We start from the raw sequence: 221,647 nt of genomic DNA, 5'->3' as shown, positions 1-221,647 counted from the left end.
TCTGCCGGGCACGGGTTCCACCCCGGTCACCGCGCAGCAGGTCATCGATCTCGCCCCGCTGATCCCCGAGCGGCTACCACCGGCCCTGCGCAGCGTGGCACAGACGTCCCTCCCCTTCGCGGTGACACAAGCGGTGGATGTGGTCGGAGCCCCCGTCGAGGTGGGCATGCGCTTCGCCGCCCTCACGCCGGATGGCCGCACACACCTCGTCGTGGAGCGCGGCGAGCTGCCCGGCACCACCTCCAGCGCGTCGGATGATGCGCCCATTGAGGTTGCTCTGTCTGCCGTCGCCGCGCGCAGTATCGGCGCCGACGTGGGCTCGGTGCTGCGTCTCGAGACCGCGACGGATGCGTTCGACATCCGAGTCTCGGCCCTCGTGGCACCCGATGCGGGCGAGACGCCGGCCGGGCAGCGGACATCGTGGATCGATATCCCCAACCTGTGGCCCGACGAGACCGATGGTGACCCCGTGGTCGGAACGGGACGGCCGAGAACCGAGCAGGTGTCGGTTCTCATCGACCCGGAGGCCATGACGCGCGTCACGGCGGCCCTGGTCGACCCCGTGCCGGCCGGTATTCGCGTGACGCTCGATCCTGGCGGGTTCACGGAAGACGTCGTGACACGCGTCGCGCAAGAAATCGAAGCACTGAAGGGCACGGCAGCCGATCTCACCCCCGGCGAGCCGGTCACCCTGCTCGCGCAATCGAGCTTCGAGGCGTCGCTGGCCGACTACCCGCCCGCTGCCTCGGCGGCAACGGCCCAGATGACCATCGCCATCGCGGGCATGCTCGTCGCCGCCATCACCGTGCTGTTGCTCGCCTGCGCCCTCCTCACCGCGCGGCGCACGGCGGGCCTCACGCTCGAACGCGCGCGCGGCACATCACTTCTGGCCATCGGATGTCGCGCGGGCGTCGAAGCGGTCGTGACGACGGCACTGGCCACCGTCGTCGGCATCCTTGCAGCGGGCCTCGTCTTCCCCGGCCCCGGGACGCTCTGGTGGTTAATCGCCCTCGTGGGCCTCGTTGCGGTCGCTGTGCCCGTCGTGCAGGCCGTCCGGGTGACGCGCGCCGCCTGGCCGACGAGCCGGCGGGTGGCGAATCCGAGCGAACGACGACGGGCTGTTCGGATGCGGGCGCGCCGACGTCTCGTGCTCGAAGCCCTTCTCGGCGCCGTGACGCTCGCGGCCGTGGTCGCCGTCGTTCAGCGCGGCGCGCTCCCCGCAGGCCCGACGGGCGGCGGACCCGGGTCGGCATTCGCCCCGGGCGCCCTGGGCGTCGACCCGCTCGTCGCCGTCGCGCCCGCCCTGATCGCGGCGAGCGTGGCCGTGGCGGCAGCCCGCCTGCTGCCCCTCGCCCTCCGACCGGCGCTGCGGCCCGCGCGGCGTTCGCGGGGAATCGCCGGCCTGTTGATCGCAGCCCAGCTCGAGCGCACGCCCACCCTGCTGCCCGTGTTCGCCGCCACGCTGGCCGTCGGCATCCTGTTCGCGGGCGGCAGTTTCGCGGCGACGGTCGACAGTGGCCAGGAGAACGCCTCCTGGTCGGCCGTCGGCGGAGATGCGCGCGCCGACGGTTCGTTCACGCCCGACGATGTGACGCGGGTGCAGGGGTCGCCGGACGTCACGGCCGCCGGCGCCCGCCTCGTTCTCCGCGGTGTCGACGCGACGGGCGAACGCGGCAGCACGCTCGTCAGTGTCACGGGGGTGACGGCCGGATCGGAGCGGCTGATCGGTGGGCGGCCCGACGATCCGGCCTATCGGACGACCGTGACCGACATCCGTGCGCTGCGGGGCGAGGATTCGTATAGCGAGGTCGAGGGGCCTGTGCGCGCGCTGGCCGACGCCGCCCTGATCGAGCGTTACGGCGAGACGGGTTTGAGTATCGAGATCAACGACCGCACCGTCGACGTGGAGCTGGTGGCGCCGCTCGATGTGCCTCTGGCCGGGCAGACGGATGAGGTGGGCTCACGTCTGCTCGTCGACCTCGACGCCCTTTCGAACGCTGTGGGCACTGCCTTGCCCGCCACCACGATCGTCGTCGACGGGGCGGGGGCTGCGAGCGCCGTGGCGAGCCTCGGCCCGGATGCCGAGGTCGAGACGCGTGCCGGCTGGCTGGCCGAGCGGCGCGGGTCGGCCCTGATCGCGGGAACCACGCACACCATGCAGCTGGCCGCGGGGGCCGCATTCGTGCTGGCGATGCTGGCCGTTGCCGCCGCCGTTCTCGGGCAGGCGCGCGGCCGTGTGCGCGACGTCGCCCTGATGCGCACGCTGGGGGCCGGGCGCGGCGCGGGCTGGTGGCTCGCGTTCGCGCAGACCCTGCCCGTGGCCCTCGCGGCGTTCCTCGGCGGAGTCGGTGCGGGGGCCCTCATCCTCTACGTGGTGGGCCCGTCGCTCGGACTCGACATTCTCACGGGCCGCGAGGAGACCGCGATGGTGCTCGATCAGACGACGCTCGCCGTGGCCGCCGCCGGAATCATCCTCACCCTCGGCGCGGCCATCTTGGGCGAGCGCATTGCCGCCAGTCGCCGCGCCTTGCCGACAGTGCTTCGAGTAGGAGAGAGCTCATGACCGAACCTGTGATCACGCCGGCCGCGAGGGCTCCGGGAGCCGCGGCCTACGGCGCCGACGCCGTCATCGTGTGCGACAACATCGTGCGCATCTTCCAGACCGGGTCGATCGAGGTGCAGGCGTTGCAGGGGCTCGACCTCGTCGTGCAGCCCGGCGAGATGGTCGCGATCGTGGGGGCTTCGGGGTCGGGCAAGTCGACGCTGCTCGGCATCCTGTCGGGGCTCGACCTGCCGACCGCGGGGCGCGCGACCGTTGCGGGGCACGACCTGCTCACGCTCAGCGCGCGACAGCGGGTGCAGTACCGCCGCGAGGTGGTGGGGTTCATCTGGCAGCAGACATCCAAGAATCTGTTGCCCTACCTGACGGCCGCCGAGAACATCGGATTGGCGCTCAGCTTTGCCGGTGCCTCCCGCGCGCGCCGCCGCGAAAGAACGGCGCAGGTGCTCGAGGCCCTGGGCATCGCCGAACTGGCGGCACGGCGCCCGCACGAGATGTCGGGTGGTCAGCAGCAGCGGGTCGCGATCGGGGTGGCCCTGGCCAACGAGCCCGCCGTGCTGCTCGCCGACGAGCCGACGGGTGAGCTCGATTCGGCGACGAGCGACGACGTTTTCGAGGCGCTGCGCACGGCCAACCGGGTGCTGGGCACGACGGTCGTCATCGTCACGCACGACGCCTCGGTCTCGGGGCGGGTGCAGCGCACGATCGCGATTCGGGATGGTCGCACCTCGACCGAGGTGGTGCGCCGCACGGTGGTCGACGATGCGGGTGCCGAGACCGTGCACGCCGAGGAGTTCGCGCTGCTCGACCGGGCCGGCCGCATGCAGGTGCCCGCGGCCTATCGCGAGCGGCTCGGGCTGCGGGATCGCGTGCGGCTCGAACTCGAGAGCGACCACGTGGGGGTGTTCGCAGACCGCTCCGGGCAACCGGCAGAGTCGCGCTCCCCCGGCGCCGAAGAGGGTCCCGGTGCCGATGGCCCTTCCCCCACCGAGGATGGCTCGAGCCCACTCACCGATCACGCGCCGAGTGTCGACGACCCCTCCCTTTCGCCGTTCCGGCGTCCCCGGCGCGCACGCACCGATTCCACCGACTCCACAGACCCCGCCGACTCCACCGACTCCACCGACTCCGAGGAGACCGGACGATGACCGACGCCATGATCCAGGTCGAGAATCTGACGCGCACGTATCCATCCGGCACGGGCACGGTCGATGCGCTCTCGGACGTGTCGTTCAGCATCCAGCCGGGTCGCATCGCCGCTTTGGTCGGTCGCTCTGGCGCCGGCAAGACCACGTTGCTCAACTGCATCGGCGGTCTCGACACCACGACTTCGGGCCGCGTGATCGTCGACGGCACGGATGTCGCCACCCTCGACGACCGCGCGCGCACGACCCTGCGCCGCGACAAGATCGCCTTCGTGTTCCAGACGTTCGGCCTGCTACCCCTGCTGACCGCGGCCGAGAACGTGAGCCTGCCTCTTCGACTGCGACGGCTCGATCCGGCCGAGCGCGAGGAGCGGGTGGCGCACTACCTCGACCTCGTGGGGCTCGGCGCGCAGGCCCAGCAGCGGCCCGGCGAGCTCTCGGGCGGGCAGCAACAGCGCGTAGCCATCGCGCGGGCTCTTGCGGGGCGGCCGCGCCTGCTCATCGCGGATGAGCCGACGGGGCAGCTCGATGCCGACACGGGCGCCAGCATCCTCACGCTCTTGCGCGACGTCGTGCGGGCCGAGGGGACGACGGCCATCATCTCGACGCACGACCCGAAGATCGAGGCCGTCGCCGATCAGGTCATTCGGCTCGCCGACGGGCGGGTGCAGCCGGACGAGGTGCGCCGCGGGCGGCACGCGAACCCGAGCCAACCTCACTAAGGGCGGATAGGGTTCCGCGCTCGCACCCAGTCGGCGATGTGTTGAATACTCGGGCGAAAAGCCGGGTCGAGCGGCCGGTTGAGGAAGGCGTGTGCGGTCCCGGGCATCACGCTGTAATCGGTCTCGACGCCGGCGGCAACGAGCTCGCGCCCGAACTGCCCGCCCGACGCGCGCATGGTGTCGCGGTCGGCATCCACCAGGAGGGACGGCGGGAAGCCGCTCAGGTCGTGCCCGCCCGCGAACGCCATCGGGTCGCGGAGAACGGCGGGATCCCCGACATACATGCGGTTCAGGATGTCGAGAAGCGCGGCCGAGTGCGAGTATCGGCGATGGCCCCGCGACTGAGGCCGGTCCTCGCGCGGGCCCTTCGGCAGGCGTGCGTGAAAGAACCCGTAGGTGAAGAAAGTGCCGAGAAGCGGTGCGTCTCCGTCGGCGGCGAGCCGCATGACAGCACCGGCAGAGAGGCACGCGCCGGCGCTCGCACCGCCCAGGATGACACCCTCGGGGTGCTGCTGCTGGACCTGCCGCACGACCGCGACGACGTCGTCGAGCGGCACCGGGAAACGGTTGCGCGATCGCGCCCGCCGGTTGTCGGCGGTGTGGGCGGCGCGGCTCAGCGAGGGGCGAACGAGTCGATAGCCGACAGCGGTCGTCGCGATGCCCTCGGCGGCGAGCGCCCGCGCCACCTGATCCGACTCCGGCAGCTCCAGGCTGCCCCGGATGAAACCTCCACCGTGCACCCACACCACGGGCGCGGCAGGGCGCGGATGCCCGGGGTCGACGTAGTGCCGAATCGGAACGCCGCCGTGCGGCCCCGGCACGACACTGTCGGTGACCTCGATGCTGTGTTCCCCCATCCGCTCAGCCTATGTCGGCCGGGCCCGCCACCCCGGCTACCCTTAACAGAATGCAGAAGAACGCGGGATGCCGGTGGGTCGACGTTCACGACGACGAGACCGGGGCGCCCTTCCCGGTGTTGGTCATGTATCCGACCGATTCCCCCGAGCAGCCGACCAAGCTGGGCCCCTACACGGAGAGTGTCGCCCTCGACGCCGAGGTGGCCCCGCCCGCCGATGGTTCGCGCTTTCCGCTCGTCGTCTTGTCGCACGGCAACGGCGGTTCGCCCCTGCTCTACCGCGACCTCGCGGCGGCGCTGGCTCGCGCCGGTTTCGTCGTCGCAGCACCCACGCATCCGGGCAACAGCATCGGCGACAACGCCTCCTATGGGCGGGTGGCGAACCTGGTCGACCGGCCGCGGCATGTGGTCGAGGTCATCCAATTCATGCTGAGCGACCCTCGTTTCGCGTCGGTGGCGCGCCCCACGGATGTCGGCCTCATCGGGCATTCGATGGGCGGCTACTCGGTGCTGGCCGCCGCGGGCGCCGTGCCGACGGCTTTTGCGCGCGAGACCGAGTCGGGCGAACCCGAGAAGCTGCACCCGCGCACGAGTCGTCGCGTCGGCGCGCTGGTGTTGCTCGCGCCGGCGACGCCGTGGTTCCAGGAGCAGACGGCGCTGCGCAACGTGGAGGTGCCGATTCTGCTGATGTCGGGCGAACACGACAAGCACACCCCCGCGTGGCAGGGCGACATCGTGCTCGACGGCGTGCCGGACCGGTCCCGCGTGCGGCACGAGGTCGTGGAAAACGGCGGGCACTTCTCGTTCCTCACGCCGTTCCCCGAGGTGATGCAGAACGCGAGTTTCCCGCCCTCCCAGGACCCGTCAGGCTTCGACCGCGAGGCGTTCCACGCCCGCATGAACGCCGACGTTGTCGCCTTCCTCGCGGACACCCTCGTCTAGATCGGGCTGCGCCGACTGCAGCTCGGCCGCACCCCGGGGTGCCACGTCGCACGCCCGGTGCACCAGGGCCGCGGCACCGACCAATGGGCCGTCTCCCGCAAGACCCGTCGGTCGGATCGTGACGGCGGAGGCGTAGGGGAACAGCGCGCTCTCTGCCGCCGCCGCCCGCACCAGGTCGATGTAGTCGGGCGCCACATTCGCGAACCCGCCACCGATGGCGACCGCCTCGAGATCGAGCAGGGTTGTCACATTGCTGATCGCCAACCCGACGGCTTCGGCCGACCGCCGCACGGCGGCTCTCGCTATGGGGTCGCCGTCTGCGTACGACGCGGCGAGCTGCTCGCCCGTCCGCCCGAGCCAACCTCGGCTCTGAGCCCATGCCACCGTGCGTGGCCCGGCCGCGATGCCCTCGAGGGTTCCAGAGTCGCTCGGGCCGCCTGCGTCCGCGGGGCGCAGACGCAGCTGGCCGATGTGGCCCGCATTGCCCGACGCACCCGAAACCATGTTCCCCTCGAGGATGATGCCGCCGCCGACGCCGGTGGACACGACGATTGCCATCGAATGGCGGGCACCGCGGTTGGCGCCCCGCCACCGTTCCGCCAGCGCGATGCAGGTACCGTCGAGACGCAACACCACCGGCACGTCGGGGCTGTCGTCACCCAGCTCTGCCCGGACCGCCCGCGCGACCACGTCGACGACCGGGAACCGATCCAGAGCGGCCAGATTCTTAGGGGAAACGGCACCCCGTGCCAGGTCGACAGGGCCGGCGGACCCGATTCCGACACCGACGATTCGGACACCGCGCGGCGCGGTCCGCAGCACGTCGACCACCACCCCGACGATGTTGCGTGTCAGCCCGGCGGCATTGCCGACTCCACCCGTGGCGGCCCGTGCGGTGCTGCCCGGCACGAGGAAGCCTCGGTCGTCGACCAATGCCGCAGCCACCTTCGTGCCACCGATGTCGACGGCAAGCGCGAGAGGACTGCCGTGGTGCGAGGGATGATTCCCGTCCATGTGTCAGCCCGTCCGGCCCCGGCGTCGCCGAGAGGCGGCGATGAGGAGGCCCGCTCCGAGAAGGGCCAGCGCGAGGACCCCCAGCACTCCCCCGTCCGCACCAGAGTTCGCGAGCCGCGCGTCAGGACCCTTGCCAGCGTTGAGCGCTGCGCCTTCGGACCCGGCAGCGCCGGGATCGACGAGGACGGGCGAGTCCGTCGGCGAAGGTGGCGTCGGCGAGGGTGACGGAGTGGGCTCGGTCACGGGTGGCACCACGGCCGCCGGTGCGACCAGACGCACATCGTCCAGCGACAGGGTGCCCGCGCCCGCCCCGCCGAGGTAGAACGAGAACTCGGTCACCTGGGTCGGATCGAGCACACCCTCACCGGCCCAACTCGGCGGCGCGAAGTCGTCGAAGGGGATCTCGATCTCGGTCCAGTCGGCGCCCGGCATGGGCACCGTCGCCTCCCAGAACGCGCCACCGGCCACGAATTGCACGCTCAGGTCCTGGTCGGGACTGCCTCCGCGCGCCGTGAAGGCTATCGAGTCGTATCCCCACCAATCATCGGCCGCCGCGAGTTTGTGCGTGACGCCGGCATAGCCGGGGCCCGCCAGGTCGTAGGCGAAGTCCGCGGTCTGCCCGTCCGGGCTCGGGGCATCACCCGCGGGCGCTTCTACCAGGGCACCGGCGATGGCGCCGCCACCCGTGTTGCGCACGTAGGCCGCGTTCACCGACGCGTCGTCGGCATAGGACTCGAAGTCCTCGATGACGCGATCCGTATCGGGCAGTGGCGCCGCATCGAACGTCGCCGATCGAGGGTCGGAGACCGTCTCGCCCGTGCCGTTCACGGCCACGACGGTCCAGACATACGTGGTTCCCGGCGCGAGTTCCACGGCGGGATCGAGCGTCGTGCCCCGCAAGCCGGTCAGGGCGACGAGCGGTTCGGCGGCACCTGCGGCGCTCAACGCGAAGCGGTAGTACGCCGCATCGGGGGCCTCCGTCCAGACGAAGCGCGGGGTCGCACGCACACCCTCGGCGCCGTCGGCAGGCGCACTCAACGCGAAGGCTCCCGGTGCCGACGTCGGCACCGCGGCGGCCGAGTGCAGCGTGACGGATGCCAGAGCCACTCCGGGCAGCAGAACGACGCGAACGGCGGATGCATCATCGAAAACTCCGGTGTCCACAACGTCTCCCGGGCTCGCACCCTGGACGCGCTGCCAACCCGTGTCACCGCGACGAACCTCGATCGTTATGCCGTCGGCAGGGGCAGATCCGGCCGTGGAACGTACCTGCACGCGGTTGATCCGCTCTCCGGCCCAGGTGATACTGCCGCCCGATCCGCCGGCGCGGGCGATCGCGCCCCGCGGTGTTCCCTGGAGCACCACGCCGGAGTGTGCGGACGCGAGTGAGAAACTCTGCAGCGGATCCACGAGCAGGTCGGCGTCGGCCCCCGGCTGCGCGGTCTCGGAAGCCGGCCCGAAAGAGCCGTCGGGCTTCACGGGAACGACTCGGTAGCGCGAACCCGGAGCCGGCGCGAGGTCGGTCACGGGTGAGGCTTCGGCCGGGACGGCTCCCGCTCCGAGAGACGTCCACGTGATCCCATCCGTCGACACCTCGACACGGTAGGTGGCGGCCCCTGCCGTTCCGCGCCACGCGATCTCATTCACCCCGTTGACGTTGTCGACCGATGTGATGAGGGGCTGCCCAAGGGCCAGCGTGCCCGTCTCGGACCTGAGCGCGCGGCTGAAGCCCGTGATGGCGGCGACCTGCTCACGCATCTTCCCCGTCGTTCCCGGGTAATGCAGTGTGAAGCCGTCGTCGTGGGGCACGAACCCGCCGCGGTCGTCGTGGCCGAAGAGGGACCACAGCATCATTCCCGAGACGTCGTCGTTCGCGACGAGCGGGTCGAGCAGCGCCGGCGACGCCGAATTCGAGCCGTATTCGCCCGCGATGTACACCTTTCCCGCTGCCACGACCGCTGCCGCATCCGCTGTCACCTTCTGGGCGGTCGGCGGGTAGTAGTGCACATCGACGATGTCGAGGTCGGCCGCGGCCAAAGTATCGGGATCGATATCGAAGCGGCGGCCGGCCGACACCAGTTGTTCGGGCGCGCGCTCGCGAATGAAGGCGACCTGTTCGTCGATCCAGGGCCGCGTCATCCCCTCGAGTTCGTTGCCGAGCTCCCACGCGAGGATGGTCGGGTCAGCCGCATATGGCACGCCGGTCAGGGCGTTGGTGCGGCCGACAATACGGTCGACGTACTCCTGGTAGGCGTCGATAGCGGCACGATCTGTGTAGAAGTCGGCCGATTGCAGGCCCAGGGGCGTCGTGAAATCCCGGTGCCCGCCGTGGTAGTACTCCCATTCATCGGTCAGAGGCAGAATGAGCCGGATGCCACGCTCCCCCGCATAGGCGATCGCGAAGTCTATGGTCGCGAACGCTTCCTCGTTGTATTCGCCGAGGGACGGCATGATGGCGAGCGGGTTGGCGTCGTTCTGACCCGTGGACGTCATCATGTGCGACCGCAGAACCGTCAGCCCCATCTCGTCGGCCGTGTCGATGGCGTCCTTGATGCGGAAGAAGGTCGGATAGTCGACCCCACCAACGTTCTCGTCGAGTCCCAACCAGTAAGCGTTCGCCCCATTGAACCGGAAAGGTTCGCCGCCGAGCCGCAAGGTGGCACCGTCGCGGGTGACGAATTCGGTGTTCTGGGACGTCCAGTCCGTGGGCGCCGCGCTCGCGGGGGCGGTGGCAGCCCCCGCAAGGGTCAGCGCCGTGAGCGATGTCAGGGCGATCGCGCCGGTCGCGACCGCGGCGATCGCTCTGGTCGTCAGGGTGGGTGGTGTCATCGTGGGCTCCTTCGTCCAGCGGTGAAAACGTCGGGGCTCAGCGCCAGTCGGCGACGAGCTGGTTGGCCGTGCGCACGACGCGTGGCGAGGCGAGCGCCGAAGCATCCACCTCGGCGTCGAGCAGCACATGGAACGTGTGCGTCTCGCCGGGCATGAGCGTGACGAGCATGTCGTCGACCACGGCGTCGGGCGACACCTTGTCGACGAGCAGGGCCAAGTCGCGCACCAACACGTCGGCGGTCACTGTCACGGCGTAGCCGTCCGATACGCGCTCGACCTCGACACGCGGGCTGGATGCCTCGATCGACGAGTCCCGGCATTCGGTGTAGAACCAGAATGCGCGGTCGCCGCCGACCGTCGCCATGAGCACCTCGCCCGCGGGGTCGGTGGCCTGCGCGACATCCGTCGGCACCTCGATCGACGTCGAGGAGCGCGGTTCGAGGGCCAGGGCAGCGGTCGAGGTGGCCAGCACGGTGCCGTCGAAAGCGAAACGGGTGATCTCGACCGTGTCCACCCAGGCATCCGGCCCGTCGTTGACCACAGAGACGACAAGCGAGCCACCGTCACGCGGCTGGATGGTGACGAGCCGGTCGGCGTAGACATGCTTCAGGGCATAGAGCAACGGTTTAGGACGGCCGTAGCCGTCGACCGCAGCCCATGACGTCACAGGCCAGCAGTCGTTCAGCTGCCAGACGACCGTGCCCATGCACCGCGGGCTGAGCGACCGGAAGTGTTCGATGGCATAGGTAACCGCGTTGGCCTGGTTCAGCGACATCGCCCAGTGCCAATCCTCCGTGTCGTCGGGCAACGGCAGGTGCGCGACGAGGCCGTCGGTGAGCTTGTCGTTGCCGTCGGTCGCCTTCTGGTGCGCGATCATGCCGGGCGATTCGGGGGTGAGCGGAATGTCCGAGATTGCTCGTTCGATCGTCGACCACGTGGCCGGCCCCTGCCAGCCGAATTCGGCGACGAACCTCGGCGAGACGTCGCGATAGGCCGGGTAGTCCACGCGGTTCCAGTGCTCCCACAGGTGAACCGAGCCGTGGTCGGGGTCATTGGCGGGGATGTCGATGCTGCCCGACCAGGGCGACCCCGCCGTGTAGGCGCGGCCCGGGTCGATTTCGGAGACCAGCCGCGGGAGGAGGTCGAGGTAATAGCCGAGCCCCCACGTGCGACCCTGCAGGCGCTTGCCCCAGCCCCACTCCTCGAAGCCCCAGATGTTCTCGTTGTTGCCGTTCCAGAGCACGAGGCTCGGATGCGGCATCAACCGAGTGATGTTGTCGCGCGCCTCGGCTTCGATCTCGCTCCAGAGCGGCTCCTCCTCGGCGTAGCTCGCGCAGGCGAACAGGAAGTCTTGCCACACCATGATGCCGCGCTCGTCGCACAGCTCGTAGAAGTCGTCGCTTTCGTAGTAGCCACCGCCCCAGATCCGAAGCAAGTTCATATTGGCGGTCTCGGCCTGATCGAGGCGGGCGCTCAGGCGCGCGCGGTCGACGCGCGTCACGAACGCGTCGTCGGGAATCCAGTTCGCACCACGCACCCAGACCGGCTGGCCGTTCACGATGAAGCGGAATGAGGTGCCTTCGGCATCCGGTTCGAGTTCGACGACGACGGTGCGGAAACCGATACGCAGGGCGCGGATGTCGAGCTCCGTGCCGTCGGCCAGCGCCCCGTCGACAACCCGCACGGTCAGGTCGTAGAGCGGCTGCTCGCCGAAGCCCCGCGGCCACCACAGGTCGACGTCATCCACCACGAGCTCGACGGCAACCGACGACACACCACCCTCGGGGACCGCTCCGGTGATCGGCACCTCGGCGCGGACTCCCGCCACCTCGGCGACGACCGTCACGGCGCGATCATCCGACCGTTCGACATCGACCTGCACCGACACGTGACCGCGCGCGGGCGCATCGACCGTCACGATTGGGCGCACGGCCCCCAGACGCGCGCCCTGCCACGACTGCAACGTCACGGCCTTCCAGATGCCGGCCGACGCAGCATCCAGCCCCCAGTCCCACCCGAAATTGCAGGCGGCCTTGCGGATGGCGTTGAACGGGTGGAAGTACGTGTGTGGGCGGTAGCCGATGTCGAGGCTGGCCTGATCGGCGAAGGCGACGGGCGACCCGAAGCGCACGACCAACTCGTTGTCGCCCTCGACCAGCAGGTCCGCGACCGGCAGACGGTAGGTGCGGTGCTGGTTGCGCGTCGACGCGACCTTCTGGCCGTTGAGCAGCACCGTTGCGACCGTGTCGAGGCCCTCGAAAACCAGATCGTGGCGGTCGCGGCCGTCAGCATGCCACTCGAACGTGGTGCGGTACTCCCAATCGCATTCGCCGATCCACGTGACCTTCTGCTCGTTGCGGTCGAGATACGGGTCGGGGATGAGGCCCGCATCGAGCAGATCGGTGTGCACGAGACCCGGAACGCGCGCGGGCACCGAGACATCCCTCAGATCGGCGGGCACCGGGCCCTGCAAAGCCCGCAGCGACCAACCGTCGTGCAGGGTGCGCGTGCTCACGGTGGACAGGTCGGTGGTGGTGAGGGTCATTTCGTTGCTCCTGAGGTGAGGCCGTTGTAGATGTAGCGCTGAAGAAAGAGGAAGGCCAAGAGGGTGGGGATGATGACGAGGATCGTTCCGGCGGCGATGACCTGCCACTGCGAGCCGAACGGGCCCATGAAGCGGAAGAGCGAGGTCGAGATCACCCCGAGCTCCTGCGACGGCATGTAGAGGAACGGTATGTAGAACTCGTTGTAGATGGCGATGCCCTTGATGATGATCACGGTGGCGATCGCGGGCTTCAGAAGCGGCAGGATGACGCGCCAATAGATGGTGAAACGGTTCGCGCCGTCGAGCATGGCCGCCTCGTCGAGCGAGACGGGGATGGACGACATGAACTGCAGGAAGATGTAGATCGCCACGATGTCGGTGCCGGCGAACAACAGGATGGCGGCGCCGCGCGTGTTGAAGAGGTCGAGCGCCGAGATCACCTGGAACGTGGCCACCTGGGTAGTCACGGACGGCACGAGGGTGGCCAGAAGGAATAGCCCGAGCACGAGCTTGCGGCCGCGGAACCGGAACCGGTCGACCGCGTAGGCCGCCATCGTGCCGATCAAGATGGTGCCGGCCACCGATACGACCAGGATGATGCCGGTGTTGATGAATCCCATCACCATGCCACCCTGCGAGAACGCGGTGGCGAAGTTCTCGAAGTTGAGCCAGTTCGACGGCGGAGTGAGCGGGCCGGTGGTGCGCTGCTCCTGGTCGGTCTTGAAGGCCAGCATGAAGATCGTGACGAGGGGCACGATCGCGAACAGGCTGGCGACGATGAGCGATAGGTACTTGAGGGTTGTGGCGACGGTATTCTTCACGATTCATCCCCTCTCTCGTCGGGGAACACCCGACGCTGGACCGCCGTGATGACGAGGACGATGATGAGCAGGACCACGGCCATGGCCGATGCGAGGCCGACCTTCGAGAACTTGAACGCCGTGTTCACCGTTTGGATCACGAACGTCTCGGAGCCGTTAGCGCCGCCCGTCATGATGTAGGGCATCTCGAAGGCCGAGAGGGCACCGGCGATGGCGAGGATGAACGACAACCCGAGGATGCGTCGGATGCTCGGCAGGATGATGAACCGGAACTTGTGCCACGAGTTGGCTCCGTCGAGATCGGCCGCCTCGTACTGTTCGGCCGGAACAGACTGGATGGCCCCCAGGAAGAGCACGAAGTTGAGGCCCATGTAGCGCCACACCGACGTGCCGGCGAGCGAGATATTCACGAGCGACGGGTCGCCCAGCCATTGGCCGGGGTCATGGATGCCGACGGCCGCGAGCAGCGCGTCGAGGGTTCCGCCCGGCCGGAAGAAGTAGAGGAAGACCAGGCCGATCGCCACACCATTGATGAGGTAGGGGAAGAAGATCACGCCCTTGAAAAGGTTGCGGAAGCGGGTCTTGAAGCTCAGAAGGGTGGCGAAGTACAGCGCCAGCACGAGCTGCGCGACGGCGCCCGCCAGGTAGTACAGGCTCACGAAGAAGACCTGGAAGATCTCGGGCTGGGTGAAGATCTGGACGAAGTTGCCGAAACCGACGAACTCCTTCTCGGGGTCGAGGCCGTCCCACGACGTGAGGCTGTACCAGAACATGTTGCCGACGGGAATATAAGTCAGCACGATGAGGAAGGCCAACGGGATGATGAGGAACAGCCAGGGTGTCGTGCCCGAGCCGGTCAGCCGGTTGCGGCGGCGCGACGAGATCGGCGCGAGCGCGCGGGCGGTCAGGGCCGGATCGCCCTTGAGTGTGGACATGCGTCTACCTTCGATTCGTTCGATGGTTGACGCCGTGGCCCCGCCACGCTGCGGGGCCACGGCGCTTCGTGTGGAGGGCGCTACTTCGCGTCGACGGTGGCGCGGGCAGCGGCCCACCGGTCGTTGAGGTCCGCGAAGACGCTCTCCTTGTCACCATCCGCGGCGCCACGCGCCACGTCGATCAGTTTCTGCCGATAGATGTTGCCGAACAGGTCGATCTCGGCCTCGTTCGCGATGTCGTTGATCACGGCTTCCTTGCCCACCGGGTCGGCGGCGAGCTCGATGTAGTTCACGCCGAGCTCCTGGAAGTCCTTCAGCGTGTCGGGGGCGGGGTCGCTCACGACGGGGCTGATGGCGCCCTGGCTGGCGGCGTATCCGGATTCGTTCGTGAACCAGTCGACCCAGGCCTTCGCCGTGGCCTTGTTCTTCGAGTACTTGCTGATCGCCAGGAACTTGTCCGAGGCGGTCACCGACGTGAAACCGGTGTCGGTCTTCCAGGGCATGGGCCAGAAGCCGATGACGTCGCGGGATTCGCCGGCCGCTTCGGCGGCGTCCTGCATCTGGCTCACGGCCCACGAGCCGAGGATCATCGAGCTGACTTCACCCGATGCGAGCAGGTTCTTCGACTCTTCCCAGTTGGTGGTTGTCGGGTCGGGTTCGCTCAGACCGGCCGCGACCGTGTCGAAGAGCAGACCGTCGATGTTGTACTGGTCGTTGCCCTCCGTCCAGGGCGCGTCGTCCTCGATCATCTGCGTGCGCACGGTGTCGCCCTGCACGGTGCCGAGGTTGCCCTCGATCGTTGCGAGCGGCCATCCGTCTTTGTAGTTCGTGTAATAGGGGATGGAACCCGTCGCCTTGATCTTCTCCAGCGCGTCGAGGTACTCCTCCTCCGTGGCGGGCGGCGTCGTGATGCCGGCTTTCGTCCAGACATCTTTGTTGAAGACGTAGCCCATGGCCGAACCGAACGTCGAGACGCCGTAGGCGGTGCCGTCGAACGAGCCCTCATTGGTGAATCGGTACTTCTCGGACAACTCTTCGGTGCTGCCCATGGGCTCGAAGTAGTCGGCGTACTTGTCTTTGGTCACATTGGACGACGGGATGAGGAGGACGTCGCCGTAGTCGCGGGAGTTGAGCCGGATCTTCGCGTCGCCCTCATAATCGGTGAGCGCTTCGAACTTGACCTCGGTGCCCGGGTATTTCTTGGTGAACTCGGCGGCGTAGTCCTTGAACGTCGTGTCGACGAGGTCGGTCCTGTTCGTCAGAACCGTGATGGTGCCGGCCGGCTCGCCGTCGTCGTTGGCGGCGCCACCGGCGCAGCCGCTGAGGAGGAGTGCGGCGATGGCGGCGGTTGCTGCCACGCCGAGGCTCGGTCTGATGGTCACGTGAACTCCTTCGTTCGGTGCGACGGGTGGGGTGGATGCGCCGCCGCTGTGATCGAGTATGGAGGGGAATCGGCGCTCTCGCAACACATACATTAGTAATTTATGTTACGAGCGGGTAACGAAGGATTGGGTTGTCGGGGGGCTTTCAAGTCTGCCGACGAGTTGCAGCGACGACCGCTACGGCTGCGGCACCGGCCCGGTGGTCGCCCGCCGAACGAGCGTCGCTCGCGGCGCCTCCCGGTCGGCGGCTGGGGCACCACTCAGGAGCGCGAGCAGCGATTCCCCCGCCAGTTCGCCGATGCGCTGCACGTCGTGACTGAGCGCCGAAAGGGCCGGCTCGGACAACTGACATTGCGCGGAATCGTCCCAGGCCACGATCGAGACATCGCGCGGGGCGGCCAAGCCGGCCTCCTGCGTGGCGCGCAGGCCGCCGAGCGCCATCTGGTCACTGTCGAACACGACGGCGGTCGGCGGTTCCGCGCCCGCCAGCAGGGCCGACATCGCCCGCGCGCCCGACTCGAGCGAGTAGTCCCCCTCGATGCTCTGCAGCGTCAACTCGCGCTCGCCTCCCGCGCGCTCGAACGCCTCCTTGCGGGATGCCGTGTGCGCGAGCTCGGACGGGCCCGTGACATGCGCCAGACGCCGGTGACCGAGCGCGACGAGGTGCTGCACAGCCTGGTCCATGGTCTCGGCGTCGTTGGTCCAGACCGCGGGAAGCCCCCGCGCGACCGTCGGCGAACCGAGTACGACCGCGGGCACCCCGGCGCGCGCGACCGCCGACAACCGCTCGTCCTGCGCGACCAGGTCGACCAGGATGATGGCGCTCACCGTCTGCTCGCGCACCCACCGCTCGATCGTCTCCAGCTCTTGCTCGCGGGTCGGCAGAACGCGGATCAGGACGGATAGCCCCTGCGGGCGCACAATGCGATCGATGCCGGCGATGACCTCGTGGTAGAACGGTTCGGCGCCGTAGACCTCGGAAGCGCGCACGAGGGTGAGCCCAACCGGGCGGTGGTTGGCGGTAGTGTGGTCGAAATCGAGGCCCATCGGCTGGCGGCCTTTCCTGTCGGGTCTGCGCGTGCGGTTCACGCTCTACGGGTACACGTTATGCCCTCGACAGGCGAAGGCCGCGTCGCCGCGTGCGCCCGAGGGCGTCCCCCGATGACCACCCGATGAGGAGGAAAGATGGCCCGCCGCGAATCCATCCTCACCGGACCGGGCAGCCAGGCCCTGATCGTCGATCTCATCCGTTCATCCGGGCCCATCAGTCGCACCGAACTGACGGCCGCCACGGGCCTCACGCAGCCGTCGATCTCCAACATCGTCCGCCGTCTGATCGACGATGGAATCGTGCGCGAATCGGGTCGCACCCCCTCGCAGGGCGGCAAGCCGCGCACGCTGCTCGAGATCAATGCGCGGGCCCGCTACGGAATCGGAGTGCAGCTCGGCTTCGAATCCATCACCATCGTCGCCACGGATGTGCGCGGAGGGGTCGTCGGTCGCCAGCTGGTCGACGGCGCGGGTGCCGGCCAGCCCGACGAGACCGCGGAGCGCATCGTCGACCTTTATCGGGCCTTCCTCTCGGGTCTGGGTCTCGACGCGGCATCAGTCGCTGGCGTCGCCGTCGTGACGCCCGGGCCGATCGCCCTCGCCGAGGGAGCCATCCTCGCGGCGCCGAGCCTGCCGCTCTGGGACGGATACCCCCTTCGAGATGTCCTCGCCGACGCACTCGGCGTTCCCGTGATCATCGGCAACGATGCCGCGGCTGCCACCATCGGCGAATTCTGGAGTCGCCAAGTGAGCCGGAACGAAGCCTTCGCGTGCGTCTACCTCGGAACGGGTATCGGGGCGGGCGTGGTGCTCGACGGCGCCCTGCTGCGCGGCGCGAGTTCGAATGCGGGCGAGCTCGGGCATGTCACCATCCAGATCGATGGCGAGCCCTGCTACTGCGGCAATCGCGGATGTCTGGAGCGGTATGCCGCGCCCGGCCCCACGATCGCCGCGGCCCGGGTCGCGCGAGAAGAACTCGGTGACGTGAACCTCACGTTCGATCCAGCCTCCCTGTCGCGGGACTTCGACCAACTGGCGCGCGCGGCGGTGGGCGGCCAGACGGTCGCGGCCGAACTGCTGCAGCGCTCGGCCGACCAGATCGCTGCGGCGACCGTCACGCTGGCAAATCTGTTCGATCTCGATCGGATCGTGCTCGCAGGGCCGGGCATGGCCGTGGCGGGGTCGATGTATGCGCGGGCCATTCGTGAGCGCCTGGAGCGAAGTTTCTTTGCGCGGAATGCGCATTCGATCGCAGTCGAGTTGTCGTCGAATCCGCGCGACGCTGCCGCCATCGGGGCCGCGGCCCTCGTGTTGCAGGGTTCGATCGCGCCAGGGCACGGCCCCTCACTCACCCCGGCGGCTTAGATCATTTAATTAATTAAGTCTTGATTTGCGGCGCGACATCCGCGATTCTGGCGTCGAGGGGCACCGTCGCCCCTCGACGAGACAGATTCGGGGAACAACAATGACGTTGAGAAAACGACTGTTCGCAGCCGCAGCCGCTACCGCCGTGCTTGCCGGGCTGAGTGCGGGAGCGGGTGCCACCGTGGCGCCGATCGCCGACGCATCCGCTTTCGGGGCCACGAACAAGGCGCAGGTTCTGACCTACCTGCGCAGCATCACTGGCACGAACATCGTGTCGGGGCAGCACAACAAGGAACCGGCATCCGCGCCCGGCCAGTACACGCAGCAGGTCAAGGACATCACGGGGCAATACCCGGGGCTGTGGGGAGGCGACCTCATGTTCCGCGCCGACGATGCGGCAAACCGCCAGCGGGTGATCGACCAGGCGAAGACCGAATGGCGGAACGGCTCGCTCGTGGCACTCACGTGGCATGCCTGCTCACCGACCGTCGGTGTCACGTGCGAGTTCGAGGGCGGGGTGAAGACGACGATCTCGAACGACCAGTTCACTCAGATCGTCACGGGCGGCACGGCCCTCAACCAAACCTGGCGCCAGCGGATGGCCGCCGTGGTGCCCTATTTGAAGCAGCTGAAGGATGCCGGCGTGCCGGTGTTGTTCCGGCCCTTCCACGAGATGAACGAGACCTGGAACTGGTGGGGCGGGCGCCCGGGCGCGAACGGTGGGTCGAAGATCTTCCAGCAGATGCGCGACTACTTCGACGCGCAGGGCCTCGACAACCTGATCTGGGTCTGGAACGTGCAAGACAACCCGGCTGGCGGTTGGGCGAACTACTACCCCGGCAGCACCTATGTCGACGTCGTATCGCTCGACGCCTGGTACAAGTCCTACCCGTCGGCGGGTGACTACCAACAGCTGCAGAGCATCGCGGGCACGAAACCCATCGCGATCGCCGAGATGGGCAAGGTTCCGGATGCCGCGTTCTTGACCTCCCAGACCCGGTGGAGTTACTTCATGATGTGGTCGGAGCAGCTGCGGGCCAACAACACGAATGCGCAGATTCAGAGCACGTACTTCAACGGTCGCGTCCTGAATCAGGGCGAGGTAGCCCTGGGCTGACGCGTCGTGCGCCGATCGAGCCTCAGCGCACGAACAGCCGGCGCTCCTCGGCGAGCGGGTCGCGGACCACGCGCACCCGCTCGCCGAAGAGCAGCGTGTCCCGCGCGGCGACGTACTCGGGCCACACGAGGTCGGCGGGGCCCGTGTCCGCGGGGCGGTCGGTGGCGGGCACGTCGGCGGCGGGCACCGATATCGCCGCGGGATCGCCGGTCCGAGCGAAGCTCGACCACGCGGAACCCATCGACGACGCGAGTTCGACCGGAGCATGCTCTCCGAGTTCCGCCCGCGCCCACGCCGTGTCATCCACATGCCCGAAGACGAAGGGGAGTTCGAGCGAGTGTCCGGCGCCTCGCGCCCAGGTTTCGCCGACGCTGCGCGCCCACTCGAAGAGGTAGGAGCGGGTCGAACCCCGTCGCGACGCGACCGGCTCCGCTGGGCCTGGCGCTCGGGCGGCTGCCACCACCCGCGCGTCAAGCATCCGCTGCATGGGTTGCCGATAGAGCACATCGGTGAGATACGCCTCGAGTGCCCCTGCGGCGCCGGCTTCGGTGACGCCACGCGACGCCCACGCCTCGACATATTCGTCGGGGGTGAACGTTTCGCGGCGCGCGGCGATCTCGTCACGCAGCGCGCGACGGGCCTCCTCGTCGGCCATCCCGCCGAGGTCGACGTAGGCCGACGCCTCGTTCAGGTTCGTGCCGAAGATGGCGTCGATACCGACCCCTCCCCCTGCCGCGATCGATCGAAGCGGTGTGTCGCGCACAACGCGGCCGTCGACGATCGGCCGAAAAGGCACACTGGGCCCCCGGCTGAGCCTCGCATGCTTTTCGATGACCCCGGTCTGAGCGTCGACGAGGGTCTGCGGCGGGATATCGATCAGCTGCTCGGGGTCGGTGCTGCCGCCAGGGAGGGCGCGCAGCAGCTCGTCGGTCACGCCGGCGGCCTCATCCCGCGTGTGCACGCGTTCGGCCGTTGCACTCTGCACGATCACGCGCTGGAACGGCGCTCCGGCGGCACTTTCGGCGAGGAGGGTGGCGACGGCGACACCGCCCGCCGACTGCCCCATGAGTGTCACCGCGGTCGGGTCTCCCCCAAACGCGACGATGTCGTGTCGTATCCATTCGAGGCCGGCCAGGATGTCGGTGAGCGCGAGGTTGTCGGCATCCGCGTAGTCCGCACCCAAAAGGTGCTCGAGGCGCAAATATCCGAATGCGCCTAGGCGGTAGTTGAGCGCGACGACGATGACGCCGTGTGCAGCGGCAAACCGGGCGCCATCGCAGAGAGGGTGCGCGTTCGAGCCGAAGACGTGCGCGCCGCCGTGCACCCAGACGAGCACGGGTCGCAGAGTCGAGGCGGGTTCGGCCGGGATCCAGATGTTGGCGTTGAGGCAGTCGCGTTCGTCTCGGGGCCGGCCGGCATCGGGGTCGTGCGGGTCGTTCCTCTGCCAGGCGCGGGCACCGAGGGCGCTTGCTCGGATCCCCTTCCAAGGCGTCGCGGGTTCGGCCGCGGCGAACCGTCGGGTGACGGCCGCGACGGGCACGCCCAGCACGGCGACCGCCGGGCCGTTGGGCGTCTCGACCGGCAGCCCTTCTACGGTGCCAGCGGTGATGCGGTACGTGACCATGCTTCCCCCCACGGATGAAACGGACACACGGCTCGGCATCCGGCCCGACCGCATTACTAATCTATTGCTCCGTGCCGCCGACAAGCGAGGGGCCGGACGGACCTGCAACCCGTTCGACCCCTCGCACTTTTTCCGCGGTTCTTCCCCGCGGAACCTACTGGATGCCCTCCTTCACGAGGCGCCACTGCTGCGTGGCACTCCCGTTGGCGGTGCGCTGCTGCGCGGCCGCGCCGTCGGCGGTGGAGGCGCCGGCGATCTCGAGCAACTTGTTGCTGTTGTTGTTCTTGATGGTCCACCAGCCCGATGCGGTTGCGAGCGTCCACACCTGGGTGGCGTCAGGCACCGGCGAACGGTTGAGCCAGCCGTCCCCACTGCGCACCTTGCACTTATAAGTGCAAGTCAGGTAGGGTCAGTGTCACCGACACGCCAGTTTCGGCCGAATCTTTCGGCACGTCTTTCGAGGAGCACCCATGCCCGCCACGATCCTCTCGAAGAGCACGATCTTTATAGATCCCGCCCTCACCCGCGAGGCCGACGACATCGCCACTTCGTCGCCGACGACATCAACGTCGATCGCCTCCATCACGCTCAGCAACGGAGAAGTCATCACTCCGTCCCCCGAGTTCGGCTCTCTTCTTTTCGACCTCATGACGCGCCTCCGGCATGGAACCGCATCGGTGAAGACTTTGCCAGAGGAGTTGTCGACGATCTCCGCAGCCGAAATCGTCGGCATTTCTCGCCCCACCCTCATGAAATGCATCGCCGAAGGCGAGCTCCCCGCAACGAAGGTGGGCTCACATACCCGCGTACGAACCGCCGACGTCCTCGCCCTGCGCGATCAACGACGAGCGAAGCGCGCCCGGGCAATTGCCGACCTCCGACGCCTCGACGACATCATCGACGCTCAGAACTGAGCATCCATCGACCCGCGCGCCCCCGCCCATGTTGCGCGGGTCACGGCAGACCAGCATCGCTACTGGTCGGCCAAGCCATCCCAGAGAAACCTGGCCGACGCGCTCGTCGCAGCAGACTGCCCTCGCTTCGCCGCGCGGGTCGCGCGTCACGTGCACGACCCGCGCGGCGCCAGCCGGCCTAGGACGGCAGCGGCGCCTTGGCAGTCTCACGAGCGCGCAGCACCACGATGAGGCTGATGAGGGCGGCGGCCATCACGTAGAAGGCGGGGGCGAACTTGTTGCCCGTCGAGGCGATGAGGAAGGTGGCGAAGTAGGGCGTGATGCCGCCGAAGACGGCCACCGACATGTTGTAGGCGATCGACATGCTGCCGTAGCGGATGCGGGTGGGGAAGAGTTCGGCCATGGCGGCGCTGGCGGCACCGTCGAACGCGGCCATGAAGACACCCAGGATGACCATGGCCCCGGCGGCGGCCCAGAAGTTGCCGGCGTTCATGAGCATGAGCGTGGGGTAGGTGAGCACGAGGAAGCCCAGGCATCCGGCTATCATGACCGGTTTGCGCCCGATCTTGTCGCTCAGCAAGCCCATGAAGGGAACGAGCGTGGCGATGGCGAGCAGGCCCACGACGGTGGCGCCGTAGCTGAGGGTCTTGCTGTAGCCCAGGTCGGTTTGCAGGTAGGACGGCATGAAGGTCTGCAGAATCCAGTGCCCGACGGCCTTGAGCACGACGAAGCCGACACAGAACAGCAGTGCGCGCCACGACGTGCGGAACGAGTCGCGCAGCGGAGAGGCGGACACCTCGCCGGCGGCCTTCACGGCCTGGAATTCGGGGGTGTCCTCGAGCTTGTTACGCAGGTAGAGGCCGACGAGACCGAGCGGCAGGGCGAGCAGGAAGAGCACGCGCCATCCCCAGTCGGTGAGGGCGTCTTCGCCGAGCGTCGTGGTGAACAGCAGCACCAGGCCGGCGCTCACGACGAAGGCCGCGAAGCCGAAGACGTCGATGAAGCTCGTGACGAAGCCACGGCGGTTGGAGGGAGCATATTCGGCGAGCAACGTCGTCGCGCCCGAGCTTTCGCCGCCGGCCGCGAAGCCCTGCACGAGCCGCACGATCACTAGTAAGAACGGCGCCCACAGCCCCACCATGTCGAAGGTGGGCAGCAGACCCATCACCACCGTGGCGCCCGAGGTGACGAGGATGACGGTGGCGAGCGTCGTCTTGCGGCCGAGTCGGTCGCCGATCGAGCCCCAGAAGAGGCCACCGAGGGGGCGCATGACGAAGCCGGCGCCGAAGACGGCGAAGGCCGAGAGGAGGGCGGCCTGGGTGTTGCCCTGCTGGAAGAACTGCACGCTGATGACGGTGGCGAGGGTGCCATAGAGGCCGAAGTCGAACCATTCGACGAAATGCCCGGCACCCGCGGCGCCGATGACCTTGCGCATGCGCCGGCGGCGTTCCGCATCGTCCAAGGGGGTCAGGCTCGTGCGGGCGGCGGCCTCGTCGAGGCCGGCCTGCGGCTGGTTCACTGTCTCGCTCATCGGGAATCCTCACGTCATTGTTGAAGCTGGCGACGATCAACATACCACCAAGCGATCGTTTAATCCCACTGAGCGGAAAGTTAATCCCATTCAGTGATAGTTTGAGGTCGTCGTCCCCCGGTCAAAGGAGCCCAACCCCATGCAGAGTCGAACAGAGTCCAGCGATGTCGTCGTCATCGGCGGAGGCCTCGCCGGCGTCTCAGCCGCCGTTGCCGCCGCCCGACTCGGTTCGCGCGTCTCGCTCATCACCAATCGTCCCGTGCTGGGCGGCAACTCGTCGAGCGAGATCCGCGTGTGGGTGGTCGGCGCCACCGCGCACGGCCATCAGCGATTCGCGCGCGAAACCGGCATCATGGGCGAGCTCTTCCTCGAGAACCAATACCGCAACGCCGAGGGCAACCCCTACTACTGGGATCAAACGGTGCTCGACCTCGTGCGCGCCGAGCCCAACATCCGCCTGCACCTGAACACGGATGTCCGCACCACGGTCATGCGCGAGACGGCACCGGATGCCGCGGCCGATGCTTCGTCCGATGCCTCCCCGGCCCCGGCCCCGGCCATCGAGGCCGTCGTCGGCTGGACCATGGGCAGCGAGATCGAGACGCGCTTCGAGGCCCCGGTCTTCATCGACTGCACGGGCGACGGCCTGATCGGCGCACAAGCCGGCGCCACCTACCGCATCGGCCGCGAGGCTCGCTCGGAATACAACGAGCCGTGGGCCCCCCTCGAGGCCGACGACGAGCTCCTCGGCAGCTCCATCTTCTTCTACACGAAGGATGCGGGCCGCCCCGAGCGTTTCGTGCCGCCGAGCATCGCCATCGACATCGCCCGGACGCCCATCCTGGCCAACCGCATCATCCGCACGGGCGACAACGGCTGCAACTACTGGTGGATCGAATGGGGCGGCGAACTCGACACGGTCGGCGACAACGAACGCATCCGCGACGAACTGTGGGGCGTCGTCTTCGGCATCTGGAACCACATCAAGAACTCCGGCGAATTCGACGCCGACACGCTCACGCTCGAATGGGTCGGCGCCATCCCGGGCAAGCGCGAATACCGCCGCTTCGTGGGCGACCACACGCTCACCCAGCACGACATCCTCGACCAGGTGCGCTTCGACGACGCCGTCGCGTTCGGCGGCTGGTCGATCGATCTGCACCCTGTCGAGGGCGTCTATGCCGACAAACCGGGGGCCCAGCAGCGTTTCAGCGACGGCACCTACGACATCCCCTTCCGCAGCCTCTATTCGCGGGATGTCTCGAATCTGCTGTTCGCCGGGCGCAACATCTCGGCCTCGCACGTGGCCTTCGGGTCGACGCGCGTCATGGCCACGTGCAGCACGCAGGGTCAGGCGGTCGGAACGGCCGCGGCCCTCGCCGCGCGCCTCGACGTGACCCCGCGCGAACTCGGCTCGCGGCACCTCGACGTCTTGCAGGGCACGCTGCTGCGGGAGGACGCGCCCGTCATCGGCGTGCGGGCGGATGACGCCGACGACCTGATGCAGACCGCCACCCTGAGCGCGTCGAGCACGCTCACCCACCTGTCGACGGTGCCGCACGCGGGATCTTCCGACACCGGCGGGGCCACGGCGCGACCCGCAGCTACGTTCCCCCTCGACCGAGACGTCGCGCTCGTCATCCCGGTCGAACCCCGCCTCGACGACATCACCTTCCGCGCCGACGCGAGCGCCGACACCACCGTCACGGTCGAGCTCTGGGGCACGGGCAAACCACAGAACTACGCCCCCATCGTGCCACTCGACACCCGCACCGTGGCCGTGACGGCGGGCCGCGGCATCCCGATCACCGCCCGTTTCGACTGGCTGCCCGACGAACCCCAGAACGCCGTCGTCGTCGTGCGCGCCAACCCCGATATCGCGCTGCACCTGGCCGAGGAGCGCCCCTACGGCGTGCTCGCCCTCACCGCCAAGCACGCCTCGGACGAGTCGCTCGACGACCACATCCCCGAGGAGGGCGACCAGCCGGTCACCGACTGGACGGCCCGGATGCTGCGCCGCCGCAGCTTCGTCGCGACCGTGTCCCCCGCCACCACCGCCTACACCCCCGCCCACCTGACCGACGGCCTGCAGCGCCCCTTCGGCGGACCGCACCTCTGGTCCTCGACCCCGCTCGACCCGGCCCGCGACCTCCCCGCCCACCCCGAAATCGTCGAGGCGACGTGGCCCGAGCCGGTGATCATCCGTTCGGTGCGCATCGTGTTCAACGACGACGTCGACGAGGATCTGGTGAACCTGCACCACCACCGCACGGAGTTCGAGATCATCCCCGAACTGGTGTCCGACTACTCCGTCGAGGCGCGCACCGCGACGGGCGAATGGATGCCGGTAGCCGACGTCTCGGGCAACCGCCACCGTCACCGCGTGCACGATATCGATGCCGTCACGACCGACGGCCTGCGGCTGGTCGTGCGCGGCACCAACGGTTCGCCGTATGTCACGGTCGTCGCGCTCAAGGCGTACTCGGCACCGAGCGGCCGGGCCGGAGATGCCTGGGTAGGCTGACAGCTGACTCCCCGTCCGTCCCGAGCGAAAGAGGTCACCGTGCCCGGCGAAATCCAGCAAGGCATCGGCCGCGCCGCCTCGGTGCTCGAGGCTCTCGGTGCGTCGACGAGCGGCCCGCTGCGGGCATCCGATATCGCCCGCGCGACAGGGCTCGGCGCCTCGACGACCGCGCGGCTGCTCGGCACGCTCGAGGAGCTCGGCTATGTGAGCAAGCTCGCGGCCGGCCCGGCCTACACGATCGGCCCAGCCATCCTGGCCCTGGCGAGCGCCGGGCTCAACCAGAACGCCGTGCACCGCGAAGCCCGCAGCGCCGCGCAGGAGTTGGCCCACCGCACGGGCCTCAGCGTCAACGTCGCCGTGCGCGACGGGGCGAGCTCGGTCTACCTCTGCCACTTCGAGGGCTCCCTCGCGCCGAAATCGCACACCATGGTCGGATTGCATCAGCCGCTGCACGCCTCGGCGCTCGGCAAATGCCTGCTGTCGGGCCTCGGCGACGACGAGCGCCGCGAGCTGCTCGGCGACGAGCCCTACCCGCGCTACACGAAGAACACGCTGACCACGTTCGACGCGCTGACCGCCGACCTGGCCCGCATCGCCGAACGCGGCACGGCCCTCGAAGACCAAGAACTCGCGCTCGGCCGCCTGTGCGTCGCCGCGCCCATCCGCGACGCCACGGGGTCGGTGGTCGCGGCGATCTCCATCTCGGGCCGCCTCACCGTGATGAACGACCACGACCTCGACGCCCTATCCGAGGAACTCGTCGAGGTCGCCGACCGCATCAGCGTCGGCCTCGGCATGATCTCGGCCATCCCCGTCCGCTGATCAACGAATGAGCGTTCACTTTTTGCCACTGTTCAGTGAAACTGAACAGTGCTGAGAAATGAACGGCGGCTAACCTCTTCACAGCAGCTGCCAGTCCGGCTTGTTGTCGTAGGTGTAGCGGTAGTAGTCGGCGTGCGCCAGGCGAGAGGCGGCGGCTTCGTCGACCACGACCGTCACGTGTCCGTGCAATTGCACGGCCGAACCCGGAACCGACGCCGTGAGCGGCCCCTCCAGCGCGGCCGCCAGCGCCTCGGCCTTGGCCTCGCCGAACGCGAGCAGCACGAGGTGCCGCGCCCGCAGGATGGTGCCGAGACCCTGCGTGATGCAGTGGCGGGGCACATCGTCGACGCTGTCGAAAAAGCGCGCGTTGTCGCGGCGGGTCTGCTCGGTGAGCGTCTTCACACGGGTGAGCGACGCGAAGGATGAGCCGGGCTCGTTGAAGCCGATGTGGCCGTCGGTGCCGATACCGAGGATCTGCAGGTCGACGCCGCCGGCAGCCTCGATGGCGGCCTCGTAGTCGGCGCCCGCGTGCTGAATGGTGGCGGCATCCCCGTTGGGCGTGTGCACGAGCTGCGGGTCGAGGCCGAGCGGTTCGACGACCTCGCGCGTGATGACCGAACGATACGACTCGGGATGCTCGGCGGGCAGCCCCACGTACTCGTCGAGGGCGAAGGCGCGCACGCGGGAGAGGTCGAGGCCGGCCGAGCGTGCCGCCAGGGATCGGTAGACGGGCAACGGGGTCGAGCCCGTCGCGACGCCGAGCACGGCATCCGGTGTGCTCGTGACGAGACGCACGATGGCCTCGGCCACCAGGTCGCCGGCGGCTTCTTTCGTGGGGAGGATGACGACTTCGGCCATGTCACGTGCCTTTCGATACGGGGATGATGTGGGGTGCACGCCGCTCAGGCGCGGGGCCCGGCTGCCGACGCGTCGACCGGCACCTCGGCCAGCACGTCGGCGGTCGTCCACCGATCGACGACCTCGCCGTGGCCGCTGGCGCGGAACGCTAGGACCGCGGCGCCGATGCGCCCGCCCGCCGTGCCCAGTTCTGAGACGCGGATTTCGGGCGCTTCCCGCCACACGAGCGACTGCGCGAGTTCGGCACGCAACGGGTCGAGCAGCAGGCCGCCGGCGCGCGACACTCCGCCGGCGAGCACGATGACGGCCGGGTCGATGAGAAGCGTGACCGATTTGAGGCCCAGCGCGAGGGCGTGCACACCATCGGCCCACACGCGGTCGGCAACGGGGTCGTGCCCGAGGCGCGTAGAGATGGCGGCGGCGTCGAGGCCCGGTTCTCCCCCGGCGGCGGCATAGCGGCGCGCGATTCCGGCACCCGAGAGATAGACCTCGAGACATCCGTGTTGGCCGCACGTGCACGGTTCGCCGTCGGGAATGGCGGGGATGTGCCCGAGTTCGCCGGCCGTGGTGACCGCGCCGACGACCGGATGCCCGCCACTCAAGATCGAGGCCGCGACACCCGTGCCGATGGCCACGAGCACCGAGTTGGCGACCCCCTTCGAGGCGCCGAAGAGGCTTTCGGCGAGTCCGCTCGACCGCACGTCGTGGCCGATCTCGACGGGCACGCCCAGTTCGGCCGAGAGGATGGGGCCGAGGGGAACGTCGGTCCAGTCGAGCGTCGAGGCGTAGCGCACGATGCCGTTCTCGGCCTCGACCATGCCGGGCGTGACGACGCCGATGCCGACGACGTGATGCCCCGACTGTTCGGTGTGGGCGCGCAAACCCTGCAGCAGCTCGATGATGCGGGCGATGGACTCGTCACCGGTAGCGCCGACGCCCACGGAGCGCGACGCGATGGTGCGGCCCGAGGCATCCACGATGGCGCCCTTGAGGTTGGTGCCGCCGATGTCGACGGCGATGACGACGGATGCGTCGGAGAGAGAAGCTGATGCCGGGTCCACAGTGGCAGCGACAGCCGTAGCCGCAACGGCCGGCTCCGAGACGCGCGCGGACGACGACGACGACGCCAGCGAGGAGTCCTCGAGTGCCGCAAACAATTCGCGCACGACGTCAGGATCGGTCCGCAGCGTCCCGTCCCCGCGCGGCGAAGGGGTCTGGGCGCGCAGATGCACCTCGCTCGCCCCCGTCGCCTCGAGGATTTCTCGCACATTGGCGGGGCGCACCGATCCGCCGACGAGCACGGTCGGGGCGGCGGCATCCGCGCGCGACCAGCGCACGAGTTCGGCCAACACCTCGACACCCTGCAGCGCGGGATGCGGCCCACCCGAGGTCAGCACGCGCTCGACACCCGCCGCGGCAAGCACGTCATAGGCGGCCAGCAGATCGGATGTCGCATCGAAAGCTTTGTGAAAAGTGACGGGCAGCGGCGCCGCGGCGTCGATCAGGCGGCGGAGCGCGACGGCATCCACCTCGCCCTCGGCCGTCAGAGCGCCGACGACGACGCCGACGGGAGTGCGCGCGCCGGCCGCGGCTGCCGCGATGGCCCGCAGGTCGCGGCACATGACGTCGACCTCGGCCTCGCTGTAGACGAAGTCGCCCCCGCGCGGCCGCACGATGATCTGCACGCCGACGCGTTCGACGGCGTCGAGCACCGCCAGGATCGTGCCCATGCTCGGCGTCGTCCCGCCCTCGAGCAGGTCGGCGCACAACTCGATGCGATCGGCGCCCTCGCGGTCGGCGACGAGCGCCCCATCGAGGTCGTCGACGCAGAGCTCGACGCGCACGCGGTTCGTCTGCGCTGAGGCGGCGGCCGACTCACCGGCAGGGTTCACGCCAGCGGCATCGGCAAAGCCATCGGCGGTCACGGACACGCCCGCGGAAGAATCGGATGCGCTCACTGCACGTCACCGCGCGCGGCGATCCAGGCGGTCACATCGGCACCGGCCGCGATCTCGCCGACGGGCACGCCGCCGCCCAGGACCGGCAGGTCGACGAGCGAACCGGCGGCCGCGACATCCACGCCCAGCGCGCCCAGCACCTCGAGCGCGAGCAGCGTCGTCGCGCGGGGGTTGCCGTCGACGATCTTCATGGCGACCGCCTGACCCGTGGCCGCGGCCATGCCGATGACGCCCTCGGCGCCACCCTTGGCGAGCACGCCGGGCACGCGCGTCATGGTGTCACTGTTGGCGTGGTTGTCACCGCCCACGAAGAAGGGGTGCGCGCGCATGGCGTCGGCGACGAGGCGCTCAGGGGTTCCCTCGGGTGCCGTCACGAGGGCACGGAACGAGCGCGCCAGACCCTCGACCGTGGTGCTGAAGAGGGGCGCCCCGCATCCGTCGATGGCCGTGTATTCGACGGCCGTGCCCGCCACGCGCTCGACCGTCTGCCGCACGAGCTGCTGCAGCGGGTGCTCGGGGTCGAGGTAGGTGGCCGTGTCCCAGCCGTTGGCGGCGCACGCCAGCAGCATGGCGGCGTGCTTGCCCGAACAGTTCATGCGCACGCGCGAACGGGTCTCGCCGTCGCGGATGAGGCGTTCGCGCGTGGGTTCGTCCTCGGGCCAGTCGACGGGGCAGCCGAGCGCCGATTCCTCGAGACCCGCGCGGTCGAGGATGCGGCGCACGGCGTCGACGTGGGCGTCCTCGCCCGTGTGGCTGCCGGCCGCGATGGCCAGTTCTTCGCCGCTGAGGTCGGCGCCGGCAAGGAGACAGGCGAGGGCCTGCAGGGGTTTCGTGGTGGAGCGCGGCAGCACCTGCGTGGACCCGCGGCCGAGGTCGGCGGCCACGTTTCCGTCGGCGTCGAGCGCGACGAGCCAGCCGAAGTGGCGGCTCTCGATGACGCCCGAGCGCACGATGACGGCGAGCTCGGCCAGCTCGGAGGTGGCCGCGGCGGGCGCGGACGAGGCGGCGAGGTCAGAGGAGGGAAGGGATGCCACGGTGTTGCTCCTTCGTCGCGGGGGCGACAGTCGATCGGTAGTACGTGTGCGGAAAACGGAAGGACAGGTCAGTCGAGCACGGGCGCACCCACGATGGGCACGGGCGCCGCGACATCCGGTTTGCGCAGGCTGCGCTTCGAGGGGCGCGTGCGCAGGCGGGCGGCGAGCGTCGAGAGCGCGCCGTTGAAGACAAGGTAGATGAGTGTGACGACGACGAACGTCTGAATGAGCAGGTGGTTGAACGACGACAGCACCTGGCCGCGATAGAGCAGCTCGGTGAAGGCCACGATGTAGCCGAGCGACGTGTCCTTGACGAGGCTCACGAGCTGCGTCACGAGCGAAGGCGTCGCGAAGCGCAGCGCCTGCGGCAGCACGACGAGTCGCGAGGTCTGAGCCTCCGACATGCCGAGGCTCAGGCCGGCTTCGCGCTGACCGCGGGGCAAGCCCAGGATGCCGGCGCGGATGATCTCGGCGAACGCGGCCGAGTTGGCCACCGTCAGCGGGATCACAAGCTTCCAGATGAGCGGGAAGTTCAGGCCCAACTGCGGCAGGCCGAACAGCATCAGGTAGATGAGCAGCAGCACGGGAATCGTGCGCGCGATCTCGATATAGCCGGTCGACAGCCAGCGGATGACGCGCACCCGGCTCAGGCGTCCGAGCGCCAGGAACAGACCGAGGAAACCTCCGAGAACGGCCACGAGCGCGGCGGCCTGGATCGTTCCCCACAACCCGACGAGCAGGTACTCCCACACGGGCCAGGAGAGGAAAGGCGTCCACTTGTCGGCATCCAGCTGCCCCTTCGAGCCGAACTGGATGAGCCCCGCCACGACGATCCCGACCAGGATCAGGATGACGACGGCCGACCAGATGCGAATATTGCGGCGGGTCTTGGGCCCGGGCTCGTCGTACAGCGACACCTTCTGCGTCGCGGCACCCTTGCCCGCGCCCGTGCCGGTGCCGGTCGTGTGCGTTGTAGCGCTCATCGGACGATCGCCACCTTTCGCTCGATGCGGCCGGCACTCAGGCCGATGATGAGGGCGAGCAGCATATAGACGAGGCCCGCCGCCGTGAAGATGAGGATGGGTTGCGCCTCGACGAGGTTGAGCTTGTTGGCCGCCGAGGTGAGCTCGACGACGCCCACGGCCGCGGCGAGGGCCGTGTTCATGGTTAGCGCGATCATGACGTTTCCGATGGGTTGCACGGCGGCGCGCAGCGACTGCGGCAGCACCACCAGGCTGAGGGTCTGGCCGAGCGTGAAGCCCAGCGCGCGGCTGGCCTCGATCTGCCCGTTGCCCACGGTGTTCACACCGCTGCGGATCGCCTCGGCCACATACGCGGCCTCATAGAGCGTCAGCACGACGACCGTGGTGGGCGCCAGGGGCATGAGGATGCCGGCATCCGGAAGCGCGAAGACCGCGAGGATGAGCAGCACGAGCAGCGGCACGTTGACGAAGAACTGCACGTAGGCGAAGGCCGCTCCGCGCAGCACCGGGATGGGGCTGATGCGGGCCGCCGCGATGAGCGTTCCGACGATGAGCGAGCCGATGCCGGCGACCACCGCCATCACGACCGTCGTTCCGAGCGCGGCGAGGAGCGGGCCGGCGCTGTCGACGAAGATATCCATAACTTCCTTCGGGCGGTTTCGGGGCGGTTCGAGTGAGGCAGGTCGTGCCGGTTGTGCAGGTCGTGCGGGTCGTGAAGGTCACGCAGGTCGACGCGGATGCCGCGAGGCCCGGGCGCGAGCCGCCGGAACCGGTTGCCCCAGAAACGTGAGGCAACCGGCATCCGGCGTCTGCTGCGGCTTAGGAGCCGGGGACCGAACCGATCTTGGGAGCGTCGGGCGTCTCGGACTCGACGGCCGCGCCGAGCGTGGCGTCCCAGACCTTGGCCCAGGTGCCGTCTTCCTGGATCTTGACGAGCCACTCGTTGATGAACGTCTTGAAGTCGTCATCGTCGTGCTTCAGGCCGATGCCGTAGGCCTCGGTGGTGAAGGGCTGGCCGACGACCTTGATCGAGTCATCCGATGCGGCGTTCGAGGCCAGCAGCGTGAAGTCCTGCACGTAGGCGTCGCCGCGACCCTGCTTGAGGGCCTGCATGGCCTGCGGGTCGGTGGCGAAGGAAACGAGCGTGGCGGTCGGCTGCTCTTCGGGAACCGCGGTCACGGCCGGCGTGTTGGCACCCACGATGACGGTCTTGTCGGCGAGGTCCTCGATGCCCTTGATGTCGTCGTTGTCGCTCTTGACGGCGACGGCCAGACCGGACTCGAGGTAGGGGCCCGCGAACGAGACCTGCGCGGCGCGCTCTTCGGTGATCGTGTAGGTGTTGAAGACCACGTCGACGGTGCCGTTCTGCAGCAGCGCCTCACGGGTTTCCGAGGCCGGCGGGATGATCTCGACGTTGGGCTCGCCCAGGATGTAGATCGCCAGCAGCTTGGCCAGGTCGGCGTCGAAGCCCTCGACGTCGTCGGGGTTCGAGGGGTCCTGCTGCGAGAGCAGCGGAGCGTCGAGGGCCTCGCCCACGATGAGCTTGCCGCGCTCCTTGATCTTGGCCATGGTCGAGTCGGGCAGGATGTCTGCGGCCTCGGCGACGACGGCGTTCTTGTAGACCTCGTCGAGCGAGGAGGCGGCCGACGAGGCCGTGGGGTCGGCGCCGGGAACGGCGGCGTCTCCGCCCGAGCAGGCCGCGAGGCCGAGCATGGCGGTGAGGGCGACGGCTGCGACGGGGATGGCCCGGCGAAGGGGGGAACGTGAAACGCGCAAGGTGGTGCCTTTCTCGGTGGGGTTCTAGGGCTGTGCGTCAGTGGGTCAAGATCTTGGAGAGGAAGGCGCGGGCGCGTTCCGACTCGGGGTGGTCGAAGAACTCAGCGGGCGTGTTCTGTTCGACGATGCGGCCGTCGTCCATGAAGACGACGCGGTCGGCGGCGCGGCGGGCGAAACCCATCTCGTGTGTGACGACGACCATGGTCATGCCCTCTTTGGCGAGCGAGACCATCACGTCGAGCACCTCGGTGACCATTTCGGGGTCGAGAGCCGAGGTGGGCTCGTCGAACAGCATGACCTTGGGGCGCATGGCGAGCGCGCGGGCGATGGCGGCGCGCTGCTGCTGTCCGCCCGAGAGCTGGGCGGGGAAGCTGTCGGCCTTGTCGGCGATGCCCACGCGGTCGAGCAGTTCGAGGCCGTGCTTTTCGGCATCCTTCTTCTTCTCGCCACGCACCTTGATCGGGGCCAGCGTCACGTTCTCGAGGATGGTTCGGTGCGCGAAGAGGTTGAACGACTGGAACACCATGCCCACGTCGGCCCGCAGCTGAGCGAGCGCCTTACCCTCTTGAGGCAGCGTGACCCCGTCGATGCGGATGTCGCCGCTCGTGATCGTTTCGAGCCGGTTGATGCAGCGGCACAGCGTGGACTTGCCCGAGCCGGATGGCCCGACCACGACGACGACCTCTTGCGGAGCGATGCTGAGCGACACGTCTTTCAGCACGTGGTGGTCGCCGAAGTGCTTCTGCACATCCGTCATGACGACCATGTCGGTCGATGCGGTGCGTGCCGCGGACGATGCCGCGGGGGTTCCGGGTGCGTGTGCCATAGTGCCGCCTTCTCGTGAAATGCGGCCTTCGGGGGCCGCATCGCCATCCTCGGTCGGATCCCCCATCCATGATGACGGGATCAACCTAACAACTGATTGTTACACGTAGATTTCGATAAACTTTATGCAATACTGGAGCAACTGCGGAGGCATCCGCCACCCCGACGCGACCGGAAGAGCCCCGATGAGCACGAGCGAGTTGTTCCGCACACCGCCCCGCCACGCGCCCCAGAACGTCGAGATCCTCGGGCCGCTGCGCTCGGGCCGCGCCACATCGCGCGCCGCCCTCGCCAAGGCAACGGGACTCTCCCCCTCGACGGTCGCGTCGCGCGTCGAGGGCCTCATCGCGCAGGGCCACATCGTCGAGGTCGGGCACGGCGAGTCCCGCGGCGGCCGGCGCCCCCGCCACCTCGAGATCCGCGGCGACGCCGGACTCGTCGGCTGCATCGACCTGGGCGTCGACCGCGCCACCTTCGGCCTCATCGATTTCGCCGGAAACCTCGTCGGCGAGCGCCACCTCGACCTCGACATCGCGGCCGGCCCGCACGAGGTCCTCTCATTTGCCGTCGCCCAGTTGGTCGACATGGTCGAGCAGGCGGATGTTCCGAGCCACACGCGCCTGCGCGGCATCTCCGTCGGGGTGCCCGGGCCCGTGTCGTCCACCACGTCCCGCATCGTCGCGCCGTCGCGCATGCCCGGCTGGAACGGCGTGTCGGTGGCCGAGGTCGTGCAGCGCGACATCCAGCTGCCCGTCGTCGTCAACAACGACGCCAACCTGATGGCCGCGGGCGAACTGCTCGACGCCGACGAAGCCGCCGGGTTCGCCAACCAGGTCTTCGTGAAAGTGGGCTCGGGAATCGGCTGCGGCATCGTTTCGGGCGGCGAGCTCTACACGGGCAGCAACGGCTGGGCGGGCGACATCAGCCACGTCTCGGTGCCGGGGGCAGCCGCGGTTCCCTGCTCGTGCGGGCGCACCGGATGCCTCGACGCCCTCGCCTCGGGCAACGCCCTGGTTCGCGAGATGCAACTCGCCGGCCACGACGTGCACACCGTCGAGGCGATGATCGCGCTGGCCCGCGACTCCCACCCCCTCGCCACACGCCTCTTGCGCAACGCGGGCGTCATGACGGGCGGCGTGCTCGCCACCATCGTCAACTTCTTCAACCCCGATCGCCTCGTGCTGGGCGGCGTGCTCGCCGATTCGGCCGTCTTCGTCGCGGGCGTGCGCTCCACCCTCTACGCCGACTGCCTGCCCATGGCCACCGAGCAGCTCACCGTCGAGGTCACGCGCCACCAGGGCACGGGCGGCCTGCGCGGCGCGGCCCGCATGTTCCTCGACCGCGTCTTCTCCACCGAGGGCCTGCCCCCGCTCACGCCGGCGCCCTGACGCACTCCGCCGCCATGCACAGCGCTGAAACGCTAGGTGCGCGTCCGCCCGATCACTAGGCTGGGCGCACAGACCGGCCGGGGTCGGCGGATGGGGGAAATCATGGATGTCGCACTCGCGATCGTTCTGAGCATCGTTCTTCTCGGCGCTTACGTCGGGGTCCTTGTTTATGCGATCACTCAGATCAGGCGCGAGCCGACGCTGAACAGCGCCGAACGCACCGTGTGGATCCTGGCGGTCGTCTTCTTCCCGCTCATGGCCGGTTTCGTCTGGCTATTCATGGGGCCGCATCCGCTCGGACTGCGCATAGACCAAACGCGGGCTCCGCGCAGCTAGCGCGCACCCGGCACGCGCGGCCTCACCCCTCGGCGTGCTTGAGCAGTTGCGACAAGTGGAACTGCCATCCCTCCGCGTGCTCTTCGCGCAGAGCGTCGCCGTCGGGCACACCGAGGAAACCCGTCTCCGACACCGAGACGCGGGTGCCCGAAGCCGTCGGATCGAGCGCGAAGGTCACCTGCAGAGGGGAGGGCCGCGCGGTTTCGGACCACACGAATGCGAGGGCCCGGCCATCCGTAACCTCAATGACCTGACCCACGGCCTCGCGCTCGACCCCGTCTTCAATCCACACCTCGCGCAGCGGCGCGCCGGCGATCGCATCGAAGTGCATATCGGGCCACCACTCTGCGCGCTCCTGGGTGAGCGCTCGCCAGACCACGTCCGCCGTCACGGCCGCGTCGACTGACACGACCAAACCGTCTCGGTTTTCGACCGTCGTACTGTGACGCAGAACCCCGTGCTCGAGTCGCTCGAGATCGGCGGCGACCAGCGCGATGTCGCGCGTGAAATCGTCGTCGGTGAGCTCGATCTGGCGCACCGTGAAGACAACCTCGGCGCCGTCCGGGTGGGCGAGTACGCGCACCGGGTTCGTGACGACGGTCCCGGATGGCAGCGTCACATCATGATCGAGGACTCCCAGGTCGTTCCGCTCGACGAACCGAACGGTCACCCGACCCATGGGCGACTCGACGATCAGAACGTCGCCCTCGCGAACAACTTCGGATTGGGCGAGACCCGCCGCCCATTGCGGGAGATTATCGACATTCGACGCGTACTCGTACACGGCCTCCGGCGAAGCCGAGATAACCCGACTGACGTGATGGCTTCTCATACTCACGGGTACTGATCCTCGCCTTTCGGGTTCTTCGGTCACAAGACGTGCAGCGCGTCGGACTCGTCGCGCTCGCGCCGGCTCAAAGCGCGCAGCACAGCGAGGTCGCCGTGGCGCACACGCGCCGCACCCACGAGAACGTCGACGGCAGCGGCCAGGGCGGCGGGAGGGCTCGTGACGGCCGCGCCGATACTGAGGGACAGGTCATCCGTGTGCACGGCGAATTCGACCAGACGGGTGCGCAGGTAGTCGTCGAGCGAGATGATCTCGCCCGGCCGGTGGGCCACACCCAGGCGCCGGTTGACTGGTTCCGAAGCAAGGCGCGATCGCAGATGATCGAGGGTTTCCCGGCACTGCGCGACCACAGCCACAACACCCTTCTCCGCTGATTCCGTTCCACGGCGGATGACACCACGGCTGACGTCGGACTCGCGATCGGCAATGCCCTCGAAGGTTCCAAAATAGGTGGATGCATCGATGACGACGACGTCGGCGCCCCCGGGCCCGCCGCCCGCCTCACGACCGCCGTCCGAGTCGGGGCCAGAGTCGAGGCCGGGGTCGACGCCGCGGTCGAGGTCGAGGAGGAACTCGACCTGCGTCAGACTGCGCCCGAGATGAGCCGCCAGAACCCCCACGGTCATGCCGGGCAGCACGGATTCCTCGTGCCACCTGCTCGCAACCCGCTCATCGCCGATGAGGTCGACGGCGCTGGCCGCCGCCTCGAGGTAGGCCACGCGAGGGATGCTCAAGGCGCTGTCAGTCATGGGCCTCAGTGTGGCAGCCGCCGACGCCCGGGAACAGACCCAAGCTTGAGGATTCTTACCGACCGAATAGGCTGGTGGGATGGATCCAGCAGCAGTGAATTCCTGGGGATGGTTCGCTTTAGCCCTGGTCAACGCGGGCCTGGCGGAACAGAAGAACCGGTCGCGCCTCAATTGGTTCCTCGTCTCGATCTTTCTCGGACCGATCGCCACCCTGCTCATCGTCGTCTGGAAACCGGCCCCCGTGCGGCCGGACGATGAAGCCCCTCAGCCCATCAGCCTGTCGACCGGCATCCTGGCCCTCGGCGTGACTTTAGCCGCCGCCGCGATCATCGTGGTGGCCCTGCTGGCGTCGAGCGAGTGGAGCACCGTCGCCTGGATCGTCGCCGCGGCCCTGATGGCCGGTGCACTCTCGTGTCTCGTCACCTTCATCGTGCGCCGCCCGACCGACCGGGCGCGTTCCCTCGCCGCGACGCGCGCGAGCACTCCAGAAGAGGCGGCGCGGCCGCATGACGTCGAGGTTCCCCACGACCGCGCCTCATCCTGACCGCGCCTCATACTGACCGCGCCTCATACTGACGGCACCTCGCCCCTCCTGGGCCACGGCGATCAGCTTCCCGGCTGCAGGCGCTGGAGCTTGTCGGGGTTGCGCATGACGTAGATCTCCTCGATCACCGCGCCCGCGATGGCGAACTGGAAGGATGCGTCGACCGTTCCGGAGTTGAGCGACAGTACGCTCAGGCCCCCGTTGAGTTCGTCGCCCCTGATAGTGCCCGCGGGGCCGACTTTGGCCTGCAGGCCGAAGAGGAAGCGCACGATGGCTTCGGCGCCGGTGACCGGACGGCGCGCCGCCGAAACCTTGCCGCCGCCGTCGACGGTGAGCACGGCATCCGGAGCCAGGGTCGAGATCAAGCCCGAGATGTCTCCCGCCTCGACCGCTGCGATGAAACGCTCGACGACCCGGTCGTGCTGCTCCGTCGTGACCGCGAACCGCTGTCGACGGGTGTGCACGCGGTCGCGCGCGCGGTGGATCATCTGCCGCGCGCCATCGACCTCCATGTCGAGGATGTGTGCGACCTCGGCATAGGAGAACGCGAAGATTTCTCGAAGAACGAAACCCGCGCGTTCGCGATCCCCCAGCGCCTGCAGGATAACGAGGAAAGCAGCAGACACAGCCTCATGTCGCGCGAACTGCTCCTCCGGCCCCGGAACTCCGCCGTCGGCCGGCAACGGTTCGGGCAGCCACGGCCCGACGTAGTCCACGCGGCGACGCTCCGCCGAACGCAACACGTCGAGGCACAGGTTGGTCGTCATGCGGGCGAGATAGGCGCGCGCATGCTCGACGTCGTGGTCAACGGCCAGCCAGCGCTCGTAGACGTCTTGGACGATGTCCTCGGCGTCGGAGACCGAGCCGAGCATGTCGTAGGCGAGCGTGAAGATCAGCCCCCGATGGCGCCGAAACGAGTCGGAGGCATCGGTCACTCGTTCACCCTAGCGGCGGGCCCGGCCGGCCAACGATACGTGCCGGGCCGGCGGGCTTCCTGACGCATCCACCGCACCGTTTGCCGACAGATGAGCTCTTTGAAGACGGCGGCCGAACGCCCGCGCAGTCGAATCCGGCGCGGGGTGTCGTCGGGATGCACGGCCTGGATCAGGCCACGTGTGCGGCCGAGGCTCACGCACTGGGCGACGAACCCTGCACTGTGCGCGGCGGGTGCGGCTCCATCGATCAGGGCGCCGACGACATCCGCGGCGTGCGCTCCCTGCGGCAGGGCGCTGGCACACCCCATCCTGAGGTGGGTGTTCTGCGCGCCGCCGACGTGGCACCCGTCCCCTGCGCCGACGATATTCGGATGCGCGCGCACTCGCAGATCAGCCCCCACCTCGAGCTGCCCCCGAGCGTTGACCGGCAGGCCGCTCTCGGCCGCCAGTGACGCGCCGACGAACCCGTCCGTGTGCAGCACGAGGGCCGGCGCCGGCACCGTGTCCTCCCCGCGGTGGATGCGCACACCGAGGCGAATCAGCGCCCGCTCGGACTCCCCACCACCCGCCGCGCCCAGCGACCGGCCGACGGGCCCGCGCGACACCAGATGCACGTGGATGTCGGGGCGCGCCGCCCGCAGCTCCGACGCGAGTTCGATGCCCGTGTGTCCGGCTCCGCGCACCACCACCGCCGAACCCGGTGCCGCGTTCCGCACGGCTTGCCGGGCCCGCGCGGCATCTTCGTCGGTCGACACCGAGAGGTGAGGCATCCCCGGCTCGTCGTCTGAGTCGGAAGGCATCGGACGCGCCGTCGACCCCGCCGCGTAGACGAGATAGTCGTAAGCCAACGCGTCGCGATCAGCGAAGAGCAGGCGCGACAGCCCCGCATCGATCGACGCGACGCGCGCGGTCACCCGGCGAACCGACGGGTGCAGCACCTCGTCGAAGGACAGGCGAGGAGATTCGCGCACACCGCTCGCAACCTCGTGCAACCGGATGCGTTCGACGAAGTGTTCCCGCTCGTTGACGAGCACGACCGTCGCGTCACCCCGCCCGGCTAGCCTGTTCGCCGCCATCACGCCGGCATACCCGCCGCCGACGACCACCACTTGATTACCCATTGCGCTCCTTCATCCGTGTGGCACTCTGACGAACGAGCGCCCCGAAATGTGACAGCGGCGGGGAAATCACGGAACGGGGATCGAGTCCACCCCTCGCTCCACCTTTACGCGGGGGTGATGTCCCCGAGTTTCCAGCTGCGGTCGAAGTAGGGCTCCAACGGGCCATAGAAGCGGAAGTAGGAGAACCAGTGCTTGCCCGGGATGGTCTGCACCCAGTTCGCCTCTCCGGCGGCCGAGGCCTCGGGGCCGAAGTACAGGTCCACCGAGCCGTCCTCGTTGACGACGAGCTCGGGGTCGCGCGACCCGCGATCTCCGCGCTGCTGCGGGTTGTCGATCAGGCAGCGGGTGGCGACGTCGTAGACCGTGGCCGACCAGAAGAGCTTCGCGGGTACGTCGGCGGGCACATGCAGCGTGTAGGCGCGGCCGCCGTCGAGCCAGTCCCCCGCGGCATCCGTGTACGACCCGAGGTAGGCCTGACCGAGACCGGGCGTGGTGCTCTTCATGGACTCCGCGAAACTGACCGCCTCGTAGAACCACGAGGCCCGCTCGAGCAACTCGTCGTACCCGTTGCCGCGCTGCGCCGAGTTGTCGAGCACGATGGCCTGCTCCCACCGGCGGTCGGGCCAGAAGAAGCCCTGCTCGAAACGTTTGGCGAACGTGTTCGCCTGCGCCATCAGTTCACCCGCGGCGGCACCCTGCTCGAGAATGCGGCGCAGGCGCTCGTCGGGCTCGAACGGTTTGCCCTTCTCGATGCCCAGCTGCTTCAGCATGGCCAGGTAGAACCGGTCGCGTTCGTCGACGACCTCGGTTTGGTAGACGCCGTGCAGCGCACGCCAATAGTCGAGGCCCCGCGGCTGGTCGCCCGTCCATTCACGGCCGTCGGGCGACACGATACGCGTAGGGGTGGGGTTCTCGCGCTCCGCGTAGGGGTAGATGCGCACGGCATCCACGAGGGCCTCCGCGCGTGCCGGGTCGGGGTCGAGGGTGCGAAAACCCAACATGATGTTGAAACCGGATGACTGCAGGGTGCGGTAGTCGGGGCTCAGGTCATCCGGAGCGCTCTCGCCGGGAGGCACGATGACGTATTTGCCGCCTTGGCCGCGGTCGGGGCCCATCTCGCCCATCGCGCCGATCTCGCGCTGCCAGAAGTCGGACACCCCGCCAGCCGTCGGGCCCGCCGGCAGTTCGATCACGAGCGGCCCGGTTTCGGCCAGAGCGAAGAAGTTCAGGATGTAGGGCGTTGTCGCATTCGCCGTGATGATGCCGAGGCGGTCGCGGTAGGTGGCATAGCGCACGAGGTCACTACTCGTTGCGCCGAACACGTCGTAGTGCTGCCCCTTCCACTGCGCATAGGACACGATCGGCAGGGCCCAGAGGTAGGCCTGGCACGCCATCTGATAGTCGAGTTCGTCGAAGATGGTGGGGATGGCGGAGCGCGCGGGCAGCTCGCCATCCATGGTCACGTGGGCGAGCGGGCCGGGCAGGGCGGGCGAGCTGGATGTCATGGCGGAGCCTTTCTCGACGATCGGGCGACGGCGGAGAGGGTGACGCTGCGGTGCGGAACCCCCCGGAATCCATCTGATCCCGACCTTAGGGCCGAGCCACGCAGAAGGCCAGTGAATATTCAGGGCGGACTCCCACGGCCCCGCGGCGTGTCGACCTCACTCGTGGTGGGCTATCGGACCGGTACGCTCGACACGGCGGGACTGCACAGCAGCATCGAACAGGGGGATGTCTTCCTCCCCTGGCCCGCCATCGAACGCCTCTCGGTGCGCCGCCGTGGCAAGTTCCGCATCCTCACGTTCCACCTCGCGCCCGGCGTGACCGCGCAGTCGCCCGGCATCCACTCGACGCTGCCCGCGAAGTCGTTCGCCACCCTGAGCAAACTCGGCTTCCAACTCGGAGAGGTCGCCATCGACTGCCCGCTCGAGACCGTCATCGCGGCCTCGACAGCCTTAACGGGCGGCCGCCTGCGCTAGGCCCGACGGCCGCTGTGTCGCCTCACAAAAGCGGGCCGCAAAAGCCCTGACGGGAATAGTAGAGTGCGACAAGTCCGGCATCGCGCTCGGCGCGTCACAGTTCGCGCGATATCGCATCCGGAGCTCGCCCAGCGCCGGAACGACATCCGAATCCCAGTAGTCGCGCCGAAAAGCTAAGTACTTCTCAGTATTGCCGGTGAGGATGCTTCATTTCTACGCTGTCACAGACAGGGATGAGAAGAGGGTTTCATCCCACGCATGCAAGCGGCTTCAGCGCCGCGGCGCGCATGTCCCGATCTCTGTGGTCGTGCGGTGTTTTCTCGAGCGCCCCGATCCATCTGACCGCGCGATCCGGGGGGCCGCAGGTGGCTTCTCGACGCATGGGCGGTAACAGACGCGCCCCGAACGGCCCATCATCACGGCCTCGCCGAATCGGCACGATCGCTGCTGCGACATCCGCCGTCGTTGCTCTGACGCTGGGTCTCATCGCTCCCGGCGCGTCGGCCGCCACCGTTTCGGCCGCCGCGCAGGCACAGCCCGCGGCGCCGTCGACGGCCCTCGACGCGTCCTCAGAAGCGTCCGTCGCCCAGGCACTCGCGCCGAGCGCGGCATCGCAGCAGACGGCGCTGGCGCGCGCGGCATCCACCGTTTCGATCCTGGCCGCGGGGGTGCCCGAGGCGCCCGCACAGCTCTGGCTCGAGGACTTCGAGGCGAGCACGCCGCCCGCGCAGCTCGGCACCTACGCCGCGAACCGCTACACGGCGGCCGCATTCTGGCTGAACTACTCCAACTGCAACGGCGTGCTGCTCAACTACACCGTCACGTTCCCCGCCACCGGTTTCTGCGGCACCACCACCGACACGGTTTCGCGCAACCAGGTTCGCCGCATGGCCGACGTCCTCGGCCAGTCGCGACTCGGCGTCGTGGGCAGCACGAGCAACACCGCGCCTGTCAACGGTTCGACCACGGGAACCGCCGGATCGCAGGCGAACCGGGCCCTCGCCGCGCTGACGATGACGGGCGGCACGACGACGGCCAACCAGACGCTCATCGAATCGGTCGCGCCCGTCGGGCTGTCGGCCACCGCCGAGCGCTACTACGCGGCATCCATCGACGTCGCAGAGGACTCGTGCTCGGCTCGCCCGAGCGGCGTCAACAACAACTCCCGGCTGGATGTCGCACTGGTCGTCGGCGCAACGGCGACGAACCTCACCGCGGCGCCCATCATCGCGTGCAACACGCCCGCCGGCCGCTACACCTCCCCCGCGCTGACCGGTGGTTTCGGCAGCGAGACCGCGGTGCGCGCCGGCCGGTTCTTCACCGACACGGCCGTGCGTCTCACCCCCGCGCAGGCCGCACAGGCACGCATCCGGGTCAGCAATGAGATCTCGGCGTCGGCGGGCAACGACTTCGCCGTCGACAACCTGCGCATCGTCGACGCGACCCCGAGCCTCGACAAGACGTTCTCGACCGACCTCACCACCGCGGGCACGCCGACCACGCTCACCTTCACCGTGACGAACACGTCCGAGCTGGCGGCCAAGAACGACTGGAACTTCACCGACACCCTGCCGCAGGGCCTCGTCGTCGCCCCCACACCCGCGGTCGGTGGCACGTGCACCAACGTCACGGGCACGGCATTCGGTGTGCAGGCCGCGGCCGGCGCCAGCTCGATCGTCGTCACGGGCGGCGACCTCGCCAGCAACGCCGCCAGCTGCACCGTCACCGTGGATGTCGTCGCCACGGCCCCCGGAACCTTCACCAACGGCCCCGCCAACGTCGCGACCGTGCTGAACGCCCCCGAGGCCGCCACCTTCGTCGCCGAGGCGCCCGCCCGCATCACCATCCAGAAGAACGTCGCGGGCCGCGCCGTCGTGGGCGACCAGTTCCGCCTCGCCCTGAGCCTCGGCGCCACCGAGGTCGCCAGCGTGACCACGACGGGCGCCAACACGGGGCTGCAGTCGGCCCAGATCGGGCCCGTCAACGTGACGCGCGGGAGCGTCTACACGATCTCCGAATCCATCGTCTCGACGGCCACACTCAACACCTATACGACGGGCTATCAATGCCTGCGCGGCACGACCACGATCGCCACGGGCACCTCGATCTCGGGCCCCATCACCATCCCCAACGAGGCCGGCGCCGAGATCGTCTGCACGTTCACCAACACGCCCCAGGCCGCATCCCTCTATTGCGACGGCACCTATTACTACGCCGTGCGCACCAACGGCTCGATCGCCCAGGTCAACGCCACGAGCTCGGCGGCGCCGACCCAGCTGTACGGCGCCGTGGCGGGTGCGACCGACATCAACGCCCTGGGCGTGAACGGCGACGGCACGAGCGCCATCGCGATCGACCGCACGGGAACGAACGCGGTCAACGCCAGCGGCGTCGTCAACTACACGATCGTCAGCGGCGCGCTGCAAGGAAACCGCACGGCGTTCACGGGCACGCAGGGGTCGTTCCTCGACCGCTCGGGTGCCGCGCTCGACGGCACCATCATCGCGGGCGCCGTCGACCCGCTGAACGGACGATTCGTCGTCGGCAAGTCGGCGGTGGGCTCGGTGCGCCTCTGGGAGTACACGCCCACCGCGCTCAACAACGGCAGCCGCTTCCTCTACCTCGGGCAGGTCTCGACGGGCACCGCGGCCGGCGAGAACGGCGACATCTCGTTCGACGCGCAGGGCAACCTGCACATCGTGCAGACGGCGGCGGACTCGAGCAACGTGGGCATGTTCAGCGTCACGCGCGAGTCGTTGCTCGCGGCAACGGGTGGCACCATCCCCTCGAGCGCCACCACGCGCCGTGCGCTGAGCGGAACCGACACGGGCAACGCGCTCACGGCCGTGAACGGCGTGGCCTTCTCGCCCACCGGAACCGTCTACCTCGGCAACGGCACCACGGCGTACCAATTCGACCCGCTGACCTGGACCCGCGTGCCGAACAGCCCGCGCGCCACCATCGGCACGACCGCGCCGAACACCGCGACCGACCTCGCCGCCTGCACGTCGCCGTCGACGATCTCGCTCGAGAAGAACGTGGTCGGGCGCGTGAACGCGGCCGACCAATTCCGCATCGCGCTGTCGGCCGGATCGCCCCTCGTCGAGTCGACCGTGGCCACGACGAGCGGCACCGCGACCGGCGTGCAGAGCGCGCGCATCGGCCCGACGCCCGTGCAGATCAACACGTCGGTCACGATCTCCGAGACCATGGCGACGGGTTCGGTCTCGCCGCTGACCGCCTATACCTCGGTCTATGAATGCTGGGCCGATGGCGTGCGCATCTTCACGGGCACCGAGAAGTCGGCGGCCATCACCATCCCGAACCGGTTGAGCGTGGGCGTGGCCTGCACGTTCTCGAACTCGCCGGCACCCTTTGCCACCGTACGCGTGACGAAGGTGGTCGAGGACTGGAACGGCGCCAACCGCACGCCCACGGCCGGGTGGACCATGACGACGACGGCGGTGGCGAACACCGGAAGCACCGTCAGCGTGCTGCCGTCGCGCAACCCCTCGCAGCAGACGGGAGCCGACGGTTCTGCCACGTGGCAGGTGCTGTTCGGCGCGGCATCCCAGCGCGGGCGCGTGACCGTGGCCGAGACGACGCAGACCGGTTTCCGCTACCAGAGCCTGGTGTGCACCGTGAACGGCACCGCGGCGGCCACCACCGTGACGACCGTGGGCACGCAGGTGCGCGGCGCCGTGAACGTGGATGTCGCACCCGGCGCGGCCGTCGACTGCACGTACACCAACCGACCGACCGCCACGCTCACGCTCGTCAAGAACGTGTCATTCGGCGCGGCGGCACCCTCGGCCTGGCAGCTGAGCGCCACGCGCAGTCAGGCCACGGCCCTGGCCGGACCGACCGGGGCGGGCGGAAGCGGCACCCTCAACGCCGTTCCCGTCTCGGCCGACACCCCGTATCGACTGGCCGAAGCGGGCGGACCGGCCACCTACGTGCAGGTGGGCGGTTGGTCCTGCGTCACCGCGACGGGCACCGTCGTTCCCGTCAGCGCGGCGAATGATGTGACCCTGACCCGGGCCACGGATGTCACGTGCACCGTGACGAATGCGACGGCCGCCATCACGCTGCTGAAGAACGTGCAGAACCCGTCGACCGGATTCCAGCCCTCCACCTGGAACCTGACGGCCACGCCGGCCGCCCTGACGGGACTCGGCGCGACCACCGTTCCGGGCGCCGACTACTCGGCGACCAACGGCAACGCGGCGAGCACCTTCGCCGTGCGGCCGGGGCACAGCTACACGCTCAGCGAGGCCCTCGCGCAGAGCGGCACGCGCCTCGCCTACCAGCAGCTGCGGCTCGAGCTGCGGCAGCCGAACGGCACGTGGACCCCCGTGAGCTCGCAAACCATCACGGCCCCGGCGGCCGGGCAGACGGCGACCTATCGCTATGTCAACGCGCCCGTCTCGCCCCCCACACTCCCCCTCGCCGGGGGACCCAGCACGGACGCGTTCGTCATCGGCGGCATAGCCGTCTTGACGCTCGCCCTGGCCCTCGCGGTCTGGCAACGACGCCGCCGCACGCGAAGGAGTGCGATGTGAAGCATTGATCACACTGCCTCGACGCCTTCGTCCCTGACTTTCACTGTCACCTCACGCAATTTGCTGTCCACTTTTCACGCTTTTTCAACTCACTCTCATCTCTGACAGGAGCAACAATGTCCAGGTCCATCTCTCGGCGGGTCACCGCCGCGATCGGCGCCCTCGTCTTGGCGGCCGGCGCGGCGTTCGTGGCCACGGCCCCCGCGCAGGCTGTTACGCAGCCCGGAAACATCAACCCCGACCAGCCCCGCAGCCTCACGGTGCACAAGTTCGCGCTCGGCCCCAACAACGGCCAGAACGCGGGCACCGGCCAGGAGCTGCCCTCCACCACCAACCTCGGCACGCCGCTGTCGGGCGCCGTCTTCACCGCGACGCAGGTCGCCGGTGTCGACCTCACCACGCCCGAAGGCTGGGCCATCGCCAACAGCCTGAGCCCGCAGACGGCTGCGACGCGCCTCACCGGCACGCCCTACACGTCGACGCCCTCTGCCGCGAACGGCACCGCCACCTTCCCGACGACCATGCCGCTCGGCCTGTTCTACGTGCAGGAGACCGTGCTGCCCGCCGACGCCACCAACCCGACGGCGCCGTTCCTCGTGTCGCTGCCGCTGCCCACCGGCCCGTCCGGTGCCCCGGCGAACCAGTGGATCTACGACGTGCACGTCTACCCCAAGAACGCCGTCACCGAGACCACCAAGACGCGCGTTCCGGCTCCGGCCAACTCGGCTGAGGCCCGCAACCCCGACCTCATCCGCTGGGCGATCGCCGCGAGCATCCCCACCCTGGCGGCCGGCGACGCGATCACTGCGTTCTCGCTGACCGACTCGGTGCCGGAAGCACTCGTGTTCCCGACGACGCCTCCCACGGGCGTCTCGCCGACGACCGTGACGGTCACGAGCCCCGCGGGCGTCGCGCAGAACTTCGCCCTCGGAACCGACTACACGATCACCAACACCGCGGCCACGCCGACCGCTGAGGGCACCTCGGTGCTCACGTTCACGGCATCCGGTCTCACGCGTCTGACCACGCTGCAGGGCGGCCTCGTGTCGTTCAACGTGCTGACGCGCGCCGTGTCGATCCCGCCGAACGGCCTCATCACCAACAACGCCACGGCCAACATCAACGGCCTCACCGAGACCGTCTCGGGCACCACGCCCATCGGTCAGCTGACGGTGTCGGCGTTCGAGAGCAACAACGGCGGCCCGCGCACCCCCCTGGCCGGCGCGGTCTACCAGGTCTACCTGAACCAGAACGACGCCAACAACCAGCAGAACCCGATCTCGATCAACGGCAGCATCAACTGGACCACCGATGCAACCGGTTTCGTCGCCATCCCGATCATCACGCCCGGCAACTACTACGTGCGTGAGATCACCCCGCCGGCCGGTTACAACCTGCCGCAGAGCAACCCGGTCCAGGCCGTGGTCGTCGCGGGCCCGACCTCGACGGCACCTCCCGTGCAGAACTACGTCGAGTTCAACCACACCCAGGTCTCGGCAGCGAACTTCCTGCTGCCCTTCACCGGTGGTGACGGTGGCGTCTGGTTCGGCATCGGCGGCGGCGCGCTCCTCGCGATCGCCCTCGGCGCCGCGGTCATCGTGTCTCGTCGTCGCGCCGAAGCCGGTGCCGTCGCCGAGCAGACGCCCGTCGCAGCAACGACGTCCGCGTAGTCTGACGTGATGCACACGAAGGCGGGGAGTCCTTCGGGGCCCCCGCCTTCGTCGTCCCCAGAAGCGTCACCGACTAGCGCTCCGGTGGTGTCGCGACGCTGGCGGATGTCGTGGGTCTCCCTCGTCATCGCCCTGATCTCGGTGCTGGGCGCAGGCCTTCTCCTGTTCCCCACCGTCGTCTCCTGGTTCAGCCAATACGAGCAGTCCCAACGCATCAACGACCTCACGCAGGATGTCTCGGACCTCGGCACGGCCACCCTGCAACAACAACTCCAGCGCGCTCGCGAGTACAACGAGAACCTCGTCGGCGGAGGCGCCAACCTCCTCGCCAACGAACGCCTACCGGTTGCCGACGCACCCGACCAGACCGGCGACTACGACGACATCCTCAAGGCCGACAAGGCCGGCCTCATGGCCCGGCTGAAGATCCCGGCCATCAACGTCGACCTCCCCGTCTCGCACGGCACCGGCCCCGATGTGCTCGAACACGGCGTCGGCCACCTCGAGGGCACCGCCTTCCCCGTTGGCGGCGAGTCGACGCGCTCGGTGCTCACGGCCCACCGCGGCCTCGCCACCGCCGAACTCTTCACCCACCTCGACCGCGTCAAGGAGGACGACACCTTCACCATCGAGGTCTTCGGCGAGGTGCTCGTATACCGCGTCATCGACACGCGCATCGTCGAACCGACCGACGGCCAGAGCCTCTTCCCGATCGACGGCCAAGACCTCGTCACGCTCGTCACCTGCACACCCCTCGGCGTCAACAGCCACCGCATTCTGGTCACGGGCGAGCGCGTCATCCCCACCCCGCAATCCGACCTCGACGGCGCGGGCCAACGCCCCGACATCCCCTCGTTCCCCTGGTGGGCCCTCATCGCCGCGGGCGTGCTCCTCACGGCCACGGCCTATGTCTGGCACTCGGGGCGCCCGCCGCGCGTGCGCCCAGCGGCGCTATCCGCTGAGGCTGAGGCTGAGGCTGCGGCTGCGGCTGCGGCCCAGGACAACGTCAAGCCCGAGCCCGAGCGAAACTAGCTGCCCGCCCGCCTCGCGGTTAAGGGATCGTCGTGCCGCGCGCGACGAGGCGGCAGTCCGTGCGTTCGACACCGGTCGGCAGCGGCGACCCGTCGATCGCGGCGAACAGCAGCTCGGATGCGCGGCGGCCCAGCAGGTCGAGGTTCATGTCGACACTGGAGATGGGCGGATTGGTGTCTGCCGTGATCAGCTCCCAGTTGTCGAAGCCGATGAGGGCGACATCCGTCGGCACCCTTCGGCCACGCGCGTGCAGGGCGTCGAGGGCGCCGCGCGCGATCTGGTCGGAGTCGCAGATGACGGCGTCGATATCGGGATGGGTGTCGAGCAGCATGAGGGTGGCGCTGCGGCCCCAGCGTTCGGTCCACTCGCCGTAGTCGGTGCGATGCGCGAGCGGCACCCCGGAAGCCGTCAGCGCGGCATCGATGCCGAGAGCCCGGTCGCGCGCCGCTTGTGCCGTCGGCAGGCCGCGCACGTGGGCGATGCGGCGCCGGCCGGTCGAAAGAAGGTGTTCGGCGGCGATGCGCCCGCCCTGCACGTTGTCGGGCGTGAGCGAGAAGTCGGTTGGATCGTCTGAGGGCGTGTAGACGTAGGCGACGGGGAACGGAAGTGCCGATCCGAGTGAGCGACGAGCGTCGGTCAGGCTGCCGACGACCATGAGCGCGTCGACCTGTTTGGCGGCGAGCGTGCGCACGTGTCGCTGCTCGCGGATGGCGTCACCCCGAGCATCGCTCAGCAACACCGAAATCTCGTCGGCCCCAAAAGCGTCTTCGGCGGCCATGAGAATGGGCAGGCTGAAACGACCTTCGAGGTCGGATGTCAGCAAGCCGACGGTTCCGCTGCGCCCGCGAGAAAGACTGCGGGCCATCGCGTTGTGCTCGAAAGACAGCGATCGCGCCGCCTCGTGCACGCGCGCCTTCGTCGCTTCGCGGACCTCGGAGCGGTTGTTCAGAGCCTTCGAGGCCGTCGCCACCGACACCCCGGCCAAACGCGCCACATCGACCAGCGTGACCGCTTTGCTGCGCCGCATCCAAAACTCCTCGAAAATGTTTTGTCGCCGTTCGACGGCGCCACATCCCCGCCAGCCCCGTGCGGTTTCCAGAGTAGCGGACCTCTCACGAGCACCGAAGAACCATCCGCAAAATCTCAACTCTTGAAACCGCTTTCGTTTTACATTACGGTAACCAGATCGACTCATTGCCGACACTGTGGTGGGCTTCGATATGTGACATAGCACAAGAGCGTGCGGTCGCCGTGGGTCGTTCGACTCATCGCATCGCTGCGAATGAACGAACGAAAGGATGCGCGGTGACCCTCACCAGTGCACGATCAACCGGCCCCCTCGCCACACCGCGCCGAGCGCGCCGCCGGCCCCTCGATGCCGACGCCGCGAGCTTCACGTCAGGGCTGCACGCATCGTGGCTGCGCCGCAACGTCGACGCCTCCCTCCCGCACGGCACCGCGATGCTCGAAACCGCCGGTAACCTCGACAACCTGAGGCGTCTGGCCGGCGAGTCCGACGCTCCGTTCCGTGGGCAGCTCTTCGCCGACAGCGACGTATACAAGATGTTGGAGGCGATCGCGTGGCAGGTGGGCGACGCCGAGGCGCAGCATCCCGAACTCATCCGGTTCTACCGCGACACCGTCGGCCTGCTCGAACGCGCCCAGCGCGACGACGGCTATCTCGACTCGGCCTACCAGCTCGGCGAGGGCGACGCCGGGCCCTGGACGAACTTCACCCACGGCCACGAGCTCTACTGCCTTGGGCACCTGCTGCAGGCGGGCATCGCGGGGTATCGAGCCCTGGGCGACGACCGGCTGCTCGGCGTCGGCATCCGCTTCGTCGACCTCGTGATCGACCTTTATGGCGGGCCCGAATCGGACGTGTACTGCGGACATCCCGAAATCGAGACGGCCCTCGTCGAGCTGTATCGCACGACGGGCGACGAGCGTCACCTCGATCTGGCCGAAGCGTTCATCCGCCGCCGGGGAAGCGGCTTCATCGGCGAAGGCGTCTATGGCGCGCAGTACTACCAGGACGACACGAGCGTTCTCGACACCGACATCATGCGCGGCCACGCCGTGCGCGCGCTCTACCTGAACGCCGGGGTCACCGACCTCTACCTCGAACGCGGCGACGAAGCCCTGCTCGATGCCATGAAGACCCAGTGGGATGACCTGGTCGGAAAACGTCTCTACCTCACCGGTGGCACAGGCTCGCGGCACCGCGACGAGTCGTTCGGCGACGCCTACGAGCTGCCGAGCGAGCGCGCTTATGCCGAGACCTGCGCGGGAATCGCCCTCATCAACTGGGCGTGGCGCCTGCACGTCGCCACGGGCGAGTCCCGCTACCTCGATGCCGCCGAGAACGCGCTCTACAACGTGGTGTCGGCCGGCATCTCGGTCGACGGCCTGTCCTACTTCTATAGCAACCCGCTGCAGAGGCGGCCCGACCACGGCGCCAGCCAGGAGGAATCGAGCGGTCGCCGTCTGGCCTGGTATAGCTGCGCGTGCTGCCCGCCCAACCTCATGCGCACGTTCGCGTCGCTGCAGAACCTGCTCGCGACCTCGGGCGGCGACACCGTGCAGGTGGCCAACTACGCCGCGAGCAGCATCCGTCTGCCGCGCATCGACGCCACCGGGGCGACCTCAACCGATGAATCCTCGGATGCCGCAGCCGCCGTGCTGCACGTCGACACCGACTACCCGGCCTCGGGTTCGGTGACGCTGCGCTTCGACGATGCCTGGGCGGGAACGCTGGAGCTGCGGGTGCCCGAGTGGTCCCGCACCGGAGGGCGGCGAGCGCGGCTCACCGTCGATGGCGAGCCTCGTGAGACCGTCTCAGCGAACGCCCCCGTCGACTCGGGGTGGCTCCGCGTGGAGGGGCCCTTCGCGGCCGACACCGTGATCCGGCTGGAGCTCGACGTGAGCCCGAGCCTCGTGTTTCCGCATCCCCGCATCGACGGCCTGCGCGGCAGTGTCGCGGTCCGACGCGGGCCACTCGTGTACTGCGTCGACCAGACCGACAACGCCGTCGACATCGAGACCGTGGATGTCGCAACCGACGCCTCGGTCGTCGAGGTCTCGGGCAGCGAGATCGTCGGCGGCTTCGGGCCCTTCCTCGGCATCGACGCGCTGCGCACCCTGCCCGATCCGGCGGCCGTGAGCCTGTATTCGAGCACTCCAGAACCCAGTGCCGGGGCATCCCCCGAAGCCGCTGCATCCGGCGAAACCGGCTCATCCGGCGCAATCTCCGCGCCGCACGCCGAGAAGGCGCGCCTGATCTTGCGCCCCTACGCCCTCTGGGGCAACGGGCCGGCACCCGCCGCTATGCGCGTGTGGATGCCCCGCGCCTCGGCCCCCGCTCTCGCCACCCCGACTCAAATCACCCCCACCGACCGCACCACCGCGTAACCCTGCACGACGACACCCCGCACGACGACTCCCGCTCCACCGCACGACGACCCGCCCCCCGCCGGGCCGCTCCCACCCTTCAGAAGGAGAAGTGACGCACCATGAGGCACTCAAGAACAACGCTGTTTCGCCTGATCGCGCTCGGCACCGCAACGGCTGCCGCGTTCTCGTTGTCCGCCTGCAGTTCGGGTGGTGGCGACGCCGACACCCTGACCGTCTGGACCCGTTCCGACGGCGAGGTCTACACCAAGCAACTCGCCGAGATGTACGAGAAGGCCAACCCGGGTCTCACGGTCGATGTGACCGTGCTGCCGAACTCCGATGTGCAGCAGAAGCTGGGCTCGGCGATCAGCTCGGGCAACCCGCCGGATGTCGTGGCCATCGACGTCGTAAAGGCGCCCTACTTCATCAACGCGGGCGCCTTCCAGGACCTGACCGAGCGCATCGACGGACTCGACTACGCAGACGACCTCCTGCCCGCCCAGGTCGATGCCGGCACCTTCGAGGACAAGAAGTACACGTCGCCGTTCACCGCCGACACCTCGGTGCTCTACTACAACAAGGATCTGTTCCGTCAGGCGGGGCTCGACCCCGAGGCGCCGCCGACCACCTGGCAGGAGTTCGCCACCGCGGCCGACAGCATCGGCGGTCTCGGCGACGACATCACCGGCTACCACTACTCCGCGGGCTGCGGCGGGTGTGCCGCGTTCGCCCTCGCCCCCATGGTGTGGGCTTCCGGCGGCGACTTCATCGACGCCGACAGCGGCGCGTTGAACCCCGACGCCACGTTCACCGACCCGGTCGTCACCGAGTTCATCGAACTGCTCAACGGCATGGTGGCGGATGGCGGCATCACGACGGCCAGCCAGACCGACGGCGGCGAGAACTATGGCGGCGCATTCGAGAACGGCAAGCTCGGCATGGTCGCGAGTGGCTCGTTCTACCTGAACACGCTGCAGTCGTCCGATCTGCCGTTCGAGATGGGTGTCACGCCGTTGCCCGGCAAGAATGCCGGTGAGATCTCATCCATGGTCGGTGGTGATGTGCTCGCCATTCCCGAGGGCGCCAAGAACGGTGACGCCGCCTGGGACTTCGTGAAGTGGGCGACCGGGGATGACGCGCAGAAGACCCTGGCCGAGAGTGGTTTCACCCCGGTGCGCACCGACCTCTACGAGTCGGACTACAGCTCGAAGGGGCCGGAGCAGGCCGCGCTTGTCGAAGCCGCGCTGCAGGGTCAGGTGCCGTACACGGTGTCGTTCAACGCACTGTTCAGCGACCCGAACGGCCCCATGGTGAGCCTGATGCAGGCCGGTGTGTTCGGTGACGATGTGGATGCCGCAGCCGCCGCCGCGCAGAAGACCGCCGAACAGATCGTCACGCAGAACGCCACGGAATAGCCGCCGACGAGTTGATGGAGCAGACATGACCGAGACCCTCAGCACGCCGGTGACTCCGTCGCCGGACACGTCGCGCCGCGCGTCTTCGCGTGTCCGCTCCACCTCTCGCGGGCGTCGACCCGGAGGGGCGGCCGGTCCGTCCCTCCGGGAGCGTCGGCTCTCCCGAACCGGCCTGCTGGCGGTGACGCCCGCGCTGCTCCTCACGGCCGTGTTCTTCGTCGTGCCCGTGGCGCTCATGGCCTGGATGAGCCTGCACAGGTGGCCACTTCTCGGCCGCAGCACCTTCATCGGCCTCGACAATTACGTGCGCGCCTTCACAGCCGACGACACGTTCCTGCGTTCGATCGGCTTCACCCTGATCTATACGGTCGTCATCACGCCGATCCTGTTCGTGGCGGGTCTCGCCCTCGCGTTCTTCGTGCGGCGGCCGTCTCGCGCGAGCACGTTCTTCCGCACCATCTTCTTCACGCCCTATGTGATCGGTTTCGCGGCGGCCAGCTTCCTGTGGCTGTGGTTCACCGATCCGAGCGCCGGTTCGGTGAACGCCATCCTCACGAGCCTCGGCACCGAGGTCGACCAAACCTCCTGGTTCGTGGAGCAGTGGCCCGCCCTCATCAACGTCATCGTCATGGTCACGTGGAAGGTCGTCGGCTTTCAGATGATCCTGCTGCTGGGTGGCCTCAACAGCGTTCCCGAGGATGTGCTCGAGGCGGCGCAGATCGACGGGGCCGGGTGGTGGAGGCGCCTCACCGGAATCATCCTGCCGCTCATGAAGCCCACGATCATCCTGGTGTTGGTGTTCTCGATCAGCGGCTCACTGCTCGCCTTCGAGCAGTTCTTCCTCATCACGAAGGGTCGCCCCGACAACGAGACGGTCACGGCCGTCTATTGGATCTACAACGTCTCCTTCACCAAGTTCGAGCTGGGCTATGGCGCCGCGTTGTCGGTCATCATGCTCGTGCTGTTACTCATCGTCGCGGCCGCGCAGATCCGCCTTCTGAGAGGACCCAAGAATGACTGAGCCCCGATCGGATGCATCAGCTCCGGCCTCGTCGTCCACCGCTGTGGCCGCTCCCCCGGCTGCGGCCATCGCGGCAATCAGCCCGACTCCGTCCGCGTCCGTGCGTCGCAAACGGGGTCGCGGAGCCGTCGGCGTCTGGTGGTGGGTGGGCGGCATCGTGCTCGTCTCGCTCTTCGCGCTGCCGCTGCTCTCGGCGGTCACGGGCAGCCTCAAGTCGCCCGCCGAGTTGCAGCAACGCCCGGCCACGTTTTTTCCGCAGACGCTGAGCGGCGACGCCTGGTCGCGCCTGTTCGACCCCTCGCAGGGCACCCTCACGGGCCTGGCGAACAGCCTGGTCGTCGCGATCGGCACCGTCGCACTCACCGTGGTGTTGTCGACCCTCGCGGGCTACGGTTTCGGCCGCTTCCGTTTTCGTGGAAGCACCCTTCTGTTCGGCGTCGTGCTCGCGGGCATGATGATCCCGTTCAGCGTGCTGCTCACCCCGATCAGCGTGGTGTTGCGCACCCTCGGCGTCAGCAACTCCCTGCTCGGCCTGGTGCTCGTCTACACGACCTACCAGTTGCCGTTCTGCATCTTCATCATGCGCAACGCCTTCGCGGCGATCCCCGACGAGATCGAAGAGGCGGCCATGATCGATGGATGCTCGCGCCGCAGTGTCCTGTTGCGCATGTTCGTGCCCCTCGTCGTGCCCGGCATCGTCACGGCCGCGATCTTCGCGTTCCTCAACGCGTGGAACGAGTTCCTCGGCGCCCTCGTCCTCCTGTCGGACCAGGCTCTCTTCACGCTCCCCGTCGTCCTGCAGACCAAGCAGATCGGGCAATTCGGCAAGGTCGACTGGGGCCTGCTTGACGCAGGTGTCGTCGTCTCGATGATCCCCTGCCTGCTCATCTTCTTCCTGCTGCAGCGCTACTACGTCAACGGCATCTTCAGCGGCGCGGCGAAGTAGGGGCCGGGGTGACCTGACCGTCGCGCCGCACCGCGAGCGCGACGACGGAGAGCGGGAGCAGCGCATAGATCGGAGCGAACGCGATTGCGCCGAGAACGGCCGGGCCCGTGGGCTCGGCGTGTCCCAGATTGATGGCGACCAGGGCGACTCCGACCCCTGCGCTGACTGCCGTCAGGAGGGCCGCGGTGAACAAGGTGCCCTTATGTGCGGCTCCTCGGTCCCTATCGATCGCCGCGGTGACGGCCAGGACGAGGCCTACGCCGGTCAGCAGCACGACCGGGATGAGGAAGGCCCAGAGAGGCTGCGTGTTGGTCACCTCTGCGCCCGACCATTGCACATCGAGGGTGCTCGGCAGAGGCATCCACGCGATGATCACACCCGCGGCGATGAGCGTCGGCACCCCGACGAGGATCGCCGCAACGATGCGCCATGCCTTCACCATGACACCCGATTCTAGGTGGCTCGCGCACAGTCACACTTGCTCGTTAGGCGATCTCGTTTGCCAGGACCCGCACGTCGAAAACATCCGGTTTGGCGTCGACGAGCTGTCCTGTGTGCTGCTCCTCGAGGTGGCCGTCATCTTTCGCGTCGAAGCCGCGCAGAGCCGATCCGCTCGGAACGCGGGCGACTGCGCGCCGTGCACCATGGATGTCGACGACCGAGATGTCTATGACGCGACCCCGGATGCGGACATCCGGCTCGTCATCATGGTGAATCTCGACGTAATCTTCCTCCCCCGATGCTCGTCGGCGCACGAGGCATCCAAAATCGACGATCTGGTTCACCTCGATCGCCTCGCCGCAGCACTCGTGCTCCCAGCCTCCGACCTGCACGACAACCTCGGCCATCATTAGAACCTCATCCCGCCGTTCGATTGACCTTGGCGAACACGTAATACGCGACGCAGAACACAATTGCGACCGCCACCACACCGCGTAGAACCATCGCTGCCCCCGATCGCGTGTCCGTTGGTGTAGACATCTAAGCAGTTGTTTCGTCTCCGTTTGCGGCGTCGCCTCCGCGTGAACAGCCTGCCGCAACAAGAGTCGAAAGCTGACGCGCACACAGGCGCACGTACAGCGCTGGCGGGTGCCGCTGAATTGAGGGTGAACATGAAAATGAAGTCGGTCGGCCTGGCCGTCATCTGTTGCGTTCTGGCGCTCTGCGGGTGCACGCCACAGACGGATGATGCCGATACGCCGTCACCGTCGTGGGCGGACGTCGAGCGAGCCGCCGCGACTGAATGGATGTCCGCGCAGTCCACTTTTCTGAACACCACGGCAGGTTTTCCGCTCATCGCCGCGAGGACGGTCGACGGGTGTGGCGGAAGCTCGACCGGGGACGGCTTCAAGCCGCCCTACCCAGTTCAGACCTACAGCTGCTCCATGACGCGCGTAAGCATGTACGCGTTCCCACAAATGACCGACCCGGCCGCGATTGCCACGGCGGTGAATAGCGCATACGCAACACAGGGATGCGACGAGGCACCGATCGCCCCTGAGCTCGCCACCGCCGACAATTTGAACTCAACGGACCCGTCCATGTACTTCGTCACGGGCGGTTACAGCTGCGAGGACTACGAACCCACCATCGGTCTACAGCTGGGGAGCATCCAGAATGAAGGTGTCCTCGCCGACATAGCGGATGCTCCGAAGATCTATCCCTCGACGCCCGTCACGCAGGATGCCCCTTTCGGTGAAGAAGTCGCGCAAGCGGTCCTGGACATGAAATCCGACTACGTCCTCATCGTGCAGAACTCGCTGAACTACTACAACGAGCCCACCTGCGACGGCCACCGCTGCTGACGGGTCTGCTCGGCGTGGGAACGCGCTTGAGCTCCTACGCTGAGGGCGCGAGACACACGTGTGCGGGTCCGACATGACGGATGCCCTCACCGCCTGGTAGCAATCGCACATATGATCCGAAGCAACTTCGGTGATCTTTGTGGTCACCGGCCGACTGCTCTGGAACGAGGCGAGGCAATCAACATACTGATCAGCATCCTTCTGCCACTGCTGTGCCTGGCGGCGGCCATCTATTGCTTTTGGAAGGTGAGAGGCATCGGCGGTTTCGCGCTTGGCATGTTTGCCCTACTCTTCTTCTGCGTCCTGGCAGTGAAGGCGTTTTTCGTGATCGTGTTCTCAATGGACACTGGCTAAGACCAGTCGCCCCGGCCCAAATGACCGAAATGATCCTAGAAGGCGGCACCCACGCATGAACCCAGGCATTGCATTCTGCCTCCTCCTCGCCATCGCGGCGCTAGTAGGAGCGCTCTTCGCGTTCTTCAAAATCAAGAACGGAGGAGGGGTTGTACTCGGAATTCTCGGTTTGATTGCGGCAGGCTTCTTCGGCCTTCTGTTCATTGTCTACTCCGCATTCGCATCGACAGGTTGAACGGCGGAATGGACACCTTTATTTATGTTCGCGGTGCCCACTGACGTGGCTCAGTCGCCCCGCCCACGCACCGGCCTGGCGTTTGCTGGCGGCTCGCCGACCTCATCGACGGTGTGCCCCGCGCACGCCATCTTGGTCACGCTAGCCCGCTCGATGCGTGACACCGTGAACCAGCGCATCGCGTCGCGCATCCGGCACCACCCGACGAGGTACCACTGGCCGTTCGTGGACGCGAACAGCACGGGCTCGACGTCGCGCGTGGTCGTGGCCCCGGATTGCGCGGTGTAGCGGAGGCGGACGACGCGCTGCTCGGCCATCCCCTCCTCCAGCGCCGACCGGATCGCACGCGAGGGCGACGGTGGCGCATCGACCCAGACGCGGCCGGCCAGCTGCTCGGCGCGGGCGCGGGTGCGGGGGTCGAGGACATCCACGATTTTCTGGATGCCGGCTGCCGCCAGATCTGAGTAGGGGGCATCGCGCGCGGCCGACGCAGCAGCCATGAGCGCCACCGCCTGCTCTGCCGACAAGCTGACCGGCGGCAGGGATGCACCCACCGCCAGCCCATAGCCACCGCCGGGCCCGGGCCGCGACCAGATGGGCGCGCCGCCGCGTTCGAGGGCGGCGAGGTCCCGTTTGACGGTGCGCACGGACACGTCGAACTCGCGCGCCAACCGTTCGGCGGAGCTGCCGCGCGTTCCGTAGCGGCGCAGCATCTCGGACAGCGCGTGCAACCGCTCGGCGCGCTTCATCGCCGCTGCCGTCGCCGTCGCTGCCACAGTCGTGGTCGCCGAGAAATGTTCGAGTTCATGACAGAAATAGTGACACACACCTGCCCCGAGCACGCCCGAGGATGGTGTCATGACAACACCGAACAGCAACCCGACCATCATCCTCATTGCCGGCCACTGGCTGGGCGCGTGGGCGTGGGATGACGTGCTCGAACACCTGCGCACCGACACGTCTCGCGCGGTCGCCCTCACCTTGCCCGGCCTCGACCCCGACGACCCCGAACGCGCCACCCGAACCCTCGACGACCAGGCCGCCGCGATCGAACACGCCCTCGCCCACCTCGAGGTCTCGACCGACCAGCCGGCGACGCTCGTCGCTCACAGTGGGGCGAACGCTCCCGTCAGCCTCGTGCTCGACCGCCACCCCGAACTCATCGGCCGGATGATCTGGGTCGACTCGGGCCCGATGGCCAACGGCACCGCCTTCGCGCCCGAGTTCCCCGCGGAGCTGACAGAGCTTCCGCTCCCACCGTTCGATGTCCTGGCCCAGCAGGCGAGCCTGGAAGGCCTGACCCCCGAAATGCTCGACCGTTTCCGCGCGCGGGCGGTGCCCGAACCGGCGCCGGTCTTGCGCCAGACCGTCGAGCTGACAAACGACGCTCGCCACGCCGTCCCGACCACGCTGGTGTGCTGCTCGATCTCGAGCGCGCAGGTACTCGAGATGGCGCGCGGGGGTCACCCTATGTTCGCCGAGGTCGCGCATCTCACAACCGTCGACGTCCTCGACCTGCCGACCGGCCACTGGCCGATGTGGAGCCGAGCCGGCGAATTAGCTCGAGAATTCCAGCCTGCATGGACCCCATAAGCAAGATTCAGCAGGGAATCACCAATGCCCTTTTGCCTCTTTATAACCGCCTCTGAAGAAGCTTCCGGCACGGTGACGGCCCGCCGAGCAGCGTTGTGATGCATTCGACTCTTCGCCCGCCAGAGCGGTAGTCCCCACTTTGGTGCACCTGGCTGAAAGATCAGAAGTACCTATCGCGGACGCATGACCGTGCTGCTGGATAGGATCAGCTCGTGACCGCATCCCTGCCACTCCGAATTTTCCTGGCCTCCCCTGGTGATTTAGTTGACGAGCGCATGATCGTCCTCACAACTATCGATGAGCACAACGCAAGGCGCCGAGAGTCCAGCAACGTTGTCTTTGAAGCCGTTGGCTGGGAACAAGTTCGAGGCACCGCGCGACGACCGCAAGAAGCGATCAACGAGCTCATCAGTGAAAGCCACTTCATGATCGTAATGTTCAAGGAGCGATGGGGTAGCAAGCCAGGAAGTCCTTGGGGGTACACCTCGGGTACTGAGGAAGAATTGTTTACCGGCCTTTTGGAGCTTGGTCAAAACGACCAGCCGATGAGAGATGTTTGGGTTAGTTTCATGGCGCACGCGACGCCCGAGGAACGTGTTGCGAGCTTGCGGGAGCAAATGATTCACGAGAACTCAATGCTCTTCGAATCGACGGCAAACCAGGCCGAGTTGAAGGAAAAACTCTCCGAACGTCTTGAGAGCTGGGAAGCGATGGCCTCAAGCAAACGGCCCCGGCACGTCGATCTGATGTCGTCAACTGGTAAAGAAACCCTGAAGGCCGCTAGGCTCCGGATCGCTGGAGAAAAGCTCGTCGACCTCGGTCAGCCCGAGGCGGGGCGAGCGAGCCTGAAGGAGGCCGCCGCGCTAGGAGGCCCCGCCGAGAACCTCGCCTATGCTCGCCTTCTAGCGCGCCAAGGCGAGCTAGAAGCTGCGTACAACTCGGCCCAGCTGGCAATCGATCAGTGCATCCAAGGCAAGTCGCACCTCTACTCAACGCTAACCGCGGAGGCGATCGCGATGCAGGCCGGAGTCTTACGCCGACAAGGCAAAACCGATGCGGCGATTGGGCGCCTCAAGCAAGCGATTACCCTTCTCACCGAATCTGACCCGTTCGCGAACCGAGTTCGAGCCCGCATACACGACGACCTCGGGATAGCACTCCAGAGCTCAGGTGATCTCAAGGCTGCAGAAGATGCGTTCGCCGCTTCGCTTGAGATCAGAACAAACGCCCCGCACGGAGACGACCTGGCGCAGTCCTTCGTCAACCTGGCGCGTCTTGCCGTTGCGGCGAGGGAACTGGATTCGGCGCTTAAATGGTCCGAAAAGGCTAACGATGCCCTGACTCGTTCCGCCCCCACCGCTCTACATGCGAATGCTGCCACACTCTCGGCACAAGTTAACCTACGGCTGGGAAAGCCAGAGGCCGGATTACCTCGGGCCGAACGGGCGCTCGCCCTCAACGAACAATTCGCCAACACCAGGGGCGAAGCCATCGCACTCCTACTGCTTGCGCAATGCTGCCGATCAATAGGGCAGAACACACGGGCGCTACAATTTGCCGAGCGTTGTCTGCTGTTGAATCGCGACATGAAGAATGACGGCGGGGCAGAACGCGCTCAGTGGATCATCGACGAGATCGAGGGAAAACGGGATTAGATCCTAAGGCTGTTTGTCGTGGAAGTAGCGTTCCATTCGAGTCGACCTGAAGGTATTGTCGGCTCGGCCACATCAAGGCGGTAAGGCGGCCGTCGGGGTCGCTGCAACCTGTATCGATTTCAGCGCTACGACTGCTGATCTTGGGCGATGGCCCCGTCGGGCGGTGCGCAGAGATAACGAACCGTGAAAATTTATTCAGTCCGCTTATCTTGATTGGTTCATGTTGCGCAATTACTCGCATCGTGTGAAATCGTATAGGCATCGAACGGATGGCCTCGACGTGCTCGCGAGGTAGGGCGCGAGTAAATTGGGCCAATACATCGGGACCAGTGTCGCCGCCAAGGTAGGACCGAATAGTCGCGGCTCCGCCCATTTTGAGGAAAGTGGTTAGATTACCCTCGTCAACCGCGCGCAGTAGCGCCGTTTCATGGTTGCCGCGCAAGAGAGTCACCGATCCGTGAGAAGCCATATCTATCAATCGAGAAAGAACGGCTTTCGATTCGGGCCCCTTATTGATGTAGTCGCCGAGGAAGACTAAACGACTCACGCCGCGCGTATCCAGAACCTTGAGAATTCCCTCGAGCGCTTCTAACGAACCGTGTATGTCGCCAATGAACGCTACCTGCCTCATAGAAGAATCTTCTCTACCTCGGCATAAACCGACCCAGCTCCGGTCGATCCAAGTACTAAGAATGCACCGGACAACAAGTCCCCTCGATTCCCCCATTCGTTTACAACGGTCGCTTCTAGCGACCCGTGAGCGCTGAGAGGGAAACTACCTATGATTTCCCTGAGTCTCGTCAAGCACTCGTCAAGTTCTGACAGCGAGGCACTCGCCCTTCTCCTCGAGGCAAGCAATTCGATCAGGTACGAGTCGCCGACTCGGTTCGCAATCTCGCGGACCGAAAAACAGGGGTCGCCGTCCTCAATGGCGCGGGCGTACAAGGAGCTTCGCAACAAGTATCGGGCCTGGCGCAGCATGCCTTCGAGATACTTCGGAAGGTCCATGGCAGGAGTCGTAAACAATGATGACATCGTCCTGACTCGCTGGGTTAGCCGTGTTGTTTCGACGTCTCCCATAACTCCCACCGCTGTTCCGAGCCGTCCGGAGGGGTCCCAAAGAATTTTGGCGTCTCGTCGGAGGTGAGCGCCAAACAAAGTACCCACACCTGTGTCGAGCTGCGCCTTCGTGTAGAAACTAACACTCACGTCCGCGGTACTCATGCTCGGCCGCCCTCTGGACACTAGTGCCAGCACGTCGAGGTCAGAATCAGCTACGGCATCACCACGGGCGCGGCTCCCATAAATTAGCAGTGCCTCCACATCGTTTGGAAGCGACGGGAACTGTTGCACGATCTCGGCCGGCACTCCCACTGTCCTCAACGACTCGCGTAACTCGTACCGGTTCATGTTCACTCCAGGGCATAAAAGGGTGGAGAACTCAACCAGCGAAGCCGAATCGGCGCTGACCACGCTCACATCGCGTGAGTCGTATCAACCTACTGGAAGGAACGTTCAGCTACCAAGGAGACGTTGCGCAGCCTAGAGTTACCGGCTATGCCCTCGATGGAAGAACATATGGGTTGGAACAGCTTACGGATTCTGCCCCCAGGCGTCCTGCTCAACCTTCGCCGGACCAAACATCGGAGTTTTCAATCGATAGCGCCGGAAGGTTTCATCTTCAAATCGCTCTTGAATGGTCGTCATCGCAGCGCATCCAGGCCACGGTCGCGGCAATCGTCTCGCACTGCAAGAAGGCCAATTTTCATGACTCGATCATGAGTGATGAGGCCGCAGGAGACTGCACGGTTCATCGTTGTCAGGTTGTCGGGGCGAGGTCGTCTTCGCTCATGGCATCCGCTGAGTTGGTGAGCCGGCCGCCGAGGGGTGGGGGTTTAGTAGCGGCTGCTGCGCGCGAGGGCGAGGAGGGCTGCCGCGCCGAGGCCACCGCCGACGAGGGTGATGAGGCCGATGAAGGGGAGTAGGAATTCCGCCATGTTGTGCTCCTTCGAAAAGTTCGTCGAGTCCAGGGTATCCGCAATACGAGGGATGCTCGGCGGGTGGGGAGGGGGTTGCGGCTGATGTCGAGCGGCGGTTGCGGGACCGCGTCCGGGAGATTGTGACGAAACCTCGGCGGCGACCGTCATAGGGGTGGGCGTATTGGGTGCCCGACGACAGGATGATCAGACGGGAGCTCACAATCGTGCCACTTTTTTCGCGCGTTTCGACTTCGGGGGCTCGTCGCCCGCGGCCCGCAGCGGTGTGGGCCGCTCTTGTGACGGGGGCCGTTCTCTGCGTCTCGAGCGTCGTATTCGTGCTGCTGCCGGTGCTCGGACTGATCGGCGCGGCGGATGGCAGCACCGTGGGTGCGCTCGATGTTCCCGTCGGATCGATCGCGGTGGCGCTGGTGATCGGGCTAGGGCTCGCGCTCGTGCTGCTGGCGCTGATCGTTGCGACCCGCAATGGTGCGGTGGCGTGGGTTCTGGCGGTGGCCGCGGTGATTTCCACAGTGGTGGTGTCGTTGTGGCCGTTGGTGGCGACGGCGTTTGCGGCCGTGGGGCAGGCGGGAGATGTCATCCCCTTTATTCAGGGGTTGATCGAGCAGGTTGGCCGGTAAACGCAGGCGGCGCTGAGGGGGTAGCCCCTGTTCGGCGGTGAACGGCGCGCGGGCGGGCCGCGGGATTGCGAGGATTCGTCAAGGATCACCCCGAATGAGGGATAGCGCGACAAAGTAGGACGCTCATACTCTTTGGGCGCGCTATGAGGCGCCTAAGTGGGGATGAATTCATGGATGAATCAGGCAAGACGCCCGCGGGATGGCTCCGCGACAACAACGGTCAGCTGCGGTGGTGGGACGGCATGCGCTGGACCGAGAAGACGCAAGGGTTTGATGCGCGCAGCGGGTCGTCGGCTCCGACCGTCGTCATTCCGACACCCGCTCAGAACCGGGCTGCCGGCGCGACGGGGGCAAGGGGGGCCAACGGCACGAAGCAGCGCAAGATCGGCGCCTCGACGTGGATCGTCGGCGCGGTCGTCTTGGCGTTCGCCTTGATCGGGCTCGTGTCGGGCGGCCTTGGAGGATTCCTCATCATGCTCGGCATCGCCGGGCTGCTCACGGGCGTTTACGTCGCCATCACCGGGCGCGCCTCGTGGGCCATGCTGCTGCGTTCGCGCGGGGCGGGCGGCATCACCGCCGGTGTCGCCGTGGCCGCGCTTATCGCGGGTGGTGCCCTGCTGCCGGCCGGAGCGCAAACGTCTGTGGCCGAGACATCCCCCAGCACTAGCGCTTCGGCCACCCCGACGCGCACGCCGACGCCGACCCCCACCCCCACGCCGACCCCAGAGGCACTCCCGATCGCGGATGTCGTGGGTAAGAGTGCCACCGATGCCGCCACCACGCTCGAAACGGCCGGTTATGTGATCGCCTATGCCGGCGCGGATGGTGTCGATGCGGCGACCCGCGCTTCGTGGAACGTCGTCTCGCAGACGCCCTCGGCCGGTAGCGCGCTCGAGAAGGGGCAGACCGTGACGATCACGGTTGCCGCTCCGGCGCCGGCTCCTGCTCCCGCCCCGGCACCCGCGCCCGCCCCGAAGCCAGCTCCCGCGCCCAAGCCTGCGCCCGCTCCCGCTCCGGCACCCGCCCCGGCGCCCGCGCCTGCTCCGGCTCCCGCACCTGCCCCCGCTCCCGCACCGGCCCCTGCGCCGGGCGGCGTCATCCCGGGCGCCTTCTGCCCGGACGCCGCGGTCGGCAGCTCGGGCGTCGCCGACAACGGACGCACCTACGTCTGCGGCGGCAAGGGTCCCGATGCCAATGGCCACTACCACTGGAACACCACGGGCTAATAGCCGAACACGACGCGGCCCTCACGGGCTTGCCGCCGATCGGATGCGGCCTTCGCGGGCCTGTTGTGAACACTTGCGAACGCCGTAGCTCAGCGCCGCCGAAGGCGTGACTAGGGCCCGACAATTGCCGTGGCCGCGAAACCTCTTTGGGTTGCGCACTCCGAACGCAGACAACCGTCGCGGCACCGCACGCGACCTCGCTCTGCCGTCCACCTGCCACATCACTGTTATTCAACGACGCGCTTCCACGCGGAGTACGACACGAAAGAGCTCCATGACGAATGTTCCAACGCCGCCCGCTGGCTGGTACCCCGACCCCGGTCACTCGAATCTCGAACGTTACTGGGATGGTCGGGCTTGGACGGCCCAAAGTCGTCCCCGGACGATAGCCGCGCCGCCCGCACCGACGGGGCCGACGCCTCCGCCGGCTCGCGTTCCCGCCGGGCCAATGCCCGGCCACAACCCCGCCGCCCCCAGCCAGCAGCCCACTCAAGCAATGCCGCTGCCGATGCCACTTCCGCAGTCCAACCCTGGCACTCAGCCTGCAAAGCCTTCCGCGGCCGCTCTCGCCGCTGTGATCTGCGGCATCCTGGCCGTCGTCTTCGCGTTCATTCCGATCGCCTCCGGCATCATCGCGATCCCGCTCGCATTGGCGGCCCTCGTCTGCGGAGTTGTTGCTTACGCATCGCGAAAACCGCCACGATCGCGAGCGATCTTCGGAATGGTGACCGGCGGGTCCGCCCTCCTTCTCGCGATCACAATGACGGTTGTCTACGGCATCGCATTCGGAGGAGCCGCTCCCACCAACGAAGCAAAGCCAGTCTTCTCGGCGGCCCCGTCAGAAGCGTCTTCGCCGGTCGAGACGCCCGTGCCTGTTCCGACAACGCCCGTCGAGCCGCCGTCCGAAGCACCTCCCGCCCCCGCTCCCCCGGCTGCGCCGACGAATGGCTATGGCACCTACCCGGCCGAGCAAGCAGCGTTCGTCGCTACGATCGACGACGCCGTCGCTCAGCTCGACGCTGCGCAGACCGACCTGCAGCGCAACCAAATCATCCAAGCTCGGGATGCCGCCCTCTGCGCCGCGACGACGAACAAGGCCGTCAACTGGGTCGGCAAGATCATCGACGTCGGCGCGAACGGCGATGGGTATGCCTACGTGCGCATCGAGATATCCCCGAACGTCGTGATCCAGACGTGGAACAACGCTTTCAGCGACGGCTCGGACGCGACACTGATTCGCCCCGAAGAAGCGCCGTTCCCGAACCTCGTCGCCATGAACAACGACACCCTCGTGACCTTCTCGGGCACCTTCCTGGGTTCGGATGAATCGTGCCTCAAGCGTGCGAACATCACCGAGGCGTTCTACGGCGTCGACCCCAACTTCATCATGAAATTCACCGACATCCGAAGCCAATAGGAGACCCACATGATCGACTTCGCAACCAATTCAGTTTTCAAGCTGTCGCAGATCGACCCGCGCGAGATCTACCCTCAGATCGCCGGGCTCCTGATCGAGGGTGAACAGGTTCTGGTCGCGGCGAAGACCATCCGAGACTTCGTCGCATTCACCGACAAGCGGATCATTGCCGTCAATAGCCAGGGAATCACGGGCAAGAAGCGTGACTTCACCTCGCTCCCCTACAGCAAGGTCCAGGCTTTTTCGGTTGAGACAGCCGGAACGTTCGACCTCGACGCCGAACTCGAACTGTGGTTCAGCGGGTTGGGCAAAGTGCACTTCGAATTCAAAGGCAAGTTCGACATCACCTATCTCGGACGTCTCATCGGCAGCAAGATTCTCTGACGCCCGCAGGGGCGACTCGCTCATCCCTCTTCCTTTCCGCCCACGCGAGGAGGACGCTGGGGTGAGCGAAAGGGGTGGCCATGGCCGCAGAGCCGACGGGGCGTCGAGAGGCGAGAGACTTTGGCGAGGCGGTCGTGTTCGACCGGCGGTTCGAGGCGGGAATCGACGAAGTATGGGCGTCGATCACCGAGTCGGCCCAGCTGCAGCAGTGGGTCGGTGAGTGGACGGGTGATCCTGGCGGCGGCTCCGTGCAATTTCGGATGACCGCCGAGGGTGACGATGTCCCCGCCGAGACCGTTTACCTCGACGAATGCTCGGCACCGTCACGGTTGCGGGCGCGGATCTTCATGGGCGACGGACCCGACGGCGACGAGAACGGGCCCGGCGAGAGCGGGCCCGACGAAAGCAGCCCCGGCGACGAATGGCACTGGGAGATCACGCTGGCCCAGGCCGGGGCCGTTACAACCCTGACGTTTGCTCAGTCGGTGGGTGGGAGCATCCCCGTTTCGGATGTGGCGCCCGGGTGGGAGTACTACCTCGATCGGTTGGCTGCTTACCTCGCAGGTGAGGATGTCTCGGCCATCGACTTCGAGCTCGATTACCATCCAGCGCAGTGCGAGTTCTATGCCTCGCTCTTCGCCGAGACTGGGGGCCGGAACGTTGCCTCCGACGGTTGAACGCCGCAACGCCGCATGGCCCCAACCAGCTAGAGCGTGGCAACCGCGGGGACCGCATTGGGCCGCAACAGCCGCCGGTCAGCGGCCGACGCGCGCAAGAACTCAATACTGCTGGAAGGCGGATGCCTGGGCTCGTTGCGTGCGTGCAGCCTGCTGGTTCAGGGACGCGCACCAGCTCGGGTAGACGCGGAAACCGCGTTTACCCACCCGGCGGCCTGAGGTGATTCCGAGTTCGGCGAGATGCGAGGCGGTGAAGCGGAAGACGCCTCGGCGGTCCTGTTGCTCGACGAAGACGAGGAGGCCCGCCGCCGGGTCGTCGTCGCCGAAGGGCGCCGTGTCGCCGTCGGCGTCGCGCCGCCAGAAGGCTACGAATGCGCCCGGCTTCGTGGGAGTGTTGCGCGCGGTTCGGATGTGCCAGGCCTCGTCGCCGATGCGCGCGATACCTGACTCATACTCGCTGTTCTGCGTTTCGGGGGCGACGGAGGCTACGACCGCGAACTCGGCCGCGTAGGCGTTGAAAGCGCTGAACTGCATCCGGCCAACGTATCCCAGACGGGGCGACAAGCCACCGCCTGATTAGAGGGTGACGACCGCCTTGCGGGCCGAGACGCCGCGGCGGTTGGCGTCGAAGGCGGCCTGCACCTGGTCGAGGCCGTGACCGATGACGAGGGGTTCGGGGGCGACCGTGAAGGTTTTCGCGGCCAGGGCTTGGGGCAGGAAGTCGGCGTAGATGGCCGTACTGACGGGGGTGTTCTTGAGCGAGCTGCCGATGACGAACTTCGAGCGGATGCCGCGAACGCCCGCCTTGGCGAAGTAGGCCGCTTGCGACATCCCGATGCGCATGAATGTGAGGGGAAGTCGTTTGCGGCGGCCGGGCTCGACGACGTTGTTGAAGGAGACCGGCGTGCTGAGCAGGGCGATGCGTTTGCGGCCGTCGACCCGGCGGACGATGTCGGAGCAGCGTTCGGAGGAGCCGGCGCCGATCGCTGCCGCGCCCATGAAGGTTGTGCCGCGCAGGGCTGCCACGATGTCGCCGACCACCGAGGCGCTCGAGTAGTCGAAAACCTGCGAGGCGCCGAGCGAGCGCACGTAGTCGAAGTTGCGCGGGGATGCCGTGGCGACGACGTCATAGCCGGCTGCGACCGCGAGCTGCACGGCGTTGCTGCCGACGCTCGTCGACGCACCCCAGACGAGGACCGTCCCTTTGCTCGCGGACCCGGTCGGAGCGACAGTCGGGTAGTCGAGGGCCAACTGGTCGGCCTCAAAAAGAGCGCACGCGGCGGTCGAGAGGCCGAGCGGGAGGACGGCGGCGTTCTCGAAGGGCAGGTCGTCGGGGATGGGCGAGGCCAGGCGCTCGAAGACCACGCTGTAGCGCTGGAAGGCTCCGCGCGCCGACGAGTTGCTGTCCTTATCGGTGCCGACCGTCATGCCGAGCACCCGGTCACCGACGGCGAAGCGCGTGACAGCCGAGCCGACCTCGACGACGACGCCCGCGACATCGGTGCCGATGACCGCCGGATACTTCACCCACGGGTAGATGATCGTGCCGACCTCTTGCAGAATCCAGTCGAGGGGGTTGATGGCCACGGCCCGGTTCTCGACCACGATCTCGTCGGCCTCGGGGCGCGTGTAAGGGGCGGGCCCGACGCTGAGGCGAGCATGTTTCGGCGGAAGCCAGGCGGCCTGGTTGGTGGGCATGCGATGTCCTCTGTGGAACGACGTCGGGGCAGCGGCGGGCCGGTGATCGAGCGCCCGGTGCGTGCTGCGTAAAAGGGTCGGATGCCGTGATGACATCCCGTGTCATGACTGTAACACTTCATGACACCCGATGTCATCACCTACACTTGCATGCATGAGTCGATGGCAGCCGGATGCGCGCGGGCGCTTGGAGCGCGCGGCCCTCGAGCTGTTCGCGCGGCAGGGGTTCGCCGAGACGACGGTTCCCGAGATCACGGCCGAGGCAGGGCTCACCACGCGCACCTTCTTCCGCCACTTCGCCGATAAACGCGAGGTTCTCTTCGCGGCCGAGGCCGGATTGCCCCCGTTCATCGCACAGCTCATGGCTGAGGCTCCCGCCGAGCTCGGCCCCTACGACACGCTCGCACACAGCCTCGAGACGGTGGCCGCCACCCGCTTCGACGGGCTGCTCGACTTCTTGATCGCGCGGCGGGCCGTCATCCGATCGGATGCGGGGCTGCGCGAGCGCGAACTGCGCAAACAAGAGGTGTTGGCCGAGGCGATCGAGCAAGGTTTCCTCGCCCGCGGAGTCGATGAGGTGACCTCGAGTCTCGTGGGTCGCATGGCCGCCGTCGTCTTCAACGTCTCGCTCGACCGCTGGCTCGACCTCGGCGGCTCGCGCACGCTGCTCGACCTCATGCAAGAGCACCTAGCCCTCACCCAGGCGACCTTCGCGGCCGCTCCCCCGGCCCGCTCCTCTTAACCGTTCGCCACCGCGCCCGGCAGCTCAACCGGCTGCAACGTGGCGAACTTCGGCTCCCGGTTGTCCCCCGACGACCGCCCGGTCAGCCGGCGCCCGATCCAGGGCAGCACATACTCCCGCCAATATGCCGCCGTAGCCGGGCGCGAGACCTCCTCATGGTCAGGTCCGAATTCGGGGGCCGGCGCGTCGAGCGCCGCCAGAATATTCGAGGCCACCCGTCGGTGCCCACGCGGGGCCAGGTGCAGCCGATCTCGCGACCAGTAGCGCAGGTCGGCGAGTTCGGCATCCGCCCAGTTGTCGACGAACGTCATGCCCTCGCGCGGCAATTGCGCCCGCACCGCCTCGGCCAGCAGGTCGCCCCGCGCCTCGATGCGTGCGCCCATCGGCAGGTGTCTCGTCGGGTTGGCACCGCTGATCACGAGCACATGGATGCCTTCAGCCACCGCCCGATCGGCCGCCGCCACGAGCTGCGACGCCACGTCGTCGATCGACACCTTCGGCCGCATGATGTCGTTGCCGCCGCCGTTGATGCTGATCAGCTGAGGCCGCAACTCGATCGCGGCATCCATCTGGGGCCCGACGATCGGCGCCAGCAGGCGGCCGCGGATCGCGAGGTTGGCATAGGTGACGGTTTCGGGGGCCGCCGAGAGGGCGAGGCCTTGCGCCACCAGGTCGGCCCAGCCGCGCACGCGTCCGTCGGGCAGTTCGTCGCCGACGCCCTCGGTAAAGCTGTCGCCCACGGCCACGAAACTGCGAAAGTCCATGACCCCAGTCCATCACTTCTCGTGGTGCGGCACCACCAGGGTGGGGCACGTGGCGCGGTGCACGCTCTGGGCGCTGACCGATCCGACGACGAGGCCCGCGAGCCGACCTCGCCCGTGCCGCCCGACCACCAACATGAGCGCTTCTCGCGAGAGGCGCGTCAAAACCTCGGCCGGGTGACCGAGCATCGCTCGATACTCGATCGGCACCGACGGGTGGGATGCGGCGTGCGGCGCGACCTGCGTTCCGAGCACCTCGCACACCGCCCGCGAGATCTCGTGGTGCGGAGAGACCCCACCCTCGCCCCACACCGAACCGCGCGGCGCCGTCTCGATGTTCCACGCGCGCACCACCGTCAGGGGCACCGCCAGGTCGTCGGCGAGCGAGAGCGCTTCGAGCAGCGCGCGGTCGGCCTCGGGCGAGCCGTCATGCCCGACCACGATCGATCCGGCGGGCGCGGGGCGTGAGGATGCCTCAGCTTCGGCGCCCGCGGGAACGTCGTGCAAGACATCCGCGGCCGTCTTGGCCGCGTGTTCGGGCGAGGGAACGATGAGCACGGGCCCGCGCGACCGCTGCAACAGGTGGATCGTCACCGACCCGAGCGTGAGCCCCCGGAACCCGCCGTGGCCCCGCGCCCCCACGACGAGAAGGCGCGCCCCGTCCGAATTCTCGACCAGCACCTCGGCCGGCGAACCCCGGTGCACCTCGAGCTCGACGGGCACGGCGGGATGCTGGTCACGCACGCGGGCCGTGTCGGACTCGAGGTCGCGACGCACCGTGGCCGAGACATCCTCATCACTCTGTGAGCGTCCGAGGATCTGCGTGACCGCGGGCAGGTGCGTGTCGAGGCTCCACGTGCGGACGATGTCGAGCGACGATTTCAGCCGCTCGGCCAACGAGATCGACACCTCGAGAGCATGACCGGCCCCCGCCGATCCGTCGTGTCCGACAACGATTCGTGCGTGCGCGTTCGTATCCACCGGAACTCCTTTGTCGAGGTGTACGAGCCGTCGGGCCCTACGGCCCATGCTGGCACTACGCGACGCGGGCGTCTAGGCCGGGTGGCGGGCTAGAGCGCGCCGCGCGCCTCGAGGTAGGTCTGCGGGTTGGTGAACTTGCCGTCGAGCTGCACCTTGAGGTCGAGGTGGCAGCCGCTGACGACGCCGGTCGCGCCGACGAGCGCCACAATCGTGCCGCCCTCGATGAGGTCGCCGACGGCAACCTTGAACGAGCCGGTCTGCACGTGACCGTAAATGGTTTCGACTCCGCCGCCGTGGTCGACGATGACGCGCTGGCCGTAAGAACCGCCGCTGCCCGTGAAGGTGACACGGCCGGCCGAGACGGCCTTGATGGGGGTGCCGCAGTCGGCGCTGAAGTCCATGCCGTCGTGGAAGCTGTTCGAGCAGCCGGCACCGTTGCAGATGAGACCGCGGGGGCCGTAGGGCGACGAGATCGGGCCGGCCACGGGGCGCTGCCACACCGTCGACACAGTGTCGAGGTATCCGCTGAGGTCGGCGTCGGTCGACGCCGAGGACGAACGGTTGGGGTCGAACGCGCGGGCGGCGGTGCCGGCGGCGGCCTGGGCGGCGAGACGCGCGGCCTCATCGGAGGCCTTCTTGGCGGCGGCGGCCGCGGCGGCACGAGACGCCGTGAGCTCGGCCGTCGTAGTCGCCGAGTAGGTGTCGCGGTTGACGAGAATCGGCAGGGCCTTCTCATTCACGTTGAGGCTCTGGGCCTCGAGCTGCGAGAAGTTGCTGGCAGGCGGCAGGTTCGACTCGGTGAAGGCGAAGGCCGGCAGGGCCAGCGTTCCGATCAGACCGGGAACGGCCAGCAGCAGGATCGCCGAGCGGCGAAAGCTCTGCCAGAAACGGCGGCTCTGCGGCGTGCGCCACGGCTCCCGGTTGATGGCCCGCGTAGCGTCGGCTTTCTGCACGGCGGTGCGCGAAGAACGCGACGACGTCGAACGGGTGGAGCGTGAACGCACGGTGACCTTCCGGGGCAAAAGTTCCGAAGTCACCCATTCTAGGGTGGCGCGCGCCCGCTTGGGCGAATCTTCCCCGAAGCGCACGAGATTGCCGATGAGAGCGGGGGCACCGCACGATGGATGCGGCCGGCTCCGGCTCCGGCTCCGGCGCAACTGCATCAGGCGACGGGCGACGTGCCGCCCAGTTCGTGCAGCCACGGCGGGTTGGCACCGCGGCGCGAGACGGTGATGGCGGCGGCGCGGGCGCTGAGGCGCAGCATCCGGTCGACCGTCGCGAGAGAGATGTCGTGCAGGCGGGGGCGGGCCGAGGCGGTTGCGAGGTCGGCACGCACGAGGCCCTCGACGAGGCCCGCCATGAAGGTGTCGCCGGCGCCGATCGTGTCGACGACGGCCGTGCGTTCCGACGCCACCGCGAGGTCGCCGCGCGATGTGACGGCCGTGGCCCCCGAGGCGCCGCGCGTGACGACGACGAGCGCGGGGCCCGAGCGCTGCCAGCCGCGGGCGGCGTCGAGGGGGTTCGCTCCGGGCCGCAGCCACTCGAGGTCTTCGTCGCTGAGCTTGACGACGTCGGCGGCCCGGATGAGGTCGTCGACGCGGGCACGCACGGCGTCGGCATCCGCGTCGGCGATCAAGGCCGGGCGGATGTTCGGGTCGAACGTGATGAGCGACTGCGGCGAGCGCTCGGCGACGAGAGCTGAGACATCCTCGGCACCGGGGAGCAGGAACGCGCCCACCGACCCCACGTGCAGAATGTCGCTGCGGCCGACCGACCGCCGGTCGAGCTGCCAGCGCAGGTCGAACTCATAGCTGGCGGCTCCCGACGCGTCGAGGCGAGCCGTGGCGACCGAGGTCACGACAGACTCGCCGGGCCCTTCCACCGACGACACGACGGCGACCCCCGACTGGGCGAGCCAGGCGCGCACGGTGTCGCCCGCCGCATCCGCGCCCAGCATCGTGACGAGCTCGGGATGCCGCGCCCACCGCCCGAGCGTCAGCGCCACGTTGGCCGGGCTGCCTCCGGGGGCGTCCTCGGTCTCGCCGTTCGCGCGAAGCACCCGATCGATCAGGGCCTCACCCACGACGACGATGCGCGGCTGCCCGGGCGACGCCGGCAAGTCCGGGCCCCGGTCCGCGACATGCTGCACCGACGATGCCGACGCCGATACCCCGTCCGGCGACGCCACTTCGCTCATCGCGCGGCGCTCACCGACAGGTCGGCGTCGTCGTCGACATCATCCCGGTCTCGGGCATCCGACTCGCGGACATCCGACTCGCGGGCATCCGACGCCTCGCGCTCGACCTTGACCTCGGCCCCGGCCGCAACCCGCGGCACCAACCCGCGCACGGGATCCGCCGTCACCAGCACGGGGTCGCTCAGCGCCCCCACGAACTCGCCGTCGACCATGTTCACGAACCCGAGCAGCGCCCACCCGCCATCTGCGGCGCGCACGAGGCGCGAGGCATACAGGTCGGTGCGTTCGAACAGCTGCGCCCGCGAGAAGTCGACCTCGGCGAGCCGCTCGTCGACGACGACGCTGTAGACGCCGCCCGCCTCACCGGCGGCCTGCCGCTCGGGCGACAGCTCGTCCCAGCCGCAGCAGAACAGCAGCACGGGCACGCCGTCGACGATCTCGAACTGGAACACCTCCAGCTGCCCGAACCCCTGCCCCGGCTCACTCAGCGGCGGCTGCACGGCCCAGTCGACGAGGTTCTCGCTCGTGGCGTGGCCGAGCACACCCCGCACCCGCGCATCGCCGTGGTTGGCGCGCGCCGTGACGAGCATGTGCCACGTGGCCTCGCCCGGGAAACGGAACACCCACGGGTCGCGCCACGCCTGGTCGTGCCAGAGCGAGCGGTCGAGCAGTTCGTACCAGCGCGGGTCGGCCTCGACGAGCGGTGCGCTCGACACCTTCGACCACGTCATCAGGTCGGGCGAGGTCGCGGCGCCGACGCGCTGCACCATGGTGTCCTCGGCGCGAGACGTGCCCGTGTAGAACATCCACCACAGGCCGTCGTCGTCGCGCACTAACGAACCGGTCCAGGTGGTTCCGTCGTCGAACGCGCCGGGTTCCGACACGATGAGCGCATCCTCGACCACGGTCCAGGTGGTCAGATCGTGGCTCACGGCATGGCCGACGATCGGATGCCGGTGCCGACGATCGGGATCACCCAGCGCTTTGCTCGCGTGCAGATAGAACGCGTGCGTCACGCCGCCCTCCTGCACGTACCAGGAGTCCCAGATCCACTTGTCGGGAAGCTGCAGAGTCATCGGGGGGCCTAACCTTTCACACCGCTGGACGCGATGCTGTTGACGAACGAACGTTGGAACGCGATGAACAGGGCCACGACGGGCAGCGTGATGAGCGACGCATACGCCATCACCTCGCCCCACGACACGTTCAGCTGGAAGAAGTACTGCACGCCGACCATCACGGGCCGCAGCTCCTCGGTCTGCACCACCATGAGTGGCCACAGATAGGAGTTCCACGCGGGCAGGAAGGTGAGGATGGCGACGGTCGCGACGGCGGGACCCGACAACGGTATGACGACCTGGCGGTAGATGCGGAACCATCCGGCCCCGTCCATGCGCGCGGCCTCGTCGAGCTCCTTCGGGATCGACTCGAAGTACTGGTGGAAGAGGTAGATCGAGAACGCGTTGGCGATGAAGGGGATGATCTGCACCTGATAGGTGTCGATCCATCCCTTGCTGAAGCCCAGGCTGAACCCGTCGAGCGTGAGCGAGGGCAGCTGGTTGACCCACCACACGAGCGGCAGGGCGAGCGTCTCGAACGGCACGATGAGCGTGGCGATGATGAGCGTGAGGATGATCGATTTGCCCCGCATGCTCATGCGCGACAGGGCGAACGCGGCCAGGCTGTTGACGAGGATGCCGAGCAACACCGTGATGGCCGAGATGCCGATCGAGTTGATCAAAAACCGTGCCGCCGGAACGCGATCGAACACGGCCGCGTAGTTGTCGAACGAGATGTTGCCAATCGGCAGGAACGCCGCGACCGAGGACAGGTCGCCGAAGATCTGCTGATCGGGTTTGAGCGACGACACGAACATGAAGAGCAGCGGGAAGGCGAAGACCACCGCGAGGGCGAGCCGCAGCAGCCACCCGCCGAGGCCCGCGCGTCGGCGACCCGACCAGCGCGACGAGAGGCCGTCGGCCCGTCCCCCGCCGGTCGTGCCGCCTCGACGGGAGCGGCTGCCGCGCCGGCCGGAACCCGCCACCGTGACGACGGCGGGTTGCTCGGGCGATGACGCCGCGGCATCCGGAAGTTGTGTGAGAGCCATGATCAGTTCTTCTCTCTGGTGAGGAACCGTTGAACGAACGAGATGAGCAGCACGAGCACGAAGAACACGAGCGAGATCGCCGACGCATAGCCGGTCTCCTGCTGCACGAAGCCGGACTGCACGGCCTCGTAGACGACCGTCGTGGTGGAATCGAGCGGCCCGCCCTGCGTCATGACGCTGATCTGCGTGAACAGGCTGAGCGCCTGGATGGTGATGGTCACGAGGATGAGGCTGCGCGTGGCCGAGAGCCCCGGCCACGTGATGTAGCGGAAGCGCTGCCAGCCAGCGGCACCATCGAGGTCGGCGGCCTCATAGAGGTCGGCGGGAATGGTCTGCAGGCCCGAGAGCCAGATGACCATGTGGAACCCCACGCCCTGCCACACCGACATGAGGATGATGGCGGGCATCGACGTCGACGGGTCGTTCAACCAGTCGGGCCCCTGCACCAGGCCGAACGTGACGCGGTCGATGAGCACGTTGATGAGGCCGTCCTGGCGGTACATGAACAGCCACAGCAGCGACACGACCACCATCGAGGTGACGACGGGCAGGAAGTAGACGGTGCGGAAGAACGTGGTGCCGCGAACCTGCTTGTTGATCAGCAGCGCGAGCACGAGCGCCACACCCGCCTGCACGGGCACGACGATCACGGCGAAGTAGGCCACGTTGAGCAACGCGCGGAAGAACGTGGGGTCGGTGAAGAGGCGTGCGAAGTTGTCGAGCCCCACGAAAGTGGCGGGGTAGGGCGAGATGAGCCGCGCGTTGGTGAAGGCCAGCACGAAGGCCAGCACGGCGGGGATCAGGATGAAGAGGCCGAGCAGAATCACGGCGGGGGCGAGCATGGCCCAGCCGGTGCGCTGCTCTTTCTTGCCCGACCGCGAGAGAGGCTGCCGCGGGGGGCGGGAGGGGCGGGTGGCCTTGGCGGCCCGGGTGGCCGTGCGGGCGTCCGCGCGGGCCGATCGTTCGAGGGTGGTCATGGGTGTTCCTCCCGTCGGGGGTGGGATGCGGCGGCCCCGGCACTCGCGGTGGCCGCCGCATCCACGCCCACGGCTATTTCTGCGTGTAGCCGCCGTTGGACTTGATGTTGCCGTCGATGGCCTTGACCGCCTTGTCGAGCGTGGCCTGCGGGTCGCCGCCGTTCAGGATGTCCTGCGTGGCCTTCGTGAACTCGCTCGAGATGAACGGGTAGGCGGGGGTTTCGGGCCGCAGCTCGGCGAACTGCTTCGAGAATTCGCGGAACAGGGCCAGGTCGCCGCCCTCCTCGAATCCGGGCACGAGGGCCGCGGCGGCATCCGTTGCGGGGATGGTGGCCGTGGCCTTGGCGACGTCGGCGATGTTCTCGGGCGACAGGGAGAAGGACAGGTAGTCCATCGCGGCCTCGGGGTCGGCGCAGCCGGAGGTCACGCCCCACTGCCACGAACCGCCGCCGATCTTCACGCCCTCGCCCAGGTCGGGCAGCGGCAAGACCGAGAGGTCGTCGCCGAGGGCGGTGGACAGCTTGCCCGCGGCCCAGCTGCCGCCGAGCATGATGGCGCTCACGTTGTTCTCGAGGTCGAGGGCCGCGTCGGCGCCGCTCTTCGGGGCCACATAGCCGTCGGTCACGAGGCTCTGCATCCATTCGGCCCATTCGACGGCCTTCTTGCCGTTGAGCGCACCGTCGGCGCTCTGCATGTCGTCGCGGTTGATGAGGTCGCCGCCGAAGGACTGCAGCAGGGGCGAGTAGGCGTAGGGGTACCACTCGCCCACGTCGGCCGTGCCGAGGTCGAGCGGTTTGTCCCACGTGCCGTCGGCTTTCAGGGCCTTGAGGGCGGCGTCGAATTCGTCCTTCGTCCAGGGTTCGTCGATGGTGGCCACGCGGATGCCGGCCTTCTCGAGCACCGACGTGCGGGCGAACAGGGCCAGGGCCACGTCGTAGTAGCCGACCGAGTAGGTGTCGCCGTTCCACTTTCCGAGCGTGCTGGGCAGGTTCTCGTCGAGGTCGACGCTCAGGTCGAGGGGCGTCAGGTATTTCGCCCACGCCCAGTTCGGCACGTTGGGGCCGTCGATGTCGACGATGCACGGCAGCTTGCCCGACGCGGCGGCCGCCACGACCGAGTCGTTGTAGGAGGACTGCGGGAAGGCTTGCACCTTGACGGTCGTCTTGTCCTGGCTGGCGTTGTACTTGTCGACCACGGCCTGCACGGCAGCTAGTTCTTCGGTGTTGCCGCCGTTGTGGGTCCACAGCGTGAGTTCGCCGTTCTTGCCGTCGGTGCCCGTGCCGGCACTCGCGCAGCCGGCGAGCGATGCCACGAGACTGGCGGCGAGTACACTCGCTACGATCAGGCGCTTCTTTGCGTGTCGCATTCTTGTTTCCTTCTTCATCGTTGGGGTGGGATGCTCGTCGGCGCAGCGCCGATCACCGCGACCGTTGCAGCGGTCGAGGGGTCTGGCGGTCCGTCGTCGCCTAGTGCGGCGGCGGGCCGACCGACTGCCGCGTGACGAGCGGGCAATGCATGCGGATCTGTTGGGGGGCGGGCGCTTCGTCGTCGTCGCCGTCGGCCTGGAGTTCGAGCGCGAGGCGTTCGATGGCCCACTGCCCCATCTCGTAGTGCGGCAGGGCGACCGAGTCGAGCCCGGGGAGCATCGCGTCGGCGAGGATCTCGAAGTTGTCGATGCTGACGATCGAGAGATCGTCCGGAATGCGCAGACCTCTCGTCTGGGCGGCCTGGTAGGCGCCCATGGCGATGCGGTCGTTGAAGCAGAACAGCGCTGTGGGCCGGTCGCTTCGGTCGAGCAGGAGGGCCGCGGCGGCACGCGCCGACGCGGTGGTCGAATCACTCGCGGTGATGAGCGTCTCGTCGACCTCGATGCCGTGCGCCCGGAGTGTCGCGCGGTAGCCGTCGAGGCGGCCGCGCGTGGCGGGGATGTCGTCGACGTTCGACAGGTAGCCGATGCGCCGGTGCCCGGCGGCGATGAGGTGCTCGACGGCCGTGCGGGCCGCGCCCTCTTCGTCGGGCACGACGCTCGAGATGTGGTCGTTGCCGGTGGATGCATCGAGCAAGACGGTGGGCACGCCGGCCAGAGCCTCGGGCACCGCGACGGTCTGGTGGTACATGCGGGCATAGATGATGCCGTCGACGCGGTGCTGCAGCAGGGCTTCTATGCTGCGGCCCTCGAAGCGCGGGTCGGCGCTCGTGTTCACGATCATGAGCACCCAGTCGTTCTTCGCGGCGGCCTCTTGGGCCCCGAGCAGCACGCGTCCGGCATACGGTGTGGTCGAAATTTCGTCGCTCACGAAGCCGATGATCTGGGAGCGCTTGCTGCGCAGACCGCTCGCGAGCCGGTTGGGCGCATAGTTGAGGTCGGCGGCCACGGAGCGCACTCGCTCGCGGGTGGCATCGCTCAGCTGTCCGGCTCCGCTCAGGGCATGGGAGACGGTGGTCAGGGAAACGCCCGCGGCTGCCGCGACGTCTCTGATTCCCACTCGTTTGCTCATCGTTGAACTTCTCTCCCAAAACGTTTTTGTTCCGTCGGAGGTGACTCTACATAAACGTTTTTGTCCGTGTCAAGGAAAATCCCTCGCGATGGATGCCTGACTGCAAGCGTTTGCGGATGTGCATGTGGCACAGATGCGTAGCGTGCACATGCATCGATGGCAAGCCCCACCCCTCGAATAGGTCACTCGGCTCCCGTCAAATACATTCGAAGAACAGCAGACCAGAACACCGAAGTGATGGGAGAAAAGCACATGAGTTTGGCCATTGAAGAGACGTTCGCCCTGCCGGCGCACCCCTCACTCGGTGGAGACGATGTCGTCGTCTCGCTGGTGTCCTCCACCCGCTACTCGATCGCCAAGGACGGCGAAACGGTCGGTTTCGTGGATGTCGAGGGCCCTGTGTTCGTCGCCCTCTCCGGCCTCGTCTATCCCTGGGCCGAAGAGATCTCGCAGCACCGCTCGCTGCTCGTCGCCATCCGCGCGGTCGTCCTCGCCGCGTCCTGACGCCCTGCACTTCCCGGCGCCACCCCACCCCGACCTGTTTCGACAGGGCGGGGTTTTTCTTGCGCGAACGCTGCCACCCGGCACGCCCCCCATGCGGGGGGCATTTTGGGCCGGGCCGAAAAAGTCGAGATTAGACGCCAAATATTTCTCGCTTAAGAAACAAACCATGCGCTAGGTTCTTGAGTGGGCGCGGTGTCGCGCTCCTTGCAATCACCACACGTTTCCCGCCGACCGCATCCGGCCGACGGGTTCGTCATGTCTTCGGCGCCGAAGAGGCGTCGTCTAGGGGGACCTTCGTGAAGAAAAACACTTGGCAGAAAGTGCTGGCCGTTCCGGCCACGCTCTCGATCGGCCTCGGCGGCGCCCTGCTCGCCGTCGCGCCCGCCCACGCCGTCGTGATCGACGGCACCTCGAACACCGCAGAGGTCGCTCCGACCGACGTGCCCACGCCCGCCGTGACCGAGACCCCGGCACCCGCCGAGACCTCGGCTCCGACCGAGACGCCGGCTCCCGTCGAGTCCGCCGCGCCCACCGAGACGCCCGCTCCCACCGAGACGCCCGCGCCCGGTGATGGCGCCGAGGACCCGGCCGCTGACGAGCCCGTCCTCGTCATCCTGCCCACGCCCGTCGTGAAGACCCCGACCGCCGGCGCCCAGCTGCAGGGCCCGGCCGTCACGCTCACCGGCACCGGAACCCCCGGCAACTACATCCTGCCCCTGGTCGCCGAGCCCGACGAGTACGACGCCCTGACCGGCCAGAACACTCCTCCGACCGCTCGCGCGGCCGCTCCCGCCCCGGTCGACCCGACCCTGGGTGGCGTGCTCGTCGCCGCTGACGGAACCTGGAGCGCCACCTCGCGCGTTCTCGAGTCCGGCACCTACACCGCCGGTGCCGCCGAGTACACCGTGAGCGCCGATGGCAAGCTCACGGGTGCCTCCACCTTCACCGCCGGTGTCGACGTCACGGTCTCCGTCGCCGCCCCGGCCGCCCCGGTCGTCACCGCCCCCACCGCCGGTGAGGTCGTCCGCGCCAAGAACGTCACGATCTCGGGAACCGGCAAGCCCGGCGCCAACGTCGCCGTGTTCGTCGCCACGCCGAGCTACTTCGACCAGTACGTCGCCGAACAGCTCGCGCTGCTCGAGGACCCCGCCGCAGCCCCCGCTGCCGGCGCCCGCGTGCAGGCCCTGGCCGCCGAGCCCGAGCCGAGCAACCCCGAAGACCCGATCATCGTCGACGCCGCCGGCAACTGGACCGTCGTGCTGCCCCTCGAGATCGGCGCCTACCGCGTCGGTGCCGTTCAGGCCGCTAACGACGACACCGCCCTCGGCCTGTCCGAGCTGTCGGCAACGGTCGACTTCAGCGTCGCCGCCGTGCTGCCCGCACCCGTCGCCTTGCCCGGCACCTCCCCCGCCGGCAACGGCACCCTGCCCGAGACCGGCTCCGACGCCGGAATCATCGCCGGCATGGGCGCCCTGCTCGTCCTCGGTGGCGGCGCACTGTTGTTCGCCCGCCGTCGCATGACGGCCAGCGCCGAATAACCCTCCCCCAGACGGCTCACCTGAGCCACCGCTCACAGCCCCGCGCAACCCCAAACTGCGCGGGGCTGTGTTGCGCCCGGGCGCACCGCGAGCGGGCGTTCCAAATCGTTATCTGAGAAGCAAATATTCACTCACTTCCGAAACAAACCGTGCGCTAGGTTCAGGGTGGGCGCGGTGAAGCGCCCCATCGAAATCACACGCGAACGCGCCCACCATCATGGTCGACGGATTCGTCATGTCCTTGACGCCGATGTCGCGTCGAGTAGGGGGAAAAACGTGAAGAACAAGACCTGGCAGAAGGTGCTGGCCGTTCCGGCCGCCCTGTCCATCGGCCTCGGCGGCGCACTGCTGACCATCGCACCGGCTCACGCCGTCGGAACGCCCGATGCGCCCGCAACCAGCGAGACAGCCGCGCCCACCGCGCCTGCGACCGACAGCCCGACGGCGGAGCCGACGAGCACGCCCGCCCCCACGGTCGAACCCACGACGGAGCCCTCTCAGGAGCCCGTCGCCGAGACACCGACCCCCGCACCGATCACCACGCCTCTCGCAGCACCCACACCCGGTGCCCCCGAGAGTGCCGTCGCCCCTCTGGCAGCGATTCCCCAGACGCTCGCGCTGCCCGTTGTCGCCTCGCCCGCCGACGGTTCGAGCGTTCCCGGTGACTCCGTCACCATCACGGGCACGGCCGCCGAAGGTGACTTCATCTTCATCCTGATGTCTGCCCCCGAGCTATACGACGAGGTTGCGAAAAGTGACCCGGCCACTATCGCGGAGTACCTCGACAACGACGAAGACGCCGTCCCCATCGTGGATGGGCGCTGGAGTTACACCTTCCCGTCGCCGATGCGCGGAGACATCAAGGTCGGCGGGTTCGCTTATACCGTCGACGCCTCTGGCGCCGTGACGGCGACGTCGGACTGGGCTGTCCCATCGACCTTCATTGCCACCGGAGCCCCCATCGTGGGCGTGACAGACGCTCCGGTCGTGACGTCTCCCACCGCCGGTGACGTTGTTCGTGCACAGAACGTCACGATTTCGGGAACCGGTCGTCCCGGTGCCAACGTCGCCGTGTTCGTTGCCACGCCGAGCTACTTCGACCAGTACGTCGCCGAACAGCTCGCACTGATCGAGGGCGCATTGGGCAACACCGATCCCGCGGCCGGTGCCCGCGTGCAGGCTCTGGCCGCCGAGCCCGAGCCGAGCAACCCCGAAGACCCGATCATCGTCGACGAGAACGGTAACTGGACCGTCGTGCTGCCCCTCGAGATCGGCGCCTACCGGGTGGGTGCCATGCAGGTCTTGAACACCCCGACCTTCATCGGCATCTCCGAAGTGTCAGCCACGGTCGACTTCAGCGTCGCCGCCGTGCTGCCCGCACCCGTCGCCCTGCCCGGCACCTCCCCCGCCGGCAACGGCACCCTGCCCGAGACCGGCTCCGACGCCGGAATCATCGCCGGCATGGGCGCCCTGCTCGTCCTCGGTGGCGGCGCACTGTTGTTCGCCCGCCGTCGCATGACGGCCAGCGCCGAATAACCCTCCCCCAGACGGCTCACCTGAGCCACCGCTCACAGCCCCGCGCAACCCCAAACTGCGCGGGGCTGTGTTGCGCCCGGACGCAAGAGGAATCCTCGGACGTGCGAGCCCCGGCCCCGACCCGATCGCTGAGACTGTTCGGCGATCGCGCCGCCTCGGCGCGACAGGAAATCCGGACGATCAGGCGTGGGTCGAGCCCGGGAGACGGTCGAGGTAGTCCGAGAGGATGCGCGCGGCATCCGTGCCGTCGTCGTGCGGGTCGGCGGCGAGGAGGTGGAGGGCGAGGCCGTCGACGAGGGCGTGCAGGGCGGCGGATTCGCGGTCGAGGTCGAGGCTGGCGGCATCCAGATCGCCCGCCCGCAGCAGGCGCTCGAGGAAGACCCGGCAGGCGGCACGCGTGTCGGTCAAGATCTGGTCGTAGGCGGGGCGGAGGGCCGAGGAGGTCAAGGCCAGGGAACCCATGGCGTGGTAGACCTCCATCTCGACGCGGCGGTCGGCGTCGAGGGGCAGCAGCTGCATGAGGCAGGCCTCGGCCGTGGCGCGCGGCGTGGGGCCGGGCTCGAGCGCGAGGATGCGGTCACGGGCCCGGCGTTGCACCAGCTGCAGCGAGAAGATGAGCAACGAGTCCTGCGTGGGGAATGACCGGCGCAGCGAACCCGTGGCCAAGCCCGCCTCGGCGGCGACGTTGCGCACCGAGATCTTGGTGATGCCGTCGCGCAGCAGTACGCGCCAGGCGGCTTCGGCGACCTCGATCTCGCGGGCGTCATGGTCGATCAACTTGGGCATGGTCCGAGTTTATACAGTCGTGCTAGCATCGCTTTGTTAGTACGACCGTGTAAACAAGGAGGGGTGCATGATCCTCGGCATCATCGTGGCGTGCGAGATCGGCTTCTGGGTGGCGATCGGCGCCGGACTTGCGGCCCGCTACCTGCTCAAGGCTCCGCGCCTGGGCGTCGTCCTGCTCGCGCTCGCGCCCGTCATCGACCTGGTCTTGCTCATCGCCACGGGCCTGCACCTCAAGAGCGGCGCGAATGCATCCTGGGAGCACGGCCTCGCCGCCGTCTACATCGGGTTCTCGGTCGCCTACGGTCACCGCCTCATCGCCTGGGCCGACGCGCGTTTCGCCAAACGGTTCGCGGGCGGCAGCATCCCGGCGCCGCTCACCGGCTGGGCCTACACGCGCAAATGCTGGGGGGATGTCGCGCGCACCCTGCTCGGGGTCGCGATCGCCGCGGGCATCCTGCTCGGCCTCACGTGGTGGGTGGGCGACGCCACGCGCACGGCCGAGCTGCAGAACTGGTTCGGCATCCTGCTCATCGTGCTCGGAATCGACACGGTCTGGGCCGTCAGCTACACCCTGTGGCCGAAGAAGTCGACGGCGACGCAACCGGCTGGTGCCGCGCAACGCTGACGCGCCAGAATAGGGGTGGCGCCGACGAGCGGATGCCACCACGAGGGGAATCAGCATGAGCGACAGTCCGTACGGCCCGCCGTCCACAAACAACGATGGCAACGAGCCCGGGAATGCCCGCAACGACGGCGGTTTCGGACAGGGCGACTACCCCCAGCAGGGCCAGCAGCCCGGCGGCCAGCAGGGCTACCCCTCGAGCACCCAACCCGGCTACCCCGGTCACCAGCCGAACGCCCAGCAGGGCTACCAGTCGGGGCAACAGGGTTACCCCTCGGGGCAGCAGGGCGCCTACCCGGCCTCGACGCCCGCGCCGCGCAAGCGCAGCAGACTCTTCGACGACGGCGGGGCGCCGAACCAGCTCGGCCTCTACGCGTTCTTCGCGGGCATTGCCGGCATCGCCGTCGGCCTCGTCTTCCAGCTTGTGCAGGCGGGTTTCATCGGCACGCAGGCCTTCGCCATGCTCAGCGTGATCGCACTGGCACGAACCGTTCTCTCCTTCATCCTCGGCGTGCTGGCGGTCGTTCTGGGACTCGCCGCGCTCAACCGGCCGGGGGCATCCAAGACCTTCGCCGCGCTCGGGCTCGGAATCGGAGCAACCTTCCTGCTCGGCGCCATCGGCAACGTTCTCTACAGCCTGCTGGCCAGCGCCGCCTCGGCGCTCTAGAGCCGGCCCCGACTACCCCTGCGCGGCAGCCTCGGCGGCGCCGTCTTCGAGCGCGCCCTCGTAGACGTCGATGACCGAGGCGAGGAACGCGCCCACGATGTCGCGGTGCTCGGCGGGAAGGTCGGCCGCAGCATCCGCGACGCCGTTGAGCACGGGCATGAGCGCATCGAAGGCGCGGGCCACCGACGGCGGCGACGGCACGATCACGGTTTTGCGCCGGTCGGTGGGGTGGGGTTCGCGGCGCGCGTGACCCGAGGCCACGAGCCGGTCGACCGAGAACGTCGTGGCCGCATTTGAAATGCCGAGCTTCGGCGCGAGCTCACTGGGCGTCATGGGGCCCGACAGAATCAGGTGCTCCATGGCCTCGAGGTCGGTGTCGTTGACGGCCAGCGTGCGCCCGAGGTGCTGCTCGAAAGCCTTCGACAACGCGCCGATCGAGCGCAACTGATTGCCGATGGCGCCGGCGGTCGGATGCTCGTGCCCCGCGGTCTGCACCCGACGCGGTCCCTCCGACTTGCGCTCGTCTTCCATGAACGTCATGCTAATGCAGTAGGTCGTTAAGTTGCTTAATTATTAAGTTCCTGGAGGAAAATCATGCGGGCTCTGTGGCGGTTCATCAGCGGGAAGCGCACCGCGTGGGCGGTTTTGGGTGCCACGGTCGTGGCCGTGGGGCTGCTTTTCGCGTTCCTCCCCACGCCCGAAACCGATGCCTACCCCGCATCCGGTCTGCCCGACAGCACGCAGAGCGCGCAGGTCGCCGCGGCGCTCGAAGACTTCCCCTCGGCCGAACAGACCGCCGCGATTCTCGTGTGGAACCGTGAGGGCGGCTCACTGACCGACGACGATCGCGCCGCCATCCAGCAGCGCGCGACCGCCCTGGCCAGCGATTCGACCGCACCTGAGGCCGTGCGCCCGCAGTTCAGCGACGACGGGGAGGCCGCACTCGTCGTCGTGCCGCTCGACAAGGCCACGGCCGAGGACGACCTCGCGGGCACGGCCGACGCACTGCGCGCCACGGCATCCGAAGACCTGCCCGACGGGCTCGACAGCTATCTGACGGGCGGCGTCGGTTTTCAGGCCGACATCAGCAACGCGTTCGCGGGGGCCGATGTGCGCCTGCTGCTCGTGACCGTCATCGTGGTGGCCGTGCTGCTCATCGTCACCTACCGCAGCCCCGTGCTCTGGATCGTTCCGCTCGCCGTCGTGGGTCTCGCCGACGGCCTGGCCGGCAAGGTGGCGAAGGCCGCGGCCGAGTCGTTCGGGGTGACCGTCGACGCGTCGATCTCGGGCATCCTGTCGGTGCTCGTCTTCGGCGCGGGCACCAACTACGCCCTGCTGCTCGTGGCCCGCTATCGCGAGGAGCTGCTGAAACAGGAGGATCGCTCGGCCGCCATGTTTACGGCCGTGACGAGCGCGGGCCCCGCCATCGCCGCCTCGGGCGGAACCGTGGCGCTCAGCCTCATCACCCTGCTGTTCGCCGAACTCAGCGGCAACCGCGCACTCGGCTTTGCGTGCGCCATCGGTGTCGTGATCGCCGTGCTGTTCGCCCTGATCGTGCTGCCCGCGGCGCTCGTAGTGTGCGGCCGCGGGCTGTTCTGGCCGTTCATCCCGCGCCACGTCGGCGAGCACGCCGCGACCAAGACGAGCCTGTGGACCAAACTCGGGCGTGGCGTCTCGCGCAAACCCGTCACGATTCTCGTGGTGTCGGTGCTGGGCCTCGGCGCCCTCTCGGTCGGCCTTGTCGGCGCGAGCGTCGGCCTGTCGCAGACCGAACAGTTGCTCGGCGAACCCGAGTCGGTGACGGCGCAGAAGATCGTCGACGACTCGTTCTCGGCGGGACTGACCGGGCAGACCATCGTGCTCGCCCCCGAAGACGCCGTGGCCGAGGCATCCCAGATCGCGGAAGACACGGATGGCGTGGACAGCGTGCGCCCCGGCGAAACGGCCAACGGCCTGGCGCAGCTCTCGGTGTCGCTCACGGCCGCGCCCGACAGCGACGAGGCCTTCGACACCGTCACGGCCCTGCGCGCGAACTACGCGGACGCATCGGGCGAGGTCTCGGAGACGATCGTGGGCGGCACGGATGCGACGGCGCTCGACGAGCGCACCGTCTCGGAACGTGACCAGAACCTCATCATCCCGCTCATCCTGGTGATCGTCTTCGTCATTCTGGCCGTGCTGCTGCGCTCGCTCGTGGCCCCCATTCTGTTGCTGCTGAGCGTGCTCGCCACGTTCTTCGCCAGCCTGGGCGCCTCGAACCTGCTGTTCCAGAACCTGCTCGGTTTTCCCGCGTTCGACACCAACGTCGTGCTGTTCGCGTTCCTGTTCCTCGTGGCGCTGGGCGTCGATTACAACATCTTCCTCACCACGAGGGCTCGAGAAGAGCGGATGCTGCACGGCACGCGCGAGGGCATGATCCGGGCCCTGGCGTCGACCGGCGCGGTCATCACGAGCGCCGGAATCCTGCTCGCGGCCGTGTTCGCCGTGCTCGGTGTGCTGCCCGTCGTCGCACTTACGCAGATCGGCGTGATCGTGTGCATCGGCGTGCTGCTCGACACGTTGCTCGTGCGCACCATCCTCGTGCCCGCGCTCGTGTTCCTGACGGGGGATCGCTTCTGGTGGCCGTCGAAGGTGCGAGCCGTCGAGACATCCGACCGCTAGCCGGGAAACAACAGCCGGCGCCGGTTAACGAGGAAACGCCCGCCAACCGTTGAGGTTGAGCGGGCGTTTCCCGTGCACAAGCCGCCGAAGGGGCGGTCAGGAACAACCGATCGTTAGGCCTTGCGGCGTCCGACGATCAGGCCGTAGATGAGGAGGACGATGATCGAGCCGGCGATGGCGAGGAGCCACGTCTGGATCGAGAAGAAGTCCTCGAGGGGTGCGTTGAACAGGAGGCCACCGAGCCAACCGCCGAGCAGTGCGCCGACGACTCCGAGAAGCAGGGTGATGAGCCATCCGCCGCCCTGTTTGCCGGGGAGGATGAGCTTTGCGATGGCACCGGCTGCGAGGCCGAGAATAAGGAAACCGAAGAATCCCATGATGTGTCCCTTCTAAACGGTTTAGCGAGTGCGCGCCGGGGTCTGGCGCATGACTCGTCGGTTACGATGCTGGACCCGGTTCACCGAAAGGGCAAGCCGGGGCGGACCCCTTGCATTTGCCGCGAATTCCTGATTCACCGGTGACGAGCGGGCGTCGCCGTGGTAATAGCGCCGGGATGCTCGAGCGCAAGGCCCGAGCCCCGCTCACGTGCAGCGCCTAGGGTGGAGCAGGTGTCTTCCCGCCGAGAAACCCAGCCGCACGACATCCCCAAGGACCCGGCCGACCCCACCGCGGGAGGCTTCGTGCGGGTGCGCGGGGCGCGCGAGAACAACCTGCGCAACGTGGACGTCGATGTGCCGCGCGACAGCATCGTGGCCTTCACGGGCGTCTCGGGTTCGGGCAAGTCGTCGCTCGCCTTCGGCACCATCTTCGCCGAGGCGCAGAGGCGATTTCTCGAGTCGGTGGCCCCTTATGCGCGCCGCCTGATCGCGCAGGGCAACACCCCGCACGTCGACGAGATCACGGGCCTGCCGCCCGCCGTGGCGCTGCAACAGAGGCGCGGCGCCCCGAGCTCGCGCTCGACCGTGGGCACACTCACCACCCTGTCCAACTCGATGCGCATGCTCTATTCGCGCGCCGGAACCTACCCCGAGGGTGCGACTCGACTCGAGTCCGACTCGTTTTCGCCCAACACCGCGGCCGGCGCGTGCCCCCGCTGCCACGGGCTCGGCATCGCGCACACCGTGACCGAGCGGTCGGCCGTGCACGACGCCACGCTCAGCATCCGCGACGGCGCCATCGCCGCCTGGCCAGGCGCCTGGCAGGGCAAGAACCTGCGCGACGTCACCGCCAAGCTCGGCTACGACATCGACGCCCCCTGGAACACACTGCCGCGCAAGGACCGCGACTGGCTGCTGTTCACCGACGAGCAGCCCGTGGTCGAGGTCATGCCGCAGCGCGACCGCGTGGCCAAGCCCTATAAAGGCAAGTTCTGGAGCGCCAAGGCCTACGTCATGCACACGCTCGCCGACTCGGGCAGCGAGATGGCGCGCAAGCGAGCCCAGCGCTTCGTCGAGTCGGGGCCGTGCGACCTGTGCGGCGGAACGGGCCTCACCCGCGCCGCGCTCGACGTGACCTTCGCGGGCCACACCATCGCCGAGCTCAACGCCCTGCCGCTCGCCGGCCTCGCCGACGCCCTGCGCCCCACCGCCCAGCTGGCCGAAACCACGACGGCCGTGTCGAACGCCTCCTCGGGCGAGACCACCGAGGTGGCCGTGCGCATCGCCGCCGACCTCGTCACGCGCGCCGACGTGCTCATCGGTCTGGGTCTCGGATATCTGAGCCTCGGTCGTGTGACCACCACGCTCTCCCCCGGCGAAATGCAGCGGCTGCGCATCGCCACGCAGCTGCGGTCGGGCCTGTTCGGCGTGGTCTACGTGCTCGACGAGCCGTCCGCCGGCCTGCACCCCGCCGACGCCGAACCCCTGCTCGACGTGCTCTCGCAGCTCAAGGCATCCGGCAACACGGTCTTCGTGGTCGAACACAATATGGATGTCGTGCGCCAGGCCGATTGGCTCGTCGACGTGGGCCCGGCCGCCGGTGCCGGTGGCGGCGACGTGCTCTATAGCGGGCCCGTCGAGGGGCTCGCGGAGGTTGCGGAGTCGGTGACGCGGCCGTATCTGCTCGGCGAGCGGTCGACGGGCGACGACGCCCGTCAGCCCCGCGAACCCCGATCGTGGCTCGGGCTGCGCGGCGTCTCGCGCCACAACCTGCGCGGCCTCGACGCCGACTTCCCGCTGGGCGTGCTCACGGCCGTCACAGGCGTCTCCGGTTCGGGCAAGTCAACGCTCGTCAGCCGCGTGCTGGCCGACGCCGTGCGGGTCGGACTGAAGCACGGAGGCGAGCTCGCATCCTTCACCGACCTCACGGCCGAGGCCGATGCCGACGGCGCCTCTCGCTCCGCCGCCGACGGTGAGCCCGATGCGGATGCCGCGGCCGCCGAAGCGGCCACCGGCACCGCCCCCGCCACGACGACGGTCGACCGCATCACGGGTCTCGAGGCCGTCGACCGCCTGGTGCGCGTCGACCAGCGCCCCATCGGCCGCACGCCGCGCTCCAACCTCGCCACGTACACGGGCCTCTTCGACACCGTGCGCTCGGTGTTCGCGGCCACCGACGAGGCGCGCGCCCGCGGCTACACCGCCGGCCGCTTCTCGTTCAACGTCGACGGCGGCCGCTGCGAGACCTGCCTCGGCGAGGGTTTCGTGTCGGTCGAGCTGCTGTTCCTGCCGGGCAGCTATGCGCCCTGCCCCACCTGCCACGGCGCGCGCTACAACGCCGAAACCCTCGAGGTGACGTACGCCGGGGCATCCATCGCGGATGTCTTGGCCATGACGGTCGACGACGCCGCCGCCTTCTGGCGCGAGGTCCCTTCGGCTGCGCGCGCGCTCGACACCCTGCGCCAGGTGGGCCTCGGCTACCTGAGGCTCGGACAGCCCGCCACCGAGCTCTCGGGCGGCGAAGCCCAGCGCATCAAACTGGCCACCGAGCTGCAGCGCGCCCGCCGCGGCCACACCCTCTACGTGCTCGACGAGCCGACCACGGGCCTGCACCCGGCCGATGTCGAGCTGCTGCTCGCGCAACTGAACCGGCTCGTCGACCAGGACAACACGGTCGTCATCGTCGAACACGACATGTCGGTCGTCGCCTCGGCCGACTGGGTCATCGACCTCGGACCGTCGGGCGGCGACGCGGGCGGCCGCATCCTCGCGACCGGCACCCCGGCCACCGTCGCGGCCTCCCCCGACAGCCGCACGGCGCCCTACCTGCGCGCCCGCCTTCCCCAGCATTAACTCAGCTTGGAGGACCGCGGATTCCTAACCTGTGGGCATGGATGATGCGCCGACGGCCCGAATATATGTGGACGGGTTCAACCTCTATCGACGCTGCCTGGAATCACGACCACACCTTAAGTGGCTGGATCTCTTCGCACTCGGCACCCTGTTACTTCCGCAGTACCGCGTGATTCACGTGGACTATTTCACGGCGCATCTTCGCCCTGGAATGCTCGTTGATCCCCAATCGCCCGTACGGCAACAAATGTATCTGCGTGCGCTACGGTCGCACCCGAACATCGAAGTTCATCTCGGAACATTCCGGAACGACCGGCGCAACATGCCGCTACATCCTCTTTCGATCGACCCCGAAACAAGGAAATGGCGGACTGTCGCTGTCCGGAAATTGGAGGAGAAAGGGTCCGATGTGAATCTTGGCACCCGGATGACTGCGGATGCCTTCACCGCCCAGGCGAGTACTTTCGTTATTCTGTCGAACGACTCCGACTTGGCAGGCCCGCTTCGCATGCTCAAGCACGAGTTCGGATTCTCAACAGGGATCATCTTCCCGATGCCTTCATCCCGAAGTTCGAAGGAGCTTGTCAAAACTCTGCCCGACGTCATTGCGCACGTTACCGAGGAGGATCTGGCCGCATCCCAATTCTCGCGCGTAAGAACGGACGAAGTAGGAACATTCAGCTGTCCTGCGAAGTGGCGTTAAATTCCGAAGGCCCCGCGCGAGCGAGGCCTTCTAACCGGTAACCGAAGTATCCGGGGGTGTGACTTGAGCGTACTAGATCCGTGCTGAAAGCGCCTCCCTCAAATCGCCAGAGAGACCTTTTTGCCGAGGGCCGCGATCGTTTCTTCGTTGCGGCTGTAGTGCGAGAACTGGCCGACGCGCTGGCAGGTGACGAGCCCGGCGCGTTGCAGTGTGGCCATGAACTGAGATGCCGTCGACTGTGAGACGTCGGCCCGTGCCTGAATGTGCTTGAGACACACGCCGACTTCTTGCGCCGATTTTGATCGCGTGCGGCACACCCTGGCGATGCGACCGCAGCCTTAGCGCAACCACTTTCCGAGGACGACGACCTCGCCGTCCTCGTAGCCGAGACGCTCGTAGAAGTCGACGACACCCGCGTTGGTCGAGCGCACCATGAGTTGCACCTTGGGAACGCCGCGCTCACGCATCCACTCTTCAGCGGCCTCGTTCAGCTGCCGCCCGAGCCCGCTCCCCCGCCGCGTTTCGGCCACGGCGAGGTAGTAGATCCAGCCACGGTGACCGTCATACCCGACCATCGCGGTGCCCACCAGCTCGTCACCGTCGAAGGCCCCCAAAACAGCGGATGTCGCACCACCCACCGCGCGCGCAAAATCTTCGGCGGGCGGATTCCACAGCCGCGTCAGCCCGGCCTCCTCCCACAACCGCGTCGCCGCCGCACTCTGCTCGAGCCCCAGCGGGCGAATCGTGACGGCGGCTGCGGAGCTTCTCTCAGACATCCACTCATCTTCTCAGCGCTCAGACTCATGTCCAGCTCAGGGACGGCGTTAAGCGCGAAACTCGGCTCACCCACCGTCCGGAGGGCTGCCGAGTTCACTTCACGTCGCTACTGCAACGCACGTCAGAACAATATTGCAGGCGTCCGGTTTGGTCTACCTTTTGGCAGCGTTCGTGCCATCGACTCGGGACAGGACATCTCGCCACACCGGCTAAGTCGCCGCCCCGATACCTAGCGGGCGCAGCGGATGTCGGCGGCGAAATCGTCGAGAACGGAGAGGATGCCCGGGTGCTGCCAGACGCGGTTGCGGCGCAGGCCCGTGCGTTCGACGAGGACGCCGCGTTCGGTGAGCAGTTCGAGTGCGCGCTGCACGGTGACGTCGTTGAGGCCGAGCTGGGCCTTCAGGTATTTGGCGTTGACGACCGGTTGGCCGATGAGGAGGGGCAGCGCTTTCCACGCGACGGCATGGGCGCGCACTCCAGACATCCGTTCGCGTGAATCGTCGAGCTGGGCGGCCAGACGTTGCACGAGCGTTCTGCCGGAGGCCGCGGCGAAGAGTGCCGCCTCGGCGAACCGGCTCACGATGGGGGCAGTATCCCCTGCCCGATAGGCGTTGAGGGCGTCGAAGTAGGTTTGCGTGTCGACGAGGAGGCCGGCGGAGAGGGGAATCGTGGTGTGTGACACGACCCCTTTATTGCGCAGCATCGCTTGGGCTAGCGCTCGCCCGGTGCGCCCGTTGCCGTCGACGAACGGGTGGATGGTTTCGAACTGAGCGTGCGCGACCGCGACCTGCACCAGCGCGGGCACGTCGTCGCGCGCGATGAACCGGATGAGGTCAGCCAGAGCCGGCTCGATGCGCTCGTGATGCGGCGCAACGAACTGGGCTTCGCGTGGGCCCGCGTTGCCGTCGCCGATCCACACGAGTTCGTCGCGGAGGACCCCGGCGTGCTCCTCGAAGCCGAGTTGGTGCCGGAGGAGCTCGCGGTGCATCGCGAGCACCGTGCTCCCGTCGATCGTGCGGGAGAGGCGGATCGCCGCCTCCGTGGCGCGCACATTGCCGATCACCGTCATGGCGTTCGCTTTTTCGCTCTCGTCGATCTCGGCGAGGGCGAGCTGCTTGGCGCTCGTCGTCAGGTTTTCGATCTGCGAACTCGACGCGCTCTCGGTGCGGAGAAGAATCGCGGACATCGGAGCGATGGCGGGATTGTCCGAACCCAGCGTGAGCGCCGCGAACGAGTCGAACTCGGCGAGCGCTCGGCTTGCCTCGTCGACGTCGGCGCTGAGCCCGCCCTCGACTTCGGGCTGCCAGTCCGCGAGAACGGCGGGCACCGCTGATTTGTACGGCCCAGTCTGACGTCTCAGTTCTCGACGGGAGTGCCGGCCGGAGTCGACGGGTCGCCATTCGCGGTCGTCGAACGTGATCGGCGGCACGACCACGTGCGGCTGGTGCACGTTGTCCGCCTCGTTCGAAAACGTTGGCATGAGTTCACCTTACTAACGTTTAGTCGAGAAAGTGTTAGTAAGCGCAAATCCTGCTTACACTTTTGCGGCCTCAGCAGCCTGCGGGGCTCCTGTCAAGGGTAAATCGTCTTTAGCTGAGACGATCTTTTCGGCATACGATCTCACTATGGATGCTTCACCGACCCTCACCTCCGTGCCCGAGATCGACTGGGGCGCCGGCGGCATCGAAACCGAGCTCGGCTGGGCGCTGCCCGCCATGTATCAGGGGTTCTCGCGCTCGGCGACGGGAGCCGTTGCCGATGTGCCCGGCGGGCCGCGCGGCTACCAGGTGCTCGTCGCCGTGACGACCGAGCAGCCCTCATCGCAGCTCGCGCTCGCCCAGCGCCTCGGCATCGACAAGACCCAGATGACCTACGTCATCGACGCCCTCGAGACCGGCGGTTTCGTCGAGCGCCGCCCCGACCCGTCCGATCGCCGCGTCCGGCAGGTCCTTCCCACCCGGGCCGGCCGATCCCTGCTCGCGAAGGCCCGCATCGCCCTGCGCGAAGTCGAGGGCGTGCTCATGCGCCACCTCAGCGACGACGAACAGACGACCCTGCGCCAGCTTCTCGCCCGCGTGGCGCTCGGCACCGCTGACATGGCGACCTGCGCGATCGACGAACCGACGCCCACGCAAACCCAAGCCGACGCCGAGCCCCGACCCGATATCCAGCCCCCCTTCGAGCATCCCCGCGCCGCGCCCGAACGGTCCCGCAGAACAGCGCCCCAGACCCCAACAGATTGAGACCACCCATGACCAGCACAATCCTCCTCGCGGGCGCCACCGGCGACCTCGGCCAGCGCATCGTGCGCGAGCTGCTGACGCACGACGTGCAGCTGCGCGTGCTCACCCGCCCCGGCAGCCAGACCGCCACCACGCTCTTCGGCCACGAAGAGCGCATCGAGATCGCCACCGCCGCCTACACCGACCACGCCGCGCTGACCCAGGCGATGACGGGCGTGGATGTCGTCGTGTCGGCCGTGAACGGCCTCCGTTCCGTGATCGTCGACGCCCAGCGCGCCCTCCTGAAGGCGACCGTAGCGGCCGGCGTGCCCCGATTCATCCCGTCGGACTACTCGGCCGACTACCGCCGCATCGCGCCCGACAGCAACCGCAACTTCGAGCTGCGGCGCGAGTTCGCGGCCGACGTCGACGCGGCACCCGTGCAGGCCACCTCGATTCTCAACGGCATGTTCACCGACCTGCTCGCGGGCGACGCGCCCATGATCTTGTGGGACCGCAAGCGCGTGCTGTTCTGGTCATCCGCTGACCAGATCCTCGACTTCACGACCAAGGATGACGCCGCCCGCGTGACGGCTCTTGCCGCGCTCGACGACAACGCCCCGCGCGTGGTCGAGGTCGCCGGTTCGCAGGTGTCGGCCCGCGAGGTCGCCCGCACCATGACGCGGCTGACGGGCACGCCCTTCAAGCTGCAGTGGGCCGGAACCGCCGGAACCCTGCTGGCCATGAGCAAGGCTATGAAGCTGGCCTCGCGCCCGTCGGACGAACCCTTCCCCGCCTGGCAGGGCATGCAGTACTTCGTGAGCATGTTCAGCGGGCAGGCGCAGCTGCACCACGTCGACAACGACCGCTACGGCGCGCACGAGTGGACGACCGTCCAGGATGTCCTGAAGGCGCGCCTGGCTCGCTAGGTTCGGGAGCAACTACGCCGCGCGGCTCGCGCCCGTCGTCGCCGACTCGATGAGGTTGCTCGCTTCGAGGGGCAGGCCGTCGGCGAGCGCCGCCGTCCACGCTTCGGTCGTCGCGACGGTGGCGAGGTTGGAGTTGAGCAGAGCCATGAGCGTGGTGTGCACGGTCTGGGCGCTGGCGAAACCCGCCGAGTTGGCGATGTTGATGGCGCCCGTGGCATCCGAGAGAACTTCTGTAGTGAAGCCCAGGAACTCGGCCTCGACCGACGACGCCAGGACGCAGTTGTTGGTCATGTAGCCGACGAGCGTCACGGTGTCGAGGTCGCGTTCGCGCAGCCACTCGGCCAGGCCCGTGCCGGCATAGACGGAGCTGTAGGACTTGGTGATGCGCGTCCACTCGTCAGTGGCGCGCGCCTCGATCTCGGGGTGCAGCTCGAACTCGGGCGTGCCGGGTGCGAAGAGGGGTGCACCCTCGCCGGCGCTGTGCTGGAAGGCGACGATGGGGATGCCCGAGGCCTCGGCCGCATCGATGGCCGCGAGAATGCGCGGCAGCGAGTCGGTGTGCGGCGGGTAGTGGATCTCGAGGGTTCCATCGAAGTATTGCTGCTGAACATCGATCAGGATCAGGGCGCGGTGCGGGTTCGTCATGAGGTTTCCTCCAAGTTGTCGGGATGCCGGAGCCACGGTTCTCTCGCCGCGGCAACGGCACCTCACTATCGTCGCCCGGCCGCACTCCCCCGCGTGAGTGGCACGCATGCCTCCTTACAATGGATTCGGGCCACCGCGGTCACTCGCCGCGAACCGTCCTCACGAACGGAGTACAGCATGCGCATCGCCATCTACGCGTTCGACGACATCACCCTGTTCCACCTCTCGGTGCCCCAGATGGTCTTCGACGAGGTGCGCCGACTGGGCCTCGCCGACTGGACAACCGTCGTCTTCTCCGACCACCCCGGTTCCGTGCGCAGCGCCGAGGGGCTCACCATTGGCGGCGTGGAAGGCCCCGAAGCCGCGGCCGACGCCGATCTCGTCGTGGTCCCGTCCTGGCACGACGACGGCCGGCCATCCACTCCCGCGCTGCAGCGAGTTCTCGCCGACGCATCCGCCCGCCGCGCCCCAATTGCCGGGTTGTGCCTCGGAACGTTCCCCCTCGCCGAGGCCGGTCTGCTCGCGGGCCGCAGCGCCGTTACGCACTGGCGCGAGTTCGGCCTGCTCACGAGCCTGCACCCCGATATCGCGCTCGACGAGGGCGTGCTCTACATCGATCACGGAGACATCCTCACGTCGGCGGGCACCGCCTCGGGTCTCGACGCCTGCCTCCACGTCGTGCGCACACGCCTCGGTGCGGATGCCGCGAATCAGGTCGCCCGCAACCTCGTCATCGCGCCGCACCGGGAGGGCGGTCAGGCGCAGTACATCGAGCGGCCCATCGCGCACGACCGTTCCGACGACGCGATCGCCACCGTGCTGGACTGGGCCCTCGCGCACCTCGCCGAGCCTCTAACCATCGAAACGCTCGCGGCCCGCGCCCACCAGAGCCGCCGCACCTTCATCCGGGCGTTCCGCGCGGGCACCGGCACCACGCCCGCCGCCTGGGTGCGTGCCCGCCGCCTCGACGAGGCCCGCCGTCTGCTCGAAACGGGCACCCTGCCCATCGAACACATCGCCCGCGACTGCGGCTTCGGCAGCGCCGTCACCTTTCGCCAACTCTTCCTCGCCGAGTTCGGCACCACCCCCTCGCGCTACCGCGCCCGCTTCACGACCGCGTGAGGGGGATCTCTTCGGGGATAGCGTGTCGCTGCACTACGGGCTGTGGCCATCCATAGCCCGGATGAAACTGCTGCCCTGAAGTTCACATCACGTAGTAGCAGATTGCCCCAGCGGTCAGGCCGATAGCCCCTATGGTCCCGATGGCCGCCAAGACGGCGCGAGTCACCCTGACGTCATGAGAAATATTGACAGCGTTCGGCTTCTGCATCGGCTACTGCCACGCCCCGAATTCGAGCCACGGGTCTGAGGGAGCGAGATCGCTGATGGGCAGCGCTTCGCTTCTAGTGAGCGCCAGGCGGTAACCACTCCAGAGAAGGTCGTCCTGCAGCTTACCGAGAGCCTTACGCAGCATCACGGGGTCATCGATCTCTCCCACCGGATGCTCGCTCTCAACGTTTGGTGCAACGTACTCGTAGGAGATCACTCCCGCGGCAGGAACCAGTCGGAGCGTGAACCCGACGTCCTGAAGTTGCCGTTGCATGTCGCCAACCGAGCATCGCTCAACTCCACTACTTCCCAGGACGTGGGCGACCGCTCTCAAAGATGCCCGAGTTCGCAGCTTGATCGGATGTGTTGCGAGCGCCTCTTCTCGCAACGACAGTGAGCCCTCGTTCCAATGGAACTCGTCGAACAAAAGCGGAGCGGCACGGGCGATGAGCCCTGTCGGCGCCCACACAGGCGACCACGAGCGAACGATCTCGACCATGTCGACACGGGTTTCCGCGAACTCGATCTCATCCGTGGCTGAGAACGCCGGAGGAACTTCCCCGGCGGGCGGCGGTTGGCAGAACCACGTCCAACTAAACGCGTCGTCCGGAAACTCGGCCAAATCTAACTGGCTGAAGTCGACGCCCATCAGGAAGTTGCCGACGAAGGGTCCGGTCCGCGAGTAACCAAGCACCAACCCGGCGAAGTCATCCTTGGCGTCGCCCAGAGAACGCAGCAAATTCGCCGGTTCGCGCGCCCCGTTCCTAGAACCGAAGATCCGTCTGATCATTGCCCCTGCCCAACATGGCAGGACCAAGCCGTGATCTCCCGAGCGACTCGCCGCGCTCGACGACGGCTCAGGGGCACACCCCGGAAGGTGCGTGAGGCTCCCGAGCGCAAGTTGATGACAGCGACTCTGACCAACCCGAATTCGGCGCCACGAGTAGCAACGCCGTCGTACGCCTCGTGATTTATGCGCCGAACATCATCTCGAGCGATCACGTACGTGCGAAACCACGAGACGATCTTCAGCGACGAAGCGGATGTGTAGAACCCCATGAACATTGCTCGCCCGACGAAGTACGCAGCTGCCGCGCCGAAGAAGATCTGACCCAGACGATTCGCCGCGTCATCATGCAACGGTCCGACGATCGCCGCAACGATCCCGGCCAGGCCCCACGTGGCCCCGGCTACGCCGAGAGCAACACGCTCGGTGCCGAAGACCCTTACGAACCGCTTATCGACGGCGGTTCGCATGGCTGCGCTTTCCACGTGAAGTCATCCGTCGGCCGGCTGGTACCGAAGGGACTAGGAGTCGAAGGGCCACGCGTCATACTCCTCTGCGAAGTCGTCGTCGCCCTTGGACTCGGCGAGGGCAAAGTTCTTCTGCGCCTCATCATCCTGCCCCTGCAACGACAGGGCGAGGCCGAGAGGCGCATGGCTCCAGCGGTCGCCCGCGTCCACGCCCTCCTGAGCAAGGTCGCGAGCCTCGTCGATTCGCCCTTGCTTGAGCAGAAGGATGGCGAGCGAGCGCCGCGCCATCGACGTACCTCCAGCATCCAACGCCTCACGCAGATGGTGTTCGGCGACCGCTTCGTCACCGTCGCCGACCGCGAGTATCCCCAGCTCATAGTTCGCTTTGCGCTCACCGGCCTCTAGAGCGACCTGCAACGTGCGACGAGCGGCGGCCTCGTCGCCTCGAGCCTCGAACACGTCGCTGAGCTGCCAGTTGACGGTCGGGTCGAGGACGACACCGCGGCGAAGAAGTTGCTCGGCCTCATCCAAATCGCCCTCCGTCAACGCGAGAGTTCCTAGATTCACGAGAGCCACCACGTCATCCGGGTCGAGAAGCAAAGCCTTCTCGTAGTCGGTCCGCGCCGCTTCGCCGTCGCCTAACGCCTCGAAGCAGAGCCCGCGGGCGACCAGTTGATCGGGGCGAGAATCGATGACCTCGGAGAACCACCGAACGGCCTCCTCATTCTGGTCGAGCTCTTTCAACACATTCGCGAGCCACACGAGGTCGTTCGTCTCGGCCGCCCCCAGCTTCACAAGCTCACGAAGAGGCGGGACCGCGCTCGCATAGTCCTCGGCCAGGATGAAGTCGGACGCGGCCTCGCGCAAGGCTGTCGACTTCTCGACATCCAAGTATTCGTTCTTTACGGGAGAGCTTTCACTGAGATCGTTCACTGTTTATCCAATCGCTCACACACATCTGCGGGTATGAAATCACCGCGACCGCTCCAGTCTCTTGCGGATGCGCTTCATCTTGCGGGGGCCGGGCCCGGAGCCATACAGGTAGGCGATGGGTGCGTAAATCTGTTCCAGCTGCCAGCGGGGCGTCGTCTGCGCGACCTGTTCCCGCAGCACCGTGTAGAGGTCATCCTCGGAACGATCGTTGCGCAGGATGTATTCGTCCGGGATGTCGAGATGACGAAACGGTTCGTTGACGACTGCGTTGGCGAGCTCATCCCTGCGGCCCTGCAGCTCTTCCCCGAGGGCATCCTCGTAGGCGCCGAGCGCATCGATCAGCTCGACCTTCTCGCGATCGGACAGGCGGTCGATTCTCACGCGCAGTTCGAGGTCGAGCAGGGATTCGGGGTCGAGGCGCGCGACCATGCCGAACGTCCCGTCCCCCTGAATCCACATGAGCCAAATCTAGGGGGCCGCGGCGGGCCGCACACACACCCCAGAAGGGGAAACACCCTCGAACCAGCCGATCCGACTTGGGCTGCCTAGAAACCGCCGCCTTGCAGCAGGACTGTACACAAAACGGCGAACATGACCAGTGGAACGGGGAGGACGTAGACCAGAGCGCGGCGGCGCAGGATAGCGATAACTGTCCCGAGATAACCGATCACCACCGCACCCACGAGGGCGGGAGCAAATAGACCAAGCATCTCGTCGACTTCCACCGGAACGGCGGACGCATTCGACAGATGCCAGACGGTCACCTCAACGACGAGCCACATCTGCGCAAGCGTTGCACACGCCAAAATCGCCAGCGCAATCCGAGCGAGCCACCGCGACGCCGTGTTCCTGTTCATGAGCGCCGGAACCGCCTCAGAACGAAAGAGAGGCCCTCCTGCATCGGCAATTTCAGCGTTACCGTCCCTTCGTCGTCGTGCAGGCGTAATGATGGGAAACCAAGTCGCCGAGACCGCATCTCTTCGCCCTGGCCCAAGACATATGACACCGCCAGAGAAACGAGCCGGGAGAGCGCAGCATGGACCTCCTCGTCGGATGCGTCGTCGTCGACATAGTCCCACGTGAGCATCGTCTCCGTTTGGACGCTGAAGTAACCCTGACCAGGCGTGTACACCGCCGCCCATCGGTCGGGATCTTCCCGATCCTCGACCCGCATATATGCGCGCGAGTCTTGCATACCGACGAATGCAACACATTCCGAGAGTCGCGGACGTAGCCCCTCGAGAACTGCCTGAGCGTCCTCCGCCTTCATTGCCTGAGCCCTTTCCCCAACTGTGTTGGCCAATCGGCCGGCGCGTACACACGCACAAGAGGTAAATCTAGGACCCGCGGCCGCAACCCGGACACACCCCGAAGGGGAAACGGCTCGCCCGGCCCTGCCGGGCAGCCCGTAGGGATAATGTAAATACTTGATTACGCAGGCCATCCGGGCAGAGTCGCCGGGATACGATCTGGGAACCGCAACGGAGTGATCCGCTTCGTGGCGGTGACAGGAAACAGGCACCAGATGACAGCACGCGCCGACGTCATTTTCGTCAATGGCACGGTATTCGACGGTCGACGCCTGCTCGCGCCCGGCACCGACGTCGCCGTGCGGGGCGAGACGATCGTCGCTGTCAGCCCGGATGCCCTCAGCCTCCGTGACGCGCACACCGAGGTCGTCGACCTCGACGGTGGCCTGCTGCAGCCCGGGTTCGTCGACGCCCACATCCACCCCATCGAGGGCGGGCTCGAACGCATGCGCTGCGATCTGTCGGTGGGCGCGACATCCGATGACTATTTGAGCATCATTCGCGACTATGCGGTGGCGCACCCCGACGAGCCCTGGATTCGCGGCGGCGGGTGGCAGCTCGCGGCTTTTCCCGGCGGCATCCCCCCGCTCGCTGCGCTCGACGACGCCGTGCCCGACCGACCCGTCTTTCTCGCCAACCGCGACCACCACGGCGCCTGGGTGAACAGCCGCGCCCTCGAGCTGGCGGGCATCGACGCGCACACGCCCGACCCCGCCGACGGCCGCATCGAACGTTTCGCCGACGGCCGCCCCAACGGCGTGCTGCAGGAGGGCGCCCGAGAACTCGTCACCCCGTTCATGCCCGCCGACACCCCCGACGACGAATACGCCGCGCTGCTCTCGGCCCAGGCCTACCTGCACTCGCTCGGCGTGACCGGCTGGCAGGACGCCATCGTCGGCAACTACGGCAGCCACACCGACACGGGCGACGTCTACCGGCGCGCGGCCGACAACGGCGACCTCACCGCCACCGTGCGGGCCGCCCTCTGGTGGGACCGCGAGCGCGGCCTCGACCAGCTCGACGAACTCGTCGCCCGCCGCACCGCCCTGCACGGCAACCCGCGCTTCAGCGCCGCATCCGTCAAGGTCATGCAAGACGGCATTCCCGAGAACCAGACCGCCGCGATGATCGACCCCTACCTCGACCCGACGGGATGCCGGTGCGGCACGCCCAGCACGGGCCACTCCTACATCGACCCCGCCGACCTGCGGCGCTACGTGACAGCCCTCGACGCCGCCGACTTTCAGGTGCACGTCCACGCGATCGGCGACCGGGCGGTGCGCGAGGCCCTCGACGCGCTCGAGGCGGCCCGCACCGAGAACGGCCGCGCAGACGGGGGCCAGAGCAACCGGCACCACATCGCGCACGTGCAGATCGTGCATCCCGATGACGTGCCGCGCTTCGCCCGGGTCGACGCCGCCGTGAACATGCAGGCGCTGTGGGCCACCTTCGACCCGCAGATGGTCGACCTCAACCTGCCGATCCTGGGCGACGAACGCGCGGCGTGGCAGTACCCGTTCGCGGCGCTCGAACGCGCGGGGGCCCGCCTCGGCGCCGGCTCGGACTGGCCCGTCACGACACCCGACCCGTGGCAGGCGTTGCACGTGGCCGTGAACCGGCGGCTGCCCGCATCCGACCCCGATTTCAACCCGCGCACGTTCTTCGCCGAGCAGGCGTTGACCCTCGAAACGGCCCTCGCCGCCTACACCTCCGGTTCGGCCCACCTCAACGGCCAAGACGACGCCGGATGTCTCGCCCCCGGTTTCGCCGCCGACCTCGTCGTGCTCGACCGCGACCCGTTCGCCGCGCACGCCGACGAGATCCACCTGACCCGCACCCGCCAGACCTGGGTGCGCGGCCGACGCCTCTACGACGCGCCGGCCCCCGACCGCGAATTCGACCTCACCTCATCGACTTCGCTAACCTGACGCTCCACCGGCTTCACCGGCTCCACCGCACCGCTTCACCCGTTCCACCCGCACCGCCACCACGGCCCGACGAAAGAACCAACATGACAGCGAAATCCCTTGCACCGCTCGCCCTGCTCGCCAGCGCGGCCCTGCTGCTCACCGGTTGTGTGAACAACGAAACCCCCAGCCCCGGATCATCGGGTTCGGCCGCCGCCGTGACCGTCGAAAAGGATGACGCGGCCGCCAAGCTGCTGCCCGAAGACGTGGCCTCCTCGGGCAAGCTGGTCGTCGGCACCGACGCCACCTACGCCCCCAACGAGTTCAAAGACGCCGACGGCAACCCCACCGGCTGGGAGATCGAGCTGGCCGACGCCATGGCCGCCAAGCTCGGCCTGAAGACCGAATACACGATCTCCAAGTTCGACAACATCATCCCCGGCATCACGGGCGGCAAATACGACGTCGGTGTCTCCTCCTTCTTCGACACCGTCGAGCGTCAGCAGCAGGTCGACATGATCGACTACTACACGGCCGGCATCCAGTGGGCCGCACCCAAGGGCAAGCCCGTCGACCCCGACAACGCGTGCGGCCTCAAGCTCGCCGTGCAGAACGGCACCACCGAGGCCCTCGACGACGGCCCCGCGAAGAGCGAAGCCTGCGTGGCCGCCGGCAAGCCCGCCATCGAACTGCTCGGTTATGACACGCAGGACGACGCCACCGCCGCCGTCACGCTCGGCCGCGCCGACGCCCTCTCGGCCGACTCGCCCGTCACGCAGTACGCGGTTGCCCAGTCCGACGGCAAGCTCGAAACCTCGGGCGATGTCTACTCCGTGTTCCTCTACGGCATGCCTATCGCCAAGGACTCCGGTCTCGGCGAGGCGCTGAAGGCCTCGCTGCAGTCCCTCATGGACGACGGCACCTACACCGAGATCTTGAAGAAGTGGGGCGTCGACCAGGGCGCCATCGACGCCATCGACATCAACGGAGCCACGGAGTAATAATGACCTCCACGACCACCGCTGGGCGCCCCGACCGGGCGCCCAGCGCGGGCGGTTCGGAGCCTGAGCCCATCAAGGCCATCCCGCTCCGGCATCCGCTGCGCAACGTCATCGCCGTCATCCTGATCCTCGTGGTCGCGGCGTTCATCTGGGATGCCGCCACCAACCGCCCCGCCTATGACTGGCCAGCGGTCGGCAAATACATCTTCGACGTGCGCGTCTCGCAGGCGGCGTTCGTCACCATCCAGCTGACCGTGCTGTCGATGATCATCGCCATCCTGCTGGGCGTGCTGCTCGCCGTCATGCGCCTGTCGCCCAACCCGGTGCTCAAGGGCATCGCGTGGATCTACCTCTGGATCTTCCGCGGCACACCCGTCTACGTGCAGCTCGTGTTCTGGGGCCTCATCGCCACCATCTACCGGCAGATCCAGGTGGGCATCCCGTTCACCGACGTGGTGTGGGCCGAGTGGACCACGCAGGATGTCATCAGCCTCTTCTGGCTCGCCGTCATCGGTCTGGCCCTCAACGAGGCCGCCTACATGGCCGAGATCGTGCGCGCCGGACTGCTGTCGGTCGACGAAGGACAGTCAGAGGCGGCCACCGCGCTCGGCATGTCCTGGTCGAAGACCATGCGCCGCATCATCCTGCCGCAGGCCATGCGCATCATCATCCCGCCGACGGGCAACGAGGTCATCTCGATGCTCAAGACCACGTCGCTGGTGACGGCCGTGCCGTTCTCGCTCGACCTCTACACGCGCACCCGCGACATCTCGGCCGAGACGTTCAACCCGATCCCGCTGCTCATCGTCGCGTCGATCTGGTACCTCTTCTTCACCAGCATCCTCATGGTCGGTCAGTACTTCCTCGAGCGCCGCTTCGCCCGCGGAACCCGTTTCGTCGACGTGGGGCCGGGTGCGGATGCCGCAGCCACACCGGGTGCCGAAGGATCCGACGCCACGCCCACCGGCGTCACGAGCACCATCCCCGGCGGAAAACGAGACGGAGGCTCAGCATGAGCGCCACGACTGCACACCCCTCGCCCGCCGCATCCGGTCGCCCTGCCGGCGGTTCCGCGTCCGCCGACACGCCGATGGTTGTCGCCGACCGCGTCGTGAAATCGTTCGGCTCCCACACGGTGCTGCGCGACATCTCGCTCACCGTGAAACGCGGCGAGGTGCTGTGCGTGGTCGGGCCGTCGGGTTCAGGCAAGAGCACGTTCCTGCGCTGCATCAACCACCTCGAAAAAGTGGATGGCGGCCGCCTCACCGTCGACGGAACCCTCATCGGTTACCGCCAACGCGGCGACAAGATCTATGAGATGAAGCCGCACGAGGCCGCCGAGCAGCGCAAAGACATCGGCATGGTGTTCCAGCGCTTCAACCTGTTCCCGCACCTGACCGTGCTCGAGAACATCATCGAGGCGCCGCAGCAGGTCAAGCGCCAGTCGAAGGCAGACGCCTCGAAGCGCGCCATGGAACTGCTGACGCGTGTCGGGCTGGCCGAGAAGGCGAAGGCCTACCCGGCATCCCTGTCGGGCGGCCAGCAGCAGCGCGTCGCCATTGCCCGGGCCCTGGCCATGGACCCGAAGCTCATGCTGTTCGACGAGCCGACCTCGGCTCTCGACCCGGAGCTCGTGGGTGAGGTGCTCGACGTGATGAAGCAGCTCGCGGCGGATGGCATGACCATGATCGTCGTCACCCACGAGATGGGTTTCGCGCGCGAAGTCGCCGACACGCTCATCTTCATGGACGGCGGCGTCGTGGTCGAGAGCGGCGACCCGCGCGAGGTGTTGGGCAACCCGCAGCACCAGCGCACCAAGGCGTTCCTGTCGAAGGTGCTGTAGCGGCATATGCTGTAGCCACATCGTGGAGGGTCTCGCCTGTCGGATGACGGGCGGGGCCCTCTCATCACCGCTCGAGGGGAATCGCCATGGCCGACAACGCAGCGCGGCGCGAGAAGTTCTATGCGCGCAAGGCCGAGCTGGATGCCGAGCGGCAGGGGCTGACCCCCGAGGAGTATGGCGTCTACAAGGGAAGCGTGGGCAGCACGGTTCAGCCCGTTAACTCGGCTAGCGGCCTGCTGATCATGTCGATCGTGCTGACACTGATCTCGATCGGCGTCGCATATGGCGCCGTCATCATCGTCATGCAGAGCATGGGCCTCGTGCCCGTCGTCGAGGGCGACACCGAGTTCACCCCCGTGATGTGGTTCTTCCTCTTCTTCATGTTCTTGGCCCCCGTTGCGTCCTGGAGCTACTACATCAAGGAGCGCCGCGCCCAGAAGCTGCGCCTCGCGCGCGGCCTGCCCCGCAACATCGCCGAATCCGGCCCGTCGGCGTAGCCGACGCGGGTCAGACCGCCGCGATCATTTCGATCTCGACGCGGGCGCCCTTGGGCAGCGCGGCGACCGCGAAGGCAGCCCGGGCCGGGAGGACGGCGCCGGCGAAGAACTCGGAGTAGACCTCGTTGACGGTGGCGAAATCATCCATGTCGGTGAGGAGGACGGTGGTTTTGGCCACGCGGTCGGCGCTCGTGCCCGCAGCCTCGAGAATGGCCACGGCGTTACGAAGCGACTGGGTGGCCTGCTCGCGCGCGCCCGTGCCCGCGAACTCGCCGGTCGACGGGTCGATGGGCAGCTGGCCGCTGACGAAGAGCAGACCGCCGACGCGCACGGCCTGAGAGTAGGGGCCGATGGCCGCGGGGGCGTTCGGAGTGGCGACGGCGACGAGTTCGGCGCCGTCGGCATAGGTGCCAGGCCGGGCAGATGTCGGGGCGGCGGTGAGGTCGGTCATGAGATGCCTTTCAGGGTGTCGGCCGCGGCGATGACCGCGGCCTCCGTCGTCGTTGCGTGCACCGACATCCGAATGCGATCGGTGCCGTGCAGCGTGGTGGTGATGCCCGCCGCGGCGAGCCGTTCGTGCCGGGCCGGGGCTGTGTCGTCGTCGAAACGGGCCACAACGATGCCGGCTCGCACGCCCCGGCCGCGCGGCGAGGCCACGTTCACTCCGGTGCGGTCGAGTCGCTCGATGAGGGTGTCGGCGCGGTCGGCGATGGCCGCCTCGATCGTCGGCACACCGGCCTCTTCGATCAGTTCGAGCGCGGCCGCCAGCGCCCCGGAGGCGAACGGCGAGCCGTTGGTGATGGACAGGCGGCGGGCGCCGTCGGCCAGCGGATGCTCGAACCCGTCGTAGCGCGACGGCTGATCCACCCCGGTCCATCCGCCGAGGGTGGGCGCGAGGCGGTCGAGCGCCCGGTCGGAGAGCGCGATGAAGCCGCAGCCCCAGCCCGCGCGCATCCACTTCTGGCCGCCAGCCACGACGACGTCCGCGGCATCCCACGGCACATCGGCGACGCCGAAACCCTGGATGGCATCGACCACCAGCAGTCGGTCACCGATCGTCTCGCGCAGGCCGGCGAGGTCGGCGCGGAAACCGGTGCGGAAGTCGACCGCGCTCACCGAAACGGCGACCGTGTCGGGGGTCAGCGCGGCTCGCACCCGGTCGGGGGTGACGGGCGCGAGCGTGCCCGGGCCGTCGAGGGGCTGCACGCGCAACCGCCCCGCCTCCTGAGCGCGCCACCACGGGTAGAGGTTGGCCGGGAATTCGTCGCCCGACACGAGCACGTCGCCGCGCGGCATGCCGAACGCGGCCTGGAAGAGACCGAGCGACGTGCTCTGAATCAGACCGATATTCGCCTCGCCGAAGCCGGACAGCCGGGAGACCGCGGCGATGGCGCGCGCATCCATGGCGTGCAGGTGCAACCCGGAATCGGCGCCCCCTACAGCCAACGCGAGTAGGCGGGCCGTCTCGTCTGCGACGCGGCGCGCGGGCGGACCGTAGCTGCCGAAGTTGAGGTAGCCCTCGGGCGCCGCGAACTCGGACGTCCAGGCATGCAGACCGTCGGTCATGCCAGCACCCGCTGCAGGAACTGCTGCGTGCGGGCCTCGCGCGGCGCCTCGAGCACCTGCGACACCGGGCCCTGCTCGACGATGCCGCCGTCGGCCATGAAGACCACGCGGTCGGCGACCTGTCGGGCGAAACCGATCTCGTGCGTGACGACGAGCATGGTCATGCCGTCGCGCGCCAGGTCGGTCATGACCGTGAGCACCTCGCCGACGAGCTCGGGGTCGAGCGCCGACGTCGGCTCGTCGAACAGGAGGAACAGAGGTTTCATCGCCACGGCTCGCGCGATGGCGACGCGCTGGCGCTGGCCGCCCGACAGCTGGCCGGGGTATTGGTCGATTTTCTCGCCCAGGCCCACGCGCTCGAGAATGGCGATCGCCTCGGCACGCACCTGCTTGGCGGGGCGCTTCTGCACCTGCACCGGGCCCTCGAGCACGTTGCCCAGCACGGTGAGGTGCGGGAACAGGTTGAAGTGCTGGAAGACCATGCCCGTCTTGGCGCGCTGCGCCGACAGCTTGCGTTCGGTGAGCTCGTGCAGTCTGTCGCCGCGCAGCGCGAAACCCATGGGCTCGCCGCCCACCCACACCTCGCCGGCGTCGGGCACCTCGAGGCGGTTGAGCGCGCGCAGGAACGTGGACTTGCCGGCGCCCGACGGGCCGATGATGCACACGACCTCGCCCGGATAGACCTCGAGCGAGACATCCTTGAGCACCTCGTTGCTGCCATAGGACTTGCCGATCGAGATGGCTTCGAGCACGGGTTCGCCGCGCGAGGCTGAACCCCGCGCCGACGCGGAAGCGCTGGTGTCGGTCATGGTGTGCTCCTCACGAGGGGTGCGCGGCCGAGGTCGGCGGCGACTTTGCGGCGCAGGGATGCGGCCTTGGGTGGCCCGCCCGGTCGGCGGTCCTGCCGGTCGAACGCGCGCTCCAGGTAGTACTGACCGACGCTCGCCACGCTGACGACGACCATGTACCAGACGGCCGCGGCGATCAAGGTCTCCATGACCTGCAGGTTGAACGACGAGATGTTGTTGGCGGCCTTGATGAGTTCCATATAGCCGATGACCGACGCCATGGCCGTGCCCTTCAGCATGTTGATGAAGTCGTTGCCGGTCGGCGGGATGATGACGCGCATGGCCTGCGGCAGGATGATGCGGGTCATGCGCTGGGCCGGCGTCTCGCCGATCGACTGGGCGGCCTCGATCTGACCGCGGTCGACGCTCTTCAGGCCGGCGCGCACGATCTCGGCCATGTAGGCGCTCTCGTTGAGAGCCAGACCGAGGAAGGCCGCCACGAACGTGGTCATGATGTCGTTGGTGCTGACGTCGACGAACGATACATCGGTGAACGGGATGCCGATCTGCAGCCGCGGGAAGATGAGCGCCAGGTTGTACCAGAGCAGAATCTGCAGCAGCACGGGCAGCCCGCGGAACAGCCAGGTGTATCCGGAGGCGAAGGCCTGGGCCACGGGGTTCTTCGAGATGCGCATGAGCGCGATCACGATGCCGATGACGATGGCGGACACCTGTGCGACGACGGCCAGGATCAGCGTATTGACGAGCCCCTCGAGGATGACGGGCGAGACCAAGTAGGCCGGGATGGCCGCGTAGTCGATGTCACCCTGAGCCGCCGCGAAGATCAGCACGACGAAGAGCAGCACGATCACCGCGGCGCTCACCCAGCGGCCCCAATGCTTCAGGCGCACCTGGGGGAGCAGGGCGCGGCCGGCGTGCCGCGCCCCGTCTGTGGTCGTCACGATCACTTACCGCCGTTGACCGCGGCCGCCTCGACGGCACCGTCGTCGACACCCCAGGCCTTCAGGATCTTGCCGTAGGTGCCGTCCTCGATGAGGGCGTCGAGCGCTGAAGCGAGCGCGTCGCGCAGCTCGGCGTTGTCCTTATTCACACCGATGCCGTATGGCGCTCCGTCGATCACGTCGCCGGGCACGACCTCGAATGCTTCACCGTTCTTGGTGGTCTTCGACACGTAGACGGCGGTGGGCAGGTCGTTCACGATGGCGTCGATGCGGCCCGTGCGCAGCTGCGTCTGGTTCTGGCTGTCGCTGTCGGTCACCGAGATGTCGAGCGCCTTCTTGCCGTCGGCCTCGCACGCGTCGCTCGTGGTCTGAGCGAAGTCCTGCTGGCTGGTGCCCGTGACGACGGCGATCTTCTTGCCGCACAGGTCGTCGGGGCCCGCGATCTTCCCCGGGTTGCCCTTCTGCACCATAATCGTGATGCCCGAGGTGAGGTAGTCGACGAAGTCGATGGTCTTCTGGCGCTCGGCCGTGTCGTTCATGGCGGCGATCGTGCTCTCGACGCGGCCGGACTGCAGGCTCGTGATGAGGGCTTGGAAGTCGAGGTTCTCGTACTTCACTTCGAGCCCGAGTTTCTTGGCCATCGCGACGATCAGGTCGTGGTCGTTGCCGACCACGGTGGTGCCGTCTTCGGCGAAGAAGTTGTTGGGGGGCGACTGCACGTAGCTGCCGACCGTGAGCACGCCGTCCTTCGAGATCGCTTCGGGAACGCTGCCGGCCAGGGTGTCATCGGCTTCGACCGCGTCGAGGATGGCCGAGGTGTCAGGGATGGTGGAGCCACTGTCGCCACCGGCGGGAGCGTCGGTCGCGGCCGATCCGCCCGTGCCGCTGCTGCTGCAACCGGTGAGGAACAACGCGAGCGCGAGCCCGCCGGCGGCGGCACCGGCGGCTGTGCGGGAAGTGAGTCGTTGCATCGGGGAGGGCCCTTTCTGAGCGTCATTGGTCTTCGAAAGCTAGCCGAGCCGCGCTCGACGTGACAAGATCTTATCAGCGTAATAGTAAATTATTTACATGATCGAAACACAGATGGTCGGCGCGCGCGGTTCCGTATGCTGAGAGCCACGCGTCGGCGCCGCCGACACCAGCAGGCATGCTGAGCGTTCTCACGAAGGATGGTGCACGATGAGCGAGCCGATGCGGCCGACACAGGTCGACCCCGACCGGGAGCTCCGCGCCGAATTCGGGCCCTACCTCGCGATGATGGACTTCCTCGCCGCACTTCTGGGCCCGCGCAGCGAGATCGTGCTGCACGACATCAGCGACCTGAGCCGCTCGGTCGTCGCCCTGACCAACGGCCACATCAGCGGTCGGTCGGTCGGCGCCCCCGCCACCGACCTCGTGCTGAAGGTGTTGCGCAACCACGAACACGCCGACGTCGAATACCTCGCCAACTATCTGGCCGAGTCGGCGGCCGGCGTGCGCTTCCGGTCATCCACGTTCTTCATCCGCGATGCCGAGGGCGGCGTGATCGGCCTGCTGTGCATCAATATCGACGACTCGGCGCTCGTGCAGGCCCGCGATGCCCTCGCCCTGCTTACGGCCACCACGGGCATCGGCAAAGACGCCGCACACATCGAGGATGCCTCGGGCCAGCGCCGCGCACCGTCGCCGGGGCGGGCCGTGGCCGAGCGCCTCAGCGTCACCGTCGACGACCTCACCCTCGACAGCGTCTCGCGCATCGTGGCGGCCCAGGGCGTCGCGCCCCTGCGCATGACCCCCGAGGAGAAGATCGGCACCGTGCGCGCCCTCGACGAAGCGGGCATGTTCCTGCTGAAAGGCGCGGTGGCGCGGGCCGCGCTGGCACTCGAGGTCTCGGAGCCCACGGTGTACCGCTACCTGCGGATGGTGCGTCAGGACTAGTCGGGTGCTCCAGCCAGGCGCAGGTACCGGCGCTGTCGCCTGGCGCTGGCGTTACCAGCCCGCGTGGCTGGGCGGCGGGGGCGGTGGCGGCGGCGTCGGCGTCGGGCGCACCGGGTAGGGGTTGCGGGGGTTCAAGTCCTGCAGCGCCTGGAGCTCGGCGGCCGACAGGGCGCCCTTCTGGGCTTGAGTCGCCACGGCCATCATCTGCACATCACCGCCGGTGGTGCGCTGGCCGGATCCCGCCATCTGCTGAGCGATCGCCCACGAATAGACGGCCCGCTGCTGCACCGACATGCGCCGATACTGCCGGGCCACGAAAATCAGCGCCCCGAAGAAAGCCAGGCCGGCGAGGAAGCAGATCAGCCCGAATCCTTTGTCCACCGGGCTCAGGATCATGTACGTCATTCCGAACACCGTGAACAGCACGCCGAGCACCGCATTCGCGATGACCTGCTCACGCCAATAGCCGACCTTCTTGCGCCCCGTGCTCATGGCATCAGTGTGGCACAGGGGCTCATCACGGCGACGGTCAGCAGGTGGCGTCGAGGTAGGCGCGGATGTCGCCGGTCGGGCCGGAGAGTTCCTTGACGATGGCGAAGATGCGGGAGTCCAGGACGGGTGAGCTCTTGTCGGGGACGGCCTCGGCGATGCCGACGGCTTCCGTGTAGAGGTCTCGCGCGGACTGCCAGGCCGACTCGACCTCGGAGGGCGGGGTGACCGCATCCATGACGGCGACGCGACCGGAGAGGTCGGAGATGGTTTCGTCGGCGGGCAGCCCCACCTGGAAGTTGCTGGGCGTGGCGAGGGTGCCGCCCGCGTCGGCGTAGTCGGTGCAGAAATCGCCGCCCGAGGCAGCCGCGGAGGTTTCGGGGGCCGACGACGCGGCGGAGGTGTCGTCGCTCGGCGCCGAGCTGGACGAGCAGCCGACGAGGGCCGTGAGGGAGGCGCACGCGGCCACGGTGAGGGCAAGGGGTCGCAGTTTCATCATGTCCCTCAACCTATCGGGATGCCCGTGGCCCGGGCGATGGGGAGCCCTACCCATTGGGCGCCTCAACCCTCACCCCGCGCACGCTCCGACTGCATGCGGCGAGCACAGAGACCGCCGCAATGATCGCCGCGCAGCCGAGCAGGGTGGGGCCGGCTCCGACGAGGTGCGCGAGCGGCCCGACCACGACCTCGCCGAGAGGGATGGCGACGAACGAGCCGACCATGTCGTAGGAGTAGACACGGGAGAGGGCGTCGCGCGGGATCTGGGTTTGCAGGGATTGGTCCCAGGCGATGGCGAAGATTTCGAGGGCCACGCCACCCAGGAAGAACGCGCCGAGCAGGACGGGCAGGTGCGGCAGCATGCCGAGCGCTGCGACGGGCACTGCCGTGACCGCCATGAGCGCGACCCCGATCGCGAGGGCCCGGCGCGGCTTCCAGCGCAGGGCGATCACGGCACCCATCGCCAGGCCGACCGTTTGCGCGGCTATGACGAGACCCCAGGCCGCGCGACCGAATGAGTCATCCGCGACGACCGGGCCGAGGATGGTCGTCGCCCCGACGAACGCGGCGTTGAGTATTGCGAACTGGGCGACGACGATCCACACCCAGCGGCGGCTCGAGAACTCGTGCCAGCCCTCGCGCAGGTCGGCGAGCATCGAGGGGCGGCGACCGGCAACCTTTTCGCGAGGCCGGCGCGGCAGGCGCATCCGCGAGAACAGCAGGCCGGCGACGGCAAAACCGGCCGCGTCGATGGCGAGACCCCAACCGGGGCCCACGACGGCGACGAGGCCCGCACCGGCCGAGGCGCCCACAATGCTGCCGCCGTTGAGGCCGAGGCGGAGCAGGGCGTTGGCCGGCCGCAAGAGGTCGGTCGGAACCGTCTCGGGCACCAGGGCGGCCGAGGCCGGCAGGCTCACGGCGGCGACCGCTCCGTTCAACACGCTGAGCAGCACGAGCAACGCGATGGTCGCCGAGCCCGTGATGACCAGGGCCGCGATCACCCCCTGTGTCGCGGCCGCGGCCAGGGAGGTGCCGACGAGCACGACGTCACGAGGAAGCCGGTCGGCGATGACACCCCCGAAGAGCAGCACCGCCACGTTGGCGAGGGAACGCGCCGCCACGACGAGGCCGAGATCGGCGGCCGAACCCGTCAGGTCGAGCACGGCAAACGCGAGAGCGATCGGCGCGATGGCATTGCCCAGGATGCTCGTGGTGCGAGCCGCGAGGAGCCAGCGGAACGGGGCGTGACGGAGCGGGTTCTTCGCGGTGCGGCCGTCGCCCGCGGTGTCGGGGCGGTCTAACGGCGCCACGACAGGGCTCGAGTCGCTCGAGTCGCCGCTCGGGCAGCGGCCACCCTGGTCCGATACGGCGGACCAGTGCGTCGAATCGGTTCCGGTCCCGGCCGGGGGTTCGTTCGTCATGGTCGCTTGAGCGGGAAGAGGGCCGCCGTCATCGACACGGGCCGCGTGCCCGGGGTGCGCGGGGGTTTCGCGGCCGCGTGAAGGAGGGCCGACGCATCCCCGATGTGACGAACGACGCGGCGCCAGGTTTCGGGGTCGACCCAGAGCTCGGCGTCGGTCGAGACCTGCGGGCCATCGTCGCGGCGAGCGTTGCGGCGGCGCAGTTCGTGGATGAGGGCCTCGACATACTCGGCGCGGTCCTCGGCACTCGAAGCGGCAGGTTTCGGCGCGACAGTCCTCGTTCGAGCTGCATCGTTAACGCCGCTCGCACCGGTACCTGTCCCCGCCTCACCCGCGCCCGCACCCGCGCCAACTCCCGCATCCTCGGTCGTGCCCGCGCTCGCGCTCGCGCTCGCCTGAGCGTCGTCGAACCGGAAGCGTTCGGCCGAGGATTCGTGGCGATACCGTTTCGCCTCCCCGCCCCGCAGCCGCACGGTCTCGACCACCCGCACGAGCCCGGCGCGCTCGAGAACCCGCAGGTGATAGCTCGCGGTGGCCTGCGAGTAGCCGAGCTCGCGTCCCGCTTCGGCCGCGCTCATCGCCGCGCCGGTGAGCAACGACAGCAAACGCAGACGGATGGGATGGGCGGTCGCGCGCAATTCGTCGAGGGAAGACATCCCGCAATCGTCGCCCGCCGAGCCGTCACCGTCAAATGTGTCTTTGGGGGTGAGATGCGAGACTGGTGAGCATGGTTCGCGTCATCTGCCCCGCATCCGAACTCGACGAGGACGGCATCGTGCTGCGAGTCGGCCAGACCGTCAGCCGCTGGGCCGTGCCCAACCCGGGCGCCTTCTTCGGAGATGCGCTCGACGACTCCGAGTGGCTGTTCGACCTCTATGCCGAAGGCGGGCCGTCCGAGGGGGCCGTCGTGCTGACCGGTCGCATCGACCAGATCGAGGCGCTGTTCGTGTGTGTGACGCTGCAGGGCGGCGACGGCTGGCGTCCGATTGCCGGGCGGACGAGGCGACAGGCCATCCCGTCGACCGCCGACACCGTGCGCCCGGAGCCCCGCATCCGATGGACCCAGACGACCGAGCCGGATGCCGAGGGCGTGTCATATTCGGCCGGCTACGACGACATCCAGGAAGGTGACGAACGTTTCGACGGTTGGCTCATCACCCTCGAAGACGCCAGTATCGAAGCATGAGCCCATCTCGGAGACCTGAGCCCGCCCTCGCATTTCCGTACTACCGTGCGCCCTACTTCGCCGCGATCAAACGCTTCTTCTTGAAGTACGGCGTCTTCCGAGGCCGCGCCAGCCGCAGCGAATACTGGTGGTGGATGCTGACCTCGTGGATTGTCACCGGCATCCTCAACAACGTCGGCAACTTCACCGGGCGCAGCGACGCTGTTGACCCGTTCTTCGAGTCCCTGCCCTTCGGCCTCTCGATCACGGCACCCAACCCGATCGCCTTCACGTTCTGGGCGCTGACCATCGTTCCGAGCCTGGCCCTCCTGTGGCGGCGCATCCACGACACCGACCACAGCGGCGCCTGGTTCTTCATCGGCTTCATCCCGATCCTCGGCTGGGTAGCCCTCTTCGTGCTCACGGTGACGCGCCCGGACCCGGAAGGCGCGCGCTTCGACCCGCCGCGCTCCGCCCGCGTGCCCCGAAGCTGAGCTGGAGAGTAGCATGGCGGGATGGTTCATGAATCGCTTCATCATCCGGCGCGTGGGTCGATCAGGGGGCCGCGCCGTCGCTCGTCGGTGACGATCAGCGACGTCGCCGCGCGGGCCGGGGTGTCAACGGGCACGGTGTCGAACGTTCTGAACCGCCCCAATCACGTCGACGCCGACATGGTGCGCAAGGTGCAGGCCGCCATCAGCGAGCTGGGCTACGTGCGCAACTCGGCCGCCCGGTCGCTCGCGGCGGGCAGCAGCAGCTCGGTGGGCTTCGTGCTCGTCGACCTCGCCAACTCGCTCTTCGCCGATATGGCGCGGGGCGCCGAAGCCGAGGCCGAGCGCGCGGGCTTCTACCTCGTGATCGCGAACTCCGACGTGCGCGCCGAGAAGCAGCGCGCCTATCTCGACCACTTCGCGCAGGAACAGGTCGCGGGCACCCTGCTCACGGCCGTGGGCAACGACGTCTCGGGGCTCTCTGACGCCCGCCGCGCCGGCCAGCACGTCGTCCTCCTCGACATCGACCCGCGCGCCGTCGAGGACAGCTGCACGGTCGTCACCGACTACGAGGCCGCCGGATATCTGGCCGCCACGCACCTGATCGACCTCGGCCGCCGCCGCATCGCCTTCGCGGGCGGCCCCATCGACGGCTACGCGGTGGGCGGCCGGTGGCGCGGCGTGCAGCGGGCCGTGGCCGAGGCGGGAGACGGCGTCAGCCTCGTGCACTACGACTCCCCCGACGTGCGCGTCGACGACGGGCATCTCATCGGCGAGCGACTCGTGGCGGCCGAAGCATCCGAGCGCCCGGAAGGTGTCGTGACGGCCGCCGACCTCGTCGCATTCGGCCTGATGCAACGCCTGCTCGACGCCGGCATCCACATCCCCTCGGATGTCGCGATCGTCGCGTGTGACGACAACAAGTCCGCCTATGGCAGCGCCGTGCCGATCTCGACCGTCGACCTGCCCGGCTTCGAGATGGGGCGCTCGGGTATGCAGCTGCTGCTCGACGAGCTCGACAACGGCGAGCACCACCTGCACCGCACGGTCGTCATCCCGCCGCAGCTCACGGTGCGCGAGAGCTCGGTGGGTCGTTCCGGTGGTGCGGCCACCCCGACCGCACCACCGACCGCCGCGAACTAGCCGACCAGGGTGGTGGTCAGGTCGGCGGGGGCGGTTTCGTCGCCGGTCGCCGGGGCGAGGGCGGGTTCATGCAGGCGTCTCGTGAAGCGGTGCGTGCCCGAGCCGATGTGCGCGACATCCGCGGGGGCGCCCGGCAGCACGACCTCGGCCGTCACGCCCACCGGCACGACGACGTCGAGTACGAATTCGCCCGCGTCGAGCGTCCAGGCGACGGATGCCGCACCATACGGTGTCGTGAGAGCCGCCCGCGCGGATGTGAAAGATGCTCCGGGCTGGGGTGCGATGCGCAGCGCCCGATAACCGGGCGCGGCCGGGGCCAGACCCGCGAGCACGCGGTGAAGGAAGTCGACCACGGCGCCCAGGGCGTAGTGGTTGAACGACGTCATCTCGCCCGGGTTCACGGTGCCGTCGGGCAGCATGCTGTCCCAGCGCTCCCAGATCGTGGTCGCGCCCATGGTGACGGGGTAGAGCCACGACGGGCAGCCCTGCTCGAGCAGCAGACGATAGGCGGCCTCGGTGTTTCCCGTCACGGCGAGCGCGTCGCAGATGAGCGGCGTGCCCACGAAACCGGTCTGCACCCGATAGTCACCCTCACGAACGAGGTCGGCCAGGCGTGCACCGGCGCGGGCGCGCTGTTCGGCATCCTCGATCAGGTCGAAGACCAGCGCGACGGCCAGCGACGTGGCGGTCTCACCGACGAGACGACCGGATGGCGCCACGAACTCGAACCGGAACGCGGACGCCGTATGATCGGCCAACCGCCCATACCGCTCGGCCGCATCGTGCCGCCCCAACACCTCGGCCGCGCGCGCCGTGAGCCGCGCCGAATGCGCCAGATAAGCCGACGCCACGAGGTACTTGTCGGTCACGCCGGCACCCGGGTCTTCGGGCGGGGCCGCGGGGTCGAGCCAATCGCCCAGCTGCATGCCCTCGCGGATGAGCCCCGACGCGTCGGCCATGCCCGCGAGGTGGTCGACCCAGCCGGTCATGCTCGCGAACTGGCGGTCGAGCACGCCGCGGTCGCCGTTGCGCAGGTACATGGTCCACGGCACGATGACGGCCGCATCACCCCACGCCGCCGAGGAGGCCTCGGGAAAACCGCACGCGATCCACGGCACGAAGTTGGGCACGGCGCCCTCGGGTGACTGCTCGGCCTCCACGTCGCGCAACCAGCTGGCCAGCACGCCGCCGCTCGCATAGAGGAAGCTGGCGGCGGGCGCGAACACCTGGATGTCGCCCGTCCAGCCGAGCCGCTCGTCGCGCTGCGGGCAGTCGGTGGGCAGGTCGACGAAGTTGTCGCGCATGCTCCACACGGTATTCTCGTGAAGTTTGTTCACCAGGGCGTCGCTCGATTCGAACCATCCCGTGCGTTCCATATCCGAATGGATAACGACGGCCACGGCGTCTGCGGGGTCGAATTCGCCCGGCCAGCCCTCGAGCTCGGCATAGCGGAAGCCGTGAATGGTGAAGCGTGGGCTCCACGTCTCGACCCCGTCGCCGCTGCCGTCGCCGCGCAGCGTGTAGGAGTCGACCGAGGGCGCCGAGCGCAGCGGGCGGATCGCCAACTCATCGTCCTCGAGCACCTCGGCATGGTGCAACGTCACGACCTGACCGGCGGGCCCCGCCACGCGGATGCGCAGGCGACCGGCGATGTTCTGCCCGAAGTCGAGGCGGATGCGGCCATTCGCTCGACGTTCGACCTGTTGCGGCGCGAGCGTCTCGGTTTCGCGCACGGGCACGCCGATCGGGGCTTCGAGGGTGGCGGCGAAACGCTCGCGCGGGAGGAGGGTCGGCCGGGCCCAGGCGCTGTCGTCGAACCCGGGCTCGTCCCATCCGCTCGGCTCGAGGCGCGCGTCGTAGCGTTCACCGTCGTAGAGGCTCGCCGCCGTGACCGGCCCGGATGACTGCCGCCACGCGTCGTCGAGCGGCACCACCACGAGCGAGCCGTCGGAGTAGCGCAGTTCGAGCTGCAGCAGCAGGGACAGATCGGCGCCGTAGTTGTCCCAGATGCCGCTGTGAAAACCGATGCGGCCTCGATACCAGCCGTCGCTGAGCTCGGCGGCGAGCGCGTTCGCTCCATCGCGCAGCAGCGCCGTGACGTCGTAGGTCTGGTAGCGCAGGCGGTGCTCGTAGCTCGTCCAGCCGGGCGCGAGTTCTTCGTCGCCGACCCGCTGGCCGTTGAGCCGGAGCGTGTAGATGCCGTGCGCGGTCGCATAGATGCGGGCCGATTCGAGGCTGGCCGAGCCGTCGCCAGCGGATGCCCCCCTCGCGTCGAACTCCGACCGCAACAGATACCCGGGCCGCACACCTTCCGCGGGCGCACTTTCGGAGACACACACGAAGTCGCTCGCCCAGTCGCCGGCCTCGAGCAGCGCGGCCTCGAGCAGCAGCGGCTCGCTCCATTCCGAGGGCGATTCGTCCGACATCCAGACCCGCACGCTCACGCTGACACGCTCTCGGGATGCCAGGGGCGCGAACGGCCAGTCGACGAAGATCTGCTCGCGGCTCTCGACCCGGCCGGTCGTCTCGGCAGCGCCGCTGGTGTCAGTGTGGATGCGAACCGCGGCCGAACCACTCGGGGCCGACCCATCCGATGCCGACGGACGCACGCTCTCGCGGCGAATCTCATATGCGACCTGCGCGCTCTCGGGCCGCTCGGACTCGACGCGCCACGACAAACGGGGGGCCGCCTGACCGATACCGAACCCGTCGGGGCGGTACTCGGCGGTGGGGGTGGTGACGAACATCGTCATCCTTTCACGGAGCCTGCGGTCAGGCCCTTCATGATCTGCTGGTTGAGGAAGAGGTAGATGACCAACGTGCCGACTACGCTCACGGCGATGCCGGCGAACGTGGGGCCGTATTGCACCGCGCCGTATTGGCCGGTGAAGTTGAGCAGCCCGGCCTGGATGGTGCGCAGGTTCTGCGAATTCGTGAACGTCAACGCGATGAGCAGGTCGTTCCAGAGGAAGAAGAACTGCACGAGCCCGATCGTGAAGAGGGCGTTGCGCACGAGCGGCAGGCCGATCTGCCAGAAGAGCCGGAAGATGTTGGCGCCGTCGATGGTGGCCGCCTCGAAGACATCCCGCGGGATGGCGCGGAAGAACGTGGCCATCATGAACACCGTGAGCGGCATGCCGATGCCGATGTAGGTGAAGAACAGCGGCCAGAGCGTACCCGTGAGGTGCAGCTTGAAGTAGATCGTGAACAGCGGCAGCAGGATCATCTGGGCAGGCACCATGACGCCCGCGAGGAATCCCAGCAGCACGATGCTGCGGCCCTTCCAGACCATCACCTCGAGCACGAACCCGGCCGCCGTGCCGAGGATCAGGATGACGGCGAGCGAGGGGAACACGACGATCACGCTGTTGAGGATGTATCGGCCGAGGCCGCCGTCGACGAAAGCGGTCGTGTAGTTGTCGAACGACCATGATGCGGGCAGCGACCAGAACGGTTCGTTCAGGAACTCGAGCTGCGTCTTGAACGAGCTGAGGATGAGCCACAGGATCGGATAGATGACGGCCACGAGCAGCAGCACGATCACGATGTTGAGCGGCAGCCGGCCGAAGAAACGGCGCACCTTGCGGGCGCGGCGCGAGCGGTCGGGGCGCGACGGCGCGGAGGTCGACCGGCGCCGCGCGTCGAGCGGGGACGCGGAGGACGGAGCGGACGGCGTGGACGGCGTGGAGGTGGATGCGGTCGTCATGGTCACCCCTTGGTGAGGTCGCGTCGAGTGGAGCGGAAGATCAGCAGCGTGACGAGCAGGCACAGAATCGTCAGCATCATCGCGATGGTGCTGCCGTAGCCGTATTCGCCGTAGCTGAACGAGGTCTGGAACATGTAAAGCGTCAGCGGCGTGGTCGTGTTGCCCGGCCCGCCGTTGGTCAGCGCCACGATGGTGTCGAACACCTTGAGCGTGCCGTTGATGCTGAAGATGAGCGATGACAACAGCACGGGCAGCGAGAGTGGCAGCACGATCGAGCGCACGAGCTTCCAGCCGGATGCCCCGTCGATACGCGCCGATTCGAGCAGTTCTTCGGGGATGTCGACGAGCCCGGCGTAGAGCAGGATCGCGTAGAACCCCATCGAGCGCCACAGGTCGAGCAGGATCACGACCCAGAACGACGAGTCGGCATAACCGAACCAGTCGACCGAGGGCGCGCCCAGGAAGTTGAGGAAACCGTTGACCGGTCCCGTGGTCGGCGCCGCCTCGAACAGCTTCTGGAAGAGCAGGCCGACGCCCACGGTCGGCAGCACCACGGGGAAGAAGAAGATGGTGCGGATGAGGCTCGACGCGCGCTTGATACGGAACGTGTACAGCAGCGCCAGCAGGTAGCCGAAGCCGACCTGCAAGACGGTGAGGATGATGGCGTACCGAATGGTGAACCACGTGGCGCTCAGGGCCGTCGGGTCACCGAAGAACTTCGCGAAGTTGTCGAGCCCCACGAACGTGAAGCCCGTGAGCGCGTTGCCGTCGAACACCGTGTAGCCCATCGACCAGAAGATCGGCACGAGCATGACGACGGTGTAGACCAGCAGCGCCGGCCCGAGGAGGAGGAAGATCGCCCGACGATCTCCGAGGACTTTGTTCATGATCTGCTTTCACGTTCGAAGGAGGGTCGCGTCGACCGGCCAGGCCTCGGCCGGTCGACGCGATCACCGTGAGGGCCGGCACCCGACGCCGCCCGGGGAGGGGGCGGCGGGGTGCGGCCGATTCGGGTCTAGCCCTGGTTGGCGTCCTGCACGAGCTTCATGAATTGCTCGCCCGTGATGGACCCGTTGGCCAGGCCGCCGCCGTTCGACTGGCTGACCGTGGTGGCCTGGGCCGACATGAGCGCCTCGAACCACAGCACGCTCGACGGCGCCTTCTCGATCTGCTCCTGCACGAGCTGGGTCGTGGCGGGCAGGTCGGCGGGCGGGTTGTCGATCTTGAAGCCCGAGACCACGCCGTTGTCCTTCAGCACGGTGTCGCCGTAGTTCTCGACGATGCATCCGAGCCACGCCTTGGTGTCGTCGGTGAAACCGTTGCTCGCGAACATGGTCGGGATGCCGACGTTGGCGGGCACCTGATCGCTGCTTCCCTTGCCGCCCTCGACGTCGGGGAACGGCACGAAGCCCACGTTGTCGACACCGATCTGGTTCTGCGCCTCGTCGTTGAACGCCGTGATCGCCCAGCTGCCCATATAGAGGAACGCGGCCTTGCCCGTGAGGAACAGGTTGATCGAGGTGTCGTAGTCGATCGACGTGGGGGCGTCGCCGAAGTAGCCGGCGGATCCGAGCTTGGCGACCTCGTTGGCGGCCTTCACGTATTCGGGGTCGGTGAGTTTGGCGTCGCCATCCGCCACCTTCTGCAGGGCGTCGGGGCCGAGCTCGCGGAACAGGTAGTTGCCGACGAGTCGCGTGATGGGCCATCCCTGTTCGCCCGAGGCCGAGAAGGGCTGGATGCCGGCGGCCTGGAACGTGGCGGCCGCATCGACCAGCTCGTCCCACGTCTCGGGCGGCGTGATGCCGTTGTCTTCGAGCATCTTCTTGTTGAACCAGAAGCCCTCGATGTTGAACTCGGTGGGCAGCGCATAGAGGTCGTCGGTGCCGTGCAGGGCCTTGATGGTGGATGCCGCGGCGGGCAGGATCTTGTCTTCGAGGTCGAGATCTTTGAGCTCGGTGCTCAGGTCTTTCACCTGGTCGCCCTCGATGAACTGCTTCATGAGCGACGGCGTGCCCGCGGCCATGCTGAAGTTCGAGAGACCGCCCTGGCCCGCGAGCAGCTGCAATTGCTGGTCCCACGTGGTGCCGGGGATGGCGTCGGGCGTGAGTTTTGCGGCCGCGTTCTCGGTTTTGCACTGATCGCCCGAGAGCGTCTTCAGCGTGTCGACGATGGTGGTGTTCTCGTTCTGTCCGAGATAGGTGAAGGTGCCGGAGCCCGAGGCCCCGCCCCCACCGTCGCCGCTGCACGCGGTCATGGCGAGCACGCCGGCACTGACGAGTGCGACGAGGGGGATGACCCGCCGGGCCCGCTTGATTGCTGTAGACACTATTCCTCCTTGAATGTGACAAACCTGGTGAAGCGTTTCATCGTGAATGTACGGGCATGGCGGGCCGTTGTCAAACCAATTTCCGGCTTGCCTTTCGCGAAACAGTGTGGACACACATCAAAACTGGTGTTGACATGGTGAAGCGCTTCACGGCACACTGGCAGCCGTTGATCTAATGGAGGGTCGCCATGCTCAGAACACATCGATTGCGTTCACTAATCGCCTCGGCCGCGGCCGTCGCCCTCGTCGCGACGGGAGTGGGAACGATGTCGATCGTCGAGACCGCCCGGGCGTCGACCGGCTCGGGAGGAAAAGTCGAGGTGGTCTACAGCGGCTACAACGACGCCTCCACCACGAACCGCCTCACCACGCAGGCCCCCAAGACTTTGGCGCCGCTCGCCAACGCCGCGGCCGGGACCTCGACCATCGCGGTCGACCCGTCGATCACGTATCAAACGTGGGAGGGCTTCGGCGGGTCCCTCGAGGACACGAGCGTCTACAACCTGGGCCTGCTGGCGCCCGCCAACCGAGAGCGCGCGCTCAACGACCTGTTCAACCCGACCACGGGTAACAACTTCACCCTCATGCGTCTGCCCATCGGCTGCGCGGACTTCTGCCGCGACGCACCCAACTATTGGACCTATGCCGACAACGGCGGCACGCCCGACCCATCGCTCGCCACGTTCTCGATCCAGAAGGACATCGACAACGGGCTCATCACGATGTTGAAACGCATCCTCGAGATCAACCCGCAGGCCAAGTTCTACTCGTCGATGTGGTCGCCGCCCGCGTGGATGAAGACCACGTCGAGCATCACGGGCCCGGCGTCCGGCGGCACGTGCCCCACCGACGGTTCCGCACCGCGCGTGCACCACGGCGCGTCGACCGGCTCGAGCGTCGACTACTACCCGGTGCTCGCGCAGTACTACGTGAAATACATCCAGGCCTACAAGGCCCAGGGCATCCCGGTGTATGCGGTCACGCTGCAGAACGAGCCCAACATCACCATGCCCTACCCGGCCACGTGCTTCAGCCCGGCGCAGCTCGCCGAGTTCGCCGTCGTGCTGAAGAGCGCCTTCACCACCGCGGGCATCGCCACCAAGATCTGGGGACTCGACGACAACGAGCAGAACTCGTTCCCCTACGCCGACGCCCTGCTCGGCAACGCAGCGGCCAACGCGGCCGTCGACGGGCTCGGCTGGCACAACTACGCCGGCACACAGGTGTGGCAGCCCAGCGCCGTCGAGGCCCTGCACCCCGGCAAAACGGCCCACATCACCGAAATCACCAACGGCGCCGACCGGCTGGTCGAATACTTCCGCAACAACGTGTCGAGCTACTCCTACTGGATCACCCAGTACCAGTTCATGCCCGGGCCGGGACCCGGTTATTGGCAGGGCACGTCGAACACCAACCCCGACTTCTACACGCCATCCGTCGTGTCGTTCGCGGGCAGCAGCACCAGCAACCAGGGCGACACGAGCAACTATCAGTTGAACGGCTGGTACTACTCCTTCGGCCAGTTCTCGCGCTACGTGCAGCCCGGCGCCGTGCGCATCGACAGCACCGACCGCGTGAACGGCAACCTCACGAATGTGGCGTTCAAGAACCCCGACGGCACCATCGTCACGGTGGTCGTGAACCGCATCCCCACGTCGACCAACAGCGCCGTGCAGAACACGCCCGCCGCCGCCATCCGCGTGGCCACGCCCGACGGGCAGTTCACCGACACCATCCCGGGCGACACCGTCGCGACCTACATCTACACGCCCACCACGGGCGACACGGTGTCGACGGCCGGGGCCGTCGCTTCGGCTTCGGCGACGAGCGGGGCCTTCACCGCCACGCAGGCCATCGACGGCTCGAGCACGACCGCCTGGACCTCGGGCACGAACCAGGCTGCGGGCCAGACCTTCACGGTCGACCTCGGCCAGGCCAGAACGTTCGACCAGATCACGCTCAACGGCGGATCGCTCGGCGGCGACGCGCCCGCCGGATATCAGGTGCAGACCTCGGCGAACGGAAGCACGTGGAGCGCGGCCGTGGCATCGGGCGCCGGCACCTCGTCATTGACCAACATCACGGTGCCCACGACATCCGCCCGCTATCTGCGCATCACGCAGACCGGCAGCGCGGCCCGCTGGTGGAGCATCGCCAACCTGTCGCTCTACAACAGCGCGCAGGGGCTGCTGCCGCTCGCCGGCGCGAGCGTGTCGGGTGCGCCCACTTCGGGCACTGATGTCGCGACGCGCGCCATCGACGGCATCGAGTCGACGCGCTGGTCGAGCGGTGCCGCGCAGGCGGCCGGGCAGACCTTCACGCTCGACCTCGGGCAGGCGCGCAGCGTGAACGCGCTCGAACTCGACAACGCGCGCAGCCCCGGCGACCAGCCGCGCGGCTACAGCGTGTCGACCTCGACGAACGGCACCACGTGGAGCTCGCCCGTGGCGGTGGGCAGCGGTGCGGCCGCGCCCGCCACGGCCGCCGCCAACGGGGCCTCGCCGACCACCAAGATCGCGTTCCCCACCACGAACGCGCGCTATGTGCGCATCACCCAGACGGGTGCAGCTGCCGGCAACTACTGGAGCATCGCCGAACTGCGCGCGTACAACCTGGCGCCGATCGTGCTTCCTCGCACGGGTTGGTCGGCATCGGCCTCCTCCACCGAGGCGGGCACATCGGCCGCGAACATCCTCGACGGCAACACCGCCACGCGCTGGAGCACGGGCGCCGCCCAGGCATCCGGTCAGTATCTGCAGGTCGACCTCGGCCGCATCACGCAGACCACCGGAATCGACCTCGACGCGGCCGCCTCCACGGGCGACTACCCGCGCGGCTACACCGTCAGCGCATCGATGGATGGCAGCACCTGGACGCCCGTCGCCCTGGCCACGGGTGTGGCAGCCGATGTGCGGGCCCAGTGGCTCAGCACCGACGCCCGCTACCTGCGTGTCACCCTGACGGCCCCCTTCGCGAGCGCCTACTGGTCGGTGGCCGAACTGACCGTGTGGGGCACGCCGTCGACGCAGCCGTTCGGCGTGCCGCTCCCCCGCACCGGATGGAGCACCACCGCGTCGGCCACCGCGACCGGGTCGTCTACGGCCAACGCCACCGACGGGTTGCTCGACACCCGCTGGAGCGACGGCGCGGCGCAGAACGGCACCGAATGGTTCCAGCTCGACCTGGGCAGCGCGCAGGCGTTCAGCAAGGTGCAGCTCATCGCCGCGGGCAACCTCGACAACAACAACGGCGACTACCCGCGCCGCTATGAGGTCTACACCTCGAACGGCTCGGGCTGGACGCTCGTGGCGGCGGGCAGCGGCACCGGCAACGTGCTCGACATCACGCTGCCCGCCCAGAACGCGCGCTACATCAACGTGCACCAGACCGGCACCGACGGCGGGCACTGGTGGTCTATCGCCGAGATGCAGGTGCTGCGATGAGCGCCGCCCCGAACGCGACCACTACTGTGACAACATCCTCGAGAAAGAAGCCAATGACGCTCACCTCTTTTCACCCCGGCCAGGTCTGGAACGACACCAACGGCAACCGCATCCAGGCCCACGGCGGCTCGATCATCACGGTCGACGGCGTCTACTACTGGTACGGCGAGAACAAGGAGTTCACCGTTCCCGGGTCGAGCATCTGGCACTGGGGCGTGCGCTGCTACTCGTCGACCGACCTCTACAACTGGGAGGACCGCGGCCTGATCGTGCCGCCCGTCGAGGACGACCCCGAGCATCCGCTGCACCCCGGCCAGGCCGTCGACCGGCCGCACATCATCTACAACGAGCAGACCGGGAAGTTCGTCTGCTGGATCAAGGTGATGAGCAAGGGATCGTTGCAGCGATCGACGGTGCTCGTGGCCGACGACGTCCTCGGGCCGTATGAGATCGTGCAGACCTGGTTGCGGCCGCTGAGCATGAGCGCGGGCGACTTCGACCTGGTCGTCGACCCGCACGACGGCAAAGGGTATTACGTGTTCGAACGCGTTCACTCCGAGCTGATCGTGGCCGACCTGACCGACGACTACACCAACGTCACGGGCTACTACTCGACGCACTTTCCGCAGCCGCAGCCGCCGTTCGTGCGCGAGGCGCCCGCGCACTTCTACCGCGAGCGCAAGCACTACCTGTTGACCTCGGGCACTACGGGCTACTACCCCAACCCGTCCGAGGCGGCCGTCTCGCCCACCATCCACGGGCCCTATACAGTGCTGGGCGATCTGCACCCGACGGATGCCTCGCGCGCGTCGTTCCACACCCAGATCTCGTCGGTCTTCGAGCATCCGCTCAAGAAGGATCTGTACATCGCGCTCGGCGACCGCTGGCTGCCCACCTATCTCGACGACGGCGACCGCGCCCACCGGGCGTTCGAGGAGCACTTCGCTCCCGGCCGCGACGGCGACGTGCGCATGGAGGAGTTCGCCGAGGTGAACACGTCGCGCGCCGACTATGTCTGGCTGCCGCTGCGTTTCGAGGGCGACCGGCCCGTCATCGACTGGCACGACGAGTGGTCGCTCGACGACTTCGAGGATCGCTGACGCGGCCGCGCACTCTGGCCGGCGCGTCCGCGAGCACGCCGGGGCGAGGGGAGCACTCCCCATCGCCCCGGTGTCGGCGTGCGGATAGGGTCGAGAACGGATCTGGTCGATCGTCGAAGGCCGGCGGGTAGACCAGAAGGGGGCGATATGCGCACGGCAGGCAGAGCACGTGGTTCGGGCGCTTCGAGCGCTTCGAGCGCTCTGGGGATGGCGACCACCAGGAGAACCGGCGCACTGGCGGCGCTCGCGCTGGTCGGGGCGATCGCGCTGAGCGCCTGCACGACGCCCGAGCCGCAATGGACACCGAACCCGGTGGAGACCTCGAGCTCCGCCCTGCGGGAGCAACTCCTGAAGGTCGACGGCCTCTCCGACCCGAGCCAGTCGCGCGGCTACCCCGACTACACGCTGGAATTTGCCATCGACGACCCCGACCGCGCCGAGGAGGCGACCCTCGAGGCGCTCGACCTGTTCTACGCGTCGGGTGTTCCGGAGGCCGTCACGCAAGACGTCGCCGACACCTACGACGCCCCGGCCCGCTTCCAGCTCAGCATCATCGAGGCCGGCTCAAAGGGCGGGGGGCCACACCTCGACCTGCCGATGCCCCTGGACGCCGACAAACAGGCCCTTGCCGACGCCGTCGCCACCTGGAGCCGAATGGGCCAGATCGAGGGCGTCGAGCTGCAGACGAGCAGCTTCGATGCCGGCGCTTTCGAGATGACCTATGCGGTCGACTTCGAGGGCCTCCTCGCCGGGGTGCGGCCGACGTCGGTCACACCGCAGCTGCACCAGATCCTCGCCGACAGCGGCTACGACCCCGCGGCATCCACGATCAGAGGGATCATCACCGCCCCCGAGGCGGTCAACACGGTCGGCGGCAAGGAAAAGTATGTGCAGGGCACCCGCTTCGCCCGCATCTTCCTCACCCTCAAGCCCGCGGCCGGCCCGAACTACGGCTCGGTGCTCTATTTCATCCCCGACGACACCATCGTCGACATCTACGTACTGCCTCAGCTGGCGCCCGACGGCACGCTCCTGCCCCTCGACCTGACCGCCGAAACGGCGCGCACCGCCGGCCAGACGATCCAGACCGACAACCTCAACGACGCCTGGAAGCTGAGGGACATCATCGTGTTCACCCAAGACGGCATGCAGACCTTCCCCGCCGGCGCCTGATCGGAGGATGCCGGGGCCGGGCCAGGACGATCGCAGCGGTGCAACCGTCCAGCCCCAGGTGAGCCCAAACGCAGGTCAGTCGCCGAGGGGCCAGAGCCATTCGGCTTCGAGGTCGCCGTCGACGAGGCCGGCAATTTTGCCGAAGTAGTCCTGCATGTGGGCCTGCTGCACGTGGCGGGCGATGTCGGCACCCGAAGACCAGCGCTCGTAGAACGCAAACGCTCCGGGCTGCTCCTTCGAGGTGTGAACCGAGTACTGCTCATACCCCTCCTCGGCGCGGACCAACGGGACGATCGCCCGGATCGCCGCTTCCAGCTCATCCGCCTTGCCGGCCTTGGCGCGCGCGAAACCATAAACTGCGACGGGAGTGGTCGAGGCCAGGACGTCGGCGGGCATCAGGCCGTCGGGAACGGTGTCTTCGGTGTTGCTCATAGTGCTGTCATCTTTCGTGTTAGTTGAACCCAGGGCATGTGCGCTCGGGTGACTTCAACGCTAGAAGCGCACCTTGGCACGCTCAATGCCCTGAACGGCCAATAACCTGTCCGATAGAATCAAAACCCGCGCCCGTCTGGTCACCTCAGTCGCACAAGCCATAGATTTACAACGTGGATGTTCTCTCAGAAGTGCTCGACGTGTCCGGGGTCCGCGGCAGTGCCGGTGCGAGAATCGCGGCCGCCGGAGACTGGGGCGTCGAGTGGGTTCGCGACCGGGACGCGGTCGTCTACGGGGTCACCGCCGGCATCGCATACCTGAGCGTCGAGGGCGACGCACCCCGGCTCCTGATGACCGGCGACGTGGCGATTCTCGCCACCGGTGCCGCACATGCACTTTCGAGTGCACCCGGCGCCGACATCCATTCATGTGACGTGGCCGCCGCCGACGAGGCACGGCGTCACGGCGACGTGTTGCACCTGGGCGACGGCGACGTGCACACCCAGATCCTCGGTGCCTCTTACTCCCATGATCCGGCCGGTTCCACGCCCGTCTTCTCCCTCCTCCCGCCGGTCATCCACCTCCGCGCGCAACAACTAGAGGCAAATTTGACAGACATCGTCCGACTCCTGGGCAGGGAGCTCACCCGACCCGGCCTCGCAACCCACCTGGTGCTCGATAGGCTCGTCGACGTCCTCCTCGTCGAGATCCTGCGCACCTGGATCGCGATGACGCCGCCGGCCGACGCATCCTGGTGGGGCGTTCTGCGCGACCCGCTCCTGACGCGGGCCGTCACCCGAATCCATGAAGACCCGCAACACCCGTGGACGACGGAGGCGCTCGCCCGCGAAGTCGCGACGTCGAAGCAGACACTCGTTCGCCGCTTCTCGACCTTCGCGGGAACGACCCCCGGCGAATACCTCACCCGGTGGCGCATGAATCTCGCCGCCCACCGACTCCGCGACACCGCTGACACCCTCGAAAAGATCGCCGCGGATGTCGGCTACACCTCCGTCTATGCCTTCAGCCGTGCCTTCCGCCGCGAACGCTCGATGCCACCCGGACGGTACCGCCTAGCCGCGCGCGCGGGCGAAGTTCCGCCGTTGTGACATCGGCTCTCGAGCATCCGCTCAAGCCGACATCGATGAAGGCGCCCCGGCGGGTTCCTTCGCGAAGGTGAGCGGCCACACCTCTTCGGCGTGAGCCGTGGGGGCACCCGACGCGGCTTCGATGACGAGCTGGCCGAGGCGCGTGCCGAGCGCGTGCAGGTCGAGGTGGAATGTCGAGAGGTGCGGCTGCAGCATGGAACAGACGGGGTTGTCGCGAAAACCGATGACCGCGAGCTCAGAGCCGATGGCCACGCGAGCCCGCTCGAGCTCCGGATAGAGGCCGAGCGCCAGCGTCTCTTGCAGCAGCATCAACCCGTCGGGCCGCTCACCCCGCCTCGCCAGCAACCGCGAGGCCAGCTCATTGCCGCCGGCCGCCGAGTCTCGCACGCGGATGACGGTCGATTCAGGCAGCCCTGCCGCGCGCACGGCGTCGTGCCACGCCTCGATGAAGATATTGGTGCCGGTGATGTCGCGGTCGTCGCTGGCCAGCGCGAGTTGCCGCCGTCCCTCCCCCGCGAGCCGCTCGACCGCCTGGCGCGCCACACCCGCGAAGTCGAGGTCGATCGCCGGATGGTCGCGGCGCTCGGTGCGCCCCAACGTCACGAAGGGCACGGCCGCGTTCTGCAGATAGTCGACGCGCGCATCGATCCAGCTCGTGTTCGTCAGCACGTAGGCGTCGGCGATCGAGCGCTCGACCATGCCGCGCACCTGTCGCAGGCCGTCGCCATCCGACCGCGTGGGCACCATCACGACATCCAGGCCGCTGTCGTTCAGGATGTCTTGCAGCCCGCCCACGAGCGAGAAGTAGAAGGTCTCACCGAGCGAGGTTCGAGCCGTGTCGACGGGAACGAACAGGGCGACCGAACCGGTTGATCCGCGCCGCAGCGCACGACCCGCCTGGTTGGGCCGATAGCCGAGACGAGATGCGGCCTCGCGCACGCGCGCAACGGTCTGCGGGCTGGCCTCTGGATGCCCGCTCATGGCCCGCGAAACGGTCGAGATCGAGAGCCCGAGCGCCTCGGCGACATCGCGTATGCCGACCTGCGCCATGTGGACTCCTTTCGAGGTCATCCAAGAATGCCATACGCGGGGCTCGACTTAACGGAAACGTTTCCGGTAACGTGTCGGCAAGCAACGTCCAAAGGAGGACACGTGGCCATTACGACCCCCACCCAAGAAAAAGCGGTCATCCGCAAACTCGCCTGGCGCGTCATGCCGCTGCTCGTGGCCGGATATTTCATCGCCATCATCGACCGCGCCAACATCGGCGTCGCGGCCCTCACGATGAACGCCGACCTGGGCATCACACCCGCCATCTTCGGCCTGGCCGCCGGCGTCTTCTTCATCCCCTACGTGCTGCTCGAAATCCCCTCCAACCTGGCACTTGCCCGCTTCAGCGCGCGCGTCTGGCTCGCCCGCATCATGGTCACGTGGGGCATCTTCTCGGCGCTGCACGCCATCGTCTGGGATGGCACGAGCTTCCTCGTCATGCGCGCGTTCCTCGGTGCCGCCGAGGCGGGTTTCTTCCCGGGCGTCATCTTCCTGCTCACGCAGTGGTTCCCGCGCGAATACCGCGGGCGCATGATGGCCATCTTCACCATGGGCATCCCCATCGCGCTCGTCATCGGCACACCCCTCTCGGGCCTGCTGCTGCACATGGACGGCATCCTGGGCCTGCACGGCTGGCAGTGGCTGTTCATCATCGAGGGCCTGCCCGCCGTCGTCATCGCGTTCATGCTCTTCTTCATGCTGCCCAAGAGCCTCGAAACGGCGAAGTTCCTCAACGACTCCGAACGCAGCTGGCTCACGACCACCCTCGAGCGTGAGCGCGCCGAAGCCCCCGGCGAGAAGAAGCACCAGAGCATTCTTCGGATGCTGCTGAACCCCCGCATCCTCGTCTTCGCCCTGGCCTACTACGGCCTCACCAACCTCAACGGCGCCATCAGCACGTTCCTGCCCCAGATTCTCGGACCGCTCGGCCTCGACAACACGGGCACCACGTTCGTCGCCGCCGTGCCTTACGCCTTCGGGCTGCTCGGCATGATCCTGCTCGGCCGTTACGCCGACCGGGCCAAGCGTCGATCGGATGCCGTCTACCTCGCGCTCGGCATCGCGGTCGTCGGGCTCGTGGGTGCCGCTCTGGCCCCCACCCCCATCATCCAGTTCGTGGCGCTGTGCATCGCCGCGATCGGCGTCTTCGGCGTGCTGCCCGCCCACTGGGGCGTGCCGACCGCACTGCTCGGTGGCGCCGCCGCGGCCGGAAGCATCGCGTTCATCAACGCCTTCGGCAACATCTCGAGTGTGGTCAACCCGGCCGTCATCGGCGCCATCAAAGAGACGACCGGAACGTTCCAGGGCGGCCTGCTGTGGCTGGCGCTCATGGGCGTGCTCGCGGCCGTCGCCCTCACGTTCGCCATCCGCCTCGCGGCGAAGCAGGCCGGCGGCATCGCCCAGGCCAGCGGAACCGCGTTCCGCCCCTCGAAGGAGCTCCGATGACCGACCACGCCGAGACGCCCGCCGAGACGCCCACCGACACCACGATCGCATCCGTCCGAATCCTGAGCCTCGCGGGAACGCTGCCGACCGAGGGTGACCTCTGGGAGGACTGGCTGGTGCGCCCGGCCCACATCTACCCCGAGATCCGCGACGCGCACTACGCGGAGGGCGGCGAGCAGGGCCCCGACGGGTTCGCGGTGCAGACGTACTTCGTCGAGATCACGACGCGCGCCGGGGTGGTCGGCCGCGGCGGCCCCATCACGGCGGGCATCGCGCAGATCATCGCCTCCGACCTGCGCCCGCTCCTCGTCGGCGCCGACGGCATCGCGGGCGAGAAGCTGTGGGATGTCATGCACCGCACGCAGGTGCACGGCCGTCAGGGCCAGACGATGCTCGCCATCTCGGCCGTCGACGCCGCCCTGTGGGACCTGCGCGGAAAGTGGATGGATCAGCCCGTCTACCGACTGCTGGGCGGCCCCACCCGGCCATCCATCCCGGCTTATGCCTCGATGCTGGGCTTCTCGGTGAGCGACCCCGACCTGGTCGCCGCGCGCGCCACCGCCTATCGCGACGCCGGTTACGTGGCCCAGAAGTGGTTCTTCGCCAACGGCCCGTCGAGCGGCTACGAGGGGATGCGCGCCAACGTGCAACTGGTCCGCACGCTGCGCGAAGCCGTCGGACCCGACTACGACCTCATGTTCGACTGCTGGCAGTCCTTCGACCCGACCTACACGGCCGAGCTGGCCCGCCGCATCGCGCCCTACCAACCGCGGTGGCTCGAAGAACCGCTCATGCCCGACCGCATCGACGGTTATGCGCGGCTGCGCGATCGGCTCGACATCCCCATCGCCGGCGGTGAGCACGAGTACACGCGCTGGGGCGTCCAACGATTCCTGGATGCCGGAGCGGTCGACGTTCTGCAACCCGACATCTACTGGTGCGGAGGCCTGAGCGAGACGCTCAAGATCGCTGCGGCCGCGAGCGCGCACGACGTCATGGTCATCCCGCACGGGCATTCGGCCGCCGCCACATTGCACTTCTCGCTGGCGCAGTCGCCGTCATCCACGCCCATGCAGGAAGACCTGATCAAGTGGAACGCCGTGCACCAGCTGTTCCTGCGCAACCCCGTCACACCCGTGCGCGGGCTGCTGACGCCGAACGACGAACCCGGCATCGGCATGGAACTCGACCTGTCGCGCGCGACCGCGCAGGCCTACGTCATGGAGTGACGCTCGCCGGCGCGCTGGGCTGACGCTCGCCTCGCAGCGAGGTAGGCGCCAGCCCAGCAGTTGGCCCACCGCGAAAGCGGGCGTGACGTAGTGAGTCGCCGTCGCGGCCAGCGCGTCAGTCGGCGTCGAGCTCGGTGGCGTAGGTGCGGAACTCGCCGCGTTCCTGGTGCATGTTCCAGAGCAGGTCGGCGAGCGCCGCCGGGTTCTTCTGCGGGTGGTTCTCGTCGATCGACCCCGGGATGATGAGCTGCGCGACATGGATGTCGTCACCCGCGAGTTCGTCGTGCAGCATCGTCGCGAAGGCGCTCTGTCCCGCAAACGCGATGGAGGTGCCCGCGAGCCGCCCGACCGGTTTCACGGCCGTGCCGCCGTTGACGAACAGGATGCTTCCGCCACCCAGGAACCGCATCCCCGGCACGACCTGGTGCACCGCGGCGACGGGCCCGAAGATCGAGAACTCCACGGGTCCGACGAGGTCGGCGGGCGTCGTCTCGAGCACCGGGCGCATGAAGTCCTTCTGCGGCAGCGGGCTGTACTGCAGCACCTCGATGGGTCCGAGCTTCTCGGTCGCGGCTTCGAGGGCGGCCGCGATGCTGGCGGGCTCGCGCACGTTGGCGACGAAACCGGCGGCGCTGATGCCTTCTGCGGCCAGGTCGGATGCGAGGGCATCCACATGTTCGCGGTTGCGCGAGATGAGGGCGACGGCGAAACCTTCGCGGGCGAAACGGCGGGCGACGGCGGCACCGAGGCCACGGCCGGCCCCGACGATAGCAAGAGTAGTCATGCCCTCATCCCAGCACCGATCACCGGATCTCGCAGGGGGCTTGCGGCGCCGCCCGGGCTGCCCCTGCCAGGATGAATACATGACGCCTTCCGACCTCGACGCCGAATTGGACCGCATCTTCGCCGCGCGCAACCGCGACGACATGGGGCCCACGATCGCGGCGCTCCTGCCGATCTACGAAGCGCACCCCTCGGAGCCTCGCGTGCTCTACGAGGTCGGCGGCGCCTATGACACGGCGGGCGAGGAAGAAACCGCCGTCGGGTTCTATGAACGCGCCATGGCCGCCGGGCTGTCGGGAGGCATCCGCCGCCGCTGTTATCTGCAATACGGCAGCACCCTGCGCAACCTCGGGCGGCTCGACGAGTCCCTCGACGTCTTCGCGCGAGCCCGCGATGAGTTCCCCGACTCGGTCGCCCTCGGCGCCTTCGAGGCGCTCACGCTCCACGCCGCCGGCCGCCCGAGCACGGCCCTCGGCAGCCTGCTGACACTCCTCGCCGACCACGTGCACGCCGACGAGCTCGAACGCTACAAACCCGCCCTGCGCGGCAACGCCGACTACCTCGCCTCCCTCGATGCCGGCGGCACACACACGTGAGTGAGCCGACTGCACCCGGGCAACACAACGGCGCCGACGAAGCCGAACTGCGGGTGCTCGCCGAGCTGGAGGGCTACGCGCGCCTCTGCGCGGGCGACTCGGCCACCTTCAGTCGCGAAGACTTCGTGACCGCTTCCATCACCGAAATCACGGTGACGCCCCACAATCCGGCGAGCCGAACATTCAGCATCGCCGTCGAGCAATTTCTTCACGTCGAGGTCGGCGATCTCGGCGGCCACTTCGAACTCGGCTACACCGACGCGGACATCGCGCTCGCGAAACGCATCGTCGAAGCCGTCATTGCAGGACGCATCTCGGAGACGCGCGCACTCGGACGATCCCGGGTCGACGTCACGTTCGCCAACGGAACGTCAACGCACGAAACCGGATACGCCGGATGCCTCCCCGCGCTCATCCCGCTGCCGTTCTGGCGCCGCTGGGGGCGCCGCACCAACTACGAACCGTTCTGACAGCTTCGGTCTCTAAGCCCGATCTCGAAGTTATTGACAGATGGTCAGACCATCAGTTACTTTGTTGCGAGACGTCATTGGTCTGACCATCTAGCCGAGACCGCGTCCCACTACGAAGGAGTAGCCCATGAATCTGTTCAGCTTGATGCAGAAGCGCACGGCCGAAGCCGGCCCCATTCGAGTCGGCGTCATCGGCGCCGGTAAGTTCTCTTCGATGTTCCTCACTCAGGCCGTCGGGAGCGACAACATCCACGTCGTCGGAGTCGCCGACATCGACCCGACCAAAGCGAAGGCGGCACTCGCTCGCACGGGCTGGCCGCAAGAGCGTTACGCCGCGGCATCCATCGACGAGGCGCTGCGCACGGGTGGCACCGCCGTCATCGACAACTCCGACGCGCTGCTGAAATCAGACGCCATCGAGGTCATCCTCGAGATCACCGGAAACCCGCTCGTCGGCACCTATCACGCCGTCACGGCCATCGACCACGGCAAGCACGTGATCATGGTCAACGTCGAGGCCGACTGCATGGTCGGGCCCATCCTGCAGCGCCGCGCCCAGGCAGCCGGTGTCATCTATGCGATGGCCTACGGCGACCAGCCGGCGCTCATCTGCGAGCTCGTCGACTGGTGCCGCACCGTCGGTTTCGACGTCGTCGCGGCCGGCAAGGGAACGAAGTACCTGCCCGAGTACAACTACTCGACGCCCGACACCGTCTGGGACTACTACGGGTTCAGTGCCGAGCAGCTCGAGAGCGGCGACTACAACCCGAAGATGTTCAACTCGTTCCTCGACGGCACGAAGTCGGCGATCGAGATGGCGGCCGTCGCCAACGGAACCGGGCTCATCCCTCAAGACGAGGGCCTGCTCTTCCCGGCCGCGAGCAAGGACGACCTGCCCACCGTGTTCCGCGAGAACACCCACCGGGGCGGAAGCCTGACGCGTCGCGGAACGGTCGAGATCGCATCGAGCATGTATCGCGACGGCACCGAGGTTCCCGACAACCTGCGCTGGGGCGTCTACGTCACGTTCGAGGCGACGACCGACTACGCGGTGCAGTGCTTCCAGGAATACGGCGTGCACACCGACGAGACCGGGCGGTATGGCTCGCTCTACCGGCCGTACCACATGATCGGCCTCGAGCTGAATGTGTCGATCGCCGCGGCCGTGCTGCGCGGCGAGGCGACGGGCGCCCCGACCGGGTTCCGCGGCGACGTGGTCACCACCGCGAAGCGCGCGCTGAAGGCCGGCGAAACGCTCGACGGCGAGGGCGGCTACACGGTGTTCGGCAAGCTCGCGCCCGCCCACATCTCCCTGGGCCGGAATGCGCTGCCCCTGGGCCTCGCGCACGGCGCCAAGCTCATCCGCGATGTGCCGAAGGACCAGACGGTCTCGTGGGACGACGTCCAGCTCGACGAGTCGCAGTTCGCCGTGCAGATCCGTCGCCAACTCGAAAACGAGTTCCGCGCCGAGCACACCGCCGCGTTGGTCTAACCATTCACCGCGAGAACTACGATGGACATCATCACCGCGGGATCAGCCGCGCTGGGGGGACCTGAGGAGTTCGACAATGGCATCGACCGAGCAGTGGGAGCCGGTGCAGCGACTCCGCACCTACGAACAGGTGATGGCCCAGATCGAGCAGCGCATACTCGATGGACGGCTCAAAGCGGGAGACCATCTCCCCAGCGAGCGGGACTTCGCCGCCCTGCTCGGGGTGTCCCGCCCGTCGCTGCGAGAGTCGCTGCGGGTTCTCGAGGCCCTCGGCGTGGTCGAGATCCGTCGCGGCGGCGGCCCGGATGGTGGCGCAGCCCTCGTCCAGACGCCCGGCGACGGCCTCGTCAACCTGCTCAAGCTGCAGATCGCCCTCGCGCATTTCAGCTCGAACGACGTGGTCGAGACCCGGCTGACGCTCGAAGAGTGGAGTGTGCGCGAAGCGGCGGCCCGGGCGAACGACGACGACCATCGGGAGCTCGCCAAGATCCTCGACAGGATGGACGACCTCGGCATCGACTCGGCCGAATTCAACCGACTGGATGCCGCATTCCACGTGAGGATCGCCGAATCGACGGGTAACGCGCTCACCGCCCACTTCATGAGCTCGCTGCGCACCGCCATCCACCAACAGATGGTCGACCGGTATGCCGAACTCGCCGACTGGCGGGCAACGGCCACCATCGTGCGAGCCGAGCACCGAGACATCCTGGCCGCGATCATCGAACGCGACGGGTTGCTGGCCTCCCAACGGGTGAACACCCACATCAACGATTTCTACAAGACGACGAAGGCACGCGGGACGACGCCCATCGAGTGACGGGCGGTCTCCCGCGACGGCCGGGGCGCCGCCCCGTCCGATTATCAACGGAGATAAGGACCACGCGATGACCACCACCAGCCCCGCCCCCGACCTCGCGCGCCGCGCGGAACACGGGTCACCCGACAAGTTGCGCACGGCCATCGGCAGCGCCGTCGGCACGACGATCGAGAACTACGACTTCCTCGCCTACGGCACCGCCGCCGCGCTCTACTTCAACACCGTGTTCTTCCACGCCGAAGACCCCGTCGTGGGCGTGCTGCTCGGCTTCGCCACCTTCGGCATCGGGTTCGCGATGCGCCCCCTCGGCGGCGTGATCGGCGGATACCTGGGCGACAAGATCGGCCGCAAACCCGTCCTCGTCGGGGCCCTGCTGCTCATGGGCATCTCGACGGTGCTCATCGGCGTGCTGCCGACCTACCAGCAGGTCGGCATTTTGGCCCCCATCCTGCTCACGCTCATCCGCGTCATCCAGGGCATCGCCTTCGGAGCGGAGTGGGGCGGCGCCATTCTCATGACCTTCGAGCACGCCCCCTGGAAGAAACGCGGTCGCTACACCGCCATCCCTCAAGCCGGCGTGCCGCTCGGCCTGCTGCTCGCCAACCTCGTGTTCCTGTGGTCGAGCACGCTCGACAGCGAACTCGCCTGGCGTCTGCCGTTCCTGCTGTCGTCGGTGCTGATCGTCGCGGGCCTCATCATCCGCTACAAGGTCTCGGAATCGCCGGAGTTCACCGACACCAAGACCGCCGGCCTCGTCGTGAAGAACCCCATCAAAGAGGTCTTCAAGCGGGACTGGCGCACGATTCTGCGCGTCATCTCGCTGCGCCTCGCCGAGTCGGGTGGCTTCTACGTGATCGTCACCTACATGCTGTCCTATCTGACGACCGGTGATCAGCCGATCGCCGAACGGTCCACGGCGCTGTCCGGCCTCATCATCGCCGCGGCCATCGGGCTCGTGACCACGATCCTGTTCGGGCGCCTCACCGACCGCATCGGCCGACGGCCCGTCTACATCGCGGGCTCCGTGCTGCTGATGGCCTTCGCGTTCCCCATGTTCCTGCTCGTCAACACGGGGCTGCCCTACCTGATCGTCTTCGTCTACATCGTCGCGATGTCGATCATCCACGATTCACTGGCCGGCACCCAGGGCGCCTGGTTCTCTGAACTGTTCTCCACCAACACGCGCTCCTCCGGCGCATCCATCGGCTACCAGTTCTCGGCGGCCATCTCGGGCTTCATCCCGCTCATCGCCACGGCCGTCGCCGTTCCTCTCGGCTGGCAGGGCGTCGCCTGGGTCTATCTCGGATGCGGCCTCCTCGGTTTAATCGGAGCGCTCCTCACCCGTGAAACCTGGGGCCCCGCCGAACGGGCAGCCGCCGACCGCGTGATCGCCGGCGAATAACCCCTGCCGACCCGGTGCAGGGCGCACGGGGACCCGCGCCCTGCACCGTTCCACCCCACCGATTCACCCGGCGGCTCACGTCGACGGCCCGCACACGAGGCCGGCGACAGGCGAATGCCGCTCGCCGATTGCAAGGAAAGCGACCTGATGAAGACAATCGTTCTCGACGACGACCCGACCGGCACGCAGTCGGCGACCGGCGTCACCGTGCTCCTCGAGAGTGACGCCGCCCTCCTGACCGACGCGCTTCGGCACGAAGACAGCGTCTACGTGCAGACCAACAGCCGAGCGCTCGACGAGGCGGCCGCGGTGACCCTCGCCCGCCGGATTCGCGCAGACGGCGAAGCGGCCGGTGCCGCGCTCGGCGAGCCGGTGAGATTCGTGCTCCGGGGGGACTCGACGCTGCGCGGTCACGTGTTCGCCGAATCGGAGGTGTTCCTCGATGAGGACGCCGGCGGCGTGCTGCTGTTCGTGCCCGCGTTCCCCGACGGCGGGCGGACCACCCACGGTGGCGTGCACTACGTGCGGGTCGACGGGCACGACGTTCCGGCTCACCAGACCGAGTACGCCGAAGACCCCGTCTTCCCGTTCGCGAGCAGCGACCTCTCCCAGTACGTAGCCGAGAAGTCGGGCCGGCGCGGCATCCCGGTCGCGCTCGACGTCGTCCGCGCGGGAGCTCTAGCAGACGTTTTGACGAGCGCCGCCCCCGGCGCGGTCGTCGTGCCGGACGCCGTGGATGCCGACGACATCCGGATGATCGCGGCGGCCGTCGACACGGCCATCGATGCGGGCGTGAGTCTCGTCATCCGCTCGGCAGCGCCCCTCGCCGCCGAACTCGCCGGGGTGGCCAGCGCCGGACTGCTGCCCAGCCCCCTCGTCGACACCCCCGTCGCCACGCTGCTCGTCTGCGGTTCACACACCGTGGGAGCGGCCAAGCAGTTGGCCCCGGTGGTGGCCGCCTTCGGCGAGGCGGCCGTCGTCGACACCGAGCAGGCTCTGGCCGCTGCCGCGCTGGCCGGGCTCGATGCGGCCGAACGGGCGCGGCCGGGGCTCGCCGATCACAAGCTCGCCGTCGTGACGAGCGAACGGGTGCGGTCGGGCGTCCACAACACGCTCGAACACGGCGAACGGGTCATGACGGCGCTCACGACGGCGGTCCGCACGCTGCTGCCCGACGTATCCGCCGTCGTAGCGAAGGGAGGCATTACCTCGGCCGAGGTCGCCCGCACCGGAATCGGCGCCTCCTCGGCCTACGTGCTCGGGCAGATCTTGCCCGGTGTCTCCGTGTGGCGGTTGAATGCCCACGACGGCCGGGAGCTGCTCTACGTCGTCGTGCCCGGCAACGTCGGCGACCCCGACACGCTGGTCGACGTTCTGGCGGCCCTTCGAATCACGCCCTGAACCGTCGCCGCCGGTCGACTGCAAAGAAGCGGCTGCTCAGGAGCACGGGACGCGTGCTGGTCCTGGGGAATCACAGCTGAAGTGTAGCGTTCGACGATGCCCGCGCCACCGCGCATCTCGGGCCGCCGCGCCTTGCTAAGGCGGCGCGACTCCCGGAGTGGGGGTGCCGCGCGGGGTGGGCGCGGCGCGGGCGCGGCGGGCGGGTTGTTACGGTGAGGGGAGTGTTGTCGAGGGGAAGAGGGACACTGTGCTCGTGACGTTGACGTCGACCGCGCCGGAGGCTTCGAACCTGAGCCACCTTTTGCGCAAGCATCCGGGCAAGGCGCAGGTGTTCGACCTGTCGGTCGGGCAGGCGCACGTGTTCTACCCGGAGGCGAGCGACGAGCGCTGCACCGTGGCGATGATGCTCGAGGTCGACCCCGTCGGCCTGGTGCGCGACAAACGCTTCCGCGGCGGCGATGCCTCGACCCTCGCGCAGTACGTGAACGACCGACCGTATGCCTCATCGTCGATGGTCGCCGTGGCCATCGGACAGGTGTTCCGCACCGCGATGGGTGGCCGCAGCGATGCGTTCCCCGAGCTGGCCGCCGGCACCCTGCCCCTCACCGTGACTGTCGCCGCCGTCTCGGCCCGCGGTGGCGCCGACCTCGTCCGGCAGCTCTTCGAGCCGCTCGGCTGGCAGGTCGATGCGCGCCCGATCGAGCTCGACTCCGAGCATCCCGAGTGGGGCGATTCGCGCTACGTCGACCTCACGTTGACGGGCGACATCCGGTTGTCGGATGCCCTGAGGCACCTCTATGTGCTGCTGCCCGTGCTCGACGACGCCAAACACTACTGGGTGTCCGACGACGAGATCGGCAAGCTGATGCGGGCCGGTGAGGGATGGCTGGCCGAGCACCCCGAGCGCGACCTCATCACGCGGCGCTACCTGGCGCATCAGCGCGGCATGGTCGGGGACGCCGAGGCGTTGCTCGACGGCGACGCGAGCGCCACGGATGCGTCAGCAAGCTCGGATGGCGCAGCGGGAGATGTTGCGGCCGGAGATGTTGCGGCCGACGGCCGCGCGCGAGCCGTTCAAGAACGTTCCCCCTCGCTCGCCCGCCTGCGCGCCGCGGCCGTCCTGCAGGCACTCTCGGATGTCCGCGCCCACAGCGTCGCCGACGTGGGCAGCGGCCCGGGCGCACTGCTCGTGCACCTCATGGCCGAGCCCGCGTTCTCGCACGTCATCGGCACCGACGTGTCGGCGCGCGCGCTCGAGGAGGCGGCCCGTCGCCTGAACCTGCGCGAGGCCAGCGACCGGGTGCGCGACCGCATCCAGCTGCTGCAGTCGTCGGTGACCTACCAGGATTCCCGGCTCGCGGGGCTCGACGCGATCGTTCTCATGGAGGTCATCGAACACGTGGATGCCGCACGCCACGGTGCGCTCGAAGCATCCGTTTTCGGGGCCGCCGCCCCCGCCGCCGTCATCGTGACCACACCGAACAGCGACTACAACGCGTTGTACCCGTCGCTGCCCGCGGGCGAGTTCCGGCACACCGACCACCGGTTCGAGTGGAGCCGGGCCGAGTTCGAGGCGTGGGCCGCGAGCGTGTGCGAACGGTTCGGCTACACGGTCGAATTTCGCACGGTCGGCGACGTCGATGCGGCCCTCGGGTCCCCCACCCAGCTCGCACTCTTCCGAAAGGGCGGCCAGCGATGAGCCAGCACACCGAATCGCACGCCGAGAGGCCGCCGCTGGCGCTGCCCGACATGTCGCTCGTGCTGCTCGTCGGCCCCAGCGGCTCGGGCAAGTCGACGTTCGCCGCGAAACATTTCGGCCGCTTCGAGACCCTGTCGAGCGACTTCTTCCGCGGCCTCGTCTCTAACGACGAGAACGACCAGTCGGCCACCGCGGCGGCCTTCGAGGCGCTCAAGCACGTGGCCGGCCAGCGGCTGCGCAAGGGCCTGCTCACCGTGATCGATGCAACCAACGTGCAACCCGAGTCACGGCGGTCGCTCGTGGAGCTCGCCCGCGAACACGATGTGCTGCCCGTGGCGATCGTGCTCGACATCCCCGAGAGCGTGTGCGTCGAACGCAACGCCCAGCGCACCGACCGCACGTTCGGCGCTTCCGTGATCAAGCGGCAGCACGACCAGCTGCGGCGGTCGCTGAAACACCTCGGCAAGGAGGGGTTCCGCAAGGTGCACCTGCTGTCGAGCGAGGAGGAGGTGGCCGAGGCGCGGTTCGTGCGCGAGCCCCTGCTCAACGACCGGCGCGAGGAACGCGGGCCCTTCGACGCCATCGGCGATGTGCACGGCTGCCGCTCCGAGCTCGAGACCTTGCTCGCACAACTCGGCTACGAGCTCGTGCGCGACGCCGAGGGCCGACCCGTCGACGCCGTGCACCCCGAGGGCCGACGCGTGATCTTCCTCGGCGACCTCGTCGACCGCGGACCCGATGCCCCCGGCGTGCTGCGCCTGGCGATGGGCATGGTGGGCGCGGGACACGCCCTCGCCGTGCCCGGAAACCACGAGGCCAAACTGGTGCGCGCCCTGCAGGGCAAGAAGGTGCAGACCAGCCACGGGCTCGCCGAGACGCTCTCACAACTGGCCGGGGAGACCGACGAATTCCGCGCCGAGGTCGAACGCTTCTGCCGCGAACTGGTCTCCCACCTGGTGCTCGACGACGGCGCGCTCGTCGTGGCCCACGCCGGGCTGATCGAGAAATACCAGGGTCGGGCCTCCGGGCGCGTGCGCTCCTTCGCGCTCTATGGCGACACCACGGGCGAGACCGACGAATACGGCCTGCCCGTGCGCCTGCCCTGGGCCAACGAGTACCGCGGCGACGCCACCGTGCTCTATGGCCACGTGCCCACGCTCGAGGCCGAATGGGTGAACAACACCATGTGCCTCGACACGGGCTGCGTGTTCGGCGGCAAGCTCAGCGCGCTGCGGTGGCCCGAACGCGAGGTCGTCGACGTGCCCGCCGAGCAGGTTTGGTATGAACCGGCCGCTCCGCTCGGACGTGCCGCCCAGGCGTCCGTCGACGAGCGTGACCCGGGCCTGCTGCGCATCGACGACGTGCTCGGCAAACAGATCGTCGAGACGCGCGTGTTCGGCAAGGTCGGCATTCGCGAGGATGCCGCGGCCGGTGCCCTCGAGGTTATGAGCCGTTTCGCGACCGACCCCCGGCACCTCGTCTATCTGCCGCCGACCATGAGCCCGCCGGCCACGTCGAAGCGCGACGACCTGCTCGAACACCCCGCCGAAGCGTTCGAGGCCTACCGCCGCGAGGGGCTCGGCCAGGTGATCTGCGAGGAGAAGCACATGGGTTCGCGCGCCGTCGTGCTGCTGACGCGCGACCCCGGCCGGTTCGACGCGCCCGACGGATGGCGGGGCGTGGTGCACACGCGCACCGGGCGGCCCTTCTTCGACGAGGCCGTGACCGACGCATTCCTCACGCGGCTCGACGCGGCCGTCTCCGCAGCCGGCCTGTGGGACGAGCTCGACACCTCATGGATGCTGTTCGACGCCGAGTTGCTGCCCTGGTCACTCAAGGCGGGCCCCATCATCCGCGAGCAGTACGCGTCGGTGGGGGCTGCCGCAACGGCCTCGCTGCCCGCCGCGGTGTCGGTGCTCGAGCGCGCGGCCTCGGCCGGCATCGACGTCGGCGACCTGCTCGACCGCACCCGCCGCCGATCCGAGGATGCTTCGGCCTACGTCGACGCCTACCGTCGTTATGCCGCACCGTCGCGGGGTCTCGAGGGCGTGCAGTTGGCGCCGTTCCAGCTGCTCGCATCCGAAGGCGCCAGCCACCTGGGCCGCGAACACGCGTGGCACCTCGACATCGCGCGGCGACTCGTCGACGCCGACCCCGCCTTCATCCGCGCCACCCGCTCGGTGTCGGTCGACCTCACCGACCCCGCTTCGGAGGATGCGGCGACGCGCTGGTGGGAGGAGCTGACGGGCGCGGGCGGCGAGGGCATGGTCGTGAAACCGCTCGCGGGGCTCACGCGCGGCACGAAGTCACTCGCGCAGCCGGGCATCAAGGTGCGCGGCCGCGAATACCTGCGCATTATCTACGGCCCCGACTACACCGAACCCCGCAACCTCACCCGGCTGCGCGACCGCGACATCGGCCACAAACGTTCCATGGCGCTGCGCGAGTACGCGCTGGGCGTCGAGGCCATCGAGCGCTTCGTCGCCGGCGAACCCACCTGGCGCGTGCACCAGGCCGTCTTCGGTGTGCTCGCCATGGAATCGGAGCCCATCGACCCGCGCCTGTAAGAGGGCGCGGTTAGACCCGCGGCGGCTGCTCGGGCCCCTGCGGGAAGGGCGGTTCTGACTGCTGCTGACCGGCCTGGGGGTATGCCGGAGATCCAGCCTGCGAAGCGTTCGGCTGCGGCGGCCAGGGCGGCGACGACTGCTCATATCCCGGCTGCGAAGTCTGCTGCGGAAGCGGCCAGGGCTGCAACGGCTGCGGGTACTGCGGCGCCTGCGGGCGCTTCTCGTAGGAGGAGTGGGGCAACGGCGCGCGCGTGACGAGGCCGTAACGGCGGCCCCACCAGATGCTGAAGAGACCCGCGGCGAGCACGATGGCCATGGGAATCAGCATCCAGGCATCGGCGACGCCCGCCTCGCGTTCGAAGACCTGGTCGGTCTGGTCGAGCAGGGCGGTGGGGATGAAGAGCAGCACGTTGTTGGTGGCGTGGATGAGCACGGGGGCTTCGAGCCCGCCGGTGCCGCGCGCTGCCAGTGCCATCGACACGCCGAAGACGAAGTAGTAGGCCAGCAGCCACGGGTCGGACGCCGCGTGCGCCAGCATGAACACGAACGACGAGATGAACGTTGCCGACACGAACGCCGCCGTGGGATGCCCGAACCACGACCCCACCGATCGCTGAATGAGGCCGCGGGCACCGTATTCTTCGCCCGCCGACTGCAGCGGCGTGGTGAGCAGCACGATGACGAGCATCGAGATGGTGGTGGCGGTGAACTGCAGCTCGTCGGGCGGCGTTCCGATGAACGAGATGGCCACGTAGATGAGCCAGACGGGCACGATGACGAGCGCGAGCCGCCCCATCCAGCGCCACCGGAAGCGACCCGTCACCGACGACAGGTTGCCCGGCCGCACGCCGAACAGCAGCCACTGCAGCAGCATCGACACGGGCCACATGGCCCCGAGCGCCAGGTTGTTGGCGAGCATGACGGCGGGCGTCAGGCGCAGCGGGTTCTCGGCCCACTCGTCGAACGTGTACTGACCGGTGGCGACGTCGAAGAACACGCCGGCGAGGCTCAGGATGGTCGACAGCACGAAGAAGAGGACGACGAGGGCGACGATCGCGAGCGTTCCGCGCCACCATTGGGGCTTCACCCGTAAGCCCTGGTCGTGCGTCACGACGGGTCGCGGGGCCGTTTCTACCCATCCGTTGTTCGGCGTGTGGTTCGTCATACGTCCAGCCTAGGGACGGCCGGATTGCCGGGCCTCCCCCTCGCGTCGGACATCGACGGACGGTGACGCTCGTTCCTCCGACGAGGGAGGGACGGGACGCGAGGGGGAAGGCGCGGCGGGGTCAGCTAGACGGCCGACGGAACGATGAGCCCGTTCGTCGCGGTGCGGGCGCGGGTGAGGCGCGCCTCGACATCCGCCCAGTTGACGATGTTCCAGAACGCCTTCACGTAGTCGGCGCGCACGTTCTGGTAGTCGAGGTAGTAGGCGTGCTCCCACACGTCGAGCTGCAGCAGCGGCGTGATGCCGACGGGCACGTTGCCCTGCTGGTCGAAGAGCTGGAAGATGACGGGACGCGCGCCGATGCTGTCCCAGCCGAGCACCGACCAGCCGGAGCCCTGAACGCCGAGCGCCGTGGCCGTGAAGTGGGCCTGGAACTTCTCGAACGAGCCGAAGTTGGCGCCGATGGTCTCGGCGAGGTCACCCGTGGGCTCGCCGCCGCCCTCGGGCGACAGGTTCTGCCAGAACACGCTGTGGTTGATGTGACCGCCCAGGTTGAAGGCGAGGTCCTTTTCGAGCTTGTTGACGGCCGCGAGGTTGCCCGAGTCGCGGGCCTCGGCCAGCTGCTCGAGGGCCGTGTTGGCGCCCGTCACGTAGGTCTGGTGGTGCTTCGAGTGGTGCAACTCCATGATCTGCGCGGAGATGTGCGGGGCGAGGGCCGAGTAGTCGTAGGGCAGGTCGGGCAGGGTGTAGCTGGGCATCCGATGTTCTCTTTCTGTTGTGGGATGGAGGGAGGCTGATCAGTCGTGACTGAGACGCAGGAACCGGCGGTCATGGTAGACGAGCGGTTCGGATGCGGGGCCCGTTATGACGTCGAGCACTTCGGCGACGACGAGCAGCGAGCTGCCGACGGGGACGACCTGGATGGTGCGGCAGCGCAGGGCTTGGCGGGCATCGGCGAGGAGCGGCTCGCCCGTCGGCAGGGTGGTGAAACCCTGTTCGGGCGTGAAGCGGGGGGCGCCCGAGCGGGCGAACGCCTCGGCCACGTCGATGTGCTGCGTGCCGAGGAGGTGCACGACGTAGGTGTCGGCCGAGAGGAGCGCGCCGGCCGAACCGGTGGCGCGCGTGACCGAGAACGAGAGCGCGGGCGGGTCGACGGCCACCGAGGCGACGCTCGACGCCGTCAGGCCGACGGGACCCTCTGGCGTGATGGCGGTAATAACGGCCACGCCAGCCGGATGCTCGCGGAAGGCGTTCTTGAAGGATTGGGCCGTGGCCGCCTGGGAGGCCAACGATTCGGTTTCGTGCATGTCCTCACTCTAAAACCTCAAGTATGGTTGAGGTCAAGGGCTGGCGAAAGGTGAGGCGATGTCACAGGCATCCGAAGAACTGCTCACGGTCGCCGAGATGTGTCGGCGCACCGGGGTGGCCGCCTCCGCGCTGCGCTTCTACGAAGATCTCGGGCTCATCGCGTCGCGCCGCACCGTCGGCAATCAGCGGCGCTACCCGCGGCACATGATCAGGCGAGTGTCGCTCATCTCGGTGGCGAAACGCCTCGGCATTCCGCTCAGCGATGTGCAGTCGGCGTTCGAGGCGTTGCCGCACGACGAGACGCCGAGCCAAGAGGATTGGCAACGCGCATCCCTGCGGTGGAAGAAGCAGCTCGAAGAGCGGCGGCTGGGCATCGAGCGACTCGAGCGCGAACTGACCGGATGCATCGGCTGCGGGTGCCTGTCGATGAAGGCGTGTGGGCTGCTCAACCCCGACGACGCGCTCGGGCAGCTGGGCGCGGGGGCGCACCGACTGGGCGAATAAGCGACTCAGTCGTCGAGGTGCGCGCGTTCACCCTCCTGCGTGAAGATCGACAGGATCTCGACGGGGCCGTTGTGGGCGCCGACGGCGTGCGGCGTCATGCACGAGAATTCCGCCGCCGACCCTGCCTCTACCAGGATGTCGCGCTCCCCCAAACGCAGGTGCAACGTGCCCGACAACACCATGAACCAGTCGCGCCCCGGGTGCACGCCGCCCTGCGACGCGAACTCCTCGGAGTCACGCGGCGCCAGGCGCTCCTCGATGAGCATCTTGGCGACCGTCATGTTGTGCGGGGCGCGCTCCTTGGCGAGCGTCCACACGGTGCGGCCGCGCATCTCGTTGCGCTGGGGGCGGATGACGACATCCTCGTCTTCGGTTTCGACGAGCAGATCGAGCGTGGTCTCGAGGGCGCGCGCGATGGGCACGAGCTGGTCGAGCGCGATGCGGCGGTGACCCGTCTCGATGCGGCTCAGCGTGGAGGGGCTCAGGAAGCAGCGGGCCGCGAGCGTGTCGAGCGACCACCCGCGCGCCACCCGCAGGGCCCGGATGCGTTGGCGGATGACGGCGTCGAGGTCGGGCTCTTCTTGCTTCATGCGCAAGAGTCTATGTCGTTGGCGCATGTGGCGTCTACGGTTGAGGGATGACGCAGCCACACGCCCGCAGCACGCAACAGGTTCCCGCCGACGCCGAGCAGGCCGAGCAGGAGGCCAGACCTCTCGGCGGCGGCCACGGCCACGGCCACGAGCACGCAGGTATCGCGCCGCTCCTTGATCTCGACGCCGAGGTTCTGCACGAGGCACTGTTCGCGATCACGAACGCCGTGCGCTCGGCACGCGACGGGCAGCGCACGCGCCGGGTTCTCGACCTCGGCGCCGGCACGGGGACGGGCACGATGGCCCTCGCCGAGCGTTTTCCGCGCGCCGACGTCTACGCGCTCGACCGCTCCGAGCAGATGCTCGACCTGGTGCGCAGCAAGGCGTTCTTCCGCGGCATCCCCGAGCGCGTTCACACCGTGCGGGCCGACCTCGACGACGTGTGGCCCGCCTTCGAACCGTTCGATGTGGCGTGGGCGTCATTGTCGCTGCACGAGGTGGCAGACCCCGACCGTGTGTTCGAAAACATCCTCGCGGCTCTGGCGCCCGGCGGCCTACTCGCAGTCGTCGAGATGGACACGCGGCCCTTCGTGCTGCCCGACGACCTGGGCCTCGGCACCCCCGGGCTCGAAGCACGCATCCACGCCGCCGTCGCGCCGGCCCGCGCCCCCATGAACCTGCACCCCGACTGGACCGACGCCCTCGTGCGCGCCGGATTCGCGGATGTCGCGCGTCACCGTTTCGAGATCGCACCGTCCCCGCAGGCCCTCGCCCGCTTCGCTTCCGGCCCGACGTCCGGCGAGCGCGCCTCGGTTCTCGCCCGCTACGCGCGCACGTCGTTGCTGCGACTGCGCGACGCCGCGTGGCCGGGCCTGAACCCGGAGGACCGAGACACCCTCGACATCCTGCTCGCCGAGGACGGCCCCCACAGCCTGCTCAACCGAGGCGACCTCACCGTCAGTGGCACGCGCAGCCTCTGGCTCGCCCGCCGACCGTAGTCGAAGCGCTAGTGCCCGATGTAGCGGTCGGGCCGGTGGTTGATCGCGAGGACCAGGTTGAGCAGCACCGCGCCCAGCGCCGACAGCAGCACGGTCAGCGGCGAGACGACGGCGAAGGCCGAAGCCACGATGATGACGTCGAAGATCATCTGCACGTAGCCGGCCTTGAAGCCCGTCTTGTCTTGCACGAGCAGCGCGACGATGTTGATGCCACCCAGGCTGGCGCGGTGGCGGAAGATGATGAGCAGGCCGATGCCGACGAGCAGGTTGCCGGTGAGCGTGCCATAGACGGGGCCGATGCTCGAGACATCCAGCTGGGTGGGATGCAGGTAGGCCAGCAACGACACGATGACCACGGCGATGATGGTGCGCACCGTGAAGACGACGCCCTTCTTCCAGAACGCGAGGGCGATGAACGGCGCGTTCACGAGCACGAACCAGATGCTGAACGAGACGGGCGTCGAATAGCTGAGGAGGAGGGCGAGTCCGGCGGTTCCACCGGTCACGGCGCCGGACGCCTTCAGCAGGAAGAGGCCGAAGGAGACGACGAAGGCCCCCGTGAAGAGACCGAAGGCGTCTTCGAGGCGGCTGTGTTTGACCTGGCGCTCGCGGGGTGGGCGAGAGGTGCGCGGGGTTCGGGGCCGGCGGGGGGCCAGCGGCTGGCGAGGATCGCTCGCGTTGCTGTCGGGTTGCACCCTGCAACGTTATAGCCAGCGGGGGCCGCCGAAGCACGCGGGGTGATCGGGTCATCGCGAGTCCCCCGTCCGGACAGGCCCCGCCCGCGCAATAGCCGGGCACGGATGTCGGCCGTGGCGCGTAGCCTTCGGGCATGGACGGTTGCGTCATCCCGCTCTCGACGGGCCTCGCGTGCGGCGAGCCCGTCGCGCCGGGCGCGCCGCTCGACCTGTGCCACGACCACCTACTGGTTGCCCACGACTGGGTGGCCGGCGACGCGGGTGTGACCGACCTACTGCCGTCACCCTGCCTCGCGTGCGGTTCACGCCTCGGCGTCCGCTACCCCTCTGGGTGGATGTGCGCGATCTGCGAGTGGCGGGTCGGCGCCGTCGTCGACCAGGCCGATGTCGTCGCCGTGCGCGTCGATGTCGTCTACTACGTGCGCTTTCGAGACCAGATCAAGATCGGCACGTCGGCCACACCGCGGCATCGGCTCGCCGCCATCCGACACGACGAGCTGCTCGCCTTCGAGCGCGGCAACCGGTCGCTCGAACAGCGACGCCACGCGCAGTTCGCGGCCCACCGCCTGGGTCGCTCGGAATGGTTCGCGGCCCACGACGAGCTCCTGGCCCACATCGACACTCTGCGCCGGGGCGTCGACGACCCGTGGCAGCTCTACGCGCTCTGGCGCAGCGAACAGCTCGCCCTGCGCGGCTGACAGGGAGTCACGGCGACCTGCCGAGCAGGGGCGCTTGTTTCTCTGTATCGATACATGCCCCCTTGCGGAACAGACCAGTGGACGGGTGATACGGACACGCCAGTCCGCGGACCTCACACCCCGAGAATGGCGTCCGGTCAACGATCCCCTATCGGACGCCAGCGCATGATGACCAGGAAAATCCGCGACGCCGGCCGCGCAAAGCCCTCGTGTCGCCTCGGACACCAATCGCAATCCGCTCCATTGCTTGCGGGCCCAGCCCCATCTATCCTTGACACGTCGAGAGAAGGGGCCCCGGTGCACTTGGTTATCGCAGCTTGTGTTGTGGGCACGATCGTTGTCGCCGCCGTGATCATCACGATGTTCTCGGTACTAGGCCGGAAGAACAGCACTGGACGTCGCGCTAATAAAGTCGCCGATGCCGATCCACGGTTCGCAGAAGAACTCCGGCGAGTTCAAACTCAGATCGATTCGGCGCGCTCGGGATACCGGCCGTAGGTAGCTGCGTGATCCGCGAGCACATTCACCGTAGTAAGGCGAGAGACGCGCGTACCCTATATCCGTGAACTCTCGAGACGCATTCGGCTACCCGATAGATCTTCCGCTGGGCGAGCCGTTTCTGAGCCCCCGAGAACTTGGACCTGACGCTGGGCCTGAGGTTCTCCGCGCGCACGCCGATGCCTATGCGGCCTACCAGCATCGCTTCGCAGCCGCGCATGCGGCGAAACGCCGCTGACGCCATACGGGGCAGATCTCGGCGGTGACACCGCCGGAGCTCGGGTATCCGTCGCAGAACGGGCTTTACTCACCGCCCTGTTGCGCTAGATTGCGACGCTTCGTACCACCGCCTGCAGGCGCGGATGGCAACATCGACGGATTCATATGGTCCAGAAATTCGCGGCAATCGCTTCGTGAGCCCCCGAAAAAACACGGATGGGCCTCTGCCCCGAGGTTCGTCGAAAATCAACGCGATGCGTTCTCCCGCCTCGGTGGTCACCGTGACGTCGTTCGCCATGGCCTCCTGTGAGGTTGACCGCTTGTCAGCCCCTGACCGCTCACCTGCTTCGTCGTGAACGGGAAGGTGATCGACGCCATCCTCGACGAGGTACCGCAGCGCCTCGTCGAAAGTGTTGAAGAGCGGGTGATCTTCCGGATGGCTCAACGCGAGCGTTTCGAAGCCCCCATCAACCGACTGCACGAATCCGAGTATGCCGACCGCATCGACCTCTCTCACGGCTCGCATGCTTACTCGCCATCCTCCATGGGGCACGGGCAGGACGAGGACGTCCGGCTCATTCCTCACCTCCCGATTCACGTGGCTCGTCCTTCTCGGTCCACATGCCGGCCGGCTTCGATGACCCGTCGCGCCAGGCCTGACATCTGAATCGCGCGCAATGCTGCCCCCTTTTTTGACCCGGATAGCTTCGAGCGCTCGGAAGCGGTTGTCTAGAGTCTTGACAGAGCGGCGCGTGTTACCTACGGCTCATCGCGCTGCGAGGAGTAAATCGGTACGGTTTGTGCGCGTGGTGGGCGCGTCGCTAAGACAATAGCGAGGACACCCAGGAAGGTGGGGGCGGCCAACTGGGCTAAGGAGCTCAGCGCAGCCGCGGCGAGATAGGCACTCTGTCCCGCAGCGCCGGCAACAATACTCACCCCGAGGATCGCGATCAGAACCTCAGGAACAGTGATGGCAACGAACGCCCACATGGGAGCCAAGTTCCAAGGATGCGGGACCACACGAGCCCGCGCTACTTGTGCAACAGCGACCGCCATGAGGCTGAACCGCACAGCCATGTCCACGTAAACGAAAACGGTGATCTCGGCACCCGGAGTTTGTTGCTGACCGATGACGAAATAGACCACCCGAGCCATGACGGACCACAACGCGACCGCCACGAGAGCGGATACCCCCAGACGGCGGCGCCCTACGACGCTCCCCTGACCGCGGATCCCGAGCGCGAAAACGACCAGGGCCCCCGCGAAGACCAGCGCGCCCAGAATCGTGATTCCAGGAACCGCGAAAACTACTTGCTGCGCAACGACCCCAATCAGGACGGATGCGAGAAGTAGAACACCTCCGATCAAAAGCGTCTGCCGCGCATCCCCCGAACGACGTGCATGTTCTTTCTTGTCCGACATGGCGCCCAGTTTATGGGCATGAATCAACACTCCGCACCCCATCCTGGATGCTTCAGAAGTCCTTGACGTTCTGCTCAGAAGCGTGACGGTTGCATTTATCGAGAAGCAGAAGTTAGCGTGCTGGCGAGGAAAAACATACGGAACTCAATGAGGAGACTGTCATGAAACCCCATCGCAAAACAGGCGTCGCCGCAGCAGCCCTTCTTGTCACGGGCTTGGCCGTCGGCACGTCACAGGCAAGCTACGGTGCCGAAAAGCAGTCGGACGCAACGACTGCAGCTGACGAAGCAGGATACATCGTGGTCGACCCAACGACAGCGACGTCCACGTCGGCTGGCACGTTCTATCCAACCGGAAGTATCGACGACGATACGATCGTCGTCATCCCGGAGTCCGACGGCACCCTTCCCGGAGGCATCTCCGAAGCAGATCTGAAATCCGCCGTCACAGAACGTCGACTCCTTCAAGCGCGAGGGGCGGATGCCCCGGCCATGGCTGAGTTGGCGCGTGGAGCCGTTTCGCCTCTCGCAACAGGTGCTTATTCAGCGACTTCGACCGGCTGGTCTACCGTTTACAACGGGGGAAGCCTTATCGGCTTCGATGAAACGGCGCGCGCCGGTTACAACTTCAATGTGCTCCCCGAGACGTCGCAGGTAAACGCCGGGAGTGGTCTGGGCTACTACCGGGGGTACAACGGAAGCGAATTCGGCACGTGGTCGTCCTGGTACAACCTCGGGTCAGCGTCGGATGGCAGCCCGCGGACCACGTCCGTCCCCTGGGGCAACGTCGCGGCGACGACCCAGTTCCGTGCACAGTGCGCTACAACGACCCTCTGCGGAGGAACCTTCACCGCGCCATAACAAGTGGTCACAGGCGAAGACGCGCCGCACAAGATGCCGGCCCTCACTTTTAGGGCCGGCATCTGGTGATTCGAAGCGCCCTTTTCCACAAGAAATTCGTTCACAACTGCATCCCGGTTCGGATACCGAGCACGCGCGGCCGCTAGCCGATCGGTGACGTCGCCAGAACGAGTACAAGCCAGAGCACGAAGGACACCAGCGGTGCCGCGAAACCCACCACAACAGCGGCGATGCCGCTCCTTCGGCCACGGCGCTGAACCGTTGCGACAATCCCCTGGATCGCACCCCACAATGCCACGCCGACCCACACCAGCTGAGACCCCATCACGATGAACACGGCAAGCAGCAGGACCTGCTCCTCATCGGTGAGACCGGTGTTCGAACGCACTTCCAGCGGCCCGAGGTTCAAGCCCGCGAACACCGATGAGGCACAAGACCCGACGGCGCCCACTACCGCCAACACGAGAGCGACCGTGCCCAGCCTGGTCGAACGGATGACGCGGTTCCCCAGCTCATTCCTGCAATCTACTTTGCCAGGCCGACGCCTAGCCGCGCGAACACAGCACGGTACTCCTCGCTAGCCAACTCGAGCGATCGGGTTTCATCGGCGGTGAACCAACCCACAGCGTCATGTTCCTCGGAACTCACATTTGCCGGCTCACCCTCCCACTCGTGGATGAGCCACATCCTTAGGTCCATGTCGGGGCGTCGGATGCGCGCGTCAGGCTCAGTACCAGGCGCGACGATCACACCCAATTCCTCCCGCATCTCCCGCCTCACCGCTTCTACGCCACTTTCCCCGGACTCGACATGCCCGCCCGGAAGATCCCACACCGACGGGTACCACTCTTTCGTCGGCGACCTGTGCACCAGGAATACTTTGCCGTCGCGAACAAGCACCGCGCACACCACGTCATGCCGGGGAGGAGTCACGCCTCCCATCATGCCTCGTCTTACCGCCCGCGTTGTCCGAGCGACCAGCCCCGATCACATCATGCTTGCCGCGTGCCACCCCGCGACATCGCATTGTCCATCGTCGTTGTTCCCGGTGGCGAGCACCGATCCATCCGAGCGAAGACCGAGGGTATGCGTCGACCCTGCCGCCACGGCCACGACCTCGGTCCATGCGGCCACGTCACACTGACCTCGTCTGTTGTCCCCCGCCGCGCGCACGCGACCCGTTTCCAGAACCGCGACCGTGTGAGCACTGCCCGCAGAGACCGCGACTACATCCCGCCACGCAGTGACGTCCGAGATTCCCGCCATCCGATCGCCGACGGCAAGCACCCGATGGTCGCGAGTGAGACCAACCGTATGGAGGTAACCGGCGCTGATCGCCCGCAGCCCGCGCCATCCGTCGACTGCGCATTGCCCTCGACGGCCGTTGCCGACGGCGACGGCCGTCCCATCGCCGCGAATCGCGGCGGTATGCCAGTCCCCCGCACTGATGGCGACCAGATCACTCCAATCGCCGATGGCGTTCGCGCCTTCACTCTGCCGACCGGCTGCCACAGCCGTTCCGTCGGCACGCACAGCCACGGTGCGCCGCCAGCCGGCCGCGACATTCACGACATCGGTCCACCCGTCGGTGTCGCACTGTCCGTCCGAGTTCCACCCGACGGCGACCACCGTGCCGTCACCACGCAGACCGACCGTATGGGAGCGCCCTGTGTTAGGGGCCGTGTGTACGTTGCCGGCCGCCACGGCGACGATGTCGCCCCACCCCGCCACGTCGCGCTCTCCCGATGACCCCCGGCCGGCCGTCAGAACCACTCCCCCTGACGCCACCGCGACGGAGTGCCGCCGGCCCGCCGCAATACGTGCCCGAGCCTGGTCCATCGCGTTATCTCCGGTCATCTCTGCATCCTCTCAAAGGGTCAGCACTGCGTGATGCCAAAGATGACGTGAGGGCAAAGCGTCGATTGAACGGGTCGCCGGCCGCAGAGCGAAAACTAAGCGGCAAGGCTGATTTCACGTGAAAAGTGTCCGCTGGACGATCCCCTATCGGACAGCCGTTCAGCAGGGGCCAGATTCAGGAATTATCGCGACTACCGCGGGGCCGTCATTCAGTGGCCGGTAATGGCCACATTTCGGGCGCGGATCGCTTCCTCCGTTTCGGGGAAGAAGGAAGCCAATCCGAAGTCGACGGCGACCGCCTGGATCTCCTCAACGACGGGGCGCAGGCGTGATTCGTATTCCGCGAACGCCGCGTCGATATCGCCGCCCGTCGTTTCGAAAGCGTCATGAAGGGCAGTCGCGCCGATGATCGCAAGAGACCCACCCATGCCCGCAGCCGGGGAGGCGCAGTAGCCGGCATCACCCACCAGAGCCACGCGCCCATCGGTCCAGTGCGGCATCTTGGTTTGGCTGAGCTTGTCGAAGTAGAAGTTGTCAGCACTTTCGGCCCGTTCGAGGAAGGCGGTGAAGTCCGAGCCCAGACCGGCGAATGTTGCTCGGACAATGTCCTTCTGCTGCTGCGCGTCCCGGTAGTCATACGTGAGCTCCTCATCCGAGTGGAAAAGGAAGCAGATATCGGTCTTGTCCTGATAGGCATTCAGCATCAGTGTTCGGCCCGGCGTGCTGAGGATGCGGGTGGTGTTCTGGGGGATGAGCGTCTCGTCGACGATAGCGACGGTGAAGTAGTTATGGAGGAAGGTGCTGAAGTCCGCTTCGGGGCCGAAACGGAGTTTGCGGACGTTGGAGTGGTTTCCATCACACCCCAGGACGATGTCGAAGCTGTCGTCGGCACCGTGCTCGAAGGAAGCCCGCACGCCTTCCGGGATGTCGGTCAATGCCGTGATCGATTCGCGGAATCTCATTTCCACGTCGCGTTCGACCGTCGCGAACAGGATCTCGAGGAGATCGTCTCGGGGGATTTCGTAGGCGTCTTCGGGACCATCCTCTCCAGCAGGATGGGGCTCCAAGCGCACGTCCGTTCCGCCCGAGAGGTTCGTGAACTCGGTCACCCGCGGGGGGAGGCTTTTCTCTCGGATGGCGTCGAGGATGCCCATTCGTTCAGCAATTCTGATCGTGTCATCCTTGATGTCCACGGGGGTTCCGCCCTTCTTCAACCCGGCCGAACGCTCCACGATGGTGACCTCATAGCCGAGCCGGTGCAACCAGAAGGCCGTTGTCAGCCCGGCAAAACCTGCGCCGGAAACAAGCGCTCGGAGCTTCCCCGAGGCGTGGGTGTCGCGTGATGTAGTCATGTGTCCGTCTTTTCTTTGTTGAGGTATTCAAAGTTTAGAGTAACCATAACTTTGTGTAAGCAACACCAATTTTGCTAATCTCGGGAGGTGGAAACAAAGCTGGGACTACGCGAGCGCAAGAAATTGCAGCAACGGGAGCACATTGCCGACACGGCGGCGGCACTCTTCGCCGAGCGCGGCTATGACTCGGTGTCCATGTCGGATGTCGCCCGAGCCGCAGACGTGTCCGACCAGACCATCTACAACTACTTCCCCACCAAGCCGGACCTCGTGCTCGACCGCGCGGACGAATACCGCAATATGTATGCCCAAGCTGTTCGTGAGCGAGCCCCCGACCAGAGTCCCGCAGACGCGCTCCGGCCGTTACTAGTATTCGCAATAGACCTCTACGCCGAGGAATCTCCCCACCTCGCTCTGGGCGAGTTCCCGGCCCTTTGTCTGCAGAGTGGCACCTTGCGCCGCTTCGCGCTCGAGCTCCGCGAACAACAGACGGAGCGACTGGCCGCGGCTTTGCGCGAGACGGACCCGCACATCTCGGGCATCATCGCCCGAGCACATGCCGCCGCGCTCATCTCGGTTGTTCAAACCATCACTGACGCCACAGGGCAGGCAATCATCGACCACGTCGCCCCAGATGAGGTCGTTTCGCGAATGAAAAAGGAGGCAGCCGACGCACTCGACCACCTCGCTCAGGTTTTCCTCACCTGCCTGACCCGCTGAACCGGACGCACTACGTGAACCTTGGCTAGATATTTCTGAGGAGTAGGACGGCGGCGTCTGTTCCAGCCCCTCAACAGGCGGCCGGACAACGGCACTCGTGTCGTGGTACGAAACATCGAGATTTGACGGGGTCGGGGCCTCATTGTTTCTGGCCTGATGGGATGGTCTTCGAAAAACACGTTGCGACCGGTTTGTGCAGACGCAGAGTTCTCAATGGTGGGCAACCATCGCCGCTGTGATATTCACTCACCGGGCTGGCCTCGTCGCGTACAACTCTTGAAACAGACCCGGACGATCCCCGCCCCGCGGGTGTTTCACGAAAACGACGTCCGGCCAACCATCCCCTATCGGACGTTCGCGCTCACCATCTGATCAGCGTGCCGCGGACACTGATCACGGAACATGCAAGCCGTCAGAACGTTGGAGTACCGTGGGATTCATGGATATCCCCTCGATGATCATGGGCGCGTCGATCGCCTCAATTGTTTGGATCGCCGTTTACCCCTGGGCGAAGTTGAAGAAGCTTCGCGAAATGGACGGCGTGACCGAAAACAGTTCGGGCTCAGAGTCGCGTTCCTAGGCGTTCATCAGCTCTGTTCCGTTCGGGATGCAAGCGATAGGCCCATTCGCCACTCGAGTACGCCGCCCATAAAGGTGAGCACCCCGCGCCTCCTAGACTGACGGCTGTCGCCGCTCAGTAAGGTGGGCGGATGGAGAGAGTTACTTCCCGGGTTGTCGGGAGCATCGTGCTCGTGCTTAGCGGGGCTTTCCATCAACGGAGCCGTGCGGGTCGCGACCGGAAACGACACAGTGTGGGGCGTAATGAATTCGGTCTCCGTGACCGCGTCCAAGCGGTGATATTCACCCACCGAGCAGGCATCGTCGGGTACGACTCTTGAAACCGAACAGGACGAGCCCCGCCCGCGGGTGTTTCACGAAAACGACGTCCGGCCTACCATCCCCTATCGGACAGGATCTAGCGAACGCAGGCTGCTGTCGGACTGGCCTCCCACTCAATTGTTCCCAGGATGGTTGACACCTAGCGCATCGCCGCGACGATCACCGCGGCCGTTGCGCCAACAGCGCGCACGGTGTTCGCGGCCGTCCAGCGACGGGCGTACATTGGCCAAAACGCGGAACCATCTTTCTCGAGGCGTCGATTGAGGGGCACGTTGACGGCCACCGTGAGCACGGTGCTCGCGAGGGATGCTCCCGCGACGGCGATCTCGCTCACTGCGCCCCGCGGCACGGCGTTCACCAGTACACCGGCCGCTGCCAGTGCGGCGATGCCGAAGAGGACGATGAACGGCCCCCGCTCCGCCTGCGCATTGATGCGAACCATCGCCGCCGTCGCCGCTCGATCATCGAGCCGCCGTAGCCCCGGCACGACCATGGTGGAGAAGGCCGCATACACTCCGCCGAGCAGACCCGCTCCGACAACGGCAACCGTGTAGATCACGACCAGGCCCCGGCCGCCGCCGCGCGGCGTGCGAACGTTCGCAGGGAAGAGGGTTGGCGTTCGAGCACCTCTTGGACCCCGTGCACGAGGGAGGCATTGCGTCCGTCGAGAATGTCGGTGAATAAGTAGGCGAGCGGCTCGGCCTCTGATCCGGGCACCCCGTCGAGGGCGAGGTCGGCGACAAACGATTCCACATCGACCGATTCGAAAGTCACGGTGCTTTGCCGCGCTTCAGACAGAATTTCGGCGGCTTCGGCAAAGGTCAGCAGTTCCGGCCCCGAGAGCTCGTAGGTGTCATTGCCCGGGTGGGGCCGCGTCAATGTGACGACAGCCGCGTCGGCCACATCGTCGAGGTCCACGAATGCTTCGGGCACATCGGGGGCCGGCAATCTCAGCCGACCTCGGCGAACCGGCCCCGTGAGGAAGTGCTCGGAGAAGTTCTGCTGGAACCACGAACACCGAAGAACCGTCGTCGGCACGCCCGACCGACGCAGGGCCGCTTCGCTCGCACGAGCACCCTCCTCCCCTCGCCCGGACAGGAGGACGAGGCGCTGCAGCCCTTCCCGAGCCGCTAGCGAGCCAAGGGCTTCCATTTTCTCAGGCACACCCGGGAAGGCCAGATCAGGGGTGAAACAGACAAAGGCGGCCGACGCGCCACGCAGAGCATGCGACCACGTCGCCGGGCTATCCCAGTCGAAGCCGGTTCGCCGCGAGACCAGGCGCGTCGGCACCCCTAGCCGGATCAGACGGTTATGGATACGCGAACCGGAGCGCCCGGCCCCGCCGAGGATGAGAGTAGTCATGTCGCTAGTACATCGGCTCGGTGCCAGACGCGGAATGAGCTAGACCCCAGCATTCCTTTGTGAGCGTCTAGTGTGGTGACCATGGATCCGCTCACCCACTTCCTCGACGGGCCGCGAGCCGTCGGCGCATTCGCCCTGTCGATGCACATGAATGCCCCGTGGGGCGTGCATGTGCGCGACCGCGCCGCGCTCACCGTCGTGGCGGTCACGCGGGGGCGGGCGCGCATCGACGGCGAGCTCCTCGAGACCGGCGATGTGGCATTGGTGAGCGGCCCCGAACCCTATGTCGTCTCCGACGAGGCCGCCAGCGCACCAACAATCGACATCGGACCCGGGCAGCACTGCACCACCCTCGACGGGCGAGATCTCGTCGAAGAACTCCGACACGGCGTCCGGCGCTGGGGCAACGCGTCAGAGGGCGAGACGTCCCTCCTCATCGGCACGTACGAACGCACCGATGACGCCGGCGGCCTCGTCTCCCGAGCCTTGCCCCGCCTGGCTGTCGTGCGCCGCGAGAGGGCTGACGGCATCCTGCTCGAATTGCTCGGGCGCGAGATGGCGAACGGCGACGCGGCGGCCCAGGTCGTGATCGATCGGCTGTTGGATGTCTTGGTCGTGCGCACCATTCGCAGCTGGATCGCCGACGAGGCACACAGTGGAAGGCCCACCTGGCTCACCTGTCACGACCCGATCGTCGTGCGCGCGCTCGACGTCCTTCACGCCGAACCGGCGGCACCCTGGACCGTCGAACATCTGGCACGGCGGGTGAACACCTCTCGCGCTTCACTCGCGGCGCGCTTTCGTTCGGGCGTCGGCGAGGCGCCCATGACCTACCTCACGCGCTGGCGCTTGACGCTCGCTCGCGATTTGCTGCGCGCCGCAGACACTCCGATCGCCGAGATCGCCCACGAGGTGGGATATCGCAATGCCTACGCTTTCAGCACCGCATTCAAGCGCCATATCGGCGCGACACCGTCCGAATTTCGCCGCCATCGCCCGCTTCTTCACACGGCGGGCTAAGCCAATCGGCCTACTGCGGCCGTCAGATCAGCCGGGGAGCAGCGCGGGGTGGGTACTACGCATCCGTAGTCTCACGCCGGACCTTCTGCCGCGGTATGGCACATCGGCGTTTCACGCTGTAAGGGTCCGGTAAACGATCCGCTACCGGACACTACGTGAACGGGACAGATGCAGGGGAATCGGGCCCCACATCGATGATTGCGACCTTGCGCCCGAGCAGTTGGCCGACGATCTGCTCCAGCGTCCGGATGTTGCGAAGCCGTCCCAAGTCATCTCGCCCAAGCACGAATATGCGCTCGTCCTCGCTGCTGACAGGCAGCGTTCGAATCGCCCCTTCGTAACCGGCGAGAGCGAACGCGCCCTCCACGGCGGTGCGCTGACCTACGTTGAACACCCTCCGATGGTAATAACGCGTTCATCCGCGTTGCATTCAAGCCGGTCGGCTAGGGCCGTCCTCTCTGCACTTTTTTCCCTTATCGGAAAGGAGACCCGCAGCAGCTCACGGCGGTGGGCTGCGTCTTCAGCTCAGATATGCGACACCTGAGAGTTGCTCCGACTTCGACCACAGGGCTGCTGCTGCCGCGGGGTCGGAGGCTACCGCGGCGAACGGCTGCCCGAGTGCATCCGGGGCGGTCTTCGAGCCGGTCGGACCCCAGAACAGTGCGGGGGTGGCATCTGCGTGCAGGGCCGCGGTCAGAATTCCGATGTCGGCTGGCTCGGGGTCGCGGCCGATGGCCCGCGCGATGACACTGGTGAGGACCCGTGTTGCTGCGGACGGGTAGGTCGCGTGGAGGGGTGTGCGTGCCATGCCGGGGTGCGCGGCGAAGCTCCTCGTCGTGCTGCCACGGGCGGCGAGACGTCGCTCCAGCTCGACGGCGAAGATCACGTTCGCCAGTTTCGAGCGACTGTAGGCCCGTCCGGGCGAGTAGGCGCTGCGGTTCGAGAGATCGTCGAGGTCGAGCTTTGCTCCCGTATAGAGCGCGGAAGACACCGTGACGATCCGAGACGCCGGCCCTACGGCGAGGGCTGGGAGCAGATGCCCCGCGAGGGCGAAGTGACCAAGGTGGTTGGTCGCGAACTGGCTCTCGATGCCGTGGTGGTCGTGGCGGAGGGGGACACTGCTGATCCCGGCGTTGAGCACGAGCAGATCGAGGGCCGAGTCCCCCACGGCGGAGGCGAATTCGCGGACCGAGTGCGGGTCGATGAGATCGAGTGGCGCGACGGTCAGACGGCCGGCCGGCAGGTTCAGCTCCTCGACCAGGTGGTCCCGCACACGCTCGGCCCGAACTGTGTCGCGGGCTCCGATCACGACTTCGGCGCCGAGACGAATGAGCGCCTGAGTGGTGACAAGGCCCAGCCCGCTCGACCCGCCTGTCACGACTGCGCGCCGTCCAGCGAGATCAGGTGCGAAGGCGAGGGGGTTGGTCAGACGGGTGCGGGCCGGATGCGTGAGCGGGGTCATATTCGGAGCGTAAAGTGTGACGTCAGCGTTAAGGTCAAGAGCCAGGGAGAGCACCATGCGAATCGGTGAACTGAGCAGCAAGACAGGTGCGACCCCTCGCGCCCTGCGGTACTACGAGGAGCAGGGCCTCCTCACCGCGGAGCGCCAGTCGAACGGCTACCGCGAGTACGCGCCGAACGCCGTCGCGGTGGTCGAGACCATCCGCTCGCTCCTCGATATCGGGATGCCCTCTTCACTGGTGAAAGACATCCTGCCCTGCACCGTCGGGGAGCGGTCAGAAGCGGCATGCCCAGACCTCTTGCGCCAGGTCGCCACCTTGAGAGACGACGTGCGCACGCGCGCCGCTCGCTTCGACAAGATCGACGCTTCGCTGACCTCGTATCTCACCGCAAACGCCTAACCTGCCCGCCCAGCGCAACCGACGCAGCGAACAGAGACAAGGCCGGCCGTTAGCCGATGGCTATTGGACACCTACAGCTGCTCGTTGTCGACATTGCCGTCGATGGGTTCACATGCGGGTGGACACGGGTGGACCTCGACGACCTGACTTTGTTGACGCAACCATCCACACGGCTGGAGGAACGCACCAGCCGTAGGTCCGAAAGTGGCCTCGGGCTCGCAATCGTTTCGAGCATTGTCGATGCTCACAAGGCAGAACTCATCATGACGGCGCGCCCGCGTGGCGGACTCATCACGCAAGTGGTCTTTGCTGCGGCCAACTCGACCGCCCCGCCTCCCTCGAGTACGACTCGATAAGGATCCCACCGAGACCGCTCGGTGATGCTTTGGTCAGAGCGCGTAGTCGTACTGCTCGACGAATCGGGGCCGCTCGCCCGTCGACGCCGCGGCCGCATTGACCCACGAGGGGTCTCTGAGCAGCGCGCGCCCCAGGAAGATCGCATCGACGGTTTCGTCGCCGATCAGTTCCGCCGCCCAGTGGGGGTCGGTGATTCGCCCGACCGCCGCGACGGGGGCGTCGATCTCGGCGCGGACACGCGCCGCGTACCGGGTCTGGTAATCGCGGTTTCGCGGGATTGGGACGGGCTCCAGTCCGCCGCTGGAGCAGTCGATCAGATCGATGCCGTGCTCGAGTGCGAGTCGAGAGAACCGGACGGTCTCATCGACGGTCCACCCCGCTCGATCAACCGAGGGGTCTTCCTCGATCCAGTCGGTTGTCGAGACGCGGAGGAACACGGGCAGCTCGTCCGGCCACACTTCGCGCACCGCATCGATGACCTCTAGCGGGAACCGAACGCGGTTCTCAAATGACCCGCCGTAGTTGTCGGCGCGCTTGTTCGACGCTGGCGACAGGAAGGAGTGGAGCAGATAACCGTGGGCGGCGTGGACTTCGACGACCTCGAAGCCGGCGTCGAGGGCTCGACGCGCTGAGTCGGTGAAGGCTCGGATGACATCGCGGATGTCGTCTTCGCTCATTTCGGCGGGAGGCAGGTAGCCGGGGTAGGCGTCGCCGCTTGGTGAGATTGTCGGCCAACCGTTCCGTTCTGCGGTCATCGGCTCGCCGCCGAGCCAAGGCTTGTCGACCGAGGCCTTTCGGCCAGCGTGAGCGAGCTGCACGCCGGGGATTGACCCTGCAGCAGTGATCGAGCGGGCGAGCCGTGCGAAGGCGTTGCTCTGGTGGTCGTTCCACAGTCCGAGGTCGTAGGGGGAGATCCGGCCGTCGGGTCGGACACCCGTCGCCTCGATCATGACGAGCCCCGCGCCGCCCGCCGCACGGGCCGTGTAGTGCGCGAGATGAAAGTCGGTGGGGCTGCCTGTTGCGGGGCCGGTCGCGTCGGCCGAGTACATGCACATCGGGGACATCCAGAGCCGGTTGGGGATTTCGAGGGTGCGGAGTTTCAGGGGCGTGAAGGGGGTGGTCATGCCGTGCTTTCTGGGTCGTGCGGGAAGAGGTGGCGGGTTTACCAGTTCTGGCGGGTGGGAGAGATCACCAGGTCATTGATGGTGACGTTCTCGGGCTGGTCGAGTGCGTAGACCACGGCCCGCGCGACATCGTCGGGGCTGATCGCGATCTCGTTGAGGGTTTGGGCGGCCTTCCGCCCTTCGGGGTCGGTGACCTTGTCGGCCCAACCCGTGTTGATCACTCCGGGGCTGACGGTGTTGACACGGATGTTGTGGTTGACGCCGAGATCTTTGCGCATCGATTCGGTGGCCGCCTGGATGAAGAACTTCGTGGCACTGTAGACACCTGCTGCGGCATCTACCTGATGGCCGGCGACCGAATCCATGTTGAGGATCTGGCCGGAGCCTTGGGCGCGCATGGTCGGGAGAACTGCGGCTATGCCGTTGAGGTATCCCTTGATGTTGACGTCGATCATTTTGTTCCAGTCGGCGACGGCGAGATCACTCCAGTAGGAGAACAGCATGAGGCCGGCGTTGTTGATGAGGACGTCGATCGTGCCGTGGGTAGATGCGGTCTGTTCCGCGACGGCGCGCAGCGCGTCGAGGTCGGTGACGTCGACGACGTGCCCCGTTGCGGTGCCGCCGCTCTGAGTGATGGAGTTCACGACGTCGTCGAGGCGTTCTTGGTTCTGCCCGAGGGCGACGATGGTGGCGCCGCGTTCAGCGAGGGCGCGGGCGCTTGCCGCGCCGATGCCGGCTGAGGCGCCGGTGATGAGAACGATTTTGCCGTCAAGGTGGTTCATGGGGTGTTTCTCTTCCGGAAAGTGAGGGGCCGGCGCCCGTGATGTGTGCGCCGGCCGGATGGGGCAGTGCCGCTTTAGGCGGGGAGGGTGGTGTTGACGATGAAGTTGATCTCCAACAACTGGCCAGGGAAGAACAACGCTGCGACGCCGACGGTCGTGCTGGTGGGGCGGTGGTCGCCGAAGTAGGCGAGGTGCTCGGCGGCGACGGTTGCGGCGTTCGCGGGCAGATCGACCACGAAGACACCGTCTTGGACGATCTGGTTGCGGGTGATGCCGTAGTGGGCGAGAACCTTGTCGAGGTTCGCCCACACCTGCGCGAACTGGCCGGAGAGGTCGTCGGCGTGGAGGAATTCGCCGTGCTCGTCATGGGAAAGCTGGCCGGAGATGTAGATGGTGTCGCCCACCTTGATGGCCTGGGCGAATCCGAATTCTTTTTCGCCGGTGACGTCGTGGCTGAAGCTGTCGATGGTGGTCATGATGTGCCTTTCTGGCTGCGATGGAAGGAGTTGGTGGAACGAATTCAGGGGCGAGCTGCCGCGAGTTGGGCAACTACCTGGTCGACTGGCTGGTCGCCGTCGGTGAGCTCGACGATCTGGCGGCTCAGGGCGGGTTCATGCAGGGTGGCGGCGATGAACGCGGCGACGTTATCGCGGGACACCGAGCCGTACTCGACGGCGGGGCCAGCCGTCACGAGACCGATACCCAAGTCGTCACGGAGCAGGCCCGGGCGGACGATGACCCAGTCCAGGTCGGTGCGGGTCAGGTAGACGTCGGCGGTCTTCTTCACCCGCATGTAGTGCTCGAAGTCGTCTCCGAGCTCTCCGCCGCGTTCGGATTCGGGGAACGCGGAGACGAGGATGAAGCGGCGCGCGCCCGCTTGGCGAGCGGCGGCGGCGGCTTTCTCCAACCCTTTCCCGTCGATGAGGGTGGTTTTGTCCCGGCCGGTCCCGTGGGCTCCCGCCGAGAAGACCACGGCGTCATGGCCATTCATGAGGTTTGCGAGCTCGTCGACCGACGTGTCGATGAGGTCGCCGCTCACCGGTGTGGCACCCGCCTCTCTGATCGCGTCTGCCTGGTCGGGGGCGCGATGCATGCCGCTGACCGTGTCGCCCCGGCTCGTGAGCAGCTGGGTGAGCCTCCTACCGACATTGCCGCCGGCGCCGATCTGGAAAATCTTCATGGGAACCCCTTCTGTCTGGACGTTCGTGTTGTCACTACTCAACAGCGTCTGCGGCCCGAAAACGGGTTCGAGCAGGGTCTGTGCTGCCTAGGTCTCAGAGGACTACCTTCGCTTCCGGGATCGCCCCGGCCGGCGAGAGAATAGGAAGATGACACGGAACAGCGAACTCGGCGATTTCCTCCGGTCTTCGCGCGCACGCATTACCCCGGCAGAGGTCGGGATCGACGACAACGGACGCGACGATGCCGTTCCTTCAGCGCGACGCGTCGCTGGGCTCCGTCGCGAGGAAGTCGCCCGCCTGGCAGGTGTCAGCGCCGACTACTACGCCAAGCTCGAGCAGGGCCGCACAAAACAGCCCTCGACGTCGGTTCTTTCCGCGATCGCGTCCGCTCTTCGTCTCAACGACACCGAGCGGGACTACCTCCTCGCCCTGGTGCAACCACATCCGGTCGCCATCCGGGTCGCCGATAGCGCGCCACAGCGTGTGCGACCGGGTGCGCGGCGACTTCTCGAAAACCTCGACCGCTCCCCCGCTTTCATCATGGGGCGTGGAACCGCGATCCTCGCGATGAACAATCTCGCGAAGGCACTGTTCTTCGATCTCGACGATCGCCCGCCGGCGTATCGCAACCTCGCAGTGTGGACGTTCCTCGACCCGGATGCGCGGCACCGGTACGTCGACTGGCAAGCCGTCGCCGCCGACAATGCGGCTCTTCTACGCCGGGACGCAGCCTCATCGCCGGACGATCCCGAGCTCGCCTCGATCGTCGGCCTCTTGTCCGTGAAGAGTGAGGAATTCAGGAGAGTGTGGAGCGAGCACCACGTGTTCGAATGCACATACGGACGGAAGATGTTCGCCCACCCTGTGGCGGGTCGGCTTGATTTGGATTACGAGACCCTTGAGCTGCCCGGAAGCCCCGGCCAAACGCTCCACGTCTACAGCGCTGCAGCCGGATCGCCGTCGGACAACGCTCTGAGGATTCTCGACCAGTGGACGGCAGAAGATGCATCGCTCTCGACGATCGAGCAGTTTCCGCCGACATACAGCGGTTAACGCCGGCCCGTTCATTTCGCGGGCCGCGGATCGTTGAGACCACGCCCACGCTGATCGCTACGGACGCCAAGGCGTCAGCGCAATCGTGGGGAATGCTTCCATGAACGCAGCCGGGTCTCCGACGGCAGAAGGATGCGAGAGAAGGTCGTCAATCTCTGGCGGTAAATCTGTGCGTGTGATGGTCGCCGTCGGCGTGCCGTTTGCGAGATCGACCCAGCCCTGCATCGATCGTGTGTCAGGCCCCACGAGATCGAACGTGCCACTCGGCCCACCGTTTCGACACGCCGACACGATGGCAGCAACAACGTCATCGATATGAATGGGTCGAAATAGTTGCGTTCCATCTCCGGGGATAGGTACGGGTTGGCCAGCTTCAGCGCCTCGCACCATGTGGTCAAAGGGTTGCGGGTTATCGCGCCCGCCGACAATCGCACTGATACGGAATATCGTCGAAGAGGCTTCGGATAGAACGTCCTCTGCCAGACCTTTAGCGCGCTCGTACCAGTTGTCAGAACTGCGGTCAGCGCCTAACTGAGAGAGGTACACGATCGGCGTACCAGGTTGCACCGTTTGCACGACGATCCGAGTCGTTGCAACCGTGCCCTCCAGATAGTCCTCGAAGCTAGGAGCCCCAAAGTTGCTGGCCAAGTGGACGACGATGTCCGCTCCTGCCAGCGCTTCGCGTGCAGCGTCTGAAGCAGTCCAGTCTTCGATCACCGTCGAGGCCTGGACACCGGTGTTGTGACGCACAAGCGCCGTAGCCGCCCCTCCGAGTGCCGAGAGAAGAACTCGCCCGGAACGACTGTTTGCACCGGTAACTACAATCCGCGAACCATTCGTATGCTGTGTCATCATGTGACGCAGCATACATCTTTTGTTAGAATAGACAATGTGGATGACATTGAACGCCTCGGGCTGCTCACCAAAGCCGTTTCCCGGGAGGCCGACCGGAGACAGAGTGAGCTTCTTCGCCCTCTTGGTATTACTCCCAGCCAGGCCGAAGTGCTTCAGTTACTCGCACTCCAAGGCCCACTGTCACTCGGTGAACTCGGCAATCTGGTCCTGTTTGAAGGCGGTCATCCCAGCAGACTTGTCGACCGGCTGGTCTCGGCAGGCCTGCTTGAACGCACGGAGAATCACGCGGACCGGCGGAGGATCGACATCACCTGCACAGCTCGAGGCCGGGAACTTGCACATCAGGCAACGCTTGCAAAAGCTGAATTCAGAACGTGGGTCCATGCGCAACTCAGGGGCGCCGACATCAGCGAAACGATTCGCGTCCTCGGCGCGTTGATCGCAGGCACGGGAATGGAGCAGACCGTCGCCGCCCGTTCGTTGCACTCCCTGGCCGAAAACCCGCACCCTCCAGGGGAATGATTCGGCACTCGAACTCGCCCCATTGACGTCGTCGATTCCGGCCCCTCCGGCACCGCTCCGTTCTATGCGAATTTCTTCTTGATGCCGTCCTCCCAGATCGTGCGAACAATGCTGGGACGCCCTTCTACCGATCGAACGTATAAAGTCTTGCGGATGTGCTCAGTGCTCGTGGATTCGTTCAGCATGATGGCGCCGAGGTCTTGCCGGGAGACGAACTGACCGACCATGGGGGTGAGTGATACTTCGTATGCCCCGGCCGTGTCCGCGTTGAACAGAGCAGGCGGTCGCAAAATGGTCCAGTCGAGGTCACTGGCCTGGATGATCTCTTCCATGCGCACCATGTCTTCGTACATCGTGCGACCAAGTCGATGCACGAGCGGGCCGATGAGATACCGGCCCACGATGCGGCTCACGAACTTTTCGACCGGGAAACCGTTTGGATCAACCGCCGACGAGGTGACGGCGATGAGACGACGCACGTTGGCCTGCTGCATTGCGTCGACGATGCACTCTGCGCTTCGCGAATAGAGCGAAATCGGTTTCTTGCTATAGGGAACCCCTAAAGCAGACAGGACAACGTCGGCACCGTCTACAGCCCGCATCACGTCGGTCGGGATTGTGGCATCACCGCGGAAAATTGTCAGGCGTTCGTGACGCTGCGAAAACTGTTCAGGATGGCGAGTGACGGCGGTGACGTCATGCCCGGCAGCAAGGGCTTGAGCGACAGCGGCTGCACCTGACCCTCCGTTCGCGCCAAAAACGGTCAGCCTGAGAGCGCCCCGTTGGTCAGACTCCGGAAGTCGGCCTTCTGCGTTCATCATCGCGACATCGGGCCGAGGGCCATCAGACAGTGCACGGGGTTATACCTTTCGTCGCCTCGGGAGCGCCGAGGTCTTCCAATAAACAGTTTCCTGTTACTGAGAGTAGACGTAACACGGTGCGAAGATGACTAGATGTGGCAACAAGAAGGTCTCGACCTCGACGACATCATCACGTGGAACCTTGTTCGCGCTGCGCGATTAACAGGTCGACGCCTCGAAAGCAGGCTCGTTCAACACGGTTTGAATCCAGTGACTTTCGGCATTCTCGCGTACCTCTCCGCGTCATCTCCAATAACCCAAGCCGATCTGGCTCGAACTGTACTGATTCGACCACAAAGCATTGCCGCGGTTCTCGATGTTCTAGAGGATCGAGAGCTTGTTCGCAGAGTTGGCTCTCGAAGTCGTGGGCGTCGGAACCCGATTGAACTTACCGAAAGTGGTAGGACACTCTTGGAAAGCGCTTGGCCCGCGGTGAGAACAACGAATGAGTTGGGTGACCTCGGCCTCAGCGCTGAAGAAAGCCATCGCCTCAATGAAATTCTTGTCAAGTTGCTTCGCGCTAGCGACGGTGAACCCGAATCTCCATCACCAGCGGACCTTGCCGCATTCTGAGACGGCTCAAGTTTTCCGTGCTGTAATGGAACGGCTAAACGTTAACTGTTAGCCGCGGGTACAGTGATGCGAAAGCGTCGGGTTACTGATCCCCCACCACACGTTAAGGATGCGCGCTCAGAGGGGCTCTGCGCTGAATTATTAGTTGGCCGTTAGCCCAAACCATGTCCAGATGAGGTGGTCTGGCTGCGAGACGGGCGGCATTATTCTTGAGCGTCGCTGAGGAGTTCTTTCAGCCCCAGGTTCCCAACAGTAAGAACTTCGAACTCGAGCTTTGCGCCTGTTGCGTTGTCGTGCAGCTCAATAATGCGGGCAGTCCCACTGTGGCTACGCGTCACGGACAAGGCATCGCGATCGATGTGCGCGACGAGGTGAAGATCCTTCCAACCGCCCACGAGACCAGTCTTCGTGCGTCCGAGAACATACAACCGCGTTTCAGAGAGCGCGAGCACGATCGACGGATAGCTGCCGTTCGCTTCGGTGCCGACGCGCCGACCGATCATCGCCCCGCCCATTCCCCAGGCGGCGGGGTTATCGCCACCGAGTCCAGTGCCAACCGCAGCACCGAGGACGCCGGCTTTGGTAGACCCGCGCGGCATCACGACGGCGACATCGATGATCTCGTCGTTCCCCACAGCTTCTTGAGCTCCAGCGCGCGCTTTATCTTCTCTGCTCATATCGTTCTCCCCAAGGTTGCTACCGCGACCCGGGGCTCCGGGAGCACTCTGAGCTTACGGGCGTGAATGTAGATCGGTCGAGGAATTCTTCGCTCACCAAAGGGCCGCATTTTGCGTCACCCAATTTGGGCACAGCTCTGTTGTAAAACATCCGTTCACCGCTACGGTTTGCGCTATAGGGCACCATTCGGAATCTCGGGGTAGGGGAAAGAATGTTGAAAGACGGTTCACGCACGGGGTGGGGCGTTACCGCCGCTCTTGTTGCAGCACTGATTGTGATCTTCGGAGTCGCGCAGCCGGCATCCGCTCTCGAACCAGATCCCGCGCGCAACGGTGATGCGTCGCTGACGGTCAACAAGCCGCGCGCGACCGCTGATTTCACCGTGTTCCGGGTTGCGAGCCAGGCGAATCCCGCCTCTCCCGACCTCACAACGAACGCGGGGTGGGTCGAAGTCGCTGATCTGGAGGCGCAGGTCGGCAGCAATCCCAACCAGGCTGCACTGACCGGGGCCGGTTACACCACGACGGAAGTTGCCGCCACCACATCGAACGGTTCCTCGGAAGTGTTCGACAACCTGGACTTCGGGTTGTACTACGTCGTCGAATCGACGCCTGCTGACGGATACGACCCAGCCCTCCCGTTCCTCGTGACCGTCCCGGTCACCGACCAAGCGGGGGGCACCGATTCGTGGATTTATGACGTGGCCGTGAGCCCGAAGAACCGATCCATCACAACCAAACGCGTCGCCGATGTCGACGTCGCCCACAGTGATCTGACAGCCTCTCCCACTGGGCCGGCCGAGGCAGGAGACCTCCTCACCTGGACCATCGTCGGAAACGTCGAAGAAGGAACGGTCAGTCAGTACGAAGTGACTGACGACCTTGACCCCCGACTGCGATACCTCGACGCACGCGTTTATCTCACAGACCCCGGGACTCCTTTCGTGGAGAACACGGATTACACCATCGCCGCCACCCCATCAACACAGGGAACGTCGGTCGACGTCGTATTCACGGCGGCCGGCCTTGCTCGGCTCACCGCGTCAGACCGCGACGCTGACACCGTGGTCGTGGAGATCGACACGACGGTGGTGCTGAACGGCCGTGGATCGATCGAAAACGGCGCCGTCATCACCGAGAGCGGCGGCCTCGTCACCCAGATCCCCACAATCTCGACCAAGTGGGGCGGCGTGACGGTGACAAAGACCTCGCCGACAGGAACGGCGCTGGCTGGTGGAACGTTCGAGGTGTATTCGTCTCACTCGAACGACTTCTCTACGGCGGCGACCACAGGCCTCACGGGGACGACCGACAGCACGGGCAAGACCACGATCGGCGGCCTACGCTTCTCCGACTTCGCAAACGGCGACTCCGTAAATCCGGGTAACCCGGCCTATCAGTACTACTGGCTGGTCGAGACGGTGGCGCCCACGGGCTACGAGCTTCTGCCCGATGCGGTCCCATTCCAAATCACCGGGGCAAGCGCCAACGCCGATTTCCTGGTTCAAACGGCCATCGAGAACGTCCCCCGCAACGGCGGGTTCCTCCTGCCACTGACCGGTGGAGATGCGTGGTTCCTCGCGATCTACGTGCTGGGCGGCGCGTTGCTCCTCGGGGCAGTTCTGATGCTCGTGCGGCATCGTCGACTGAGCGTCTGACGCAGTGCATCATCCCGCACGTGTGCTGCGAGACCTGAGCTGAACGCCCATGCCTCTGGATACGACTGCGGAAACACCGACACCGGTGGCACGCCGACGCGTGCCACCGGTCGTCGTCATGATTCTCTTGGCGCTGTTCGGCGGCTTTATCGTGTCGCTGCCGGGAGCCGCGGCATGGTTCTCCGCGGTCAATCGGTCGCACGACGTAGCGACTTACACGGAGAACGTTCAAGGTCTCTCCGAGCAAGAACGCGCCGACGTTCTGCGCGACGCACGCGATTACAACGATCAACTCACCTACAGCCCCCTCAGCGACCCGTTCGTGCCGGCACCTGACACTGAACTACTCACCGACCCGGACGAGCGGCGCCTCTACGAGCAGCAACTCTCGGTCGAGCCTGGGGAACCAATGGGGCGCCTTCGCATCCCGTCGATCGACGTCGATCTCCCGATCTTTCACGGAACGGATGACGCCACGCTCCAGCGTGGCGTCGGTCACCTTCTCGGTTCGTCATTGCCCGTCGGGGGCCCTGGCAGCCACGCCGTGATGACAGCGCATACCGCCCTGGCGCAAACCGTCCTGTTCGACGAGCTGGATCGTCTCACTGAGGGCGACACGTTCACCATCGAAACGTTCGGCGAAGAACTCCTCTACCGAGTAGATCGGGTCTCCGTTGTCACCCCCAACGACATCGACTCACTCAAACAAATCCCCGGTCGTGATCTTGTCACCCTCGTCACGTGCACACCGAAGCTGATCAACAGCCATCGCCTTCTCGTGCGGGCTGAGCACGTGTCTACCCGCACCCTGGACGATCAGGTCACCGGTCCGCTTTCCGCGCCGCCGTCACAGGCAGGTTTTCCGTGGTGGATCGTCGTAGCGCTCGGACCGGCCGCACTCATCGGCGCCAGCATAATGTGGAAGCCGCGCCGCAGGAGTATTCCGCCAACGGTCCTTACCTAATCCGTGTACCTCGAATAGGGTCAATGCAACGCGTTCCGACAACCGGGACCGCCGTCAGGGGCAGACACATGGAAAATACAGGTTCGGCATGGGTGCGGTTTTGGAACAAGGGGACCTGGTGGAAAGCACTGCTTTTCATCGCAGCGTATTGGGGTGTCTATCAGCTGCTCGGTTTGGCGATCTCGTCGATCGCCGGTGATCTCGTCGATCGCGAGAACATTCTCGGCACACCCCTGAGCGTGTTCTTCGGGATGGCCCTGCCTATCCTCTTCGCGGGAGCCCTCCTGATCGTTTTCGCCCGATCCGTTGGTTGGTTCGGCGCGTTATTCGAACGCCAACCGGTCCGGGGTCGGGGCTGGATGTGGGTGGCAGTCATCCTCATCCTCATCCCCATCGTCATCCGCCTGGCCGCGACGCAATGGTCCGCGTGGTCCGTCGCCCTCGTGCTCTCAATCCTGTTCCTCGGGCTCTGCATCGGCTTCACCGAAGAACTCGCGACCCGCGGAATCGTCGTGCAAATGCTCCGCCAGGGCGGATCACATGAACGAGTCGTCTTCGTTCTCTCATCCTTCTACTTCGCGTTGCTGCATGCCGGCAACCTGATCAGCGGGCAGGCGCCCATTGTCGTCGCGGTCACGGTCGTATACGCGTTCGGCTTCGGCGCCATGATGTACCTCTCCCTGCGCGTGACCGGCCGACTGATCTGGGCGATGCTGCTGCACGCGGCCACCGACCCGACGACCATCCTCGCGACCGGGGGCATCGATGCACACTCCAGCACCATGGGCGGATCCGCTGGGCTACTCGGTATCGCCGGACTGTTCAGCCTTGTCTACGTCTTCCTCGCACTCATCGCGATCTTCCTCATCAAGGACCGCCTTCCCGGGTCTCGCCGCCAGTCGATGGCCGAGACCACCGCATAACAACCGCGATCCGCAGCTGGCCCATCCGTTCAAGAAAGCGGCCGGGCGAAGAAGTTGAGCGACGAACCTTCGGCACCGAGCGTTTCACGCCCATCCCGTCCGGTCAGGGATCCGCTACCGGACACTACGTGAACGGGACAGATGCAGGGGAGTCGGGCCCCACATCGATGATTGCGACCTTGCGCCCGAGGAGTTGGCCGACGATCTGCTCCAGCGTCCGGATGTTGCGAAGCCGTCCCAAGTCGTCTCGCCCAAGCACGAATATGCGTTCGTCCTCGCTGGTGACAGGCAGCGTTCGAATCGCCCCTTCGTAGCCGGCGAGAGCGAACGCGCCCTCTACAGCGGTGCGCTGGCCTACGTTGAACACCCTCCGATGGTAATACCGCGGGGCTGCCCCGACAGCACGCCCGAGATGAACAGTTGCACGAGACCAGAAGCGTCGTACCGCGCATCGTTTGCAGCACCGATGCACAGATTCCCGATGCCCTTGAGAACGTTGTAGGCATCGATGGGCGGAGCGGAACCCGCGGCTTGGAGCGCTGCTTCGAGAAGCTCGCCGCACACTGGGACGAGACGGCCAACGAAGTAGGCATGAAGAGCGTCGGAGCCGGCGCTGTCTCCCTGCAGCGCACCAGCGAGCCCATGTTTAGTGACGAGGAACTCTACAAAGAGGGCCACCCATGCCCGCAGGGCCTCTTCGGGCGTCGGGCGCTCGGCGAGGAGCCGCGGGCCGGCATCCGCACACGCCTCAACTTGATGCCGATAGACCGCCACCACAAGCTCTGAGCGCGTCGGGAAATGACGGTAGATCGTTCCCACACCAACGCCGGCCTTCGCTGCAATCTCACGCACCGGCGCCTCGACACCAGAGGTCACGAACACTGCTGCCGCAGCGTCGAGGAGTGCTTGCTGGCTTCGACGAGGGCGGCCAACGTGCTGGGTCTGCGCAGAATGCGAGTGGTCGCTGTGTATCTCTGGCATATGCCCATCTTCTCTATCTTCGTAGCGCAAACTTGCATTTCGGAACCGGGTTCCATAACGTTACGGAACAACGCTCCGATAACCAGTATTGCAGAGCGCACTTCGAAAGGGAATTGCTATGACCTCGCTTCTCACTGACGCTCTAGACGACATCATCGGAACGGGCGCGCCGGTGGTCTCCATCGCCCCCGTCACCCTGTCAGCGCCCGATCGGGCCGTCCCGCTCGAGGTGCGTGTATCCGCGCCGGCGACCGGCACGAACCTCCCGGTGGTGCTGTTCTCGCATGGCAATGGCTGGAACCTTGACGGCTATGCTCCGCTCACCGCGTTCTGGGCCTCGCGAGGATTTGTCGTGATTCAGCCCACGCACCTCGACTCGCGCCGAAACGGCTTCGGGTTCGACTCTCCGGTGTTTCCGACGATCTGGACCGAGCGGATCGCAGATCTCACACGCATCCTCGACCAGCTCGACACCGTCGAGGGTGCCATCCCAGGGCTTGCTGGACGCATCGACCGCAGCCGGATCGCTGCTACCGGTCACTCCTGGGGCGGACAAACGGCACAGTCGCTCCTGGGCGCGCGGATCTTCACCGAAGCAGGCCAGGTCGGCGAAGACCTGTCCGATAGCCGTGTCACTGCGGGCATCTTGTTGGCCGCTACAGGTATCGGCGGCGATGACCTTCACCCGTTCGCGAAGGCTAATTTTCCGTTCATGCGTCCCTCTTTCCAGGAGCTCACGACACCCACACTCGTCATCGCGGGCGACCACGACCAGTCCAAGATGTCTAGCCGCGGACCCGACTGGTTCACCGACGCGTACACGTACAGCCCCGGTGCCACCGACCTCCTCACCTTCTCTGGCGCAGAACACGCCCTTGGCGGGATCGTCGGCTACGAAGTGGCCGAGACCACCGACGAGAACCCTGAGCGGGTCGCCGTCATCCAGCGGATGAGTACCGCCTACCTTCAGTCTGCTCTGCATGTCGACGACAACAGCTGGCCCGCAGCCCGCGCGGCTTTCGACAGCAGCGGCGAGCCGATTGGTCGCGCCGACAGCAAGTAATACGCGGGATCACACACCCCGCCACATGAGAGTAACTACTGGCGGGTGAGCGGGTTCGAGCCGGACGTCCGGGTGTTTCACGCTCCGGGCGTCCAGTGAAGTCCAACGTCCGAGGATCCTTCGTATGATGGGTACCTTCTGCACAGCGACCCGACAGGATTGAGACTATGCCAGAAGGCAAACGATCAGTGAAGCGCGCGCGGCTAAGGCGACCTGTGGAGAAACTGATCCGGGACGTCATCGATCCGGAAAACCTCCACCCCGCACTCATCCCGGGTATCGGAGTCGAAAAGACTTCGACCACCTTCCGCACGAACCGGCTCGTTCTGGCTCTCGCCGGCACCTTTATCATTGCGGTTATTGTCTGGGCGTTCATATCCCCCGCGTCGATTGCCAGCGTTGGAGCCTCCGCGCTCGACTGGGTCACCATCAACTTCGGCTGGCTGTTCGGGATGCTCACCATCGCAGTGACTCTCTTCATGCTGGTCGTGGGCTACGGCCGCACCGGCGGGATCCGGCTCGGCGCCGACGACGAGGCTCCCGAATTCTCGATGGTCTCGTGGATCGCGATGCTGTTCTCCGCCGGCATCGGCATCGGCCTGCTGTTCTACGGGCCGATGGAACCGTTGACGTACTTCCTGGCGCCACCCCACGGCTTCGACGTCGACCCGGCGAGCGTGGATGCCATGCACACCGCTCTTGCTCAGACCGTGCTGCACTGGGGGCCTATGGCCTGGGCCTACTACGCCCTCGTCGGCGGGGCAATCGCCTACGCCTCCTACCGTCGCGGCCGCCCTCCACTGATCTCAGCTATCTTCACGCCGGTGTTCTCGGAACGCACCCAGGGCATCTTCGGCCCCGTCATCGACATTTTCGCGATCATCGTCACCCTCTTCGGTACGGCCGTCTCCCTCGGCATCGGCGCTCTGCAGATCGCGTCCGGCGTACAAGTAGTGACGGGTGCCGGCGAGCTCGGCAACGGATTCATTATCGGGGCGATCGCCATCCTCACCGCCCTGTTCATCATCTCCGCCGTCTCGGGCGTGAAACGGGGCATCCGCATCCTGTCGAACATCAACATGGTCGTCGCCGGGCTCCTGGGCCTCTTCGTATTGATCGCTGGACCCACCCTGCTGTTGGCGAACCTTATCCCAGCCTCAACGGTCACGTTCTTCTCCGAACTCGGCACCATGCTGATGCGCAACAACTCCATGGGAGCCGACACACAGGAGTTCATGCAGGCGTGGACGACGTACTACTGGGCGTGGTGGGTGTCGTGGACCCCCTTCGTCGGCATGTTCATCGCCAAGATCTCACGCGGCCGCACCCTGCGCCAATACGTAACCGTCATCATCGTGGTGCCGTCGGCCGTGTGCATGATCTGGTTCGGGATCTTCGGGGGCACGAGTATGTGGATGGAATCGCAAGGCATTGCCATCAGCGAAGCCGGATCGCCAGAGGCCATGCTTTTCGCCGTGCTGCAGCAACTCCCCCTCGGCACGATCACGAGTGTCATCGCACTGCTATCGATCGTCATCTTCTTCATCACGTCAGCCGATTCGGCATCCATCGTGATGGGGTCGATGAGCCAGCGGGGCAAGCCCGAGCCATCTCGCGGAGTGACCATCTTCTGGGGTCTCATGCTCGGGCTCGTGGCCGCATCGCTCATTCTCGCGGGCGGGCAAGACGCGCTCTCGGGGTTGCAAGCCATCATGGTGGTCACGGCGCTCCCCTTCGCCTTCGTCGTGATGGGGATCATGATCACGTGGGCGAAGGAACTGCGCACCGACCCCTACATGCTGCGCCGCCGTTACGCCAAGATCGCCATCGCCCAGGGCGTGCGCGCCGGAATCGAAGAACACGGCGACGACTTCGTCTTCGGTTCCAGCCAGGTCGCATCCGAACAGGGCGCCGGCGCCTGGCTCGATTCCGACGATCCGGCACTCAGCGAGTGGTACACAGACACCACAGCCACCACGCCGCCCACCGACCCGCCCCCCTCCCCCGACAAGGCGCCGTAATCGAAACACGCGACAAGCCTGAGTGGCCGAAGTCGCGAGTGCGACGAAGTGCCTGCACATAATGCCGGTCATTCCAGCTTGGAGATGCTCGCCTCGAACGCGGCACGCACCCTGGCCGCTTCGGGTTGCCGCGACTGCGTGCGCTCGTAGGCAGCTAGGAACTGACGAACTTCTGTGGCGAGGGCAGCTCGTGTGTCGCCATGCGCTGCGCCCGCAAGCCTGTGCGCGAGACGCACGATGGCTTCCACGACAGCGGGGTGCTCGGTTCCATATGTGCGTGCGGCGAGGAAGACGTCGTGGACGAGCTCGGATGGATCCGGCCACGGGATGAGAACACGGATGGAGCCGTCCGTGTCACGTAGTGGACCTCGCGCATGTCCTCGCTCGCAGATATGTGAAAGTGCGTCCCCGATGAAATCGAATGCGCTGACAGCGGTGTAGGGATCGTTGGTCCCGGACGCCAATCCGCGGACCCCTGTCTCGATGAGCTGCTGGAGGGCGAACCGCGCGTCTTGATGCGGTGTCCGTTGACGCCCGACGACAACACATTTGGATGCATCCTTATCGTCAACCTCGTGGCTCTGTGCGCCGTGCCTGATAATCACGGTGTCACCGGCGCGCACATATTCACCAGGCGCCGACACCACCTCATAAATAGACGCGTCTTTGTGCGCTGCGTCGCGCAGTCCGTCGAGGTCGAGGTAGGCAACATAGCCGGATTCGGCGGCGGCGATCGGCGCGCCTCCTGTCGCACGCAGCAGCTCGGCCTTCTCGCGGTCGGCGCGCGTATCGTCGGCGTCGGGATAGACGAGTTCGATAACGGCGCGCAATTCTTCGAGCGCTCGGCTCTGCAGCGTCGATACCTGCACGGATGTGGCGATGTGGTGGATGAAGTAGACGAGAACGGCCACATCGGCGACCGCGAAGACGAGGGCAGCGCTGATGGACAGCGTCGGCACGAAAGCCGCGGATGCATCATCCTCTGTTCGCACGGCGCGCAGCACCGTGAGTGCATACAGGAACGTGGCCGTCAGCACGGACAGGACGATCTGGTTGCCGCGATCCGCCATGAAGTTGCGGACCAGGCGTGGACCGTAGGCGGATGAGGTTGTTGCCAGAACCGAAATTGTGATGGAGAAAGACGTGGCAGCGACCCCCAGCATGGTTCCGCCGATTGTTGTGAGGATGGCGCGGCCACCCGTTGCCGACAGGTCAGCGAGAACAGGAAGGTGAGTTATGCCCGCCCCTATGAGCAGCACATCGGCTTCGATGAGGAGCAGGGCGAGAATGATTGCGCCCACACCGAAGATCGTGGGAAGAAACCAGAACGATTCGCGGGCGCGAAGAAGCAGGGAACGCATGATCGACAGTAACGCAGCCCGCTGCGCTCTCTGGGATGTGGGCAATGACGGTCAGCCGATGACCGGGCGCTCCTCCGGGTAGCGGAAGAGGAGGCTGCGTCGGCGGATTGCCAGAGCGGATGCCAGGCCGATGGGACCTACTCGGCCGGCGAACATCAGTGCCGTCAAAACGTATAAGCCGAACGGTTGGAGCTCTTCGCTGAGGCCGACGCTGAGCCCGCATGTTGCGAAGGCCGAAATGACCTCGAAGAGAATGCGGTCTAGCGGGGCGTCTGAGACGAGCATGATGAGCCCGGTTGCCCCCAACACCAGGGTGGCGCCGAGGAAAGTCACACTGATCGCGACCCGAAGGGTGCCCTCGGGGATCGTGCGGCCGAAGATCATGACGTTCTTGTCGCCTTTCGCCTCGGCGATGATCGCGAGGAAGAGGACCGCGATGGTCGTGACTTTGATGCCGCCCGCCGTGGATGCGGACCCTCCGCCGACGAACATCAGGGCGTCGGTGATGAGAAGTGTCGCCGGTGTCGATGCCGCGTAGTCGGTGAGCGAGAAACCACCCGAGCGCATCATGGTGGACGCGAAGAGGGCGTGCAAGATCTTCTCCGCTACCGTCATGTCGCCGATCGTCGCTGTGTTCGCCCATTCGAGCAGTCCCCAGCCGGCCGCACCGATCACGAGGAAAAGCGTCGTCGTCGTGAGCGTCAGTTTGGTGTGGAGGGTCCACTTCTTCCAGTGGTGACGGGCCACCATGAGCACCATGAACACCGGGAAGCCGAAACTGCCGACGAGCACCCCGACCATGACCGGTACGAGGATCCAGAGGTCGCCGTCGAACGCCGCCAGTCCCCCGACGTTGGGCGAGAATCCGGCGTTGTTGAACGACGAGATGGCGTAGAAGAGGCCATGCCAGGTGCCGCTCGCCCAAGATTGTTCGACGATGATGAAACGGGGAATGAGGATGAGCGCGAGCCCACCCTCGAGCACCAGGGTTGTGAGAATCACGATGCGGAGGAGTGACCGCACTTCACCGAGTTTGTTGGTCCCGATCCCCTGTTGCGCGAAGATGCGGACCTGCACCCCGAAGCTCCGCGTGACGGCACGCGAAAGAAGAAGGGCGATGGTGACGATGCCCAGTCCGCCGATCTGGATTCCGAGAAGGATCACGATTTGCCCGAAGAACGACCAGTGCTCGGCGGTATCGACCGAGACGAGTCCGGTGACGGTGACGGCGGAGAAGGCGGTGAACATGGCGTCGTGGAGAGTCGTCTCCTGGCCGGCGCGGGTGGCCACTGGAAGCGTCAGTAGGCCGGTGAAAAGCAGGGCCACCATGAGGAAGATGGCTAGGGCCAGAAGGGCCGGCGTCACCTTAGCCAGGTGGCGGGGAGTCAAAGCGTCTCGAAGAGCCCGGGCCCGGCGACGCGCATGCAAACGAGAATCGCTCATCGGTGCACGCCCGTCAGACCGATGCCGTGACGAGTACCGATGCCGTGACACGTGCTGGGTGTGACGATGGCGCGAGCGGAGCCGCAGGACGTGCGTGCATGGCGAAAACCTTTCACACGAAGAACGACCACGTCGGCCGCACGGCGACCAGACTTCCCGCCACACCGATATGAACGCTACGGGATACGCGGCATCGGCGCGACCGCCGTTTCCAATCGGTCAGACGTTGCGCCATGGGCATCTTTCACTCTCACCCGCACAAGGGCGTTCGAGACGAGGATAAGAACAGTCGCGAGACCGATTATGACCGCAGCTCGTGCGCGTCAGAAGAGCCCACAGTGTCAGGCGAGGACTCCGCAGCGCAACGCAATTTTGCCTAGGCGCACGGTGGACCTTTCGCCAGATGTCTTACCTCAGTTGATGGTGGCCATATCTAGCGACGGGATGAACGAGCGCTGCGGAGGAGAGCGTCAACGTCTGCGCACGAGCCTCCGGCGCGCGATGACGATGCCCCCCGCGACCATCGACGCCAGCGACAGCAGGAGGAGCGTCCCCGCAGTTTCGCTCCCTGTCTCGGGGAGCGTCGGGGACGTCGTTGCAGGCGGGACGATCTGCCCGTCATCTGGAACCGGGCTGATGCCTGTGGCGGGAGGGAGAGCGAATCGAAGGGTGAATTCCCCCCTCTGCTCGCCGGCGACAAACTGGCGAACCGTCACGCTCTGCGCGGTGTCCGCAGCATCCGCGAAGGTAAGCGTCGCGGACCATTCACCATTGGCGGGCACCGGCACAGTCATTGCTCCACCGGCCTGCCCTGACGGCACGGTCAACGAAATCGATGACTCCGGCACCGCGGTGCCACTCACCACCACATCGCGAGACGAGGTTGTTGTGTTCTGGGCGGGGGTGACGACCGCGAAGGACGGCGGGAGCACCACCGAGCGATCCACCGACGCCACTTCAGCATCGTTCAGGAATGCTGCGATTCGAACGTCCTGCTGCGCTTCCTCGCGAAGCGTAAAGGGAACCACAACCGAGAAGTGCCCGTTCGGATCCACGACATCGCGGGCCCGCTCCTCGCCGGCCACCGAGAACACAACCGTTGCCGTGAGTGGCGCCGTCCCGAAGAAGCGAGGAAGGCGTGAGATGAGTTTCTCGCCCTCAACGGGCGAGGTAACCGAAAGCATCTCCCCCGCGTTACCGGTTGTGGGCTCCTGTGTTGGGGCCGCCGCGGGCGTCGCCGTCGGCGCGGTTGCCGACGCAGCGACCCTTCCCCCGGCCGTCGCGAGAAGGGCGATGGTGATTGATGCGAGCAGTCTCATATCAGCGGTTTCCTTCTGTGAGTATTTGGCCCAACGGGGTGTCTTTCGAATCGGGGCTGCGCTCGTCTTGTCGTCCCTGCAGCTGTAGCCACGACAGCAGATTGCTGCCGTCGGCGTGCAGGAGCACAACAAGGGAGATGTCTTTGCCACTCAGGTGCGCGACAATCAGCCGCTCGAGCTTACGACCAGGAAATACAGCGACCACGATGGCGCCTGGACGGATGGCGTGCTTCCACGCTGATTGCGGAACAACGAGCGCGGCCGGCATGCTTTGCTGCAAAAGCGCGACCGCATTTGCCTCGAAATCGTTGAGCGCCTCTGTGTTCACGAGGACCACCGCGGGCATGTCGGCGGCGTTCAACGCTATCGAGAATGCCACGGCACCGTCCTCCTGTCGGACCCAGTCATCCCAATGAACGTAAGACATCCGTGCGCGAGCCATCGGACTAACGTGCCATGCCGCACGTAAGGAATGCGAGTTGAGTCGCTACTTCGTTAGCGGAACGTGAGATGCAACGCTGGCAATCAGTGTTAGGTTTCCGACTCATTGCGCTCAGAAAGGGGAAACGCCATGTGGTTTCATTCATGGGCTGACGTTTGGAGAACGTTGGCCGTTGGGGCGAGTGCTTACGCGGTGTTGGTCCTCGCTCTACGAGCCTCCGGGAAGCGCACACTCAGCCAGCTGAACGCGTTCGACTTCATTGTGACTGTCGCGTTGGGTTCAACCCTGGCGACGATCCTTCTGAGCACCGATGTTTCGCTGACGGAAGGCATCACGGCACTGGGCCTATTGATCGGCTTGCAGTTCCTCGTCGCATTCACCGCCGCAAGAACCCCGGTATTCCAGAAAGTAGTGAAGTCTCAGCCCTCGGCGCTCGTCGTTGATGGAGTCATCCAGGAGGAGACGATCCAGCGATCACGATTGACCCTGGAAGAAGTGCATCAGGCCATCCGTAGCAGCGGCGTCGGAGACGCTTCCCTCTGCGCCGCAGTGGTGCTCGAAACGAACGGAACACTCAGCGTCATCACCAAACAACAGCGCGGTTCTGGGTCAGCTCTCGCAGATGTCGGCGGGATTGACGGCCATTAGGCCATCTTCGCTCGTCGTTGCTGGATTCAGTCCCATAGACGTTGAAGGGTCCGAAGGTCCGCAGCACACTCATCGCCTCTCGCTCGTTCCACGTTATTGACGCGATGGGTCAGCAGACTGTCCTTTCGGACAGGGGGCACTGGCCGGCTGGCCGGGGTGAAGAAAGCCCGCCCCGGCGAGGCTGGGTTCATGAGCATTTCAGACCACCTCCCTCTCCACTGCTGCGGGCTCCGCAAGAGTTTTCACGGACGCCGCCGCGTCGACGACATCGACTTCTCGGTGCAACCGGGCCGCGTCGTCGGCCTCCTCGGTCCGAACGGCGCCGGCAAGACGACCACCATCCGGCTGGCCCTCGGGCTGTCGCACCCCGACGGCGGTGAGGCCCTCGTCTTCGGGCGCCCCTACCGCGAGCTGCGGCATCCCGCCGGCACCGTCGGCGTCGTCTTGGATGCCGGCGGCCTCCACCCGTCTCGCACCGGGCGTCAGCATCTCTCGATCGCCGCACGACGCGGCGGATTCGCGCAGGCTCGCGTCAATGCGGCCCTCGCCGACGTCGGGATGACGGCGGACGCCGACCAACGCGCGGCCGGCTACTCCCTCGGCATGCGCCAGCGCATCGCCCTCGCGGCTGCGCTGCTCGGCGAACCGCGCCTCCTGATCCTCGACGAACCGTCGAACGGGCTGGACCCCGCGGGGATGCGGTGGCTGCGCCAGAAGCTCCGCGCGTTCGCCGAGGCGGGAGGGACAGTGTTGCTGTCCTCCCACCTCCTCTCCGACGTCGAGGAGATCGCCGACGACATCATTGTGATCGCCGACGGCCGGGTCGTCGCCGACGCGTCGATGGCGGATGTCCGCGCCGGTGCGACGGGCAACCTCGAGAGCTACTACCTTGCCCTCACCGGAACCTCAGAGGTGCGCTGATGTTCCGCGCCGAACTTCTCGCCCTGCGCTCGACGACCGCCACGCAGGTCGCCGCGGGGGTCGCCGTTGCCGGCCTCATCGCCACGCAAGTGGTTCTCGTGACCGTCCTGCCCGCCTTGGCGGAGGGGGTGATCGGGCCGGGGGCCGATTCCCTCGGCAACGACCTCCCCGTCATCGATATGGCCGCCCGTGCCACACAACTCGACGCGCTCAGCCCCCTCGGGGCCACACTCGGGGGTGGCTCGATCGGCATCGCACTGATCGCCATCCTGCTCTTCGGCGTCCTGGCCGGAACGAGCGACGAACGCTACGGCTCGATGGCCGGTGTGGTGCTCGCGACGCCTCGCCGCCCTCTCATCGTGTTGCACAAAGCGCTCGCGGTGGGTGCGGCCGGCCTGGCGCTCGGTCTCGTGCTCGCCCTGGTGAGCCTCGTCTCCCTGGTCCTCACCCTGACCGTGTCGGCAACCCCCTGGGCGTTGGACGGCCTCGACATCGTGGGGGCCGTCGCGCGCGGTGCGGTCACGGTCGCGTGTCTGTCGGTGCTCGGCCTCGCGCTGGGGCTGCTGTGTCGCGGTCAACTTACGGGCGTGCTCGTGATGATCGCCGTTCTCGTCGCCGAACCCATCGTGACCGGCTTCGCCCAGTTGGTCAGCGCGGGCAATGCGCCGGCCTGGACGCAGTTCCTGCCGGTGGCGGTGAGCCAGAACGTGATCCACGGCGATGACACCGTCCTCGGCACCGGTCTCGCCGTGGGCGCGCTGGTGGCGCTCGTGGCAGCCGCTCTCGCCGCGGCATCCGTTGCGCTGTCACGACGCGACATCTAGGTCGCGTCCTCTGTCAGGCGCTCGTCTCACCCGGGGCGGGCGCCTGACATGGTTGACTCGATCCATGCGCTCGCTGTGGCTCTCGCCATCCTCCCGTCTCATCCGGGGATGGGTTCCGTCGATTCTCACGGGCGCGGTCGCGCTGACCTATGTGGGCCTCGCCATCTGGGGTTCGGATGTCTACGCCTCCGTTCCCGGCACCGTCTCCCCAGTCGTGCACGGCGCCCTCGTCGCGCTTCAGGCGCTCGTCCTGCTGTGGCGCCGCCGCTCGCCCCTGCCGGCCTTCGCGCTGGTCGTCGCAATCGACCTCGTCATCCTCGTGACCACGGCCGGCGAACTGGGCATCGGTGCGCTGGGCGTGATCTTCGCGTCCTATGCGGTCGCTCGGCGGACGGGCCTCCCCACACGCCTGATCGCCCTTGCGGCAGCCGCCCTGCTCACCACACTGGTCGGCATCGTCAGCATGGCCCTCGGTTCTGCCGAACCTCCGACGGTCGTAATCCTGTCCGCCGCCGCGCGCGTGGTCGTGTTGTACATCGCGCCGGCCGTCGTCGCCGAATCGGCGCGCGCTCGGGAGCGCCTGCGCCGGGCGCTCGACGCGCAGACACGCTTTCTCGAGGTCGAGCGTCGCGATGCGGCCGCCCGCGAGGTGCAGGCCGAACGCTCGGCCCTGGCACGAGAGCTGCACGACATCGCCGGGCACCACCTCTCCGGCATCATCGTGAGCGCCCAGGCTGCGGCGGCCCTTGTGCGCCGCGACCCCGAGCGGTCGCTCGACATGCTGGGTTCGATCCAGGATGACGCCCGCACGACGCTAGCCGATCTCCGCCGCACCGTGGGGCTGCTGCGCAGTGACGACGACCCCGATCGGAGCGGCGCCCCCAGCCCCACGCCCGATGTCGACGGCATCGAGCGTCTCGTCGAGGCGGCACGCGCGCGGGGGCTCGCCGTCGAATTCGTGTCGACCGGATCGCCGCGCCAGCTCGGTCCGCTGGCCGAGACAGCCGCCTACCGCACAGTTCAGGAGTCGTTGTCGAACATCGGCCGACACGCGCCGGGCGCTCAGGCGCGGGTCATCCTCGGCTGGCTGCCGGCTGCGCTCGAGGTGACGGTCGAGAACGGGCCGGGCGACGTTCCCTCCGAGCCCCTCGGCGCCGACGCACCGCCCGGTTATGGTCTCGCCGGCATGTCGGAACGCGCCGCCCTCATCCGGGCAGAACTCAGCACCGGCCCCACCGCCGACCGTGGCTGGCGCAACCGGTTGACTATCCCCCTCGCCGAACGGAGAGACGCATGATCCGAGTACTGATCGCCGACGACCAGGCGGTCGTGCGCGCGGGTCTCGGTGTCATCCTGGGCACCGAAGATGACATCGAGGTTGTCGGCGAAGCCGCCGACGGCAGCGAGGCGGTTCGCCTGGCTCGAGAGCTCCGCCCCGATGTGGTGTGCATGGACATCCGCATGCCCGGCACCGACGGAATCGCCGCCACCCGGGAGATCACCGCCGACCCGGACCTCGCCGTCGACGTGCTGATCGTGACGACCTTCGACGTCGACGGCGACGTGTTCGCGGCCCTGGAAGCCGGCGCAGCCGGGTTCCTGCTCAAGGGTGCCGACGAAGCGACGCTGCTCGGAGCCATCCGCTCTGTCGCATCAGGTGGCGGAACACTCGACCAGCGCCTCACCCGCCGCATCGTCCAAGAATTCGGCAATCGCCGGAGGAAAACGAGTCCCCCTCAGGCATCGCCCCATACGCTCACCGAACGCGAGCTCGACGTCCTGCGGCTCTTGGCGCAGGGGCACTCCAACACAGAAATTGCGCTCGAGCTATTCATCGAAGCGACGACCGTGAAATACCATCTCGCTGGCATCTTTCAAAAAACCTGTACACGCGACCGATTGCAGGCGGTGCTGTGGGGCATCCGAACCGGCCTATTGAGCGTGTCGTGACCACCTCTGGCGATTCACCGATCACCTGCATCGCCCGTGACACGTAAAAGGGCACCGCGGGTAGTCAATCCGCGGTGCCCTTTTTACGGTGTGGGTGTTACTTGGTGGCGACGGTGATCTTGGCGACACCGACGAGCATTCCGCCGGCGACCTTGTCGGTGCCGAAGGTCTCGTTCAGAAGCGCAGCAGCGTCATCAGAGATGTGGACCGTGGTGCCCTCGAGGATCGCGTTGTCGCCATCCATCTGGAGCGGCTTCAGGGTGCCACCGTGCAGGTCGAACAGGACGGCGTCTTCAACAGCGACGGTTCCATCGACGGACACGTCACCCATGAGCTTCGAGGTGCCCGGGTCGATCACGAAGTTGCTGAGCTCGACGACCTTCGCGCCGGCGGTCAACGACAGGCCGGAACCCTCGTGGTCGATGGTGCCCTGAACGTAGGGACGGTAGTCCTCTTCGGGGTCGTAGTAGTCGACGTTGCCGCCCGTGATCGGGAACGAGAACGTGCCATCGGTGAACGTGGCCGTGCCGACGGTGCCGGGGGTCAGACCCAGCGAGGTCAGAGCATCGACGAACGACGCGTCGACGGCGACCTGCGTGTCGACACCCTTCGAGAGGTCGGGGATCGACGCAACCGGAGTGGGCGTCGCGTCAGCCGACGACGAGGAGCTGGACGAAGGCGGAGAGCTGGACTCGGTGGTCGTGCCACCGGTCGAGCACGCGGCCAGAGAGAAAGCGAGAGCGCCAGCAGCAGCAACTCCGAGTGTGGTCTTCATGTACTTACGCATGGTGTCAATCCTTTGTTCGTGTGTGGGGCGGATGTCCCCGACCTCTCTGCGCGGTCGTAACAGGGGTTCGGCACCCCGGCATATTTGGATGGCTCGCGTTATCAATTTGTGATAATCGGCTTACGCGTTGAGTCCCCCTCGGGGATGTAGCGGTCGGCGAAACCGGTCGTCACAGCACCGCGGATAGCGGCACTGGCGTCCCCGTTCACGCCCGTGCTGTTGAGCGAGATGAACATTCCGGCGTCGTCGTCGTCGGGGAAGATCTACCTTCGGGGTGCGCTGGCGGCGTTCCTGTCTACTTTTATGGCTTTGCTCTCACACGTGGCCGTAATTAGCACTGTCAGAACGCGGCCGTTTAGCGCTGCGTTCCACAGGGAGCTGTGCCCCGGTCAGGTTCTTCATCGATAGGGAAATTATCCGGGTCGCGCACTCCGCCGACGAGCACCTTCGCCAAGGGCGAGTTGGTCGGAGGCGTTGTAGTCAAACCAGCCTGGGCGCACGATTGTGTATGCGTTGCCGCTTGCTCGCACGAGGCGCTCACCGCGCCGCTTCCAGTCATGGCCTTCGGATCGGACAGTGACGCCGATCGCGGTCATTAGTGCAATGCGGACTGGGCGACCATCGAAAGCGGTGAGCACGTTCGCGACCGCTCCGTAGTCGACCACTTCTGCGGCGCCGGCGGCGCCGTGAGCGCCCTGAGCAAAGAGGACAGCGGCGGTCAATGGGGCGAATCCGAGACCCTGGCCGAGACCCCCGCAAACGCCTGACACGCTCACGCAACCTAGGTTGACAAACTGGTTCTTAGCAACGTAGGTTGACGACATGGAGTCTTCACAGATTGCGGCAGTGGCTGCCGACACCAGCGACCCGAAAGCAGGGTTGCGGGCCGTGGCATCGTTGCGCGTTCTCGCCGACACGTTGGAGCTTCGGCAAGTCGAAGCCGCGCTGCGGGCAGGGATGACCTGGCAGGACATCGCAGACGCGCTCGGGGTGACGCGGCAAGCCGCCCACAAGAAGCACTCCAAACGAGTCGACCCTACGATCCCGACCCCCAGGAGGAACGCATGAGCAAGTTCGTTCGCGCCGCTCAGACCAGTCAATCTCTGTCCCTCGCCGCTATGGAAGAAGCATCCCGAGCAGGGCTTCGCGTAGCGGACCTCGAGCACCTGTTCCTCGCCCTCGTCATCAGCGATCAACCCGCCGGAGCCTCACTGCGCAGCATGGGCATCGACATCGAGGGCGCCCGCCGTGCCGTCGAGGAAGCACATGCGGCCCAGCTGGCGTCACTCGGCATCGAGGCTTCATTCCCCGAGGCCGGACGAATCGTGTTTCACGAGACCGCCGGATATGAGTGGAGCAAACGCGCTTACGACGCCATCGCGCGCTCCGTCGAAAAAGACAAGAATGGCGATGCCGCCGCCGTGCTGCGAGAACTCGTCTCCGAGCCCAGCGGACTGATCGCCGACATCCTCAACCGCCTCGGCACGACACCTCAGGCTGTACTCGAACACCTCGAACACCTCGAACAGTTCGACGCGACTGCCGAAAGAACGGCGACCAAGCCCACACAGGTAAAGGGACGGGCGACAGGGTCGATCGAGACATTCGTTCCAGCGCCGATTGACGAAGTGTGGAAGTTGCTCGCGGACCCGGCACGCATCCCCGATTGGGAGATGAGTGTCGGCTCCATCGACGATGCAGGCCAGGACGTCACACCCGGTACGGTGTGGCACGGCGTCGCTCCTGCAAGCCGCCCGGATGGCAAGCCGGTGAAGGTGAAGCCCGGGTTCCGCCGCCGCGACATCGAACTCGTCACAGCGCACCGACCGGAAAGGATCGCGTGGAGCTTCACCTACCCCGATGCCCCACACAGCAATGCGATTCTGACGGAGTTCACCTTGGTGAACACGACCGGCGGCACCCAGGTGCAGATCACCAAGTCATGGTCGCGACGCCCGGGGTGGAGAAGGCTCGTCGCTTTACCCCTGCGTCCCATTCAGAAATTCCTCGTGTGGATCACCCTGTTCCAGACGGGCGGCGCGATCAGCCGCGCATTCCGCTGACCCGAGGAGCGACACCTCAGAGGCGAACGTGGAGGCGTGCGTGACCGCTGCCCACCTCCCTGTTGAGGCATTTTCTATCCGGCGCTCAGCGCACGCGAGGACTACTCCGTCGCACGTTGGATCGAGAGCGGGTACTTCCGGTCGAGGCGCGGCCCGACAACCACGAAGAGCAGGAAGATCGACAGAAGCCACCCGCCCACCCAGTAGCCCGGAACGATGAGCAACGCGATGTTGGGCCACAGGTCGGTAGCTATGGCAGCCAGAACCCCCAACGTCAGCACAGCCCCGACCCCGTAATACAGGCTCTCGAGACCTTTGGTGATCGTTCGCCGCCTTTCCTGTTGCAGCGCGCTTCGTCGATCCAGGTTGGTGACGGCGTCGTCGAACGTGGCGTCCTGGATCTCAGCGAAAAGGTCGCGCACGGTCACCTGCAGTGCGCGAGCCAGGAGGGTCAGGGTCTCGAGGCTGGCGTCGTTACCGGCTTCCAAGCGCTGGATGGTGCGCACCGTCACCGAGCTTTCCTCGGCCAACTTCTCTTGCGTCCATCCACGAGCTTTTCGCAGCTCCACGATTCGTGTCTCATTCATAGCCCCAACCCTACGAACCGGGGGAGTTTCGGGCCACGACACCAACCCGACATCTACCCGACAGCAAGCCGCCAACCCGAACAGCTGCGAGAACTGCTCGGTTCTCGCGTTCACTGTCGGCGGGGCATCCCCTCTTGGACAACGGCCTGGCTGGCCGTCATCGAGCCGTCATCGACTTTCCGCGAATCACGGATGACCCAGTAGACGACGACGAGAGCGAGGATGCCGACGAGGGGCGCGAACAGCGGAGCCAGGGATGTCGCAACGGGCGCATATCCGACAGCGAAAACGGAAACATCCCAGAGGCCGTGTAACGCCATGGCCCAGATGAGCGAGCCGGAGACGCGCCGCAAAATGTAGAACGCAGTCCCTGATGCGAACGCCATTGCCGCCTGCACAAGAGAAGCCGCCAGGGGCGCTCCGAGCGCCGCGTTCACCAGGTGCATCACGCCGAAGAGCGCGCTGGAGAGGAACCAGACCCACCCCTCGCCGAGCCGGGCACGAAATGCGGTGAGGACGAGACCCCTGGCCATGAGTTCTTCAGCGAAGCCCACCAGGACACCCAAGGCGATGAGCGCGAGCAGAAACGACGCGTCGAAACGAGACCAGTCGGTGTTCAGGAGATTGAGCACCGCAAGCACGAACATGAGCACGGGTACGAAGATCGGCCATTTGTGGCGCGAACGAGTGCGTTCGAACAGGGCAGGCCGCCACCATCCCAGGACCGACGTGACGACGATGAGCGCGACGGCACCGACGGCGAGGTCCAGGACGGCCCCGCGCCAGGTGGAGTCGGCCGAGGTTCCGATCTCGGGAAAGGGAACCCCGCTCAACTGTGAGACGACGAAGATGATGAGCACGTAGCCCGCCCAGATCGCGAAGCCGAGCCAGACTCGAGGAGTTACACGCATGGTGTGCCTTTCACTCGGAAGGGAGCTTTTCGGGAACTCTAGCCTGCGCTTGTGCGTTCGGGTCAGTTTGAGCGGCGAGTGATTGTGGGTTGCGGGGTCGCGGTGGGGTCGACAGCGACACGAACGGGCCCACCGGTAGCAGCTTGCCGTATGCCATCGTCGAGCTGTCCGAGCGGCACGGTTGTGCCGACGAGCTCAGAGAATGGCCATGACCTCCACCGTCCGATGATGTACTCCGCTGCTTCTCGAAGGTGTCTCTGGTTGTAGTTGTGCACGCCTCGGACGGTCAATAGCTGGCGAACGACCTGTTCCGGATCGAGCGGCACCGGTTCTGTCGGAGAAACACTGCCGACTAAAACCACCACTCCCCCGACGGCGGCGGAGGCGAGCGCGGTATCCACGGCAGCGCGTGAGCCGGAGGCTTCGATTACGACATCGAAGCCGTCGCCGCTGTCCGTGTCTGGGACCTGACGCGTGCTCGCCTGAGGTGCCGTTGGATCAATAGTGTCGGTGGCCCCGAACCGAAGGGCAAGGGCGCGTCGCTGCGGGTCTGGGTCGGCGACGGTCACGCGGGCCCCTCGGTCGGACGCCATTGCCGTTGCGCTCAGCCCGATGAGGCCCGCCCCCGAGACGAGAACCTCGGTTCCAGAAAGTTTGCGGATCGCAGCCGCAGCATCCAAAGCGGCCCAGGCGGTCGCGGTGCCGCAGGAGACGGGGGCCAGGATGGCGGCTGGCACGTCTTCGGGTACGCGGACGATCGGGGTGCCGTCGCGAAGGTGCACGTGGCTGGCGAAACCCCCAGAGAGGGCCCACCTGTCCTCGAGCTTCTCGTGGCCGTATTTGTGGAGCGTGCGACATTTCTGCGGGAGGCCTGAGGCGCACCGGTCGCAGTTCCCGCAGCTGGCCGCGATCGACCAGATGATGCGATCCCCCACGCGGAGCGGTTCATGGTCGACATCGAGCGGCGCTGTATCGCCGACGGCGACGATGCGACCGATTTGCTCATGCCCAAGAATCAGCGGGGCCGGGGCCGAGCGGTGTCCTTGCGTGGTGTGAACGTCTGATCCACAAATGGTGGCGAGTTCGATCGCAACAAGTACTTCACCTGGCAGGAGCTCGACGTCGACGAAAGCCACGGACTCGTGCGGCTGGCCGGGTTCGATCCAGACCATCGCTGTTGCGGCCGGTTCGAGGGTGTACCTACTGATGCTTTCCACAATGGCGGATGTCATCGGATGGCATCAACTGACTGTGAGGAGCGCGTCAGGTCGGTCGTTTTCAGCGCTCGCAGCTGGGTGACATCCGCGATGACAGCGTCGGCGCCCGCATTTTCGAGTGTGGGCCGGTCGTGGGAGCCGCTCAGGACCCCCACTACCAGTCCGGCGCCGGCCGAGCGTCCGGATGCGATATCGCTCGAGGTGTCACCCGTGACGGCTACGGCGCTCATCGCGCTGACGCCGGCACGCAGCGCGGCCGTGAGCACCAGATCTGGAGCCGGCCGACCTCGGCCGGCGTCGCTGGGCGAAAGCACGATATCCACGAGGTCCATCCAGCCGAGTGATCTGAGGATCGCGTCTCGTGTGACAGGTGCGAACCCTGTCGTCAATGCGACGGTGGTGCCCTCTGTGCGCAGCTGGCGGATGAGCGCTTCGGCTCCGAGGATCGCCTCGGCGCCGTCTTCCTCAATGAGTTCGCCGTATGCGTCCTCGAACGCCGCGGTTGCGCGGGACGCCGCATCGGTGTCCCCGTCCGCGAGGTGGGTGAACACATCGATCTTCGACATCCCCATCGTTTCGCGCACGTATGCGAGCGCTTCCTGCCAGGGCCGGCTCCGCGCGACACCCGTGCGCTCGGCGGCGCGTTGGAACGCTCGCTCGACGATGCCGTCATCGCGCACGGTGGTGCCGGCCATGTCGAACACCACAAGCTCGATATTACGAAGAGCGCTGTCGGCACTGAGAGGAGCGTCCGCCGAGTCGAGGCCGAGCGGGAGAGTCTGGGTGGTCATGAGGAGCCTTTCGACGAGGTGAGAGCGCCGAAGCGCTCGGAGAGTACGGTCTCGGACAGTCCGAGTCCTGTGGTCATGCCGATCCCGGTGGTCGCGGCGAGGGCGATGACCCCTTGTTCGGGTTCAGCAACGAGGAACTCGGTCGGCGCAGTGGCATAGATGCCTTGCCATCGTTCGAGAACCCGTGCCGACGTCCCGAACAGCTGTGTCGTCTCGGTGAGCAGTAGGTCGGCTGTGTGTTCCTGTTGAAACGGGGACGGGGTGATCGACGTGGCGTGTGAGTCACCCACGATGATGCTCCCGTCGGGCAGCTGGGTGTACATCTGGTTGAGATCGATGGCGGCGAGATCAGGGCGGTCACCGTGGAGGCGAGCCCTCACAGCGTCCGCTTCGGCGAGCTTCGCAAAACCGCTGTACCGGATGAGGGACCACCCGGTGAGGAGCGGTGCGGTGAGTGGATGCGCGAGGGGCATTTCCACGCGAAGCATGTCGAGCGCGCAGCGCCTGATGCCGTGCGATTCCGCGAGTACCGGTAGGAGCTGGTCGATGTCGTGGTTGACCGCGACGACGATCGTGTCGGCGTAGATCACGCCGCGGCTGGTCTCGACCGCTCCGCGTCGAGTGCGCCCCACGGATGTGCGGGTCAGGAACTCCACTCCGAGGTCGGCCAGGTGCCGGACGATTGCGGCGGCGGCTGCGCGTGGGTCGGTCTGCAAATCGAAGGGAAGATGGGCGCCCCCGACGAGCTGGTCACGGCTGACGGGGAGCACCGTCGCCGTTTCGTCCGCGTCCATCAAACGGACGGATGAGCCTCCCGCTGGATCGAGGCCGCCGGGCGCGTTCGCTGCTGCAGCTTCGAGAAGCGCCAGCTCGTCTGCGTGCCGGGCAATGACGTGGGTTCCAGATGTGCGCAGCCAGAATCCGGCGTCGTGGGCGAGCCTCAGCCAGAGTTCGCGGGCCACTTTGCCATACCGCAGCGCGTCGCCGGACTGAGGGGTGAAACAGAGATGACCGAAGTTGCGTACCGTCGCGCCGCTGGGTTCGATGCTGCGGTCGATGACGATGACGCGTTGCCCACGGCGCACGGCCGCGTATGCGGCGCCAAGTCCCACGATGCCTGACCCGACGACGACGACGTCGTACTGTGCGCTCATCGGAACACCTTCCGCATCCACATGGCGAGTCCTTCGATAACGAGCACGGTCACCAGAATCATGAGGACGATCGCCGTGACAGTGGCGTAGTTCGACCCTTGGCTAGCGTTCAGCAGGTAATAACCGATCCCGCCTCCTCCCACGATGCCCAGCAGTGTTGCGGCACGGATATTGGTGTCGAGGAGGTAGAAGGTGTGGCCGATCAGGGCGCGCATCGATTGCGGCAGCGTGGCGCCGGCGTATACCTGCAGGCGTGTGGCTCCCGCCGCGACCAGGGCGCGCTCGGGGCCCCGGTCGACTTCCTCGAGGGAATCGGCGATGAGTTTGCCGAGCAATCCGATGCCGCCGACGGCGAGTGCGATCGTTCCCGCCTGCGTGCCGAGTCCGCTGATGACGATGAGCACGATGGCGAGGATGAGTTCTGGGATGCCGCGGACTGTGACGAGCAGAAGGCGGAACCCGCCGCGTGTTGCGGCGTTGGGTGCGACGTTGCGTGCGGCGAGCGACCCGATAACAAGCGAGGCGACGACGGTGAGAAGCGCTGCCGCGAGAGCGATGACGACGGTCTCGCGCATGGCCTCCAGCATGGTCGTGAGGTCGTAGCTGCCGAAGGAGGGCGGCCAGAACTGCACGGCGACGGCCGGGATCTTGGCCCAGAAGGTGGCGAGGTCGGTCCAGCGGATGTCGGAGACGATCACGCCCGCCGCGATGGCGATGACGGCGACAGCACCCCAGATGGTGTTGCGCGCTCGTGTTGTTGTCCAGGGCCGTTTCAGCGCCGCCGTCGGGGATTCGAAGCGTGCTGCACCGGCACGTCGAACGCCCGACGGCGGCGCAGCTTTCGGGCGCGCGGTGCGTGCGTGGCGAACCAGTCGGTTGATCGGCCCTCGGCCCGTGTTCTCGGTGCCGAGCATGGCCCCGCGAACGACGCTCGACACGATTTCCATCGCCACGCAGAGCACGAAGATGACGATTGCGATGCCGATGCCCCGCCCGTAGTCGAGGGATTTGAAAGCGTAGGACATCTCGAGGCCGAGGCCCGCAACGCCGACATACCCCAAGATCACTGACCCGCGCAGGTTGATGTCGTTGCGGTGGAGAACGGTGGCGACCCAGGACGGCAGCACCTGGGGAAGAATGCCGGCGGTGAATTCATGCAGCTTTGATCCGCCCGCGGCGCGGATGGCGAGTCGAGGTCCTTCGTCGATCTGCTCAACAGCGTCCGCGAACATTTTCGAGATCATGCCGACCGAGTGCAGCCCGATGGCGAGGATGCCCGGCAGTGAACCGAGCGAGAACATGAGGACGAACACCATCGCGAGGACGACGTCGGGGATGGCTCGTGCCAGTACGCCGAGGAAGCGAGCGACCGCTTGCCATGCTCGCCCGGGCGAGGTGTTCGCCGCCGCGAGGTAGGCCAGCGGCACGGAGATCGCCGCGGCGAGGAGGGTTCCGGTGAGGACGAGCCCGAGTGTTTGGGCGGTGAGGGCGAGGAGATCGGCGGGTTCGGGGAAGGTAATGCCACCGACCCGTCTGAAGAATCGTTCGGCGTTCGACCAGCTCTCGATCATCCGGGGTACGGAGATGTCGATCTCGAGAAGGGATACGACCGCAAGGCCCCCGAGGGCGAGCAGAGTGAGGATCGCGGCAATGCGTTCGGGTGAGCGGCGCGGGCGGGGTGCGCGTTGGGCGACCGATGCTCGACGCGCGGAGGCTGCGTCGACCGTGCTGGGCGGCAGGGTGATGGTCACAGGGCAGCCTCGGTGTCGAGGAGTTCGATCTGCACGGCCTGCAGTTCGGAGGTGGACGTCGCGACGCGGCCGTAGATCTCCATGACCTCGGCTTTGCTGAGACCATCGGCCGGGGTGTCGAGAACAACGGCCCCGTGCCGAAGACCGACGATGCGGTCCGCCCACGAGATCGCCAGATCCACCTGGTGCAGGCTGCACAGAACGGTGAGGCCCTTCTCGGCTGCGATCTCTCGGATGAGTGCCATCACCTGGTCGCTGGACTCCGGGTCGAGCGATGCGACCGGTTCGTCGGCTAGGAGGATTGCGGGGTTCTGCATGAGTGCGCGGGCAATGGCCACGCGCTGTTGCTGGCCTCCGGAAAGCGTGTCGGCGCGCTGGTAGGCGCGGTCGAGGAGTCCGACGCGGTCGAGGTGCTGCAGCGCGGCGAGCTTCTTAGCCTGCGGATAGCTCCAGAGGCCGAGTCGTGGTCCGCGGAGGGTGGCCAGTGCGCCCGTGAGCACGTTCTCGAGAACCGTCAGCGATGGCACGAGTTCGAATTGTTGGAAAATGAAGCCGACTCGTCCGCGTAACGCGCGAAGTCGTCGGCCCGAGAGGGCAGAGACGTCATCGCCGAGAACACGCACGGTTCCGCGTGTCGGATGCTCGAGTGCATCCACGTGCCTGAGCAGGGTGGACTTGCCCGACCCGGAGAGACCCAGCAGCACCACGATCTCACCGCGGCGCACCGTCAGCGAGACACCCTCGAGGGCGGTCGTTTCGGTGCCGAACGTTTTGGTGAGATCGGTGATCTCGACCACATTCTCGGATGCGGTGGATTGTGACAGTGTCATCGGATTCTCCGGGTCAGGTATCGGTCGCGCTCGTGGTTCAGAGCGGCGTTACTACTTCTGGCACTGCGTGGCTTTGGTGACCTCGCAGATGTCACGGATTTCGTCGTAGTACTTGTCGTCGACGGGGGTCGTTGCGTAGAAGACGCTGCGGAAACCGTCGGAGTCGGCGCCCGTGATGCCCGCGGCGGCGATGTCATCGGCGGTGACCTCCGAGAGGATGTCGCGCAGCTTCTTCTTCACGTCATCGGGCAGCGTGTTCGACTCGACGATCGGTGCGCCCGGGACCATGGTCTCTGCGATGACCTTCACCTTGTCGGACTTCGCGACCTCGCTGTCTTCGGCGAAGCCGGCCTCGCACTCCACGCCTTCCCCCACCTTCTGCACGCTAACGTCATGCTTGCCGGCGAACACCGGCGTGACGTCCTTCTCCGGGTCGATTCCGGCTTCGAGCAGGTTGTAGGACGGGAACAGGTAACCCGAGGTGGATGACGGGTCGACGAAGCAAACCTTCTTGCCCTTCATGCCGGCGAGGTCCTTGATTGCGCTGTCGGCAGGCACGATCGCCTGCGAGTAGTAGCCGGGCTCCTGCCCTTCGGCGGTGGTGATGGAGGAGATCGGGGTGAGCTCGGCGCCGTTGTTGGTAGCCGTGACATAGGTGAAGCCCGAGAAAGACGCTACGTCGATCTGCCCGGCGATGGCTGCCTCGATCAGGGCGGCGTAGTCGGTCGACTCGTGGTATTCGACCTTCTTGCCGGTCTCCTGCGCGATGTAGTCCATGAGCGGCTGGTAGTTCGTTTCAGTTTCGACGGAGTCGGGGACGACGCCGAAAACGAGGGTGTCGGAATCGACGGCGTAACCACCCTCGGCGCCGGCGGAATCGGTGGAGGTCGAGGACGCGGGGCCGGAGCATCCGGTCAGCGCGAGGGACAGGGCACTGGCGACGGCGAGCGTTGCGACGGAGAGGCGTACGCGGGTCTTCATGATGGCCTTTCGGGCGGGAGTCGGAGGGACGACACCATCCTCAGCCACGGCACCGAGACATGTATACCTACGCCGCTTAAGTTCACAACGTGTTCACCTATGTTGCGCCTGTAAGTCATGAATCCGATCGCGACGACGGAGCTGGCAAAGCTAGTAGGGTTCCGTTGTGGCCGACGTGATGTACAAGCAGATTGCCGATGATTTGCGCGCGACGATCGCTCAGGGGCGGCTAAGGCCGGGTGACGAGGTGCCCACCGAAGGCGAGCTCGCCGCGAAATACAGCACCTCTCGCGGGCCTGTCCGCAATGCACTCGCTGCTTTGCGGACGGAGGGACTGATAGAAACAACTCGAGGGCGGCCGAGTCGCGTGTTGGCCCGCAAAGCACATCAGGCCGTCGATGTATCCATCCCGTTCACCAAGTGGGCTCGGGAGATGGGAGCGAAACCCGGTGCGGCAACACAGCAGGTGAGCCTGCGGCGGGCAGACGCGGACCAAGCCGCGCTGCTGAACATTTCTGACGGCGACTTCGTCGTCGACGTGCTCCGACTTCGCCTCCTCGATGAGCGCCCCACCATGGTGGAACGCCTCACATATATCGAACCGGTAGGGCGGCTCCTGTTCGACGTCGACCTGGATTCAGTGTCGATCACGGAGTACTTAGAATCGCGGGGACACAAATCCGCGGAAGTCGACCACGAGATCGACGCTGTAGCCGCCGACGCCACCGATGCATCACTGTTGGGGCTTGAACCGGGGTCTCCGATCCTGCGCCTACGGCGAGTCACTCGCGATCCGAACGGCCGGACGATCGAAGCGTCGGACGATCGATATCGAAGCGATATTGTTCGCTTCACCGTTGCTGCCTCCGGACGACGCAGCGACGGCACTCACTTCATTCGCCCACTCGGCATCTAGGTGCCCGTTTAGTAGGCGAGCATCACGATACCGCCGACGACGACTATCGACGCTCCGATCCGCCGGACGGCGGCCCCCTCCCGAAGAGCAAGCGCGCCGAACAGGGAAACCAGGACGACGCTGACTTCTCGGATCGGTGCAACGAGCGCGACAGGTGCCATCGTGACCGCGGTCAAGACAAGGATGTATGACAGCGGGGAAAGCACTCCGAATGCAAGGATTCGCTGCCAGTGGGCACGCGCGACACCCTTGAGCTCACTGCGTCGACGATAGGCCTGAGGGCCATAGATTATGACTTCGAGCACGGTGCAGCCGACCATGTACGCAACTGGTGAGAGATCCCACGTGCGTAGCGCGTGCGCGTCCCAGATCGTGTAAGCAGCGATAGATACTCCGGTCAGGATTCCGAAGATGATGCTGACATCCGGCCCGCGCCGGAGGCCGGGGAGAGACGGTTGTCGATCGATGAGTCCCGTCGCAACAACACCGGCGACGATGACGGCGATTCCAACGACAGCCACGACGCCCACATGCTCGCCGAGTAGCACGACAGCGAGGATTGAGCTCAAGGCGGGGCCCGTTCCTCTCGCGGTCGCATAAACCGTCGAGAGGCGCCCACGGGCGTAGCCCTGTTGCAGCACCAGCATGTAAAGCACGTGCAGTACGCCAGAGACGCCCGCGCCGATCAGGAAACCGCTAACGACGTCGGCGCCTCCGCTAGCGTCACCGAGACCGCCCGTCAACGGAATGAACGGCGCCCAGATGAGGGTGCTGGCGAGGGCGCCCCACCACAGGAAGGGCACTCCGATACGGCTCACCCCGTGAGCGAGGATGTTCCAGGCGGCGTGGCACACGGCCGCGGAGAGGACGAGGACGAGAGCGAAAACAGGCACAGCGGACCCTTCCGACCGCGCGAGGGCACGGCACGAGGATCCTCCAGGCTTCTATCCCTTGAGATGACGGCGTATCGATGGCGAACACCGTGGCGCCGCTCGAACCAGTCGGACGTGTTGTCCCGGAACCCTAGGCGCTATCGGAGCCGACCATAACAGGTCGTTGTGAACGAAGCGTTCACGTACATGAGTTTCCAAGAGCGCCGGTCAGGTCACTTTCTACACTGGGCTCGCTAGACCGTTTGGTGCCGCACGGCCCCCGGGGCTTTGTGGTCCGTTAGGCTCGGCGCACGTTCACAAAGTGAACGACGACGTCGGGAGATTCTGGTGACTGTGACTAAATCTGCATGGGCCCGCTTTTGGGACAAGGGAACGTGGTGGAAAGCGCTACTTTTCATCGTCGGGTATTGGCTGATCTACCAGGCGATCAGCTTCTCGGTGGCGGCAGCTGCCAGAGGATTCATCGACGCAGATAATCTTTTGAGCTCACCGCTGAGTGTGTTCTTCGGTCAAGCCGTTCCGATTCTGCTTGCCGGAGTCGTTTTGATCATCTTCGCGCGATCAGTTGGGTGGCTTGGGGACCTGTTTGGTCGCGAGCGTATTCGGGGGCAGCGGTGGATGTGGGTCGCTGTCATCCTTGTTCTGATCCCGATTCTCATGCGCCTGGTTGCAACTCAATGGTCAGCCTGGTCTGTTGCGCTCGTGCTGTCGATTCTGTTTCTGGGCTTGTGTGTTGGGTTCACCGAGGAACTCGCGACTCGCGGAATCGTCGTTCAGATGCTTCGTCGCGGCGGGGTCAACGAGGGCATCGTGCTTCTCTGCTCGGCCGGGTTCTTCGCACTGCTGCACGTGGGGAACTTTGTGAGTGGGCAGGCCCCGCTGATCGTCTTGTCGACCGTGGTGTACACGTTTGGTTTCGGAGCAATGATGTACTTGTCACTTCGGGTGACAGGGCGTCTTGTTTGGGCGATTCTGCTTCACGCGGCAACGGACCCAACCACCATCTTGGCAACCGGTGGAATTGACGCGCACTCTGGCACCGTGAGTGGCTCCACGGGCCTTATCGTTCTCGCGGGGGCTTTTGACGTGATCTATGTGCTGCTTGCCCTCGTCGCGATTTTTGTCGTGAGGAAGCACTCCACGAAAACGCAATCCGCGCCCCTGCGGCCTGACGTAGCGTAGGTAGCGACTCGACGCCGCGATTCACCTAGACGTCGCGGCGTCGAGTGACAACTATCGCAAGCGCAGCCAAGGCTAGCGCCCACGCGGCCGACCAGATGGCGGCTCCGAGGACACCCCATCCGCCCGGGTCCGGTTCAGCCGAGTACAACGGCGCGGCGGAGGCGCCGGGAATGGTGTCGGCGATGAACATGACCGCCTCGATCGGCACTGCGTGGATGAGCCCGGGGAGAAGGAACAGGAACGCGAGCACCGCGGCAACCGACCCGATAGTCGAACGGATGAGGAACCCGAAGGAGAGAGACACGACGCCGATGCAGGCGAAATAGAATGCCGCCCCGAGAAGGGCACGGAAGGCGAAGCCGTCCAAAATCAGGTCGCCATCGGCGCGGATCAGCACGCCGGCCACGTATGCCAACAGCGTGGCGATGAAGCCGAGGAGGAAACCGACGGCGAATACGACCAGGGTTTTTGCAATCACGACCGGGGTGCGGCTTGGAACGGCCGACATGGTGACAGTGATCGATCGTGTTTCGTATTCCGCTGACACAGCCAAGACGCCGAGGACGATCATGATGATCAGCACACTGAAGAGGGCTGAGCCGGTGCTTTGGGATGCAGCATCCAGGATGCCCTCGGCCGGTGTCTCGGCGCCGCGGTTGATCGTCTGGGCGGCGGCGAAAAGTGTCGGTGCGACGAGACCGACCCCCACCAGCCACCAGGTGGATCTCAAGCCGAAGAGCTTCACGAACTCCGACCTCACCACTCCCACCATCGTGACGTGCGGGCCGGCGGTGTTTACTGATGCGGGTGTCGCGCTCATGCGCCTGGTCCTCTCGAGGGGGTCGTCGGGGGCGGCGTGGAACCGAACTGTTGCTCATCCTCGGTCAGAGCGAGGAAAGCATCTTCCAACGAACCATGGCGGGCCAGGAGCTCATGCAAGACGACGCCGGCGCTGAAAGCGAGTTCGCCGACCCTCTCGACGGGTAGGCCGCTGACGACGATGGCTCCGTCGGCTTCGGTTGCCGTCGAACCTCCAGCGGCACGGATCGCCGTGATGAAGGGCTCAGGTGTCGGTGTTCGCACGAGAACGTCGGCGTGCGTTGCGCGCGCCACGACCTCGTCGATGGGAGCAGCCGTGATCAGTTTTCCGCGCCCGATGACGATGACGTGGTCGGCGGTCAGTGCCATCTCGCTCATGAGGTGGCTGCTGAGAAGAACCGTGCGGCCTTCGCTGGCCAGGTGGCGAACCAGGGAACGAACCCACCGCACACCATCCGGGTCGAGGCCGTTGACCGGCTCGTCGAGCACGAGCGTTTGCGGGTCTCCGAGGAGGGCGCCCGCGATGCCGAGGCGTTGCCGCATGCCCAACGAGAACGCGCCGATGCGTCGCTTACCGACCGTTGCCAGGCCCGTCATTTCTAGAACCTCGTCGACTCGGCGGTCAGGAATCGACTGGGTGGCCGCCAAGCCAAGCAAATGGTTGCGCGCACGACGGCCCGGATGAAGCGCCTGCGCGTCGAGCAGCGCGCCGAGCGTGCGGAGCGGTGCGGCGGCCTGAGAAAACTCGACACCGTCGACGGTGGCCCGTCCCCCGGTTGGGCGCTCGAGCCCCACGAGAAGCCGCATCGCCGTGGACTTGCCGGCACCGTTGGGGCCCAACAGGCCCGTGACCTCGCCCGGCTTCACCGTGAAGCTCAGATCATCCACAGCGAGAGTGTGGCCATAACGCTTCGAGAGATGTTCAAGTTCGATCATGCGACGTGCTCCCGACGTTGGGGGGAAGAAGCCGTATCCGATTCGACGTTTCGTCGCCTCGGTCGTGGTCCTGAGCATAGCTGCGGCAGGCCAACACCTGGTCGCTAGTTGTGCTGGATGTCGGGGACGGGCGCAGCCCCGGTCGACGGGTCCCGGTGGGCCGAGGCGGTCCGGGCTGCGGCGCGACAAGCTCTGCCGCAGCCCGTCAGGCTCGGGACTAGGCGGCCGTGCGGCGCGCGGCGAGCTTGCGACCGCTGTCGGCGGCGTTCCGCTCGGCCAGATCTCTGAGTTCGTCGGCGATATCGGTGAACTGGTCGAGGGCCGGGTTCACGCCCACGAGGGTGAACGCGCGGGTAACGACCTCGAGGTCGAGCTTCCAGACATCCTCGAGGATGCGGCGCATCCAAGAAGTGGCGTGGTCCCAGCCCTCGCGGGGAGTTCCGGCGGCGTAGTTGCCACCCTGAACGGTGACGAGCACGGCGGGTTTGTCAGCGAGCGCGTCGGGAGCGCCGGGGGCGAGGCGCGGATCGGTGATGAGAAGGTCGACGTAGGTCTTGAAGTGCTGCGAGACACCGAAGTTGTAGAGCGGCACGGCGAACAGCAGGGTGTCGGCGCCGATCAACTCGTCGGCCAGGGTCGCGGCCAGCTCCACGGCGCCGACCTGCTGGGGGGTGCGGTCGGCTTCCGGGGTCATCGACGCGCCGACGGCGTCGGCCCAGGCTGTGGCGGGGATCGGGTCGACGCCGATGTGGCGGCGGGTGATCGCGGCGTCGGGGTGGGCGGCGGTCCACTCGGCCTCCACGACATCGCCGAGCGCGCGGCTCGTCGAGCCTTCGGTGCGGATGCTGGCGTCCAGACGGAACAAAGACATGGTTCTCCTTCTCGGTCTGCCGGACTCGTGATCCGGCATGGGTTACGATTAGTGACTATTCAGCACCGTTGCCCGTTACGGCAACTGAGGCCCTGTTACCGCGGGGTAACCGAGAGGCAAGCGTGACCGATCTGTCCCAGCGCGAGCTGACCCTCATCAGCGCCATGAACGACCGGCTCGGCGACACCATGCCCGCCATGGCGCGGCTCTGCACCGGCGAGTCGCCAGACCTGTTCCGTTCGCTCCTCTCTCGGATCGGCGACAAGTGGACACTGCTCGTCATCGGCATCCTCGGAACGGACCGCAGGCGGTTCACCGAGATCGCCGAGCTGATCCCGGGCATCTCCCGCCGCATGCTCACGGTCACCCTGCGCGCCCTCGAACGCGACGGCCTCATCACGCGCACGGTTTACGCCGAGGTGCCGCCCCGGGTCGAGTACGAACTCACCGACATCGGGCGTTCCCTGCAGGCGCTCGCACTCTCCCTCGCCGAGTGGGTGAGCGATCATCAGCATCAGATCTCCGACCACCGACGCCGGTTCGACGGCGCTGGACAAGAGATCTCCGATGAAGCCGAGCGCGGCCAGAGCGCAACGGTACGAGCGAATGGGTCTTGACGCCACACTCGCTTCAGGAGTCGCGCCGGTCTGATCCGGTCGCGCTAGCCGACGAGGTGAGTGACGGTCTGGGATGCCGCATCCCACCGTCGCAGCGCCGTCGCCTGTGCGTGCAGCTCACCGGAGACAAGAGTCATGCCGCGGGAATGTCCGACAACGAGTCGAGGGCAACCGCGATCGCCGTCGGCCCACTGGTGAGCTCGAACTGCTGCCGCACGGTGGAGGGTGCCTCGAGGACGAGCCTGATGAGACGAGCCAGGTCAGCGCGGGGCAGGGCGCCCTGAGGGACGCTCGTCCCGAGACGGACACGGCCGGTCGGGCGACCCTCCGTCAGGGCGTCGGGTCTGATGATCGTCCAGGCGAGAGGCGTGGCGCGGAGGTGCGCGTCAGCGGCGCGCTTTGCACGGAGCAGACGGACCACCTGATCGCCGCCGAAGTCCTCGTCGGTCCGGTGGGCGGAGACGAGGACGAACCGCTCGACCCCGGCGACGACAGCCGCGTCGACGGTTCGGATGATCGCTTCACCGTCGATCTGCGTCACCGTCTCGGGGGATGCTCCCGAGCCACTGCCGGCTGCGTACACGACGACCTCGACCCCGTCCACGGCCCGTCGCAGGTCGTCCGGCGAGGAGGTGGCGAGGTCGAGCACGATCCCGCGAGCTCCTGCATCGTGGAGGTGAGCGAGGTGCTCACCTCTGCGCACGAGGCCGGTCACGGCATGGCCCGCCCGCACGAGCTCGTCGACCACGCGGCTGCCCGTTCGACCGTGGGCGCCGACGACGAGGCAGGTGGTCATCGGAGCATGACGGTGCCGCCGTCGACGGCGATGGTCTGTCCGGTCACCCAGCCCGCCTCGGAGCTCAGCAACCACCGGACGCTCGCGGTGATGTCCTCCGGCTGTCCCACGCGGCCGACGAGGGTGCGGGCGGCGGCGGTCGCGATCATGGGGGAGCTGTCGCCCAGCCCGGCCGCGTCGAAGAAGTCGGTGTCGGCGACGAAGCCGGGGGCGAGCGTGTTGACCGTAATGCCGCGCGCGCCAGCCCGGATGGCGAGGTCGCGCCCGTAACCGGCGACGGCGGCCTTGGCGGTGGAGTAGGGGCCCCCGCCACCGTCGAGGCCGGCGGTGGAGCCGATCAGGACGATTCGTCCCTCCGTGTCGAGCAACCGAGGGAGAAGGCCCTCGACAGGCAGGACGACGGTGAACAGGTTGACTCGGAGAGCGTCGGTCCAGGCGCTCTCGATCGCGGGGAGGTCGGTTCCGGGTCGGCGGAATCCGCCCTGTCCGCCCGCGGCAGCGACGACACCCGTGATGCGCCTGTCCCCCACGGCGTCGAGGATGCGGCTGACGCCGTCGACGGTCGAGGCATCGGCGATGACGGTGGAGATCCTCCCGGGGTTTGCCGCGGACCGCTGCGTCTGCACGAGCGGGTCCGCGCGTCGACCGACGATGAGGACGTCACGCCCGAGCCTTACCTGGTCGAGGGCGATGTCACGGCCCATGCCGGTGCCGCCGCCGATGACGACGACCAGAGGAGAGGCGTGGGAGGAAGGAGAAGTCATGTCGGGTCCTTTCGGGGACTGTCAGGGAGGGGCGTGCACGCATCGAGCGCGTGCAGGAAGGCCAGTTGTTGTGCGGACGTGAGGGGGCTCAGGAGCTGCTGTTGGGCACGTTCGACCGCTGGCTCCGCCTCCCTCACCACTTGTGCTCCGGAGGGCGTCAGCGCCAACGGTCGGCGGCGGCCGATCACTTCGTCGGCATGCCGGGCGAGGAGGCCTCGAGCATCGAGCTGAGCAGTCACGCGCCCCAGCGCCTGGGGCGTGATGAGGAGGAACCGCGCGAGATCGGCATTGCTCGTTCCTGGGTTGCGGTCGACGAAGACGAGCGCTCCGTACTCCGTCGCCGACAGCGCGAAGGGGCCGAGCGCAGCCTCGACCGCCTGCCGTGTCGCGCGGTGGAAGCGTGACGCTGCCAGGCCGAAGTCATGTCCGGGCAGTGCTCGCGACTCGTTCATATAAACCAAGGTTACATGAGGTCGTGAGTTCGGCAACCGACACAGGAAGCCGAAACAGATACGCGACCGTGACGCCAATCAATCCCTCAAGCGTTTTTTGTGGCGGCGATGGTGGAGGAACTCGTCGCTCCGATCTGATCCGGTCGCGCTAGCCGACGAGCTGAGTGACGGTCTGGGATGCCGCATCCCACCGTCGCAGCGCCGTCGCCTGTCCGTGCAGTTCACCCGAGACAAGGGCCCGAGCCGCGGGGATGTCCGACACCCGAAGTCGTCGCGCGAGCGTCACGTGCGGCGTCCACTCCCCCGGTCGCGTATGCGGCGCATCCGAATCCATCAGCAGATCGTCGCCCCTCAGAGCGGCAACGCGATCAGAGGGCCGGAGCGGCACGTCGTGGCTGCCGTGAGCACCGGCGAACTCGCGCCGATCCGAGCTCGCCTCGGCCGGAACGCCGGCGTGCACCATCCGATGCAGTTCCTCCAGCTCGGGCGTGAGCGCGACCGGGCGCACGAAGACGCGACGATCGCCATCGCCGAACAGGATGGGTTCACCCAACGTCACCGCGAGCGGCAGGGTGGTGGCGATGCGGGCGAGCAGCGCGCCATCCAGCGGCGCGAGGGTCGGCCGCACGAGCAGGGTTACGTGGGGCCGGTTGCTCGGAGAGGTGCGCGGCGCGAGGCTCGACATCCCCGCATCGGCGAGCACCGCCCATTCCGCGCGCACCGCGTGTTCGGTTGCCCGGTCGAGAAGAAGCTCGAGGCTGACGACGTCGCTCATAGCGGGCGAGCCTAGCGCGAAGAACTGTCGCGCTCACCCTGATTCCCGCCAGGTTGGTGCGCGCCGACCCTGACCGCCCGTCGCTCCTGAATAATGAGCCCATGAGCGACTACGACGGCACCACCCCGATCTCGCACCACTCCGACGACCACAAGGACGGGCCCACCACGAGCGCGCGGCGGGTCATCGACCTGAGCCATGTCATCCGAGAGGGCCTCGTCACCTACCCGGGCCTGCCCGTGCCGTCGTTCACCCCGCACCTCACGCGCGAGCACTCGCGCACGGTCTATGCCCCCGGCACCGAGTTCGCCATGGACATCATCACGATGATCGGCAACACGGGCACCTACCTCGACAGCCCGTTCCACCGCTATGGCGACGGCCCCGATCTGGCCGGGCTCGACCTCTCGACGCTCGTCGACCTGCCCACGGCCGTGCTGCACGTTCCGGATGCCGCGAGCCGAGGCATCCCGGCCTCAGATGTCGCCCGCCTCGTCGCCAATTGCAACCTGGACCTCGCCGGTTACGCGTTGCTCGTGCACACCGGTTGGGACACACGCTTCGGCACCCCTGAGTATGGTTCGGGCGCGCCGTTCCTGGCCGAGGACGCCGTCGACTACCTCATCGAGGCGGGCGTGGCGCTCGTGGGCATCGACTCGCTCAACATCGACGACACCGAGTCGGGCGGCGAACGTCCCGTGCACTCGAAGCTTCTGGCTGCGGGCATCCACGTGGTCGAGCACCTCACCAACCTGGGCTCGGTGCCGACGACGGGGGCTCGCTTCACGGCGGCGCCGCCCGCGGTCGAGGGTTTCGGCACCTTCCCGGTGCGCGCCTACGCCATCGTCGCCTAGCGACGAGACGCGGGACGGGCCCTCTCTCGAGAACCGCCCGTCCCGACCGAACGCTCGGGCCCGAATCCCTGGGCAGCTGAACTCAGTGCGCGAGCTGGTGCACGCGCTGCTGCGAGATGCCGAGAAGCGCTGCGGCGTCGACCTGCGTGACGCGTTGCTCCGAGACGAGCGAGCGCACGGCCCTCCTGCTGAGTTCGGCGGCCTGTCGGGATGCTTCGTCGGCCTGTTCGCGCAGCCGGCCCGCCTCTCGCCACGCCTCGGCAACCTCGCTGGGGAGCTGAACCTCGACGTGGACCTCGATGTCGTCGGGCTCGAGATCGAGCAACGCCGACACCAGACCGGTGGCCATGTCGTCGATTTCGCGCACCGAGCGCGCCTGCGTCACGGCCTGCAGTTCGTCGACACTCACGATCCACCACCGGCCCTCGCGCCGCGCGGTCGCCTCGAAGCGTCGCTTCGACCTCGAATGCGAGTTCGTCATTCCTGCCACCAGTTACCTCCAGCTCTCGGGCGGGTTCGGCACGACCTTGATGATCTGCCTCACCACACCGGGCGACACGGTTCCGTGTCTCGGAATCGCCAGCGTGAGCTGACCGTCGGCTCTCGACCAGACATTGTGCCCGCCCCGAACGCGAACGAGTCGCCAGCCGGCGCGGCGCAAGAAACGCTCGACCTCCCGCTGTTTCACTTCCTTCGTCATTCTCGCAAACTAGGCGGGATAGTGCGACCCTACTGCCCCCTCTTGTGATCTGTGGCCGCATCGCCGAAAGCTCCCTGTGGAGAACGTTTCGGCCTAGAGTTCGAGCATGAGTCTTCGTGTGGCCGTCATCGCGGGTCGGCTGATTTTGGCCGCCGCAGCGCTCGCCGGCGTGATCACGCAACTGGTGATCTCGGCGGGCCTCGGGTTCGACCTGGTCAGCTTCTTCAGCTATTTCACGATCCTGTCGAACCTGTTCGGCAGCGTGGTGTTCATCGTGGGAGCGGTGCGCCTCATCCGCCGGGTGCCACCGACGCGCGCCGTTGACGCCATCCGCGGGGCCTCGGTCGTCTACCTCGCCTTCGTCGGCATCGTCTTCGGCGCGCTCCTCCAGGATGTCGACCTCGGCGCCCTGCAGCCGTGGATCAACGTCGTGCACCACATGATCATGCCGGCCGCCGTCGTACTCGACTGGATCGTCTGGCCACCCCGCTCACGCCTCTCGGTGCGCGCGGCACTCGCCTGGATGATCTTCCCGGCCGCCTACGTCATCTACTCCCTCGTGCGCGGCGCCGCGACCGGCTTCTACGCCTACCCCTTCTTCAACCCCGACGCCAACGGCGGCTATGGCGGCGTCGCCCTCTACTGCGCGGCGCTCATCGTCGTCTTCGTCGCCCTCGCCTTCGCGGTCCGCTGGATCGGCAACCTCGGCCAGCGGCGGACGGCGCGCGACCACCCGGAAGTCACCCGCCAGGCCCTCTAGAGGACTTTCGGCGCTACCGGCTCGCGCGTGCGAGGCCCCGCGGGGTCTTCGCCCCCGAAGCCGGATGAGATGTCGACAAGGTCGTATCGCGCCGCCACAAGAAGTACCTGCGTGCGATCGCGCACCTGCCATTTGGCCATGACACGGCTGAGATGACTCTTCACTGTCGGTTCCGACAGCCGCAGATCACGGGATATCTCGCTGTTCGACCGGCCGCCCGCGAGCGAGACCACGACCTGCACTTCGCGCCCCGAAAGACCGTGCCGGCGCGGATCCGGAGCTGGCTTGCGGCCGGGTTGCTCTCGGACGAAGCGGATGACCTCGCGAGACGCTCGAGCAGAAAGAACTTCACATCCGGAGGCGACACTGCGGATGGCCACCGTGAGTTCCTCCGGTTCGCCGTCGGCCCACACCACTCCGGCAGCTCCAGCGCGCAACAGCGCAACCGCGGACTCGCCGCTCGAGAAGATCGCGACGATCCGAGCGTTCGAATCGCCATCGAGAGCCTGTTCCGCCACAGAAGCGCCCTCCGATTCGACCAGGCGCGGGCCGAGCACGATGATGTCGGGGTTCAGGGCAGCCGACTGCCGCACGACAGCCTGCGGATCACGCGCCTCTCCGACGACGGTCAATTCCGCATCACTATCTACGAGCTCTCGCAGGGCGCGCCGCAAAAGAGCTTCTCGCTCGGCTACGAGAACCGTGATGCGACCAGCGTCGGACATAGCCCCTCCTCGACGACTCCGAAGCTACTAGAGCGACTCGCTCACTCGAGCGCGGCTCCGAGCGCTTCGTGCGCGCTATTGCAAACGACCCGGTCCAGATCGGCCAGGGGTGTTCGCGTCATCGTGGGAACCCTCGGCCCCTTCGCCGCGGCTCACGAGATCGATCTCCAGCGACAGAAAAGTTGAAAGCACCGCCGGCTCAACGGCGTGTCGAATCCTGTCTGCACACCTCGAGAGTTCCGCAGCCGCCTTTCGTTCACACCTTGAGCATCGAGAACGACCGACCGAGCCAAAAGGATGACGGCCCGCGCTCCATTCGAACGTTGTGACCACAACAGGGGCCACCTAGCGTCGTGAATGACTTCTGATATTCCAACATCTGAATCAGAAGTCATCCACAACAACGAGAGGAGCCCGCATGGGCGCAGTACTGAGATTCATTGTCTGGCTGGGAACGCAGATCGGCCGATTCACGGCGCGCACGATCAACCGGGCAATCGCGTGGGCCCGGCGCAACGCGAAAACTGTCCAGCGCTGGATCGAGCGCGGCGTGAACTACGGCACGATCCTTATCTGGATCCTTCAGGCACTAGGAATTCAGTGACCGAAGCACAAAGCGTGCGGCCCATCTTCTACATGGGCCGCACGCGGTGAGTAACTCTAGTCCACTCCAGATGGATGATTCGATGACGCCCATGCCCCCTGCCACCGCGGATCTGCTCGACGCACACCTTCCTCCGGTTGCCCTTCGCTACCTCACGGCCCGCTCGGGGATCGAACTGGCAACCTCCGCCCTCGCCGGCGTCGCGGCACTCGTCACATTCCTGCCACGGGCCTGGCTCGCTCCCGCGCTGATTTTCCTCGCCGTGGTGGCCATCCTCGGTTTCGGTGTCGACTTCGGCCTCGTGAATCAGATGCGGATGGCCTACACGACCTACAGCGTCTCGGCCGATGTCGTTCTGATCTGCCGCGGACGCTTCTTCCGGCGAACGACTTTCATCCCAACGGCACAAATCCTCAATGTCGAATGCGCTCAGGGGCCTCTCCTCCGAGGTTTCGGCCTGATGACTGTCAGGTTCGTCTGCATCACGGATGTCGAGCGCCTCGGCCCGCTCTCGGCACAGGACGCCGAAGCCATCCGCCGCTTCGTGTTAGCCTCTCACGCACGCCACGAAGGTGCGGGCGAGACGAGATGACTGCGCTCGGCGCGAAGACGCGAATGCCGCTCACGTATGTGGGAGCCGAACTACTTCGACATCTGCCCACCATGGGTGGTCTCACGGTGGGCGGCCTCCTCTCCAGCTCTCGCCCGGAATCGTGGCCGGGAGCCGCAATTTGGATCGTCATAGCTCCCCTTCTCGCCTTCCGTATTGCCGAGCCCTTCTACCGGCGCCGGACCTTCAGCTTCGCCCTCTCGAGCTCCGGCGTCCTCGTTGAATCGGGCTTGCTGGACGTGCGCAGGCGAGAACTGCGATGGTCCTCCGTCACCGCTATCGACACGAAAGCGCCGTGGGCTTTCGCCCAGTTCGGTCTCGTCGAGGTCGATCTCCTGCAAGCCGGCGAGGAGGAAACGCATGTCACGATCCCGGCGATCACGACGGAACAAGCCGATGCGTTCTTCACTGAGTGGCGGCGACACCGCGACACGTCCGCGGGACTCACGCCCGAGCCCACAACGCCGCCCTCCGGCGACACTCTCGTCTATCGAGCGAGCGCCCTCGATCTGGTCATCGCGAGCGCGATCTATGGGCACCTCATTGCGGGCGGCGCAGCTTTTGCCCTCTCCGCCTTCGATGCGCTGGACACGGTGGGGCTCACCGTCGATGCGCTCTCACCAGGGAAAGTCGTCTTCGTGTTCGCTATCGCTGCGGCAATCGTGATGATCGCTGCGGGGGCCGTACTCACCACAATCATTCGTTTCGGCGGTTTCGCCGTCTGGACAACACCGGAGGGGACGACGGTTCTGCGATACGGCCTGTTCTCGCACCGAAGCCGACGCGTCGATGCCGCCGCGATCCTCGGGGTCACGGTGAAGCGAAACCCGATGGAGGTTCTCCTCGGGCGCTGCCGGCTCGCAATTGTCACCGCTGATTCGTCGCAGCACCTGGGGACGAATCTCCTGCTTCCCTCCCTTCCCACAGCCGTGGTCGCACGCGTTCGAGCGACCGCTTTCACGGGCTTCGGGGATTGCGAAAGCGTGGGTGCCGGCCACCAGACGGCAGCGCGCATGGCATCGGTCGCGGCACTCACCGCCATCCCTCCCGTACTGCTCGGTTTCGCCCTGGTTGAGGCGTACGAGTGGCCGCCCCTTCCCGCAGTCGCCGCGGCTGTCGCTCTTGCCGTACTGATCGTCCTCACCAGCCGCCTCATCGGTCGGCGCTACACCCTGCACCCCGGCCCTCGAACTATCGGGGTCACGACCCGGCACCTCACTACACGCACGGACACAATCCGTCTTTCGGCTGTACACGTGGTCGACGACAGGCGCATCATGGGCCGCCTCATCCTGTCGCGCATACACATCTATGCGGGAGGGCCCCGCGCTTTTCGGCTCCTCGGTCGCGGCGTGGCAGACATCCGATCGATTCTCGGCCGACCCGACGCGCCCGACCGCCTTCCGGTTGGCCCGCCCGCCACGAAAGGAACCGATCGATGATCGACGTGAGAGACGTCTCGAAGGCCTACGGTGGACGAAAAGTTCTCGACACCGTTTCGTTAGAGGCTCCGGACGGCTGCGTAACGGGTCTCGTCGGGCCGAATGGTGCCGGCAAATCGACCCTCTTGAAGACCATCGCGGGCGTGTCGATTCCCGACGCGGGCGCTGTGCTGATTGACGGGATGTCGCGCGCATCCGCCCCTCAGCCGGCGCAGCAACTCGGCGCATTCCTCTCGGCCGAGGTCATACCGCCTCACCTCACAGGGCGAGCCTTCCTCCGATTCGTCTGCGATCTCGCGCACGTCCCGGCTGAGCGTGCGCAGGCGCTGCTCCAGGTCGTCGATCTGCTGCCCGCCCAGAACCGCCGCGTGCGCACCTATTCGCTCGGAATGAGGCAACGGCTCGGCATAGCTGCGGCACTCGCCGCCGACCCGCGCAACCTCATCCTGGACGAGCCCATCAACGGTCTCGATCCCGAAGCGATCCAGTGGCTGCGGCAATTCCTCGTGGACGAGGCGAGACGGGGGCGGGCAATCCTGCTGTCGTCTCACCACATGGCCGAGCTCGCTCTCGTTGCCGACCGCATAGCCGTGCTGCACGGCGGGTCGGTCGTTCGCCACGGGTCGACGTCGTCCTTCGTCACGGCGACGGAGCACGACGTCTACATCGAGTCCGATCAACTCGCCGACGCAGTGTCGGCGCTCGAGCGCGCGGGCCACTCCCTCGCGGCGCAGCGAAGGGGCGCGGTCGTGCGCGGCGCCCGTCCCGACGACGTCGGGCGCATCGTTTTCGGCGCGCGGGTCGGCCTCACCCACCTGTCGGCGCTGTCGAAAACGCTCGAGCAGACCTACTTCGAAACCCTCTCGCCCCGCGACCCATCGAACGGACCATCGTGACAGCCCTCGCATCCGACTCTCCCTCGCTCGCCGAAACAACCGAGGTTCAGACACTCGGACACGTTCTTGGCGCCGAACTGCGGCGAGCGCTGCGGGCCGGTGGCCATCGCGCCGCTGTGATCAGCTCGTGCCTCCTGGGGGTAACCGGGGCCGGGGTTGGTCTCCTGATCCTGACGGCGCTCGGGCCCCAGGTGGTGCGCGACCTCGGTCACACGCTGCCGGCCGAGGTGGGGGCATCGCTCGCCGCCATGGTCTTCGCGATCGCGATATCGGTCTCGGTTGCGCGCGAGAACACATCCGGCCTGGTCGCGACGTCGCTGGTTCTCGTACCCCGGCGCGGTCGGTTGTTCGGGGCCCGCTGGGTGGCGGTCGCGATCATCGGCGCGCTCTCCGCCGCGGTCAGCTCGACAACGGGTCACGTGCTCTCCAGCCTGGTTCTCGGGATGCAGCCCCACGCAGCCCTGATCGCCACTATCGGTGTCGTCACCTCGACGCTGGCTGCGGCATCCGTGATCTCGCTCGTCTTCTTCGGCGCGTCGCTGGCGAAAAATGTCGCCGCATCGAGCCTGGTGACGGTCGCGGTACTCGTCGGGGCGCCGCTCGTCCTCGGCATCGCCCAAGGGATACCCGTCCTGAACGGAGTGGCCGGTGGCCTCAACGCCATTCTGCCGACCACGCTCTTCTCCGCCGCGACCACGATCGCCGCCCCTGCGCTGCTGACGCTCGGCCCGCTCGCGCTGGCGCAACTCGGTCTGGCGACCTGGGCCGCCCTCGCAGGTCTAGCGAGTTGGGCGCGTTTCAGACGGTCAGACATCTAACCGTTCGACGCGGTCGCGTCCGCTACGGCGCACGACGGAGCTTGCGATCGCGTGAGTGACTGCGGCAGCCGCGACGCCGCTGACCACGGCGATCAGGATGCGGATGATGAAGTGCAGGTCGGTCCAGACGGTCAACCCGATGCTGACGCCGGTTATGACGACGAAGAGGGCTACGGTGCCGAGACGGTCAGGTAGAGATTTCTGCTTTTCGCGCATGACCAACTCTAACATTTCGATACTCTGAACCATTGTTCCGGGGTCGCCGACTGCATTGCGAGGAGAGGGCGCATCCGTCTCCACGCCCGTTAGTGGCGCTAACCCGAATGCGTTAGCGTTTCAGGGTGGCGACGCGCGAAGAGATCATCCGGGCAACGGCCGAGCTCTTGGCGGCATCAGAGACCGGGGATGTCTCGACCCGCGAGATCTGCGAGCGCGCCGGCATCCAGGCACCGACGCTCTACCGGCAGTTCGGCGACAAAGATCGGCTCATCGCGACGGTGGTCGACGAGGCGTTCTCGCGGCACCTCGACCCCAAGCGCGTGCCAGCGCCGGACGCCGACCCCGTCCAGATCGTGCGCGACGACTGGGATGCGCACACCACCTGGGCCCTAGAACATCCCGTGTTCTATCGCCTGATCTTCTCGCCGTTCGTGTCGGGCAGCCGGGCGGCCGCCGACGCTCACGCGTTCCTGCAGCGCGACCTCGAACGCGCCGCGGCGGTCGGACTTCTGACCGTGTCGGCTTCGGTCGCCGCGCAGATGATCCTGTCGGCCAACGTGGGAGCTTGTCTCATGATCATCAACCGGGGCGCCGAGTTCGACGACCCGTCACTCTCCGACCGACTGCGCGACGCCATTCACGCGCAGGTCTTCGGCGACTCGGTCTTCACCGCACCGACAGGCGTTGCCGCCTCGCGCGCCGCCGCCGACACCGAGGCCCGGCTCGCGGCCGTCGCCTCCACTCTGGCGGCACTCTTGCACGACAACTCCCCCGCGGCCGAAGACATCACGCCCGCCCTGTTCGCGGCCCCGACCGACGCAGACGACCCCACCGCCCTGCGAGCTCGCACGGGCTCGATCACGGCGGCTGGAACGGGAACCGGAAAAATCCTCAGCGCGAACGAGCGCGCGCTCCTCCTCGACTGGCTCGAACGCCTCTCCTCGGCCGCGCCCGCCAGCAAAAGCGCCTGACCACCCCGAGCCGAGCAAGACAGTCAAGCATTCAGGCATGCAGGCAGGCAGGCAGGCAGGCAGCTGACGCAATGCGGCAAGCAAAGACGGCTCAGTGCATCACGCAGCCTGCAGGGGTCCGAGCAATCTGCACATTTCAGCCAGGCGCGCTTCCGTTTCCGCGAAGCCCTGCGCGGCCGCCTCTCTACGAAGCCGCTCCGCATCCGCTAACCACTCCGCGCGGAATCGAGATCCCTGGCCGTCGGTGCCCCAGAACAAGCTCCCAACGGTCTGCGTCTGCGCCCAGTCGAGGTCGATTGCCAGATCGGCACGTTCGTCACTCATCGTCTCGAGCGCCTCTCCGAACGACTCAACACGCGAGACGTAGAACTCGTCGAGGAGATGATCGCTGAGGCGCGATACTCGACGGCGAATGTAGGCGCGCACAGCGCGCTTCCGCATCCATCGCCTCATGCGCCCACCCTAGCGAGGCAGGCGCGGGTAACGAGACAGGCGAACTGGACGACTAACGACGGGGCGCCGATGCCGAACGATCACCCTTCGGCGATGAACTCCTCGAGCGTGGCCGAGAGGAGCTCGAACGACCAGCGGTAGGCAGCCTCGGGTTCGCGGCGGCCCAAGGCGGCCGCGAGCTCGTTGTGGCGGTGCGCCGACGGCGACGTGTATTCGGTGATGGTGCCGCGGCGCTCGCGCGGGCGGGTGCGCAGAAGTGCCTCGACCGTGCCCGAGAAGTGGCCCATGACGGCGTTGCCCGACCCCCGCAGAATCAGCGAATGGAACGCGATATCGGCCTGCAAGAAACGGCGCTCGTCGCCCGCGGCATTGGCGTCCACCATGGTGTCGGCGGCGGCCACGATGGCAGATGCCTCAGCATCCGTGATGCGGGCCGCGCACAGCCGCGCGGCAACGGGCTCGATGCCCAGCCGCAGCTCGAGCAGTTCGCGCTGCTGCACGAAGTATTCGCGCCCGCGTCCGCGCCACGAGATGATCTGGGGGTCCATCAGGTTCCAGGCGTGGCGCGGCTGAACGAGGGTGCCGACGCGCTGCCGGGGCTCGACCATCCCGAGCGATTGGAGCACGCGCAGGGCTTCGCGCAGCACCGAGCGCGAGACGCCGAAACGGGCCGTCAGTTCGTCTTGGTTGAGCACCGAGCCGATGGGGTAGACGCCGTCGACGATGTCTTCGCCCACGGCCGCGAGCACCTGCGCGTGCAGGCCGCGCTCGGTGGGGGCCGCGCCGCCCGTGTTCAATGCCATCGCCATTCCTTTGCCGCCGGCCGCTCGGGCGCGCGTCTTGACGCACCGCGTTCGGCGTGTAACACTTCCTGAGTCTGATTAATCAGATAAATAGGATCAACCTTTTCAGTTTCTACTATGCCCGACCTCGGTCGACATGTGAGACTGCCCTGACAATGGGGTCGCATCGAAGCGTCCCCGCGGGAGGACGAAGATGTACCCCTTCATTGCACCGATGGCCGACGACGCCATCCAGCCGGCCAGCAGTGAACCGCAGCTCATCATTGCGGCGCTCGTCGGCATTGCCATCATCATCACGCTGATCACCTGGTTGAAGGTGCATCCGTTCTTCGCCCTCACCGTGGGCGCCGTCGGCGTGGGCATCGGCGCGGGCCTCGCCCCGGGCGTGGCCGTCACGAGCTACACCACGGGCTTCGGCTCGACCATGGGCGGCGTCGGCGTGCTCATCGGCTTGGGCGCCATGTTCGGCAAGCTGCTCGCCGACTCGGGCGGGGCCGACCGCATCGTCGACACCCTGATCAAACGCGCCGGCCCCAAGTCGCTGCCGTGGATCATGGGCCTCATCGGCGCCCTCGTCGGCCTGCCGATGTTCTTCGAGGTGGGCCTCGTGCTGCTCATCCCCATCGTCATCCTGGTGGCCCGCCGCAGCGGCATCTCGCTGATCAAGGTAGCCATCCCCGCGCTGGCCGGCCTCTCGGTCATGCACGGCCTCGTTCCCCCGCACCCCGGCCCCCTCGTGGCCGTCTCGACGCTCGGCGCCGACCTCGGCCTGACGCTCGCCTTCGGCATCCTCGTGGCCATCCCCACGGTCATCATCGCCGGCCCCGTCTTCGGAAACATCGCCGCCCGCTGGGTGGACGTGCCCGTGCCCGACCTGTTCGTCGCCGCGAAGGATGAGGACGAGAAGCGTCGTCGCCCGAGCTTCGCGGTGGCCGTCGGCGGAATCCTGCTGCCCGTCGTGCTCATGCTCGCGCGCAGCATCGCCGACTCGGTCGCCCCCGGAGACGAGGGTTCGTTCAAGGCATTCCTCGACTTCCTCGGCACCCCGATGGTCGCCCTCTCGATCGCGCTCGTCTACGCCATGATCTTCTTCGGCCGCAGCATGGGCCGCGCGGGCGTGCAGAAGTCGATGGCTTCCTCGCTTCCGGATGTCGCGGGCATCCTGCTCATCGTGGGTGCGGGTGGTGGTTTCAAGCAGGTCCTGATCGACACCGGCATCGGAACCGTCATCGCCAACGCCATCAACGACACGGGCATCTCGGTCGTGCTGCTGGCCTGGGTCGTCGCGGCCCTTATCCGTGTGGCCACCGGTTCGGCCACCGTCGCAACCGTGACCGCCGCCGGCATCCTGGCCCCCGTGGCCGCCAACCTGCAGGGTGCCGAGGTCTCGCTGCTCGTGCTCGCGATCGGCGCCGGCTCGCTGTTCCTCTCGCACGTCAACGATGCGGGCTTCTGGCTGGTCAAGGAATACTTGGGCACGACCGTCGGTCAGAACCTGAAGACCTGGACCGTGATGGAGTGCATCATCTCGGTCGTCGGCCTGGGCGGCGTGCTCATCCTCGACATCTTCGTCTAGCCCGCGCACGTCAGCTCACACGCCGGCACGCACAGACCAGCAGCACCGCCACACGTCAGACTCGGAGGCATCCATGGAACCCATCACGCAGAACATCGACCTGAACGGTCGGCAGCCCGTGCTGGTGGTGATGGGTGTCTCCGGGTCGGGCAAGTCGACGGTCGCGGCGCTGCTCGCGGGGCAGCTGGGCTGGGACTTCGAAGAGGGCGACGACCTGCACCCCGACGCCAACGTCGAGAAGATGGCCGCCGGCACGCCCCTCACCGACGACGACCGGTGGCCCTGGCTAGACACCGTCTCGTCGTGGATCATCGAACACACCATGGCGGATGTCCCCGGCATCATCACGTGCTCGGCGCTGAAGCGCGTCTACCGCGACGTGCTGAGCGAAGACAACGTCATCTTCGTGCACCTGCTGGGCTCGAAGGAGCTCATCGGAACGCGCCTGACGAAGCGCATCGACCACTTCATGCCCACGACGCTGCTCGACTCGCAGATGAACACGCTCGAGCCGCTCGAGCCCGACGAGCGCGGAATCCTGATCGACGCGGGCCGCAAACCCGCCGAGGAGGCCGCCGAGATCGTGCGCGCGCTCGGCTTGAAGCCCGCCGCCGGGTCGTCGGCGCTGGGCGCGATCAACCCGGGGCGCTCGACCGTCTGAGCCGACACGGCAGATCGCGGACGCTCCCGTGCCTGACACGGTCTTGAACGCTGGCACGGGCCCGCACCTGTACCGCCAGCCGGATTCACCGCCGCGGGTGTAGGCCCGCCGCCCACGTGTGTCAATCCGCGACAGCCCGCCCGCGCCGCCCCGACGCCCGCGATTAGGCTTGCTGCATGGAACTCGGGGTCTACGCCGTGGTCGGCGTCGCCGTCATCGTGGGGGTCGCGTACTTCTCGCGTCGCCTCGGCGTGGCCGCCCCCATCATCCTCGTCATCGTGGGCGTCGTGCTGTCCTATCTGCCGGGCGTGCCCTTCATCGAGGTGCCGCACGAGATCGTGCTCGACGGCGTGCTGCCACCCATCCTCTATGCGGCCGCGATCAGCGTTCCCGTCGTCGATTTTCGCCGCAACCTCGGCACGATCACGAGTTTGTCGGTCGTGCTCGTCATCGTCACGGCCTTCGCCACCGGTTTCCTGCTCTACTCGCTGCTGCCCGACCTCAACCTCGCGGCCGCCATCGCACTGGGCGCCATCATCAGCCCGCCGGATGCCGTGGCCGCCACCTCGATCGGTCGCCGCCTGGGTCTTCCCCCGCGCATCCTGACGATGCTCGAGGGCGAGGGACTCGTCAACGACGCCACGGCCCTGGTGCTTCTGCGTTCGGCCACGGCGGCCGCTGCGGGCGGACTGCTCACCCCCTGGGCCACCGTCGCCGACTTCCTCTACGCCGTCGTCATCGCCATCGTCGTGGGCCTCGTGGTCGGTTTCGTCACGGTGTGGGTGCGCACCAAACTGCACGACCCCGTCTTCGACACCGCGATCTCGTTCGCCGTGCCGTTCGCGGCGTTCATGCCCACCGAATACCTCAACGCCTCGGGCGTCTTGGCCGTCGTCGTGGCCGGCCTCTACACCGGTCACGCGTCGCCGCGCTCGTTCTCGGCACAGACCCGCATCAGCGACCGCATCAACTGGCGCACCGTGCAGTTCCTGCTCGAGAACGCCGTGTTCCTGCTCATCGGCCTCGAGATCCGCACGCTCATCGAACACGTCGACCCCACCATTCTGGGCGTGTGGGATGCCGTGGGCATCGGCGCCATCGCCACGGTCGCACTCGTCGGCATCCGTTTCCTGTGGATGGGGCCGCTCGTCGCGAGCCTGCAGCGCCGCGCGCAACGCGCCGAGAAGCAGACCTATCAGATGTCGCTCGCGCTCATGTATTTCCGCACCGTGCCCCTGCGGAGTTCGTTCGAGGCGCGGCGGCTGAGGCGGGCCGAGCGGCAGTACGACCGGCGGCGATCCGACCTCGAGCAGTTGCGGCGAGAGAGCATCGACTGGCGCGGCGGGCTCGTGCTCAGC

Annotated in this window: 222 protein-coding genes and 1 pseudogene (2 of these 223 only partly in view); 103 read left to right on the top strand and 120 right to left on the bottom strand. The window is 66.9% G+C overall.

All coding sequences use genetic code 11. From position 1 onward, the window contains the following. The 3 genes in view from ACZ6IE_RS01355 to ACZ6IE_RS01345 are tightly spaced (each overlapping or abutting the next) and all read left to right on the top strand, a layout consistent with a single transcriptional unit that may run on beyond the window. A protein-coding gene (locus ACZ6IE_RS01355; protein WP_464606429.1) for an FtsX-like permease family protein crosses the window boundary here: on the top strand, positions 1-2,563 show its 3' portion. It extends 203 nt beyond the left edge of the window; 2,563 of the gene's 2,766 nt are visible here — the last part of the coding sequence; its start codon lies off the left edge, out of view; the stop codon is at positions 2,561-2,563. Further along, entirely contained in the window at positions 2,560-3,708 is a 1,149-nt protein-coding gene (locus tag ACZ6IE_RS01350; RefSeq protein ID WP_464606428.1) for an ABC transporter ATP-binding protein, read from the top strand. The genes ACZ6IE_RS01355 and ACZ6IE_RS01350 overlap by 4 nt, the downstream gene beginning before the upstream one ends. Beyond that, the gene (locus ACZ6IE_RS01345) at positions 3,705-4,427 is read left to right on the top strand and encodes an ABC transporter ATP-binding protein (protein ID WP_464606427.1); all 723 of its coding nucleotides are present in this window, start codon (positions 3,705-3,707) and stop codon (positions 4,425-4,427) included. Before ACZ6IE_RS01350 ends, ACZ6IE_RS01345 begins: the two co-directional genes overlap by 4 nt. On the opposite strand, the gene ACZ6IE_RS01340 is transcribed toward ACZ6IE_RS01345, so the two are convergent. Then, positions 4,424-5,284, bottom strand: a complete 861-nt coding sequence (locus ACZ6IE_RS01340; RefSeq protein ID WP_464606426.1) for an alpha/beta hydrolase — start codon at positions 5,282-5,284, stop codon at positions 4,424-4,426. The two genes, ACZ6IE_RS01345 and ACZ6IE_RS01340, sit on opposite strands and share 4 nt — an antisense overlap. Positions 5,285-5,334: 50 nt before the next feature. On the opposite strand from ACZ6IE_RS01340, the gene ACZ6IE_RS01335 reads away from it, so the two are divergent. After that, complete coding sequence (locus ACZ6IE_RS01335) at positions 5,335-6,225, top strand: alpha/beta hydrolase family protein (protein WP_464606425.1); 891 nt, start codon at positions 5,335-5,337, stop codon at positions 6,223-6,225. Here the strand turns inward: ACZ6IE_RS01335 and ACZ6IE_RS01330 are convergent. From ACZ6IE_RS01330 to ACZ6IE_RS01300, 7 genes are all read right to left on the bottom strand, one after another. Continuing rightward, entirely contained in the window at positions 6,148-7,239 is a 1,092-nt protein-coding gene (locus ACZ6IE_RS01330; protein WP_464606424.1) for an ROK family protein, read from the bottom strand. The genes ACZ6IE_RS01335 and ACZ6IE_RS01330 overlap by 78 nt on opposite strands. 3 nt (positions 7,240-7,242) lie before the next feature. Continuing rightward, positions 7,243-10,068, bottom strand: coding sequence for a CIA30 family protein (locus ACZ6IE_RS01325; RefSeq protein WP_464606423.1), 2,826 nt, complete (start codon positions 10,066-10,068; stop codon positions 7,243-7,245). A gap of 37 nt (positions 10,069-10,105) precedes the next feature. Then, positions 10,106-12,613, bottom strand: coding sequence for a glycoside hydrolase family 2 protein (locus ACZ6IE_RS01320; RefSeq protein ID WP_464606422.1), 2,508 nt, complete (start codon positions 12,611-12,613; stop codon positions 10,106-10,108). Beyond that, the gene (locus ACZ6IE_RS01315) at positions 12,610-13,434 is read right to left on the bottom strand and encodes a carbohydrate ABC transporter permease (protein WP_464606421.1); all 825 of its coding nucleotides are present in this window, start codon (positions 13,432-13,434) and stop codon (positions 12,610-12,612) included. Before ACZ6IE_RS01315 ends, ACZ6IE_RS01320 begins: the two co-directional genes overlap by 4 nt. Next, positions 13,431-14,369 (bottom strand): carbohydrate ABC transporter permease, encoded by a 939-nt coding sequence (locus ACZ6IE_RS01310; protein ID WP_464606420.1) that lies wholly within the window; start codon positions 14,367-14,369, stop codon positions 13,431-13,433. Before ACZ6IE_RS01310 ends, ACZ6IE_RS01315 begins: the two co-directional genes overlap by 4 nt. A gap of 80 nt (positions 14,370-14,449) precedes the next feature. Beyond that, the gene (locus ACZ6IE_RS01305) at positions 14,450-15,751 is read right to left on the bottom strand and encodes an ABC transporter substrate-binding protein (RefSeq protein WP_464606419.1); all 1,302 of its coding nucleotides are present in this window, start codon (positions 15,749-15,751) and stop codon (positions 14,450-14,452) included. 177 nt (positions 15,752-15,928) lie between these two features. Next, positions 15,929-16,798: a LacI family DNA-binding transcriptional regulator gene (locus ACZ6IE_RS01300; RefSeq protein ID WP_464606418.1), complete on the bottom strand. Its 870-nt coding sequence runs from the start codon at positions 16,796-16,798 to the stop codon at positions 15,929-15,931. Between the two features lie 138 nt (positions 16,799-16,936). On the opposite strand from ACZ6IE_RS01300, the gene ACZ6IE_RS01295 reads away from it, so the two are divergent. After that, on the top strand, positions 16,937-18,166 hold the full coding sequence (locus tag ACZ6IE_RS01295) for an ROK family transcriptional regulator (RefSeq protein ID WP_464606417.1): 1,230 nt from the start codon (positions 16,937-16,939) through the stop codon (positions 18,164-18,166). Positions 18,167-18,266: 100 nt separating this feature from the next. Continuing rightward, positions 18,267-19,283, top strand: coding sequence for a glycosyl hydrolase (locus ACZ6IE_RS01290; protein WP_464606416.1), 1,017 nt, complete (start codon positions 18,267-18,269; stop codon positions 19,281-19,283). Between the two features lie 22 nt (positions 19,284-19,305). On the opposite strand, the gene ACZ6IE_RS01285 is transcribed toward ACZ6IE_RS01290, so the two are convergent. Both ACZ6IE_RS01285 and ACZ6IE_RS01280 read right to left on the bottom strand, forming a co-directional pair. Then, positions 19,306-20,907, bottom strand: coding sequence for a carboxylesterase/lipase family protein (locus ACZ6IE_RS01285; protein ID WP_464606415.1), 1,602 nt, complete (start codon positions 20,905-20,907; stop codon positions 19,306-19,308). Between the two features lie 154 nt (positions 20,908-21,061). Further along, positions 21,062-21,250, bottom strand: coding sequence for an RICIN domain-containing protein (locus ACZ6IE_RS01280; RefSeq protein WP_464606414.1), 189 nt, complete (start codon positions 21,248-21,250; stop codon positions 21,062-21,064). A gap of 127 nt (positions 21,251-21,377) precedes the next feature. Here ACZ6IE_RS01280 and ACZ6IE_RS01275 point away from each other — a divergent pair, with 127 nt between their 5' ends. After that, positions 21,378-21,821, top strand: a complete 444-nt coding sequence (locus ACZ6IE_RS01275; protein ID WP_464606413.1) for a helix-turn-helix domain-containing protein — start codon at positions 21,378-21,380, stop codon at positions 21,819-21,821. A 178-nt stretch (positions 21,822-21,999) separates the two neighbouring features. On the opposite strand, the gene ACZ6IE_RS01270 is transcribed toward ACZ6IE_RS01275, so the two are convergent. Beyond that, on the bottom strand, positions 22,000-23,352 hold the full coding sequence (locus ACZ6IE_RS01270) for an MFS transporter (RefSeq protein ID WP_464606412.1): 1,353 nt from the start codon (positions 23,350-23,352) through the stop codon (positions 22,000-22,002). A 139-nt stretch (positions 23,353-23,491) separates the two neighbouring features. Between ACZ6IE_RS01270 and ACZ6IE_RS01265 the strand changes: the two genes are divergently transcribed. Together ACZ6IE_RS01265 and ACZ6IE_RS01260 are read left to right on the top strand one after the other, a co-directional pair. Next, positions 23,492-25,876 (top strand): FAD-dependent oxidoreductase, encoded by a 2,385-nt coding sequence (locus ACZ6IE_RS01265; RefSeq protein WP_464606411.1) that lies wholly within the window; start codon positions 23,492-23,494, stop codon positions 25,874-25,876. Between the two features lie 39 nt (positions 25,877-25,915). Further along, entirely contained in the window at positions 25,916-26,698 is a 783-nt protein-coding gene (locus ACZ6IE_RS01260) for an IclR family transcriptional regulator (RefSeq protein WP_464606410.1), read from the top strand. Positions 26,699-26,776: 78 nt separating this feature from the next. Here ACZ6IE_RS01260 and nagB read toward each other — a convergent pair whose 3' ends face one another. The 7 genes from nagB to ACZ6IE_RS01225 all read right to left on the bottom strand — a co-directional run bounded on the left by nagB (position 26,777) and on the right by ACZ6IE_RS01225 (position 34,073). Next, entirely contained in the window at positions 26,777-27,556 is a 780-nt protein-coding gene (gene nagB / locus ACZ6IE_RS01255; RefSeq protein WP_464606409.1) for a glucosamine-6-phosphate deaminase, read from the bottom strand. A gap of 44 nt (positions 27,557-27,600) precedes the next feature. Beyond that, positions 27,601-29,514, bottom strand: coding sequence for a copper homeostasis protein CutC (locus ACZ6IE_RS01250; protein ID WP_464606408.1), 1,914 nt, complete (start codon positions 29,512-29,514; stop codon positions 27,601-27,603). Further along, positions 29,511-30,548: an asparaginase gene (locus ACZ6IE_RS01245; RefSeq protein WP_464606407.1), complete on the bottom strand. Its 1,038-nt coding sequence runs from the start codon at positions 30,546-30,548 to the stop codon at positions 29,511-29,513. Before ACZ6IE_RS01245 ends, ACZ6IE_RS01250 begins: the two co-directional genes overlap by 4 nt. Before the next feature lie 68 nt (positions 30,549-30,616). After that, a complete protein-coding gene (locus tag ACZ6IE_RS01240) occupies positions 30,617-31,531 on the bottom strand; it encodes an amino acid ABC transporter permease (RefSeq protein WP_464606406.1) in 915 nt (304 codons plus the stop codon). Next, positions 31,528-32,172 (bottom strand): amino acid ABC transporter permease, encoded by a 645-nt coding sequence (locus ACZ6IE_RS01235; protein ID WP_077054369.1) that lies wholly within the window; start codon positions 32,170-32,172, stop codon positions 31,528-31,530. The genes ACZ6IE_RS01240 and ACZ6IE_RS01235 overlap by 4 nt, the downstream gene beginning before the upstream one ends. Before the next feature lie 178 nt (positions 32,173-32,350). Next, entirely contained in the window at positions 32,351-33,307 is a 957-nt protein-coding gene (locus ACZ6IE_RS01230) for a glutamate ABC transporter substrate-binding protein (RefSeq protein WP_238592171.1), read from the bottom strand. 37 nt (positions 33,308-33,344) lie between these two features. Next, the gene (locus ACZ6IE_RS01225) at positions 33,345-34,073 is read right to left on the bottom strand and encodes an amino acid ABC transporter ATP-binding protein (protein ID WP_464608569.1); all 729 of its coding nucleotides are present in this window, start codon (positions 34,071-34,073) and stop codon (positions 33,345-33,347) included. Positions 34,074-34,317: 244 nt separating this feature from the next. On the opposite strand from ACZ6IE_RS01225, the gene ACZ6IE_RS01220 reads away from it, so the two are divergent. Continuing rightward, the gene (locus ACZ6IE_RS01220; protein WP_464606405.1) at positions 34,318-35,520 is read left to right on the top strand and encodes an ROK family protein; all 1,203 of its coding nucleotides are present in this window, start codon (positions 34,318-34,320) and stop codon (positions 35,518-35,520) included. Between the two features lie 102 nt (positions 35,521-35,622). After that, a complete protein-coding gene (locus tag ACZ6IE_RS01215; RefSeq protein ID WP_464606404.1) occupies positions 35,623-35,856 on the top strand; it encodes a hypothetical protein in 234 nt (77 codons plus the stop codon). A 22-nt stretch (positions 35,857-35,878) separates the two neighbouring features. On the opposite strand, the gene ACZ6IE_RS01210 is transcribed toward ACZ6IE_RS01215, so the two are convergent. Next, the gene (locus ACZ6IE_RS01210; protein ID WP_464608568.1) at positions 35,879-36,688 is read right to left on the bottom strand and encodes an SRPBCC domain-containing protein; all 810 of its coding nucleotides are present in this window, start codon (positions 36,686-36,688) and stop codon (positions 35,879-35,881) included. A 38-nt stretch (positions 36,689-36,726) separates the two neighbouring features. Then, positions 36,727-37,452, bottom strand: a complete 726-nt coding sequence (locus ACZ6IE_RS01205; RefSeq protein ID WP_464606403.1) for a maleylpyruvate isomerase N-terminal domain-containing protein — start codon at positions 37,450-37,452, stop codon at positions 36,727-36,729. A gap of 79 nt (positions 37,453-37,531) precedes the next feature. Between ACZ6IE_RS01205 and ACZ6IE_RS01200 the strand changes: the two genes are divergently transcribed. Beyond that, complete coding sequence (locus ACZ6IE_RS01200; RefSeq protein WP_464606402.1) at positions 37,532-37,996, top strand: hypothetical protein; 465 nt, start codon at positions 37,532-37,534, stop codon at positions 37,994-37,996. A 62-nt stretch (positions 37,997-38,058) separates the two neighbouring features. On the opposite strand, the gene sigJ is transcribed toward ACZ6IE_RS01200, so the two are convergent. From sigJ to ACZ6IE_RS01185, 3 genes are all read right to left on the bottom strand, one after another. Beyond that, positions 38,059-38,931, bottom strand: a complete 873-nt coding sequence (gene sigJ / locus ACZ6IE_RS01195) for an RNA polymerase sigma factor SigJ (RefSeq protein ID WP_464606401.1) — start codon at positions 38,929-38,931, stop codon at positions 38,059-38,061. Beyond that, entirely contained in the window at positions 38,928-40,052 is a 1,125-nt protein-coding gene (locus ACZ6IE_RS01190) for an NAD(P)/FAD-dependent oxidoreductase (RefSeq protein ID WP_464606400.1), read from the bottom strand. Before ACZ6IE_RS01190 ends, sigJ begins: the two co-directional genes overlap by 4 nt. A gap of 104 nt (positions 40,053-40,156) precedes the next feature. Beyond that, positions 40,157-41,557 (bottom strand): DUF1254 domain-containing protein, encoded by a 1,401-nt coding sequence (locus ACZ6IE_RS01185; RefSeq protein WP_464606399.1) that lies wholly within the window; start codon positions 41,555-41,557, stop codon positions 40,157-40,159. Positions 41,558-41,704: 147 nt separating this feature from the next. Here ACZ6IE_RS01185 and ACZ6IE_RS01180 point away from each other — a divergent pair, with 147 nt between their 5' ends. The 4 genes from ACZ6IE_RS01180 (at position 41,705) to ACZ6IE_RS01165 (ending at position 49,295) form a co-directional block, all read left to right on the top strand. Next, a complete protein-coding gene (locus ACZ6IE_RS01180) occupies positions 41,705-42,031 on the top strand; it encodes a hypothetical protein (protein ID WP_464606398.1) in 327 nt (108 codons plus the stop codon). A gap of 380 nt (positions 42,032-42,411) precedes the next feature. Next, entirely contained in the window at positions 42,412-46,593 is a 4,182-nt protein-coding gene (locus tag ACZ6IE_RS01175; RefSeq protein WP_464606397.1) for a beta strand repeat-containing protein, read from the top strand. A gap of 116 nt (positions 46,594-46,709) precedes the next feature. After that, the gene (locus tag ACZ6IE_RS01170; protein WP_464606396.1) at positions 46,710-48,263 is read left to right on the top strand and encodes a SpaH/EbpB family LPXTG-anchored major pilin; all 1,554 of its coding nucleotides are present in this window, start codon (positions 46,710-46,712) and stop codon (positions 48,261-48,263) included. 105 nt (positions 48,264-48,368) lie between these two features. Next, a complete protein-coding gene (locus ACZ6IE_RS01165) occupies positions 48,369-49,295 on the top strand; it encodes a class C sortase (protein WP_464606395.1) in 927 nt (308 codons plus the stop codon). Between the two features lie 19 nt (positions 49,296-49,314). On the opposite strand, the gene ACZ6IE_RS01160 is transcribed toward ACZ6IE_RS01165, so the two are convergent. Next, positions 49,315-50,322 (bottom strand): LacI family DNA-binding transcriptional regulator, encoded by a 1,008-nt coding sequence (locus ACZ6IE_RS01160; RefSeq protein WP_464606394.1) that lies wholly within the window; start codon positions 50,320-50,322, stop codon positions 49,315-49,317. Positions 50,323-50,600: 278 nt separating this feature from the next. On the opposite strand from ACZ6IE_RS01160, the gene ACZ6IE_RS01155 reads away from it, so the two are divergent. From ACZ6IE_RS01155 to ACZ6IE_RS01140, 4 genes are all read left to right on the top strand, one after another. Continuing rightward, a complete protein-coding gene (locus ACZ6IE_RS01155; RefSeq protein ID WP_464606393.1) occupies positions 50,601-52,706 on the top strand; it encodes a glycoside hydrolase family 127 protein in 2,106 nt (701 codons plus the stop codon). Between the two features lie 101 nt (positions 52,707-52,807). Beyond that, a complete protein-coding gene (locus ACZ6IE_RS01150) occupies positions 52,808-54,103 on the top strand; it encodes an ABC transporter substrate-binding protein (protein ID WP_464606392.1) in 1,296 nt (431 codons plus the stop codon). Between the two features lie 25 nt (positions 54,104-54,128). Beyond that, a complete protein-coding gene (locus ACZ6IE_RS01145; protein ID WP_234990934.1) occupies positions 54,129-55,124 on the top strand; it encodes a carbohydrate ABC transporter permease in 996 nt (331 codons plus the stop codon). Continuing rightward, on the top strand, positions 55,117-56,070 hold the full coding sequence (locus ACZ6IE_RS01140; protein ID WP_464606391.1) for a carbohydrate ABC transporter permease: 954 nt from the start codon (positions 55,117-55,119) through the stop codon (positions 56,068-56,070). Before ACZ6IE_RS01145 ends, ACZ6IE_RS01140 begins: the two co-directional genes overlap by 8 nt. Here ACZ6IE_RS01140 and ACZ6IE_RS01135 read toward each other — a convergent pair. Next, complete coding sequence (locus ACZ6IE_RS01135; RefSeq protein ID WP_464606390.1) at positions 56,051-56,512, bottom strand: hypothetical protein; 462 nt, start codon at positions 56,510-56,512, stop codon at positions 56,051-56,053. The two genes, ACZ6IE_RS01140 and ACZ6IE_RS01135, sit on opposite strands and share 20 nt — an antisense overlap. A 43-nt stretch (positions 56,513-56,555) precedes the next feature. Continuing rightward, on the bottom strand, positions 56,556-56,918 hold the full coding sequence (locus ACZ6IE_RS01130; RefSeq protein ID WP_464606389.1) for a DUF6578 domain-containing protein: 363 nt from the start codon (positions 56,916-56,918) through the stop codon (positions 56,556-56,558). A 264-nt stretch (positions 56,919-57,182) separates the two neighbouring features. On the opposite strand from ACZ6IE_RS01130, the gene ACZ6IE_RS01125 reads away from it, so the two are divergent. The 3 genes from ACZ6IE_RS01125 (at position 57,183) to ACZ6IE_RS01115 (ending at position 58,464) form a co-directional block, all read left to right on the top strand. Next, complete coding sequence (locus tag ACZ6IE_RS01125) at positions 57,183-57,875, top strand: hypothetical protein (protein WP_464606388.1); 693 nt, start codon at positions 57,183-57,185, stop codon at positions 57,873-57,875. A 111-nt stretch (positions 57,876-57,986) separates the two neighbouring features. Further along, complete coding sequence (locus ACZ6IE_RS01120) at positions 57,987-58,229, top strand: hypothetical protein (RefSeq protein WP_464606387.1); 243 nt, start codon at positions 57,987-57,989, stop codon at positions 58,227-58,229. Between the two features lie 55 nt (positions 58,230-58,284). Continuing rightward, the gene (locus tag ACZ6IE_RS01115; protein WP_464606386.1) at positions 58,285-58,464 is read left to right on the top strand and encodes a hypothetical protein; all 180 of its coding nucleotides are present in this window, start codon (positions 58,285-58,287) and stop codon (positions 58,462-58,464) included. A gap of 50 nt (positions 58,465-58,514) precedes the next feature. On the opposite strand, the gene ACZ6IE_RS01110 is transcribed toward ACZ6IE_RS01115, so the two are convergent. Further along, a complete protein-coding gene (locus ACZ6IE_RS01110) occupies positions 58,515-59,213 on the bottom strand; it encodes a helix-turn-helix transcriptional regulator (protein WP_464608567.1) in 699 nt (232 codons plus the stop codon). A gap of 109 nt (positions 59,214-59,322) precedes the next feature. On the opposite strand from ACZ6IE_RS01110, the gene ACZ6IE_RS01105 reads away from it, so the two are divergent. Together ACZ6IE_RS01105 and ACZ6IE_RS01100 are read left to right on the top strand one after the other, a co-directional pair. After that, complete coding sequence (locus ACZ6IE_RS01105; protein ID WP_464606385.1) at positions 59,323-60,057, top strand: alpha/beta fold hydrolase; 735 nt, start codon at positions 59,323-59,325, stop codon at positions 60,055-60,057. Positions 60,058-60,269: 212 nt separating this feature from the next. Then, positions 60,270-61,712, top strand: coding sequence for a tetratricopeptide repeat protein (locus tag ACZ6IE_RS01100; RefSeq protein ID WP_464606384.1), 1,443 nt, complete (start codon positions 60,270-60,272; stop codon positions 61,710-61,712). Here the strand turns inward: ACZ6IE_RS01100 and ACZ6IE_RS01095 are convergent. After that, positions 61,681-62,343, bottom strand: a complete 663-nt coding sequence (locus ACZ6IE_RS01095) for a metallophosphoesterase (RefSeq protein ID WP_464606383.1) — start codon at positions 62,341-62,343, stop codon at positions 61,681-61,683. The genes ACZ6IE_RS01100 and ACZ6IE_RS01095 overlap by 32 nt on opposite strands. After that, the gene (locus tag ACZ6IE_RS01090) at positions 62,340-63,191 is read right to left on the bottom strand and encodes a nucleotidyltransferase domain-containing protein (protein WP_464606382.1); all 852 of its coding nucleotides are present in this window, start codon (positions 63,189-63,191) and stop codon (positions 62,340-62,342) included. The genes ACZ6IE_RS01095 and ACZ6IE_RS01090 overlap by 4 nt, the downstream gene beginning before the upstream one ends. Positions 63,192-64,026: 835 nt before the next feature. Here ACZ6IE_RS01090 and ACZ6IE_RS01085 point away from each other — a divergent pair. From ACZ6IE_RS01085 to ACZ6IE_RS01060, 6 genes and pseudogenes are all read left to right on the top strand, one after another. Further along, complete coding sequence (locus ACZ6IE_RS01085; RefSeq protein WP_464606381.1) at positions 64,027-64,329, top strand: hypothetical protein; 303 nt, start codon at positions 64,027-64,029, stop codon at positions 64,327-64,329. 170 nt (positions 64,330-64,499) lie between these two features. Beyond that, positions 64,500-65,555, top strand: a complete 1,056-nt coding sequence (locus tag ACZ6IE_RS01080; RefSeq protein WP_464606380.1) for a PASTA domain-containing protein — start codon at positions 64,500-64,502, stop codon at positions 65,553-65,555. Positions 65,556-65,829: 274 nt separating this feature from the next. Next, positions 65,830-65,940: pseudogene (locus ACZ6IE_RS01075) on the top strand (DUF2510 domain-containing protein); the annotation flags it as partial. Positions 65,941-66,063: 123 nt separating this feature from the next. Then, a complete protein-coding gene (locus ACZ6IE_RS01070; protein ID WP_464608653.1) occupies positions 66,064-66,972 on the top strand; it encodes a hypothetical protein in 909 nt (302 codons plus the stop codon). A gap of 9 nt (positions 66,973-66,981) precedes the next feature. Beyond that, positions 66,982-67,356, top strand: coding sequence for a PH domain-containing protein (locus ACZ6IE_RS01065; RefSeq protein ID WP_464606379.1), 375 nt, complete (start codon positions 66,982-66,984; stop codon positions 67,354-67,356). 80 nt (positions 67,357-67,436) lie between these two features. Next, positions 67,437-68,033, top strand: a complete 597-nt coding sequence (locus ACZ6IE_RS01060) for an SRPBCC domain-containing protein (protein WP_464606378.1) — start codon at positions 67,437-67,439, stop codon at positions 68,031-68,033. A 102-nt stretch (positions 68,034-68,135) separates the two neighbouring features. On the opposite strand, the gene ACZ6IE_RS01055 is transcribed toward ACZ6IE_RS01060, so the two are convergent. Both ACZ6IE_RS01055 and ACZ6IE_RS01050 read right to left on the bottom strand, forming a co-directional pair. Beyond that, positions 68,136-68,567 carry a MepB family protein gene (locus ACZ6IE_RS01055; RefSeq protein ID WP_464606377.1) on the bottom strand — a complete coding sequence of 144 codons (432 nt, stop codon included), beginning with the start codon at positions 68,565-68,567 and terminating at the stop codon, positions 68,136-68,138. Positions 68,568-68,609: 42 nt separating this feature from the next. Then, positions 68,610-69,731, bottom strand: a complete 1,122-nt coding sequence (locus tag ACZ6IE_RS01050; RefSeq protein WP_464606376.1) for a zinc-binding alcohol dehydrogenase family protein — start codon at positions 69,729-69,731, stop codon at positions 68,610-68,612. A gap of 154 nt (positions 69,732-69,885) precedes the next feature. On the opposite strand from ACZ6IE_RS01050, the gene ACZ6IE_RS01045 reads away from it, so the two are divergent. Continuing rightward, positions 69,886-70,473, top strand: coding sequence for a TetR/AcrR family transcriptional regulator (locus ACZ6IE_RS01045; RefSeq protein ID WP_464606375.1), 588 nt, complete (start codon positions 69,886-69,888; stop codon positions 70,471-70,473). Here the strand turns inward: ACZ6IE_RS01045 and ACZ6IE_RS01040 are convergent. The 9 genes from ACZ6IE_RS01040 to ACZ6IE_RS01000 all read right to left on the bottom strand — a co-directional run bounded on the left by ACZ6IE_RS01040 (position 70,470) and on the right by ACZ6IE_RS01000 (position 79,994). Further along, entirely contained in the window at positions 70,470-71,237 is a 768-nt protein-coding gene (locus tag ACZ6IE_RS01040) for an SGNH/GDSL hydrolase family protein (protein WP_464606374.1), read from the bottom strand. The two genes, ACZ6IE_RS01045 and ACZ6IE_RS01040, sit on opposite strands and share 4 nt — an antisense overlap. A gap of 12 nt (positions 71,238-71,249) precedes the next feature. Continuing rightward, positions 71,250-72,215, bottom strand: a complete 966-nt coding sequence (locus ACZ6IE_RS01035; RefSeq protein ID WP_464606373.1) for a universal stress protein — start codon at positions 72,213-72,215, stop codon at positions 71,250-71,252. Positions 72,216-72,304: 89 nt separating this feature from the next. Next, positions 72,305-73,252, bottom strand: a complete 948-nt coding sequence (locus tag ACZ6IE_RS01030; RefSeq protein ID WP_464606372.1) for a M23 family metallopeptidase — start codon at positions 73,250-73,252, stop codon at positions 72,305-72,307. 125 nt (positions 73,253-73,377) lie between these two features. Then, positions 73,378-74,412: a carbohydrate kinase family protein gene (locus tag ACZ6IE_RS01025; RefSeq protein WP_464606371.1), complete on the bottom strand. Its 1,035-nt coding sequence runs from the start codon at positions 74,410-74,412 to the stop codon at positions 73,378-73,380. Then, positions 74,409-75,488 (bottom strand): glycosyl hydrolase family 32, encoded by a 1,080-nt coding sequence (locus ACZ6IE_RS01020; RefSeq protein ID WP_464606370.1) that lies wholly within the window; start codon positions 75,486-75,488, stop codon positions 74,409-74,411. Before ACZ6IE_RS01020 ends, ACZ6IE_RS01025 begins: the two co-directional genes overlap by 4 nt. Positions 75,489-75,496: 8 nt before the next feature. Beyond that, positions 75,497-76,519, bottom strand: a complete 1,023-nt coding sequence (locus tag ACZ6IE_RS01015; protein ID WP_464606368.1) for a carbohydrate ABC transporter permease — start codon at positions 76,517-76,519, stop codon at positions 75,497-75,499. Between the two features lie 2 nt (positions 76,520-76,521). Then, a complete protein-coding gene (locus ACZ6IE_RS01010) occupies positions 76,522-77,496 on the bottom strand; it encodes a carbohydrate ABC transporter permease (protein ID WP_464606366.1) in 975 nt (324 codons plus the stop codon). A gap of 73 nt (positions 77,497-77,569) precedes the next feature. Further along, entirely contained in the window at positions 77,570-78,862 is a 1,293-nt protein-coding gene (locus tag ACZ6IE_RS01005; protein WP_077054407.1) for a sugar ABC transporter substrate-binding protein, read from the bottom strand. Positions 78,863-78,962: 100 nt separating this feature from the next. After that, on the bottom strand, positions 78,963-79,994 hold the full coding sequence (locus ACZ6IE_RS01000; RefSeq protein WP_464606363.1) for a LacI family DNA-binding transcriptional regulator: 1,032 nt from the start codon (positions 79,992-79,994) through the stop codon (positions 78,963-78,965). A 252-nt stretch (positions 79,995-80,246) separates the two neighbouring features. On the opposite strand from ACZ6IE_RS01000, the gene ACZ6IE_RS00995 reads away from it, so the two are divergent. The 3 genes from ACZ6IE_RS00995 to ACZ6IE_RS00985 all read left to right on the top strand — a co-directional run bounded on the left by ACZ6IE_RS00995 (position 80,247) and on the right by ACZ6IE_RS00985 (position 83,572). After that, positions 80,247-80,498, top strand: a complete 252-nt coding sequence (locus ACZ6IE_RS00995) for a hypothetical protein (RefSeq protein WP_077054409.1) — start codon at positions 80,247-80,249, stop codon at positions 80,496-80,498. A gap of 296 nt (positions 80,499-80,794) precedes the next feature. Then, on the top strand, positions 80,795-82,036 hold the full coding sequence (locus ACZ6IE_RS00990; protein ID WP_464606361.1) for an LPXTG cell wall anchor domain-containing protein: 1,242 nt from the start codon (positions 80,795-80,797) through the stop codon (positions 82,034-82,036). Between the two features lie 276 nt (positions 82,037-82,312). Further along, positions 82,313-83,572 (top strand): LPXTG cell wall anchor domain-containing protein, encoded by a 1,260-nt coding sequence (locus ACZ6IE_RS00985; protein ID WP_464606359.1) that lies wholly within the window; start codon positions 82,313-82,315, stop codon positions 83,570-83,572. 180 nt (positions 83,573-83,752) lie between these two features. Here ACZ6IE_RS00985 and ACZ6IE_RS00980 read toward each other — a convergent pair whose 3' ends face one another. Further along, positions 83,753-84,358, bottom strand: coding sequence for a TetR/AcrR family transcriptional regulator (locus ACZ6IE_RS00980; protein WP_464606357.1), 606 nt, complete (start codon positions 84,356-84,358; stop codon positions 83,753-83,755). Between the two features lie 67 nt (positions 84,359-84,425). Between ACZ6IE_RS00980 and ACZ6IE_RS00975 the strand changes: the two genes are divergently transcribed. Beyond that, complete coding sequence (locus ACZ6IE_RS00975; RefSeq protein ID WP_464606355.1) at positions 84,426-84,983, top strand: hypothetical protein; 558 nt, start codon at positions 84,426-84,428, stop codon at positions 84,981-84,983. 55 nt (positions 84,984-85,038) lie between these two features. Beyond that, the gene (locus tag ACZ6IE_RS00970) at positions 85,039-85,647 is read left to right on the top strand and encodes a hypothetical protein (RefSeq protein ID WP_464606353.1); all 609 of its coding nucleotides are present in this window, start codon (positions 85,039-85,041) and stop codon (positions 85,645-85,647) included. 12 nt (positions 85,648-85,659) lie between these two features. Here the strand turns inward: ACZ6IE_RS00970 and ACZ6IE_RS00965 are convergent, their stop codons facing one another. Continuing rightward, positions 85,660-86,178: a MarR family winged helix-turn-helix transcriptional regulator gene (locus ACZ6IE_RS00965; RefSeq protein ID WP_464606351.1), complete on the bottom strand. Its 519-nt coding sequence runs from the start codon at positions 86,176-86,178 to the stop codon at positions 85,660-85,662. A gap of 63 nt (positions 86,179-86,241) precedes the next feature. On the opposite strand from ACZ6IE_RS00965, the gene ACZ6IE_RS00960 reads away from it, so the two are divergent. Further along, a complete protein-coding gene (locus ACZ6IE_RS00960) occupies positions 86,242-88,308 on the top strand; it encodes an MMPL family transporter (protein WP_464606349.1) in 2,067 nt (688 codons plus the stop codon). Positions 88,309-88,421: 113 nt separating this feature from the next. Here the strand turns inward: ACZ6IE_RS00960 and ACZ6IE_RS00955 are convergent, their stop codons facing one another. Next, on the bottom strand, positions 88,422-88,685 hold the full coding sequence (locus ACZ6IE_RS00955; protein ID WP_077054416.1) for a GlsB/YeaQ/YmgE family stress response membrane protein: 264 nt from the start codon (positions 88,683-88,685) through the stop codon (positions 88,422-88,424). 231 nt (positions 88,686-88,916) lie between these two features. Between ACZ6IE_RS00955 and ACZ6IE_RS00950 the strand changes: the two genes are divergently transcribed. Together ACZ6IE_RS00950 and ACZ6IE_RS00945 are read left to right on the top strand one after the other, a co-directional pair. Continuing rightward, on the top strand, positions 88,917-91,538 hold the full coding sequence (locus tag ACZ6IE_RS00950; RefSeq protein WP_464606347.1) for an excinuclease ABC subunit UvrA: 2,622 nt from the start codon (positions 88,917-88,919) through the stop codon (positions 91,536-91,538). 37 nt (positions 91,539-91,575) lie between these two features. Next, positions 91,576-92,241: an NYN domain-containing protein gene (locus tag ACZ6IE_RS00945; RefSeq protein WP_464606345.1), complete on the top strand. Its 666-nt coding sequence runs from the start codon at positions 91,576-91,578 to the stop codon at positions 92,239-92,241. Between the two features lie 98 nt (positions 92,242-92,339). Here the strand turns inward: ACZ6IE_RS00945 and ACZ6IE_RS00940 are convergent, their stop codons facing one another. The 3 genes from ACZ6IE_RS00940 to ACZ6IE_RS00930 form a co-directional block, all read right to left on the bottom strand. After that, on the bottom strand, positions 92,340-92,519 hold the full coding sequence (locus tag ACZ6IE_RS00940) for an ArsR/SmtB family transcription factor (RefSeq protein ID WP_464606343.1): 180 nt from the start codon (positions 92,517-92,519) through the stop codon (positions 92,340-92,342). 60 nt (positions 92,520-92,579) lie between these two features. Next, a complete protein-coding gene (locus ACZ6IE_RS00935; protein ID WP_464606341.1) occupies positions 92,580-93,017 on the bottom strand; it encodes a GNAT family acetyltransferase in 438 nt (145 codons plus the stop codon). Positions 93,018-93,247: 230 nt separating this feature from the next. Beyond that, complete coding sequence (locus ACZ6IE_RS00930; RefSeq protein ID WP_464606339.1) at positions 93,248-94,498, bottom strand: Fic family protein; 1,251 nt, start codon at positions 94,496-94,498, stop codon at positions 93,248-93,250. A gap of 145 nt (positions 94,499-94,643) precedes the next feature. Between ACZ6IE_RS00930 and ACZ6IE_RS00925 the strand changes: the two genes are divergently transcribed. Continuing rightward, entirely contained in the window at positions 94,644-95,261 is a 618-nt protein-coding gene (locus ACZ6IE_RS00925; protein WP_464606337.1) for a MarR family winged helix-turn-helix transcriptional regulator, read from the top strand. 8 nt (positions 95,262-95,269) lie between these two features. Continuing rightward, positions 95,270-96,169: an NmrA family NAD(P)-binding protein gene (locus tag ACZ6IE_RS00920; protein WP_464606335.1), complete on the top strand. Its 900-nt coding sequence runs from the start codon at positions 95,270-95,272 to the stop codon at positions 96,167-96,169. Between the two features lie 12 nt (positions 96,170-96,181). On the opposite strand, the gene ACZ6IE_RS00915 is transcribed toward ACZ6IE_RS00920, so the two are convergent. After that, positions 96,182-96,814 (bottom strand): isochorismatase family protein, encoded by a 633-nt coding sequence (locus ACZ6IE_RS00915; RefSeq protein WP_464606333.1) that lies wholly within the window; start codon positions 96,812-96,814, stop codon positions 96,182-96,184. A 177-nt stretch (positions 96,815-96,991) separates the two neighbouring features. Between ACZ6IE_RS00915 and ACZ6IE_RS00910 the strand changes: the two genes are divergently transcribed. Further along, positions 96,992-97,936: a GlxA family transcriptional regulator gene (locus tag ACZ6IE_RS00910; RefSeq protein WP_464606331.1), complete on the top strand. Its 945-nt coding sequence runs from the start codon at positions 96,992-96,994 to the stop codon at positions 97,934-97,936. Between the two features lie 211 nt (positions 97,937-98,147). Here ACZ6IE_RS00910 and ACZ6IE_RS00905 read toward each other — a convergent pair whose 3' ends face one another. The 5 genes from ACZ6IE_RS00905 to ACZ6IE_RS00885 all read right to left on the bottom strand — a co-directional run bounded on the left by ACZ6IE_RS00905 (position 98,148) and on the right by ACZ6IE_RS00885 (position 101,187). Next, positions 98,148-98,933 (bottom strand): hypothetical protein, encoded by a 786-nt coding sequence (locus ACZ6IE_RS00905; protein WP_464606329.1) that lies wholly within the window; start codon positions 98,931-98,933, stop codon positions 98,148-98,150. Next, a complete protein-coding gene (locus ACZ6IE_RS00900; RefSeq protein ID WP_464606327.1) occupies positions 98,930-99,415 on the bottom strand; it encodes a hypothetical protein in 486 nt (161 codons plus the stop codon). The genes ACZ6IE_RS00905 and ACZ6IE_RS00900 overlap by 4 nt, the downstream gene beginning before the upstream one ends. Before the next feature lie 36 nt (positions 99,416-99,451). Beyond that, positions 99,452-100,330, bottom strand: coding sequence for a tetratricopeptide repeat protein (locus ACZ6IE_RS00895; protein ID WP_464606325.1), 879 nt, complete (start codon positions 100,328-100,330; stop codon positions 99,452-99,454). A gap of 39 nt (positions 100,331-100,369) precedes the next feature. Next, positions 100,370-100,789 carry a hypothetical protein gene (locus ACZ6IE_RS00890; RefSeq protein ID WP_464606323.1) on the bottom strand — a complete coding sequence of 140 codons (420 nt, stop codon included), beginning with the start codon at positions 100,787-100,789 and terminating at the stop codon, positions 100,370-100,372. Positions 100,790-100,875: 86 nt separating this feature from the next. Beyond that, the gene (locus ACZ6IE_RS00885; protein WP_464606321.1) at positions 100,876-101,187 is read right to left on the bottom strand and encodes a hypothetical protein; all 312 of its coding nucleotides are present in this window, start codon (positions 101,185-101,187) and stop codon (positions 100,876-100,878) included. A gap of 668 nt (positions 101,188-101,855) precedes the next feature. Between ACZ6IE_RS00885 and ACZ6IE_RS00880 the strand changes: the two genes are divergently transcribed. From ACZ6IE_RS00880 to ACZ6IE_RS00860, 5 genes are all read left to right on the top strand, one after another. Continuing rightward, positions 101,856-103,568 (top strand): amidohydrolase, encoded by a 1,713-nt coding sequence (locus ACZ6IE_RS00880; RefSeq protein ID WP_464606319.1) that lies wholly within the window; start codon positions 101,856-101,858, stop codon positions 103,566-103,568. A gap of 83 nt (positions 103,569-103,651) precedes the next feature. Beyond that, entirely contained in the window at positions 103,652-104,548 is an 897-nt protein-coding gene (locus ACZ6IE_RS00875; protein WP_079726514.1) for an ABC transporter substrate-binding protein, read from the top strand. Positions 104,549-104,550: 2 nt separating this feature from the next. Continuing rightward, entirely contained in the window at positions 104,551-105,564 is a 1,014-nt protein-coding gene (locus ACZ6IE_RS00870; RefSeq protein ID WP_079726513.1) for an amino acid ABC transporter permease, read from the top strand. Between the two features lie 74 nt (positions 105,565-105,638). After that, on the top strand, positions 105,639-106,391 hold the full coding sequence (locus ACZ6IE_RS00865; RefSeq protein WP_464608566.1) for an amino acid ABC transporter ATP-binding protein: 753 nt from the start codon (positions 105,639-105,641) through the stop codon (positions 106,389-106,391). Positions 106,392-106,477: 86 nt separating this feature from the next. Next, entirely contained in the window at positions 106,478-106,888 is a 411-nt protein-coding gene (locus ACZ6IE_RS00860; RefSeq protein ID WP_464606316.1) for a hypothetical protein, read from the top strand. A 10-nt stretch (positions 106,889-106,898) separates the two neighbouring features. On the opposite strand, the gene ACZ6IE_RS00855 is transcribed toward ACZ6IE_RS00860, so the two are convergent. The 5 genes from ACZ6IE_RS00855 to ACZ6IE_RS00835 are packed head-to-tail and all read right to left on the bottom strand — an operon-like array spanning position 106,899 to position 111,175. Then, positions 106,899-107,339, bottom strand: coding sequence for a Rid family detoxifying hydrolase (locus tag ACZ6IE_RS00855; protein WP_464606314.1), 441 nt, complete (start codon positions 107,337-107,339; stop codon positions 106,899-106,901). Further along, the gene (locus tag ACZ6IE_RS00850) at positions 107,336-108,454 is read right to left on the bottom strand and encodes an aminotransferase class V-fold PLP-dependent enzyme (RefSeq protein ID WP_464606312.1); all 1,119 of its coding nucleotides are present in this window, start codon (positions 108,452-108,454) and stop codon (positions 107,336-107,338) included. The genes ACZ6IE_RS00855 and ACZ6IE_RS00850 overlap by 4 nt, the downstream gene beginning before the upstream one ends. Next, on the bottom strand, positions 108,451-109,263 hold the full coding sequence (locus ACZ6IE_RS00845) for an amino acid ABC transporter ATP-binding protein (RefSeq protein WP_464606310.1): 813 nt from the start codon (positions 109,261-109,263) through the stop codon (positions 108,451-108,453). Before ACZ6IE_RS00845 ends, ACZ6IE_RS00850 begins: the two co-directional genes overlap by 4 nt. Next, positions 109,260-110,204, bottom strand: a complete 945-nt coding sequence (locus ACZ6IE_RS00840) for an amino acid ABC transporter permease (protein ID WP_464606308.1) — start codon at positions 110,202-110,204, stop codon at positions 109,260-109,262. Before ACZ6IE_RS00840 ends, ACZ6IE_RS00845 begins: the two co-directional genes overlap by 4 nt. A 2-nt stretch (positions 110,205-110,206) precedes the next feature. Further along, on the bottom strand, positions 110,207-111,175 hold the full coding sequence (locus ACZ6IE_RS00835; RefSeq protein WP_464606306.1) for an ABC transporter substrate-binding protein: 969 nt from the start codon (positions 111,173-111,175) through the stop codon (positions 110,207-110,209). A 208-nt stretch (positions 111,176-111,383) separates the two neighbouring features. Between ACZ6IE_RS00835 and ACZ6IE_RS00830 the strand changes: the two genes are divergently transcribed. Then, on the top strand, positions 111,384-112,121 hold the full coding sequence (locus ACZ6IE_RS00830; RefSeq protein WP_464606304.1) for a helix-turn-helix transcriptional regulator: 738 nt from the start codon (positions 111,384-111,386) through the stop codon (positions 112,119-112,121). A 51-nt stretch (positions 112,122-112,172) separates the two neighbouring features. On the opposite strand, the gene ACZ6IE_RS00825 is transcribed toward ACZ6IE_RS00830, so the two are convergent. Genes ACZ6IE_RS00825 through ACZ6IE_RS00810 form a run of 4 tightly spaced genes read right to left on the bottom strand, consistent with a single transcriptional unit; the run spans position 112,173 to position 115,185 of the window. Then, the gene (locus ACZ6IE_RS00825; protein WP_464606302.1) at positions 112,173-112,613 is read right to left on the bottom strand and encodes a hypothetical protein; all 441 of its coding nucleotides are present in this window, start codon (positions 112,611-112,613) and stop codon (positions 112,173-112,175) included. A 37-nt stretch (positions 112,614-112,650) separates the two neighbouring features. Continuing rightward, the gene (locus ACZ6IE_RS00820; RefSeq protein ID WP_464606300.1) at positions 112,651-113,109 is read right to left on the bottom strand and encodes a hypothetical protein; all 459 of its coding nucleotides are present in this window, start codon (positions 113,107-113,109) and stop codon (positions 112,651-112,653) included. Between the two features lie 46 nt (positions 113,110-113,155). Continuing rightward, positions 113,156-114,529 (bottom strand): MFS transporter, encoded by a 1,374-nt coding sequence (locus ACZ6IE_RS00815; protein ID WP_464606298.1) that lies wholly within the window; start codon positions 114,527-114,529, stop codon positions 113,156-113,158. After that, positions 114,526-115,185, bottom strand: a complete 660-nt coding sequence (locus tag ACZ6IE_RS00810) for an ArsR/SmtB family transcription factor (protein ID WP_464606296.1) — start codon at positions 115,183-115,185, stop codon at positions 114,526-114,528. The genes ACZ6IE_RS00815 and ACZ6IE_RS00810 overlap by 4 nt, the downstream gene beginning before the upstream one ends. A gap of 71 nt (positions 115,186-115,256) precedes the next feature. Between ACZ6IE_RS00810 and ACZ6IE_RS00805 the strand changes: the two genes are divergently transcribed. From ACZ6IE_RS00805 to ACZ6IE_RS00795, 3 genes are read left to right on the top strand one after another with little or no spacing between them, the layout of a single operon-like run. Beyond that, positions 115,257-115,715, top strand: a complete 459-nt coding sequence (locus ACZ6IE_RS00805) for a hypothetical protein (RefSeq protein ID WP_464606294.1) — start codon at positions 115,257-115,259, stop codon at positions 115,713-115,715. Then, complete coding sequence (locus ACZ6IE_RS00800) at positions 115,712-116,188, top strand: DUF805 domain-containing protein (RefSeq protein WP_464606292.1); 477 nt, start codon at positions 115,712-115,714, stop codon at positions 116,186-116,188. Before ACZ6IE_RS00805 ends, ACZ6IE_RS00800 begins: the two co-directional genes overlap by 4 nt. A 21-nt stretch (positions 116,189-116,209) precedes the next feature. Continuing rightward, entirely contained in the window at positions 116,210-117,328 is a 1,119-nt protein-coding gene (locus tag ACZ6IE_RS00795; protein ID WP_464606290.1) for a LacI family DNA-binding transcriptional regulator, read from the top strand. Here the strand turns inward: ACZ6IE_RS00795 and ACZ6IE_RS00790 are convergent. The 4 genes from ACZ6IE_RS00790 to ACZ6IE_RS00775 form a co-directional block, all read right to left on the bottom strand. Next, positions 117,325-120,075 carry a family 78 glycoside hydrolase catalytic domain gene (locus ACZ6IE_RS00790; protein WP_464606288.1) on the bottom strand — a complete coding sequence of 917 codons (2,751 nt, stop codon included), beginning with the start codon at positions 120,073-120,075 and terminating at the stop codon, positions 117,325-117,327. The two genes, ACZ6IE_RS00795 and ACZ6IE_RS00790, sit on opposite strands and share 4 nt — an antisense overlap. 2 nt (positions 120,076-120,077) lie before the next feature. Beyond that, positions 120,078-121,034, bottom strand: a complete 957-nt coding sequence (locus tag ACZ6IE_RS00785; protein ID WP_464606286.1) for a carbohydrate ABC transporter permease — start codon at positions 121,032-121,034, stop codon at positions 120,078-120,080. A gap of 2 nt (positions 121,035-121,036) precedes the next feature. Next, a complete protein-coding gene (locus ACZ6IE_RS00780; RefSeq protein ID WP_077054440.1) occupies positions 121,037-121,921 on the bottom strand; it encodes a carbohydrate ABC transporter permease in 885 nt (294 codons plus the stop codon). Between the two features lie 128 nt (positions 121,922-122,049). Then, positions 122,050-123,360 carry an ABC transporter substrate-binding protein gene (locus tag ACZ6IE_RS00775; protein WP_464606284.1) on the bottom strand — a complete coding sequence of 437 codons (1,311 nt, stop codon included), beginning with the start codon at positions 123,358-123,360 and terminating at the stop codon, positions 122,050-122,052. A gap of 188 nt (positions 123,361-123,548) precedes the next feature. Between ACZ6IE_RS00775 and ACZ6IE_RS00770 the strand changes: the two genes are divergently transcribed. From ACZ6IE_RS00770 to ACZ6IE_RS00760, 3 genes are all read left to right on the top strand, one after another. Further along, positions 123,549-126,803, top strand: coding sequence for a discoidin domain-containing protein (locus tag ACZ6IE_RS00770; RefSeq protein ID WP_464606282.1), 3,255 nt, complete (start codon positions 123,549-123,551; stop codon positions 126,801-126,803). Between the two features lie 53 nt (positions 126,804-126,856). Continuing rightward, positions 126,857-127,903 carry a family 43 glycosylhydrolase gene (locus ACZ6IE_RS00765; RefSeq protein WP_464606280.1) on the top strand — a complete coding sequence of 349 codons (1,047 nt, stop codon included), beginning with the start codon at positions 126,857-126,859 and terminating at the stop codon, positions 127,901-127,903. A gap of 207 nt (positions 127,904-128,110) precedes the next feature. Then, positions 128,111-129,076: a hypothetical protein gene (locus ACZ6IE_RS00760; protein WP_464606278.1), complete on the top strand. Its 966-nt coding sequence runs from the start codon at positions 128,111-128,113 to the stop codon at positions 129,074-129,076. Positions 129,077-129,151: 75 nt separating this feature from the next. Here the strand turns inward: ACZ6IE_RS00760 and ACZ6IE_RS00755 are convergent, their stop codons facing one another. Further along, positions 129,152-129,508, bottom strand: a complete 357-nt coding sequence (locus ACZ6IE_RS00755; protein WP_464606276.1) for a putative quinol monooxygenase — start codon at positions 129,506-129,508, stop codon at positions 129,152-129,154. A 173-nt stretch (positions 129,509-129,681) separates the two neighbouring features. On the opposite strand from ACZ6IE_RS00755, the gene ACZ6IE_RS00750 reads away from it, so the two are divergent. Then, on the top strand, positions 129,682-130,617 hold the full coding sequence (locus tag ACZ6IE_RS00750; protein ID WP_464606274.1) for an AraC family transcriptional regulator: 936 nt from the start codon (positions 129,682-129,684) through the stop codon (positions 130,615-130,617). A gap of 21 nt (positions 130,618-130,638) precedes the next feature. On the opposite strand, the gene ACZ6IE_RS00745 is transcribed toward ACZ6IE_RS00750, so the two are convergent. Then, the gene (locus ACZ6IE_RS00745) at positions 130,639-131,688 is read right to left on the bottom strand and encodes a LacI family DNA-binding transcriptional regulator (protein ID WP_464606272.1); all 1,050 of its coding nucleotides are present in this window, start codon (positions 131,686-131,688) and stop codon (positions 130,639-130,641) included. Positions 131,689-131,769: 81 nt separating this feature from the next. Between ACZ6IE_RS00745 and ACZ6IE_RS00740 the strand changes: the two genes are divergently transcribed. Both ACZ6IE_RS00740 and ACZ6IE_RS00735 read left to right on the top strand, forming a co-directional pair. Beyond that, positions 131,770-133,113 carry an MFS transporter gene (locus ACZ6IE_RS00740; protein ID WP_464606270.1) on the top strand — a complete coding sequence of 448 codons (1,344 nt, stop codon included), beginning with the start codon at positions 131,770-131,772 and terminating at the stop codon, positions 133,111-133,113. Further along, positions 133,110-134,342 carry an enolase C-terminal domain-like protein gene (locus ACZ6IE_RS00735; protein WP_464606268.1) on the top strand — a complete coding sequence of 411 codons (1,233 nt, stop codon included), beginning with the start codon at positions 133,110-133,112 and terminating at the stop codon, positions 134,340-134,342. Before ACZ6IE_RS00740 ends, ACZ6IE_RS00735 begins: the two co-directional genes overlap by 4 nt. Before the next feature lie 115 nt (positions 134,343-134,457). Here ACZ6IE_RS00735 and ACZ6IE_RS00730 read toward each other — a convergent pair whose 3' ends face one another. Beyond that, positions 134,458-135,126, bottom strand: coding sequence for an SDR family NAD(P)-dependent oxidoreductase (locus ACZ6IE_RS00730; protein ID WP_464606266.1), 669 nt, complete (start codon positions 135,124-135,126; stop codon positions 134,458-134,460). A gap of 79 nt (positions 135,127-135,205) precedes the next feature. Here ACZ6IE_RS00730 and ACZ6IE_RS00725 point away from each other — a divergent pair, with 79 nt between their 5' ends. From ACZ6IE_RS00725 to ACZ6IE_RS00690, 8 genes are all read left to right on the top strand, one after another. Then, positions 135,206-135,721 carry a tetratricopeptide repeat protein gene (locus ACZ6IE_RS00725; protein ID WP_464606264.1) on the top strand — a complete coding sequence of 172 codons (516 nt, stop codon included), beginning with the start codon at positions 135,206-135,208 and terminating at the stop codon, positions 135,719-135,721. Beyond that, positions 135,718-136,191 carry a hypothetical protein gene (locus ACZ6IE_RS00720; RefSeq protein WP_464606263.1) on the top strand — a complete coding sequence of 158 codons (474 nt, stop codon included), beginning with the start codon at positions 135,718-135,720 and terminating at the stop codon, positions 136,189-136,191. Before ACZ6IE_RS00725 ends, ACZ6IE_RS00720 begins: the two co-directional genes overlap by 4 nt. 127 nt (positions 136,192-136,318) lie before the next feature. Beyond that, entirely contained in the window at positions 136,319-137,683 is a 1,365-nt protein-coding gene (locus ACZ6IE_RS00715) for an NAD(P)H-dependent oxidoreductase (RefSeq protein ID WP_464606261.1), read from the top strand. A gap of 76 nt (positions 137,684-137,759) precedes the next feature. Next, positions 137,760-138,503 carry a FadR/GntR family transcriptional regulator gene (locus ACZ6IE_RS00710; RefSeq protein ID WP_079726476.1) on the top strand — a complete coding sequence of 248 codons (744 nt, stop codon included), beginning with the start codon at positions 137,760-137,762 and terminating at the stop codon, positions 138,501-138,503. A gap of 67 nt (positions 138,504-138,570) precedes the next feature. Continuing rightward, a complete protein-coding gene (locus ACZ6IE_RS00705) occupies positions 138,571-139,905 on the top strand; it encodes an MFS transporter (RefSeq protein WP_464606258.1) in 1,335 nt (444 codons plus the stop codon). Positions 139,906-140,052: 147 nt separating this feature from the next. Further along, on the top strand, positions 140,053-141,306 hold the full coding sequence (locus tag ACZ6IE_RS00700) for a four-carbon acid sugar kinase family protein (RefSeq protein ID WP_464606256.1): 1,254 nt from the start codon (positions 140,053-140,055) through the stop codon (positions 141,304-141,306). A gap of 247 nt (positions 141,307-141,553) precedes the next feature. Continuing rightward, positions 141,554-143,005, top strand: a complete 1,452-nt coding sequence (locus tag ACZ6IE_RS00695; RefSeq protein WP_464606254.1) for a 3' terminal RNA ribose 2'-O-methyltransferase Hen1 — start codon at positions 141,554-141,556, stop codon at positions 143,003-143,005. Next, positions 143,002-145,572 carry a polynucleotide kinase-phosphatase gene (locus ACZ6IE_RS00690; RefSeq protein WP_464606252.1) on the top strand — a complete coding sequence of 857 codons (2,571 nt, stop codon included), beginning with the start codon at positions 143,002-143,004 and terminating at the stop codon, positions 145,570-145,572. Before ACZ6IE_RS00695 ends, ACZ6IE_RS00690 begins: the two co-directional genes overlap by 4 nt. A 10-nt stretch (positions 145,573-145,582) precedes the next feature. Here the strand turns inward: ACZ6IE_RS00690 and ACZ6IE_RS00685 are convergent, their stop codons facing one another. From ACZ6IE_RS00685 to ACZ6IE_RS00675, 3 genes are all read right to left on the bottom strand, one after another. Next, positions 145,583-146,737 carry a lysostaphin resistance A-like protein gene (locus tag ACZ6IE_RS00685; RefSeq protein ID WP_464606250.1) on the bottom strand — a complete coding sequence of 385 codons (1,155 nt, stop codon included), beginning with the start codon at positions 146,735-146,737 and terminating at the stop codon, positions 145,583-145,585. A gap of 125 nt (positions 146,738-146,862) precedes the next feature. Then, a complete protein-coding gene (locus ACZ6IE_RS00680) occupies positions 146,863-147,495 on the bottom strand; it encodes a superoxide dismutase (RefSeq protein WP_079726469.1) in 633 nt (210 codons plus the stop codon). 39 nt (positions 147,496-147,534) lie between these two features. Continuing rightward, positions 147,535-148,044 carry a flavin reductase family protein gene (locus ACZ6IE_RS00675; RefSeq protein WP_079726468.1) on the bottom strand — a complete coding sequence of 170 codons (510 nt, stop codon included), beginning with the start codon at positions 148,042-148,044 and terminating at the stop codon, positions 147,535-147,537. Between the two features lie 58 nt (positions 148,045-148,102). Here ACZ6IE_RS00675 and soxR point away from each other — a divergent pair, with 58 nt between their 5' ends. Next, a complete protein-coding gene (gene soxR, locus ACZ6IE_RS00670; RefSeq protein WP_079726467.1) occupies positions 148,103-148,549 on the top strand; it encodes a redox-sensitive transcriptional activator SoxR in 447 nt (148 codons plus the stop codon). A 5-nt stretch (positions 148,550-148,554) separates the two neighbouring features. Here soxR and ACZ6IE_RS00665 read toward each other — a convergent pair whose 3' ends face one another. After that, entirely contained in the window at positions 148,555-149,139 is a 585-nt protein-coding gene (locus tag ACZ6IE_RS00665; protein WP_202969378.1) for a helix-turn-helix domain-containing protein, read from the bottom strand. Between the two features lie 47 nt (positions 149,140-149,186). Between ACZ6IE_RS00665 and ACZ6IE_RS00660 the strand changes: the two genes are divergently transcribed. Then, positions 149,187-150,137, top strand: a complete 951-nt coding sequence (locus ACZ6IE_RS00660; RefSeq protein ID WP_464606246.1) for a class I SAM-dependent methyltransferase — start codon at positions 149,187-149,189, stop codon at positions 150,135-150,137. 8 nt (positions 150,138-150,145) lie between these two features. Here ACZ6IE_RS00660 and ACZ6IE_RS00655 read toward each other — a convergent pair whose 3' ends face one another. After that, on the bottom strand, positions 150,146-150,832 hold the full coding sequence (locus ACZ6IE_RS00655) for a YitT family protein (RefSeq protein WP_464606244.1): 687 nt from the start codon (positions 150,830-150,832) through the stop codon (positions 150,146-150,148). A 134-nt stretch (positions 150,833-150,966) separates the two neighbouring features. On the opposite strand from ACZ6IE_RS00655, the gene ACZ6IE_RS00650 reads away from it, so the two are divergent. Continuing rightward, positions 150,967-151,530, top strand: coding sequence for a GIY-YIG nuclease family protein (locus ACZ6IE_RS00650; RefSeq protein WP_464606242.1), 564 nt, complete (start codon positions 150,967-150,969; stop codon positions 151,528-151,530). Positions 151,531-152,335: 805 nt separating this feature from the next. On the opposite strand, the gene ACZ6IE_RS00645 is transcribed toward ACZ6IE_RS00650, so the two are convergent. Then, positions 152,336-152,764: a hypothetical protein gene (locus ACZ6IE_RS00645; protein WP_464606240.1), complete on the bottom strand. Its 429-nt coding sequence runs from the start codon at positions 152,762-152,764 to the stop codon at positions 152,336-152,338. Positions 152,765-153,006: 242 nt separating this feature from the next. Next, the gene (locus ACZ6IE_RS00640; RefSeq protein ID WP_464606238.1) at positions 153,007-153,669 is read right to left on the bottom strand and encodes a hypothetical protein; all 663 of its coding nucleotides are present in this window, start codon (positions 153,667-153,669) and stop codon (positions 153,007-153,009) included. Between the two features lie 161 nt (positions 153,670-153,830). Here ACZ6IE_RS00640 and ACZ6IE_RS00635 point away from each other — a divergent pair, with 161 nt between their 5' ends. Then, complete coding sequence (locus tag ACZ6IE_RS00635; protein ID WP_464606236.1) at positions 153,831-154,529, top strand: hypothetical protein; 699 nt, start codon at positions 153,831-153,833, stop codon at positions 154,527-154,529. A gap of 142 nt (positions 154,530-154,671) precedes the next feature. Here ACZ6IE_RS00635 and ACZ6IE_RS00630 read toward each other — a convergent pair whose 3' ends face one another. The 4 genes from ACZ6IE_RS00630 to ACZ6IE_RS00615 form a co-directional block, all read right to left on the bottom strand. Next, positions 154,672-154,992, bottom strand: a complete 321-nt coding sequence (locus ACZ6IE_RS00630; RefSeq protein ID WP_464606234.1) for a hypothetical protein — start codon at positions 154,990-154,992, stop codon at positions 154,672-154,674. A gap of 62 nt (positions 154,993-155,054) precedes the next feature. After that, positions 155,055-155,474 (bottom strand): NUDIX domain-containing protein, encoded by a 420-nt coding sequence (locus ACZ6IE_RS00625; RefSeq protein ID WP_464606232.1) that lies wholly within the window; start codon positions 155,472-155,474, stop codon positions 155,055-155,057. 42 nt (positions 155,475-155,516) lie between these two features. Continuing rightward, positions 155,517-156,386, bottom strand: a complete 870-nt coding sequence (locus ACZ6IE_RS00620; protein WP_464606230.1) for an RCC1 domain-containing protein — start codon at positions 156,384-156,386, stop codon at positions 155,517-155,519. A 209-nt stretch (positions 156,387-156,595) separates the two neighbouring features. Then, a complete protein-coding gene (locus tag ACZ6IE_RS00615; RefSeq protein ID WP_464606228.1) occupies positions 156,596-157,738 on the bottom strand; it encodes an FAD-dependent monooxygenase in 1,143 nt (380 codons plus the stop codon). 87 nt (positions 157,739-157,825) lie between these two features. On the opposite strand from ACZ6IE_RS00615, the gene ACZ6IE_RS00610 reads away from it, so the two are divergent. Together ACZ6IE_RS00610 and ACZ6IE_RS00605 are read left to right on the top strand one after the other, a co-directional pair. Continuing rightward, positions 157,826-158,458, top strand: coding sequence for a TetR/AcrR family transcriptional regulator (locus ACZ6IE_RS00610; protein WP_464606226.1), 633 nt, complete (start codon positions 157,826-157,828; stop codon positions 158,456-158,458). A gap of 439 nt (positions 158,459-158,897) precedes the next feature. Further along, on the top strand, positions 158,898-159,038 hold the full coding sequence (locus ACZ6IE_RS00605; protein WP_464606224.1) for a hypothetical protein: 141 nt from the start codon (positions 158,898-158,900) through the stop codon (positions 159,036-159,038). Positions 159,039-159,497: 459 nt separating this feature from the next. Here ACZ6IE_RS00605 and ACZ6IE_RS00600 read toward each other — a convergent pair whose 3' ends face one another. Continuing rightward, positions 159,498-159,917 carry an anthrone oxygenase family protein gene (locus ACZ6IE_RS00600; protein ID WP_464606222.1) on the bottom strand — a complete coding sequence of 140 codons (420 nt, stop codon included), beginning with the start codon at positions 159,915-159,917 and terminating at the stop codon, positions 159,498-159,500. Next, a complete protein-coding gene (locus tag ACZ6IE_RS00595; RefSeq protein WP_464606220.1) occupies positions 159,914-160,720 on the bottom strand; it encodes an SDR family oxidoreductase in 807 nt (268 codons plus the stop codon). The genes ACZ6IE_RS00600 and ACZ6IE_RS00595 overlap by 4 nt, the downstream gene beginning before the upstream one ends. An 81-nt stretch (positions 160,721-160,801) precedes the next feature. On the opposite strand from ACZ6IE_RS00595, the gene ACZ6IE_RS00590 reads away from it, so the two are divergent. Continuing rightward, positions 160,802-161,740 carry an AraC family transcriptional regulator gene (locus ACZ6IE_RS00590; protein WP_464606218.1) on the top strand — a complete coding sequence of 313 codons (939 nt, stop codon included), beginning with the start codon at positions 160,802-160,804 and terminating at the stop codon, positions 161,738-161,740. 151 nt (positions 161,741-161,891) lie between these two features. Here ACZ6IE_RS00590 and ACZ6IE_RS00585 read toward each other — a convergent pair whose 3' ends face one another. Both ACZ6IE_RS00585 and ACZ6IE_RS00580 read right to left on the bottom strand, forming a co-directional pair. Then, on the bottom strand, positions 161,892-162,134 hold the full coding sequence (locus ACZ6IE_RS00585; RefSeq protein ID WP_464606216.1) for a hypothetical protein: 243 nt from the start codon (positions 162,132-162,134) through the stop codon (positions 161,892-161,894). Positions 162,135-162,260: 126 nt separating this feature from the next. Beyond that, entirely contained in the window at positions 162,261-163,202 is a 942-nt protein-coding gene (locus ACZ6IE_RS00580; protein WP_464606214.1) for an SDR family NAD(P)-dependent oxidoreductase, read from the bottom strand. A gap of 55 nt (positions 163,203-163,257) precedes the next feature. Here ACZ6IE_RS00580 and ACZ6IE_RS00575 point away from each other — a divergent pair, with 55 nt between their 5' ends. Further along, complete coding sequence (locus tag ACZ6IE_RS00575; RefSeq protein ID WP_464606212.1) at positions 163,258-163,602, top strand: MerR family transcriptional regulator; 345 nt, start codon at positions 163,258-163,260, stop codon at positions 163,600-163,602. 389 nt (positions 163,603-163,991) lie between these two features. Here the strand turns inward: ACZ6IE_RS00575 and ACZ6IE_RS00570 are convergent, their stop codons facing one another. The 4 genes from ACZ6IE_RS00570 to ACZ6IE_RS00555 form a co-directional block, all read right to left on the bottom strand. Beyond that, positions 163,992-165,083 (bottom strand): NADH:flavin oxidoreductase/NADH oxidase, encoded by a 1,092-nt coding sequence (locus ACZ6IE_RS00570; RefSeq protein WP_464606210.1) that lies wholly within the window; start codon positions 165,081-165,083, stop codon positions 163,992-163,994. Positions 165,084-165,121: 38 nt separating this feature from the next. Continuing rightward, positions 165,122-165,865 carry an SDR family oxidoreductase gene (locus tag ACZ6IE_RS00565; RefSeq protein ID WP_464606208.1) on the bottom strand — a complete coding sequence of 248 codons (744 nt, stop codon included), beginning with the start codon at positions 165,863-165,865 and terminating at the stop codon, positions 165,122-165,124. A gap of 74 nt (positions 165,866-165,939) precedes the next feature. After that, a complete protein-coding gene (locus ACZ6IE_RS00560) occupies positions 165,940-166,341 on the bottom strand; it encodes a RidA family protein (RefSeq protein WP_464606206.1) in 402 nt (133 codons plus the stop codon). A 44-nt stretch (positions 166,342-166,385) separates the two neighbouring features. After that, positions 166,386-167,045, bottom strand: a complete 660-nt coding sequence (locus ACZ6IE_RS00555) for an NAD(P)-binding oxidoreductase (RefSeq protein WP_464606204.1) — start codon at positions 167,043-167,045, stop codon at positions 166,386-166,388. A gap of 148 nt (positions 167,046-167,193) precedes the next feature. Here ACZ6IE_RS00555 and ACZ6IE_RS00550 point away from each other — a divergent pair, with 148 nt between their 5' ends. Further along, entirely contained in the window at positions 167,194-168,099 is a 906-nt protein-coding gene (locus tag ACZ6IE_RS00550; protein ID WP_464606202.1) for a helix-turn-helix transcriptional regulator, read from the top strand. A gap of 57 nt (positions 168,100-168,156) precedes the next feature. Here the strand turns inward: ACZ6IE_RS00550 and ACZ6IE_RS00545 are convergent, their stop codons facing one another. Beyond that, on the bottom strand, positions 168,157-168,954 hold the full coding sequence (locus ACZ6IE_RS00545; RefSeq protein ID WP_464606200.1) for an NAD-dependent epimerase/dehydratase family protein: 798 nt from the start codon (positions 168,952-168,954) through the stop codon (positions 168,157-168,159). Between the two features lie 36 nt (positions 168,955-168,990). On the opposite strand from ACZ6IE_RS00545, the gene ACZ6IE_RS00540 reads away from it, so the two are divergent. Beyond that, positions 168,991-169,476, top strand: a complete 486-nt coding sequence (locus ACZ6IE_RS00540; RefSeq protein WP_464606198.1) for a MarR family winged helix-turn-helix transcriptional regulator — start codon at positions 168,991-168,993, stop codon at positions 169,474-169,476. 62 nt (positions 169,477-169,538) lie between these two features. Here the strand turns inward: ACZ6IE_RS00540 and ACZ6IE_RS00535 are convergent, their stop codons facing one another. Next, complete coding sequence (locus tag ACZ6IE_RS00535) at positions 169,539-170,297, bottom strand: NAD(P)-dependent oxidoreductase (protein ID WP_464606196.1); 759 nt, start codon at positions 170,295-170,297, stop codon at positions 169,539-169,541. A gap of 132 nt (positions 170,298-170,429) precedes the next feature. On the opposite strand from ACZ6IE_RS00535, the gene ACZ6IE_RS00530 reads away from it, so the two are divergent. Beyond that, positions 170,430-170,909 carry a MarR family winged helix-turn-helix transcriptional regulator gene (locus ACZ6IE_RS00530; protein WP_464606194.1) on the top strand — a complete coding sequence of 160 codons (480 nt, stop codon included), beginning with the start codon at positions 170,430-170,432 and terminating at the stop codon, positions 170,907-170,909. 203 nt (positions 170,910-171,112) lie between these two features. Here ACZ6IE_RS00530 and ACZ6IE_RS00525 read toward each other — a convergent pair whose 3' ends face one another. Beyond that, positions 171,113-171,586 carry a hypothetical protein gene (locus ACZ6IE_RS00525; protein ID WP_464606192.1) on the bottom strand — a complete coding sequence of 158 codons (474 nt, stop codon included), beginning with the start codon at positions 171,584-171,586 and terminating at the stop codon, positions 171,113-171,115. Between the two features lie 212 nt (positions 171,587-171,798). On the opposite strand from ACZ6IE_RS00525, the gene ACZ6IE_RS00520 reads away from it, so the two are divergent. The 3 genes from ACZ6IE_RS00520 to ACZ6IE_RS00510 all read left to right on the top strand — a co-directional run bounded on the left by ACZ6IE_RS00520 (position 171,799) and on the right by ACZ6IE_RS00510 (position 175,131). Continuing rightward, a complete protein-coding gene (locus tag ACZ6IE_RS00520) occupies positions 171,799-173,244 on the top strand; it encodes a SpaH/EbpB family LPXTG-anchored major pilin (protein ID WP_464606190.1) in 1,446 nt (481 codons plus the stop codon). 49 nt (positions 173,245-173,293) lie between these two features. Continuing rightward, positions 173,294-174,208, top strand: a complete 915-nt coding sequence (locus ACZ6IE_RS00515) for a class C sortase (protein WP_464606188.1) — start codon at positions 173,294-173,296, stop codon at positions 174,206-174,208. Positions 174,209-174,276: 68 nt separating this feature from the next. Beyond that, a complete protein-coding gene (locus tag ACZ6IE_RS00510) occupies positions 174,277-175,131 on the top strand; it encodes a CPBP family intramembrane glutamic endopeptidase (RefSeq protein ID WP_464606186.1) in 855 nt (284 codons plus the stop codon). Positions 175,132-175,255: 124 nt separating this feature from the next. On the opposite strand, the gene ACZ6IE_RS00505 is transcribed toward ACZ6IE_RS00510, so the two are convergent. Together ACZ6IE_RS00505 and ACZ6IE_RS00500 are read right to left on the bottom strand one after the other, a co-directional pair. Continuing rightward, entirely contained in the window at positions 175,256-175,498 is a 243-nt protein-coding gene (locus ACZ6IE_RS00505) for a hypothetical protein (RefSeq protein ID WP_464606184.1), read from the bottom strand. Further along, positions 175,486-176,103 carry a TetR/AcrR family transcriptional regulator gene (locus tag ACZ6IE_RS00500; RefSeq protein WP_464608565.1) on the bottom strand — a complete coding sequence of 206 codons (618 nt, stop codon included), beginning with the start codon at positions 176,101-176,103 and terminating at the stop codon, positions 175,486-175,488. The genes ACZ6IE_RS00505 and ACZ6IE_RS00500 overlap by 13 nt, the downstream gene beginning before the upstream one ends. Before the next feature lie 127 nt (positions 176,104-176,230). Between ACZ6IE_RS00500 and ACZ6IE_RS00495 the strand changes: the two genes are divergently transcribed. Next, positions 176,231-177,175, top strand: a complete 945-nt coding sequence (locus ACZ6IE_RS00495) for an alpha/beta hydrolase family protein (protein ID WP_464606182.1) — start codon at positions 176,231-176,233, stop codon at positions 177,173-177,175. Positions 177,176-177,390: 215 nt separating this feature from the next. Further along, positions 177,391-179,196, top strand: a complete 1,806-nt coding sequence (locus ACZ6IE_RS00490; protein WP_464606180.1) for a BCCT family transporter — start codon at positions 177,391-177,393, stop codon at positions 179,194-179,196. Between the two features lie 68 nt (positions 179,197-179,264). On the opposite strand, the gene ACZ6IE_RS00485 is transcribed toward ACZ6IE_RS00490, so the two are convergent. The 4 genes from ACZ6IE_RS00485 to ACZ6IE_RS00470 all read right to left on the bottom strand — a co-directional run bounded on the left by ACZ6IE_RS00485 (position 179,265) and on the right by ACZ6IE_RS00470 (position 183,698). Further along, positions 179,265-180,557: a DUF2254 domain-containing protein gene (locus tag ACZ6IE_RS00485; protein ID WP_464606178.1), complete on the bottom strand. Its 1,293-nt coding sequence runs from the start codon at positions 180,555-180,557 to the stop codon at positions 179,265-179,267. 51 nt (positions 180,558-180,608) lie between these two features. After that, a complete protein-coding gene (locus ACZ6IE_RS00480; RefSeq protein ID WP_464606176.1) occupies positions 180,609-182,000 on the bottom strand; it encodes a TrkH family potassium uptake protein in 1,392 nt (463 codons plus the stop codon). Positions 182,001-182,470: 470 nt separating this feature from the next. Then, positions 182,471-183,319 (bottom strand): LPXTG cell wall anchor domain-containing protein, encoded by an 849-nt coding sequence (locus ACZ6IE_RS00475; protein ID WP_464606174.1) that lies wholly within the window; start codon positions 183,317-183,319, stop codon positions 182,471-182,473. 1 nt (position 183,320) lies between these two features. Next, positions 183,321-183,698: a hypothetical protein gene (locus tag ACZ6IE_RS00470; RefSeq protein WP_464606172.1), complete on the bottom strand. Its 378-nt coding sequence runs from the start codon at positions 183,696-183,698 to the stop codon at positions 183,321-183,323. 255 nt (positions 183,699-183,953) lie between these two features. Here ACZ6IE_RS00470 and ACZ6IE_RS00465 point away from each other — a divergent pair, with 255 nt between their 5' ends. The 5 genes from ACZ6IE_RS00465 (at position 183,954) to ACZ6IE_RS00445 (ending at position 188,104) form a co-directional block, all read left to right on the top strand. Then, positions 183,954-184,409 carry a DUF421 domain-containing protein gene (locus tag ACZ6IE_RS00465; protein ID WP_464606170.1) on the top strand — a complete coding sequence of 152 codons (456 nt, stop codon included), beginning with the start codon at positions 183,954-183,956 and terminating at the stop codon, positions 184,407-184,409. A 189-nt stretch (positions 184,410-184,598) separates the two neighbouring features. Then, a complete protein-coding gene (locus ACZ6IE_RS00460) occupies positions 184,599-185,330 on the top strand; it encodes an ABC transporter ATP-binding protein (protein ID WP_464606168.1) in 732 nt (243 codons plus the stop codon). Continuing rightward, entirely contained in the window at positions 185,330-186,154 is an 825-nt protein-coding gene (locus ACZ6IE_RS00455; protein WP_464606166.1) for a hypothetical protein, read from the top strand. The genes ACZ6IE_RS00460 and ACZ6IE_RS00455 overlap by 1 nt, the downstream gene beginning before the upstream one ends. 64 nt (positions 186,155-186,218) lie before the next feature. Continuing rightward, positions 186,219-187,451, top strand: coding sequence for a sensor histidine kinase (locus ACZ6IE_RS00450; protein WP_464606164.1), 1,233 nt, complete (start codon positions 186,219-186,221; stop codon positions 187,449-187,451). Then, entirely contained in the window at positions 187,448-188,104 is a 657-nt protein-coding gene (locus ACZ6IE_RS00445; RefSeq protein ID WP_464606162.1) for a response regulator transcription factor, read from the top strand. The genes ACZ6IE_RS00450 and ACZ6IE_RS00445 overlap by 4 nt, the downstream gene beginning before the upstream one ends. 97 nt (positions 188,105-188,201) lie before the next feature. Here the strand turns inward: ACZ6IE_RS00445 and ACZ6IE_RS00440 are convergent, their stop codons facing one another. Beyond that, a complete protein-coding gene (locus ACZ6IE_RS00440) occupies positions 188,202-188,891 on the bottom strand; it encodes a hypothetical protein (RefSeq protein WP_464606161.1) in 690 nt (229 codons plus the stop codon). Positions 188,892-189,304: 413 nt separating this feature from the next. Beyond that, positions 189,305-189,715, bottom strand: coding sequence for an NAD(P)H-binding protein (locus ACZ6IE_RS00435; RefSeq protein ID WP_464606159.1), 411 nt, complete (start codon positions 189,713-189,715; stop codon positions 189,305-189,307). Between ACZ6IE_RS00435 and ACZ6IE_RS00430 the strand changes: the two genes are divergently transcribed. Together ACZ6IE_RS00430 and ACZ6IE_RS00425 are read left to right on the top strand one after the other, a co-directional pair. Then, entirely contained in the window at positions 189,714-189,959 is a 246-nt protein-coding gene (locus ACZ6IE_RS00430; RefSeq protein ID WP_464606157.1) for a hypothetical protein, read from the top strand. The two genes, ACZ6IE_RS00435 and ACZ6IE_RS00430, sit on opposite strands and share 2 nt — an antisense overlap. Positions 189,960-190,111: 152 nt before the next feature. After that, on the top strand, positions 190,112-190,954 hold the full coding sequence (locus ACZ6IE_RS00425; RefSeq protein WP_464606155.1) for an SRPBCC family protein: 843 nt from the start codon (positions 190,112-190,114) through the stop codon (positions 190,952-190,954). Positions 190,955-191,055: 101 nt separating this feature from the next. Here ACZ6IE_RS00425 and ACZ6IE_RS00420 read toward each other — a convergent pair whose 3' ends face one another. The 8 genes from ACZ6IE_RS00420 to ACZ6IE_RS00385 form a co-directional block, all read right to left on the bottom strand. Continuing rightward, positions 191,056-191,541 carry a helix-turn-helix domain-containing protein gene (locus ACZ6IE_RS00420; RefSeq protein WP_464606153.1) on the bottom strand — a complete coding sequence of 162 codons (486 nt, stop codon included), beginning with the start codon at positions 191,539-191,541 and terminating at the stop codon, positions 191,056-191,058. A 110-nt stretch (positions 191,542-191,651) separates the two neighbouring features. Further along, positions 191,652-192,452, bottom strand: coding sequence for a lysostaphin resistance A-like protein (locus ACZ6IE_RS00415; protein ID WP_464606151.1), 801 nt, complete (start codon positions 192,450-192,452; stop codon positions 191,652-191,654). A 62-nt stretch (positions 192,453-192,514) separates the two neighbouring features. Further along, positions 192,515-193,684, bottom strand: a complete 1,170-nt coding sequence (locus ACZ6IE_RS00410) for a zinc-binding dehydrogenase (RefSeq protein WP_464606149.1) — start codon at positions 193,682-193,684, stop codon at positions 192,515-192,517. Beyond that, positions 193,681-194,460, bottom strand: a complete 780-nt coding sequence (locus ACZ6IE_RS00405; protein ID WP_464606147.1) for an HAD family hydrolase — start codon at positions 194,458-194,460, stop codon at positions 193,681-193,683. Before ACZ6IE_RS00405 ends, ACZ6IE_RS00410 begins: the two co-directional genes overlap by 4 nt. Continuing rightward, on the bottom strand, positions 194,457-195,614 hold the full coding sequence (locus tag ACZ6IE_RS00400; RefSeq protein ID WP_464606145.1) for a TIGR03364 family FAD-dependent oxidoreductase: 1,158 nt from the start codon (positions 195,612-195,614) through the stop codon (positions 194,457-194,459). The genes ACZ6IE_RS00405 and ACZ6IE_RS00400 overlap by 4 nt, the downstream gene beginning before the upstream one ends. Next, on the bottom strand, positions 195,611-197,365 hold the full coding sequence (locus ACZ6IE_RS00395; protein ID WP_464606143.1) for a PhnE/PtxC family ABC transporter permease: 1,755 nt from the start codon (positions 197,363-197,365) through the stop codon (positions 195,611-195,613). Before ACZ6IE_RS00395 ends, ACZ6IE_RS00400 begins: the two co-directional genes overlap by 4 nt. Next, positions 197,362-198,195 carry a phosphonate ABC transporter ATP-binding protein gene (gene phnC, locus ACZ6IE_RS00390; RefSeq protein ID WP_464606142.1) on the bottom strand — a complete coding sequence of 278 codons (834 nt, stop codon included), beginning with the start codon at positions 198,193-198,195 and terminating at the stop codon, positions 197,362-197,364. The genes ACZ6IE_RS00395 and phnC overlap by 4 nt, the downstream gene beginning before the upstream one ends. 51 nt (positions 198,196-198,246) lie before the next feature. Further along, positions 198,247-199,176, bottom strand: a complete 930-nt coding sequence (locus tag ACZ6IE_RS00385; RefSeq protein WP_464606140.1) for a phosphate/phosphite/phosphonate ABC transporter substrate-binding protein — start codon at positions 199,174-199,176, stop codon at positions 198,247-198,249. A gap of 166 nt (positions 199,177-199,342) precedes the next feature. Here ACZ6IE_RS00385 and ACZ6IE_RS00380 point away from each other — a divergent pair, with 166 nt between their 5' ends. Further along, positions 199,343-200,092, top strand: a complete 750-nt coding sequence (locus tag ACZ6IE_RS00380) for a GntR family transcriptional regulator (protein WP_464606138.1) — start codon at positions 199,343-199,345, stop codon at positions 200,090-200,092. Positions 200,093-200,100: 8 nt separating this feature from the next. Here ACZ6IE_RS00380 and ACZ6IE_RS00375 read toward each other — a convergent pair whose 3' ends face one another. Next, positions 200,101-200,985, bottom strand: a complete 885-nt coding sequence (locus ACZ6IE_RS00375) for an EamA family transporter (protein WP_464606136.1) — start codon at positions 200,983-200,985, stop codon at positions 200,101-200,103. A gap of 333 nt (positions 200,986-201,318) precedes the next feature. Here ACZ6IE_RS00375 and ACZ6IE_RS00370 point away from each other — a divergent pair, with 333 nt between their 5' ends. Further along, the gene (locus ACZ6IE_RS00370; protein WP_464606134.1) at positions 201,319-202,167 is read left to right on the top strand and encodes a CPBP family intramembrane glutamic endopeptidase; all 849 of its coding nucleotides are present in this window, start codon (positions 201,319-201,321) and stop codon (positions 202,165-202,167) included. A gap of 25 nt (positions 202,168-202,192) precedes the next feature. On the opposite strand, the gene ACZ6IE_RS00365 is transcribed toward ACZ6IE_RS00370, so the two are convergent. From ACZ6IE_RS00365 to ACZ6IE_RS00355, 3 genes are all read right to left on the bottom strand, one after another. Next, entirely contained in the window at positions 202,193-202,987 is a 795-nt protein-coding gene (locus ACZ6IE_RS00365; RefSeq protein ID WP_464606132.1) for an ABC transporter permease, read from the bottom strand. Further along, positions 202,984-203,922, bottom strand: a complete 939-nt coding sequence (locus ACZ6IE_RS00360) for an ABC transporter ATP-binding protein (RefSeq protein WP_464606130.1) — start codon at positions 203,920-203,922, stop codon at positions 202,984-202,986. Before ACZ6IE_RS00360 ends, ACZ6IE_RS00365 begins: the two co-directional genes overlap by 4 nt. A 217-nt stretch (positions 203,923-204,139) precedes the next feature. Then, on the bottom strand, positions 204,140-204,793 hold the full coding sequence (locus tag ACZ6IE_RS00355) for an FMN-dependent NADH-azoreductase (protein WP_464606128.1): 654 nt from the start codon (positions 204,791-204,793) through the stop codon (positions 204,140-204,142). Between the two features lie 122 nt (positions 204,794-204,915). Between ACZ6IE_RS00355 and ACZ6IE_RS00350 the strand changes: the two genes are divergently transcribed. Next, positions 204,916-205,410, top strand: coding sequence for a winged helix-turn-helix transcriptional regulator (locus tag ACZ6IE_RS00350; RefSeq protein WP_464606126.1), 495 nt, complete (start codon positions 204,916-204,918; stop codon positions 205,408-205,410). 133 nt (positions 205,411-205,543) lie between these two features. Here the strand turns inward: ACZ6IE_RS00350 and ACZ6IE_RS00345 are convergent, their stop codons facing one another. The 4 genes from ACZ6IE_RS00345 to ACZ6IE_RS00330 form a co-directional block, all read right to left on the bottom strand. Next, a complete protein-coding gene (locus tag ACZ6IE_RS00345) occupies positions 205,544-206,206 on the bottom strand; it encodes an SDR family oxidoreductase (protein WP_464606124.1) in 663 nt (220 codons plus the stop codon). Further along, a complete protein-coding gene (locus ACZ6IE_RS00340; protein WP_464606122.1) occupies positions 206,203-206,970 on the bottom strand; it encodes an SDR family NAD(P)-dependent oxidoreductase in 768 nt (255 codons plus the stop codon). The genes ACZ6IE_RS00345 and ACZ6IE_RS00340 overlap by 4 nt, the downstream gene beginning before the upstream one ends. Further along, entirely contained in the window at positions 206,967-207,422 is a 456-nt protein-coding gene (locus tag ACZ6IE_RS00335; protein WP_464606120.1) for a MarR family winged helix-turn-helix transcriptional regulator, read from the bottom strand. The genes ACZ6IE_RS00340 and ACZ6IE_RS00335 overlap by 4 nt, the downstream gene beginning before the upstream one ends. A 148-nt stretch (positions 207,423-207,570) precedes the next feature. Then, complete coding sequence (locus ACZ6IE_RS00330; protein WP_464606118.1) at positions 207,571-208,197, bottom strand: 2'-5' RNA ligase family protein; 627 nt, start codon at positions 208,195-208,197, stop codon at positions 207,571-207,573. 101 nt (positions 208,198-208,298) lie between these two features. Between ACZ6IE_RS00330 and ACZ6IE_RS00325 the strand changes: the two genes are divergently transcribed. Next, positions 208,299-209,051: a cyclase family protein gene (locus ACZ6IE_RS00325; protein ID WP_464606116.1), complete on the top strand. Its 753-nt coding sequence runs from the start codon at positions 208,299-208,301 to the stop codon at positions 209,049-209,051. A gap of 82 nt (positions 209,052-209,133) precedes the next feature. Here ACZ6IE_RS00325 and ACZ6IE_RS00320 read toward each other — a convergent pair whose 3' ends face one another. Together ACZ6IE_RS00320 and ACZ6IE_RS00315 are read right to left on the bottom strand one after the other, a co-directional pair. Next, positions 209,134-209,541: a hypothetical protein gene (locus ACZ6IE_RS00320; protein ID WP_464606115.1), complete on the bottom strand. Its 408-nt coding sequence runs from the start codon at positions 209,539-209,541 to the stop codon at positions 209,134-209,136. Between the two features lie 3 nt (positions 209,542-209,544). Next, the gene (locus ACZ6IE_RS00315) at positions 209,545-209,751 is read right to left on the bottom strand and encodes a type II toxin-antitoxin system HicA family toxin (RefSeq protein WP_464606113.1); all 207 of its coding nucleotides are present in this window, start codon (positions 209,749-209,751) and stop codon (positions 209,545-209,547) included. Between the two features lie 106 nt (positions 209,752-209,857). Here ACZ6IE_RS00315 and ACZ6IE_RS00310 point away from each other — a divergent pair, with 106 nt between their 5' ends. Then, positions 209,858-210,511 (top strand): Pr6Pr family membrane protein, encoded by a 654-nt coding sequence (locus ACZ6IE_RS00310; RefSeq protein ID WP_464606111.1) that lies wholly within the window; start codon positions 209,858-209,860, stop codon positions 210,509-210,511. Here ACZ6IE_RS00310 and ACZ6IE_RS00305 read toward each other — a convergent pair. Beyond that, positions 210,508-211,236, bottom strand: coding sequence for a LuxR C-terminal-related transcriptional regulator (locus ACZ6IE_RS00305; protein WP_464606109.1), 729 nt, complete (start codon positions 211,234-211,236; stop codon positions 210,508-210,510). The two genes, ACZ6IE_RS00310 and ACZ6IE_RS00305, sit on opposite strands and share 4 nt — an antisense overlap. Before the next feature lie 418 nt (positions 211,237-211,654). Between ACZ6IE_RS00305 and ACZ6IE_RS00300 the strand changes: the two genes are divergently transcribed. From ACZ6IE_RS00300 to ACZ6IE_RS00280, 5 genes are all read left to right on the top strand, one after another. Then, on the top strand, positions 211,655-211,840 hold the full coding sequence (locus ACZ6IE_RS00300) for an aureocin A53 family class IId bacteriocin (RefSeq protein ID WP_464606107.1): 186 nt from the start codon (positions 211,655-211,657) through the stop codon (positions 211,838-211,840). Positions 211,841-211,931: 91 nt separating this feature from the next. Beyond that, complete coding sequence (locus ACZ6IE_RS00295; RefSeq protein ID WP_464606105.1) at positions 211,932-212,432, top strand: PH domain-containing protein; 501 nt, start codon at positions 211,932-211,934, stop codon at positions 212,430-212,432. Positions 212,433-212,518: 86 nt separating this feature from the next. Further along, a complete protein-coding gene (locus ACZ6IE_RS00290) occupies positions 212,519-213,892 on the top strand; it encodes a PH domain-containing protein (protein ID WP_464606103.1) in 1,374 nt (457 codons plus the stop codon). Then, complete coding sequence (locus ACZ6IE_RS00285; protein ID WP_464606101.1) at positions 213,889-214,788, top strand: ABC transporter ATP-binding protein; 900 nt, start codon at positions 213,889-213,891, stop codon at positions 214,786-214,788. The genes ACZ6IE_RS00290 and ACZ6IE_RS00285 overlap by 4 nt, the downstream gene beginning before the upstream one ends. Further along, a complete protein-coding gene (locus tag ACZ6IE_RS00280) occupies positions 214,785-215,606 on the top strand; it encodes a hypothetical protein (RefSeq protein WP_464606099.1) in 822 nt (273 codons plus the stop codon). The genes ACZ6IE_RS00285 and ACZ6IE_RS00280 overlap by 4 nt, the downstream gene beginning before the upstream one ends. On the opposite strand, the gene ACZ6IE_RS00275 is transcribed toward ACZ6IE_RS00280, so the two are convergent. Continuing rightward, positions 215,595-215,822, bottom strand: a complete 228-nt coding sequence (locus tag ACZ6IE_RS00275; RefSeq protein WP_464606097.1) for a hypothetical protein — start codon at positions 215,820-215,822, stop codon at positions 215,595-215,597. The genes ACZ6IE_RS00280 and ACZ6IE_RS00275 overlap by 12 nt on opposite strands. 125 nt (positions 215,823-215,947) lie before the next feature. Here ACZ6IE_RS00275 and ACZ6IE_RS00270 point away from each other — a divergent pair, with 125 nt between their 5' ends. Next, on the top strand, positions 215,948-216,796 hold the full coding sequence (locus tag ACZ6IE_RS00270) for a TetR/AcrR family transcriptional regulator (protein WP_464606095.1): 849 nt from the start codon (positions 215,948-215,950) through the stop codon (positions 216,794-216,796). A gap of 99 nt (positions 216,797-216,895) precedes the next feature. On the opposite strand, the gene ACZ6IE_RS00265 is transcribed toward ACZ6IE_RS00270, so the two are convergent. Both ACZ6IE_RS00265 and ACZ6IE_RS00260 read right to left on the bottom strand, forming a co-directional pair. Next, complete coding sequence (locus tag ACZ6IE_RS00265) at positions 216,896-217,222, bottom strand: hypothetical protein (protein WP_464606093.1); 327 nt, start codon at positions 217,220-217,222, stop codon at positions 216,896-216,898. 107 nt (positions 217,223-217,329) lie between these two features. Beyond that, a complete protein-coding gene (locus tag ACZ6IE_RS00260; RefSeq protein WP_464606091.1) occupies positions 217,330-218,052 on the bottom strand; it encodes a FadR/GntR family transcriptional regulator in 723 nt (240 codons plus the stop codon). Positions 218,053-218,245: 193 nt separating this feature from the next. Between ACZ6IE_RS00260 and ACZ6IE_RS00255 the strand changes: the two genes are divergently transcribed. From ACZ6IE_RS00255 to ACZ6IE_RS00245, 3 genes are all read left to right on the top strand, one after another. Further along, positions 218,246-219,628 (top strand): GntP family permease, encoded by a 1,383-nt coding sequence (locus ACZ6IE_RS00255; protein WP_077054499.1) that lies wholly within the window; start codon positions 218,246-218,248, stop codon positions 219,626-219,628. Between the two features lie 73 nt (positions 219,629-219,701). Further along, positions 219,702-220,289 carry a gluconokinase gene (locus ACZ6IE_RS00250; RefSeq protein ID WP_464606089.1) on the top strand — a complete coding sequence of 196 codons (588 nt, stop codon included), beginning with the start codon at positions 219,702-219,704 and terminating at the stop codon, positions 220,287-220,289. 176 nt (positions 220,290-220,465) lie between these two features. After that, on the top strand, positions 220,466-221,647 hold the 5' portion of the coding sequence (locus ACZ6IE_RS00245; RefSeq protein WP_464606087.1) for a cation:proton antiporter. It continues 561 nt past the right edge of the window; the window shows 1,182 of its 1,743 coding nt (coding positions 1-1,182); its start codon is at positions 220,466-220,468; the stop codon falls past the right edge of the window.

It is taken from the genome of Okibacterium sp. AC114, assembly GCF_979253355.1.
Note: the sequence above shows the minus strand (reverse complement) of the source record. Positions and strands in the feature narration are given on the sequence as shown.

What these genes read in the sequence shown, in the direction of transcription:
- ACZ6IE_RS00635 (WP_464606236.1), top strand. Translation starts at nt 153,831, where the DNA reads ATGAAACCCCATCGCAAAACAGGCGTCGCCGCAGCAGCCCTTCTTGTC.
- ACZ6IE_RS01310 (WP_464606420.1), bottom strand. Translation starts at nt 14,369, where the DNA reads ATGTCCACACTCAAGGGCGATCCGGCCCTGACCGCCCGCGCGCTCGCG.
- ACZ6IE_RS00975 (WP_464606355.1), top strand. Translation starts at nt 84,426, where the DNA reads ATGATCCTCGGCATCATCGTGGCGTGCGAGATCGGCTTCTGGGTGGCG.
- ACZ6IE_RS01050 (WP_464606376.1), bottom strand. Translation starts at nt 69,731, where the DNA reads ATGCCCACCAACCAGGCCGCCTGGCTTCCGCCGAAACATGCTCGCCTC.
- ACZ6IE_RS00625 (WP_464606232.1), bottom strand. Translation starts at nt 155,474, where the DNA reads ATGATGGGAGGCGTGACTCCTCCCCGGCATGACGTGGTGTGCGCGGTG.
- ACZ6IE_RS00790 (WP_464606288.1), bottom strand. Translation starts at nt 120,075, where the DNA reads ATGTTCGTCACCACCCCCACCGCCGAGTACCGCCCCGACGGGTTCGGT.
- ACZ6IE_RS00970 (WP_464606353.1), top strand. Translation starts at nt 85,039, where the DNA reads ATGAGCGACAGTCCGTACGGCCCGCCGTCCACAAACAACGATGGCAAC.
- ACZ6IE_RS00805 (WP_464606294.1), top strand. Translation starts at nt 115,257, where the DNA reads ATGGTTCGCGTCATCTGCCCCGCATCCGAACTCGACGAGGACGGCATC.
- ACZ6IE_RS01215 (WP_464606404.1), top strand. Translation starts at nt 35,623, where the DNA reads ATGGATGTCGCACTCGCGATCGTTCTGAGCATCGTTCTTCTCGGCGCT.
- ACZ6IE_RS00400 (WP_464606145.1), bottom strand. Translation starts at nt 195,614, where the DNA reads ATGAGCGCACAGTACGACGTCGTCGTCGTCGGGTCAGGCATCGTGGGA.
- ACZ6IE_RS01145 (WP_234990934.1), top strand. Translation starts at nt 54,129, where the DNA reads ATGACCGAGACCCTCAGCACGCCGGTGACTCCGTCGCCGGACACGTCG.
- ACZ6IE_RS00305 (WP_464606109.1), bottom strand. Translation starts at nt 211,236, where the DNA reads ATGTCCGACGCTGGTCGCATCACGGTTCTCGTAGCCGAGCGAGAAGCT.
- ACZ6IE_RS00315 (WP_464606113.1), bottom strand. Translation starts at nt 209,751, where the DNA reads ATGACGAAGGAAGTGAAACAGCGGGAGGTCGAGCGTTTCTTGCGCCGC.
- ACZ6IE_RS00325 (WP_464606116.1), top strand. Translation starts at nt 208,299, where the DNA reads ATGAGCGACTACGACGGCACCACCCCGATCTCGCACCACTCCGACGAC.
- ACZ6IE_RS00575 (WP_464606212.1), top strand. Translation starts at nt 163,258, where the DNA reads ATGCGAATCGGTGAACTGAGCAGCAAGACAGGTGCGACCCCTCGCGCC.
- ACZ6IE_RS00340 (WP_464606122.1), bottom strand. Translation starts at nt 206,970, where the DNA reads ATGACTTCTCCTTCCTCCCACGCCTCTCCTCTGGTCGTCGTCATCGGC.
- ACZ6IE_RS01110 (WP_464608567.1), bottom strand. Translation starts at nt 59,213, where the DNA reads ATGAAGCGCGCCGAGCGGTTGCACGCGCTGTCCGAGATGCTGCGCCGC.
- ACZ6IE_RS00440 (WP_464606161.1), bottom strand. Translation starts at nt 188,891, where the DNA reads ATGCGTAAGTACATGAAGACCACACTCGGAGTTGCTGCTGCTGGCGCT.
- ACZ6IE_RS00640 (WP_464606238.1), bottom strand. Translation starts at nt 153,669, where the DNA reads ATGTCGGACAAGAAAGAACATGCACGTCGTTCGGGGGATGCGCGGCAG.
- ACZ6IE_RS01240 (WP_464606406.1), bottom strand. Translation starts at nt 31,531, where the DNA reads ATGAGCGCTACAACGCACACGACCGGCACCGGCACGGGCGCGGGCAAG.
- ACZ6IE_RS01325 (WP_464606423.1), bottom strand. Translation starts at nt 10,068, where the DNA reads ATGACACCACCCACCCTGACGACCAGAGCGATCGCCGCGGTCGCGACC.
- ACZ6IE_RS01175 (WP_464606397.1), top strand. Translation starts at nt 42,412, where the DNA reads ATGGGCGGTAACAGACGCGCCCCGAACGGCCCATCATCACGGCCTCGC.
- ACZ6IE_RS01190 (WP_464606400.1), bottom strand. Translation starts at nt 40,052, where the DNA reads ATGGGTAATCAAGTGGTGGTCGTCGGCGGCGGGTATGCCGGCGTGATG.
- ACZ6IE_RS00780 (WP_077054440.1), bottom strand. Translation starts at nt 121,921, where the DNA reads ATGAACAAAGTCCTCGGAGATCGTCGGGCGATCTTCCTCCTCCTCGGG.
- ACZ6IE_RS01070 (WP_464608653.1), top strand. Translation starts at nt 66,064, where the DNA reads ATGCCACTTCCGCAGTCCAACCCTGGCACTCAGCCTGCAAAGCCTTCC.
- ACZ6IE_RS00550 (WP_464606202.1), top strand. Translation starts at nt 167,194, where the DNA reads ATGACACGGAACAGCGAACTCGGCGATTTCCTCCGGTCTTCGCGCGCA.
- ACZ6IE_RS00295 (WP_464606105.1), top strand. Translation starts at nt 211,932, where the DNA reads ATGCCCCCTGCCACCGCGGATCTGCTCGACGCACACCTTCCTCCGGTT.
- ACZ6IE_RS01055 (WP_464606377.1), bottom strand. Translation starts at nt 68,567, where the DNA reads ATGCAGTTCAGCGCTTTCAACGCCTACGCGGCCGAGTTCGCGGTCGTA.
- ACZ6IE_RS01130 (WP_464606389.1), bottom strand. Translation starts at nt 56,918, where the DNA reads ATGGCCGAGGTTGTCGTGCAGGTCGGAGGCTGGGAGCACGAGTGCTGC.
- ACZ6IE_RS00880 (WP_464606319.1), top strand. Translation starts at nt 101,856, where the DNA reads ATGACAGCACGCGCCGACGTCATTTTCGTCAATGGCACGGTATTCGAC.
- ACZ6IE_RS01005 (WP_077054407.1), bottom strand. Translation starts at nt 78,862, where the DNA reads ATGCGACACGCAAAGAAGCGCCTGATCGTAGCGAGTGTACTCGCCGCC.
- ACZ6IE_RS00360 (WP_464606130.1), bottom strand. Translation starts at nt 203,922, where the DNA reads ATGATCGAACTTGAACATCTCTCGAAGCGTTATGGCCACACTCTCGCT.
- ACZ6IE_RS00435 (WP_464606159.1), bottom strand. Translation starts at nt 189,715, where the DNA reads ATGTCGTCAACCTACGTTGCTAAGAACCAGTTTGTCAACCTAGGTTGC.
- ACZ6IE_RS00595 (WP_464606220.1), bottom strand. Translation starts at nt 160,720, where the DNA reads ATGACTACTCTCATCCTCGGCGGGGCCGGGCGCTCCGGTTCGCGTATC.
- phnC (WP_464606142.1), bottom strand. Translation starts at nt 198,195, where the DNA reads ATGACACTGTCACAATCCACCGCATCCGAGAATGTGGTCGAGATCACC.
- ACZ6IE_RS00860 (WP_464606316.1), top strand. Translation starts at nt 106,478, where the DNA reads ATGGCCGACAACGCAGCGCGGCGCGAGAAGTTCTATGCGCGCAAGGCC.
- ACZ6IE_RS00915 (WP_464606333.1), bottom strand. Translation starts at nt 96,814, where the DNA reads ATGACGAACCCGCACCGCGCCCTGATCCTGATCGATGTTCAGCAGCAA.
- ACZ6IE_RS01105 (WP_464606385.1), top strand. Translation starts at nt 59,323, where the DNA reads ATGACAACACCGAACAGCAACCCGACCATCATCCTCATTGCCGGCCAC.
- ACZ6IE_RS00480 (WP_464606176.1), bottom strand. Translation starts at nt 182,000, where the DNA reads ATGAGCGATTCTCGTTTGCATGCGCGTCGCCGGGCCCGGGCTCTTCGA.
- ACZ6IE_RS00335 (WP_464606120.1), bottom strand. Translation starts at nt 207,422, where the DNA reads ATGAACGAGTCGCGAGCACTGCCCGGACATGACTTCGGCCTGGCAGCG.
- ACZ6IE_RS01015 (WP_464606368.1), bottom strand. Translation starts at nt 76,519, where the DNA reads ATGGCTCTCACACAACTTCCGGATGCCGCGGCGTCATCGCCCGAGCAA.
- ACZ6IE_RS00455 (WP_464606166.1), top strand. Translation starts at nt 185,330, where the DNA reads ATGTTCCGCGCCGAACTTCTCGCCCTGCGCTCGACGACCGCCACGCAG.
- ACZ6IE_RS01210 (WP_464608568.1), bottom strand. Translation starts at nt 36,688, where the DNA reads ATGAGAAGCCATCACGTCAGTCGGGTTATCTCGGCTTCGCCGGAGGCC.
- ACZ6IE_RS00430 (WP_464606157.1), top strand. Translation starts at nt 189,714, where the DNA reads ATGGAGTCTTCACAGATTGCGGCAGTGGCTGCCGACACCAGCGACCCG.
- ACZ6IE_RS00850 (WP_464606312.1), bottom strand. Translation starts at nt 108,454, where the DNA reads ATGACCGACGGTCTGCATGCCTGGACGTCCGAGTTCGCGGCGCCCGAG.
- ACZ6IE_RS00615 (WP_464606228.1), bottom strand. Translation starts at nt 157,738, where the DNA reads ATGACTACATCACGCGACACCCACGCCTCGGGGAAGCTCCGAGCGCTT.
- ACZ6IE_RS00885 (WP_464606321.1), bottom strand. Translation starts at nt 101,187, where the DNA reads ATGAACAGGAACACGGCGTCGCGGTGGCTCGCTCGGATTGCGCTGGCG.
- ACZ6IE_RS00275 (WP_464606097.1), bottom strand. Translation starts at nt 215,822, where the DNA reads ATGCGCGAAAAGCAGAAATCTCTACCTGACCGTCTCGGCACCGTAGCC.
- ACZ6IE_RS01065 (WP_464606379.1), top strand. Translation starts at nt 66,982, where the DNA reads ATGATCGACTTCGCAACCAATTCAGTTTTCAAGCTGTCGCAGATCGAC.
- ACZ6IE_RS00875 (WP_079726514.1), top strand. Translation starts at nt 103,652, where the DNA reads ATGACAGCGAAATCCCTTGCACCGCTCGCCCTGCTCGCCAGCGCGGCC.
- ACZ6IE_RS00520 (WP_464606190.1), top strand. Translation starts at nt 171,799, where the DNA reads ATGTTGAAAGACGGTTCACGCACGGGGTGGGGCGTTACCGCCGCTCTT.
- nagB (WP_464606409.1), bottom strand. Translation starts at nt 27,556, where the DNA reads ATGGCCGAAGTCGTCATCCTCCCCACGAAAGAAGCCGCCGGCGACCTG.
- ACZ6IE_RS00260 (WP_464606091.1), bottom strand. Translation starts at nt 218,052, where the DNA reads ATGGCATTGAACACGGGCGGCGCGGCCCCCACCGAGCGCGGCCTGCAC.
- ACZ6IE_RS00415 (WP_464606151.1), bottom strand. Translation starts at nt 192,452, where the DNA reads ATGCGTGTAACTCCTCGAGTCTGGCTCGGCTTCGCGATCTGGGCGGGC.
- ACZ6IE_RS00545 (WP_464606200.1), bottom strand. Translation starts at nt 168,954, where the DNA reads ATGATGACACAGCATACGAATGGTTCGCGGATTGTAGTTACCGGTGCA.
- ACZ6IE_RS00445 (WP_464606162.1), top strand. Translation starts at nt 187,448, where the DNA reads ATGATCCGAGTACTGATCGCCGACGACCAGGCGGTCGTGCGCGCGGGT.
- ACZ6IE_RS01270 (WP_464606412.1), bottom strand. Translation starts at nt 23,352, where the DNA reads ATGAGCGAGACAGTGAACCAGCCGCAGGCCGGCCTCGACGAGGCCGCC.
- ACZ6IE_RS00525 (WP_464606192.1), bottom strand. Translation starts at nt 171,586, where the DNA reads ATGAGCAGAGAAGATAAAGCGCGCGCTGGAGCTCAAGAAGCTGTGGGG.
- ACZ6IE_RS01205 (WP_464606403.1), bottom strand. Translation starts at nt 37,452, where the DNA reads ATGACTGACAGCGCCTTGAGCATCCCTCGCGTGGCCTACCTCGAGGCG.
- ACZ6IE_RS01020 (WP_464606370.1), bottom strand. Translation starts at nt 75,488, where the DNA reads ATGACTCTGCAGCTTCCCGACAAGTGGATCTGGGACTCCTGGTACGTG.
- ACZ6IE_RS01275 (WP_464606413.1), top strand. Translation starts at nt 21,378, where the DNA reads ATGCCCGCCACGATCCTCTCGAAGAGCACGATCTTTATAGATCCCGCC.
- ACZ6IE_RS00845 (WP_464606310.1), bottom strand. Translation starts at nt 109,263, where the DNA reads ATGACCGACACCAGCGCTTCCGCGTCGGCGCGGGGTTCAGCCTCGCGC.
- ACZ6IE_RS00665 (WP_202969378.1), bottom strand. Translation starts at nt 149,139, where the DNA reads ATGAAGCAAGAAGAGCCCGACCTCGACGCCGTCATCCGCCAACGCATC.
- ACZ6IE_RS00955 (WP_077054416.1), bottom strand. Translation starts at nt 88,685, where the DNA reads ATGGGATTCTTCGGTTTCCTTATTCTCGGCCTCGCAGCCGGTGCCATC.
- ACZ6IE_RS00705 (WP_464606258.1), top strand. Translation starts at nt 138,571, where the DNA reads ATGACCACCACCAGCCCCGCCCCCGACCTCGCGCGCCGCGCGGAACAC.
- ACZ6IE_RS00420 (WP_464606153.1), bottom strand. Translation starts at nt 191,541, where the DNA reads ATGAATGAGACACGAATCGTGGAGCTGCGAAAAGCTCGTGGATGGACG.
- ACZ6IE_RS00685 (WP_464606250.1), bottom strand. Translation starts at nt 146,737, where the DNA reads ATGACGAACCACACGCCGAACAACGGATGGGTAGAAACGGCCCCGCGA.
- ACZ6IE_RS00755 (WP_464606276.1), bottom strand. Translation starts at nt 129,508, where the DNA reads ATGAGCAACACCGAAGACACCGTTCCCGACGGCCTGATGCCCGCCGAC.
- ACZ6IE_RS00605 (WP_464606224.1), top strand. Translation starts at nt 158,898, where the DNA reads ATGGATATCCCCTCGATGATCATGGGCGCGTCGATCGCCTCAATTGTT.
- ACZ6IE_RS00590 (WP_464606218.1), top strand. Translation starts at nt 160,802, where the DNA reads ATGGATCCGCTCACCCACTTCCTCGACGGGCCGCGAGCCGTCGGCGCA.
- ACZ6IE_RS01330 (WP_464606424.1), bottom strand. Translation starts at nt 7,239, where the DNA reads ATGGACGGGAATCATCCCTCGCACCACGGCAGTCCTCTCGCGCTTGCC.
- ACZ6IE_RS00855 (WP_464606314.1), bottom strand. Translation starts at nt 107,339, where the DNA reads ATGACCGACCTCACCGCCGCCCCGACATCTGCCCGGCCTGGCACCTAT.
- ACZ6IE_RS00495 (WP_464606182.1), top strand. Translation starts at nt 176,231, where the DNA reads ATGACCTCGCTTCTCACTGACGCTCTAGACGACATCATCGGAACGGGC.
- ACZ6IE_RS00960 (WP_464606349.1), top strand. Translation starts at nt 86,242, where the DNA reads ATGCGGGCTCTGTGGCGGTTCATCAGCGGGAAGCGCACCGCGTGGGCG.
- ACZ6IE_RS00800 (WP_464606292.1), top strand. Translation starts at nt 115,712, where the DNA reads ATGAGCCCATCTCGGAGACCTGAGCCCGCCCTCGCATTTCCGTACTAC.
- ACZ6IE_RS01200 (WP_464606402.1), top strand. Translation starts at nt 37,532, where the DNA reads ATGGATCCAGCAGCAGTGAATTCCTGGGGATGGTTCGCTTTAGCCCTG.
- ACZ6IE_RS00365 (WP_464606132.1), bottom strand. Translation starts at nt 202,987, where the DNA reads ATGAGCGCGACACCCGCATCAGTAAACACCGCCGGCCCGCACGTCACG.
- ACZ6IE_RS00835 (WP_464606306.1), bottom strand. Translation starts at nt 111,175, where the DNA reads ATGCAACGACTCACTTCCCGCACAGCCGCCGGTGCCGCCGCCGGCGGG.
- ACZ6IE_RS01235 (WP_077054369.1), bottom strand. Translation starts at nt 32,172, where the DNA reads ATGGATATCTTCGTCGACAGCGCCGGCCCGCTCCTCGCCGCGCTCGGA.
- ACZ6IE_RS00700 (WP_464606256.1), top strand. Translation starts at nt 140,053, where the DNA reads ATGAAGACAATCGTTCTCGACGACGACCCGACCGGCACGCAGTCGGCG.
- ACZ6IE_RS00285 (WP_464606101.1), top strand. Translation starts at nt 213,889, where the DNA reads ATGATCGACGTGAGAGACGTCTCGAAGGCCTACGGTGGACGAAAAGTT.
- ACZ6IE_RS00825 (WP_464606302.1), bottom strand. Translation starts at nt 112,613, where the DNA reads ATGAGCACGGGGCGCAAGAAGGTCGGCTATTGGCGTGAGCAGGTCATC.
- ACZ6IE_RS00965 (WP_464606351.1), bottom strand. Translation starts at nt 86,178, where the DNA reads ATGGAAGACGAGCGCAAGTCGGAGGGACCGCGTCGGGTGCAGACCGCG.
- ACZ6IE_RS00510 (WP_464606186.1), top strand. Translation starts at nt 174,277, where the DNA reads ATGGAAAATACAGGTTCGGCATGGGTGCGGTTTTGGAACAAGGGGACC.
- soxR (WP_079726467.1), top strand. Translation starts at nt 148,103, where the DNA reads ATGTCACAGGCATCCGAAGAACTGCTCACGGTCGCCGAGATGTGTCGG.
- ACZ6IE_RS00530 (WP_464606194.1), top strand. Translation starts at nt 170,430, where the DNA reads ATGTGGCAACAAGAAGGTCTCGACCTCGACGACATCATCACGTGGAAC.
- ACZ6IE_RS01225 (WP_464608569.1), bottom strand. Translation starts at nt 34,073, where the DNA reads ATGGTCGTCATGACGGATGTGCAGAAGCACTTCGGCGACCACCACGTG.
- ACZ6IE_RS01135 (WP_464606390.1), bottom strand. Translation starts at nt 56,512, where the DNA reads ATGGTGAAGGCATGGCGCATCGTTGCGGCGATCCTCGTCGGGGTGCCG.
- ACZ6IE_RS00675 (WP_079726468.1), bottom strand. Translation starts at nt 148,044, where the DNA reads ATGCACGAAACCGAATCGTTGGCCTCCCAGGCGGCCACGGCCCAATCC.
- ACZ6IE_RS01320 (WP_464606422.1), bottom strand. Translation starts at nt 12,613, where the DNA reads ATGACCCTCACCACCACCGACCTGTCCACCGTGAGCACGCGCACCCTG.
- ACZ6IE_RS01345 (WP_464606427.1), top strand. Translation starts at nt 3,705, where the DNA reads ATGACCGACGCCATGATCCAGGTCGAGAATCTGACGCGCACGTATCCA.
- ACZ6IE_RS01160 (WP_464606394.1), bottom strand. Translation starts at nt 50,322, where the DNA reads ATGCGGCGCAGCAAAGCGGTCACGCTGGTCGATGTGGCGCGTTTGGCC.
- ACZ6IE_RS01185 (WP_464606399.1), bottom strand. Translation starts at nt 41,557, where the DNA reads ATGACATCCAGCTCGCCCGCCCTGCCCGGCCCGCTCGCCCACGTGACC.
- ACZ6IE_RS00330 (WP_464606118.1), bottom strand. Translation starts at nt 208,197, where the DNA reads ATGAGCGACGTCGTCAGCCTCGAGCTTCTTCTCGACCGGGCAACCGAA.
- ACZ6IE_RS00580 (WP_464606214.1), bottom strand. Translation starts at nt 163,202, where the DNA reads ATGACCCCGCTCACGCATCCGGCCCGCACCCGTCTGACCAACCCCCTC.
- ACZ6IE_RS00410 (WP_464606149.1), bottom strand. Translation starts at nt 193,684, where the DNA reads ATGACATCCGCCATTGTGGAAAGCATCAGTAGGTACACCCTCGAACCG.
- ACZ6IE_RS00565 (WP_464606208.1), bottom strand. Translation starts at nt 165,865, where the DNA reads ATGAACCACCTTGACGGCAAAATCGTTCTCATCACCGGCGCCTCAGCC.
- ACZ6IE_RS01115 (WP_464606386.1), top strand. Translation starts at nt 58,285, where the DNA reads ATGAACCCAGGCATTGCATTCTGCCTCCTCCTCGCCATCGCGGCGCTA.
- ACZ6IE_RS00690 (WP_464606252.1), top strand. Translation starts at nt 143,002, where the DNA reads ATGAGCCAGCACACCGAATCGCACGCCGAGAGGCCGCCGCTGGCGCTG.
- ACZ6IE_RS01025 (WP_464606371.1), bottom strand. Translation starts at nt 74,412, where the DNA reads ATGAGCGAAGTGGCGTCGCCGGACGGGGTATCGGCGTCGGCATCGTCG.
- ACZ6IE_RS00680 (WP_079726469.1), bottom strand. Translation starts at nt 147,495, where the DNA reads ATGCCCAGCTACACCCTGCCCGACCTGCCCTACGACTACTCGGCCCTC.
- ACZ6IE_RS00250 (WP_464606089.1), top strand. Translation starts at nt 219,702, where the DNA reads ATGGAACCCATCACGCAGAACATCGACCTGAACGGTCGGCAGCCCGTG.
- ACZ6IE_RS00450 (WP_464606164.1), top strand. Translation starts at nt 186,219, where the DNA reads ATGCGCTCGCTGTGGCTCTCGCCATCCTCCCGTCTCATCCGGGGATGG.
- ACZ6IE_RS01000 (WP_464606363.1), bottom strand. Translation starts at nt 79,994, where the DNA reads ATGAGCAAACGAGTGGGAATCAGAGACGTCGCGGCAGCCGCGGGCGTT.
- ACZ6IE_RS01150 (WP_464606392.1), top strand. Translation starts at nt 52,808, where the DNA reads ATGAGGCACTCAAGAACAACGCTGTTTCGCCTGATCGCGCTCGGCACC.
- ACZ6IE_RS00810 (WP_464606296.1), bottom strand. Translation starts at nt 115,185, where the DNA reads ATGTCTTCCCTCGACGAATTGCGCGCGACCGCCCATCCCATCCGTCTG.
- ACZ6IE_RS01290 (WP_464606416.1), top strand. Translation starts at nt 18,267, where the DNA reads ATGACGTTGAGAAAACGACTGTTCGCAGCCGCAGCCGCTACCGCCGTG.
- ACZ6IE_RS00475 (WP_464606174.1), bottom strand. Translation starts at nt 183,319, where the DNA reads ATGAGACTGCTCGCATCAATCACCATCGCCCTTCTCGCGACGGCCGGG.
- ACZ6IE_RS00815 (WP_464606298.1), bottom strand. Translation starts at nt 114,529, where the DNA reads ATGACGAACGAACCCCCGGCCGGGACCGGAACCGATTCGACGCACTGG.
- ACZ6IE_RS00920 (WP_464606335.1), top strand. Translation starts at nt 95,270, where the DNA reads ATGACCAGCACAATCCTCCTCGCGGGCGCCACCGGCGACCTCGGCCAG.
- ACZ6IE_RS01335 (WP_464606425.1), top strand. Translation starts at nt 5,335, where the DNA reads ATGCAGAAGAACGCGGGATGCCGGTGGGTCGACGTTCACGACGACGAG.
- ACZ6IE_RS01080 (WP_464606380.1), top strand. Translation starts at nt 64,500, where the DNA reads ATGGATGAATCAGGCAAGACGCCCGCGGGATGGCTCCGCGACAACAAC.
- ACZ6IE_RS00930 (WP_464606339.1), bottom strand. Translation starts at nt 94,498, where the DNA reads ATGCCAACGTTTTCGAACGAGGCGGACAACGTGCACCAGCCGCACGTG.
- ACZ6IE_RS00770 (WP_464606282.1), top strand. Translation starts at nt 123,549, where the DNA reads ATGCTCAGAACACATCGATTGCGTTCACTAATCGCCTCGGCCGCGGCC.
- ACZ6IE_RS00890 (WP_464606323.1), bottom strand. Translation starts at nt 100,789, where the DNA reads ATGTGGATTCAGGGGGACGGGACGTTCGGCATGGTCGCGCGCCTCGAC.
- ACZ6IE_RS00945 (WP_464606345.1), top strand. Translation starts at nt 91,576, where the DNA reads ATGGATGATGCGCCGACGGCCCGAATATATGTGGACGGGTTCAACCTC.
- ACZ6IE_RS00345 (WP_464606124.1), bottom strand. Translation starts at nt 206,206, where the DNA reads ATGACCACCTGCCTCGTCGTCGGCGCCCACGGTCGAACGGGCAGCCGC.
- ACZ6IE_RS00255 (WP_077054499.1), top strand. Translation starts at nt 218,246, where the DNA reads ATGTACCCCTTCATTGCACCGATGGCCGACGACGCCATCCAGCCGGCC.
- ACZ6IE_RS00730 (WP_464606266.1), bottom strand. Translation starts at nt 135,126, where the DNA reads ATGACTACTCTTGCTATCGTCGGGGCCGGCCGTGGCCTCGGTGCCGCC.
- ACZ6IE_RS01165 (WP_464606395.1), top strand. Translation starts at nt 48,369, where the DNA reads ATGTCGTGGGTCTCCCTCGTCATCGCCCTGATCTCGGTGCTGGGCGCA.
- ACZ6IE_RS01060 (WP_464606378.1), top strand. Translation starts at nt 67,437, where the DNA reads ATGGCCGCAGAGCCGACGGGGCGTCGAGAGGCGAGAGACTTTGGCGAG.
- ACZ6IE_RS01300 (WP_464606418.1), bottom strand. Translation starts at nt 16,798, where the DNA reads ATGGGCCTCGATTTCGACCACACTACCGCCAACCACCGCCCGGTTGGG.
- ACZ6IE_RS01045 (WP_464606375.1), top strand. Translation starts at nt 69,886, where the DNA reads ATGAGTCGATGGCAGCCGGATGCGCGCGGGCGCTTGGAGCGCGCGGCC.
- ACZ6IE_RS00535 (WP_464606196.1), bottom strand. Translation starts at nt 170,297, where the DNA reads ATGATGAACGCAGAAGGCCGACTTCCGGAGTCTGACCAACGGGGCGCT.
- ACZ6IE_RS00485 (WP_464606178.1), bottom strand. Translation starts at nt 180,557, where the DNA reads ATGCGTTCCCTGCTTCTTCGCGCCCGCGAATCGTTCTGGTTTCTTCCC.
- ACZ6IE_RS01040 (WP_464606374.1), bottom strand. Translation starts at nt 71,237, where the DNA reads ATGGACTTTCGCAGTTTCGTGGCCGTGGGCGACAGCTTTACCGAGGGC.
- ACZ6IE_RS00710 (WP_079726476.1), top strand. Translation starts at nt 137,760, where the DNA reads ATGGCATCGACCGAGCAGTGGGAGCCGGTGCAGCGACTCCGCACCTAC.
- ACZ6IE_RS00905 (WP_464606329.1), bottom strand. Translation starts at nt 98,933, where the DNA reads ATGATCAGACGGATCTTCGGTTCTAGGAACGGGGCGCGCGAACCGGCG.
- ACZ6IE_RS00865 (WP_464608566.1), top strand. Translation starts at nt 105,639, where the DNA reads ATGGTTGTCGCCGACCGCGTCGTGAAATCGTTCGGCTCCCACACGGTG.
- ACZ6IE_RS00795 (WP_464606290.1), top strand. Translation starts at nt 116,210, where the DNA reads ATGGTTCATGAATCGCTTCATCATCCGGCGCGTGGGTCGATCAGGGGG.
- ACZ6IE_RS01285 (WP_464606415.1), bottom strand. Translation starts at nt 20,907, where the DNA reads ATGGTCACGTACCGCATCACCGCTGGCACCGTAGAAGGGCTGCCGGTC.
- ACZ6IE_RS00555 (WP_464606204.1), bottom strand. Translation starts at nt 167,045, where the DNA reads ATGAAGATTTTCCAGATCGGCGCCGGCGGCAATGTCGGTAGGAGGCTC.
- ACZ6IE_RS00355 (WP_464606128.1), bottom strand. Translation starts at nt 204,793, where the DNA reads ATGTCTTTGTTCCGTCTGGACGCCAGCATCCGCACCGAAGGCTCGACG.
- ACZ6IE_RS00760 (WP_464606278.1), top strand. Translation starts at nt 128,111, where the DNA reads ATGGCGACCACCAGGAGAACCGGCGCACTGGCGGCGCTCGCGCTGGTC.
- ACZ6IE_RS00560 (WP_464606206.1), bottom strand. Translation starts at nt 166,341, where the DNA reads ATGACCACCATCGACAGCTTCAGCCACGACGTCACCGGCGAAAAAGAA.
- ACZ6IE_RS01350 (WP_464606428.1), top strand. Translation starts at nt 2,560, where the DNA reads ATGACCGAACCTGTGATCACGCCGGCCGCGAGGGCTCCGGGAGCCGCG.
- ACZ6IE_RS00620 (WP_464606230.1), bottom strand. Translation starts at nt 156,386, where the DNA reads ATGACCGGAGATAACGCGATGGACCAGGCTCGGGCACGTATTGCGGCG.
- ACZ6IE_RS00650 (WP_464606242.1), top strand. Translation starts at nt 150,967, where the DNA reads ATGGACGGTTGCGTCATCCCGCTCTCGACGGGCCTCGCGTGCGGCGAG.
- ACZ6IE_RS00460 (WP_464606168.1), top strand. Translation starts at nt 184,599, where the DNA reads ATGAGCATTTCAGACCACCTCCCTCTCCACTGCTGCGGGCTCCGCAAG.
- ACZ6IE_RS00785 (WP_464606286.1), bottom strand. Translation starts at nt 121,034, where the DNA reads ATGACGACCGCATCCACCTCCACGCCGTCCACGCCGTCCGCTCCGTCC.
- ACZ6IE_RS01120 (WP_464606387.1), top strand. Translation starts at nt 57,987, where the DNA reads ATGATCCGAAGCAACTTCGGTGATCTTTGTGGTCACCGGCCGACTGCT.
- ACZ6IE_RS01010 (WP_464606366.1), bottom strand. Translation starts at nt 77,496, where the DNA reads ATGACCACCCTCGAACGATCGGCCCGCGCGGACGCCCGCACGGCCACC.
- ACZ6IE_RS00980 (WP_464606357.1), bottom strand. Translation starts at nt 84,358, where the DNA reads ATGCCCAAGTTGATCGACCATGACGCCCGCGAGATCGAGGTCGCCGAA.
- ACZ6IE_RS00830 (WP_464606304.1), top strand. Translation starts at nt 111,384, where the DNA reads ATGAGCGAGCCGATGCGGCCGACACAGGTCGACCCCGACCGGGAGCTC.
- ACZ6IE_RS01295 (WP_464606417.1), top strand. Translation starts at nt 16,937, where the DNA reads ATGGCCCGCCGCGAATCCATCCTCACCGGACCGGGCAGCCAGGCCCTG.
- ACZ6IE_RS00745 (WP_464606272.1), bottom strand. Translation starts at nt 131,688, where the DNA reads ATGACCTCGAAAGGAGTCCACATGGCGCAGGTCGGCATACGCGATGTC.
- ACZ6IE_RS00820 (WP_464606300.1), bottom strand. Translation starts at nt 113,109, where the DNA reads ATGATGAAACTGCGACCCCTTGCCCTCACCGTGGCCGCGTGCGCCTCC.
- ACZ6IE_RS00515 (WP_464606188.1), top strand. Translation starts at nt 173,294, where the DNA reads ATGCCTCTGGATACGACTGCGGAAACACCGACACCGGTGGCACGCCGA.
- ACZ6IE_RS01095 (WP_464606383.1), bottom strand. Translation starts at nt 62,343, where the DNA reads ATGAGGCAGGTAGCGTTCATTGGCGACATACACGGTTCGTTAGAAGCG.
- ACZ6IE_RS00995 (WP_077054409.1), top strand. Translation starts at nt 80,247, where the DNA reads ATGAGTTTGGCCATTGAAGAGACGTTCGCCCTGCCGGCGCACCCCTCA.
- ACZ6IE_RS01340 (WP_464606426.1), bottom strand. Translation starts at nt 5,284, where the DNA reads ATGGGGGAACACAGCATCGAGGTCACCGACAGTGTCGTGCCGGGGCCG.
- ACZ6IE_RS00715 (WP_464606261.1), top strand. Translation starts at nt 136,319, where the DNA reads ATGAATCTGTTCAGCTTGATGCAGAAGCGCACGGCCGAAGCCGGCCCC.
- ACZ6IE_RS01265 (WP_464606411.1), top strand. Translation starts at nt 23,492, where the DNA reads ATGCAGAGTCGAACAGAGTCCAGCGATGTCGTCGTCATCGGCGGAGGC.
- ACZ6IE_RS00925 (WP_464606337.1), top strand. Translation starts at nt 94,644, where the DNA reads ATGGATGCTTCACCGACCCTCACCTCCGTGCCCGAGATCGACTGGGGC.
- ACZ6IE_RS00735 (WP_464606268.1), top strand. Translation starts at nt 133,110, where the DNA reads ATGACCGACCACGCCGAGACGCCCGCCGAGACGCCCACCGACACCACG.
- ACZ6IE_RS00385 (WP_464606140.1), bottom strand. Translation starts at nt 199,176, where the DNA reads ATGAAGACCCGCGTACGCCTCTCCGTCGCAACGCTCGCCGTCGCCAGT.
- ACZ6IE_RS01220 (WP_464606405.1), top strand. Translation starts at nt 34,318, where the DNA reads ATGAGCACGAGCGAGTTGTTCCGCACACCGCCCCGCCACGCGCCCCAG.
- ACZ6IE_RS00725 (WP_464606264.1), top strand. Translation starts at nt 135,206, where the DNA reads ATGACGCCTTCCGACCTCGACGCCGAATTGGACCGCATCTTCGCCGCG.
- ACZ6IE_RS00935 (WP_464606341.1), bottom strand. Translation starts at nt 93,017, where the DNA reads ATGTCTGAGAGAAGCTCCGCAGCCGCCGTCACGATTCGCCCGCTGGGG.
- ACZ6IE_RS00765 (WP_464606280.1), top strand. Translation starts at nt 126,857, where the DNA reads ATGACGCTCACCTCTTTTCACCCCGGCCAGGTCTGGAACGACACCAAC.
- ACZ6IE_RS00405 (WP_464606147.1), bottom strand. Translation starts at nt 194,460, where the DNA reads ATGACCACCCAGACTCTCCCGCTCGGCCTCGACTCGGCGGACGCTCCT.
- ACZ6IE_RS00660 (WP_464606246.1), top strand. Translation starts at nt 149,187, where the DNA reads ATGACGCAGCCACACGCCCGCAGCACGCAACAGGTTCCCGCCGACGCC.
- ACZ6IE_RS00870 (WP_079726513.1), top strand. Translation starts at nt 104,551, where the DNA reads ATGACCTCCACGACCACCGCTGGGCGCCCCGACCGGGCGCCCAGCGCG.
- ACZ6IE_RS01170 (WP_464606396.1), top strand. Translation starts at nt 46,710, where the DNA reads ATGTCCAGGTCCATCTCTCGGCGGGTCACCGCCGCGATCGGCGCCCTC.
- ACZ6IE_RS01140 (WP_464606391.1), top strand. Translation starts at nt 55,117, where the DNA reads ATGACTGAGCCCCGATCGGATGCATCAGCTCCGGCCTCGTCGTCCACC.
- ACZ6IE_RS00310 (WP_464606111.1), top strand. Translation starts at nt 209,858, where the DNA reads ATGAGTCTTCGTGTGGCCGTCATCGCGGGTCGGCTGATTTTGGCCGCC.
- ACZ6IE_RS00425 (WP_464606155.1), top strand. Translation starts at nt 190,112, where the DNA reads ATGGGCATCGACATCGAGGGCGCCCGCCGTGCCGTCGAGGAAGCACAT.
- ACZ6IE_RS00570 (WP_464606210.1), bottom strand. Translation starts at nt 165,083, where the DNA reads ATGACCACCCCCTTCACGCCCCTGAAACTCCGCACCCTCGAAATCCCC.
- ACZ6IE_RS01125 (WP_464606388.1), top strand. Translation starts at nt 57,183, where the DNA reads ATGAAAATGAAGTCGGTCGGCCTGGCCGTCATCTGTTGCGTTCTGGCG.
- ACZ6IE_RS00300 (WP_464606107.1), top strand. Translation starts at nt 211,655, where the DNA reads ATGGGCGCAGTACTGAGATTCATTGTCTGGCTGGGAACGCAGATCGGC.
- ACZ6IE_RS00910 (WP_464606331.1), top strand. Translation starts at nt 96,992, where the DNA reads ATGCGCATCGCCATCTACGCGTTCGACGACATCACCCTGTTCCACCTC.